Source organism: Variovorax glacialis (genome assembly GCF_051216375.1).
Classification (GTDB): Bacteria; Pseudomonadota; Gammaproteobacteria; order Burkholderiales; family Burkholderiaceae_C; genus Variovorax.
Genome location: NZ_JBPJZT010000005.1, coordinates 110,950 through 337,845 on the forward strand (window position 1 = coordinate 110,950; position 226,896 = coordinate 337,845).

Below are 226,896 nucleotides of genomic sequence, written 5' to 3' on the forward strand. Positions count from 1 at the left end.
CGGCCACGCCGACCTCGCCGGCGGTGTAGCCGATGTTGTCATCCGCCGCAGCGGCCCGACCCGCGATCGTCCCCCCCGTGCCCAGGACGACCACGCGACGCCCCCCATCTCGATTGCCTATGGCCATGACTTGCCAACTTTCGGAAACTGGTTAAAAATACAGGTACTGGATATTCACCCAGTGCCCATCAGGAGCCTACATGCAGTTCGCCGTCAAGCTTACCGCCCGTCAGCAGCAGATTCTGGACTTGATCCAGAGCGCCATCGCGCGCACCGGCGCCCCTCCCACGCGGGCCGAGATCGCCGCCGAACTGGGCTTCAAGTCGGCCAATGCGGCCGAGGAGCATCTGCAGGCCCTGGCACGCAAGGGCGTCATCGAGCTCGTGAGCGGCACCTCGCGCGGCATCCGGCTCAAGGGCGATGCATTGCGCTCCCTGAATGAATCCCGCAACAACCAGTTCTCGCTGTCGCTGCCCGGCATGGCGCAGCTCGCACTGCCGCTCATCGGCCGTGTGGCCGCCGGTTCGCCCATCCTGGCGCAAGAGCATGTCGACCAGACCTACTACGTCGAGAACACGCTGTTCCAGCGCCAACCCGACTACCTACTCAAGGTGCGCGGCATGTCCATGCGCGACGCCGGCATCATGGACGGCGACCTGCTCGCGGTGCAGGCCACCAAGGAGGCCCGCAACGGACAGATCGTCGTGGCCCGGCTCGGCGACGAAGTCACCGTCAAGCGACTCAAGCGCAACAAGCAGGTCATCGAGCTGCATGCGGAAAACCCGGACTATCCGACCATCATCGTCCAGCCCGGCGAGCCCTTCGAGATCGAAGGCCTGGCGGTCGGTCTCATCCGCAACACGATGCTGATGTAGGCCTCGAACGAAATGCGCGCACGGCTTCAGCAGTGCGCACACCCGGCCGCGACAGGTGGCGGGCGTATGGCGAAGTGCCATCACCCTGTCGAGGCCGATCAAAGCAATCCTGCCTGTGTTCAATCTCTGACCTCTGGAGTTCACATGGGAATCGCCCTACTCAGCATCGTTGATTTGTTGACCCCCCTGCAATCGCTGGCCACTCGCTGGATGCCTGCGCGCAGCGCTCGTCGCATCAGTTCGTCGGGCCTGCGCTATGTCGGGGTCCGGCCCAGCTGCACGGCGCGCCAGACTTCCACGGCACAGACAGGCTCGCCTGCGGCGGCGCGGCCTTTGCGGGTGGTGCGCATGGTCGATGCGCAGCAGCCCGGCCGTCACCAGGGCCGCATGGTGATTTCGGGTCGGATGGCCGACGTCTGCGCCGAGCTCGATCGACTGGTTGCGCTCGAAGCAGCGGGCACGGCACCCCGATCCGCTCACGTGCACTGACGGCTCCAACCGGAGCGGTTCGCCGTCGAACAGCGCCGTTCGACCACCCGAAACGTACCCCGACGGCTTTCCCGCGCAATCGCAACATGATGCGTCCGCACAGCTTGTCGGTGGTGCGAGGCACAATGGCACGCCATGAACATTGTGATCCTCGACGACTATCAGGATGCGGTGCGCAAGCTGCAGTGCGCTGCCAAGCTCGATGCGTATGCCGCCAAGGTCTACACCAACACGGTCAAGGGTATCGGGCAGCTCTCGGTGCGCCTCAAGGATGCCGACGTGATCGTGTTGATCCGCGAGCGCACCCACATCTCCCGCCAGCTCATCGAGAAGTTGCCCAAGCTCAGGCTCATTTCGCAGACCGGGCGGGTCGGCAGCCACATCGACGTGAATGCCTGTTCGGAACAAGGCATCGCGGTGGCCGAGGGAACAGGGTCGCCATTGGCACCGGCGGAGCTGACCTGGGCGCTGATCATGGCCGCGATGCGTCGCCTGCCACAGTACATCAGCAACCTCAAGCACGGAGCGTGGCAGCAGTCGGGTCTCAAGTCCGCATCGATGCCGCCGAACTTCGGACTCGGCTCGGTGCTCAAGGGCAAGACGCTCTGCATCTGGGGCTATGGACGCATCGGCCAGCTGGTCGCACGCTACGGCCAGGCTTTCGGGATGCAAGTGGTGATCTGGGGTCGTGAGCAGAGCTGCGCCAAGGCCCGGTCCGACGGCTTCCAGGTGGCACCGAACCGGGAAGCGTTCTTCGCCGCGGCCGATGTGCTTTCGGTGCACCTGCGGCTCACGGAGGAAACGCGCGGCCTGGTCACGCTCGAGGATCTTTCCCGGATGAAGCCCACAGCGCTGTTCGTGAACACGTCGCGCGCCGAGTTGGTGGAGCAGGATGCCCTTCTCGCCGCGCTCAACCGCGGTCGTCCAGGGCTGGCGGCGATCGACGTCTTCGAGAGCGAACCGCCGCTGCAGGGCCACGCCCTCCTCCGTCTCGAGAATTGCATCTGCACCCCGCACATCGGCTATGTGGAGCAGGACAGCTACGAGCTGTACTTCGGTCAGGCCTTCGACAACGTCGTGAGCTTCATCAAGGGCAATCCGACGAACATCGTCAATCCCGGCGCGCTGCAGGTCCGCCGTTGACCCGGCCCGCGTTGCCCGCCGCGCTGTGGGCGCTGCTGGCGGGCAATTTCGTGATCGGCACCGGCGTGATGGTGGTGCCGGGCACGCTCAACGAACTCAGCACGTCGCTCAATGTGAGCGCGGCCACGGCCGGCCAGTTGATCACGGCCGGTGCCGTCGTGATGTGCCTGGGCGCGCCGCTGCTTGCCGCCGTGGTTGCGGGCTGGGACCGCCGGCTCCTGCTGGCCTGCACCATGCTCTGGTACGGCGCCGGACATCTCGTCGCGACGCTGATGCCCAACTTCGGCGGGCTGTTGATCGTTCGCATGCTCACGGTGGTGGCGCCGGCGATCTTCACACCGCAGGCCGCCGCATGCGTCGGGTTGCTGGTGCCGCCGCAGCAGCGCGGGCGCGCCGTCACCTTCGTTTTTCTCGGATGGTCCATGGCGTCGGTGCTGGGCCTTCCCATCGGCGCGCTGGTCGGAGGCCATTTCGGCTGGCGGACGGCCTTCGCGCTGATCGCCGCCCTCTCGGTCATCAGCGCGGTCTGGATCTGGCTGAAGCTCCCCACCGGCATCCGGCCTGCGGCCCTGTCGCGGGAGGCCTGGGGCCGAGTGCTCAAGAGTCCCCTGCTGATGGGCGTGGTGTCGGTCACCGCATTGCAGGGCGCCGGGCAGTTCGTGCTGTTCAGCTACTTCGCGCCGATCCTCAAGCAGTCGCTCGGTGCCAATGCCACGCAGTTGGGTCTCATGTGGGCCTGGTTCGGCGCCTGCGGACTCGTGGGCAACATGCTCGTGAGCCGGCATATCGACCGAGTCGGCGCGCCTCGCATGGTGCTGCTCACCACGTCGCTGATCGCGCTCAGCCTCCTTCTGTGGCCGCTGGGTGTCACGCTCGCGTGGCTGGCGCTCCTGCTGACACCATGGGGCCTGGGCTGCTTTGCGACCAATTCGGCCCAGCAGGCACGACTGGTCTCGCTGTCGCCCGCGCTTGCACCCGGCTCGGTGGCGCTGAACAGCTCCGGCATCTACATCGGACAGGCGGTCGGCGCCGGGGCTGGCGGCTGGCTCCTCGCCAATGATGCGATCGCATGGATGAACTGGGTGGGGTTGGCCATGATGCTCGTGGCGCTGACGCTCAGCGTGGCGGTGGACAGGGCACAGCGCCGTGCCCCTGCGCTCAGCGCTTGATGACCGGTCGCGGCGCGATTTCCGCTTCGGTGCTCGGGTCGAAAAGATCGAAGTCGATCACGTGGGGATCGGTCGAAGGCGCAGGAGCCGGCTTGGGCGATTCGATCGGTGTCGGCATGGTCTCGTAGGCCGTCTTGTCGAATTCCGCGAGGTCCAGGTCCACGACAGGCTTCGCGCGAGGCGGTGCCTCGTCCGCAGGAGGGACCGGTACCGGGGCATCGGGAACCATCACCGTGTCGTGATGCAGGCCATCATCGATCGCGCCGTAGATGGAGGTTGGCAGCAACGGGCCGTCCTGCATGACCGGGGGCTGGGTGTCTATCTCGAGGGGTGCCGTCGCCGTCGGCATTTCGACGTGGGCGAAGGTGTCGACGAACGAATGCGGCGTCACCGGGGCCGGCGGTGCGCTGTCGGGATCGATCACTTCCTTGGCCACGGCATACAGGAGCAACAGTTCCTGGTACGCAGCCAGATCGAATGCGCCTTCATCGTGGACGCCAGGCTTGCGGAAGATCAGTTCCTCGATCAGTGCCAGTGTCCCTGGCGCCGGCCATTGCGATTCGATGCGTGCCAGGGCGCTTCGGTAGTGCTCCAGCCCCTTGCCTGCTTCGGTGAAGTGCTCGAAGGCGGGCACGTCGGCGTTGAAGGCGCGCTCGAACTCCTCGGCCAGTCGCGCGTAGTCGTCCTTGCGCTCGAGCGAGTGGAAGATGCGCAGCAGGTCGAGATAAGCCAGCGCACTGGTCCCGGGATTGGCCGCGATGTGCTCGCGCAGCACGGCAATCGCCTGGTCATGCTGGCCGAGCGAGAGGAAGAAGTCCGACTGCTGCTGGACATCGAAAAGCTCTTCGGTGTTGACCGGCCGCACCGGGGCGTTGTCGAAGGTTCGGACCGGGTGCGGCAGGGGCTCGTCGAAGCCGCTGTCCTCGGGAACGCTGGCTTCGAGCGGCGCGAACGGCGTCGGCACGAAGGTCCTGCCCGTGCTGGCGCTGCGCCGCGGGGCCGGCCTGTCCGGCTCTCCGTCCAGGTCCATTTCCTCGTCCAGCACGCCCCGCTTCGGCAGGCGCTTGCGGGCACCTTCGCCTGTCGGCGGCGGCGCCTCGCCCCACCAGGCGGGTGCGGCCGGGCGCCGCGCCAGGCGCCACAGCAGCAGCATGCCGATGAGCGCCAGCAGCAGCAGGACGATCAGGGTGTACACGAGCGGATTGCGGAACTGGCTTTCGCGCGCCTGGGCCAGTTCGGTGCGCAGTTCCAGGAGCGCGCGCTGGTTCTGCGCGGTCTGCTCGCGCAACGCGGCAAGCGTGGCATCCATGTCCTTCGCGCGCTGGGCTTCGCGCTGCGCCTCCTGGGGCTGCGGATTCATGGCGTTCCAGAGTGCCGCCGCAGCAGCACGGCGCCCCGGATCCTCTACCGCGGGCAGCGACAGTGCCGTGGTGGTCTTGAGACCGGCTTCCCGCGAGACCTGGGGCTCCAGCGGCTCCACGCGCAGTCGTGCGCCTCCCGCCGACGCCTCTTGCTTGGGTGCCGGGACTTGTGCTGTCGGCGCTGCGGGAGCGACCTGAGGCGCAGCGGCTGCCTTGGGTGCAGCAGCACGGCGCGGCGCGACGGGCGCAGCGATCGCCGGAGCGCGACGCGGCGCCGGCGCTTCGGCGTCCGGCGAAGTTGCTTCATCCCTCGGTGCCATAGCGCGTTGCGCTGTCCTCGTTCGCGCGCCTTCGGCGGAGCCCGTGCCCCCGGTCGCATTTCGTGCAACCGGGCGCGGAACGGGCCGCGGGGCCTGCGGGGCAGCCTCCGATGAAAAAGACCGGGCCCCGGACGACACGACGCCCGGCAGTGCGACATCGGTCGGCACGTCGGCGAGCAGCACATAGCTGCGTGTCGACTTCATGTCGCAACCTGCGCGCACCGTGACGGTGACCATCGGCTCCTCCATCGGAACAGTGGATCGGATGCGCATGGTGGGATTGCCTGCACCCGACCCCGGCTCGAGCGATACAGTCACACGCCGATCGGGGATGGGGGTGTCGCCTTGAAGGACGGTGGCCTCGAGGCACAGGGAGCCGCCCGCCTCGGCCGAATCCAGCGACAGCGGGATCGCCACGTCCATCGGCTTGCCGATCCAGACAGCCCCTAGCGGCCGGCCGATCGTCAAGGCGGAGGATTCGAGGGCCAGCCCGAGTAGAAACAGGCTCGCCGCTAAGCGTGGGAACTGCAAAATGGGCTGCAATTAGCAATCAAAAGTTAACGCATTCTGACATGAGGGTCAGAGGCGATCTTTCAGAGAGAGACAATTATCAAATGACTGTGAACTTTTCCAACATAGGTGTGATCGGTGCCGGCGCCATGGGGCGCGGCATTGCGCAAATCGCTGCGCAGGCCGGAAGCCAGGTCCAGCTGCTCGACAGCTTCGAGGGCGCGGCGGCGCGTGGACGCGAAGCGATCCTCGCCCAATGGCAGAAACTGCGGGAGAAAGGCAAGCTGGATGCAGCGCAGTGCGATGCGTTGTCGGCGCGGATCCATGCGGTCGATTCGATGGCGGCGCTCGCCGGCTGCGACCTGGTGATCGAAGCCGTGGTCGAAGACCTCGAAGTCAAGCGCAAGCTCTTCAAGGAACTGGAGGCCGTCGTGGCGCCCACCGCCGCACTGGTCACCAACACCTCCTCGCTGTCCGTCACTGCCATCGCGGCCGTGATGTTGCATCCGGAGCGCATGGCGGGCTTCCACTTCTTCAACCCCGTGCCGCTGATGAAGGTCGTGGAGGTGGTGGCCGGCTTCAAGACGGATGCGGAAGTCTGCAAGCGACTCGCGGGCTATGCCACGCAGATGGGCCACAGCGCCGTGCAGGCGAAAGACACGCCCGGCTTCATCGTCAACCACGCGGGACGTGGCTATGGCACCGAAGCGCTTCGCATTGCCGGCGAAGGCGTGGCGGACTTCGCGACGATCGACCGCGTCCTCAAGGACCAGGCCGGTTTCCGCCTCGGGCCTTTCGAGCTGCTCGACCTGACCGCGCTCGATGTCTCGCATCCGGTCATGGAGTCGATCTATCGCCAGTACTACGAAGAACCGCGCTATCGACCGAGCGTGATCACGGCGCAACGCCTCGCCGCGGGCGCGCTGGGGCGCAAGACGGGCGAAGGTTTCTACCGCTACGCCGACGGCGCAATGCAGCAGGTCGCCGAGCCGCCAGTGCCGACGGTCGACGCGACGCCCTCGGTGTGGGTGTCGCCGCGCGCGGCACGTCGGCCCGAGTTGCTGCGGCTCATCCACGCGCTGGGCGCGCAGCTCGAAAGCGGTGCGACGCCGTCCAGCGCCGCCCTGATCCTGGTCGCACCACTGGGCTTCGACGTCACCACCGTCGCCGCCGTCGAGCGCCTCGACGCCACCCGCACGATCGGCATCGACATGATGGTCGACGACGCCGCGACGAAGCGCCGCGTGCTGGCGACCAATCCCGCGACCCGGCGCGACATGCGCGATGCGGCGCACGCGCTGTTCGCGCGCGATGGCAAGGCCGTCAGCGTGATCCGCGACAGCGGCGGCTTCGTCACGCAGCGTGTGGTCGCGACCATCGTGAACATCGCCTGCGACATGTGCCAGCAAGGCGTCTGTTCGCCCGCCGATCTGGACACGGCCGTGCGACTCGGCCTCGGCTATCCGCAAGGACCGCTGGCCATGGGCGACCTGTACGGCCCGACCAATGTGCTCGAGATCCTGTTCAACCTCCAGACCGTCTACGGCGACCCCCGCTATCGCCCGAGCCCGTGGTTGCGCCGGCGCGGTGCCCTCGGCCTGAGCCTCACCCATCAAGAAGAGTAGGACACGCATGACCGCAGAACTGAAGAGCACGACCGAGGGCCGCACCATGGTGCTCACGCTCTCCAATCCATCCCAGCGCAACGCACTGGGCCCAGAGATGTACGCGGCCGGCATCGAGGCGCTCAACGGCGCCGAGAACAGCGACGAGATCCGCAGCGTCATCCTCGTCGGTGAAGGCAAGTGGTTCTGCGCCGGCGGCTCGCTGCAGCGCCTGTCGGCCAATCGCGACCGCGACCCTTCGGTGCAGGCCGAGAGCATCGACGCGCTGCACAACTGGGTCGACTCGATCCGCGCCTTCCCGAAGCCCATCATCGCGGCCGTCGAAGGCGCGGCGGCCGGTGCGGGCTTTTCCCTGGCGCTGGCCTGCGACTTCGTCGTCTCGGCACGCGATGCCGTGTTCGCCGCTTCCTACGCCAATGTCGCGTTGTCGCCGGACGGCGGGTTGAGCTGGCATCTCGGCAAGGCGTTGCCGCGCCAGTTGGCCAGCGAATGGCTGATGCTGGGCGAACGCCTCGATGCATCGCGCCTGCACGCGCTCGGCCTGATCAACGAGATCACCGAAAGCGGCCAGGCCCTGGCGGCCGCACTCGCGCTTGCGGAGAAGCTCAATGCGCGCGCACCGAACGCGCTGGCCAGCATCAAGGAACTGCTCAGCGAAGCGCGCGGCGCGTCGCTGGTGTCGCATCTGTCGCAGGAGCGCGATCACTTCGTGCGCAATCTTCACCATGTCAACGCGGGCATCGGCATCGCCGCATTCCTCTCCAAGCAGACGCCGCGCTACGAATAAAGGGGCGGGTCACGCCCGTGACAACCCCTAGCTTTTCAGTCACCGACAGGACAGTCCATGGACGACCCCATTCTTACCATCGAAGAACGTGAAGCGATCAACAGTGGTCGCTGGTTCTCTTCTCTTTCCCCCTCACTGCGACACGACATCCTCCGATGTGCCTTCGTCAAACGCTACAAGGACGGCGAACTGATCGCCGCACGAGGCGATCCGCCGGAGCAGTGGATCGCCTGCGCGAAGGGCGCGGTGCGGGTGAGCTCGACGGCGGTGTCGGGCAAGCAGGTGACGCTGACCTACGTCGAGCCGGGCATCTGGTTCGGCGACGTGGCGATGTTCGACGGGGACCGGCGCACGCACGACGCGTACGCGCATGGCGACACGACGATCCTCTGCGTGGCGCGTGCGGACTTCCAGAAGATCCTGTCGAACCACGTCGAACTCTACGAAGCGCTGATGCGCCTGCAGGCGCGGCGCATTCGCCAGCTGTTCGGCCTGGTGGAAGACCTCAACACACTGCCGCTGCGCGCGCGGCTGGCCAAGCAACTCATCCATCTGGTTCGCAGCTACGGCGTGCCGAATCTTGCGGACGGGAGCCAGATGCGCATCGGCCTGCATCTCGCGCAGGAAGAGCTGGCGCAGTTGCTGGGCGCATCGCGCCAGCGCGTCAATCAGGAACTCAAGGCGATGGAGCGCGAGGAAGCGATCCGCATCGAACCGGGCGGCCTCGTGGTGCTGGACCGCGCCGCGCTGATGCGCATCTCGGAAGCCGACGACCAATAAATCCAGAGATAGCCAGAGACATGACCCAGGACTTCGACAAATTCATCGGTACGCGTGCCGTCTCCCCGCAGCATCTCGTCGACATCGACGCGCTGACCGCATGGCTCGAGAAGCATCTCGACGGCTTTAAGGGGCCGCTCACGGTCGAGATGTTCAAGGGTGGGCAGTCCAACCCGACCTACAAACTCGTCACGCCATCGCAAAGCTACGTGATGCGCGCCAAGCCGGGCCCGGTTGCCAAGCTGCTGCCGTCCGCGCATGCGGTCGAGCGCGAGTACAAGGTCATGAGCGGGCTCGCGGGGACCGACGTTCCAGTGCCACGCATGTACTGCCTCTGCGAAGACGAAGGCGTGATCGGCCGGGCGTTTTACGTGATGGAGTTCATGGCCGGCCGCGTTCTGTGGGACCAGTCCCTGCCCGACATGGACAACGCCGGGCGCGCCGCCATCTACGACGAGATGAACCGCGTCATCGCGGCGTTGCACACCGTGAAGTTCGCCGAACGCGGCCTGGCCGACTACGGCAAGCCCGGCAACTATTTCGAACGCCAGATCGGCCGCTGGAGCAAGCAGTACGTCGCATCGATCACGCAGCCGATCCCTGAAATGGATCGCCTGATGGAGTGGCTGCCGGCCCACATCCCGAACAGCGCGCGCGACGAGAAGCTGACGTCCATCGTGCATGGCGATTTCCGTCTGGACAACATCATGTTCCACGCCACCGAGCCCCGTGCGATCGCGGTGCTGGACTGGGAACTCTCGACGCTGGGACACCCGCTGGCCGACTTCAGCTATCACTGCATGGCCTGGCACATCCCGCACGCAATGTCGCGCGGCGTTGCCGGCCTCGACCTGAAGAGCCTCGGCATCCCGACGGAGAGCGAATACATCCAGCGCTACTGCGACCGCACCGGCCTCACGACGCCGGAGGCGCTGGCGCCGGACTGGAACTTCTACCTGGCCTACAACATGTTCCGCATCGCGGCGATCCTGCAAGGGATCGCGAAGCGGGTCGAGGCCGGCACCGCATCGAGCGAACAAGCCGTGGCCTCGGGCCGCGGTGCGCGACCGATGGCCGAAATGGCCTGGCAATTCGCCAAGAACGCATGATCGGCGCGGCAAGGGCCGCCCGACATCCCACCCACCTGGAGACGACATGGACTTCGAATACTCGGCCAAAACCAAAGAGCTTCAAAAGCGCGTCAGCGCTTTCATGGAAGACTACATCTACCCCGCCGAGGCCGAGTACTCGGCCGAGCTGGCCGCCAACACGGCAGCTGGCAAGCGCTGGACCGCGCTCCAGACCGTGGAGAAGCTCAAGGTCAAGGCGAAGGCCCAGGGCCTGTGGAACCTGTTCCTGCCAGTCGACAGCGCGGCCGCCTCGGGCTACGACGGCGCCGGGCTCACCAACCAGGAATACGCGCCCCTGGCCGAGATCATGGGCCGGGTGCCATGGGCGAGCGAAGCCTTCAATTGCTCCGCACCCGACACGGGCAACATGGAAACCATCGCACGCTACGGCTCCGATGAAATCAAGGCGCGTTGGCTCAAGCCGCTCCTCGAAGGCGAGATCCGCTCGGCCTTCGCCATGACCGAGCCCGACGTGGCTTCCAGCGATGCGACGAACATCTCGACCCGCATCGAGCGCCAGGGCGACGAGTACGTGATCAACGGCCGCAAGTGGTGGATCTCCGGCGCCGCCGATCCGCGCTGCAAGGTGTTCATCACGATGGGCAAGTCGGAGCCCGACGCGCCTCGCCATTCCCAGCAGAGCATGGTCATCGTGCCGGCCGACACCAGGGGCATCCGCATCGTGCGCCCGCTCAACGTGATGGGTTATGACGACGCGCCGCACGGCCACGTGGAGATGTATTTCGAGAACGTCCGTGTTCCCGTGGGCAACATCCTCCTTGGCGAAGGCCGCGGCTTCGAGATCGCCCAGGGCCGCCTCGGGCCCGGACGGATCCACCACTGCATGCGCCTGATCGGCCTGGCCGAGCGCGCGCTCGAACTCATGTGCAAGCGTGCCTCTTCCCGGGTCGCCTTCGGCAAGACCGTGGCCTCGCAGACCGTGACGCAGGAACGCATCGCCGAAGCGCGCTGCAAGATCGACATGGCGCGCCTGCTGACGCTGAAGGCCGCCTGGCTGATGGACGTGGCCGGCAACAAGGTCGCCAAGACCGAGATCGCGATGATCAAGGTGGTCGCGCCGAGCATGGCCTGCCAGGTGATCGACTGGGCCATGCAAGTGCATGGCGGCGGCGGCATGTGCGATGACTTCCCGCTGGCCTATGCCTACGCCGGTGCACGCACGCTGCGCTTTGCCGATGGCCCGGACGAAGTGCACCGCAATGCGATTGCGAAGTGGGAACTGGGCAAGTACGCGCCGAGCAAGGGCGAAGATGCGATGCCCGTGACGCGGTTCTGACCCCCGTCGCAGACGAAGCCAAGCCGCCGCGCCGCAGGGTGCCGGCGGCTTTTTTCCTACAGCTTCTTTTGCAGGAACATCGCGGAACCAAAGGCCGGATCGAGTTGAAAGTTCGCGAAGCCTTCGCGTTCGTAGGCTCGCAGTGCGCTTTGATTGCCCGAGAGCACTTCGAGCGTGAGCTTGCACGCGCCGCGGCTGCGTGCCTCTTTTACGACGAGAGCCAGCATGCGCTGAGTTATCCGCTTGCCCCGATGGCTGGGCAGGACGACCACGTCGTGAACGTTCACGAGCGGCTTGCAGGCAAAGGTCGAGAACCCTTCAATGCAGTTGATCAACCCCACTGGCTGCTGGCCGTCGTAGGCAAGGACGCTGAAGGCCTGGGGCCGCAGGGCGAGCGCCTCGGGGAGATTCGACAAAACGTCGGCTGACAGCGGCGTACCTCCACCCGCAGGATCGCGCGCGTACGCATCCAGCAGGTCGACAAGTGCGCGTGCGTGCGCAGGATTGCGGTAGTCCGCCATCACCACATCGACCATCGGACTCACCCCTCCCCTACGGCCGCAACAAGGCGCTGCGCGCAAGCCTCGGCCTGGGCCGCGTCGCGGGCCTCGACCATGACGCGCAGCAGCGGCTCGGTGCCGCTGGCGCGAATGAGCACCCGCCCTGCGTCGCCCAGTTCGGTCTCGGCACGCCGCGTTTCGGCAGCGAGCGCCTTGTTCGATGCCCAGTCCTGGCCCTCGGCAAGGCGCACGTTGATGAGCGTCTGCGGATACAGCGCCACGCCGGCCAGCAGTTCGCCAACGCTCTTGCCGCTGCGCACGCAGGCCTGCAGTACCTGCAAGGCGCTGACGATGCCGTCGCCCGTCGTGTGACGGTCGAGTGCCAGCAGATGGCCCGAGCCCTCCCCGCCGAGCAGCCAGCGGCGCTTCTCAAGTTCCTCGAGCACGTAGCGGTCGCCGACCTTCGCCCGGACGAACTCGATGCCCTGCCGCTTCAGCGCCATCTCGACGGCCTTGTTGGTCATCAGGGTGCCCACTACGCCGGCAGGCTTCTCGCCGCGGGCGATGCGCTCCATCGTCATCAGGTAGAGGAGCTCGTCGCCGTTGAACAAGCGGCCGCTGGCATCGACCAGTTGCAGCCGGTCGGCATCGCCATCGAGCGCGATGCCGTACTCGGCACCCTGGGCCTTGACCGCGTCGATCAACGCCTGCGGATGGGTCGCACCGAAGCCCTTGTTGATGTTGAGCCCGTCGGGCGCACAGCCGATGCTCGTCACCTCAGCCCCCAGTTCGTGGAACACGGCCGGCGCCACCTGGTAGGCCGCACCGTGCGCCGCATCGATGACAAGCTTGTGGCCGCGCAGCGTCAGGTCGTTGGCAAACGTGCTCTTGCAGAACTCGATGTAGCGGCCCGGCGCGTCGTTCAGGCGCCGCGCCTTTCCGAGGTTTTTGGAGTCGACCCATACGGGCGGCTCCTGCAGGGCAGCCTCGACAGCCAGTTCCCATTCGTCGCTGAGCTTGGTGCCGTGGGCGCTGAAGAACTTGATGCCGTTGTCCGGGTAGGCGTTGTGGCTGGCGCTGATCACCACGCCCAGGCTCGCACGCTGGGCGCGCGTCAGGTAGGCCACGCCGGGCGTCGGCAACGGGCCGAGCAGCACCACGTCCACACCGGCGGAGTTGAAGCCCGATTCCAGTGCGGATTCGAGCATGTAGCCGGAAATCCGCGTGTCCTTGCCGATCAGCACGGTCGGGCGCGACTCCGCTCTCTTGAGCACGCGACCCACCGCGTGCGCGAGGCGCAACACGAAATCGGGAGTGATGGGTGCCTGGCCGACTGTTCCGCGAATGCCGTCGGTGCCGAAATATTCCCTTGTCATTGTTCTGACTCCTGTCCTTGTCGTTCTCGTTTCATCGCGCGCCACACCGCCAGTGCGGCTACTGTCTCGCGCACATCATGCACCCGCACGATCGACGCGCCCAGATCGACCGCCAGCACGGCGGCCGCCACACTGGGCACCATCCGATCGCCTGCCGCCTCGATGCCTGTGACCGCGCCCAGCGAAGACTTTCGCGACCAGCCGGCCAGCACGGGCCAACCTGACGCGAGCAGTTCACGTTGTCGCGCGAGCAGCGAGAAATTCTGCGCGACGGTCTTGCCGAAGCCGATGCCGGGGTCGAGCACGATGCGATCGCTATGGACGCCAAGCGCAAGCAGTGCCTTCGCCTGGTGTTCGAGGAAGGACCGCACCGCCGGAACGACGTCGCCCTCCATCGGGGCCGACTGCATGGTCTGTGGATCGCGGTGCATGTGCATGAGGCAGATGCCGCATGCGGGGTGGGCCGCGACGGCCTCCATCGCGCCCGGCCGGCGGAGCGCCCAGACGTCATTGATGATGTCCGCGCCGAGGTCCAGCACGGCGCGCATCACTTCGGGCTTGTAAGTGTCGACGGAGATGGGGATCCCCAGCTTCACCGCTTCGCGCACCACCGGCAGCACGCGCGCCAGTTCGGCATCGAGCGGTACGGCAGGGCTGCCGGGACGCGTCGACTCGCCGCCGATGTCCAGGATATCGGCGCCCTCCCCGGCCAATTGCGCGCAATGGCGCACGGCGGACTCGGTCGACGCATGAGCGCCGCCGTCTGAAAAGGAATCGGGCGTGACGTTGACGATGCCCATCACCCGCGGCTGCGCCAGGTCGACGGCGAAGCGCGCAGTGCGCCAGACCGCCGTCATGCCTCGCCCCCAAGAAAAAACGGGGCCAGAGGCCCCGTTGATTGCCAAAGCATCATCGCTCAGGCTGCGGTCGGCGCCGGATCGGGATTCACCGCCGGCGTACCGCCGCTACCGCCGCCACTGCCCGAGGGCGGAATGCGCGGCGTCCAGTCCTTGGGCGGACGCGGTGCGCGGCCGGCCATGATGTCGTCGAGCTGCTCGGTGTCGATGGTTTCCCATTCGAGCAAAGCCTTGGCCATTGCGTGCATCTTGTCGCTGTTTTCCTCGATCAGGCGGCGCGCCAGGGCGTACTGCTCGTCGATGATGCGGCGCACCTCGGCATCGACCTTCTGCATGGTCGACTCGCTCATGTTCGTGGTCTTGGTGACCGAACGGCCGAGGAACACTTCGCCCTCGTTCTCCGCGTAGACCATCGGGCCGAGCGATTCGGTCATGCCATAGCGCATCACCATGTCGCGAGCGATCTGGGTGGCGCGCTCGAAGTCGTTGCTGGCACCGGTAGTCATCTGGTGCATGAACACTTCCTCGGCGATGCGGCCGCCGAACAGCATGCTGATCTGGTTCAGCATGTATTCGCGGTCATAGCTGTAGCGGTCCTGCGAAGGCAGGCTCATGGTCACGCCCAGGGCACGTCCGCGCGGGATGATCGTCACCTTGTGGACCGGATCGCACTTCGGCAGCAGCTTGCCGATGAGCGCGTGGCCGGATTCGTGGTAGGCCGTGTTCCGGCGCTCTTCCTCGGGCATCACCATGCTCTTGCGCTCGGGACCCATGAAGATCTTGTCCTTGGCCTTCTCGAAGTCCTGCATCTCGACCACGCGCGCGTTGCGGCGAGCGGCCATCAGCGCGGCTTCATTGCACAGGTTGGCCAGGTCGGCGCCCGACATGCCGGGCGTGCCGCGCGCGATGATGCTGGGGTTCACGTCCTGGCCCAGCGGCACCTTGCGCATGTGGACATTGAGAATCTGCTCGCGGCCACGGATGTCAGGCAGCGTCACGTAGACCTGACGGTCGAAACGGCCCGGGCGGAGCAAGGCGGCGTCCAGGATGTCCGGACGGTTGGTCGCGGCGACCACGATCACGCCGAGGTTGGTTTCGAAGCCGTCCATCTCGACCAGCATCTGGTTGAGGGTCTGCTCGCGCTCGTCGTTGCCGCCGCCGAGGCCCGCGCCACGCTGGCGACCGACCGCATCGATTTCGTCGATGAAGATGATGCAGGGGGCGTTCTTCTTGGCGTTCTCGAACATGTCGCGGACGCGGGCTGCACCCACGCCGACGAACATTTCGACGAAGTCGGAGCCGGAGATCGAGAAGAACGGAACCTTCGCCTCGCCGGCGATGCTCTTCGCCAGCAAGGTCTTGCCGGTGCCCGGGGGGCCGACCAGCAGCAACCCGCGCGGGATTCGCCCGCCCAGCTTCTGGAACTTGGCCGGGTCCTTCAGGAAGTCGACGACCTCCTTCACCTCTTCCTTGGCCTCGTCGCAGCCCGCAACGTCAGCGAAGGTGACCTGGTTGTTGTTCTCGTCGAGCATGCGAGCCTTGCTCTTGCCGAAGCTGAAGGCGCCGCCCTTGCCGCCCCCCTGCATCTGCCGCATGAAGTAGACCCATACGCCGATCAGAAGCAGCATGGGCCCCCAGCTCACCAGCAGCGTCATGAGGAGTGAGCCCTCTTCCCGCGGCTTGACGTCGAACTTGACGTTGTTGGCGATCAGGTCGCCGACCAGGCCACGGTCGAGATAGGTTGCCGTCGTGCGAATCTTGCGGTCGTCGTTGGTGATCGCGACGATCTCGCTGCCGCCCTGGCCTTCCTGGATCGTGGCGCTCCTGATGCGGTTGTTGCGTACTTCTTCGAGGAAGTCGGAATAGCCGATGTTGCCTGCGCCAGCGACGCCGCGGGTGTCGAACTGCTTGAACACAGTGAACAACACCATCGCAATGACGAGCCAGACGGCAACTTTGGAAAACCACTGATTGTTCAAACGAAGCTCCAGTCGAAAGCGCGTGGTATGAAAAACAAAAACGCGCTGAGGCACGCAATTTGCGGCTATTTTAGGCTTTTCAACCCGCGAAACAGGCTAATTTCCCTATAGCAGCCATAGGAGGCGAGCGGTCTTAGCCGCGGGCGCGGGGCGCCCCGGCCGAGTATCAATTCGTATCGGCAGCCTTCAGGCCGATGCCCACCATAAACGTTTCCGAGGATTTGTCGCGCGAAGCCTTCGGTTTGATGGGCTTGACGACGCGAAAATTGTCCTTGAAAAGCTTGGTCAGCTCGCTATAGCCGCTGCCGTGAAACAGCTTGGCGACCAGCGCGCCTTCGGGCTTCATGTGGTGGTGCGCGAAGTCGATCGCAAGCTCGATCAGGTGCGAGATTCGCGCCGCGTCGGCGGAGGCAATGCCGGACAGGTTTGGGGCCATGTCCGACACCACGACGTCGGCCAGCCGCCCATCCATCACCGTGGACAGCCGTTCCAGCACATCGGCTTCGCGGAAGTCGCCCTGCAGGAAGGTCACCCCCTCGATGGGCTCCATGGGCAGGATGTCCAGCGCGATGATGGTGCCGGCCAATTCGCCCGAGGCCGCGCCACCGGGCGACATCCGGCGCCGGACGTACTGGCTCCAGGCGCCGGGGGTCGAGCCGAGGTCAACTACCAACTGACCCGGCTTGATCAGGCCCAGCGTCTCGTCGATCTCCTTGAGTTTGTAGGCGGCCCGCGCCCGATAGCCCTCCCGCGTGGCCAGCTTGACGTACGGATCATTGATGTGATCGTGCAGCCACGCCTTGTTGACCTTCTTGCTTTTCGGTTTCGGATTCATTGACGCTCGATAATACGGGGATGCCCGCCATTCAACTTACCCCTGCGCAGCGCAAGGTGCACCGCTCCGAAGCGCACCATCTGGACCCGATCGTCATGATCGGCGGCGACGGGCTGACGCCGGCCGTCAAGAAAGAAGCCGACGCCGCGCTCAAGGCCCATGGCCTGATCAAGGTACGTGTGTTCTCCGACGACCGCCCTGCCCGCGAAGCCATGCTCCAGGCCCTCGCCGACGAACTGGACGCCGCGCCGATCCAGCACATCGGCAAGCTGCTCGTCCTCTGGCGGCCGATTCCGGAGAAGGAACGGGAAATCGACGAGGACCGCATGCCCGGTCCGCGCGACGTCAAAGTCATCAAGTACAGCAAGCGTGCCGGGCAACGGCCCGAGATCAAGACCCTGCGGGTCCTCGGCAACCAGCGCCTGACACCCGGCGGAACGATCAAGCGCGCCAAGGCCCGGAAGCCGCTGTCAGTCAAGAAGCGACGCCAGGCGGATTGAGGATGCGGAGCGAGACGGCTGCGGGTCCGCAGCGGCACATCCTGTGCATGAAATGGGGCACGAAGTACGGGCCCGACTATGTCAATCGGCTCTACGCCATGGTGCGCCGCCACCTTAGCGGCGACTTCAAGTTCGTCTGCCTGACCGATGACAGCAAGGGCATCCGCAGCGAAGTCGAGTGCTACCCGATTCCGCCGCTGGACCTCGAACTGGCGCCGGGACAGGTCGACCGCGCATGGAAGAAACTGACCACTTTCGAGCAGGACCTCCATGGCCTGCGCGGCACGGCGCTTTTCGTCGATCTCGACGTCGTCGTCGTGGGCAGCCTGGACGAATTCTTCGAGTATCCCGGCGAGTTCCTGATCATCCACGACTACGAGCGTCCGTGGCGCCGGCGGCGGATCACCGGCAACTCATCGGTCTACCGCTTCGAACTGGGCGCGCACCCCGACGTGCTGGCCCATTTCCGCCAGAACATGGACGCAGTGCAGGCCGAGTTCCGCAACGAGCAGACCTACCTGTCGGACTTCATGTATCGCAAGGGAACGCTGGCCTACTGGCCCGAGGCATGGTGCCCGAGCTTCAAGTACCACGGCATTCCGACCTGGCCGACCAATTACTGGCGCGAGCCCTTCGTGCCCGAGGGCGCCAGGATCATGGTCTTCCACGGGGAGTGCAATCCGCCCGATGCGCTGGCGGGACGGCGCAACCGACGCTTCCGGTTCATCCGGCCGGCGCGCTGGATCACTCAGTTCTGGAAGGCTTGATCAGCCGGTGCGGCGTCCCATGCGCCAGAGCAGGACGCCTGCACACACCCACTGGCCGAAGTACATGGCGCTCCCCAGCGAGTGCCAGAGCCTGAGATTCTCGCGCGCCAGGATGCGGGGCGAGACGGCATATTGCTGGAGCAGCGCCAGCAGCAGCGCCGTGATGATCAGGAAAATGGCCGTCCGCGCCGGGCCATCCACCCTGTCGCCGCCTTTGGCGCGAAAGTGAACCAGCAGCACCAGGCCGCACCCCAGAGCCACCCACGTCTGCGCAGCGAACAACTGCCCTGCGAAGTTGCCGGCAACGGCGGGGTTGCCGAGCCGGGCAAAGAGCATCGGGACCACGAGGAATCCGATCGTCGTCAGGCTGCCCCACCAGAAGGCGGCGAGCAGCAGCGCGATGCGGTCCTTCATGGTGTCCGCAGGATCAGAGATAGCTGACCGCGACGATCTCGTAGCGCTTGACGCCGCCCGGCGCCTGAACCTCGGCGGTGTCGCCCTCTTCCTTGCCGATCAGGGCGCGCGCGATAGGGCTGGAGACGTTGATGAGGCCCAGCTTCAGGTCGGCCTCGTCTTCGCCCACGATCTGGTACTTGACGGCTTCGCCCGTCTTCTCGTCCTCGAGTTCGACCGTGGAGCCGAACACCACCTTGCCGCCGGCGTCGAGCGCAGTGGGATCGATGATCTGGGCCGCGGAGAGCTTGCCCTCGATGTCCTGGATGCGACCTTCGATGAAGCCCTGGCGATCCTTGGCGGCTTCGTATTCGGCGTTCTCGCTCAAGTCGCCCTGTGCGCGCGCTTCGGCGATCGAGTTGATGACCCAGGGGCGGTCGACCGTCTTGAGTCGTTGCAGTTCTTCGCGCAGCTTTTCTGCGCCACGCTTGGTGATGGGTATGGTGGCCACGTTGGTTGCTCCAGAAAGCGAAACCGCCGAACGCTGCCGTTCGGCGGTCGATGGGAGAGAAAGGTCAGACGAGATTGCGTCCGGTCAGCCGGCTCAGGATGGCGAGCGGGCTCGAATCGGGATTGTATTGCCTCGCGGCGGGCAGATGGAGGGTCTGCTCCAGCATGTACTGCCCGGACATGACGGCGTGCGAGGTCTGGTCGGAAAAGCAGACCCACACCGATCCGGCCGGGAACGGCACAGTCTGCTGGTCGGCATTCTTCTGGTAGTCCAGGTCGGATTTCATGCCGTCGTGCAGTTGCAGCATGAGGTGGTCGTACTCGCTGCGCAGCGACTTGGTGACCCTGAGCGCCCGCAGCATGCGCGCCTGCCAGCGCGAATAGGGCTTGGCGCGCGGTAGAAAGCGCTTCGCGACTGTCTCGAAAGGCTCGCCGACGCGCCAGACCCGTGGCGCGCCCTCCGGATTGGCGTTGGTGAACACGCGCAGGATCCGCTCGCCGTAGTTGGGCCTCGACGGAAAAGCATCCACATGCAACCGTCGGTCGTCGGCCCGCCATGACTGGACGCGGGTTTCGACCTGCGCCGGCCGGTAGCTGGTCGGCGCGAGCCGCAGCGCTGGCGTGTAATGCGGCAGCAGCCCTTGGATCAGCTGCGTCGCCTGCGTGCGGAAGCGGCCGACCATGTCGGCAACCGCGCGCTGCCGGTCCTCGTCCCCCGCCACGCCCTTGATGCGTCCGTTCGCGTCCAGGCTGATGTTGCGCACGTCCGGCGACAGGACCGCCGGCGACAGCAACGCCCGCTCTTCGGGCAGCAACTCGAATCCAAGGCGCGGAAAGTACAGCACCTTGCCGGCCTCGAGCGCGGCGATCCATGCCTCGTTCGGCACGGCGCCGTTCCAGTCGGCCAGGTCGAGTTCGACGAGCTGCGATTCCATCTCTCGACGTTACCCGAGTGCGAGCTGCGCGTGCATTTCCTGGATGGAGATCACGTCCAGGTCCTTCATGTACCGCATCCCCTCGACCGCCGCCTCGGCGCCGAAGATCGTGGTGAAGGTCGTCACCCGCGCCAGCAGCGCCGAGGTCCGGATCTGGCGCGAATCGGCGATCGCATTGCGACGCTCTTCCACCGTGTTGATGACCAGCGCAATCTCGTTGTTCTTGATCATGTCGACGATGTGCGGACGGCCTTCAGTCACCTTGTTGACCACGGCGCAAGCGATCCCCGCGGCCTGGATCGCCGCTGCAGTGCCCTTGGTCGCGATCAGCTCGAAGCCCAGCGCGGCGAGGCCACGCGCCACTTCCACCGCACGCGGCTTGTCGTTGTTCTTTACCGAGACGAAGACGCGGCCGGACTTCGGCAGGTGCGTGCCCGCGCCCAGTTGCGACTTCACGAAGGCTTCGCCGAAGGTCTTGCCCACGCCCATTACCTCGCCGGTCGACTTCATCTCCGGACCGAGGATGGTGTCGACGCCCGGGAACTTGACGAACGGGAACACGGCTTCCTTGACGCTGAAGTACGGCGGCGTGACTTCCTTTGTGACGCCCTGGGACACCAGGGACTGGCCAGCCATGCAGCGCGCGGCCACCTTCGCGAGCTGGATGCCCGTCGCCTTGCTCACGTAGGGCACCGTGCGCGAGGCGCGCGGATTCACTTCGAGCACGTAGATGACGTCGTGGCCGTCCTTTTCCTGGATCGCAAACTGCACGTTCATGAGCCCGACCACGTTGAGCGCCTTGGCCATCGCGGCGCTCTGGCGCTTGAGTTCGGCGATCGTCTCGGCCTTCAGGCTGTACGGCGGCAGCGAGCATGCCGAGTCGCCGGAATGCACGCCGGCCTGCTCGATGTGCTCCATCACGCCGCCGATGAGTGTGTTGCCTTCGGCGTCGCGCAGGCAATCGACGTCGCACTCGACGGCATCGTTCAGGAAGCGGTCCAGCAGCACCGGCGAATCGTTGCTGACCTTGACGGCCTCGCGCATGTAGCGTTCCAGGTCGCGCTGCTCGTGCACGATTTCCATCGCGCGTCCGCCCAGCACGTAGCTCGGACGAACCACCAGCGGATAACCCAGTTCGGCCGCCTTCTCGAGCGCCTCGGGCTCGGTGCGCGCGGTCGCGTTTGGCGGCTGGCGCAGCTTCAGCTCATGCAGCAGCTTCTGGAAGCGTTCGCGGTCTTCGGCGGCGTCGATCATGTCGGGGCTGGTACCGATGATCGGCACGCCGTTGGCCTCCAGGTCGAGCGCGAGCTTGAGCGGCGTCTGGCCGCCGTACTGCACGATCACGCCGGTCGGCTTTTCCTTGTCGACGATCTCCAGCACGTCTTCGAGCGTCAGCGGCTCGAAATACAGGCGATCGCTGGTGTCGTAGTCGGTCGAGACGGTCTCGGGATTGCAGTTGACCATGATGGTCTCGTAGCCGTCCTCGCGCATCGCGAGCGCGGCATGCACGCAGCAGTAGTCGAACTCGATGCCCTGGCCGATGCGGTTGGGGCCGCCGCCGAGCACCATGATCTTCTTCTTGCTGGTCGGCTCGGCCTCGCACTCGTCCTCGTAGGTCGAGTACATGTAGGCGGTGTTGGTGGCGAACTCGGCCGCGCAAGTGTCGACGCGCTTGTAGACCGGGCGAACGCCCAGTGCGCGGCGCTTCTCGCGGATCGCGGTGTCGGTGGTCTTCAGCTGGCGCGCGAGGCGGCGGTCGGAGAAGCCCTTCTTCTTCAGCGCGAGGAGCGTGTCGCGGTCGATGTCGTCGAGGGACTTGGTTTCGAGTTCGAGCTCGATCTTCACGATCTCCTCGATCTGCACGAGGAACCACGGGTCGATCTTGGTCAGCGCAAAGACTTCGTCCACGCTCAGCCCCATCGCGAAGGCATCGCCGACGTACCAGATGCGGTCCGGGCCCGGCTCGCCGAGTTCCTTTTCGAGGACTTCGCGGTCCTGCGTCTTTTCGTTGAGACCGTCGACGCCCACTTCCAGCCCGCGCAGCGCCTTCTGGAACGATTCCTGGAAGGTGCGGCCCATGGCCATCACCTCGCCGACCGACTTCATCTGCGTCGTCAGGCGCGAATCGGCCTGCGGGAACTTCTCGAAGGCAAAGCGCGGGATCTTGGTGACCACGTAGTCGATGCTGGGCTCGAAGCTCGCGGGCGTGGCACCGCCGGTGATCTCGTTGCGCAGCTCGTCGAGCGTGTAGCCGACGGCCAGCTTGGCCGCGACCTTGGCGATGGGGAAGCCGGTCGCCTTGGACGCCAGCGCGGACGAACGCGAGACCCGCGGATTCATCTCGATGACGACCATGCGGCCGTCCTTCGGATTGATCGAGAACTGGACGTTCGATCCACCGGTGTCGACGCCGATCTCGCGCAGCACGGCCAACGAGGCGTTGCGCAGGATCTGGTATTCCTTGTCCGACAGCGTCTGCGCCGGTGCGACGGTGATCGAATCGCCGGTGTGCACGCCCATCGGGTCGAGGTTCTCGATCGAGCAGACGATGATGCAGTTGTCGGCCTTGTCGCGCACGACTTCCATCTCGTACTCTTTCCAGCCGAGCAAGGACTCTTCGATCAACAGCTCGTTGGTGGGCGAGGCTTCCAGGCCGCGCTTGCAGATGGTCTCGAACTCTTCGGGGTTGTAGGCGATGCCGCCACCGGTGCCGCCGAGCGTGAAGCTCGGGCGAATTACCACCGGGAAGCCGACGGTCTTCTGCACTGCCCAGGCCTCGTCCAGCGAATGGGCGATGCCGGAGCGCGCGGAGCCCAGGCCGATCTTCGTCATCGCGTCCTTGAACTTCAGGCGGTCCTCGGCCTTGTCGATGGCTTCGGGCGTGGCGCCGATCAGCTCGACCTTGTACTTGTCGAGCACGCCATTGCGCCAGAGGTCGAGGGCGCAGTTGAGCGCGGTCTGGCCGCCCATGGTGGGCAGGATCGCATCCGGACGCTCCTTGGCGATGATCTTCTCGACTGTCGGCCAGGTGATCGGCTCGATGTAGATGACGTCCGCCGTGGCTGGGTCCGTCATGATCGTCGCGGGATTGCTGTTGATCAGGATGACCTTGTAGCCCTCCTCGCGCAGCGCCTTGCAGGCTTGCACGCCGGAGTAGTCGAACTCGCAGGCCTGGCCAATGATGATCGGGCCGGCGCCGATGATGAGGATGCTCTTGAGGTCTGTGCGCTTAGGCATTCTTCTGTCCTTCCTTGTGACTTTGCATGAGTGCCGTGAAGCGGTCGAACAGGTAGCCGATGTCGTGCGGGCCGGGCGATGCTTCCGGGTGGCCCTGGAAGCAGAAGGCCGGCTTGTCGGTGCGCGCCAGGCCCTGCAGCGTGTTGTCGAACAGGCTGATGTGCGTAGGCCGCAGGTTGGCGGGCAAGGTCTTTTCGTCCACAGCAAAGCCGTGGTTCTGGCTGGTGATGCTCACGCGGCCGTTGTCGAGGTCCTTCACGGGATGGTTCGCACCGTGGTGGCCGAACTTCATCTTGAAGGTTTTCGCGCCCGAAGCGAGCGCCATGATCTGGTGCCCCAGGCAGATGCCGAAGACCGGAATGCCGGTCTCGATCAACTGGCGCGTGGACTCGATCGCATAGTCGCAAGGCTCCGGGTCGCCCGGGCCGTTGGCGAGGAAGATGCCGTCCGGTCGCAGCTTGAGCACGTCCGCCGCAGGCGTCTGGGCCGGCACGACCGTGATGCGCGCGCCGCGCTGGGCGATCATGCGCAGGATGTTCTTCTTGACGCCGTAGTCGAAGGCCACGACGTGGAACTTGGGCGTGATCTGGACGCCGTAGCCGGATCCGAGCTTCCACTCGGTCTGCGTCCATTCGTAGGTTTCCTTGACCGAGACGACCTTGGCCAGGTCGAGGCCGGCCATGCTGGGCGCAGCCTTGGCGGCGGCGACGGCCTTGTCGATCAGCGCCTGGGTGACGGCTTCACCTTCCGCCAGCCCGAAGATGCAACCGTTCTGGGCACCATGCGTGCGCAGATGGCGCGTGAGCTTGCGGGTGTCGATGTTGGCGATGGCGACCGTGTTGCCACGCACGAGATACTCGTTGAGCGTGGCGGTCTTGCGGAAGTTGGACGCGACCAGGGGCAGGTCCTTGATGATCAGGCCCGCGGCATGGATCTTGTCGGCCTCGATGTCTTCCTCGTTGACGCCGTAGTTGCCGATGTGCGGATACGTAAGCGTCACGATCTGCTGGCAATAGCTCGGGTCGGTCAGGATTTCCTGGTAACCGGTCATGGCGGTGTTGAACACCACTTCGCCAGTCGTGACGCCGGTGGCGCCGATCGAGTTGCCGAGAAAGACCGTGCCGTCTGCAAGCGCCAGGATGGCGGGCGGGAATTTTCCCTTGAGAGACAAAAGCACTGGGATCTCCGGATGGATGACGCCCAAAGCGAACCCAAGATCTGACTTTGGGTTGCGACTTTCGTCGAGGAGTTGGCTTGCGTGCGCTGAGGGCGGGGGTGAGAGCGGGAAAGCCCTTGATTATAGCCGGCAGTAGTTCACGAACTCGCCGCTGCGGCGCTTGCATGCAAGCAAATCGCCGCTGCCGCTGCCACGTTGAGCGACTCCTCGCCGCCCGGCTGGGCGATGCGAACATGCCGGGCCGCGCGCCCTTCCAGTTCGGCGGAAACGCCCTGCCCTTCGTGTCCCATCAGCCAGGCACAGGGGGAAGGCAGGCTGGCGCGATGGAGCCAGTCGCCGCGGTGCGAACTGGTGGCGATCATGGGCACGGTCAGCGCATCGAGGGCATCCAGATCGACGCCTTCGATCAGCCGAAGCCCGAAATGAGCGCCCATACCGGCCCGCAGCACCTTGGGCGCCCAGAGCGCGGCCGTGCCCTTGAGTGCGACGACTTGAGTGAAGCCGAATGCCGCGGCACTGCGCAGAATCGAACCGACATTGCCCGCATCCTGGAGACGGTCGAGCACCACGGTCGGCGCGGCCGCCTCGATGGCAGGACGCGCCGGCAGGTCCAGCACGAAACCCATCGGGGCCGGCGACTCCAGTCCACTGACACCGGCCAGCAAATCGTCCGACAGCACCACCGTCTTGGCGGCCGCGTTCGCCCATTCGTGCCGGGCCGAAGGCCAGAGCGACTCGGCAAACACGGCGACGGCCGGGCGCACGCCACGTTCGCGCGCGGCGCGGCAAAGGTGGTCGCCTTCGAGCCAGATACGGCCCGCCTTGCGGTAGCCGCCCGGGTCGTGGGCCAGCTTGCGCAGTTCCTTCAGGAGCGGGTTGTCTCGCGAGGTGACGTGCGTGACGTCGCCGGAAGTCACGGCGAAATCCGCATCTCGACGGAGGTCGTCTGAATGATCATCGCCTCCGACACCATGGCTGGCTCCGCGTGGCGCGTTGCCCGCGAGAGCGCGGCCGCAACCGGGCTGAAGGTCTTGCGATGGTGCACGCAAGCGCCATGGCGCAGGAGCGCTTCCAGGTGTTCGGGCGTCCCGTAGCCCTTGTGACCGGCAAAGCCGTAATGCGGAAACTCTTCGTGCAACTGCTCACAGAGCCTGTCCCGATGCACTTTCGCCAGGATCGAGGCTGCGGAGATCGCCTTGACGCGGGCGTCGCCCTTCACGATCGCCTCCGCCAGCACATCGAGCGTCGGCAGGCGATTGCCGTCCACCAGCACCTTGACCGGCTTCAGTCGCAGCCCTTCGACCGCCCGCCGCATGGCGATCATGGTGGCCTGGAGGATGTTGTGCGTGTCGATTTCCTCGACGCTCGCCTGCGCGACGGAGCAGCACAGGGCCTTGGCCAGGATCTGGTCGTTGAGGCGCTCGCGCTGCAGTGCAGTCAGGGTCTTCGAATCAGCAAGGCCTCGGATGGGCCGCTGGTCATCGAGGATGACCGCCGCAGCGACGACCGGCCCGGCCAGCGGACCCCGGCCGGCCTCGTCGACGCCGGCGATCAGGCCTGGGGCATCCCATACCAGGGTGGCCTGTTCAGCCTTCAAGAACTTTCTGGATCGCATCGGCGCACAGTGTCGGCGTATCGCGCAGCAATTCGGCATGCAGCGCGCAAAAACGTTGTTGCAAGGCGTGAACCTTGTCGGGTGCCGCGAGCCACGCCAGGGTGGCGTCGGCCAGCGCCTGCGGCGTCGCGGCCTCCTGAAGCACCTCGGGCACCACGAATTCACCGGTGAGGATATTGGGCAGGCCGACCCACGGCTGGAGTTGCTTGTGGCGCATCACCAGGTTCCAGGTCAGGGAATTCATGTGGTACGAAATGACCATCGGCCGCTTGAAGAGCGCCGCTTCCAGCGTGGCGGTGCCACTGGCGATCAGGGTGACATCGCACGCAGCCAGTGCGTCGTGCGAGCGACCGTCGAGCAGCGTCACCCTTCCGGCCATCCCGGCTGCCTGCAGCGCTTGCTCCACGTCCGCCCGCAGGTTCGGCAGAACCGGTGAAATGAATTGCAGCCCCGGTTGCGCCTTCTGCATGAGTGCAGCCGCCTCGAAGAACCTCGGAGCGATGTGCCGGACCTCCGAGCGCCTGCTGCCGGGCAGCAAGGCCACGACCGTGGCGTCGCCGTCCAGACCCAGGGCCGCGCGTGCGGCCGCCCGGTCAGGTTCCATTGGGATCACCTTGGCGAGCGGATGCCCGACGTAGGTGGCGGCGATGCCGTGCTTGGCCAGCAATTCGGGCTCGAACGGGAAGATGCAGAGCACATGATCTGCCGCCGCACGCAGTTTTTCGACACGCTCCGGGCGCCACGCCCAGATCGATGGGCAGACGAAGTGGGCCGTCTTCATGCCGCGGCTTCGCAGGCCCGCTTCGAGGTCGAGGTTGAAATCCGGCGCGTCGACGCCGATGAAGATGTCGGGCGACTCGCGAAGAAGCCGCGCCTTGAGTTGGCGCCGGATGCCCGCGATTTCCGCATAGTGGCGCAGCACCTCGACGTAGCCCCGCACGGCGAGCTTTTCCTGGGGCCACCAGCTTTCGAAGCCGCGCGAGAGCATCTGCGGCCCTCCGATGCCGACGGCCTTCATCGAAGGCCACCGCGCGTGCAATCCATCAAGCATCAAGCCCGCAAGCAGGTCACCCGAGGCCTCACCGGCGACCAGCGAAAACTGCCGCTGCGCTTCAGACATGGGACGGCTCAGCGCGCGATGCCGCGCGTGGCGCCAGCGAGGAATTCACTCATCAACGCCACGTCGGGCGCGGATTCCGGCACCTCGGTTGCGAGCGCCTCGATCGCGATGCGCGCCTCTTCGAGCGTCTTGCCCTGGCGATACAGGAGCTTGTGCATTTGCTTCACCGTCGCGATGCGCGCCGGCGAGTAGTCGCGACGACGCAAACCGACCACGTTGAATCCACGCACGGCGAGCGGATTGCCGTCGACCAGCATGAAAGGCGGCACGTCCTGCGTGACCGCACTGGCGAAACCGAGCATGGCATGGGCGCCAACAGACACGAACTGGTGGATGCCGGTCAGGCCGCCCACCGTCACCCAGTCGGCCAGATGCACGTGACCGGCCAGCGTGGTGTTGTTGGCCAGCGTGGTGTGGTCATCGACGCGGCAGTCGTGCGCGATGTGCGTGTAGGCCATGATCCAGTTGTCATTGCCCACGCGCGTGACGCCGCCAGCGCCCGGCACGCCGAGGTTGAAAGTGCAGAACTCGCGGATCGTGTTGCGGTCGCCGATCACCAGTTCGGTCGGCTCGCCGGCGTATTTCTTGTCCTGCGGTACGGCGCCCAGCGACGCGAACTGGAAGATCCGGTTGTCACGGCCGATCGTGGTCCTGCCCTCGATCACGCAGTGCGCACCGATCGTGGTGCCGGCGCCGACACGCACGTGGGGGCCGATCACGGCGTAGGGACCGACGCTCACCGTCAAGTCGAGCTGTGCCAGGGGGTCGACGATGGCCGTCGGATGAATCAGGGTCATGCCAGCGGAGGTTCAGTTGATCTGGCGCATGGCGCACATCAACGTGGCTTCGCAGGCCAGTTCGGTACCGACCAGCGCGCGCCCCTTGAACTTGGAAATACCCGCCTTCATGCGCTCGATTTCGACCTCGAGCGTCAGTTGGTCGCCGGGTTCCACCGGGCGCTTGAACCGCGCGCCATCAATGGCTGCGAAGTAGTAGACCGTGTTGTCGTCCGGGACGATGTCGAGCGAATGGAAGGACAGCAGTGCGGCAGCCTGTGCCATCGCCTCGAGCATCAATACGCCCGGCATGACCGGACGATGCGGGAAGTGTCCATTGAAGAACGGCTCGTTCATGGTCACGTTCTTGAGCGCGGTGATGCGCTTGCCCTTTTCCATCTCGAGCACTCGGTCCACCAGAAGGAACGGGTAACGGTGGGGCAGCAGCTTGAGGATTTGATGGATATCGAGCGTCATGATTTCTTGTCCTGCATCGTCATTTTTTCCAGCGCCTTCAGGCGCTCGCGAAGACCGTGCAGTTGCTTGAGCGTGGCTGCATTCTTTTCCCAGGCGGCATTGTCGTCGATGGGAAACACACCGGTGTACTGACCCGGCTTATGGATGGAGCGCGTCACCAGGGACATGGACGAGATGTGGACGTGGTCCGCGATCGTCAGGTGGCCCAGGACGCCGGCGCGTCCGCCGAAGGTGCAATGCGCGCCGATCGTGGCGCTTCCTGCCACCGCCGCGCAGCCCGCCATCGCGGTGTGCTTCCCGATCCGAACGTTGTGGCCGATCTGGATCAGGTTGTCGAGCTTGACGCCGTCCTCGATCACGGTGTCTTCGAGGGCGCCGCGATCGATACAGGTGTTGGCGCCGATCTCGACGTCGTCACCGATGCGCACGGCGCCGAGTTGCTCGATCTTGACCCATGCGCCTTCATGGGGTGCGAGGCCGAACCCGTCGGCGCCGATCACCACGCCCGGATGCAACAGGCATCGCGCGCCGATGACGCAGTCTTCGCTGACCGTGACGCTGGATTTCAGGACGGTATCGGCGCCGATCCGCGCGCCCCGCTCGATGACGCAGAGGGCCCCGATGCGGGCGGTGGGGTCGATGGAGGCGTCGGGATCGATCACCGCGCTTGGGTGGATCCGTGCGGTCTCGGGTCTTGCATGTGCCTTCTTCCAGAGCTGGGTCAGGCGGGCAAAGTACAAGTAGGGGTCGGGCGCGACGATGAACGCGCCGCGTTCGGCCGCAGCCTCCCGCATGGCGGGCGAGACGATGACGCACCCGGCTCGCGAGTCAGCGAGCTCCTTGCGGTATTTCGGATTGCTCAGGAAGCCGATGGCGTCGGGCTGCGCCGTCGAAAGCGGCGCAAGGCGCTCGATCGACAGCGCGGCATCGCCCTGAAGCTCGCCCCCAAGGGCTTCGATGATTGCGCCTAGCCGCAGTGCCACGCCGGATTTGCGGCGCTACTTGCCGCCGTTAGCAGTCGACGCGTTCAGCGCCTTGATCACCTTCTCGGTGATGTCGTGCTTGGGGTTGATGTAGATCGCCTCCTGCAGGATGGCGTCGTACTTTTCTGCCTCGGCCACTTGCTTGACCACGCGGTTGGCACGCTCGTAGACCTGCTGGAGTTCTTCGTTCTTGCGCGCGTTCAGGTCTTCCTGGAACTCCCGGCGGCGGCGCTGGAAATCACGGTCCTGGTCGACAAGAGCACGCTGGCGCGCGATCCGCTGGGTTTCGGTCAGCGTCGACGCCTCGCGCTCGAACTTCTCGGAAGCCGCCTTCAAGGCCTCGCCCTGGGCGGTCAGATCCTTCTCGCGCTTGAGGAATTCGGCCTCCAGCTTGGCTTGCGCGGCCTTTGCGGGCAGGGCCTCGCGCAACACCCGGTCCGGGTTGACGAAGCCGATGCGGAAGGTCTCTTGCGCATGGGCCGGCGCGCCCGCGGCCATGAACGCGGGAATCAATAGCGCACCGGCGATGCGGAGCAATGGGGTCATTAGAAAGAGGTTCCGATCTGGAATTGCACGCGCTGAATTCTATCCTTCGGGATATAGGTCTCCGGAAAGAGGGCACTTCCCTCGCCTTTCTCGTACACGACCGGGAACGCATAGGCAATGCGAAGCGGGCCCAGCGGCGAAATCCAGCTGATACCGATGCCGACGGAAGCGCGGATCTTGGTGATCGAATCCCATTGCGCGTTGTTGAAATACGGATACAGGCTGCGGTCGCCCCAGACGTTACCGGCATCGAGGAATCCGTACATGCGGAGCGTGCGGTCGTTGCCTGCGCCCGGGAAGGGCGTGCTGAGTTCGGCGTTGATGATCGCCTTCTTGGTGCCACCGATGGCGGCGCCCTCGGTCTGGCCAGCCAGCGGAAGATCTCGCGGACCGAGCGAGTTCTGCTCGAAGCCCCGAACAGTGCCCAGGCCGCCCGCATAGAAGTTCTTGAAGATCGGGTAAGGCTTGTCGCCGAAAGCCTTGGCATAGCCCACTTCGCCGTTGATCGCGAAGGTGTACTGCTTGTTGATGGGATAGAACTGCTGGTACTGGTAGCTGCCCTTGTAGTACTGCATGTCCCCGCCGACCCCGACTTCCAGGTTGGCGCGTTGCAAGCGTCCCTTTGTCGGAACCAGCGCGCTATCGCGATCGTCGCGCGCCCAACCGATGGTGAGTGGGACGCCCGTGACCGTATCGTTCGTACAGGCAAGAATAAGGATGCCGTCAGGTCCGGTCACGCATCCGAAGTAATTCCGGTAAGACTGCGGCGTCGCCGACGCCGCGGTGCTACCGGGGTTGAAACTGTAGCGTTCGAGTCCAGCGCCGAAGAAGACGGTGTCGACTTCGCTGAACGGCACGCCGAATCGAATGATCCCGCCGTCGTTCGTCAACCTGTAGTCGCCGTCGACGGTGTAGTACGGCCGGGTGGTCGTGCTGTACAGGCTGAAACTGCGCGAGATGCCCTCTTTGGTGAAGTAGGGATCCGTGGTGGTCAACGACAGCGTGCGGTTGTACTTGCTGGTGTTCACCTGAACACCCAGGTAGTTGCCGGAGCCGAACACGTTTTCCTGCGAGATGCCGAACGTGAGGCTCACCTTCTCGGCGCTGGAGAAGCCGGCGCCCAGTTGCAGCGACCCGGTCGGCTTTTCCGTCACGGCGATCGCCAGGTCGACCTGGTCGGGCGTACCAGGCACCTCTTGCGTGTCGACGCTCACATCAGTGAAGAAACCCAGCCGGTCGACCCGATCGCGAGAAAGCTTGATCTTGTCGCCGTCGTACCAGGAAGCCTCGTACTGACGGAACTCGCGCCGGATCACTTCGTCGCGCGTGCGGTTGTTCCCGCCGACGGAGATGCGCCGCACGTAGACGCGTCGGCCCGGATCCGCATTGATGGTCAGCGCAACGCGGTTGTTGGTGCGGTCGATTTCCGGCTCGGCCTGCACGCGCGCGAAGGCGAAGCCGAAGGAGCCGAAGTAGTCGGTAAAGGCCTTGATCGTCTCCGTGACCTGCTCACCGTTGTAGGGCTCACCGGGCCTGATCGTCACGAGCGACTTGAATTCGTCCTCGCGCCCGAGGAAGTTGCCGTTGAGCTTGACGCCCGACACGACGAACTTCTCGCCTTCCGTGATGTTCACGGTCACTGCCAGGTCTTGCCGGTCCGGAGAGATGGCGACCTGGGTCGAGTCGATGTGAAACTCGAGGTAGCCGCGCGTCAGATAGTACGAACGCAGGGTCTCCAGGTCGGCATTGAGCTTGCTGCGCGAGTACTGGTTGGACTTGGTGTACCAGGAGAGCCAGCCGCCGCTGTCCTGATCGAAGAGGCTCAGCAGCGTGGACTCGCTGAAGTCCTTGTTGCCGGCGATATGAACCTCGCGAATGCGGGCGGGTTCGCCTTCGGTCACGGTGAACGTCAGGTTGACGCGATTGCGCTCGATGGGCGTCACCGTCGTCACGACTTGCGCGTTGTACAAGCTGCGGCTGACGTACTGCCGCTTGAGTTCCTGCTCCGCGCGGTCGGCCAGGGCTTTGTCGTATGGACGGCCATCGGAGAGGCCGACTTCGCGCAGGGCCTTCTGCAAGGCCGCCTTTTCGAATTCCTTGGTGCCGACGAAATCGACGTCGGCGATGGTCGGCCGCTCCTCGACGATCACCACCAGCACATTGCCGTTGACGTCGATGCGAACGTCCTTGAAGAGTCCCAGATCGAACAGTGCCCGGATCGCCGCCGATCCGCGCTCGTCGCTATAGGTGTCGCCAACACGGAAAGGCAGCGACGCGAAGATCGTTCCTGGCTCCACGCGTTGAAGTCCTTCGACCCGGATGTCACGCACCGTGAAGGGCTCGACGGCCCAGGCTGCGGTGGCGGCAAGCGCACTCACCACTACCGCGGCGACGCTACGCAGGCGAAAGCGACTGATTGTTATGTTCATCTGTGAATTGAGCCAGCGCAGAAGGGGCCGGCAGAAAGTTAACCAAAGAGCCGCGTGACGTCGTTGAAGAGTGCGATCGACATCATGACCAGCAACAACGCGACACCGCCGCGCTGAAGCCTTTCCATCCAAGCATCGGAGACGCTCTTGCCGGTCAGGCCCTCCCAAAGATAATACATCAGGTGTCCTCCATCGAGGACCGGGAGCGGCATGAGGTTCAGTACCCCGAGGCTCACGCTGATGAGAGCCAGGAACACCAGGTATTGCGTGATTCCCATGCTGGCGGACTTGCCTGCATAGTCGGCAATCGTCAGGGGGCCGCTCAGGTTCTTGAGCGAGGCTTCACCGATCAGCATCTTGCCCATCATGCGAACGGTGAGCGCCGACACTTCCCAGGTCCGGACCACCCCGCGCCAGACACCCTCCACCGGTCCTTGCCGGACGAGGACCATCTCCGGCGGCGCGCCCACGTAGGCGCCAATGCGGCCCACCTTGACGCCACCCTCGTCGCGAACGTCCGGCGCAACGTCGACGCCGATCATCCGGCCACCCCGCTCGACCTGCCAGGGCTGCACGCGCGGCTGCGCGCCATCGACCGAGGCGCGGATGACTTCGCGCAGTTGCTGGCCGTCGACGATGGGCGTGCCGCCGACCGCGCGCACGAGGTCGCCGGCTCGAAGCCCGGAACGCTCCGCCGCACCCTGGGCTATCACCTCACCGATCTCGGGTCGCGTCAGCGGCGTGATGAGGCCAATCTTGCGGAACATCTGCGCATCGGCATCCTTGGCCTCGATCTGGCTCAGCGGCAGCACGATCGCCCGTGCGGGCCGACCACCCTCGCCCGCGACCTCCAGCGTGAGGTCGCGTCCGTCCAGGGCGCCGCGCGTCATGCGCCAGCGAAGGTCTTCGAAAGACTCCACCGGCTCGAGTTCGCCACCGAAACCCGCGCGGGTGATGTGTTCGCCGCCGTGCAGGCCCGCACGCTCCGCAAGCGAAGCCGCCACCGGTCGTGCGAGTTTCGCGACGGGCTCCTGGACACCAATCCAGTTGACGACGGTGTACAGCAGCACGGCGAGCAGCAGGTTCGCGATCGGGCCTGCCGCAACAATGGCCGCGCGTGAACGCAGCGACTGAGTATTAAACGCGCGGTGGCGCTCTTCAGGTGCGACGGGCCCCTCGCGCTCGTCGAGCATCTTCACGTAGCCACCAAGCGGGAACGCGCCGATAACGAACTCCGTGCTCTGCCCCGGATGCTGGCGCTTCGGTTGCCACCGATAGAGCGTCTTGCCGAATCCGACCGAGAAGCGCAGGACCTTAACCCCGCACGCCACGGCGACCCGATAGTGGCCGTATTCATGCACAGCAATCAGCAGGCCGAGCGCAGCGATGAAGGCAACGACTGTAAGCATCGGGATTCCCGGAGGTTGGGCGTGTCAGGCTGCGAAGCGAAGCGCCGCCGCATTGGCGGCTGCACGGGCGCTCGCGTCCAGGGCAAGAAGGTCCGCTAGCGATGCGGGATTGGAGGGATGCACTCTCTCCAAAGTTTCCATGTTGACCGCATGGATGCGGTCGAATCGCAGGCGACGATCGAGGAAGGCGCCCACGGCGACTTCGTTGGCGGCGTTCAAGACCGCCGTGGTCCCCGGCGCCGCGCGCAATGTATGCCAGGCCAAACCAAGTCCCGGAAAGAGTGCCGCATCCGGCGCATCGAAAGTCAAGGCGGCCATCTGGCGGAAGTCGAGCCGGCCGGCTCCGCTATCGATTCGCTCGGGCCATGCAAGCCCGACCGCGATGGGGACCCTCATGTCAGGCGTGCCGAGCTGCGCGATCACCGAAGCGTCGGTGAACTGCACCATCGAATGCACGACGCTTTGCGGGTGGATCACGACCTCGATCTGCTCCGGCTGGACGCCGAAAAGATGCCGGGCCTCGATCACTTCGAGCGCCTTGTTCATCATCGTCGCGGAATCGACCGAGATCTTGCGGCCCATGACCCAGTTGGGGTGGGCACAGGCCTGCTCGGGCGTCACCGTCGACAGGGTCTCTGGCGCGCGGGTGCGAAACGGTCCGCCGGAAGCGGTCAGGATAATCTTGTCGATGCGCCGCGGCCAGGTCGCAGGGTCCTCCGGCAAGGACTGGAAAATCGCCGAGTGTTCGCTATCGATGGGGAGGAGCGTCGCTCCGCCTTCGCGCACAGTGCGCATGAACAGTTCGCCGCCAACGACAAGCGCTTCCTTGTTCGCGAGGAGCAGCCGCTTGCCCGCGCGGGCTGCGGCAAGGCAAGGACCGAGTCCGGCCGCGCCGACGATGGCGGCCATCACCGCGTCGGTTTCCTCGTGCGATGCGATGCTTTCGATGGCACCTTCACCGCTCAGAACGCGGGTCGAAAGACCGCTCTGCTTCAGCTTCTCAGCCAGCAGGCCGGCGTGTGGAACGCTGGCCATGACTGCGAATTTCGGCGAGAAGCGAGCGCACTGGGCCAGCATGTCGTCGACCTTCGTCGCTGCCGACAAGGCAAAGACCTCGAAGCGATCGGGATGTCGTGCAATCACGTCCAGCGTGCTCATGCCGACGGACCCCGTCGAGCCGAGCACCGTGATGCGTTGTTTGGTTGCGTTCACAGGAAAGCCAACATCATTGCAATGGGCAGCGTGGGAAGGAGTGCGTCGATCCGGTCGAGCACGCCACCATGACCGGGCAGCAGGCCGCTGCTGTCCTTGGCGCCCGCGCTGCGTTTGATGAGGGACTCGACCAGATCGCCCACCACGCTCATGGCTGCCAGGAACACCACACCGATCAGCAACAGCCACCACCCCCGCTCAACCAGACGCGTGTAGAGACTGGCGACAGAAGCTTTCGCCGCGGAATCGGACCAGACCCAGGCGATCGACAGGACGACCACGCCTGCCATCCCGCCCCAAACGCCTTCCCAACTCTTGCCGGGACTGATGGTTGGCGCAAGTTTGCTACGAGTGAATTTGAGACCGAGTGCCCGGCCGCTGAAATACGCGAACACGTCGGCAACCCACACGAGCACAAGGATCGACAGAAGGAAGTTGATGCCCACCATGCGCGCCTGCACCGCCGCCAGCCAGGCCACCCACAGCGCCAGCAAGCCGCCGACCAGCCGCAGGCCCTTGGGAACGCGCGGCCAGCCTGGCACGGCGACGCGGAGCAGCGCGGCGCCCCCAAGAACCCACGCGGCGCTCGCTACGATCCAGACCGCCAGGAGCGGCACCTGGAGCAGGCCCAGCCACCACGACAGCCCACAAAGGAGCACCATCTCGGCGCCGAGAAAGAGCGAGAGGCGCGGACCGTAGTCATTGAGCCGGCCCCATTCCCAGGCGGCGGCGCCAATCAGCGCCAACATGACCCAGGCAAAGGGGACGTACGAAGGATAGAAGAGCGCGGGCAGCAGGATCGCCAGAAGGACGATCGCAGTGATGATGCGTTGTTTGAGCATGCGCTCAGGCGACTTGCTGATCGGGCTGCGCGTTCGCGCCGACCTGCGCGGAAGTCTGGCCGTACCGGCGTTCGCGAAGTTGGAATGCGGCAATCGCCTCGTCCAGCGCGGTCTCGTCGAACTCGGGCCACAGCCGATCGCTGAAAAACAACTCGGCGTAGGCGCTCTGCCAGAGAAGGAAATTCGAAAGGCGCTGCTCGCCGCCGGTGCGGATGAACAAGTCGGGATCGGGAACGTGCGACAGGGCCATAGCGGCGTCGAGGTTGGCTTCGGTCAGTGGCTCACCTCGCGCGACGAGCTCGGCTGCGGCTCTGGCGATATCCCACCGCCCGCCATAGTTGAAGCACACGTTCAGCACAAGCCGCTTGTTGTGTGCCGTCGCAGCTTCCGCCTGGAGAAGCCCTGCCGTGATCTTTTCGGACAGCCCGCCGCGCTCGCCGACGAAGTGCAACCGCACGCCGTCCTGACTCAGCTTGGGCACTTCCCGTCCCAGCGCTCCGACCATCAGGTCCATCAGCCCGGACACCTCCTCGACGGGGCGATTCCAGTTCTCCGAAGAGAAGGCGAAGACCGTCAGGACGCCGACCCCACGGGCCACGCAGGCCTTGACGCATCGCCTCAGGGACTCGACGCCCTGCTTATGCCCCGCGACGCGAGGCAGGAATCGGCGCGTAGCCCAGCGCCCATTGCCATCCATGACGATCGCAATGTGGTGAGGGACGGCACGCGCGGATTTCACGTCAGACCGCCAGTATCTCGGCTTCCTTGGCCGCCACGAGCCGGTCGATCTCGGCGATGTGGCGATCGGTCACCTTCTGGATCTCGCCCTCGGCCCGCTTCTGGTCGTCCTCCGAGGCAAGCTTGTCCTTGACCAGCTTCTTGATGGCGTCATTGGCGTCGCGACGCAGATTGCGGGTTGCGATCTTCGCGCTCTCGCCTTCGTTGCGAACCAGCTTCGTCATTTCCTTACGGCGCTCCTCGCTCATGGGCGGCAGGGGCACGCGGATCAGGTCACCCATCGAAGCAGGGTTCAAACCGAGGTCGCTCTCGCGAATTGCCTTCTCGATCTTGGCGCCCATGCCCTTTTCCCAGGGCTGGACGCTGATGGTGCGCGAGTCGAGCAGCGACACATTGGCGACCTGGGACAGGGGCACTGCGGAGCCGTAGTAGTCGACGTGAATCGAATCAAGCAGCGCCGTATTCGCGCGACCTGTGCGGATCTTGGTGAGGTTGTTCTGGAACGCAGCGAGCGACTGGTTCATCTTCGCGTCGGTTGCGTTGCGGATGTCTGCAATGGTGGTCATCTTTACGATTCCTTGGATCCCCGGACGATGATCTGTTCAGGCATGAACCAGTGTGCCTTCGTCCTCGCCCATCACGACGCGCTTGAGTGCGCCATTCTTGAAGATCGAGAACACCTTGATCGGCAGGTTCTGGTCGCGGCACAGCGCGAAGGCTGTGGCGTCCATGATGCCGAGATTCTGCGCAATGGCTTCATCGAAGCTCAACCTGGCGTAACGGGTCGCGCTCAGATCCTTCTTGGGATCCGCAGTGTAGACACCGTCGACCTTTGTCGCCTTGAGCACCAGTTCGGCGCCAATCTCTGCACCGCGCAGGGCGGCGGCGGTGTCGGTGGTGAAGAACGGATTTCCGGTGCCGGCAGCGAAAATCACGACCTTGCCTTCTTCCAGGTACTGCAGAGCCTTGGGTCGCACGTAGGGTTCAACCACCTGCTCGATGGCGATGGCCGACATCACGCGAGCGATCAGTCCCTGCTTGTTCATGGCGTCGGCCAAGGCGAGCGCATTCATGACGGTCGCCAGCATGCCCATGTAGTCGGCCGTGGCGCGATCCATGCCGACGGAGCCTCCCGCGACGCCGCGAAAGATGTTGCCGCCGCCGATCACGACGGCCACCTCGACGCCCATGTTCACGACCTCGGCCACCTCGCCGACCATGCGGACGATGGTCGCGCGATTGATGCCGAACGCATCGTCGCCCATCAATGCCTCGCCCGACAGCTTCAACAAGATTCGCTTGTGGGCTGGGCGGGCTTCAGGCATGGATCGTTCCTTTGGAGGTTGGCGGGGCGAGTGTAAAACGTGACAGTAAGGAAGCGGCAGCGCACCATGCACCGCCGCTCCGGGCGGCGTGACTTACGCCGCGGCCTTGGCGGCAGCGACTTGCGCTGCCACTTCGGCGGCGAAGTCGTCGACCTTCTTCTCGATGCCTTCGCCGACCACGTAGAGCGTGAAGCCCTTGATGGACGTGTTGGCTGCCTTGAGCATCTGCTCCACGGTCTGCTTGTCGTTCTTCACGAAAGCCTGGTTGTGCAGGGAGACCTCCTTGAGGTACTTCTGCACGCCGCCTTCGATGCGCTTGGCAACGATGTCGGCCGGTTGGGGCTTCTTGCCCTCGGCTTCCGCGGTCTTGCGGTCTTCCTCGGCCTTGCCGGCAGCGACTGCGCGCTCCTTTTCGATCAGGTCCGCGGGCACGTCCGCGCTCGAGATCGCGACCGGCTTCATCGCGGCGATGTGCATGGCGACATCCTTGGCCGACGTGTCGTCGCCCTCGAACTCGACCATCACGCCGATGCGGGTGCCGTGCAGGTACGACGCCAGCTTGCCATTGCCGGCGAAGCGCTTGAAGCGGCGAAAGCTCATGTTCTCGCCGATCTTGCCGACCAGCCCCTTGCGCACGTCCTCGAGCGTGGGGCCGAAACCGTCCTGCTCATAGGCCAGGGCGCCGAGTGCGGCGAGGTCTGCGGGATTGTGCTTGGCAACCAGCATGGCGGCGGCGTTCGCCATCGCGAGGAAACTGTCGTTCTTGGTGACGAAGTCGGTTTCGCAGTTGATTTCGATCATCGCGCCGGCGTCGCCTTCGACGAAGGCCGTGACAACACCTTCCGCCGTGATTCGACCGGAAGCCTTGCCAGCCTTGTTGCCCAGCTTGATGCGCAGCAACTCTTCAGCCTTGTCCATGTTGCCGTCGGCCTCGGTCAGAGCCTTCTTGCATTCCATCATCGGGGCGTCGGTCTTTGCGCGCAGTTCGCCGACCATGCTTGCGGTGATTGTTGCCATGTATGTTCTCCGTTCGGTTTGTCAGTTGCGGCGCCCCGCACCGGGCGCCACGAAAATCAGATTAAAAAAAAGGGGCAACAAAGCCCCTTCTTCAGGCTCGTTGGAGCACGAATCAGGCGGAAGCGCCCTCTTCGACCTCGACGAACTCATCGGAATTGCCTTCGGACACGGCCTTTACCACGTCGCTCACTGCGCTGGAGCGACCTTCGATGATCGCGTCGGCGATACCGCGGGCGTACAGCGTGACAGCCTTTGACGAGTCGTCGTTGCCGGGGATCACGTAGTCGATGCCTTCGGGCGAGTGGTTGGAGTCAACCACGCCGATCAGCGGAATGCCCAGCTTCTTGGCTTCGGCAACGGCGATCTTGTGGAAGCCCACGTCGATCACGAAGATGGCGTCGGGCAAAGCGGTCATGTCCTGGATGCCGCCGATGTCCTTTTCGAGCTTCTCGATTTCGCGCGTGAACGTGAGTTGCTCTTTCTTGCTCAGGCTGTCGAGACCGGCTTCCTGCTGGGCCTTCATGTCCTTCAGGCGCTTGATGGAAGTCTTGACGGTCTTGAAGTTGGTCAGCATGCCGCCGAGCCAGCGGGTGTCGACGAAGGGAACGCCGGCACGGCGGGCCTCGGTCGCCACGATTTCGCGGGCCTGGCGCTTGGTGCCGACCATCAGGATCGTGCCGCGATTGGCGGTGAGCTGCTTGGCGTACTTCATCGCGTCCTGGAACATCGGAAGCGACTTTTCCAGGTTGATGATGTGAATCTTGTTGCGATGACCGAAGATGTACGGGGCCATCTTGGGGTTCCAGAAGCGGGTTTGGTGACCGAAGTGGACACCGGCTTCCAGCATTTCGCGCATGGTGGTCGACATAGAGATAACTCCAAAGGTTGGGTCTAAAATCCAGCCCGTTTTGCTTGCCTTCCTTCGCGGGAATGAGGGCTCGCAACACCTTGAATGGGCTGGTTTGCGGATGCGTCTCGCAGCGGGAAAGTGCCCGAGGCGAAACCCAAAGAGTATAGCACGCACCACCCTCTCTTCTCTCACATTCCCACCCACTGAGACCATGCGCCCAGACCTGCACGCCACCCGCCTTTCCCTCTTGGCGGGCACCTCCGATGCGCGCACCGAAATGGAGCATTCCGTCGCAGCGGCCGACTCGACCGCCTGTGACCACGTCTTCACGCGCAAGCTGTTCAATGAGGGTCGCCGCGCCGCTGCCGCAGCGGAGCCCGGGCAGCCTTTCGCCGGCCTGGCCTTCACCGCCAAGGACCTTTTCGATATCGCCGGGCAGCCGACGCCGGCAGGCTCCGTCGTGCTGGCTCATGCCCCCGCGGCCAGGGCCGACGCAGTGGCTGTCGCGCGCCTGCGTGCGGCGGGCGGCGCGTTGCTCGGCCGCACCAACATGACGGAGTTCGCCTTTTCGGGTGTGGGCGTGAATCCTCACCACGGAACGCCAGCGAACCCGAGCGACCCGATCACGCCGCGGATTCCCGGAGGATCGTCTTCGGGCGCCGCCGTGTCGGTCGCCACCGGCGCATCTTTCATCGGGCTTGGCTCCGACACCGGCGGCTCGATCCGGATACCGGCGGCGCTGAACGGCATCGTCGGATTCAAGAACACCGCGCGGCTGGTTCCCACGGAAGGCGCCTTGCCGCTGTCGACCACCCTCGACACCGTCTGCGCCATGACGCGCTCGGTACGCGACGCGATCACGGCGCACGAAGTTCTTGCCGCCCGGCGTGTCACGGCCGGGACTGCACCCCTGGCCGCGTATCGCCTTGCCGTGGTCAAGGATCTGTTCCTGGAGGGCCTCGATCCGGTCGTCGCAGCGGCATTCGACCGCACCTTGAAGACCCTGCGGGATGCCGGTGCGCACATCGAGGAAGTCGGCCTTCCCGAGCTTGCCGACCTGGCATCGATCAACTCGACCGGTGGCTTCTCGGCCGCCGAGGCCTATGCCTGGCACCGATTGCTGATGGAGCGAAGCGGCGCCGGCTACGACCCACGCGTGGCGCAGCGAATCCTCAAGGGCGCGTCGATGAAGGCGCACGAGTACATCGAACTCGGCAACGCCCGTCGGAGTTGGATCGCCCGCATGGAGCGCTCGCTCGCGCCGTTCGACGCCGTCCTGTCGCCGACCGTGCCGATCACCGCGCCCCCGATCGCGAGCGTTGCGCCGGGCGAACAGCGCGACGCGGAATTCTTCCGCGTCAACGCATTGCTGTTGCGCAATCCGTCCGTGATCAACATGCTCGACGGGTGCGCCATATCCATTCCCTGCCATGCGGAGGGCGAGCTCCCCGTCGGCCTCATGCTCTGGCATGCCGCCCTGCACGACGACGCGGTACTGGCTGTCGCGCTTCAGGCCGAGCGGGCATTGCGGGTCCGATAGCGTCTGCTGGGCGCCTCGTACGCGCCGACGAACAAATTTCTAGCAAAGTACCGAATGAAAATAGCGATCGTGGGCGCCGGAATTATCGGCGTCACCACTGCATGGGAGTTGGCCTCGGATGGCCATGAGGTGGTTGTTTTTGAGCGCCGTGGCGCCGCCGCCGAGGAATCGAGTTTTGCCAACGCCGGCGTGGTCGCCCCCGGCTACGTCACCCCCTGGGCCGGCCCGGGCATGCGGGGCAAGGTCCTGCGTTCGCTGCTGTCGACGCATGGCGCCATCAAGCTTCGCTGGCCGCTATCCGTGCGCGACGTCCGCTGGATGGCCAACTGGCAACGGGCCTGCAAGCTCGAAACCTATCTTGCCAACCGCGCGCGCATGCAGCGGCTCGCCTTCTACAGCCGCGCCCGCCTTCATGCGATCACCGAGGCCTGCGAGTTGGAATACGAGCGCAGCGACGGCTACCTCGTCCTGCTGCGATCCAAGCGTGAGAAGAAGCTGGTACAGGCCGGGCTCGACCTGCTGCGTGCAGCGGGAAGCGTTTTCCGGGAGGTCGACGCCGATGAAGCCCGGAAGATCGAGCCCGCGCTCAATGCGGATACACCCCTCGCTGGCGCCATCCATCTGCCGGACGACGAAGTAGCGAATTGCAGGCAGTTCGCCCTGTTGCTCAAATGGGAGGCTGAAGCCCTGGGCGCACAGTTCCACTTCAACTGCGACCTGGCGCCGTTGCGCCGCGCAGCGCCCACCGAGCTGTCGCTGGCTAGGGGTTCCGAGGGCCACCGCTTCGATGCGGTCATTGTGTGCGCGGGGGTCGATTCCGCCCGGTTCATCGAACCCCTGGGGCTGCGCATTCCGCTGGCACCGGTCTACGGCCACTCGATCAGCGCAAGCATCCGCGAGCCCCTCAACGCGCCGCGCAGCGCGGTCATGGATGAGCGATACAAGGTTGCAATCTCCCGGCTGGGGTTGCGCGTTCGAGTGGCGGGCAGCGCCGAACTGGGCGGCTCGCCCGGAACGACGAACCGCGCCTCGCTCCAGACCCTGTACAAGGTGCTGCAGGACTGGTTCCCCGGCGCAGTCACGTTGCAGTCGGGCGTCCAGCAGTGGAAAGGGGCCCGTCCAATGATGCCCGATGGCCCGCCGATCATCGGTCCGAGCGGCGTTCCGGGTGTCTGGCTGAATCTCGGGCACGGTTCCAGCGGATGGGCGCTGTCTTGCGGAAGTGCCCGCGTACTGGCAGATCTCGTCGCCGGGCGCGATGCTGGCGTTGATCTCGAGGGATTGGGCGTCGAGCGATTGCTGCAACACTGACGACCTGGAGTCCACTTCCATGCAACGCATCACATCCAACACTGCCGCCGCTCTCTACGACATCGCGGCCACGCGCCGGATGGAGCAAGCGGCATCGGATGCCCTGGCACCTCACGCCCTCATGCAGCGCGCGGGCCTCGCGGTGGCGAGGCTGGCGATGGCCACGGCCCCGCATGCCCGCACGATCTGGGTGGCCTGCGGCCCCGGAAACAATGGTGGCGATGGCTTCGAAGCGGCGGCCCAACTGCAGCAGAGGGGCTTTGCCCCGGTCGTCACCCGCATCGGGGACGAAAGTCGCCTGCCTGCTGATGCACGCTTGTCGCTGCAGCGCGCGCGAGACGCGGGCGTGCGGTTCTCCGATGTGCCGCCGGAGCACGCCGACCTCGCCATCGATGCCTTGCTCGGTCTTGGCGCCGCACGGCCACCCGACGGCCAGATGATCGAATGGCTGCGGCGCATGCACGCCGGCCGTTCACCCGTCCTGAGCGTCGATATGCCGTCGGGTCTGAATGTCGATACCGGCACCCTGTCTTCAGACTATCTCGGGGCGACCCCGGCGGACAGTGGCATCACTCGCCGCCTGACCCTTACCCTGCTCACCCTCAAGCCAGGCCTTTTCACGGCACAGGGTAGGGATGTTGCGGGCGAGGTCTGGTTCGACGACCTGAGCGTCGTTTCGAGCGCCGAGCGGCCGTCGGCTCGGCTGCAGGGCGCTGCGCCGGCCGCCGCTCGTCGGCAGGCTTCGCACAAGGGGACCTACGGAGACGTTGCCGTGATTGGCGGCGCGCCGGGCATGGCAGGCGCCGCCCTGCTCGCCGCCTCGGCCGCCCTTGGCGCTGGTGCCGGGCGCGTGTTCATTGCACCGCTCGATGCAACCATCACCCCCCTCGACCTGGTGCAGCCGGAGCTGATGTTCCGTCGCCCGGAGGCCCTGGGCCTCGGCGCAATGACGGTCGTATGCGGCTGCGGCGGTGGTTCGGCCGTGCATGAGCTCCTGCCGAAAGTGCTCGAAACCGCCCGCGAACTGGTGCTCGACGCGGACGCGCTCAACGCCATCGCCAACGACGTCGCGCTGCAAGGCTTGCTGACGAAGCGTGCACAGTCGAGCCGCCTCACAGTGCTTACTCCGCATCCTCTGGAAGCGGCCCGTCTGCTGGGAACGACCGCACGCGACATCCAGTGCGACCGACTCGGCGCCGCAAAGAAGCTCGCAGAGCGCTTCGGCGCTGTCGTCGTCCTGAAGGGCTCGGGCACAGTCATTTCCGAGCCGGGCGAAACCCCGGTCATCAATACCAGCGGCAATGCCCGACTGGCCACCGCAGGCACCGGCGACGTCCTCGCCGGGATGGTCGGCGCTGCACTCGCTGCAGGCAGCCCCGCCCTGGCCGCCGCCTCCGAAGCCGTCTGGCGGCACGGAGACCTCGCCGATCGGTGGCCGACCCACATCCCCCTCACGGCTGGCGCGCTGGCGCGTGGGCTGCCTGCGTCGCCGTACTGATCGAGCGCTAGCCGCGCCCGACGAAGGGCATCTTCGTCGCCATCACCGTGTGGAAAAGCACATTGGCTTCCAGCGGCAGGCTGGCCATGTAGAGAACGGATTGGCCGACGATGGACACATCCATCACGGGCTCGATCGCGATCTCCCCGTTGGCCTGCGGTACGCCCTTCGCCATGCGCGCGGCGAGTTCGGTCAGCGCATTGCCGACGTCGATCTGGCCCACCGCGATGTCGTACTTGCGTCCGTCGAGCGACGCTGTCTTGGTGAGCCCTTCGACCGCGTGTTTCGTCGCCGTGTAAGCGATCGAGTTCGGCCGCGGTGCAGTGGCGGAAATCGATCCGTTGTTGATGATGCGGCCGCCCTGCGGCGTCTGGGCCTTCATCGTACGGAACGCTTGCTGAATGCAATAGAACATGCCGCTCAGGTTGATGTCGACGACGCCGCGCCACTGCTCGGGCGTCCATTCTTCGAACGGACCGGGCGGATTTCCGACACCCGCGTTGTTGAAGAGCAGGTCCACGCGACCGAAGCGCTCGACCGCCGCGGCGAAAAGCGCCTGTACCGACGCCGGATTCGCGACATCGGTGGGCACTGCGAAGACGCGCGACCCAGCGCCCGATTCCTCGGCCACCTGCTCCAGCGGCTCCAATCGACGCCCGGCCAGCACCACGCTCCAGCCATCGCCAAGCAGCGCCAGCGCGGCGGAACGGCCAATGCCGGAGCCTGCGCCCGTGACGATCGCGATGCGGGTTTTCTTCTCAACGCTCATTCGAATCTCCTTTTTCAACGGCGCGGCTTGCGCCCTTTCATCTTGTTGGCGGCCTTCTTGACGGCAGTCCTGAAGGCCTGCATCGCCGATTGTGGCGCCCCCGCAGCGGCACGGTCGCCCCGCTCGACCGCAGCCTCCGGCTTGTTTCGCGCACTGCGCTTGGCCGATGCCTTGGCAGGAACGCCCGTCGGTGCGACGCCCTTGTCCTTCATGGCACGGGCGCTCAATTCCTCGCCTTCGCGCACGAGCCGGAAGTCGATCTTGCGGCCATCCAGGTCGACGCGGCTCACCTGCACCCGCACCCGTGTTCCGATGGCGTAGCGAATGCCGGTGCGCTCTCCACGCAGTTCCTGGCGCTGCTCGTCGAACTTGAAATACTCGCCGCCGAGTTCGGTGATGTGGACCAGGCCTTCGACGTACATCGCGTCGAGGGTGACGAAGATCCCGAAGGTGGTTGCCGCGGTAACGACGCCGCCGTATTCCTCGCCGAGATGCTCGCGCATGTACTTGCACTTGAGCCATGCCTCGACATCGCGGCTGGCCTCGTCGGCGCGCCGCTCGTTGGCGCTGCAATGCAGGCCGGCGGCTTCCCACGCCAGGACTTCCTTGCTCGGCGCGACGGTCGCCTTCTGCGGCTTGGACGTTGGCGACTTCACGCGGGACGCCAACCGCTTCGCCAGCTTGGCGTGCGCCTCGCCGGGTGTCGGGAGCATCGGCAGCTGGTACTTGGTCCGGCCCAGGATGGCCTTGATCACGCGATGCACCAGCAGGTCGGGATAGCGTCGGATCGGACTCGTGAAGTGCGTGTAGGCCTCGTAGGCCAGGCCGAAGTGGCCGCTGTTGATTGGCGTGTAGATCGCCTGTTGCATCGAGCGCAGCAGCATGGTGTGGATCTGCTGCGCGTCGGGACGCTCCTTCGTCGCATCGGCGATGGCCTGGAACTCGCCCGGCTTCGGATCGTCCGTGATCGACAGGCCGACGCCCATCGCCTTCAGGTAGCCCCTGAGGATCTCCTTCTTCTCGGGGGTCGGGCCTTCGTGCACGCGATACAGGCCGGGATGCTTGCCCTCGGCGATGAAGTCCGCGCTGCAGACGTTGGCCGCGAGCATCGCTTCCTCAATCAGGCGGTGCGCCTCGTTGCGAGTGCGCGGCACGATCTTCTCGATGCGGCCCGCGTCGTCGCAGATGATCTGCGTCTCCGTGGTCTCGAAGTCAACTGCGCCACGCTTCGAACGCTGCTTGAGCAGCGCGCGATAGACGTCGGCGAGGTTCAGCAAGTCCTTGACGCGGTCCTTGCGCTTTTGCGCTTCCGGGCCGCGCGTGTTGCCGAGAATGGCCGCCACTTCGGTGTACGTGAAGCGCGCATGGCTCCACATGACCGCCGGATAGAACTGGTATGCGTAGATTTCGCCGTCGGCCGCCACCAGCATGTCGCACACCATGCACAGGCGTTCGACTTCGGGGTTGAGCGAGCACAGGCCGTTCGACAGCTTCTCGGGCAGCATCGGGATCACGCGCCGCGGGAAGTACACGCTGGTTGCGCGATCGTAGGCGTCGATGTCGATGGCCGAACCCGTCTGCACGTACGCGCTGACGTCGGCGATCGCGACCAGCAGGCGCCAGCCCTTGCCACGGCCCACCTTCGCGGGCTCGCAGTACACGGCATCGTCAAAGTCGCGCGCGTCCTCGCCGTCGATGGTGACCAGCGGGATGTCCGTGAGGTCGATGCGGCCCTTCTTGTCGGCGGGGCGAACCTTGTCGGGCAACGCTTTCGCCTCGGCGAGGCACGCTTCGGAGAACTCGTGCGGGACCCCATATTTGCGTACCGCGATCTCGATCTCCATGCCCGGATCGTCGATCTCGCCGAGCACTTCCTTCACACGTCCCACCGGCTGGCCGAACAACGCAGGCGGCTCGGTCAGTTGCACGACGACGACCTGGCCGACCTTGGCGGTGCCGGTCGCGCCCTTGGGTATCAGAACATCTTGGCCGTAGCGCTTGTCCTCGGGTGCCACCAGCCATACGCCGCCTTCATGAAGGAGCCGGCCGATGATCGGCTGCTCGGGCCGTTCGACGATCTCGACCACTCGGCCCTCAGGGCGACCGCGACGGTCCTGCCGCACCACACGCGCCTTGACGCGGTCCTTGTGCAACACCGCGCGCATCTCGTTCGGGGGCAGATAGATGTCGGCTTCGCCGTCGTCGCGCTGCACGAAACCGTGCCCGTCGCGATGTCCTTGGACCGTGCCTTCAACTTCATCCAGCAGGCCGCTGGGATGTCCTATATTTTTGATGATATGATCTCTTTCTTTCCTGAAATTCAAAACATAACTGCTTCGGCAGGTATGTGGGCCCAGATGGCGGAATTGGTAGACGCACTAGTTTCAGGTACTAGCGAGTAACATCGTGGAGGTTCGAGTCCTCTTCTGGGCACCAAGTTTAAATACACCCGTTCAGGGTCTCCAGATTCAAGCCACCGGTCTCCGGTGGCTTTTTTCTTGGCCGTCTGATTTGCCTGCGGCATCAAACGGGCAACGCGATCAGGTCGTGCCCCTCCGCACCGACGATGCGAGCGCGCGTGAACTCACCGACCTTCAGCGTCTTGCTGATTTTCTCCGGCGGCAGCAGACGGACGATTCCGTCGATCTCCGGCGCGTCGGCATAAGTCCGGCCGACACCACCCTTGCGCCCCATGCCCGGCGCCGAATCCACCAGCACCTGCATCGTCGCGCCAATGCGCTGGCGCAGCTTGGCGATTGACACGGCTTCCGCTACCTCCATGAAGCGCGCACGCCGTGCTTCGCGCTCGGCCTCCGGCAGCATGCCGGGAATGTCGTTCGCGGCAGCGCCCTGCACCGGGCTGTAGGCGAAGCAGCCTGCGCGGTCGATTTCCGCCTCGCGGATGAACGCCAGGAGATGTTCGAATTCCTCTTCGGTCTCACCGGGGAAGCCAGCAATGAAAGTGCTGCGAATCACCAGTTCAGGGCACACCTCTCTCCAGCGCGCAATGCGCTCCAGGTTCTTCTCGCCGCTGGCTGGACGCTTCATGCGCCGGAGCACATCGGGATGGCTGTGCTGCAGCGGCACATCGAGATAAGGCAGCACCTGGCCGCTCGCCATCAACGGAATGACTTCGTCCACGCTCGGATAGGGGTACACGTAGTGCAGGCGCACCCACGCGCCGTACGGCTCGGCGATTTCGCCCAGCGTGCGCACGAGTTCGAGCATGCGGGTCTTGACGGGTTTGCCGTCCCAGAATCCGGTGCGGTACTTCACGTCGACCCCATAGGCTGAGGTGTCCTGGCTGATGACCAGGAGTTCCTTCACCCCGCCTTCGAACAGCGCCTTGGCTTCCGACAGCACGTCGCCGACCGGGCGCGACACGAGGTCACCGCGCATCGACGGGATGATGCAGAAGGTGCAGCGGTGATTGCAGCCCTCGCTGATCTTCAGGTAAGCGTAGTGACGCGGCGTGAGCTTCAGGCCGGCGATACCGAAGGCCTGGGGCACCAGGTCGATGAAGGGATCGTGCGGCTTGGGGAGATTTGCGTGGACCGCATCCATGACTTCCTGGGTCGCGTGCGGCCCGGTGACGGCGAGCACGCTGGGGTGCATCTGCCGGACCAGGTTACCGCCTTCGTCGCCCGTCTTGGCTCCGAGGCATCCGGTCACGATCACGCGCCCGTTGCCCGCAAGGGCTTCTCCGATCGTGTCGAGGCTTTCCTTGACGGCATCGTCGATGAAGCCGCAGGTGTTCACGATCACGAGATCGGCGCCCTCGAAAGTCTTCGAGGTTTCGTAGCCCTCGGCGCTCAGCTGGGTCAGGATCAGTTCGGAATCGGTCAAAGCCTTGGGACAGCCCAGGCTCACAAAGCCGACTTTGGGGGCTGCCGGCGTGGCAATTCGTTCAGGGGAGGCAACTTCGCTCATATCCCCCTATTGTCCCAGCTATCGGCCACCAGGCCTCATTTCAGGGACGCTTGATACCGAAAGCACCCAGAACCTGCTCGGTATTCTTCTGCATCTGCTCCTGCATCTGCAGGAAGACGTTCTTGGACTGCTCGACGTAGTTGCCCATCAACCCTTGAAGCATCGGGGACTGCATGGTCATGAACTTCGACCACATCTCCGGCGTGATGCCTTCCGCCTTTTCGGCGAGCTGCGCCTGCACCTCGGCCATCGCCTGGATGTTCTTCTCGAGATAGGGGCCCATGTAGCTCTGCATCGTCTGGCCGTAGAAGCGGATGATGCTGGCCAGAACCTGTTCCGTGAACATCGGCGCCCCTCCGGCTTCCTCTTCGAGGATGACCTGGAGCAGGATGCTGCGCGTCAGGTCGTCGCCGCTCTTGGCATCCCGGACGACGAACGACGCCTTGTTCATGACGAGTTGCTTCACCTCGGCAAGGGTGATGTAGCTGGAGGTTTCCGTGTCGTAGAGCCTTCGGTTCGGATACTTCTTGATCACCCGCTGGACCGGCTTCTCGCCGGACTTCTTGCTCTGCACTAGGGACTCCTTGAGGTTTCACACCATGACGCGCGAGCAATTCTAGGGAGCGGTTTTGTTACACCGCGCCAAGGTTTACCCTGACCGCCGGAGCGCCTCAGTCCAGCGATGTCGCGTACTCGGCGCCGCAGACCTTGCACGCGCCGGTTTCGGGGCGTTCGCCGGTCGCTTCCCGATATTGCAGGGGGCTCTTGATCCCGTTGAAGACCCAGCAGCGGGGGCAGTGCTCCTGCCCCGCCAGCGGCAGGTAGGCCCGCGCCCTTTGCTCGGCACGTTCGCGGGTGACGGGAGAACCCTGGCGTTCGGCGCGCGCCACGTCTTCGGCCGCCATGGTCCCGGCCCGGCCATTCGCGCGGTCGTTGAGCCCGTAGACCACGCGCGCGAATTCGAGGGGCGCCTGTCGCACCAGCGCTGCGATGCGAAGTTCTTCCAGCGTCGGATCGATCTCGGCTGCAGGAGTGTTCATCGGTTCCCTGAGACAGATGATGGGCTTGACGAGTGGTCAAGGTACCACAAGTGGAGGCCGACTTGCCAGTCGCCGAATGCCATAGTTCCAGCGGGGGAGCTATGACGCAAAACTGAGGCTTTGGGGAGATACTGATCCGACGGGGGTCCGGTGGTTAAGCGGACGCTGGATCAGGAAAATTGGTAGGCGCGATTGGACTCGAACCAACGACCCCCACCATGTCAAGGTGGTGCTCTAACCAGCTGAGCTACGCGCCTAAGGATGTGTCCGAGAAGCAGCTATTGTAGCAGGCTGCGAGACCGCTTTTCAGCGACGTCGCGCAGAACGCACACCGGTCACCGCTGCGACCACTGCGAGCACCTGCTTGAGGCGCGTTGCGTCGGCGATCTCGACGGTAAAAGTCATCCACGCGGTGCCCTTCACCGACTGCGTCTGGACGCCGATCACATTCATCTTCTCGCGCGCGAACACGTCGGAGATGTCGCGCAGCAGCCCCTGCCTGTCCGCCGCCTCGACGGCGACGTCAACCGCATAGACCGAGCCGGTCTCGCCCTTCTGCGAGCCCCACTCGACATCGATGACGCGCTCGGCGTCGCGGCTCGCCATCATGCGGAAGTTGCTGCAGTCCGAGCGATGGATGCTCACGCCGTGGCCCTTGGTCACGAATCCGCGAATGGCGTCCGGTGGCGCAGGCTTGCAACACTTGGCGAGTTGCGTCATCAGCGAGGAGACGCCCACCACCAATACACCGCCCCGCCCCGACTGCTCGCTGCCGCGTGCCTTCTTGATGATGACGCCGTCGTCCGGCCCGGGCACTGGCTCGGGCGGGCGCAGCAGCATCTCGATGTTCCGCAGCGAGAACTCGTCCTTGCCCACCACTTCGAACAGGTTGTCCGCCGACTTGAAGCCGAGCTTGGACGCGAGGTCTTCGAGTTTCAGCGCCGTCTTGCCCTCGCGCTGAAGCAGCTTCTCGACTGCCTCGCGGCCGCGCGCCACCGTCTCGTGCGTGATCTGGGCGTTGAACCAGGCCCGCACCTTGGCGCGCGCCCGGTGGCTGGCGAGGTAGCCCAGTTCCGCATTGAGCCAGTCGCGCGAGGGGCCGCCTTCCTTGGCAGCGATGATTTCGACGGTCTGCCCGTTCTGCAGCGGCGTGTTGAGCGGCACCATCGCACCGTCGACCCGTGCGCCGCGGCAACGGTGGCCGAGGCTGGTGTGCACCGTGTAGGCGAAGTCCACCGCTGTGGCGCCTTGGGGCAGTTCGACGATCGCCGCGTCCGGCGTCAGCACATAGATGCGGTCATCGAAAAGTCCCTGCCCCTGCTGGCCGCCCGACAGGTCACGTTCCCACGCCAACAGTTGACGCAGCACCGCGATCTTGGCGTCGTACTCGCCCGTCGCCCACACGCCTGCGTAGCCCTTGTGGCCCGCTTCCTTGTAGGCCCAATGGGCGGCCACGCCATGCTCGGCGTGGTCGTGCATTTCCTCGGTGCGGATCTGGATCTCGATCGGCTTGCCGGCGTGCCCGGCGACCACTTCGCGCACCACCGTGTGGAGCGACTGGTAGCCGTTGGGCTTTGGCCGGGCGATGTAGTCGTCGAACTCCTCGTCGATCGGCTGGAAATGCGAATGCACCCACGCAAGCGCCGCATAGCAGTCCTTGACGTCGGCTACCACCACCCGCAACGCCATGATGTCGAACACCTGCGCGAAGTCGAGCGACTTGCCCCGCATCTTCTTGACGATGCTGTAGATGTTCTTCGGCCGTCCTTGTACCGTGGCCTTGATGCCTTCGCCCGCAAGCTCGCGCTCGAGGCGCGCGCGCAGTTGCTCGACATAACCTTCGCGCTCGATGCGTTTCTCGTCGAGGAGACGTGCGATGAGCTTGTAGGTCTCCGGCTCGAGGAAGCGGAACGAGAGGTCCTCGATCTCCCACTTGACCTGCCAGATGCCCAAGCGGTTCGCGAGCGGCGCGAACACCTGCAGCGACTCACGCGCGACGTTCTCGGGCACCGGCCGCTTGCTCGCTGCCGCATGGCGCAGCGTCTGCAGCCGCGAAGCCAGCCGCAGCATCACAACGCGCAGGTCGCGCGAGAACGCGAGCAGCATCTTGCGCACGTTCTCGGTCTGCGTGCCGGCACCGTCCGCCAATTGCGTATGCGCAGTCGCCGAGCGTGCCTGCTTCTGCACATGCACCAGCTTGGTGGTCTCGACCGCCAGCGCAGCGAAGTTGTCGCCGAACACCTTGGCGATCACTTCCAGCGGCCGGTTCAGGTGCTGGCACGAATAGACGAGATAGCTGGCGGCCTGCATCGCCTCCGAGCCGCCCATGGAGGCGACGATCGCGGCAACCGCGTCGGCATGCGCGAGCGTGTTCTCGCCCGTGTCGAGCACTTCGTCGGCAATCAGCGGCTCGGCGAAGGCGCGTGCGCGCGCGAGCATGTTCTCCATGACAGGCGTGCGCTCGGCTGTCGCCGCCGACAAGGGATAGTCGACCACGAGCGGTTCCGACGAGGAAGGCACGTGCAGGTTGGTCTGTTCGCGCTTCACTGGATCGGACGCCGGATGGAAGACCGCCACCCTGACTGTTTGCATGCCTCGCGAGGGGCGTTCTGAAAGGCAAGCTCGGTCATGGAAAAAGCGCGGTCTCGATGAAGATAATTCTCTCGTTGCATCCTAATTCATTCGGAGACTGTCATCATGCTCAAAGGCAAAACCGCGCTTGTCACGGGGTCCACCAGCGGGATCGGGCTGGGTATCGCGAAGGCGCTCGCACAACAAGGCGCAAGCATCGTTCTTAATGGTTTCGGCGATGTGGAGGGCGCGAAGGCCGAAGTTACGGCGTTCGATGTCGCGGTGGATTACCACGGCGCCGACATGAGCAAGCCGGCGGAGATCGAGGACATGATGAAGTTCGCGGCCTCGCGCTTCGGGCGCGTCGACGTGCTCGTGAACAACGCCGGCATCCAGCACGTCGCGAACGTCGAGGACTTCCCGGTGGAGCGCTGGGACGCGGTGATCGCCATCAACCTCAGCAGCGCGTTCCATACGGCGCGGCTCGCCATTCCGGCGATGCGCGAAGCCAACTGGGGGCGCGTCATCAATATCGCCTCAGCGCACGGACTCGTGGCGTCGGCGCAGAAGTCCGCGTATGTCGCGGCCAAGCACGGCATCGTCGGCTTCACCAAGGCGCTGGCGCTCGAAACCGCGACCACCGGGATCACGAGCAACGCGATCTGCCCCGGTTGGGTGCTGACGCCCCTGGTGCAGAAGCAGATCGACGCCCGCTCCGAGCGAGAAGGCATTTCTCTCGCGCAGGCCCAGAAAGATCTGCTTGGCGAGAAGCAGCCCTCGCTCCAGTTCACGACGGTGGAACAGCTCGGCGGCCTCGCGGTGTTCCTGTGCTCTCCCGCCGCGGACCAGGTCCGCGGCGTGGCATGGCAGGTCGACGGCGGCTGGACCGCCCAGTAGCCCCGCCCGGCTTACTTGAGCTGCACCGATCCGGAGACGTTGACCATCACCGACGCCTTGCCGGCTTCGACCGGCACCGGGCTGTCGGATGCGGCCTTCGCTTCCATCGCCATCATCCGCGGCTGGAAGGGTGCGCCCACATTCGCGTTGACCGACACTTCGCGCAGCGTGTAGCCGCTGAAGCCGAACCGCTTGGCGAGTTCGTCCGCACGCTGCTTGAAGTTGTCGATCGCCAGGCCCTGGGCCTCGGTCTCCGCCGTGGCCTGCTGCTCGCGGCTCAGGCTGAAGCCGATGTTCCGGATGGTCATCGTGGAGATCCGGCCGGCCGTTTGCGCGATGCGCGGGAAATCGCGGCCTTCGAGCACGAGGTCGGCGGTCCCCTGCCATCCGGTCAGGGTGCCGTCCCGGTTGCGCCGGGGCGACAAGTGGAAGTTGCCGGTGCGCACGTCCATCTGGCCGGGCTGTGCATTCTTCCGGGCTTCCGTCAGGGCGGCGTCGAGCGCTGTCTTGAGCTGTGTCTGCACGGTTGCCGCGTCCGCGGCGTCGCGCGAGGTCGAGAGCGTCATGCTCAACTGGTCCTGCAGGACCTCCACCGTCGAATTGGCCGAAAGCTGAAGCACGTTCTGCGGCTGGGGCAAGGTCACGGTCTGGGCGGATACGACACCCGCGGTCATCCATGCGGCACAGGCCGCAATCCATTTGGCTTTATTCAAGGCAGGAAATCCTCAGGTCGACTAGAAAGAAAGAGAAGCGCCCGCTCGGGGCGCCACTCAGGGGCGCTGGCTGCTCGGCGCGGTCAGCGAGGCGCCTTTGACGCCAGGCACCGGGACCACCCGCTCGGCCGGCTGCGATTCTGCCGACTGGATGACGTCGTGGCGAGGCGACCAGTTCTGGCGCACCTGCTGCCTTAATTCGGCCAACTCCGCAGGTGTCAGGCGGCGGCCGGCGGCGGCCTCTTCGCGCCGTACCTCGTCCCGGGTGGCGGCGCGATGGGCTTCCACCGCGTCACGCACGTCGGCGCGGCGCTGGTCGGCCACCACCATGAAACCGGGCGGCGCGGCAAGCGCCGGCAGAAGGCAGCTTGCGATCAGCAAAGGAAGAGTCAAATAGTTGATTTTCATAGGGTGCGTGAGACAGCAGAGGCGACTGTGCCATCGCTTGACAAGGCGCAAACGACTGGACGGCTAGCTCCCGCAAGTTTTGTAACTTTGTGTCAAACCTCTGTGTAAAGCACCTCAATGGGGCTTCAACACCCTCAGAATTGGCGTTGTTACAAATTCGGCGTTGTAGAAATGAATCAAGCTCCCGCTCGCACAGACAAGATCGTGATCGTCGACGACGACGCACGCATCCGCGACCTGCTGCGCCGCTACCTGACCCAGGAAGGATTCGAGGTCATCGTGGCGGAGGACGGCAAGGCCCTCAACCGCATCCTGCTTCGCGACACGGTCGACCTGATCGTGCTCGACCTGATGATGCCCGGCGAGGACGGCCTCTCCGTCTGCCGGCGCCTGCGTGCCGCCAACGACCGCACGCCCATCATCATGCTGACCGCCAAGGGCGAGGACGTGGACCGCATCGTCGGTCTCGAAGTGGGCGCCGACGACTACCTGGGCAAGCCGTTCAACCCGCGCGAACTGCTGGCGCGGGTCCATGCCGTGCTGCGCCGCCGTCCGCCCCTGGAGGCCCCGGGCGCCCCGTCGACCGACAACGAAACCGTCAACTTCGGCCCGTTCAGCTTCGACCTCGGCTCGCGCACGCTCAAGAAGGACGGCGAGGAGCTCTCGCTGACCACTGGCGAGTTTGCGATGCTGAAGGCGCTGGTACGCCATCCCAGACAGCCGCTGTCGCGCGAAAAGCTGGCCCAGCTCGCGCGTGGCCGCGAATTCGAGCCTTTCGACCGCAGCCTGGACGTGCAGATCTCGCGGCTGCGCAAACTGGTTGAATCGGATGCCGCCGCCCCGCGCTACATCCAGACGGTCTGGGGCGTCGGCTACGTGTTCGTGCCGGACGGCACTACCTGAAGCGCTGACCCGTGGCCGCCTCGATCGGCCCGAAGACGACTCAGCCGAGCCCGCTCGCCGAGGACAGCTCCCAGGCGACCCTGCCCAGCCCGCTGGAAGGCATCGGTTCCCGGCGGCGCCGGTCCAGGATCCAGCTGGGCCTGAGTCTCTTCTGGCGGACTTTCTTCCTGCTGGTGCTCTTGCTGGTCGGCTGTACGGTCGCCTGGCTGCAGACTTTCCGCGCGCTCGAGTACGAGCCGCGCGCGATCCAGACCGCCCACCAGATCGCCTCGCTGGTGAACCTGACGCGTGCAGCGCTCGTGTATTCGGACGCCATCACGCGTGTCTCGCTGATCAAGACGCTGGCCGACCAGGAAGGCGTGCGCATCCTGCCACGGGAGCCGGGCGACCGCTTCCTGCCCTATACCAGCGGCGCGCTCGATCAGCGGGTCACCGAGGAGCTGATCGCCCGCCTCGGCGAAGGCACGACCGTGGCCAGTCGCGTCAACGACGAGCCCGGCCTCTGGATCGGCTTCACGATTGAAAGCGACACCTACTGGCTGCTGGTCGACCCCACGCGTTTCAGCCGCCTCGATCGCCGCACCTGGCTGATCTGGCTGGCGACGACCATGGCGCTTTCGCTGGCCGGTGCGGCGCTGATCACGCGCCTGATCAACCGTCCGCTGAAGCAGTTGTCCCAGGCCACCTTGCAGGTGCGCGAGGGCGAATACGAGGCGCACCGGCTCGATGAGCGCGCCCGCACCAACGAGATCCGGGCAGTCAACGTCGGCTTCAACCGCATGGCCGACCAGCTGGCCAAGATCGAGCAGGACCGGGCCGTCATGCTGGCGGGCATCTCGCACGACCTGCGCACGCCGCTTGCCCGGCTGCGCCTCGAAACCGAAATGAGCGTGGCCGACGAGGATGCCCGCGACCACATGGCGGCGGACATCGCGCAGCTCGACGCGATCATCGACAAATTCCTCGACTACGCCCGGCCCGACCATGTCGACTTCAAGCCGGTGCTGCTGCGCGACGTGATCGACGCCTGTACCTACGCGGTGCAGGATCACGAGGACATCAAGATCACGGTCGACGTGCCGCCCGACCTGCGCGTGATGGCGGACGACGTCGAGCTGCAGCGGGTGATCTCCAACCTGGTCGAGAACGCGCGGCGCTACGGTAAGACGCCGTCCACGGGCGTCGCGGACATCACGATCCAGGCGCAGGCGCACAACGACGCCGTGCTCATCAAGGTGCGCGACCATGGCGCCGGCGTCGCGCCTGCCCTGCTGTCGCAGTTGAGCAAGCCCTTCTTCCGCGGCGACGTTGCGCGCACTTCCGCCGCGGGCGCGGGCTTGGGGTTGTCGATCGTGACCAAGAACATCGAGCGCATGGGGGGCACCTTCGCCCTCACCAGCACGCCGGGACGGGGGCTGGCGGCGCACATCCGCATGCCACGCGCCGCATCGGCCAGGCCCGATGCCTCGCCTTCCAAGGACAAGGCGGCGCCGAAAGAGAAGGAAAAGTAGCCGCTCAGCGGTGCAAAAGCGCGATCGCGCGGGCTTCCATCGCCCGCCCCTCGCCGACCGGCCCGAGCTTCTCGGCCGTCTTCGCCTTCACATTGACCTGATCGACGCTAACGCCCAGCGCTGAAGCGATCCGCTCGCACATGGCCGGAATGTGCGGCGCGAGCTTGGGCGCCTGCGCGATCACCGTGCTGTCGATGTTGCCGATCTGCCAGCCCTCCGCCCGCACGCGGCGCGCAGCCTCGGCGAGCAGGACGGACGAATCGGCGCCGCGGAACTGCGCGTCCGTGTCCGGGAAATGCCGTCCGATGTCGCCCAGCCCGGCGGCGCCCAGCAAGGCATCGGTGATGGCATGCAGCAGGACATCGGCATCTGAGTGGCCGAGCAGCCCGGTGCTGTGGGGCACCTCGACGCCGCCGAGGACCAGCTTTCGGCCCGCCACTAGTTGGTGGACGTCCCAGCCCTCGCCGACGCGCAGATTGAAAGCAGTCATGGTTCGGTACGCCGGGTGCGCAGGAGCGCTTCCGCCAGCGCGAAATCCTCCGGGAAGGTCAGCTTGAAATTCTGCGCGCTGCCCGGCACCAGCAGCGGCGCGAGGCCGATCCCCTCGATCGCGCTGGCTTCGTCGGTCACGGCATCACCGGCGCGCCCCAGGGCATCGAGGAGCATGCCGATGCGGAACATCTGCGGTGTCTGCGCCAGCCACTTGTCGGCGCGGGTCGCCGTGCTGACGACGCGACCCTCGGGGGATGCCACCTTGAGCGTGTCCGCCAGCCGATGGGCCAGCAGCCCGCCGATGGGGTCGTGCTCGCAGGCGGCGATCAGTGCCTCGATCTGCGTGGGCGTGACCAGGCAGCGCGCGGCATCGTGCACCAGCACCCAGTCGTGAGGCCCCGCGCCGGCGTCGCGCAAGGCGCGCAGGCCATTGCGCACGGTGGCGGCCCGCGTCGGACCGCCGACCCGGAACAAGTGCTCGCCCGCACCCGGAAAGCGCGGAAGCACGATCCCCACGTCCGCGTCGTCCGGTGAAACGACGAGCGCGATCCCCTCGAACCGTCCGCCAAGCGAGCGGAAGGCTTCGAGCGTGTGCTCGACCATCGGACGCCCTGCGATGCGCTGGTATTGCTTGGGCCCCACGCCGCCGGCGCGAATGCCCGAACCGCCACAGGGGATCAACACGAAAAGACGGGAAGCGGACATGGTGCTACGGCGGCCAGCGACAAAGGGGCAGCCATTCTAGAATCGCTCTTCACACCCCTCGCCCGCCGGCGCGGGGTGTTCTGCATTTCCCAGGCAATACATGGACCTCCCCCATCTCACAGCCGGCAAGCGTTTCACGCTGCCGCGCCCGCCCCTGTCGGCCGACGCGCTGTTGCTGGCCCAGTTGGCCGAGCGCGAGAAAGCGGCCGGCCGTGCGACCGCCGTCTTCACCGCCGACGCGAACGACGCGCAGCGGCTGATCGACGAAATCGCCTTCTTCGCGCCCGACCTGCGCTGCGCCCTTTTCCCAGACTGGGAGACGCTGCCCTACGACAGCTTCTCGCCCCACCAGGACCTGATCAGCGAGCGGCTCGCCACGCTCTGGCGCATCAGCCAGAAAGAGGCCGACGTGGTGCTGGTGCCTGCCACCACCGCGCTCTACCGGCTCGCGCCGCCGGCCTTCCTCGCCGGCTACACCTTTCATTTCAAGAGCGGTCAGAAGCTGCAGGAGTCGAAGCTCAAGGCCCAGCTCACGCTGGCCGGCTACAGCCACGTGACGCAGGTCGTGAGTCCGGGCGAGTACGCGGTCCGCGGCAGCCTCATCGACCTCTTCCCGATGGGATCGGCCGTGCCCTTCCGCGTCGACCTTTTCGACGACGAGATCGACTCCATCCGCACCTTCGATCCCGACACGCAGCGCAGCCTCTATCCGGTCCCCGAAGTGCGCCTGCTGCCGGGCCGCGAGTTCCCGATGGACGACGACGCCCGCGCACGCTTCCGCAGCCGCTGGCGCGAACTGCTCGAAGGCGACCCGACGCGCAGCCGCATCTACAAGGACATGGGCAACGGCGTCGCCACGGCCGGCATCGAGTACTACCTGCCGCTCTTCTTCGAGGAAACGGCGACGGTGTTCGACTACCTGGGTGCCGACACCACGGTCGTGATGCACGGTGAACTCGAACCCGCATTCCAGCACTTCTGGCAGGACACGGGCGAGCGCTACCGTTTGGTACGCGACGATCCCGAGCGACCGGCGCTGCCTCCCGAGGAGCTCTTCCTGAACGCCGAGCAGTTCTACCAGCGCGCCAAGCCGCATGCCCAACTGGCCATCCGGGGCGACGCAGCCGCCGATGCGCCCTATGCGGAGTTCGACGCCCTGCCCGCCTTCGCCGTCGTTCGCGGCGCCGACGATCCGCTGGTCAAGCTCAAGGAGCACATCCGCACTACGCCGCACCGCGTGCTGGTGATTGCCGAGAGCGACGGCCGGCGCGAAAGCCTGCTCGACTTCCTGCGCGCCAGCGGCGTGAACCCGCCCGCCTTCGACTCGCTCGCCGAGTTCGAGTCCTCGCCGGACGAAAAGATCGGCATCGCGACCGCCGCGCTGGTCGCCGGCTTCGCCTGGCGCGAACAGGGCATCGATTTCGTCACCGAGACCGAGCTCTTCGCCACCGCGCCGTCCAGCCGCCGCCGGAACAAGCGGCAGGAACAGGTCAGCGACGTCGAGGCGCTGATCAAGGATCTGAGCGAACTCGCCATCGGCGACCCGGTGGTGCATTCCGCGCACGGCATCGGGCGCTACCGCGGGTTGGTCAACATGGACCTCGGCCAAGGCGCCGATGCCGACGGCAAGCCGCTGATGCAGGAGATGCTGCACTTGGAGTACGCCGACAAGGCCACGCTCTACGTGCCCGTTTCGCAACTGCACCTGATCAGCCGCTACACCGGCGTCAGCGCCGACGAGGCGCCGCTGCACAAGCTGGGCTCCGGCCAGTGGGAAAAGGCCAAGCGCAAGGCGGCCGAGCAGGTGCGCGATTCCGCCGCCGAGTTGCTCAACATCTATGCGCGCCGCGCGGCGCGTGAAGGCCACGCCTTCCGCTTCTCGGCCGCGGACTACGAAGTGTTCGCCAACGACTTCGGCTTCGACGAGACGGCCGACCAAAAGGCCGCGATCCACGCCGTCATCCAGGACATGATCTCGCCGCAGCCGATGGACCGCCTGGTCTGCGGCGACGTCGGCTTCGGCAAGACCGAAGTCGCATTGCGCGCCGCCTTCATCGCGGTGACGGGGGGCAAGCAGGTCGCCTTCCTGGCCCCGACCACGCTGCTGGCCGAACAGCACTACCAGACGCTGGTCGACCGCTTCGCCAAGTGGCCGGTCAAGGTCGCAGAGATGAGCCGCTTCCGGTCCACTAAGGAAATCAACACCGCCGCCAAGGGGCTGGCCGACGGCACGGTGGACATCGTGGTCGGCACGCACAAGCTGCTCTCGCAGTCGGTCAAGTTCAAGAACCTGGGCCTGCTCATCATCGATGAGGAACATCGTTTCGGCGTGCGCCACAAGGAAGCCATGAAGGCGATGCGCGCCGAGGTCGACGTGCTGACGCTCACCGCCACGCCGATCCCCCGCACACTGGGCATGGCGCTCGAAGGCCTGCGCGACCTGAGCGTGATCGCCACCGCGCCGCAGCGGCGGCTGGCCATCAAGACCTTCGTCCGCAACGAAGGTACCGGGGTGATCCGCGAGGCCGTACTGCGCGAGCTTAAGCGCGGCGGGCAGGTCTACTTCCTGCACAACGAAGTCGAAACGATCGAGAACCGGCGCCAGAAGCTCGAGGAAATCCTGCCCGAGGCGCGCATCGCGGTCGCGCACGGCCAGATGCCCGAGCGCGAACTGGAGCGCGTGATGCGCGACTTCGTCGCCCAGCGCTACAACATGCTGCTGTGCTCGACCATCATCGAGACCGGCATCGACGTGCCGACCGCCAACACCATCGTGATGAGCCGCGCCGACAAGTTCGGCCTCGCGCAATTGCACCAGTTGCGCGGCCGCGTGGGCCGCAGCCACCACCAGGCTTACGCCTACCTGATGGTGCCCGACGTCGACGGTCTGACCAAGCACGCCGCGCAACGGCTCGACGCCATCCAGCAGATGGAAGAACTCGGCTCCGGCTTCTACCTCGCGATGCACGACCTGGAGATCCGCGGCGCCGGCGAAGTGCTGGGCGAGAACCAGAGCGGCAACATGATGGAGATCGGCTTCCAGCTCTACAACGAAATGCTGGCCGAGGCCGTGCGCTCGCTGAAGGCCGGCCAGGAGCCCGACCTGCTGGCGCCGCTGAGCGTGACGACCGAGATCAACCTGCACGCGCCCGCCCTGCTGCCCGACGACTATTGCGGCGACGTGCACCTGCGGCTGTCGTTCTACAAGAAACTCGCGACGGCCAGGACGCCCGAGCAGATCGACACGCTGCTCGAAGAAATCGTCGATCGGTTCGGCAAGCTGCCGCCGCAGGCGCAGACGCTCATCGACGTGCACAGGCTGCGCGTGCTCGCACGGCCCTACGGCGTGGTCAAGGTCGATGCGGCGCCGGGTGTCATCCACATCACCTTCAAGAAGGACCCGCCGGTCGATTCGATGAACATCATCCACCTGATCCAGAAGAACAAGCACATCAAGCTGGCAGGCAACGAGAAGCTTCGCATTGAACGCGAGCTGAAAGAGCCCAGGGAACGCGCGCAGATGGTGCGCGACATCCTGCGCAGCCTGGGCCAGCCCAAAGTACAGGAAGCCACACCGGTATGACCGCCAAGGAAATCGCTCCCGGCCTGATCGTCCAGCGGTTCACGCCGCCGCTCGCGCTCGCCGATTTCAAGCTGATCGCGTTCGACATGGACTCGACGCTGATCAACATCGAATGCATCGACGAAATCGCCGATGCGGTGGGCAAGAAGGCCGAGGTGGCTGCCATCACCGAAGCGACGATGCGTGGCGAGATCAAGGATTTCAAGGAGAGCCTGCGCCGTCGCGTCGCATTGCTGCAGGGCGTGCCCGTCGACGCGCTGCAGAAGGTGTACGACGAGCGCCTGCGGCTTAACCCCGGTGCGGAGCAACTGGTCGCGACCTGCAAGGCTGCCGGCATGAAAGTGCTGCTGGTGTCCGGCGGATTTACCTTCTTCGCCAACCGGGTCAAAGACCGGCTCGGCATCGACTTCGCCCGCTCCAACCTGCTGGACGAAGCCGACGGGAAACTCACGGGCCGAGTCGTTCAGCAGTCCTGGGGCGATATCTGCGACGGCGCGGAAAAGCGCCGCACGCTGCTGGAAGTCGCTTCGCTGCTCGGCGTCTCGCCGGGCGAGAGCATTGCCGTCGGCGACGGCGCGAACGACTTGCCGATGATGGGCGAGGCGGGTCTTTCCGTGGCCTTTCACGCCAAGCCGAAAGTGCGCGAACAGGCCATGGTCGCCATCAATGAAGGCGGCCTCGATCGCCTGCTCGAAGTGCTGAGGTGAACACCATGGGCGACGCCGACAAGGACAAGGACAAGGGTCTGCCGCTGGCATCGGACACGGTGCACGGCGACCGGCGCTTCGGCGTCGAGCATGGAAGCATCCACAAGCCGATCCACACCTCGGTGCAGTACGGTTACGACCGGGTGGAAGACCTGATCGGCGTGTTCCAGGGCACGCTCAAGAACAGCTTCAGCTATGCGCGCCAAGGCACACCGACGACCGCGGCGCTCGAAGCGAAGATCAGCCAGCTCGAACAAGGCATCGGCACTGTCTGCTTCTGCACCGGCATGGCTGCGCTGAGCGCGATCTTTCTCACGCTTCTGCGCGGCGGCGACCATCTCGTGTCGAGCCAGTTCGTCTTCGGGAATACCAACAGCCTCTTCGGTACGCTCGGCGAATTCGGTGTCGAGGTCAGCAAGGTCGACGCGGGCTCGGTGGACACCGTGCGCGCCGCCCTTCGCCCGAACACGCGCATGGTGTTCGTGGAAACCGTCGCGAATCCCGGCACCCAGATCCCTGATCTCGAAGCCATCGGCGCGTTGTGCCGCGAACGCGGGCTGCTCTATGTGGTCGACAACACCATCACCTCGCCCGCCCTCTTCCGCCCAAGAACGGTCGGCGCGGGGCTGGTGGTCAACTCGCTCACCAAGACGATTGCCGGCCACGGGGCAGCGCTCGGCGGTGCCGTGACCGACACCGGGCTGTTCGACTGGCAGGCCTATCCGAACATCTCGCCGAGCTATCGCGGCGTCGACGCGCGCCAGCAAGGCCTGCAGCAGTTGCGAAAGAAGGGGCTGCGCGACATGGGCGCGACCCTGTCGCCGGAACAGGCCCACCGCATCAGCCTCGGCGCCGAGACGCTTGGACTGCGCGTGGCGCAGACCAGTGCCACGGCCTTGTCGCTTGCCCGCTTCCTGCAAGGCCATGCCTCGGTGTCGGCGGTTCACTACCCGATGCTCGAAAGCCACCCGCAGCACGCGCTCGCCGTGCGGCACTTCAAGGCGGGCTCGTGGCTGCTGGCTTTCGAACTGAGCGACAGCGCGAGCGTCAACGCAATGCTCAACCGCCTGCAATTGCCGATCAAGGCCACCGGCCTTGGAGACAACCGCACGCTGGTCATCCCGGTAGCGCCCACGATCTTCTGGGAAGCGGGCCCGGTGGTCCGCGCCCAGATGGGCATCGCGGACGGGCTGGTGCGTGTCTCCATCGGGCTGGAATCGGCGGACGAACTGATCGAGGACTTCGGGCGCGCGCTCGGCTGACGGAGGCCGGGCCGGGGCAAGCCCCTATCGCGCGCAGCCATCCCTTCTGGACAATCGGCACCGTCCAGAGTCCACGGAGATCGCCCATGTACCCAGGCAAGTACGCGCACGCGCACGCCGACCGCCCCGCTTTCATCATGGCCAACAGCGGCGAGTCGCTGACCTACGGGGAACTGGACGCGCGCAGCAACCGCCTCGCGCACCTGTTGCGCGCGCAGGGCCTGATGCGGCTGGACCACTATGCGGTGTTCATGGAGAACAACCGCTACTACCTCGAATCCTGCATGGCGGGCGAGCGATCCGGGCTCTACTACACATGCATCAACGCCTACCTGTCGCCCGCTGAGATGGCCTACGTCGTCAACAACAGCGAATCGGCCGTGCTGATCACTTCGGCCGAAAAGCTCGCCGTGGCGCGGCAGGCGCTGGTCGAATGCCCGAAGGTCAATCTGTGCCTCGTGGCGGGCGGCGGTGCCGGCCTGGCGGGCCAGGCTGGCGCGGCCCGCCTGGTCGACCTCGACGAGGCCCTGTCGGGCATGCCCGACACGCCCATCGAGAACGAATGGCTGGGCACTGCGATGCTCTATTCCTCCGGCACCACTGGCCGGCCCAAGGGCGTGCTGCGGCCGCTGCCGGAAAACCCGCCGAGCCAGCCGCTGCCGCTCTTCCACTTCCTGAACAAGTTGTGGCAGTGCGAGGAAGGAATGATCTATCTCTCGCCCGCGCCGCTGTACCACTCCGCGCCGCTCGCCAACGTGTCGCTGGCGATCCGCAACGGCGGCACGGTGATCGTCATGGAGCACTTCGATCCGCAGCAGTACCTGGCGCTGATCGCGAAGCACCGCATCACCCACACGCAACTCGTTCCGACCATGTTCTCGCGCATGCTCAAGCTGCCGCCGGAGGAACGGGCCAAGGCCGACCTGTCGACGCTGAAGATCGCCATCCACGCCGCGGCGCCCTGCCCTGCGCAGGTGAAGGCGGACATGATCGCGTGGTGGGGGCCCATCATCCACGAGTACTACGGCGCCACCGAGGGCCTCGGCTTCACCGCCTGCGACAGCCACGAATGGCTGGCCCATCGTGGCACCGTGGGCAAGGTGCTCCTGGGCGACATCCACATCTTCGACGAGCAGATGCAACCGGTGCCCAAGGGCCAGTCAGGCGAGATCTGGTTCAAGACCGCGACGCCCTTCGTCTACTTCAACGATCCGGAGCGAACGGCGCTCACGCGCTCGCCGGACGGCACGATGAGCACGGTCGGCGACATGGGCTATCTCGACGAAGACGGCTTCCTGCATCTGACCGACCGCTCGACCTTCATGATCATCTCGGGCGGCGTCAACATCTATCCGCAGGAGTGCGAGAACCTGCTGATCACCCACCCCAAGGTGGCCGATGCGGCGGTGTTCGGCGTGCCGAACAAGGACCTGGGCGAAGAAGTCAAGGCGGTGGTGCAGACGCTGCCGGGCGTTGCCCACACACCCGAATTCGCGGCGGAGCTGATCGAGTTCTGCCGTTCGCACCTCGCGCACATGAAGTGCCCGAAGACGGTGGACTTCACCGACCAGCTGCCGCGGCTGCCCACCGGCAAGCTCTACAAGCGCACATTGCGCGATGCGTACTGGGTGGGGCACGCCAGCCGCATCGTCTGACGCAGACGCTCAGAGTGCCGCGCCGAGGCGCGCGATGCCTTCCTGGATCTTCTCGACGTTGGCCGTGGCGAAGCTCAGGCGCAGCGTCGCGACATCCGGCTTCTCGGCGAAGAATGGCGCGCCGGGCACGAAGGCCACGAGCTTCTCGATCGCGCGCTTGGCGAACACATTGGCGTCGGCGATCTTGCCGTTGGCACCCGTGAGGCGCGCCCAGAAGAACAGGCCACCACCCGGCTGCGTGAAAGTGATCGCATCGCCGAGTTCCTTCTGCAATGCGGCGCCCATCGCCTTCGCGCGTTCACCGTAGACCTTGCGTACGTTGGCCAGCGTGGCGGGCATCCGGCCGCTCTTGAGGTACTGCGCGGCCGTCGCCTGCGCGAAGGTGCTGGTGTGCGCGTCGCTGAACTGCTTGCACATGGTCGCCTTTGCGAGCAGTTCGGCCGGGCCGATCATCCAGCCGATGCGCAGGCCGGGACTCAGCACCTTGCTCAGGCTGCCGCCATGCGCGACGAGTTCGCGGCTGCCGGGCACTTCCTTCGTGAGCGACAGGATCGAGGGCGGAGGCGCCTTGTCGAAGTAGAGGTCGCCGTAGGGGTCGTCCTCGACGATCAGCGTCTGGTACTTCACCGCCAGCTCGAGCACCTTCTTGCGGCGCTCCAGACTCAGCATTGCGCCGCTGGGGTTGCCGAAGGTCGGGATGAGGTAGACGAACTTCGGCTTGTGCTCGGCAATGAGCTTTTCGAGTTCGTCGGTGCGAACGCCGTCCGCATCGATCGGCGCGCTGATCAGTTGCGCGCCGTAGAGTCGGAAGCACTGGATGGTGGCGAGGAAGGTCGGGCCTTCCACGATGACCTTGTCGCCTGGAGAAATGAGCGTCTTGCCGAGCAGGTCGAGCGCCTGCTGGCTCCCGGTGGTGACGATGAGGCCGCTCGGGTCGACATCGACGCCCTTCGTCTTCATGAAGGCGCTGAGTTGCGTGCGCAGCGGCTCGTAGCCTTCGGTCGCGCCGTACTGCAGGGCGCCGCCGGGCTCCTCCGCCAGCGCCTTGGCGCTCGCTTCCTTCAGCCCTTCGACGTCGAACATCGCGCTGTCCGGAAAGCCACCCGCAAAGCTGATGATGCCGGGCGTGCCGAGCAGCTTGAAGAGTTCGCGGATGGCGGAGGTTTCGACGTTGTCGAGGCGGGAGGCGAATTGCATGAGAACCTTCTGTCGGAGAGTTGCAGCCGCCATTGTCGCAGCGACGTCGATTCCCGAACATGCGCCCACGGTGTATGGTCCCGACTCGCAGCGTCGTTCCGGCGCTGGCTGCCTGGAGAATCCGCCCTGGCCCTGCGAAAGCTTCTACTTGCCCTGACAGTGGCCGTCGCAGCCACCGGGATGGCATGGGCGCCCAAGGCCGCTGCGCAGGCCGGCGCGGCGAGCTTGCGAGCCACCTACGAAAAGCTGGGTCCCCAATTGGCAAAGGGTCCATTCGGGCGACCGATGGTCCTGAACGCCGCCGAAACCGAGAACAGTCTCAAGGGCGAGGTGTACGGTGTTCTGGACCAGCCGCTGGACAAGGTCAATGCCTCTCTGAGCCAGCCGAAGCAGTGGTGCGAAATGCTGATGCTCCATCTCAACAACCGGGCATGCAGCGTCGACACGGCCAGGCAGACGCTGACACTGAGCGTCGTGCGTCGCTATGACATTCCCGTCAAGGATGCGTTCGAACTGACCTTCTACTTCCAGGTCGTCAGCGCGACGTCGGACCACTTTTCCGCGAAACTGACCTCCGGCAAGGGTCCCTTCGGCACGCGCAACTATCGCATTGCGCTCGAAGCCATACCGGTGGGAACAGGCAAGTCCTTCGTCCATTTCAGCTATGCCTATGACCAGGGTTCCGCGACCCGCATGGCGACTCAAAGCTACCTGGCCACCCTGGGACGCGGCAAGGTGGGCTTCACGGTTGTCGGAAAGCAGGCGAACGGCGAGCCCGAACTCATCGGCGGCATGCGGGGCCTGATGGAACGCAACGCCATGCGTTACTTCCTGGCGCTGGACGCCTACCTGGCGGCGCCGGGCGATTTCGACAAGCGCCTGGCCCTCTGGTATGTAAGCGTGCAAAAGTATCCTCGCCAATTGCACGACATCGGCGAGGCCGAATACCTCGATCTGAAGCGCGCGGATCGGCGGCGCCAAGGCCAGTAGCGCCACTGGCAGCGCAGCCGCTCCCGACCTGACGTGACCTCGTCGATGATCCTCAACCTCATGCTGCGCGGCGGCGCGGCCGGCGTGCTGGTCCTGGTTGCGATCGCCCTCTGGCGCGACCACCCACGGTCCATTGCGGCGCGGCTCGGCTCGGCATTCGCCGTCTCTGTCGCGGCCGCGACGCTGGCTTCCGCGCCCGGCTTCGCGGCTGAACCCGACGTCGGTTCCATGGTCGTCGTCGCGATGGCGTCGGGCGGCATGTTCGTGTTCTGGCTGTTCACTTGCGCGCTGTTCGACGACGCTTTCCGGCTGCGCGGATGGCACGCGGTGGTCTGGGCGGCCATGGCAAGCATCGGCGTGCTGCACTGCATGGGACAGAAAAGCACGAACGCACCATGGGAACCCGCCGCTGGCCTTGCGCTGGGCGTCATGCCCGTCGCCTGGGCACTCCTGGCCATCGCGCAATCGGTTGCCAACTGGCGCGAGGATCTGATCGAGGGAAGGCGCCAGTTGCGCTCGCTGATCGTCGCGGCGACGGCGCTCTACACGGTCGCGCAACTGATGGTGGCGCTGCTGACGGGCCTGACGTTGAAGGGGGTGGTCGAAAGCACGGCCAACGCCGCCGGTACTGCCGGCCTGACCTTGTTCGTTGCATGGCGGCTGCTGCGCGCCGGTCACGGAACATTGTTCGGGGTCGCGGTATCGGGCAACGATCCAGCCGAGGGCGACCTGACTGCGCCCGCGGCCTCCTCCATGCCCTCGCCCGCCCCGGATGCTGTCCCGGCGCCGGATCCGAAGCAGGTCGCCGCGCTCGAAGCGCTGATGACGGTGGACCGCGTCTACCGCGAGTCGAACCTCACGATCGGCGTGCTCGCCGAGCGAATGGGCATGCCCGAGCACAAGTTGAGGCGCCTGATCAACCAGGGCCTCGGCCACCGCAATTTCACCGCCTTCCTGAACACCTACCGCCTGGCCGACGCGCGTCGCTGGCTCGCGGACCCGGAGCAGGCGGACACGCCCATCCTCACCATCGCGATGGATGCCGGGTTCCAGTCGCTCGGCCCCTTCAACCGCGCTTTCAAGAGCAACACCGGCCTGACGCCCAGCGAATTCCGGCGCAGAGGCTGCGCGGTGACGTTTGCCACGCCGGCTCCGGGACTGGCCGAATCCGAAATCGGCTAGCCGAACACAGAATCCAGCGAGAAGCGCGGCGCGACAGCGCGGACAGTGGACGAGCCAATCCCGGCCGCCGACTGCCCTGAACATGCAACGCCTCCTCATCGCCGCCCCGGTCCTGTCCACGTTCCTGCTGACTGCCTGCGGTCATGTTTCGCCAGGCAGGGCGGCGGCCGTGACGACGGGCTATGTCAGCCACCAGCTCTGTTCGGCGGTGTTCGTCGCCGGCAGGGAGCCTCAAAGCTACTACCGCGAGGCGATCGAACCGCTCTCGGGCCCCGCGGCGCTGCTGATGAGCCACGCCATCGACCGCGAGCGGCGCGAAGTGCGGGCGACCTTCGCCGGGCTCGTCGAAAGCCGCGCGGTCTACCGGCCGCCGTTCGGGTGCGTCAATGCGACCGACGGCGTCCCGGACGACAACGCGGGAGCACGGGTAATACCGCCCACGACACCCGCGTTGCTCGGGGACATCGCCGGCCCCGAGCCGGTCCATCCCACCGACCCTGCGCTGATTGCCGCGCTCGACCACGCATTCCAAGAGACGGCGCAGGCACCGCACCGCTACACCCAGGCCGTGGTGGTGCTCCACAAGAACCGGATCGTCGCGGAGCGCTACGCCTCCGACGTCGGCGTCGAAACGCCGCTGGCCGGGTGGTCGGCCACCAAGTCGGTCACAAACGCCCTGGTCGGCATCCTGGTCCGACAAGGCAAGCTCGACGTTCACGCACCCGCGCCAGTCCGCGCCTGGGCGGATCCGGCAGACCCGCGCCACGCCATCACGATCGACCAGCTCCTGCGGATGACCAGTGGCCTCGACATGGGGCAGTCGCTCACGTCGAGCGTGTGGTCCGCCTTCGACCCCTCGGCGCAGATGATCTTCGTCGACCCGGACTCTGCGGTGGTGGCCGAGCGCGCCCCACTGGCGCACCCTCCTGGCTCGACGTGGAACTACACCAACGCGAACACCCAGTTGCTGTCGCGCATCGTGCGCGAACAAACTGGCGGCACGCCCGCGGCGACCCAGGCCTTCGCGCACCGCGAGTTGTTCGACAAGCTCGGAATGCGTGGCGTGACTCTCGAATTCGACCCGGCCGGGACGCCGATCGGGGCAAGTCACATGTGGGCGCCGGCGCGCGACTGGGCACGCTTCGCGCTGCTGTACCTGAATGACGGTCAGATCAACGGGCAGCGCATCCTCCCGGCGGGCTGGGTCGCGTATTCGGCCGAACCGACACAAGGTTCCGAAGACTTCGGCTACGGAGCTGGCTTCTGGACCAATCGTGGCGCCGGCGCGGGGGCTCACTACCGCGTGCTGCATGGAATGCCGGCGGATGCGTTCATGGCCCGCGGGAGCAATGGCCAGTACCTCGTGATCGTCCCTTCGAAGAACGTCGTCATCGCGCGCTTCGGCCCCGCCTGGACGCCGCGCGACGACATGGAGACGGTCGCGCACCTGACGCGAGAGGTGATCGAGACGATCAAGCCGGATTGAAGCCCACAGGGGGCACCGGACCTCGAAGTGCGCTGTCTATACTGCGCCGCTTCAAGTCTTCCGATGGGGCTTCACCATGCAGGGCCGGATCTTTGCTTCGCTCCGGGGCTATCGGATCGAGTGGCTGTCGCGCGATTTCATCGCCGGGCTGATGCTGGCGGCCATCGCCATTCCGGGGCAGCTCGCGACAGCGCGGCTGGCGGGGATGCCTCCGGAGACGGGCATCTACGCCTTCGCTGCCGGCTCCATCGCCTTCGCTGTCTTCGGCGCCAATCGCTTCATGTCGGTCGGTGCGGATTCGACCATTGCACCGATCTTTGCCGGCGGGCTGGCATCGATCGCGGTGGCCAGCGGACATGGCCATGCGGAACTGGCGCCGCTCTTCGCGCTGCTGGTCGGCGCGGTGCTGATTGCGATAGGGCTGCTGCGCGCGGGATGGCTCGCAACGCTGCTGTCGGTGCCGGTCACCACGGGCTTCCTGGCGGGCATCGCTGTCCACATCGTGGTGGGCGAACTGCCCACGTTCTTGGGCGTCCCCGACGAGAAAGGCCATCTGCTCGTCCGTCTCGCGCACGTCATCGGCGAGGTGCCGCACGCCAACCCGTTTTCGCTTGCACTGGGCGCTGGCGTCCTGGGCATTACCCTGGCCGCCTCGCGCGTCAGCCCGCGGATCCCTGGGGCCCTGCTTGGCCTGGTCGGGGCGGGCGCAGCCACGGCGCTCTTCCATCTCGAGTCGCGCGGCGTCAGCCTGCTGGGCCCCCTCTCGGTGACGCTGCCGCACCTCACCCTGCCGGTCATGCCCGGCGTGGAGGAGTTCGGCCGCATGGTGCAGTTGGCGCTGGTGGTCGCTATGGTTTGCGTCATGCAGACGGCGGCGGTGGCAAGCACCTTTCCGTCGGACGAAGGCAAGGTCGAGGATGTCGGTCGCGATTTCGGCGCGGTCGGTGCCGGCAGCATCGCGGCGGCGCTGATCGGCTCCTTCCCGGTCAACGCGAGCCCGCCACGGACGGCGATCGTGCGCGAGTCCGGAGGGCAAAGCCAGGTCGCGGCGCTCGCGGCCGTCGCGCTGGTCATCGCGCTGGTGAATGCCGCGTCGGGCCTGACGGCCTATGTACCCCATGCAGCCCTGGCCGGCGTGCTGCTGTACATCGCCTGGCGCATCTTCCGCATCAAGGAGATGCGCGAGATCTACCGCCGCGGCGGGCTCGAAATCCTGCTGGTGGCGGCGAGCGCCGCGCTCGTCATCGCGCTGCCGATCGAGACCGGCATGCTGCTGGCCATCGTGATGTCCTTCGTGCACAGCCTGTACATCGTGGCGAAGCCCTTTTGCGTCGAACTCGCGCGCGTGCCGGGCAGCACCGTGTGGTGGCCGCCGGCACCGGATGCGCCTTTCGAGCACGAGGATGGCGTGCTCGTGTTCGCACCGGGCGCGCCGCTCAACTTCACCAACTGCGAGCGCATCTGCGCCGAGATCCGATCCGCCCTGGCGCGCCAGCGTCGGCCGGTGAAGCTGCTGGTCATCGAGGCCAACGGAATGATCGACATCGACTACACCGGCTCGCAAGTCCTGCGGCGCGCCATCTCCGAGTGGCAAGGCGCCGGCATCGTGGTGGCCGTCGCGCGGCTGTCCGCCAGCCGGGCGCTCGAACAGGCGCACCGCACCGGCATGATCGAGACGATCGGGCCCGACCACGTGTTCATGTCGGTCGAGGAAGCGGTGCGAAAGCTGCGCGCACATGGCGCAACGGCGGCAGCGGCCTAAACTCGCGGCCACGATGAAAAAAGCCGAGATCGAATCCTTCTTCGCGACGCTCCAGGCCGCCAATCCGACACCGGAAACCGAACTCGAATACAGCACGCCCTTCGAACTTCTCGCGGCCGTGCTGCTGTCGGCGCAAGCCACCGACGTCGGCGTGAACAAGGCGACGCGCAAGCTCTTCCCGGTCGCGAACACGCCACAGGCGATCCTGGACCTCGGCGTCCAGGGGCTGGAGAGCTACATCAAGACGATCGGCCTGTACCGCAGCAAGGCAAAGCACCTGATCGAGGCCTGCCGCATGCTGGTCGAGCAGCACGGCGGCGAAGTGCCGAAGACCCGCGCAGAGCTCGAAGCGCTGCCCGGTGTCGGCCGCAAGACCGCGAACGTGGTGCTGAACGTCGCCTTCGGCGAAGCCACGATGGCGGTCGACACGCACATCTTTCGCGTCAGCAACCGCACGGGGCTGGCGCCGGGCAAGACGCCGCTGGAGGTCGAACTCAAGCTGGAAAAGCGCGTGCCCGCGGCGTACCGGCTGCATGCGCACCATTGGCTGATCCTGCACGGACGCTATGTCTGCATCGCGCGCAAGCCGCTGTGCTACCAATGCGCGGTGGCGCCCTATTGCGACTTCAAGCCCAAGACGCCGGCGCCCTGAGCGTCGCTCAGGCTTCGATCGTCACGCACGCACCGTAGGCGATCGGGTGCGCAGGCCACTGGTCGGCGCGTTCCACGCAGCGCAATCCGCCATGCAGCAGCGAGACCGCACGGATCACCCCGGCATGCGTGACCCAGATCGCGTCGTGTCCACGCGCCAGCCACTCGTCGTAGGCCTCGCCGACGCGCTGCATGAACTGTCGCGTGCTGTCGCCGTTGCCGCCTGCGCGTGTGTCGGCGAAATTGCGCGTCCAGTGCTCGAACTCGGCGCGATCGATCGCGGTCCATGCGCCACCCTCCCAGGCGCCCATGTCCATTTCGGCGATGCGCGGGTCCGTGCGCACCCGAAGATCGGATCGAAGCGCCAGGATGGCGCGCGCAAGGTCGTCACAGCGCATCAGCGGCGAACTGCGCATCTCGATGTCCGCAGGCAGCAAGGGCGCGACGCGCTCGGCCGCGGCCAGCGTCAACTCGGGAAGCACGGCCACATCGGTGCGGCCGTAGCACTGGCCTTCCGGCGCGGTGGTCTGCGCATGGCGAACGAGATGGAGCTTCATGCGCGCCACGCCAGCGCCAGGTAGATCGCCAGCTCGCAGACCTGCTGCGTCGCGCCCAGGCAGTCGCCGGTAAAGCCCTGGAGCCTGCGCATGAACAGCCGCGCCATGGTCCACGCGGCCAGCATGCAAAGGCCGAGGGCCACCAGTCCATGGAACACACCTTGCGTTCCCACGAGCAACACCATGGCAGGAATCGACCATGCGACACCGACCATCAATGCGCCGTTGCCGATCGCGTCGGCCAGCGGCTTGGACTTGCTCGCGGCGCTCTCGTCGCCGACATAGGGCAGCCAGCGGATTAGGAACAGCGGTGCGAGCCGCGAAAGAACATGGGCACTCACGAGCGCCATAACTGCCATCAGAGCGCCCTGCCCCGCCAACATCGCCAGCAACGCGACCTTCAAGCCCAATGCGAGCACCAGTGCAATCGCGCCGAAGGCACCGATGCGGGAGTCCTTCATGATCTCCAGCGCGCGCGAGCGGTCGGCCGATCCGCCCAAGCCATCCGCCACGTCGGCCAGTCCGTCTTCATGGAAAGCGCCTGTCATCAGCACGGTCGCGATGGTCGAGAGCAGGGCCGCCACCAGTGCACCGGCGAGCCCTGGAAGCCCGGCCTGCGCAAGCCAGAGCACCCCGGCCCCGGCCGCGCCTACCAGCCAACCCACACCCGGAAAATGCGCCGCGCTCGCCCGCAGCATGGCCGGACTGAACCCGACCCAGCCCGCCAGCGGTCCCGTGACCGGAACACGCGTGAAGAATTGCAGCGCCAGCAGGAAATGGCGCACGCCATTCATGTCTTGTCCTGCTTCGACACGCCGGCCGACTCGAAGCTCGCCATTTCGCGAAGGATGCGGCAGGCCGATTCGAGCAGCGGCCAGGCGAGCGCGGCACCGGAACCCTCGCCAAGCCGAAGGTCGAGTTGCAGCAGCGGCTGGAGTCCGAGCCAGTTCAGCAACAGGCGATGCCCGGGCTCGACGGATTCGTGCGAGGCCACGCAGCGCTGCACGACGTGCGGCCGCAGCGCCTGAGCGACGAGCACCGCCGCGCTGGCGATGAAGCCATCGAGGACGATCACCCGCCGTTCGTGGGCCGCCTGCAGCACCACGCCGACCAGCGTCGCGATCTCGAAGCCCCCGAAGGCGGCCAGCGCGTCGAGCGGCGCAGTGGCGTCGGCATGCCGTTCGAGCACTTCCCTCAGCACCTTGCGCTTGTGGGCGCGGCCCGCGGCGTCGAGCCCCGTGCCTGCGCCCGTGCATGCGTCGATGTCCTGGCTTGTGAGACGGGCCAGCAGCATCGCCGCAGCCGACGAATTGCCGATGCCCATCTCGCCCAGGAGAACGGCGTTGCCAGGCAGGTCGCGCAAGAGCGCCATGCCGTTTGCAATGGCGGTCTCGCATTGGGCGGGGCTCATGGCCGGACCGACGGATGCGTCCGCCGTGCCGGCCGCCACCTTGCGAATCAGGAGCCCGTCGCGCGGAGCGAAGTCGTGCCGCACACCGCAGTCGACCACCGTCAGCGACAAGTCGTGCTGGCGCGCGAGCACACTCACCGCCGCACCACCGGCGAGGAAGTTCTCGACCATCTGCCAGGTCACGTCGCTCGGGTAGGCCGACACGCCACGTGCTGCCAGGCCATGGTCGCCGGCGCAGACGATCATCTGCGGCGCCACGAGCGAGGGTGACTCGGTGCCGAGCACCACACCCAGCCGCAGCGCCAGCGCCTCCAGACGCCCCAGTGCGCCCACCGGCTTCGTCTTGCCGTCGAGCAATTGCTGAAGGCGCGCGGAAAGCGCGGCATCGTCGAGATCAGGAACGGAGGGAATTTCAAATGTCATTCGATCAGCGCGCGCAGCACGCCCGGTTCAAAGTGGGAATCGATGTGGTCGGCGAGGCCGTCGAACACCATGTCCAGTGTGCGCGCCGCGACGCCGAAGAGCGCGTGCAACGCCGAAGCGTCCTCGAAGAGGCCATGCAGATAGAGCCCCAGGACATTGCCCGCCACGTTCTGCCATGCCAGTTCATCGGGCATCACCGCCAGGGCGCGATCGCCGGCCGCTGCCATCGCCGCATGCTCTGCGGTCCGGCCATGATGGATCTCGTAGCCTTGCACGCTGACGCCGGACAGCGCCGCCCACGGCCCCGTGAGCGTCGAAAAGGTCGCCTCGCGCTGCCGCAAGGTCTTGTCCGGCGCGAACACGGTGACCAGCGGGAGCAGCCCCAGCCCGGGCCCGTTGCCGTCGACGCCGTGCGGATCGATCAGCGCCTCGCCCAGCATCTGCAGGCCGCCGCAGACGCCGAGCACCATGCCGCCGCGCGACGCATGCGCGGCCACCGCGCGGTCCAGCCCTTGCGCCCGCATCCAGGCGAGGTCGCTGCTGGTGTGCTTGGAGCCCGGCAGGATGATCCAGTCCGCGCCCGCCACGTCGGCCGGGCTGCGCGCCCATCGCAGGCGCACACCGTCGATGTTCTTCAGCGGCTGGAATTCGTCGAGATTGCTGATGCGCGGGTAGGCGACGACGGCAACGGTCCGCGTGACCTCGCCGCTCGATGCGCTCCGATCGTCGAAAACGCCGTCTTCTTCGGGCAAGCCATGCCGCCACCACATGGGCAGCGTCGCGACGGTCGGCACGCCGGTCAAGGCCTGCAACTGCTGCGGCCCGGGCGCGAGCAGTGACGCGTCGCCACGGAACTTGTTGAGCACGAAGCCCGCAAGCATTTCGCGGTCGGCCTCCGGCAGCAACGCCCAGGTGCCGTAGAGATGCGCGAAGGCGCCGCCGCGATCGATGTCGGTCACCAGCAGGCAACGGGCCTCCGCATGCCGGGCGACACGGAGGTTCACGATGTCGCTCGCCATGAGGTTGATCTCGGCCGGCGAACCGGCGCCTTCGATCACGACCACGTCGTTCTCCGCGCGAAGCTGGTCCAGCGCCTGCGCGATCTGCGGCCACACACGCTCGCTGCGCCCGCGCCAGGGAAGCGCCGACACCTCGGTGCTCACCTGCCCCATCAGGATCACCTGGCTGTGGGTGTCGCGCTCGGGCTTGAGGAGCAACGGGTTCATGCGCACGTCGGGAGTGGCCCGGGCCGCCAGCGCCTGGAAATACTGCGCGCTGCCGATCTCGCCGCCGACGACGACGCGCGCGTTGTTGCTCATGTTCTGCGCCTTGAACGGCGCCACCCGCAACCCCTGCCGCGCATACCAGCGGCAGAGCGCGGTGGCCAGCCAGCTCTTGCCGGCACCACTGGTGGTGCCGAGGACCATCACGCAGCGGGCGCGTACCACATTCGGACTCATGGGTCCGATTGTCCTTTACGTGAACTTGGTCACGCTTCTGTCCACGGCCTTGAAATGAGGTCAAAACTATTCATTCGTTTCGCCCGTAGCTTCAAGACTTGTTCAGAAAAGGGAGCCCCGGCGAATGCCAGCCTTACGAGACATCGCCCTCACCGTGGAGGAGCGCGCACCGAATCAATTCTTCTGGGTCCTCCTCGAAGCGGCCAGCAGCGACGCCGTCGAAGCGATCCATTACCAACGAATCCATACCGCCTCGGTGGCGCAGTCCAGTTATTCCAGCGCGCTGGTGATGGGCGCGAATGCGCTTCGCCGGTTGATGGACTCGAACTCGGTGCGGCTCGACACCGGCTTCTAGCCGCGCAAGCTCATTCGAGGGTGCGAAGCCGGGTCGCCGCGACCTTCGCCTTGCCCGTCGCGTCTTCCGCAACGGGCGCAGTCTCCCAGCTTCCGCCGATCGCGCGGATCAACCCGACCGTCGCCTGGTACTGGGCCGACTTCACCTGCAGCGCCTGCCGCCTGTTCTGGAGCTCCTGACGACGCGCGTCGAGCAGGTCCAGCTGGCTCACCAGCCCGTTGCGATAACGCGAGTTGGACAAGGTGGTCGCCCGGGTCGCCGACGTGACCGCCTTCGCCTGCACGCCCGACTGCTGGTCGAGGATGCGAAGCGAAGAGAGCTGGTCCTCGACCTCCTTGAAGGCGACGAGCACCTGCGACCGGTAGTTCGCCAAGGCACCGTCGAGTTGCGCGGAAGCGTTCTGCACACCCGCCTCGCGCCGCCCGCCGTCGAAGAGCGGCAAAGAAAGCAGCGCACCGATGCCCCATGACCGCGCCGACCACTTCACGAGGTCGCTGAAGTCCGAACTCGCGTAGCCACCGCCCGCGGTCAGCGAAAGGTCGGGAAACCATGCGGCTTGCGCGACGCCGACGCGCGCCTGCGCCGCCAGCACCGCCTTCTGCGCGGCGGAGATGTCCGGCCGGCGCGTGAGCACCGTGGCCGGCACGCCCGGCGGAATCGTGGGCAACGCGGTCGACCAGTCGGCCGTGTTCACGGCGAACTCGGTAGCGACGTCGCCGGCCAGCACCGCCAGCGCGTGTTCCAGTTCGGCGCGACGGCGGTCGAGCGTCATGGCGTCGGATTCGGTCGACGCGACCTCGGTCTCCACGCGCACCACGTCGAGTTCCGCCACATCCCCTGCGCGCTCGCGGCTCTGCGTGAGCTTGAGGGTATCGCGATAGGCCTCGACCGTATCCCTCACCAGCGCACGTTCGGCATCGAGGGCACGCAAGGCCAGGTAGGTCTGCGCCACCTCGGCCTCGACCAGCAGGCGTGTGCTCTGCAGCAGGCCTTCGCGCGAATCGGCATCGAGCCGGGCCGCATCGCTGGCGCGCGACAGCTTTCCGAAGAGGTCCGCCTCGTAGGAGACCTCCAGCCCCGCCGTGAACAGCGAGGACGGCCTGGGCGTCAGGTTGCGGTCCAGGCCCGCGCTGCGCACGCCGCCGGCCACCGCGTTGAGCTGCGGTGCGCGATCGGCATCGGCATTGCGCGCCAGTGCGCGCGCCTCGCCCAGCCGGGCGGCAGCCGCGGCGATGTCGGTATTGCGGGCGTCGGCGCTGGCGATGAGCTTGTCGAGCACCGGATCGTTGAACGCGCGCCACCATTCGCCGCGCGGCTGGGCTTCCGCGGGCTGCGCACGCGTCCACGTGCCTTCCGGCGCGGCGACGGCCTGCTCCTTGAACTGCGCAGGCGGCGTGAAGGCCGGAAGCTCCGCCGGCGCCGTCGCGCATCCCGCGAGCACCAGCGCGGCGAGCAGCGGCGCCAGCGCCGCACGCCATGGAAGGCCTCGGGATGGGGATGTCTGATTCATGATCAACTTTCTTGAGGTACTGGAAGCGGGCCGAAGCCCCTTAGTCGATGGCCTTGAGCGGCGCTGCCGGCGACGGCCGCAGCGGGCCGCCACCACCGGCGACCGGATGCTCGGCCGCCACGGGCTGGTCCGCGGAGACGAACGCATCGCCGTGCGGCACCTCGCCATGCAGCTTCAGCGGACGATTGCCGGTCAGGCGGCGCAGCAGCACGTAGAACACCGGCGTCAGGAACAGGCCGAAGGCCGTCACGCCGATCATTCCGGAGAACACCGCGATGCCCATGGCCTTGCGCATCTCGGCACCCGCGCCCGACGAAAGCACCAGCGGCAGCACACCCATCACGAAGGCCATCGAGGTCATCAGGATCGGGCGCAGCCGCAGCCGGCTCGCCTCGATCGCGGCCTGGATCGGCGTTCGCCCGGCAAACTCCAGCTCGCGGGCGAACTCGACGATCAGAATCGCGTTCTTCGCGGACAGCCCCACCAGCACCATCAGCCCGATCTGCGTGAAGATGTTGTTGTCGCCATTGGACAACCAGACACCCGTCATCGCGGCGAGCAACCCCATCGGCACGATCAGGATGATCGCGACCGGCAAGGTCAGGCTCTCGTACTGCGCGGCCAGCACCAGGAACACCAGCAGGATGGCGAGCGGGAACACCCACAGCGCCGAGTTCCCGGCCAGGATCTCCTGGTAGGTCAGCTCCGTCCATTCGAAGCTGATGCCCTGCGGCAGCGTCTCGGCCGCGATGCGCTCGATCGCGTCCTGCGCCTGGCCCGACGAGTAGCCGGGTGCCGGGCCGCCGTTGATGTCGGCCGAGAGGAAGCCGTTGTAGCGCAGCGCGCGTTCCGGCCCATAGCTGGGCTGGATGTTCATCAGCGCCGACAGGGGCACCATCTCGCCGGTGTTCGAACGCACCTTGAGCAGGCCCACGTCCTCGGCGCGGGCGCGGTACGGCGCATCCGCCTGCACGCGCACGCTGTAGGTGCGGCCGAAGCGGTTGAAGTCGTTCGCGTACAGGCTGCCCAGGTAGATCTGCATGGTGTCGAACACCTCGGTCACCGGTACGCCGAGCTGGCGCGCCTTGGTGCGGTCGATGTCGGCGTAGAGCTGCGGCACGTTGACCTGCCAGCTCGTGAACATGCCCGCAAGCTCCGGCGTCTGGCGGGCCTTCGCCATGAAGGCCTTCACCGCCTTGTCCATCTCCGCATAGCCGAGCGAACCGCGATCCTCAATCTGCAGCTTGAAGCCGCCCGTCGTACCGAGCCCTTGGACCGGCGGCGGCGGGAAGATCGCGATGTAGGCGTCCTGGATCTGGGCGAACTGCGCGTTGAGTTGCCCGGCAATGGCACCCGCGCTCAGTTCCTTCGCCTTGCGCTGGTCGAAGTCCTTCAGCCCGACGAAGACGATGCCCGAGTTGGAGCTGTTGGTGAAGCCGTTGATCGACAGGCCCGGGAAGGTGATGGCGTGTTCCACGCCCGGCTGCTTCATGACGATGTCGTTCATACGGCGCGTCACTTCTTCCGTGCGGTCGAGGGTGGCACCGTCGGGCAGTTGTGCGAAGCCGATGAGGTACTGCTTGTCCTGCGCCGGCACGAAGCCGCCCGGCACCGCCTTGAATAGACCGAAGGTCACGGCCACCAGCGCGAGGTAGATCACCATCATCAGTGCCTTGCGCGAGATGGCGCCCTTCACGCCCGAGCTGTAGCCCTCTGCGCCGCGATGGAAGACGCGGTTGAAGCCGCGGAAGAAGCGGCCGAGCACGCGGTCCATGCCGCGCGTCAGCGCGTCCTTGGGCGCGTCATGGCCGCGCAGCAGCAGTGCCGCGAGCGCCGGCGACAAGGTCAGCGAATTGACCGCCGAGATCACGGTCGAGATCGCGATCGTCAGTGCGAACTGCTTGTAGAACTGGCCCGTGAGACCGCTGATGAAGGCCAGCGGCACGAACACCGCCACCAGCACCAGCGCGATCGCGATGATGGGCCCCGACACCTCGCGCATCGCGCGGTACGTGGCCTGGCGCGGACTGAGTCCCGCCTCGATGTTGCGCTCCACGTTCTCGACCACCACGATCGCGTCGTCCACCACGATGCCGATGGCCAGCACCAGCCCGAAGAGGCTCAGCGCGTTGATCGAGAAGCCGAACAGATGCATCACGGCGAAGGTGCCGATCACCGAGATCGGGACCGCGAGCAGCGGGATGATCGATGCGCGCCAGGTCTGCAGGAACAGGATCACGACCAGCACGACGAGCGCGATCGCTTCCAGCAGCGTGTGCACGACGGATTCGATCGAGGCGCGCACGAACTGCGTCGGGTCGTAGACGATGCTGTAGTCCACGCCGTCGGGCATGTTCTTCTTCAGCTCGGCCATGGTGGCGCGCACGTCGCTCGAAATCTGAAGCGCGTTGGAACCCGGCGCGGCAAAGATCGGAACCGCCACCGCGTCCTTGTTGTCGAGCAGCGAACGCAGCGCATAGGTCGATGCGCCGAGTTCGAGGCGCGCCACGTCGCGCAGCCGCGTCACGGCACCGTCGCCGCCGGTCTTCACGATGATGTCGCCGAACTCTTCCTCGGTCTGCAGGCGGCCCTGCGCGTTGATCGAGATCTGCATGTCCACGCCCTGCAGGCCGGGCGAAGCACCGACTACGCCGGCCGCGGCCTGCACGTTCTGTTCGCGGATCGCGCGGACCACGTCGCTCGCGGAAAGGCCGCGCTGCGCGACCTTCTGCGGATCGAGCCAGACACGCATCGAGTAGTCACCCGAACCGAACAACTGCACGTCGCCCACGCCCTGCACGCGCGCCAGGCGATCCTTGACGTTGAGCACCGCGTAGTTGCGCAGGTAGGTCATGTCGTAGCGGCCGTTGGGCGACAACAGGTGCACCACCATCGTGAGGTCGGGCGAGCTCTTGATGGTCGTGATGCCGAGTCGGCGCACTTCCTCGGGCAGTCGCGGCTCGGCTTGCGAGACGCGGTTCTGCACGAGCTGCTGCGCCTTGTCGGGGTCCGTGCCGAGCTTGAAGGTCACGGTCAGCGTCATCAGGCCGTCGGTAGTCGCCTGGCTGCCCATGTAGAGCATGCCTTCGACGCCGTTGATCGATTCCTCCAGCGGCGTGGCCACCGTCTCGGCGATCACCTTGGGGTTGGCACCGGGGTAGTTGGCCCGCACCACGACCGAGGGCGGCACCACCTCGGGATACTCGGAAATCGGCAGCCCGCGCAGCGCGATCAGCCCCGCGATCAGCATCAGGAGCGAGAGCACGCCGGCAAAGATCGGCCGGTCGATGAAGAACTTGGACAGATTCATGATGTTTCTCCGAAAGCCCTGCGATCAGGACTTCGCGGCAGCCACGCGCTGGGGCTGCTGTGGAACCTCGGCCTTGGCGTCCATGGTCACGGTCTGCGGCTCGACGAGCGCTCCCGGGCGGATGTGCTGCAGCCCATTGACCACCACGCGCTCCCCGGCCTTGAGGCCCTTGGTCACGACGCGCAGGCCGTTGACCGGTGCGCCGAGCGTGACCTCGCGGTACTCGGCCTTGTTGTCCTCGCCGACCACCATCACGAACTTCTTGTTCTGGTCGGTACCCACCGCGCGTTCATTGACCAGCAAGGCGGAATCGCTGTGCGCCTGGCCCATGCGGATGCGGGCGAACTGGCCGGGGATCAGCGCGCCATCCTTGTTGTCGAAGGCGGCGCGGACGCGAACGGTGCCGCTCCTGGCGTCGACCTGGTTGTCGATCAGTTGCAGCCGGCCTTCGTAGGGTGTGCCTTCGATGCCGGCGGTGCCCATCTGGACCGGAATGCCTTCGATGCGGGTGCGTGCGCTGGCGCCGCCGGGCAGGTCTTTCAGCGCACGCACGACGATCTGCTCGTCCGCGTCGAAGCTCGCGTAGATCGGGCTGACCGACACCAGCGTCGTCAGCACCGGTGCGCCAGGTCCGGCCGCGACGAGGTTGCCCACCGTCACTTCCAGCTTGCCGATGCGGCCCGCGACCGGCGCCCGCACTTGCGTGTAGCCCAGGTTCAGGCGTGCGCTCTGCAGCGACGCCTGTGCCGCGCGCAAGTTGGCTTCGGCTTCGCGGCCGGCGTTGGTGCGCTCGTCCAGTTCGCGTTGCGCGATGGCCTTTTCGTCCCAGAGGCGGCGTGCACGTTCCTGCTCGCTGCGGGTGAACGACACCCTGGCCTGCGCCGACGCGACCTGCGCCTCGGCACGCTCGACCTCCGCCGCATAGGGGGCGGGGTCGATGGTGATCAGCAATTCGCCCTGCTTCACCAGCGTGCCTTCGCGGAAGTGCACGGACTGCACCGCGCCGGCGACACGCGATCGCACGTCGACCCGCTCGACTGCTTCGAGACGGCCCGAGAACTCGTCCCAGGTGTTGACTTCGGTTGAGGCCACCATGGCCACCGAGACTGGCGTGGCGCGCGGTGCCGACACCGCCTGGGCATTGTTGGCCTCGGCATTGAGACTGTGGAAGCCGAGCGCGGCAGACGCGATCGCCACGATCGCGGTGACACCGGTCACCGCGGGCCAGAGGCCGCGGCGGGCCTTCGAGGAGGTTTGGGAGTTCGACATGATGAAGGTCCTTTTGGTGACTCTTGGGATGCAAACCGCCCTCCCGCGCGGATAGCGCAGGACAGCGGGGAAAACGGAAATCGGTGGGAGCCCGTCGCCAGGTCACCGGGGATCGTGGGTCGCGCGGACGAAGCCATCCCCCGCACGGCGGTCATGCCGCCTTGCGGATCGAGGTGCACTCACCTCGGCTTCGGGGTGATCCCGCGCGACGGGATCCTTCAGTGCACGGGGCGCCGTGCTACGCCGCTCAGTGAGGCGGCGGTGCCGCGCTGAAGAACTCGCGGAAGTGCTTCTGTACGACCGCCTCGCAGGCCGCACAGCCAGAATCGTCCGGCCGGTAGAGCGCTTCGGGCCAGTTCGAAGCGCCGGGCAATACGCTGCTGGTGACCGGGATGCCAGCGTCACTCAGCCGTTTGGCGAAGTTCATCGCCTCGTCGCGCATCGGATCGTCCTTGCCGACCAGCACCAGCGTCCTTGCCAGTTCGGCCAGCCGCAACGATCCGCCGGGCACTGCGTACGGGTGCGTGGCATTCATCGGCCGGCTCAGGTACTCCTGCCAGCCCGACGCCCACTTGCACTGCACCGCGTCGCCCTTGGCCTGCCGCAGCGACAGCGTGCCCGCGCACGGATCGAGCATCGGCGACAGCAGGATCTGCCCGGCCAGCGGCGGATGCGCCCTGTCACGCGCCATCAGCGCCACCGCCGCGGCGAGGTTGCCGCCGGCCTCCTCGCCCGCCAGGAACAACTGCGCACCCCGCCCGGCCAACTTCATGCGCTGCTTGTAGACCCATTCGAGCGCCGCGAAACCGACTTCGATGGGCTCCGGGAACGGCGCCTTGGGCGCCAGCGGGTAGTCCAGCGAGACGACCACCGCGCCCGCACCGGCCAAAAGGCGGCCCACATTGCGGCCGTTGTCCAGGTCGCCGCAAACGAAGGTGCCACCATGGAAATGCAGCACCAGCGGCGATGTGGTGCCCCGGATGCGCTCGCCATACAGGCGTGCCCGCACGGGCTCGCGGTCCGGCAGTTCGATGCGGATGTCGGATTCGGCTCCCCGTGCGGGAGCCGCGGGGGCTTCGGCAGTCAGGGCGGGACGGGTGGACATGGACGACCTCGGTTTGAACGATGGGTTGAATATAAGACGGCCTTGATATGCTTCAAACAGGACGTCGGACCTCACTCTGTTTCCAATCGGCTAACAATCGCCCTGCGGGCCCATGTGAGAATTCCGCTCCCGCCCGGCCCCAAGCCACCCCCAGGAGCATAGATGGATCAGATCCAGGCCATGCGGATCTTCGTCCGCGTCGTCGAAGCAGGCACCTTCACCCGCGCCGCGGATTCGCTCGGCCTGCCCAAGGGCACGGTCACCAAGCAAATTCAGGCGCTGGAGTCCCGATTGCACGTCAAGTTGCTCAACCGGACCACACGCCGGGTCACCGTCACGCCAGACGGCGCCGCATATTTCGAGCGGACGGCGCGCCTGCTCAACGATTTCGACGACATCGAGGCCAGCATGACGAATGCGCAGGCCAATCCCACCGGGCGCCTGCGCATCGACGTGGGGTCGTCGATGGCGAGGCTGGTCATCCTTCCTGCGCTCGCGACCTTCTGCGACCGTTATCCCGACATCCAGGTCGACGTCGGCGTGAGCGACCGCACGGTCGACCTGATCACCGACAACGTCGACTGCGTGATCCGCGGCGGCGAACTGGCCGACCAGTCGCTGGTGGCGCGCCGCATCGGCAACCTGCCCTGGATGACCGTGGCCTCCCCGGCCTACCTCAAGCGCTATGGTGCGCCGCAGCATCCGACGGACATCGAGAAACGGCACCTGGTGGTGAGTTTCTTTTCCGGCAGTACGCGCCGCGTGTACCCGCACGAATTCCACCGCGGCGAAGAACAGTTCGAGATCGCCGGCCCCTATCGCGTGGCCGTCAACGACAGCAACGCCCACATGACGGCGGTGCTGGGCGGCTTCGGACTTTCGCAGGTGATCACCTATATGGCGGAGCCCTACATCGCCAGCGGCGAGCTCATCGAAATCCTTTCGGACTGGACGCGGCCGCCGTTGCCCGTGCATGTGGTCTACCCGCCCAACCGTCACCTGAGCGCCAAGGTGCGCGCCTTCGTGGACTGGGCTGCCGATCTGTTCGCGAAGCATCCGCAGCTACAGCGGATCTGAAGAAAAGTCATCCACAGATCGCGCCACGGGGCCGTTTGACATCGGTCCGAATCCAAGCGCAATATGCAACGCATCCAATTCGCTCGGAGGGTGCGATGAACATGAAACTGCAGTTGCGAACGGCCGCCGCCGCCACGTGCATGGCATTGGCAATGGCCGCCGCCCCGGTGCGGGCGGCCGAGGTCCAGATGGTCACGGGCGAGCAATGGACCCAGTCGAACGAGGCGGTCAAGAAGGCCTACCTCGTCGGCCTCGCCAACATGGTCCAGGTGCAGACCGCCTACCACGGCGCCAATCCGCCTGCGGACGCCCAGAGTTTCATTCCGCGCCTTTCCAAGGGCATGCAGGGCGAGACACTGGACAGCGTGCGGGTGAAGGTCGACAACTGGTATGCGGCGAATCCGACCAAGCTCAAGCGGCCGGTGCTCGACATCATCTGGTTCGAAATGGCCGTTCCCGGCCTGCAAAAGAAGTGAGGGAGCCGACCATGAAACGACTTGCATGCTGGACCGCTGTTGCATCGATGGCACTTCTGACCGCCTGCACGAACATGACGCCGCAGCAACAGGGAACGATGAGCGGGGCCGGCCTGGGCGCACTTGGCGGCGCCGGGATCGCGGCGATCGCGGGCGGCGATGCCTGGACGGGTGCCGCGATCGGCGCCGTTGCCGGCGGCGTCGCCGGGAACATCAAGGGCGGGCGCCAGCAGCAGTCCGGCTGGTAGGCGCTTTTCAGGGTTGCGTTGCGATCCAGGCGCGTTGCAATGCGGCCTGGCTGCCGGGCGACAGCACCCCCAGCCGCACGTGGCCGGGAATGCCAAAAGAGGCCGTGTCGCGCAGCTTGATGCCCGCGGCCCTCAGTTCGGCGACGCGTTCGCCTGCATACGGCAGGTCCGGCTTCGCACAGAAGTAGTTGGCGACGCTGGGCTCGCAGGTCCAGCCGAGCGATTCGCAAAGCGCGCGCTGCTCGGCCTTCCAGGCCTTGAGCGTGACCCGGCTCTTGGCGAGCCACCGTTGCGAACTTTCGCCCGTCCAGGATTCGAGCAGCGCCACGCCGTACGCACCCAGCGGCCAGGATGGCGCGAGGCGTTCGAGTCGAGCGGTCATGTCGCCCGCCTCGACCGGTGCGATGGCGTAGGCGGCGCGGATGCCCGTGAGGCCGAGCGCCTTGTTGGGCGTCCAGAGCTGCCAGACGCGGTCGATCTGGTCCCGGGTCAAGGCGAGCGCACCGTGCAAGCGCAGCGGCTCGTAGGCGAGGTCGAGCACGCAAGTGGCTTCGTCGCTCGACGGCAGGATGTTGGTGAGCTCCGCGCTCGGCTGGCCGAGCGGACTGGACGGATCGCTGCACCAGACAAGATCGGCATCGCCCGCCTCCGGGACCGGCTCGAAGCGCCACGCGCTCGCGGCGCGCAGATAGTCGCCGTAGCAATGCGGCGGCACCCAGACGCGGCGGCTGTCACCCTGCGCCACGGCGGCGGTCATGCGGGCGATGAATTCGCTGGCGCTGGCGGCGATCACGATTCGCTCGACATCGACCTGGTGAAAGTGCGCAAGCCGTTCGCACAGCGCGGTGTAGACCGGGTCCGGATAGCGGGCGGGGTCCACGCGCTGGAGCGCCAGCCGCGTCCCCGGGCAAGGCCCGCAGGCATTGGCATTGGTGGAGAAATCGTGCGGCGCCACGCCCTGGGCGTCAGGCCCACCGTGCAGGGACTCGAAGATGTCGAAGGACGTCATGTTCAACCCATCGCCGCAAGTGAGCCCATGGCAAGTGCCGCGCACAAGGCGGTCATCGCGACCACCCGGTTTCCCAGCGCCACGGCGCGCAGCGTGTCGGCTCCGGACGGCTCGCGCCCCGGGTCGTTCAATGCATAGACGCCGGGCTTCGCGAGCCTGACCCCGAGTATCAACGCCATCGCGCCCATCGGCCAGCCACTGTTGGGGGATGGGGGTTTTCTTGCTTCGACGCGAAGCGCTCCGACGCCCGTTCTCGTGCCGGCAGGAAGGGCGGCGCACAGGAGAAGCAGCGCGGTGAGGCGGGCCGGCAGCCAGGACAGCACATCATCCGCCCGGGCGGCCCATTTGCCGGCCCATTCCCAATGCCGGCCTCCACGTTCGCCGCGATAGCCCCACATCGCATCGGCCGTGTTGGCGAAGCGATAGACCGCAGCGCCCGGGAGTCCGAACAGCACGAACCAGAAGATCGGCGCGACCAGCGAGTCGTTGAGGTTCTCGGCGAGCGATTCGATGGCGCTTTCGCGCACCTCGTCCGAGCTCAGTGCGGTGACGTCGCGGGACACGAGGCGTGCAAGCTGGGCACGGCCGGCGTCGAGCGACTGGTCCAGTGCGGCTTCGACGGCGATGACTTCGTCACGAAGCATGCGCCAGGCCAGGAGCGGTTTGAGGGCGAAGCCGGTGAGGAGCGCGGCGAGCCATGGTGTCAGTCGGGTTGCGAGTGCCGTCACCATGCAGGCCGCCAGCAGGACGACGATCGCGCCGAAGCACCAGGCGATGGCGCCTGCGGCGAGGCGCGCCGGGTCGTGCAATGGTGCCGGGCCGGCTGGCGGTGCGATGCGGTTTCCTGCCGCTCCGAGGTAGTGGCCCATCCAGACTACCGGGTGGCACCTTGCCGGCGGTTCGCCTAGCCATCGGTCGATGGCGAGGGCGAGACAGAGGGCTGCGAACGAAACCACGGCTGTCGGGCCCCCACCCCAGCCCTCCCCCAGAGGGGGGGGAGCAATGCGCGATCGAAGAGGCTGATCACGTGGTTACGCAGCGGAGGCCCGGCCGGCCACTCGCCCGGCCAATTTGCAAGACGCCACGGATCCGGCTTTGCCGGGCCGCCGGCGTCGCCCCCCGCAAGGGGGTGGGCGGCTACGCGAAGCGAGCAAGCCTGGGGGTGGCATCAATCCTCGATGCCCCGTTGCGCAGGGACCCCCGCCTTGAAGGCGTGCTTGACCATCTGCATCTCGGTCACCGTGTCGGCCAGGTCGATGATTTCCTGCGGGCAGCGGCGCCCCGTCAACACAACGTGCACTTCCTTAGGCCGTGCGCGAAGCGTCTCCAACACGCCTTCGAGCGGCAACCAGCCATAGATGAGCGGATAGGTGATCTCGTCCAGCACGACCAGGAAATACCCGCCCGACAAGATCGCCGCCCTGGCCTTCTCCCAGCCATCGCGCGCCAGTTGGGCGGAATGCTCCAGATCCTGGCTTTTCCAGCTGAAGCCGTCGCCCAGCCCCTCGATCGGGATGCCGATCTGTTCGAACATCCGGTGCTCGCCGAAGCGGGCCGTCGGCACCTTCATGAACTGGTAGATCTTCACGGCCTTGCCGCGACCGTGCGCGCGCAGTGCCAGCCCGAAGGCCGCCGTGCTCTTGCCCTTGCCGTCGCCGGTGTTGACGATGACGATGCCGCGCCGTTCGCCCTCGGGCTTCTCGTACGGCTTCTCGCTGGGTGGGTTTTCGATTTGCATGAGTGACGTGAATTGAATCCCTATCTGGGTACGGCCATCCAGTGCTCCGCCACGCGATGCACGACGACCCGCTGGTCGAACACGGCTTCGAGTGCGCGATGGGTGGCCGTGTCATTGCATTCGCCGTGATGCAGGACCTGGCCGCGCGCCATCACGACCATGGAATCGGCGGCGAGTGCCGCGTTGAGTTCGTGCAGCACGCTGATCACCGTGCGGCCTTCGGCGACGAGTTCACGCGCCGTCTGCATCCAGTCGGCCTGGTGGGGCGGGTCGAGATTGGCAAGGGGCTCGTCCATCAGCAGCACTTCAGCTTCGACAGCGAGGGCCCGCGCGAGCAGCACGCGCTGTCGCTCGCCGCCCGAAAGCTGGCCCAGCGGCCGCTCCCGCCAGTCCCACGCCTGGGTGCTCCGCAGCGCGCGCTCGACCGCCGCGCGATCGGCGTCGCTCGGCGTCGCCAGCCAGCGCTGGTGCGGCAGGCGGCCGAGCATCGCGACGTCGTAGACCATCAGGTCGTCCGCGCTGCCCTCGCCCGCGCCGCCCTGGCCGAGCCAGGACATGCGGCGCGCACGTTTGCGCCCTGACAGCGCACCGAGCGGCTGCCCAAGCAGGTGGACCTCGCCGCCATGCGGCAGCAGACCCGCGAGCACCTTGAGCAATGTCGACTTGCCCGCGCCGTTGGGCCCGACGATGCTGGTCCAGCGGCCGGCCGCGAGCGCGAGGTCGATGAAATGCAGAACCTCGGTCACGCCGAGGGTGGCGCTGACCCGCCGCGCTTCGAGCGCCGATGCGCCGACGACGACGGATGCATTCACAGGCCACCCCGCGCGCTGCGTCGATGCATGAGCCACAGCAGATAGGTCCCGCCGAGCACGGCGGTCAGCACGCCGACCGGCAGTTCCTGCGGCGCGATGAGCCAGCGCGCGAGCAGGTCCGCCGCCATCAGCAGGAGCCCACCCATCGCGCTCGACAGCACGAGCAGCCGCGCGTGCGTCGTCTTCACCACCGAGCGCACGAGGTGCGGCGCCGCAAGCCCTACGAAGGCGATCAGCCCCGTCTGCGCCACGGCCGCGCCGGTGGCCAGGGCCAGCACGGCGACGAGCGCGGCACGCATCGCACCCAGCGGCAAACCCAGGCTGGTGGCGGTCGCCTCGCCGAGCGCCATGCCATCGAGCACGGGCGCCAGCGCCCAACCGAGCAGCAGGCAGATTGCGCCGAGTCCGCCCATCACCGCGCAGGCGCTCCATCCGACCAGCCCGGTGCTTCCGAGCATGAAGCCCTGGATGGCCTGGAGAATGTCGGCCGAAGCGATGGTGATCAGATCCTTGGCGGCACCCAGCACCACACCGACGATCACGCCGGCCAGCAGCAGCCGAAGCGTCTGCTGCACGCCGCGCGCCAAGGTCAGCGTAAGCAGCACGGCCAGCACCGCGCCGACGAACGCCGCGCCGGTCAGGCCCAGTCGCACGACCCACTGCGTGCTGGCAGGCGATGCGCCGAACAGCATCAATGCGAGCGCCATGCCCAGCGACGCGCCCGATGCGCTGCCCAGCAGATAGGGATCGGCCAGCGGATTGCGGAACAGTCCCTGCGCCACCGCGCCTGCCAGCCCGAGCAGCGCGCCGGCGAGCCATGCGCCCAGCGTGCGCGGCAGGCGGATGTCCCAGACGATCTGGAGCGCGACCGGATCGTGGCGCGCCGCGAGCACGCTCTCGAAGCCCGTGCTGCCGACGCCCGCACCGAGCACCAGCAGAACAGCGCCGAGTGCCAGCAACGCGATGCCCAGGGCCAGCGCACGGCGGTGCTGGCTCTTCACGCGTGTCGTCCTCGTGCGATGGCAGCCGTCATTTCGCCTCCGCCTGCAGGCACTTCGCCATCAGCTGCGCCGCCTCGCCCATGCGCGGACCGGGGCGCACGAGCACGTCCGATTGCGCGGCCGTGAATCGGCAGATGCGGCCATCACGCACCGCCTTGATCGCGCCCCAGCCCGGCCGCTGCTCCAAGCCGTTCCCGCTGCGCTCGCCGACCATGATCAGGTCGGGATTCGCGCGCACGACGAACTCGGGATTGAGCTTCGGAAACGGACCGAGCGAGGCCGGCACGATGTTGCGCACGCCGAGCCGCGTCAGCGTCTCGCCAATGAAGGAGACCTCGCCCGCCGCATAGGGCGTGCTGTTGACCTCGAAGTACACGCGCGTGTTCTTCACCCCGGCGGGCAGTGATTGCGCCGCCGCCGAGACACTGGCGTCGATGGCGCGCCACACGCGTTGCGCATCGTCGGTGCCCAACACCAGGCCGAGCGCATCGAGCACCCGTCGCACGTCGGCATGGTTCTTCGGCTCGAGCACCAGCACCTTGAGACCCAGGGCTTCGAGCCGCTCGGTGACGCGCGACGATTTCGCAAGCAGCACCACATCGGGCTTGAGCGCGACGATGGCCTCGACGTTCGGGTCGATGCCGCCGCCGAGCTGCGGCAACGCACGCACCGAATCAGGCCAGTTTGAATAACGATCGACGCCGACCAGCCGGTCGCACGCGCCGAGCGTGCAGACGGATTCGGTCAGCGACGGCAGCAGCGTGACGATGCGCTTCGGCGGCGTGGGCAGGTCCACGCGAACGCCGCGCTCGTCGGTCACGACGATCGCCTGCGCCGCCACGGCCAGCCAGGCCAGGGCTCCGGCAAGGACGAGCCTTGCAATCCGATTCATTCGGGTTCCTTCAGGGTCAGGGGCAAGCCTGCCACCATCATCGTGACACGGTCGCAGGCAGCGGCCGCTTCCTGGTTGAGCCGGCCCAGTGCGTCGACGAAGGCGCGCACTTCGCGGCCGAGCGGGATCACGCCCAGGCCGATCTCGTTGCCCACCAGCACCAGCGGACCGGCCGATCCCTTGATGGCGTCGAGGAGCTCGCGCGCGGCCGCTTCGACCGAAGGCATCGCATCCGCTGCGCCGTTCACCGGCATGAGCAGGTTCGTGAGCCAGAGCGTGAGGCAATCGACCAGCACCAGCGTGTCCGCCGCGCCGTGCTGGCGGATGGCTTGAGCGAGCGCGACAGGCTCTTCCACCGTGGCCATCGCAGGCACCCGCAGCGCGCGGTCGCTGCGATGCCGCTCGATGCGCGCACGCATCTCGTCATCGTGCGCACGTGCGGTCGCGATGAGGACTGCCCTGTGCGCAGGTGACTGCGAAAGCCACGCCGCGGCGAGTTGTTCACCGCGGCGCGATTTGCCGCTCTTCTGACCGCCGAGGATCAATTCGCGGCGGGCGATGCTCACTTCGGCTGCCACCGCAGGGTCAGGTAGAAGGCGCGGCCGGGCTGGTTGTAGCCGTAGGCCGTTTCGTATTCCACGTCGCCGACGTTCGCGATGCGGCCCTGCACGGCCCAATCCTTCGCGAAGCGGTATTCGGCGTAGAGATCCACCGTGGTGTAGCTCGTGAGGAATCGGGTGTTCGCGGTGTCGTCGAACCGGCTGCCCACGTACAGCGCCGAGCCGCCGAACTTCCAGGCGCCCGTCGCGTAGTCGACGCCGAGCGTCGCCTGCTCCTGGGCGCGCCGGGCGAGGCGCTTGCCGGTGATCTCGTTGTGCGGATCGAGCGAGTCGTAGCTCGCGTGCAAGCCGAGATTGTCGAACTGGCCGTCGTAGCTCAGCGTCCCGCCCTGGATGCGGGCGCGCGGCACGTTCTGCGGCAGCGTCTCGCTCGTGATGAAGCCGTCGATCTTGTTGTCGTAACCCACCAGCTTGACGGTGTGCGCGCCCTGGGTCCAGGTGATGCCCACGTCCGTGTTCTTGCCCTCTTCCGGCTTCAGCGCAGGATTGCCGAAGTTCGGGAAGTAGAGCTGGTTGAACGACGGCGCGACGAAGCTGGTGCCCTGCGAGATATTGACCCGCCAGTTCGGCGTGATCCGGTAGGCATAGCCCGCGAACCAGTTGTTGTTGTCGCCGAACTGCGAGTTGCTGTCGTGTCGCACATTGAGCTGCCAGCTGTGCGGCCCGGCATAGCCGTTGAGGCCGACGAAGCCGGAGTTGATGGTGCGATCGGTCACCGTGTAGGCAGTGTCGCTGTCCACCTTCTGGTCGCGGCTTTCCAGGCCCGCGATCACCGTGCCGATCGGCGTGGCGATGTTGTTCTGCCAGAGGTAATCGTTTTCCACGGTCTGGAACAGGCCCGGCAGGTTGAACGGGTCCGCGACGATGGCCCGGTTGTAGTCCTTGCTGCGCGAATAGCGAAGTTGGGTGGTCCAGTCGGTCATGACCTTGCCGCTTGCGCCGATGTAGGTGGTCTGGGTGCGCACGGTGCCACGGGTGTCGCGGTCCGGGCCGTCGTCGTAGTGGTTCAGCCCGTCAGCGTACAGCATGCCCCCGTCGATCTTCCAGTCGGGATTGAGCTGGTAGCCCAGCGACAGGTTGGCCGCGCTTTGCGAGAAAGGATCGCGGTCGGGGTTGAACTGGCCGAACGGAACCTTGCTATTGGTCGCCGAAATGCTGTTCTCGGTCGTGCGCTGGACATCGAGCGAGTAGGTCAGCGGCCCCGAGGCACCGCTGAAGCCGCCGGTGATCTGCCGGTAGCTGTCGCTGCCGAGGGTCGCCGTCGCCCGCGGGCTGAACGCCGGATCGCCGGGGTTGCCTTTGCGAGTGAAGATCTGCACCACGCCGCCCACGGCATCGCTACCGTACAGCGCGGAGGCCGGGCCCTTCACGACCTCGATCCGGTCGATCAGCTCCACGGGAATGTTGTCCCAGGACGGCGTGCCGAGCGTGGCCGACCCGTAGCGCACGCCGTCGATCAGCAGGATGGTGTGGCGCGCCTCGGCGCCGCGGATGTACACGCTGCTCTGCTTGCCCAGGCCGCCCGTGGCCGACACCTGCACGCCCGCGAGACGGGCCAGGATGTCGGGCAAGGTGCGATTGGCAAGCTGCTCGATCTGCGCGCGCTCGATGACGACGGTGTCGGACACCAGTTCGTCGATGCGTGTCGGCGTGCGGGTCGCTGTCACGACCGTTTCGGGGAGCGCGGGCGTCGCGTCTTGCGCAGATGCCGGAAGCGCGAGCCCCGCGAGGAAGGGCGCGACCGACAGCGACACGGCATGCGCACGCGAAAGCGGCCACGGCGAGGCGCACCGGGTGGCGCGGGTGGAGGAAACACGAATTTTCATGGGAACGACAAAAGGTCAAAGTCCTTCACCGGCTTCCCCGCCGGCGCATGGACGTCATGGCCGCGCGCTGGCTTTCAGGCATGCGGCGGCCGCCTCGTTGGCCGGTATCCGGGCTGGCAGCGCAACCCTCGTCGCCTTCCCAGGTGCCTGTTTCAGGGCACCCAGTGGCTGATTGACGAGGGCGGCGCCCGATGGGCGCCGTCTGCTTGACCGTTGCGGGGGCAGCGCAGGCTGGCTCGGCCCGAGGGGCTTCGACTCCTGCTTCCCGTTGAACTGCGACGCGTGAACCGCGGCGCGAGCACCAACGCGCGGGATTTTAGGTGGAAACCCGCCGCCGCCGGAATCTACAATCGCCCCCCATGCCTGCATCCAGCCGTATTGAACAGATCGCCGAGCGTGTCGAACGCCTGCTCGTGCGCCATGAAGAAGTACAGCGCACCAATGCGTTGCTGCAGGACCAGGTGGACGCGCTCACGCGCGAACGCGATGCGCTCAAGTCCCGGCTCGCCGCGGCGCGCACACGGCTCGACGCCCTGCTCGAGCAGCTGCCGGCCGATCCCTCCCAAGACGCATCCTCCACCTGATGAAACAAATCGAAGTCCAGATCATGGGCCAGAGTTACCTGCTCGGCTGCCCCGAAGGCGGCGAGGCGCAATTGCGCGAAGCCGTCGAACGCGTCGATGCCGCGATGTGCAAGATCCGCGACGCCGGCAAGGTCAAGGCGCGCGACCGGATCGCGGTGCTCGCATCGCTCAACCTGGCGTTCGACCTGGTGCAGCGCGAGGCGGCGCCCGCGCCGGCGGCGGCCCCCGCTCCAACCGCGGATCTGACTGCAGACGAATTGCGTGCCGAGCAACTTGTCAAGCGTCTGGACCAGGCCCTTACCGGCGACGGACATTTACTCTGAAGACCCTTCGCTGAATGCGCGCGCGGGCGTAAAATCCACCTTGTCTGCGATGCGCGTCGGGCTCTATATGTCCTTGTTCCAATGCTCTACGGAGCAGGGCTTGGTATATCGCTTGGCGGGTGTGATCATCTCGCGTCAGATGAACCCGAAGCCTTGCTGCCCTCGCCCACCTGAACCCCGGTTCAGGATGCGAGTCCGGCCCACATTCGCAGACACCTATTCCTGACGGCCACGGCCCCTTCATCGGGGCCGTGGCTTTTTTCATGACCATCGAACCCCTCCTGATCGCCGAACTCGCCTTGCTTGGCGTCGGCACCGGCTTTCTCGCAGGCCTGCTGGGCATCGGCGGCGGCATGCTGATGGTGCCCTTCCTCACGATCATCCTTGGCGACCGCGGCGTGCCGGCCAACCTGGCAGTGAAGATGGCGATCGCGACCTCGATGGCGACGATCATCTTCACCTCGATCTCGAGCGTGCGCGCCCACCACAAGCGGGGTGCCGTGCGCTGGGACATCGTGCGCCGGCTGGCGCCGGGCATCGTCATCGGCAGCCTGATCGGGAGCCTCGGCGTTTTTGCGCTGCTCAAGGGCACCGCGCTGGCGATCTTCTTCGCGCTGTTTGTCGGCTTCTCGGCCACCCAGATGTTCCTCGACAAGAAGCCGAAGCCCACCCGCCAGATGCCGGGCACGGCCGGGCAGTTCGCCGCGGGTGGCGCGATCGGCTTCATCTCCGGACTGGTGGGCGCGGGCGGCGGGTTCATCAGCGTGCCCTTCATGACCTGGTGCAATGTCGCGATCCACAACGCCGTGGCGACCAGCGCCGCGCTGGGCTTTCCGATAGCGGTCGCCAACGTGGTCGGCTATGTGTGGAGTGGCCAGTCGGTGCAAGGCCTGCCGGAGGGCTCCTTCGGCTATATCTGGCTGCCCGCGCTCGGCGTGATCGCGGTCTGCAGCTTCCTGATTGCGCCGCTGGGCGCCAAAGCCGCGCACAGCCTTCCAGTCTCCAAGCTCAAGCGGGTCTTCGCAAGCATCCTCTATATGCTCGCGGCCTACATGCTCTGGAAAGGCCTGCACGGGTAGGCGGAGCTCTCCGCCAGGCTTGCCCACTTCGTGTGGCCGCCTACCCCCTCGCCGGGGGCAACCCCTGCGGCCCGGCAGAGCCGGTTCCGCGGGGTTTCAGGGATTGGTCGCGCCGCATGACGATGGCTTCGTCATTCTGGCCCGCGGGGGCTTAAAGTCTGCGCATCCATCTTCAGGAGAACACCCATGTTCCAGCGCATCCTGGTTGCCACCGACGGCTCGCCGCTTTCGAAGAAGGCCGTCGCGAGCGCCATCGAGCTTGCGTCGCAGAACGGCGCCGAGCTGGTCGCGCTGACGGTCGTGCCGCGTTACCCCAAGAACTACTTCGACGGCGCGGCCGTCTTCACCCCCGAGGACATCGGGCGGATCGAGAAGCAGTGGGCGGAAGCGGCGCAGGAAACGCTCGACGCCGTCGCCAAGCGCGCGAAGGCGAGCGGCGTGAAGATCAAGACCGTGACGGTCAGCTCCGACCTCGTGGCCGAAGCCATCGTCAACGCCGCGAAGAAGCACAAGAGCGACATGATCGTGATGGCCTCGCACGGCCGCAAGGGCATCAAGCGCCTGCTCCTCGGCAGCGAGACACAGCATGTGCTTACCCATTCCGAGTTGCCGGTATTGGTGCTGCGCTGATCGCGGTTTATATATAACGAGGGCGCGCGGCGTTTTCGCCGCGGATTGCGCAACAACCAGAGAGGCAGTGCATGAAGATCTTGATCGCCATCGACGGCAGCTCGCACACGCAGAAGGCCATCGAATACCTGGCCAGGCACCGGAACATGTTCGTGGACGGCAACGAGTTGCTGCTGGTGCACGTGTGCGCCGGCGTTCCCGGGCATGTGGCGCGCCATCTCAGCAAGGGCGTGATTACGGACTACTACGCCGAGGAAACCGGCAAGGTGATCGAGCCGGTGAAGGCGCTGCTCGAGAAGAGCGGCATCACCAATTACGTCATCGACCAGCGCCACGGCCACGCGGCCGAAGAAATCCTCAAGGCCGCGACGGCGGCCCATGCCGAACTGATCGTGATGGGCACCCACGGCCACGGCATCTTCGGCCGCGCGCTCATGGGTTCGGTCGCCACCAAGGTGCTTGCGGAGACAGACATCTCCGTCCTGCTGGTGCAGTAAGGCTCAGGCCTCGAACAGGCGCTTGTGCTGCTCCCGCAGCAGCGCCTTCTGCACCTTGCCCATCGCGTTGCGCGGGAGTTCGTCCACGACGAAGCAACGCTTGGGAATCTTGAAGTTCGCCAGCTTCGACTTGAGTTCCGCGATGATCCCCTCGCCATCGACCGTGGCGCCCGGCCTGGCGATGACGATCGCCACGCCCACCTCGCCGAAGTCGGCATGCGGCACGCCCACGAGGGCGCTTTCGGCCACGCCGGCCATCTCGTTGATGTAGCCCTCGATCTCGGCCGGATAGACGTTGTAGCCGCCGCTGATGATCAGGTCCTTGCTGCGGCCGACGATAGTGACGTAGCCCAGCCCGTCGATCTTGCCCACGTCCCCGGTCTTGAAGAAGCCGTCGGCAGTGAACTCCTCCCTGGTCTTCTCGGGCATGCGCCAATAGCCGGCGAAGACGTTGGGGCCGTCGACTTCGATGTGGCCGATCTCGTCGGTCGGACAGGCATCGCCTTCATCGTCGCGCACGCGAAGCTGCACGCCCGGCAGCGGAAAGCCGACCGTGCCGCCGCGCCGCTCCCCCGACACCGGGTTGTAGGGATTGGAGGTCAGCATCACCGTCTCGCTCATGCCGTAGCGTTCGAGGATGGTGTGGCCCGTGCGTTCGCGCCATTCGTTGAAGGTTTCGATCAGGAGCGGCGCGGATCCGGAGATGAAGAGACGCATGTTGGCGCACGCCTTGCGCGTCAGGCCACGCTCGGCCAGCATCCGGACATAGAGCGTCGGCACGCCCATGAACACCGTGGCTTCAGGCAGGCGCGCCACCACGCGCTTCGGGTCGAAGCGGTTGAGCCAGATCATCCGGCTGCCGCTGATCAGCGCGGCATGGATCGCGACGAAGAGGCCGTGCACGTGAAAGATCGGCAACGCGTGAATGAGGACATCGCCGCCCTCTTCGCCTGAATCCGCCGTTTGCCAACCCCAGTAGTCTTTCAGCACCTCGGCATTCGATCGTAGGTTGCCATGCGTGAGCATCGCGCCCTTGCTCCGGCCGGTGGTGCCGCTGGTGTAGAGGATGGCGGCGAGGTCATCGTCCGCCTTGCGCGCGACGGTGTGGCGGTCGCTGCACTGCACGGCGACTTCGAGCAGGCTGCCCGTGCGGTCGTCGTCGAGCGTGAAGACATGCTGCGTGCCCGCCGCCGTCGCGATCGGGCCGACCCATGGCGCGTTGGCGCTGCTGCACACGATCACCGCCGGCTCGGCATTGCCGATGAAGTATTCGACCTCTGCCTCGCGGTACGCGGTGTTCAGCGGCAGGAAGACATAACCCGCGCGCAAAGTCGCGAGATAAAGCAGCATCGCCTCGACCGATTTCTCGACCTGCACCGCGATGCGCGCGCCTTCGCCGAGCTCCAGCGCATCGAGCAGGTTCGCGATCATCGCGCTGGCGCGGTCGATGTCGCGCCACGAATACAGGAGGCCGTCGTCGGTCTCGACCGCGATCCGGTCGAGGTCGGACGGAAATGCCGCGCGCAGTGCGGCGAAGAGATTGGTGTTGTTCGATTCGGTCATGGTGATTTCAGAAGACGGGCGCGCGCTTGGAGAGGAAGGCCGAGATGCCTTCGCGGTGCTCCGTCGAATCGGCATAGTCGTAGGCGGCAGCGACGAGTGCCTCCATCGAGGGGGTTCCCGCGGACCGGCGGAGGGCCGAGAAGGTGCGCTTGTTGAGCCGGGCCGCCTCGGGGGCCAGCGCCGCAACGCGCCGGGCGTGGGCCAGGGCTTCGGCGGCCACGTCCGCATCGGGCACCACGTGCAGCAGAAAGCCCGCATCGCGGAGCCGATCGGCGCCATGCACGCTCGCGGCCAGCAGCATGTCGCGCGCGAGTGCGTCGCCGATGGCGCCGTGCACGAGCGCCGCTTCGCGCGGTGCCATCGGAAAGCCCAGCTTCGCGATCGGCGCGCCGAACTTCGACGATGCGCCGGCCAGGCGGATGTCGCAGCAGCTCGCGATCTCGATGCCGGCGCCCATGCAGGCGCCCTCGATGCAGGCGACCAGCGGCAGCTCGCAGGCCAGCATGGCGGCCAGCCCGGCCCACACTTCGTTCTCGTGGAATTCGCGCAGGCTCGCCGCGTCGAAGCGGAAGGACGGGTACTCCGAGATGTCGCCGCCGGCGCAGAAGGCACGGCCCTCGCCCGCGACGACGACACAGCGCAGCGACGTGTCCCGCGCCAGTCCGTCGAAGACGGCGCGCAGTTCGCGCCACATGGCGCGTGTCATCGCATTAAGCCGGCCGGCGTTCGCGAGCGTCACGAACGCGATCGGGCCTTCGCTGCGCAACTGGATCGACGCCGTCATTCCAGTTTGGCTCCCGAGTCCTTGACCACCGCGGCCCAGCGCTTGATCTCCGCGTTGACGAACGCGCCGTACGCGGGGCCGACGAGGCTCGGGATCTCCGATCCATTGGCGGCCCAGATCGTCTTCAGCTCATCGGTCGCCAGCGCTTTCCTCATGTCCTCGATGATCTTCGCCTGCACGTCCGCCGGGGTGCCCTTGGGCGCCCAGAGCCCGTACCAGGTGGTCACCGTGTAGTCGGGCAGCCCCACCTCGGCCGCGCATGGCACATCAGGGAACGCAGGATTGCGCTTCTTGCCAGCGACCATCAGCGCCCTGATCCGGCCCGCCTTGATGTGCTGGGCCGACGAGCCGAGCCCGTCGAACATCACGTCGACGTTGCCCGCGATCAGGTCCTGCAGCGCAGGGCCCGCGCCCCGGTAGGGGATGTGCGTGATGAAGGTGCCGGTCTGCAGCTTGAACAGTTCGCCAGCGAGGTGGTGCGAGGTGCCCGCACCGGCGGAGGCGTAGTTGAGCTTGCCGGGATTCTGCTTGGCGGCGGCGACGAAGTCCTGGAGCGTCGTCGCGCTCACGCGCTTCGGATTGACGACCACCACCTGCGGCACGTCCGCCAGGAGCATCAGGGGGACGAAGTCCTTCACGATGTCGTAGTCCAGCTTGGGATAGACCGCCGGCGCGATGGCATGGTGCACGGCGCCCATGAAGAGCGTGTAGCCGTCCGGCTGCGCCTTCGCCGCGATGCTGGCGCCCAGCGTGCCGCCGGCGCCGCCGCGGTTGTCGATCACCAGCGTCTGGCCCGTGATGCGTGTGAACTGCGCGGAGAGCGGCCGCGCGAAGGCATCGGTGCCGCCGCCCGCCGGGAACGGAACGATCATCGTCACCGGCTTGGTGGGCCAGCCCGCCTGGGCGCGCACGCCGCCGGACAGGACCGCGGCTGTGGCCGCGGCAAGGCGCAGCACGTCGCGCCGCTGGAAGTTGGGGGTCATCTTGTTGTCTCCTGCTGTTGTCGAGTCATGCGCCCGGACCGTCGGCGCCCTGGGAAAAAAATCGGCCCGCCTCAATCAACTCTTGAGGAAAAGATCGTCGATGTCGCCGGACACCGCCACCTTGCCCTGCGCCAGAAGCGCCCGGTGCTTGTCGAGCCGCTTCAGATCGTAGAGATAGTTGACCATCAGGCCATAGGCCTGCTTCAGTCCCTTGGGCGAGGGATCGCCGGCCCAGTTGAGCCTCTCCACCCGCGCGCCATTGCCGAGATGGAAGCGCGCGACGGGGTCGACCGGCTTGCCGTCGGCGGTGGCGCGGCCAAGGTATTCGGCGGCCGAGTTCAGCAAGAGCTGGCGCACGGGCGACTTCGCGTCGAGCGCACCCGCTTCGTCGGCCGCGGCCAGGAAGCGCTCCGCGGTCGGCGGCAGCGACCCGACCACCCGGCCCAGTTCCGTCGCGCGCTTCTCGTCCAGCCGCTCCACCAAGCCGGCGGCGTTCTTGCCGAGCCAGGCTCGGAATCCCGGGATCGGCGACAGCGTGGCGAAGGTCTTCAGGCGCGGCAGTTCCTCCTGCAGCGTCTCGACCACGCGCTTGATCAGCGAATCGCCGAAGCTCACGCCGCGCAGGCCGGTCTGGGTGTTGCTGATCGAATAGAAGATCGCGGTCGTGGCCTTGTCCGGCTTGACCAGCGCCGCGGCCTCGTCGAGCAGCGGCACGATGCCCTCGCTGACGCGATCGACCAGCGCCACCTCGACGAAGATCAGCGGCGTGTTCGGCAGGCGGGGATGGAAGAAGCCGTAGCAGCGGCGATCGCTGTCGAGCCGGTTCTTGACGTCGGCCCAGCTCTTGATGTCGTGCACGGCCTCGTATTGGATCAGCTTCTCGATCAGCGAGGCCGGCGAATCCCAGCTGATGCGGCGCAATTCGAGGAAGGCCACGTCGAACCACGTCGAGAAGAGGTGTTCGAGTTCGGCGTCGAGCGGCAGCAATCGGCGGTCGCCCTTGAGGTGCGGCAGCAGTTCTGCCCGCAGGTCGACCAGGAAGCGCATGCCGGCCGGGTCGATGGCGAAGCGTTGCAGCAGGCGCGCGCGCGGCGACGCGAGCGCGCGGCGCAGGTGCACCTCGGCCTGGCCTTCGTCGGGCGTGCCGACGGCGGCCTCGTGCTGGTCGCGAGCGGTGCTGAGCTTCTGCACGTCGGGCGCGAAACGCTCGCTCATGAGCAGCCAGACGTCGCGCCGCTCGTCCAGTTCGCGACCGGCGTACCACTGCACGACGGCATGGGCGCGGCGGCCGGCCTCGACTTCGCTCACGCTCGGGTCGACCACCGCCTGCAGTTCGACCAGCGCGCGGCGAAGCGCACGTGGGGCGAGCGCTTCGCCGTTGCGGCGCAAGGTGGCTTCCAGACGCTCCGACAACGGCCGCGGGCCCGGAGTGGATGCGCTCTTTCGTGTGCTCGGCTCGCTGCCGGGGCGCAGGCGCGAGACGCTGCGCGTGATCCAGTCGGTCGCGTTCATGAAATCAGCCTGGCCTTCTGTTGGAGCGCGACCGCCCGCAGGGCCTCGCGCTGTCGGTTGAGGTGGGTGCGCATCGCGGCCTCCGCGCCGTCGCTGTCGCGCGCCTTGAGTGCGGCGAACACGGCGAGATGCTCCGAGAGGCTCTGTTCGAGGCGACCGGGTGCATGCAGTTGCTGCAGGCGCGCGAGCTTCAGGATCTTGCGCAGGTCGCCGATCACCTGCGCGAGCCAACGGTTGTCGGCCAGCATGATGATGGCTTCGTGGATCGCGAAGTTGGTCGCGTAGTACTCGTTGATGCGCTTGGCGCGCGCGTTCTTCGCGAGCCGGGCATGCAGCGTTTCGAGCGCGTCGATATCGGCATCGCTCGCGTTGCGTGCGGCTTCCCAGGCGCAGCGGCCTTCCAGCAGCGCGATCACCGGGAAGATGTCGTCGAGGTCGCGCTGGGTGACTTCGGCCACGAAGCAGCCGCGCCGCGGCTCATGCCGCACCAGCCCTTCGGCGGTGAGCACCTTGAGCGCTTCGCGCAGGGGCGTGCGCGAAATCTCGAGCCGTTCGCAGAGGGTCGCCTCGTCGATGAAACTGCCTGGCGCCAGCTCGCCGTTAAAGATCTCCTCGCGCAAGGTCGCGGCCACTTCATCGTGCAGGGAGTTGTGGACCAGGCGCATGGGCAGCGAAAGGCAGGAGTCAGGGGTGGTGTGATTTCTGGAAATTACGCGTAATTATGGGAACTGGATGCCGGCACGCAAGGCATTTCCACGTTCGGAGATACCCTGCTGCCGCAGGCCGGCTCAGGCCCGCGCTGGCACGCCCACCTTGCGGGCTGGGGCCGTCGCGTAAAGCCAGATGCCGAAGACGATCATCGGCACGCACAGCCACTGCCCCATGCTCATGTTGAGCGCAAGCAATCCGAGGAAGTCGTCCGGTTCGCGAAAGTACTCGGCGATGAAGCGCATCACTCCATAGCCGATCAGGAACACGGCCGACACGCGGCGCTCGCGCCGCTCCTTGCGCGCGTAGAGCCACAGGATCACGAAAAGCAGCAGGCCTTCGAGCAGGAACTGGTAGACCTGCGAAGGATGGCGCGGCAGCATCGAGCCACTTTGCGGAAAGACCATGCCCCAAGGCAGATCGGGACTGCTGAAGCGGCCCCAGAGCTCGCCGTTGATGAAGTTGCCGACGCGGCCCGCCGCCAGCCCCGTGGGCACGCAGGGCGCGACGAAATCCATCACCTGCCAGAACGGCCGCGAACGCGAGCGTGCGAACCAGACCATCGACGCGATCACGCCCAGCAGCCCGCCATGGAAGCTCATGCCGCCCTGCCAGACGAAGAAGATCTCGAGCGGGTGCGTGAGGTAGAAGCCCGGCTTGTAGAACAGGCAATAGCCCAACCGGCCACCGACGATGACGCCCATCACGCCGAGAAAAAGGATGTCTTCGAGGTCCTTGCGCGTCCAGGCGCCGGGGCCGGTAATGGAGCGGAAGGGCTCGTGCTGCAGGCGGCGGGTACCAAGGAAAAAGAAGAGTGCGAAAGCGGCCAGATAGGTCAGGCCATACCAGTGGATGGCGATCGGCCCGAGCTGCAATGCCACGGGGTTGATCTGCGGGTACATGAGCATGCTGGATTAAAACACCCCCAGGCTCGTGCACTTCGTGTCACTCTCCACCCCCTTGCAGGGGGCAACACCGGCGGACCGGTGGAGCCGGATCCGCGGTGTTCCTGGCATCACCCGCCGGGCTGGGATTCAGGCTCTGATGAATTGGACGAAGCGGGACAATGCTGGGTTGTCTACTTGCGGGGGCCAGACCAGGCTTGTTTCGCAGCGGGGCAAGGGGGCGGCGGTTCGTCGGCGGGGCGGCGGTTCGAATTCGCTGGCGGCGCGGTAGACGACGCCTGATCGGCGGAACTGCATGACGCTTTCGGGGACCCAGGCGACGCCGAGGCCGCCCCAGACCAAGTTGACGATGGTCTGCATCTGGATGGCTTCCTGGGCGATCTGGGGGGTGCGGCCGGCGGCGTGGTAGAGGGCGAAGATCGTGTCGTGGAGTGACGGGACGATGCGGCGGGGGAAGATCACCAGCGGTTCGGACAGTGCTTCCGCGAGGGGTACCTTGTTTGCCTTTGCCAAGGGATGCTTCGCCGGGACGGCCAGCACCAGCGGCTCTTCGGAAACCGCCAGTCGCTCCAGTCCCGGAGGGGCGAAGCCGGGGGAGTGCAGCATCAGGCCTGCGTCGATCTCGCCGCGCGAGAAGGCTTCGAGCTGGACGTCGCCGGTGGCTTCGACCAGTTCGAGGGCGACTTCCGGGCACTGGATGCGGAACTCGCGCACCCACGCGGGCAGGCGTTCGAAGCCGATGGTCGAGACGAAGGCGAGGCGCACGCGCCCGACCTCGCCTGCGGCCGCCGCCCGGGCGCGGGCGGGGAGCGCCTGGGCGCGCGCCAGCAGTTCGCGGACATCGGGCAGCAGGGCCTCGCCGGCGGGCGTGAGGGCCACGCGGCGTCGCGTGCGGTCGAACAGCACGACGCCGAGCGTCTTCTCGATCTGCGCGATGGCCTGCGTGACGGGCGGTTGGGTCATGTGAAGGCGCGCCGCGGCGCGGCCGAAGTGCAGTTCCTCGGCAACTGCGACGAACTGGCGCCACGCTCTCAGGTCGATCCAGGCTTCTTTCATTCGTCAAGCATATCAATCAGACACAAAAATCGGATTGGAACCAATCAATCAATCGTCCGATACTTGTCGTCCCCGATTCCCGACCCACGAGACACACGATGGACACCAAAACGATCCAGATCAACCGCCGCAGCGCCAACATCGTCGAAGGCAAGAGCCGCGCGCCGAACCGCTCGATGTTCTACGCGATGGGCTACGAGGAAGCCGACTTCAAGAAGCCGATGGTCGGCGTGGCCAATGGCCACAGCACCATCACGCCGTGCAACTCCGGCCTGCAGAAGCTGGCGGATGCGGCCATTGCGGGCATCGAGGAAGCCGGCGGCAATGCCCAGGTGTTCGGCACGCCCACCATCTCGGACGGCATGGCGATGGGCACCGAAGGCATGAAGTACTCGCTCGTCAGCCGCGAGGTGATCTCCGACTGCATCGAGACCTGCGTCGGCGGCCAGTGGATGGACGGCGTGCTGGTCGTCGGCGGCTGCGACAAGAACATGCCGGGCGGCATGATGGGCATGCTGCGCGCCAACGTGCCGGCGATCTACGTGTACGGCGGCACCATTCTTCCGGGCCGGTACAAGGGCCAGGACCTGAACATCGTGAGCGTGTTCGAGGCGGTCGGCCAGAACGCCGCGGGCAACATGAGCGACGAGGATCTGAAGCAGATCGAGATGCGCGCCATCCCCGGCACCGGCTCCTGCGGCGGCATGTACACGGCGAACACGATGAGCTCCGCCTTCGAGGCGCTGGGCATGTCGTTGCCCTACTCGTCCACCATGGCCAATCCGCACGACGAAAAGGAGAATTCGGCCAGGGAATCGGCCAAGGTGCTGATCGAGGCAATCAAGAAGGACATCAAGCCACGCGACATCGTGACCAAGAAGGCGATCGAGAACGCGGTGGCCGTGATCATGGCGACCGGAGGATCGACCAACGCGGTCCTGCACTTCCTGGCCATCGCCCATGCCGCGGACGTCGAATGGTCCATCGATGACTTCGAGCGCATGCGCAAGAAGGTGCCGGTGCTGTGCGACCTCAAGCCGAGCGGCAAGTACCTCGCGGTCGATCTCCACCAGGCGGGCGGCATCCCGCAGGTGATGAAGGTGCTGCTGAACGCGGGTCTCCTGCATGGGGACTGCCTCACGATTACCGGGCAGACCATTGCCGAGGTGCTGAAGGACGTGCCCGACCAGCCGCGCGCCGACCAGGAGGTCATCCGCACGATCGGCAATCCGATGTACGCCGAGGGCCACCTCGCGATCCTGAAGGGCAATCTCTCGCCCGAAGGCGCAGTCGCGAAGATCACCGGTCTCAAGAACCCGGTCATCACCGGACCGGCGCGCGTGTTCGACGACGAGCAGTCGGCGCTTCAGGCCATCCTCGACGGCAAGATCAAGGCGGGCGACGTGATGGTGCTGCGCTACCTCGGCCCGAAGGGCGGGCCCGGCATGCCGGAAATGCTGGCGCCCACGGGCGCGCTGATCGGCGCCGGCCTGGGCGAAAGCGTGGGCCTCATCACCGACGGGCGCTTCTCCGGCGGGACCTGGGGCATGGTGGTCGGCCACGTGGCGCCCGAGGCGGCTGCCGGCGGCACGATCGCCTTTGTCAACGAAGGCGATTCGATCACCATCGATGCGCACGAACTCAAGCTGGAGCTCAACGTGCCCGAGGCGGAGATCGCGAAGCGCCGCGCAGGCTGGAAGGCGCCGGCACCGCGCTACACACGTGGCGTGCAGGCCAAGTTCGCGTTCAATGCGTCGAGCGCCAGCTCGGGCGCAGTGCTCGACAAGTTCTGAGCAACCAGCCCCGGGGCGGTGCCGGTCACCGCCTCCGGCGGTTCGACCGGCTGGTGAGCATGCCGAGATTGCTGCGCTGGCGATCGATGCGGTCTTGCCGGCGGGCGTTTTCCCTTTCGACGGCCTTGCGCTTGGTGTAGCCGGAGGAATCCGCCCAGGCCCACCAGGCGATCGCGAGCCCGAACGGGGTCAGCACGATCCACCAGCTCATCGTGGCGACAAAGCTGAATTCGAGCAATTTGAGCGCCACACCAAGCAGGCCCAGCATCAGAAACCACATTTCGGACTCCTCCGTTATTTGCGCGGACGCGTGGAAAAGGGCGTGCACCGCCCTACCTACAATCGCGTTGGATCGACTGTACCCCACCCGTCTCGTTGGAACCCCATGAAAAAAGCACTGCTGATTGCTTTGTTCGGCCTCTGCTGTAGCGCGCCCGCACTTGCCGACCTGGCCCTCGCCACTTCGAAGAACTGCATGAGTTGCCACGCGGTCGATCGCAAGGTGCTCGGCCCCTCCTTCAAGGACGTCGCCGCCAAGTACAAGGACAACAAGGGTGCCGTCGACCTGCTCGCCACCAAGATCATGAAGGGCGGTTCCGGCGTCTGGGGTCCGGTGCCGATGCCGGCGAACAACCAGGTCAGCGAGGCCGACGCGAAGAAGCTCGCCGCCTGGGTGCTGGCCCAGTAAGCTCGGTCAGACGGCCGGCGGCATGCCGGCCGCCGACACGGACGCGCGGCGGTCGAAGCGGTCTTCCAGCTGGCCGATGTGCGCCGCGAGCGTGTTGTCCGACTGATCGGAGCGCATCCGGATCGCCGTCTCGAGCTGCTCCACCCTGGCGAGCAGCGCCGCATGGCGCTCGGCATTGCGTGCCATGTGGACGTTCTCCTGCGTCTCCAGGAAGTTGCGCAACTCGGTGAACCGCGAGGCCTCCGCCTTGTCGGCCAGTTCGCGCTGGGCCTGCATCTCTTTCGTGTGCCGGCGAGTCTCCATCAGGCTGGAGCTCTGGAGGTAGACGACATAAGCCACGAAGAAGATGCCCAGCAGCGCCGTGAGCCCGAGCATGATCAGCCCGAAAGGCGCAGTCACCTGCATGACCCCGATCGACATGGCCGTGGGCGTGACGAGCAGCCCCCAGTTCAACGCCGCCAATGCCGCGATCAGCAACACAACGACCAGCAGCACACCGGTTCTCAGTCCCATGACGTTGTCTCCTCTACGATCAATGGGCCAGTTGTAACGCATCGCCGCCACCCGCCCTGTCGGACAGGGTCGCGGACGCCAGAATCAATAGGCTTGACCTAGTTGTTCGAGGATCGCGGGGTTCTCGAGCGTGGAAGTGTCCTGCGTGATCGCCTCGCCCTTGGCGATGCTGCGCAGCAGGCGCCGCATGATCTTGCCGCTGCGCGTCTTCGGCAGGTTCTCGCCGAAGCGGATGTCCTTGGGCTTGGCGATCGGGCCGATTTCCTTGGCCACCCAGTTCCGGAGTTCGGCCGCGATCTGCTTGGCCTCGTCGCCGCTCGGACGGCCGCGCTTCAGGACGACGAAGGCGCAGACCGCCTCCCCTGTCAGGTCGTCCGGCCGGCCGACGACCGCGGCTTCGGCCACCAGGTCGGTCTTGGCGACGAGCGCGGACTCGATCTCCATCGTGCCAAGGCGGTGGCCCGACACATTGAGCACGTCGTCGATGCGCCCCGTGATGCGGAAATAGGCCCGGTCCGCGCTGCGCACGGCACCGTCGCCGGCGAGGTAGATGGTGCCGCCCATCTCTTCCGGGAAATAGCTCTTCTTGAAGCGCTCGGGATCGTTCCAGATCGTGCGGATCATCGACGGCCACGGCCGCTTGATGACCAGCATGCCGCCGGCGCCGTGGGGGATGTCCTTGCCGGTCTCGTCGACGATCGCGGCCATGATGCCCGGCAGCGGCAGCGTGCAAGACCCCGGCACCAGCGGCGTCGCGCCCGGCAAGGGCGTGATGACGTGGCCGCCCGTCTCGGTCTGCCAGAAGGTGTCGACGATCGGGCACTTCTCGTGGCCGACGTTCCGGTAGTACCACATCCAGGCCTCGGGATTGATGGGCTCGCCCACCGTGCCCAGGATGCGCAGCGAAGACAGGTCCCAGTTCTTCGGATGCACCTTCTCGTCGCTGTCCGCCGCCTTGATGAGCGAGCGGATCGCCGTCGGCGCCGTGTAGAAGATCGAGACCTTGTGCTTCTCGATCATCTGCCAGAAGCGACCGGCGTGCGGGAACGTGGGAATGCCTTCAAACACCACCTGGGTTGCGCCCGCCGCGAGCGGCCCGTACGCGACGTATGTGTGGCCGGTGATCCAGCCGATGTCGGCGGTGCACCAGAAGATGTCTTCCGGGCGGATGTCGAAGGTCCAGTCCATCGTGAGCTTGGCCCACAGCAGGTAGCCGCCGGTCGAATGCTGCACGCCCTTGGGCTTGCCGGTCGAGCCGGAGGTGTAGAGGATGAAGAGCGGATGCTCTGCGCCGACCGGCACGGGCGCGCACTCGGTGCCCTGCCCCTTGAGCGCTTCGTCAAAGGTCTTGTCGCGGCCGGCCACCATGTTGCAGGGCGTCGCGGTGCGCTGGTAGACCAGCACGGTCTTGATCGACTCGCAGCCGCCCAGCGCGATGCCGTCGTCCACGATGGCCTTGAGCGGCAGTTCCTTGCCGCCGCGCAGCTGGAAATTCGCGGTGATGACGGCCACGGCGCCGGCATCGATGATGCGCTCCTGCAGCGCCTTGGCCGAGAAGCCGCCGAACACCACGCTGTGCGTCGCGCCGATGCGGGCGCAGGCCTGCATGGCGATGACGCCTTCGATGGTCATCGGCATGTAGATGATGACGCGGTCGCCCTTGCTGATGCCTTGCGCCTTGAGCGCATTGGCGAACTGCGACACGCGGGCCAGGAGTTCCTTGTAGGTGACCTGGGTGACGGTGCCGTCGTCGGCCTCGAAGATGATCGCCGTCTTGTTCTCGACCGGGGTGCCGATGTGCTTGTCGAGGCAGTTGGCCGAGGCGTTGAGTTCGCCGTCGTCGAACCACTTGTAGAACGGCACATTGGATTCGTCGAGCGTGCGGGTGAAGGGCTTGCTCCACACCACGTTGGCGCGGGCCTGGCGGGCCCAGAAGCCATCGAAGTCGTCCGCGGCTTCCTTGCAGAGGGCGTCGTACGCCGCCATGCTCGGGATGCGCGCGCCCTGGCTGGCGCGGGCGTCAGGCGGAAACACGCGGTTTTCGACCAGGACGGATTCGATCGTGGAAGCGCTGCTCATTCTCTGTCTCCTATGCCAACGTTCATACGGGCGGTAATGTGGGCGTCCGCACTTACGGATCACTGACGTGACATGTTACCGACAGGGGGCAATGACGCCACCGCCGGGATGCGCACCCTAGAATCGCGCGTTTCCCGTTGTTCGCGGGTCCAGCAATCAACGAGCCGATCGATGTCAAACACCGACCCCCTCCTCCCGCCCACCGGCAAGACCTCGCCGCTGCGCCCGCTGCCCAATTTGATCTTCGCGAGCCGCTGGCTCCAGTTGCCGCTGTACCTGGGCCTGATCGTTGCGCAGGCCGTGTACGTCGTGCATTTCCTGGTCGAACTGCTGCACCTTGTCGAAGCCGGCTTCGGTAACAAGGACGCGCTCGAAGCGCTGATCACGAGCATCGGCTACAAGACCACGGCGCCGGTCGCCTCGCTCAATGAAACCGTCATCATGCTGGTGGTGCTGGCACTGATCGACGTGGTGATGATCTCGAACCTGCTGATCATGGTGATCGTCGGCGGCTACGAGACTTTCGTGAGCCGCATGAACCTCGAAGGCCATCGCGACCAGCCCGAGTGGCTGAGCCACGTGAACGCCTCGGTGCTGAAGGTCAAGCTCGCGACGGCCATCATCGGCATCAGCTCGATCCACCTGCTCAAGACCTTCATCAACGCGGACAACTACACCGATCGCGTGCTGATCGCGCAGACGGCGATCCACATCACCTTCCTGCTGTCGGCGATGGCGATCGCGGTCACCGACCGGCTGATGGCGCCGGGCCGCGCCGTCGACGACCACTGAGGTCGCCGGGGCGGCGAGCGGTCACCGCCCGGTCATGTTCTCGGGAATCACCCACTGATCGAACTGCTCGGCCGTCAGGTGCCCTGAAGCGACGGCCGCATCGCGCAGGCTGCTGCCTTCCTTGTGCGCCTTCTTCGCGATGAAGGCGGCCTTGTCGTAGCCGATGTGCGTGTTGAGCGCCGTCACCAGCATCAACGAGCGCTGGACCAGTTCGGTGATGCGCTCGCGGTTCGGCTCGATGCCCACCGCGCAATGGTCGTTGAAGCTCACCATGCCATCGGCCAGCAGGCGCACACTCTGCAGGAAGTTGTGCGCCACCATCGGCCGGAACACGTTCAGCTCGAAGTTGCCGGAGGCGCCGCCGATGTTGATCGCGACGTCGTTCCCGAACACCTGGGCCGCGAGCATGGTGACGGCCTCGCTCTGCGTCGGGTTCACCTTGCCCGGCATGATGGACGAGCCGGGCTCGTTCTCGGGAATGCTCAGTTCGCCGATGCCGCTGCGCGGACCGCTGGCGAGCCAGCGCACATCGTTGGCGATCTTCGTCATGCTCGCGGCGAGCGTCTTCAGTGCGCCGTGAGCATGCACCATGCCGTCGATCGAAGCCATCGCCTCGAACTTGCTCGGGGCCGTGACGAAGGGCAGGCCGGTGAGCTTCGACAGTTCGGCGGCCACCTGTTCGGCATAGCCCTTGGGCGCGTTGAGGCCGGTACCGACCGCCGTCCCGCCCAGCGCGAGTTCGCACAGGTGCGGCAACGCCGCACGCACATGCGCCTCGCCGTGCGCGAGCTGCGCCACGTAGCCCGAGAACTCCTGGCCGAGGGTGAGCGGCGTCGCATCCTGAAGGTGGGTGCGACCGATCTTCACGATGTCGGCGAAGTCCCTGGATTTCTTGTCGAGCGTCGTCCGCAATTTGGCAATGGCGGGCAGCAGCTTGTGCGTGATCGCATCGACCGCCGCCACGTGCATGGCGGTCGGAAACACGTCGTTCGACGACTGGCTGCGATTGACATCGTCGTTGGGGTGCACGAGCCGCCCTTCGCCACGGTCGCCGCCGAGAAGCTCGCTCGCGCGATTGGCGAGGACTTCGTTGACGTTCATGTTGGTCTGCGTGCCCGAGCCGGTCTGCCAGACGACCAGGGGGAATTCGTCGCCATGCTTGCCGGCGATGACCTCGTCGGCGGCCGCGACGATGGCCTGGGTCTTCTTCTCGTCCTGCAGGCCGAGCGCATGGTTCACCACCGCCGACGCCCGCTTGACCTGCGCCAGCGCGCGGATGATCTCGCGCGGCTGCTTCTCGCCGGAGATGTCGAAGTTCTGCAGCGAACGCTGCGTTTGCGCGCCCCACAGCTTGTCGGCCGGCACCTCGATGGGGCCGAAGGTGTCGCGCTCGATGCGGGTGTTGGAAGTTGTCGCCATGATGAAAGCTCCGCTGGTGAAGGTGGCGGCGGCGCGCCGCGCGAGACGGCGAACACGCGGAAATGGGGAAGCCCGCGAAGGCTTCGGCGCCATAGGGCGTAATCCTTGATTGACAAATGAAGATAGCACAAGCCTATCCATGGTGCCCTCGCGCGGGCACCGCCGCAGCCGGGGATAATTGCGGGGTTTGTCCGCTACCCTCCCCACGAAAAACGCCATGACCACCATCCAGCAAGCCGACCTGATCGAGTCGGTCTCCGCCGCGCTGCAATACATCAGCTACTACCACCCGGCCGACTACATCGCCCACCTGGCCAAGGCCTACGAGCGCGAGCAGAGCCCGGCGGCGAAGGACGCGATGGCGCAGATCCTCACCAACAGCAAGATGAGCGCCACCGGGCATCGCCCGATCTGCCAGGACACCGGCATCGTCAACGTCTTCCTCAAGGTCGGCATGGACGTCCGCTGGGGCGGCTTCACCGGCAGCCTGGACGACGCCATCAACGAAGGCGTTCGCCGTGGCTACAACCATCCCGACAACACCCTGCGCGCATCGGTCGTCGCGGATCCGCAGTTCGACCGCAAGAACACCAAGGACAACACGCCCGCCGTGATATTCACCGAGATCGTTCCGGGCAACACGGTTGAAGTGACCGTCGCGGCCAAGGGCGGCGGCAGCGAAAACAAGAGCAAGCTCGTGATGCTGAACCCGGGCGACAGCGTGGTCGACTGGGTGCTCAAGACCGTGCCGACGATGGGCGCCGGCTGGTGCCCGCCGGGCATGCTCGGCATCGGCATCGGCGGCACGGCCGAAAAGGCCACCCTGCTCGCCAAGGAAAGCCTGATGGACGACCTCGACATGCACGAACTGCAGGCCAAGAAGGCATCGGGCGCTGAACTCTCCAAGGTCGAGGCACTGCGCATCGAGCTGTTCGAGAAAGTCAACGCGCTCGGCATCGGGGCGCAGGGCCTGGGCGGCCTCGCCACGGTGCTCGACGTCAAGATCAAGATGTATCCGACGCATGCGGCCAGCAAGCCGGTCGCGATGATCCCGAACTGCGCCGCGACGCGCCACGCGCACTTCGTGCTCGACGGCTCGGGCCCGGTGTACCTCGAAGCGCCCTCGCTGGACCTGTGGCCGAAGATCGACTGGGCGCCCGACTACAACAAGAGCAAGCGCGTCGACCTCGACAAGCTCACGCCCGCCGAGGTCGCGAGCTGGAAACCGGGCGACACGCTGCTGCTCAACGGCAAGATGCTCACCGGTCGCGACGCGGCCCACAAGCGCATCGCCGACATGCTCGCCAAGGGCGAGAAGCTGCCGGTGGACTTCACCAACCGGGTGATCTACTACGTCGGCCCGGTCGATCCGGTCGGTGACGAGGCCGTGGGCCCGGCCGGCCCGACCACCGCGACGCGCATGGACGGCTTCACCGAGATGATGCTGGCCCAGACCGGCCTGATCGCGATGATCGGCAAGGCCGAGCGCGGCCCGGTCGCGATCGAGGCGATCAAGAAGCACCAGAGCGCCTACCTGATGGCGGTCGGCGGCGCGGCCTACCTCGTGAGCAAGGCAATCAAGACCGCGAAGGTGGTCGGCTTCGCGGACCTCGGCATGGAGGCGATCTACGAATTCGACGTGGTCGACATGCCGGTGACGGTGGCGGTGGACGCGGGCGGCACGAGCGCGCACATCACGGGCCCGGCGGAATGGCAGAAGCGCATCGCGAGCGGCGAGTTCAAGACCATCGCGCTGCAGCCGGCCTGAGCATGACGCCGGTCGGCAACCCCTCCAGTGCCGATCGGCCGATCGGCGTGTTCGACAGCGGCGTCGGAGGGCTGAGCGTCCTAAACGCGCTGCGCGAGGAACTGCCGCACGAGCGATTCGTCTATTTCGCGGACACGGCCCACGCGCCCTACGGCGAACGCGGCGATGCGTACGTCGTCGAGCGCAGCGGCGCGGTCGCACGCTATCTGCTGGACACGCACCGGATCAAGGCCTTGGTCGTTGCCTGCAACACCGCGACGGCGGCTGCGATCCACTGGCTTCGTGCCGATCATCCGGCGCTGCCGGTGGTCGGTGTCGAACCGGCACTGAAGCCTGCGGTGGCGCACAGCAGGACCGGGCACATCGCCGTGATGGCAACGCGCGTCACCGTGGAAAGCCGCAAGTTCGAAGCGCTGCGTGCCTCGTTGGACGGGCAGGCGACCTTTCACATCGTCCCGTGCGATGGGCTCGCGGGTGCCATCGAGCGGTCCGATGCTGCAACGATCGCGGCACTGTGCCGGCAGTACGCGGATGCCGCAGGCAGCTATGGCAGCGAGCCCGGACAGATCGACACGCTGGTGCTGGGCTGTACGCACTATCCCTTCATCGCCGACGGCCTGCGCCGCCACACCGGCGACGCAGTGCGCTTCATCGATACGGGCGCGCCAGTGGCCCAGCAGACGCGCCGGTTGCTCGGCCAAGCGGGCCAACTCCGCGAGGAAAGCAACGGCACCGTCCTGCTTCTCGGCAGCGCGGCGCCCGAACTGCTGGACGCTGCGGCCTCGCGCTGGCTTGCCTTGCCTGCCGCGCGCGCCAGCCTGGCGCACGCTGCCGTCGCAGCCGCTGCATGACGCCGCGCATGGCCCGCAGATTCCTTGCCGCGTGCCTCCTGGGCGCCTTCTGCATCGCAGGCCACGCGGCGTGCGATACGGGCCTCGCCGAGCGCATGCACGCCAAGCTGCACCCCAAGCGTGCGCTCGACCACGAGCGCGCCGCGTGCGAGCCCTGGCGGGGCTTTCCTGGGCGCTTCATCGTCGTCCTGCCGATGCCGCGCGAATCCTCCGAGCCGGGCGCGACGCAGTTCGACTTGGACGTGCTGGTGGTCCAGCAAGCCGACAACGGGAACACGGACCGCGCCCGGGTGATCAGCCGGCTGTTCGAGGAGTCCGCGCTGACCGAAGACGCGGTGCGAATCGCCGAGATCAAGATCGACACGGCACGCTACACGCTGGCTTCCGACGCGCGGGCCTTCGGGCTGCGTGTTCTTCGCCAGGGCTTGTCGCGCGCCAATCCCTATGCCAACGAAACCCTGACGCTCTACGTCCCGCAAGGCCAGAAACTGGCGAAGGTGCTGGACGAACTCCAGCTGACGCTGGAGCAAGGCGAGTGGGACACCAATTGCACGGGCAATTTCGAGACGGTGCGAGGAACGCTTTCCGTTGCGCGGGGCATCGTGCACAGCGGTTATGCCGACCTGATCCTTCGCGAAGCCCGATCGGAGAGCCGGTCGGCGCCGCAGGGAGACGAGTGCCTGACGCACGAGCTGAAGCCGACCTTCAAGTCGACCGTGCTTCGTTATGACGGGTCCGGCTACCGCACCTCCAGCGCCGTAGCCTCCGAGTGACCTTGCGAGGTGCCGGCATCAGGCTCGCAGGGCGACCTCGCGACCGCGCCGCATGTCGATCGGCAGCAGGAGAAGGAGCCCGGCAATGAACAGCGTTGCGGTCGACAGGATCGCGATGCGCTGGTTGCCGCCTGTCATCCAGGTGATGGCGCCGTAGCTCAGCGGACCGATGATGCTGGCCAGCCGCGTGGCGAAGGTCCAGAGACCGAAGAACTCGGCGAGCTGGCGCGGCGGGGCGAGAACGCCCGTCATCGCCCGGCCGGCCGACTGGCTGGATCCCATCGCCAACCCGGCAATCGACGCAGCCCACCAGAAGCCGCCCTTCGTCGTCACGGACGCCGCGATGACACAGACCGCGATCCAGGCCACCAGCGTGCCTGCGAGCGAGCGCCTGTGGCCGAGCCGGTCCTGCCAGTAGCCGAACACGAATGCGCCCAGCGCGGCCGCGATGTTCAGCACGAAGATGAGCACCATCGTCTCGCTGGGAACGAACCCGATCACCTGCTCGGCATAGATCGCGGCCAGGGTGATCGCCACGGCCACCCCACCCTGGTAGCAGACCGTGCAGGCCAGCAGCCACATGAAGTCGCCGTACTGGCGCGCCTCGCGGAAGGTACTGCTCAATTGCAGCCAGGCGCTTTGCTGTTCGTTTCGTTCTTGCGGGACGGCGCGTTCGGGGAGCAACGCAAAGGTGACGCAGGCAGCCACGCCGTAGAGCGCCGCCGTGATGAGCATCGTGACCGGCACGAAATGCGCGGCTGGCAAGCCCTTGGCCTGCGCCGCGAGCACGTAGGCGAGGCACAGGCCCAGCGCGAGCATGCCGCCGATGTAGCCGAAGGCCCATCCCCAGCCGCTGACCTTTCCCATACCTTCGGCGGTCGCGAGTTCAGGCAGGAAGGCGCCGGTGAGGGATTCGCCGTAGGAATAGAAAGTATTGGAGATGATCACCAGCACCATCGCCAGCGCGACGGCATAGGTACCTTCCAGCCGCGGCGTGAGCGCCAGCGCCGCCGTGCCGAATACGCAGCCTGCGGTGACGATCATCAACACGCGCTTCTTGGCGGCATACAGGTCGGCCCAGGCGCCGATGGCGGGCATGGTCAGCATCACGATTGCATACGAGATGCTCAAGGCCACCGTCCATGCGAAAGCACCCCAGGGGGCGCCCTTCGCGATGCCACCGACGAAGTACGCCGCGAACACCGCGGTGATCACGACCGTGGTGTAGCCCGAGTTGGCGAAGTCGTACATGGCCCATCCGAAGACCTCGCGCTTGCGCACGCCGGATCGGAGGGCTGACTGGGGGAACAAGGGCAAGCGACGTCTCCTCGAAAAGAACGTCGCCGAGCATAGCGGAGCGGCTTGACCGCTCCATTTCGCGCTGCGGCTAGTGCAGGTGACGCGGTCGGCGGCCGCCGCCGTGTCCGCCGCTGCCGGCCCCGCCGGTGCCGCCACGGGGGCGCTTGCCGATCTCGAGCGAATTCACGAGCGCATCGAAGCGATCGCCGAACAGCTTGTCGATCTCGGCGACGACGCCACCGAGTTCGGCGCCGTCGAAGTGGCGTTCCATCAAGTTGACGACATCCTCGACCAGCAGGTCGCGCTGCACCTGCATGATGGCCGCGGGATTGGGACCGACGAACAGCATCAGGAAGTCGTCGCGCGACTCCTCGTCGGGATCGCCCTCCTCCTCGTCGAAGTCGGTGTCGTAGAAGGTGACTTCGAGGGCTGCGCCCTGCTCGGAGAGTTCGTTGAGCGCCATGCACATCTCGTCGAGCGCCTGGCGGAAGTCTTCGTCGCCGGCGACCGTCCAGCAGATCTGGAGCATGTGGTCCTTCTGCTCGAAGCGGATGCCGGGCTCTTCCTCGTAGACGCTGGTCGCGCCGTCGGCCAACGAACGCGCGCCGGCGTATTTCCAGAGCGGCTTGAGCGCTTCCTGGATCTGTTCGAAGGTGACATCGGAACGCAGCGGCACATCGCCGTGCACGTGAATTTCGAACGGAGCGTTATAGCGAGGCATGTCTTGCTCCCTTGTAGTGTGGTGGTGCCCGGAACCGGGGTCGAACCGGTACGCCCCTTATGCAGGAAGCGGCGGATTTTAAGTCCGATGTGTCTACCAATTTCACCATCCGGGCGTACGGTCGGGCATTGACGATACCCCAAACAAAAACAGCCCCGTCAACGTTGGTTGGCGGGGCTGCATTTTCGGTACCGAAGGAAGTGGAGGCGCGACCCGGAGTCGAACCGGGCTAGACGGATTTGCAAGCTATTTTGAGCAATTTCCGGTCTGGCGCTGCACCAAGGGCAACGCAATTATATACAGTCAGTTGCAGTCCGATTATTTGGATAGCCAGTCTGTTGAACCGGGGAAATTGCGTTAGAGGGTCGGCACGGGCGGCGGCAAACCGCTCGGGAAGGGCCTTGGTGAGCCCGTAGGAGCCGCGTTCAGGCGCGGGCAGGGGTGGGTATGTGGTCAGCCGGAAAGCGGCTGGAACCGGACGGCCAAGCGTCGATGCCATCGAGGTCAGGTGGGCACACTGCCTGCCCCTCCTCAGCTGCAGGAGCAATCCACATGACCACCAAGCAAGACGACGAAGCGCAGCCGCAGGACCTGGCCGAGCGCCTGCGCATTGCCAGCGATGCGGCGAGGCTGGCGTCGACCCTCGTGGGCGAGTTGGTCAGCATGGCGGACCAGCCCGCCGACATCGAGTGCGAGCGCGTCCGCGAGATCCTCCTGCGCTTGGTCGTCCTAACCCGCTTGGGCTCGATGGCCAACCATCCGGACGTCACGCTCGATCAACTCAAGCAGTGGGCCGTCGACGACTGATGGGGCGAGCGCAGCGGCCAAGCGGCTAGAAAAGGGTCGGCGCAATCCAGATGAGCGCCGCCCACGCCAGCGCGAGCAGGACGAACAGCACGATGATGATTTTGTTGAGCACGACTTCAGGATAGCCGTCCGTCGAAAGGGGGGCGGGGGTGGCGTGCACGGTGGGGGGGCGTGTGCGGAGTACGCGCGAGGCCCTCGACCGGGGCTTGTCTCGCGGTGCGCACCTCGAAGGGTTGGCCGATTTCTGAGAGGACGCGGGCGGCCGGCCGTTTGAGCGCCTTTTTGCGGTCAGCGAGGGTTGGGTAAGGGTCAGGGGCGAACGCGCCGTGGTGGCCCGGGGGCGAGCTCGACCGGGCTGAGGCGGCGGGCTGAATGGGCGATGACGCGCCGGCGGCATCAGTTCAAGCGCAGCGCGTATCCGACGTGCCACCACCATCCGCTGCGCGTCTCCACTGCCTTAAGACACTCCTCCCGCCCGAGAATTTTGAGCGGGTCCGACTGGCACATGCCTAGCGACAACGCATACCGCTGGTTTTCCGCATGGGCAAGCGCAGCACCGAACCACACTAGCAACGCGCACAGGACGGCAATAGCGCCGCCGAAATAGACCCGACCCAGTGGCTTTGCAAACGCTTGATCCGCGCGTGCGCGCAGTCGCTTGACCAACGGCTCGCCGATCTGAGCCGCACGATCGAGCGCCCCCTGCATCGCATGACAGCGGCCGATCAACTCCGCGTCCGTCATGGTGTCGTGCTCTTTCATGATTAGTTCTAAGCCGACCCGGAAAGCCCGAATATTCGAGTAGACCGACACCACTGCTTCCACCTGCGCTGCGCCTAGCAGCCCAAGCTTGTCGATCACCTCATCAATCACCATGTCCTTCGGTCGCTCGAACGGCCGAAACGCAATGGCAGCCCTGTTGCCCCTTTGAACCAAATCTAGCCACGACCTGAGCATATCGGCGAGCATAGGCCACGCCGGCTGATACGAGCCAAGCTCGCCCGCAATCGCTGCCGCGATGGCCGAGCCTTCGCGATGCCGCTTGTAGCTCTCCGAGACGAACTGCGTGAGGTATGCGACCGTGAGGGCCACGCATCCCGCAATTACCGCCGTAGCCATTCCATCTGACATGCTTCCGCCTCCTATTTAGGGATGCGAGCATGCCACGCATTTTGCAAAGGCCTGATGGCGACAAGCGGCCTCTTCGCCAGGCGTTGCGGCCGGGCGATCCGCAACGGGCTAGGCATCGTGGCGGCTTTGGGCGCTTAGCGCGACAAAATGAGCTCGGCCCGTTTGATCGCGCGTTGCGCGCGAGCACGCTTGCTGGACATTGCGCTTTGCGGAAACCCGAGGGCGGCCAGTTCGCGCTGCTGCATGCCATGCACCGCGGCGATGAGCTGATCCATGTCGCGCTTGTTGATGCGGGCAGCCTGCTCGAGAACATCGATGCTTTGGTCACGCTCGCTCAGCGCAGCGGCGACGCCATCGGCAATCGCGTTGACCCCGGCCAGCGTCAGGCCGGTCGGCTCGCCAGACCGCCCGCAGGCGCCGGAGCTACAAGCCGGCGTCGGCGTCGGCTTCGGCTTCGGCGTGTAGACCTTGACGTTGCCGGCCGCGATCGCATTCGCGATGTCCACCTGGTTGCGCTGGAGGCGAACGGTGACACCGTCGGGCGTCTTCACCACGAGGTGGTCCGCCTGCTGCTCAATGCCGGGCAATAGCAGGCCGCCGGACATGCTGCGCGTTGGATAGTCGATCATGTTAGGGCTCCTCTTTGCTGAGGTTTCGCGGCCGGCGTGGCCGGCGCTGTGGTGCGCAACTCGGCCTCGCGCACTTCAGTCTCCAGAATGCGCTTGGCGAGCGCGCGTGCGGTCTCCTGCTGACCCAGTATGACGGCACGCGCGAGTTGGAAGGCTCGAACGCGCGATCCGTGCAAGGGATGCGGCATTCGGTCACCACGAAACGTTCGACAACACAGCGACGGCGCCCGGCGCGCTGGTCCAGTCAGTCGGCAAGATCAGGCGGAAACTCGTCACAGCGGTCTGCCAAGTCGACCTCAACGGTACCGCCCCAGACAAGTCTTCGGCTACGGCGCTCGAATCGGATTCCTCATGCAACACCGCAGAGTTCGCAGCGTCGAATCGCGGGGGATCCGCGGCAATGGCCGTGGCCGCGCAGTCGATCAACAGGACACGGTCTGGCGGTACGGAGGGAGATGCGACGACCTCAAGGCCCAAGTACGTTCGGTGCACCTGCATCTCGAGAAAAAGCTGAGTGAGCGTAGCTGCAGATCCGCTATGCATGACCCATCGCGTCGTCGCCGGGTTGCCGTAGCCGGCCGCAGCCAACAGCGCGTCTAGGCGGCCACGCAGATCCGAAGCGATGGCCTCTGGCGTCGTGCCGCTGGACGCAGCCGTATCGGCACCGTACGCAAGGCCGGGAGGACGCTCGTCATCGCCCGGCACGGCGTCAAAAACCAACGAATCGAGCGCGTAGCTGGTGTCGCTGATGGCTCCCCGGCGAACCACTTCCGCCAACACGTCGTCCCCTGCGCCTAGGACCATTTCGGTCGTTGCGCTCGCGAGGACCGCCAAGCTGTGCGGCTCTAGAGATACGCTGCTCAAACTCAATGCGCCAACCCGGATGGGCGCACCTTCCTTGCGGAATGCCCCGCTGAGATTCTTGCCACCAGGCACCCGCGTCGGCACGCGCACCTTGCCTCTGCCTGCGAACTCGAACTTCACGACCGGCAACTGCGCGAACGCATTGCCCTGTGCGGCGACCAAGTCGAACAGTGCGACGACGGTCTCATTGACGAGAGCGCCGGCCCATGCGGGCTCACTGACCATCGCGGGCGGTTGCTGACCGCGCGCGACGACATCGACCGCCTTCAAGATGCCAGAAGCATCGCGGTCGTTATCGTGCCTCGCCAGAAATGCAGCCTTACGCGACAAACCGGTGGCGGCTGATGTGAGCACGACTCCGCAGGCGCGCAGCAATCGTGCGACTGGGGCGGATGGCACGGCGGGGCGATCGATCACGCGGGGCACGTCGAGCGCAGCGTTCATGACTGCACCTCACTCGAAAGGTTGACGGCGGATGTCGCGGTCGGTGGGGCGCACAACGCGCATACCGTGCGCTTCACGGGCGCCCACTCTTCGAGACGCTGCTCGGCCCCGAAGCCAGCGAACGCGGGAAGCGCCGCGACACGTGTCAGGTCGCCGGTGGAAGTAGGCACGGCATTGCTGCTGAGACTAGGCTCTTGGGATGGCGTGCTTGGCGATTCAAGCTTGCGGCGCAGAACTTGGCCAAGGGTTTCAGGCTCGGTGGTGGGCGCGCGCGCAGGCGCACAGACGTGCAAAGACATGACGGGGCTCCTCGGTTGGGGGTGTGCTGCCGGTCTTACCACCGAGGGGCCTGGGCTGCCGTCGCAGGGCACAACACACAGCCTAGTCGCGCCGCGCGAAATGTCAAAGCGCGGCGCGGTGCGCGGCGGAATGCCGACGCGTTTCGAGCGTCTCGCGGTACTCACTACTTGCGGCAACCTTTGCCGGAAGTGCATTGCCTGCGGCAGTGCGCGAAGCGCAGCGCTCAGGGCTTTCGCGGCGGCGCGCGGTACAGCGCTCGTTGAAGCGCTCGTGCCGCATCGCCAAAGCGTCCGGCTTGCAGCTGCTTGAGGTCGGCCCCGCGGTGCCGGCCTGCCTTGCCGGTCGCCTCCTCGCGCGGGCGCGCTCGTGAGCCTGGCGGAGGCCGGTTGCGGGTCGACGACGAGCTGCTCATGGCCGCAGATTTTCCGACCTTACACTTCGCGGCGGCAAGATCGCCTGTACGAGCAAGGAAGCCCAATAGTGAATTATCGAGACGCCGACGACGAGTTCTTCGCCATCGTCGAAGAGCACGGCAGCGAGATCCTCGGACAGGCGGCGAGATCCAAGTTTCCCGAGACATTGCGAGCAATGGCTATGTTCGTGGTCAAAGCGAACTCGCTGAAGACTGCGATGTTTGACGTCATCGACAGCGACAACCCTTATGCCTTCCGGGTGCTCTACCGTTCCTTTTGTGAGCACTATCTCAAATTCATGTACCTGTGGGTCCGCCTCCTAAAGGAAAAAACGGACGCGGTCGGAACCGAGTACTACAGCTTCTGCGGGGCGCTCGAAGCGTTCGAGTACGGCGCAGCATTGAACGCTTCGGAGACCCTCGTTGGCAACAAAGTAGCGGCGGACTTCAGGGATGTGGTTGCTAGCCTCTACCCCGACTGTGCGGCGCTGACGAAAAAGGAACTGGAAGCCTTCTCCGCCAAGTTCAAGTACCGCGCCATCTTGCGCTATTTCGCCCAGCCCGACGTCGGGTTTGCGCATCCGTTCCTTGCCGCGATCGTTCCCGCCTACGCCCTCTACTAGTCTTTCGTGCATGGAGGTCCATACACCGACATGGAGATGTTTGGCTTCGCGGAACCGGAAGCACTGGCAGCGTGCGAGAAAGATGCGGGAGTGGTGGTGATGATGAACGCTTCAATTTTCATGCTTACCGCCGTCGCAGTCGCGTTCGCGAAGGGCGACAAGGTCGCTCCAGTGGCCGGCAAGGTCAGCGAGGTGCTCCGCCGTTTCTCAGATGCTGACGAAGCCAACGAGGTCAGTGATGCTGCGGCACGCGCAGCGGGTTTGGATAGCCTGAGGGCAGGTAACCCTGCAGGTCCTTCTTGAAGTAGTGCGCCGCGCCTAGCTCGGCCATCAGGTCGACCATGCGCAACGTGTAGTCTCGCCAATCCGTCGTCCTGGTCATGGGCAGGTAGTTGACGCGGCCGACCCGGTACATGTCGACAACCTCGTGCGTGGCCCGCACGATCGCGAGCGATGCGTCGACATCAAGAGTCGGTTCCAACGACACCCATGTGTATACGCCCGCCGCGTGAAACGCACGCAGCGCCTCGATGCGATCCGCTGGCAGCGCCGCGCCTCTTTCCCACTTCAACGAGAACCCATCGTCCAACGAGGTGAGCGTGGCCGCATAAGCATCGCGCTCGGGCCGGAACAGATCGAGATCCCGAAGGGCGCGCGTGCCGCCTTTGCTCAAGGTGCAGAAGCCCAGGCCGTGATCGCGCAAGATCTCGAGCGCACTTCGCGTGGCCGACGTGTCGCCCGGGTGGTACGGGTCTGAGGTGAAGCTCAGCATCACCTGGCCGCGATTGCCCCCGGCTTGATATCGCTTCGCGTCATTACGAAGCTTTTGCAAATAGCCCGGCCTGTCGATCGCGCCGGCATCGAACTCGGGGCGCTTCATCCGCAGCACGTTCGGCACATAGCAGTACGCACACCCATGGCCGCAGCCTCGATACGGGTTCGTAGCCAGCGGTGCGTATTCCCCGGCCTGGCCGGCCGGCGCGTAGATCGTCGTGCAGCCTGGCACCGCGTGGGCGGCGCCGTCGTCGACCTGGCCGTCAGCGTCCAATTCAACCATTGAAATTTGCCTATTCATTCAATTCGCCAATTCAATTCAGTTACCGCGAATTGAGGCAATTCAATTTTAATTCAATGGGTCTCAATTCGTGTGCGGCGGGCCATTCGATTTGCATTGCAGACCATTGCGGCAATTGGGTCGTCGCGATCGACATCCACGATCGATCGCGATCCAACTTGATCAGGTCCCAATCCCGCGCCGCTCGAGCTCGCTCGCGTGCGCGGCGGCTTTCGCGGCGAGCTCGCGCAGCGCTGCGACTGTCGAAGCGCGCTGCTCGGGCGTCATGGCATCGGTCAATCTCCACGTGTCATCGATGTCGCTCGGGTCCTCGGGGTTTTGCGGTGGTGCCTCAACGAACGGATAGCGGCCCCACATCCTGGCGAACTCGGCGGCCCTGAATCCAAGGTAGGGAATGGCAGAAATCATGGTGATGATCCTCACGAAAAAGCCGGCTGCCGGCCGGCGCGGTGGTGCAGCGAACCGTGCGCTGATTCGCCAATAGAAGCGCGCAGCCTGTTCGCCGTGCCCTGTCGGTTGTCTATCGGCGGCGGCCCTATCTATATATAGGGCCGCCCGCCAATAGAGACCCGCCAACCATTGGCCTATTCGCGGATTGATTGGCGGCGACGCCAATAGCATCCGCGAATCCGCCAATAGGAAACGCTTGGCGCTCATTCCATCCCCTGGTTCAGGGCTGAAAGATCGCCTGGCCGGATGGCGCCTAGGCTGCGATTGCTCGAGCGCACATCGGCATCCTGGAACAGCGCACCGTCGCCCAACCGCGCATCTACCCAGTCGCGCGTCGGGTCCCGCGCCACGCCGGTCTTGCCCGCCAGGTACGCCACAAAACCAGTGAAGGGCGGCGGATCGTCGACCTGGTAATCGTCCTGGGCCCACGCCAGCACCGCCTCACGCAACGCGCGGTCGCGCGTGCCTTCGGTCGCACGGCGCTTCGCCATATCCTGCTGTGCCTTGTCCACCGCCTTGGATTGCACGGTTGCCGCTCGCAGGTGCGCTGCGCGCGGAATGCCATCGACCACGCGAAACCACTGCGGGTCGTGCATGGGCTGCAGGCCGTTGGCCTTGGGCACTGTCAAGCCGATGAAATGCTTCGCCTCGCTGGGATCGACACCCCAGTTAGGCGCCATCTTCTCGGTCATGCGCTGCATGACCGCGGCCACGCGGGCATTGTTGGCGCTCATCACCGTGCCGAGCGCTCCGTGGTGATCCATCAAGGTCCCGGTTCGCGCAGCCTCGTTCGCAGCCGCCTTGCTCACGTGGTGCAGCAACACGACGGCGATGCCCAGGCGAGATGCAAGCCCCCGAAGTTCCTTGGTGAAGCCGCCAAACTCCGTGCCATCGCTCACCGCGCCATCGAAGAGCGAGCCGGCCGGGTCAAGCACCAGCACACGCAGGCTATCGATGCGTCGGCAAAGTCGCTCAAGCGACTGCATCGCGCGGGTCGGCCCGCTCTGCCGGTAGAGCGTTACAACGCTGGACGACAGCGACTGCATGTGCACCAGGTCGATCGACTCGCGCAACCGCGCGGCATGGTCGCAGCCGATGCCGCTGAGTTGGCGCGCACGGGCTATCCAGCGGTGGCGGCGGTGCCGCAGGTCCAGCTCGTCATCCTCGCAGGTGAGCATGAGCGAGACGACGCCCTCGGCGCGGAACTGCACTGCGGTGGTGATGTCGCCAATGAACGGTACGCCACTGGCCAGCTGCATGAGAGTGGCCATTAAAAGGTTGGTCTTGTGCGCCCCACCATCGGCACACACCACACTGAGACGGCCCGCAACGATAAGCGGATCGACCAACACGGGAATCGGCTCGGGCTCGGCATCCAAGTCGCGGCCGAACCGCATGGCAGCGACGTCCAAGGCGTCGAGCACACCTGCACCGTCGCTGTCGGCGCCCTGCTCGGGAAAGACCACGCCACGCTCGGCAGCAGTGTCGGCGTAACCGTTGAGCGTCGTCTCCTCGGGCAGCGGGGGCATCGCCGCGATGCGCGCTCGCATGATCTGCTTGCCGGCCTGGATCACGGCGTCGCGGAACTCGGGCGCGAACTCGATCAGCGGGATCTCGTTCGCCCACGTGGCCGGATCACGCACCAGGGCGGCATTGAGACCGACCGGTGCGAATGTGCGATCGAGCGTCGCGTCGTCGGCCGCGAGGAACTCGGTCATGAAGCGGCAGGCGAGGCCGAGGGTCGCGGCGGGCGGCGGGCCTTCGTCCATCGCGGTGCGGGCTGTCATTACATGTCCCCCAGCAGCAGCATCGGCTCGGAGTTCGGGCGGCCCAGCTGCCGGTCGAATTGACTTAGCGCATGGTGCGCGGCTCGACTGATGGCCGGCACCATCTCTTCCCGCTCGTCGGGCGTCGGCTCGTGCGGCGTCCAAGCGGTCGCGAACTGCCGGATGCCCAGCCGCGGACTCAGGTGCTGATAGGCGCGCCACGGGCCCAGGTCGAAGAAGCGAAGCCGATACGCACCAACGCGGTAACTTCGTGATGCGTGCTGGCACCAGGGGAAGAGGGCTGCAGTTGCCATGACACGATCTCCAATCATGGCCGGCTGCTTGGTTGCGGATGTCAGGTTCAGCGCCTACGATGGGCGCCGTCCTTTCTGAATTGAACCTGTGGCCGGTCCCAAGCGACCGGCCGATTTTTTTATGCGCTCGCTGCCTGGTCGGCTTTGCGCGGGCGGCCCACCGGCCGCCCAGTGGGCGTACGACGCGGCGCGCGCTCGCCCGTGCGGCGCGCCTCTGGATCGAGAGGCGCCTGAATGAGCTCAGGCAGCGCATCCACAATGCGCTCGCTATCCAGCAGCAGGCCGTTGGGCGTCTCTACCGCGAGGCCTTCCTCGAGCAGTTGCTGCTTGCGGCTGTTGATGAACCAGTTCGCGCTATTCGCGGAACGAAACAGATTCGGGAAGCTTTCGACGAGCCACGACGGACGGCGAAGCGCCTGCAGGTACTGCTCGCGTGAGCGCGGATCGCGCTCGGTGAGGGGAGGTTTTTTCATGCCGTGAAGCCCTCTTGAAAAATGAAACAAGTGACAGCGCCGCGCCAACGGCAATGCAAAGGTTGCGCGCCACAACGGGCTCCTACAAGAGGGAAAATTTTCTGCGGCGCATGGCGCCAGGACAGTTGCACGGTTGCTGTCCACTCCAGTCACGTCGAGTCACGTCAGGTCACTACGTTCTCACTGCGCGGACTCGCAGAAAAAAACTTTGACTGCTGCCTCAATGGTCGTGGCGCCGACGCGGTTTTATTGAACTGCGCGCGCGACCGTGCTATGGGGGTCGCTCACGCAAAAAAGCCCGCGCGGCGTTGACACCGGGCGGGCAGGAGGTTGGCGGGCTTTGGCGCGCCGGGGGAGCTTTAGCCGAAGACCGAGTCCACGAGCTGGGTGCGGCTGGTCAGGTCGAGGTGCGAATAGCGCGCGGACATGCGCGGGCTGCTGTGGTTCAAGTGAACCATCAACTGGATCGTGCTGGCGCCGGCGGCCGCGAGCGCAGAGGCGCTGCTGTGCCTGAGCGTGTGGATGGTCACGTCGCGCCCAGGCAGCGCCTTGCGCGCCAGCGCGGCAAAGGCGCTGGTGCAGTTGTGCGGGTGGCCCGGCCGGTTCTGGCTCTCAAAGACGTAGACGCCGGGCGCCCTGCCCGCTTCGCCTCCAACCGCCTTGAGCTCGGCGACGACGCGCTGCGTCAATGCGACTTCGTGCGGGCGGCCATTCTTGGTGTTGGGAATCGAGATGCGCCGGCCCTCGAGGTCGACCTGGCCCCAGCGCAGCTCGCGCAGGTTGCCAACGCGCAAGCCCGACGTGTAGGCCAACAGCACGAACAGCGGGAGCTTGCGCCAGAGCTCCAGACGCGCGACGGCCACGAGCTTGTCGATCTCCTCGGGGCGCAGGAACTCGAATTTCTTTGGCGGCTCGGGATTGATGGCCACATCCTTGCACGGGTGCTGGACGGTGCGCGGGAGCTTGCGGTTGCGCCGCGCCCAGGTGAAGACGGCCGAGACCGAAGAGCGGTAGCGGTTGATCGAGGCGCCCGACAGGGGTTTGCCAGTGGCGATGGCGCCGCGGCCCTTGAAGTTTTGCATCGCGCCTCTCTGGGCGAGGGCGATCAGGCCATCCTCAATGTCGTCTGCGGTGACGTCCTTGGCGGCCTTGCCGGCGAGGTACTCGCGCCAGTAGGCGACCTGTGTTTTGCGCGCTGGGTCCTTGCCTGCAAACAAATGAAGGTAGGCGTCACAAAGCTCTGCGAAAAGCAGGTTGTGCATGGTTGAAAACTCCTGGTTCTGCGTTGAGGGATGCATTGGTCTGAGACAAATGCACAAACCCCTGGCGCGGCGCATGAACCGGATGTTTGGAGGCGCGACCCGGAGTCGAACCGGGCTAGACGGATTTGCAATCCGTTGCATAACCGCTTTGCTATCGCGCCACGCTTTTTTCGAGACCTTCGAAGTCGTAAGAAACCGCGAAAAAAAGGGAAGCCAGAGCTTCCCTTTTTCAAAACTGGAGCGGGAAAAGAGTCTCGAACTCTCGACCTCAACCTTGGCAAGGTTGCGCTCTACCAACTGAGCTATTCCCGCGTTTCGAGCCTCGAATTATATAGCATTTTTTTGAGGTCCCGCAACTCTCGCACTCAATGCTTGATGGATCCTTCGGCCGGTTGCGCAGCACGCTGCTTGGCCAGTTCGGCCACTGCAGCGGCGGACGCTGCCACCTCCTCGTCGGACAACGGCGTCGGCATCTTTTCAAGGGCGATCTCGAGCACCTTGTCGATCCACTTGACCGGGACGATCTCGAGCCCGTTCTTCACGTTCTCGGGAATGTCCTGCAGGTCCTTGGCGTTCTCTTCAGGGATCAACACGGTCTTGATGCCGCCACGCAATGCGGCCAGCAGCTTTTCCTTCAGGCCACCGATGGCGGTGACTTCACCGCGCAGCGTGATCTCGCCAGTCATCGCGACATCGGCACGAACGGGAATCCCGGTGAGCGCCGACACGAAAGCCGTCGTCATCGCAGCGCCTGCGCTGGGCCCATCCTTGGGCGTCGCGCCGTCAGGCACGTGGATGTGGATGTCGCGCTTCTCGAAGGTCTCGTCCTTGATGCCGAGCCGGCGAGCACGGCTGCGCACCACGGTGCGCGCCGCTTCGACCGACTCCTTCATCACATCGCCCAGCGAACCGGTGCGGCTGATCACGCCCTTGCCGGGCATCGTGACGGCCTCGATCGTGAGCAGGTCGCCACCGACTTCCGTCCATGCGAGACCCACCACCTGGCCGACCTGGTTCTGCTTCTCCGCCAGACCGAAGGTGTACTTGCGCACGCCGAGGAAGTCGTTGAGATTTTCGCCGTTGACGACGACCTGCGGCTCCATCTTCTTGAGCAGCAGCCCCTTGACCACCTTGCGGCAGATCTTCGACAGTTCGCGCTCGAGCGAGCGCACGCCGGCTTCCCGGGTGTAGTAGCGCACGATGTCGCGCACCGCCTCTTCGGTGATGAGGAGTTCCTCTTCCTTCACACCGTTGTTCTTCATCTGCTTCGGCAGCAGGTACTTCAAGGCGATGTGCGTCTTCTCGTCCTCGGTGTAGCCCGCAAGACGAATGACTTCCATCCGGTCCAGCAGCGCCGGCGGGATGTTCATCGAGTTCGACGTCGCGACGAACATCACGTCGCTCAGGTCGAAGTCGACCTCGACGTAGTGGTCCCCGAAGGTGTGGTTCTGCTCGGGGTCGAGCACTTCGAGCAACGCACTCGACGGATCGCCGCGGAAATCGGTGCCAAGCTTGTCGATCTCGTCGAGCAGGAACAGCGGATTGCGCGTTCCCACTTTGTTGAGGCTCTGCAACACCTTGCCCGGCAGCGCACCGATGTAGGTGCGGCGATGGCCGCGAATCTCGGCCTCGTCGCGCATGCCACCCAGCGCCATGCGCGTGTACTTGCGGCCGGTCGCCTTGGCGATCGACTGCCCCAGCGAGGTCTTGCCGACGCCCGGCGGGCCGACCAGGCACAGGATCGGCGCCTTGACCTTGTCCACGCGTTGCTGCACCGCGAGATATTCCAGGATGCGGTCCTTGACCTTCTCGAGGCCGTAGTGGTCCTCGTTGAGCACTTCCTCGGCGTGGGCCAGGTCGTGCTTGATCTTGGTCTTCTTGCTCCACGGCAGGCCGATGAGCACGTCGATGTAGTTGCGCACCACCGTTGCCTCGGCCGACATCGGTGACATCAGCTTGAGCTTCTTGAGCTCGCCCTCGGCCTTCTTGAGCGCTTCCTTGGGCATCTTGGCGAGCTTGATCTTCTTCTCGATCTCCTCGATGTCCGCGCCCTCTTCGCCTTCGCCCAATTCCTTCTGGATGGCCTTGACCTGTTCGTTCAGGTAGAAGTCGCGCTGGTTCTTTTCCATCTGGCGCTTCACACGGCCGCGAATCTTCTTGTCGACGTTGAGGATATCGACCTCGCGCTCGAGCTGGCCAAAGAGGTTCTCGAGCCGCGCCTTGATGTCGTCCAGGTCCAGCACGGCCTGCTTGTTGTCGAGCTTGAGCGGCAGATGGGCCGCGATGGTGTCGGCCAGCCGACCCGGATCATCGATGCTGGAGATGGAGGTGAGGATCTCGGGCGGGATCTTCTTGTTGAGCTTCACGTACTGGTCGAACTGCTGCATCACCGCGCGGCGCAGCGCCTCGATTTCCGTGCCCTTCTGCGCAGCGACGTCGGCCACCTCGACCGGCGTCACGTTCGCGGAAAAATGCGTTTCGCCATCGTCGATGCGGTTGACGCGTGCGCGTTGCTGGCCTTCGACCAGCACCTTCACGGTGCCATCGGGCAGCTTCAGCATCTGGAGGATCGTCGAGATGCAGCCGACCTCGAACATGTCCTCGACCGAGGGCTCATCCTTGGCAGCGGCTTTCTGGGCCACCAGCATGATGCGGCGTTCGGCTTCCATGGCGAGTTCGAGCGCCTTGATGCTCTTGGGCCGCCCTACGAACAGCGGGATGACCATGTGAGGGAACACGACCACGTCGCGCAGCGGCAGCAGCGGCAGGTCGAGTTCGGTGGCAGGCAGGGGGGTATGACCGGACATGGGAATCCTTTACTTGATCATGGAAAGATGGTCGGCCGCGCGCGCATTTCAAGTGCGCGGGCACGGTCTTCGTCGAAGACGCCGGACGCCTGGAGGGGAGCGGCCGGCTGCGTAGGCATTCAGGCCTTCTTTGCGGCTTCGCGGTAGACCAGCAGGGGCGGCTTGTTCTCGTCGATCGTGGATTCTTCGACCACGACCTTGTCGACATTGGTGGCGTTCGGCAGTTCGAACATCGTGTCAATGAGCGACTGCTCCAGGATCGAGCGCAATCCGCGCGCCCCGGTCTTGCGGGCGAGCGCCTTGCGGGCAATGGCCTTCAGTGCGGCCGGCCGGATTTCGAGGTCCACGCCTTCCATCTGCAGTAGCTTGGTGAACTGCTTGACCACGGCGTTCTTGGGCTCGGTCAGGATCTGCACCAGCGCGTCTTCGCTGAGTTCGGCAAGCGAGGCCACGACCGGCATCCGACCGACCAGTTCGGGAATCAGGCCGAACTTGATCAAATCCTCGGGTTCAACCTCGCGGAACACTTCGGTCAGGCTGCGTTGCTTCTTGCTCTTGACCGAGGCGCCGAAGCCGATGCCCGACGCTTCGGTGCGGTTTTCGATGACCTTCTCGAGGCCCGCGAACGCACCGCCGCAGATGAACAGGATGTTGGTCGTGTCGATCTGCAGGAAATCCTGGTTGGGATGCTTGCGGCCGCCTTGCGGGGGCACGCTGGCCATGGTGCCTTCAATGAGTTTCAGCAGCGCCTGCTGCACGCCCTCGCCCGACACGTCGCGGGTGATCGACGGGTTGTCGGACTTGCGGGAGATCTTGTCGATTTCGTCGATGTAGACGATGCCGCGCTGGGCACGCTCGACCTCGTAGTTGCAGCTCTGCAGCAGCTTCTGGATGATGTTCTCGACGTCCTCGCCCACGTAGCCGGCTTCGGTCAGCGTTGTGGCGTCCGCCATCACGAAGGGCACGTCGAGCATGCGGGCCAGCGTTTGCGCCAGCAGCGTCTTGCCCGAACCGGTCGGGCCGATCAGCAGGATGTTGCTCTTGCTGAGCTCGACGTCATCGCCCTTCGCCTTTTCCTTGTGGCGCAGGCGCTTGTAGTGGTTGTAGACCGCGACCGACAGCATCCGCTTGGCGGGCTCCTGCCCGATCACGTAGTTGTCGAGGTTGGCCTTGATCTCCAGCGGCGTCGGCAGGTCGCTGCGCCCCTCGCGCGATTCCTCGCCTGCGGGCAGTTCGTCGCGGATGATTTCGTTGCACAGGTCGATGCATTCGTCGCAGATGAAGACCGACGGACCCGCGATCAGCTTCTTGACCTCGTGCTGACTCTTCCCGCAGAACGAGCAGTAAAGCGTTTTTTCGCTGGAGGAGCCTTTTTTCTCGGCCATGGACAAATGCCTCGTAACAGGGGTTTAACAATGATAGCGAAACAAAAACGGCGTTTCCCGTGTGGGAAAACGCCGTTGTTGCTCGGGCGCCTCAGCGCCGGGGTGCCTTAACTGCGCTTCGCGATCACTTGGTCGATCAAACCGTACTCTTTCGATTCGTCCGCTGTCAGAAAGTAATCCCGTTCGGTGTCGCGGGCAATCTTGTCGAATGACTGGCCGGTGCGCTCCGCCAGGATGCGGTTCATCTGCTCGCGCGTCTTGAGGATGTCGCGCGCGTGGATCTCGATGTCCGTGGCCTGGCCGCGGGCGCCGCCCAGCACCTGGTGGATCATGATCTTGGAGTTCGGGAGCGAGAAGCGCTTGCCCTTTTCGCCAGCCGCCAGCAGGAAAGCGCCCATGCTGGCCGCGAAACCGATGCACAGCGTCGACACGTCGGGCTTGATGAACTGCATGGTGTCGTAAATCGCCATGCCGGCGCTCACGCTGCCGCCCGGCGAATTGATGTAGAACGAAATGTCCTTGTCGGGATTTTCGCTCTCGAGGAACAAGAGCTGCGCCACCACCAGGTTGGCGGTCTGGTCGTTGACTTCGCCGACCAGGAAGATCACCCGTTCCTTGAGAAGGCGCGAATAGATGTCGTAGGACCGTTCGCCACGGCCTGACTGCTCGATGACCATCGGAACCATGCCGAGGCCTTGAATGTCCTGTGCGCTCATGTTTGCTCTCCAGAGGGGGTTGTACTGTACCCAAACGAAATGGGGCTCGTGCCACAAAGCACAAGCCCCATGGGATTGCAGGCTGCTCCGCCTGATCAGCCCTGCTGGGCCATCAGTTCGTCGAAGGACACCGGCTTGTCGTTGACCTTGGCCTTGGCGAGCACGAAATCGGTCACGTTGTTCTCGATCACGACGGCTTCGACTTCCGCAAGGCGGCGGTTGTCGCTGAAGTACCAACGGACCACGTCGGCCGGCTTCTCGTAGCTGGCGGCGAGTTCGTCGATGTGGGCCTTGATCTGCTCCGGCTTGGCTTGAAGGTTGTTCGAACGGACCAGTTCGGCCACCACGAGGCCCAGGCGCACGCGACGCTCGGCTTGCGGGCGGAACACGTCGTCGGGAATCGGCGTCTTGTCCGCGTCCTTGATGCCGCGCTGCTTGAGTTCGGCGCGGGCGCCTTCGATCATGCGGTCGACTTCGGCCTGCACGCTCGACTTGGGCAGGTCGAGTTCGGCGTTGGCGATCAGGGCGTCCATCACCGCATTCTTGTTGCGGGCCAGGAGGCGGAACTTGACTTCGCGTTCGAGGTTCCGCTTGATGTCGGCGCGCAGGCCCTCGACCGTGGCGTCGGCGATGCCGAGCGACTTGGCGAGTTGATCGTTGACTTCCGGCAGGTTCGACGCCTCGATCTTCTTGACGGTGACCATGAAATCCGCCTGCTTGCCGGCCACGTCCTTGCCGTGGTAGTCAGCCGGGAAGGACAGCGGGAAGGTGCGGCTGTCGCCCGACTTCAGGCCGCGCACGGCGTCCTCGAATTCCTTGAGCATCTGGCCTTCGCCGACGATGAACTGGAAGTCGTCGGCCTTGCCGCCCTGGAAGGTTTCGCCGTCGATCTTGCCTTCGAAGTCGACGGTGACACGGTCACCGTCCTGCACGACGGCGTCCTGCGCGCGTTGCGCGAAGGTGCGGCGCTGCTTGCGCAGGATGTCGAGCGTCTTGTCGATCGCGTCGTCGCCGACTTCGGCGCTCAGCTTCTCGACTTCGGCGCCGGACAGGTCATTGATCTTGACGTCCGGGAACACCTCGAAAACCGCGTCGAACGCGAGTTCGCCTTCGGGCGAATCTTCCTTTTCGGTGATGCGGGGCTGTCCGGCCACGCGCAGCTTGGCTTCGTTGGCGGCATGCGAGAAGGCCTCGCCGACCTTGTCGTTCATGACTTCGTAGTGCACCGAGTAGCCGTAGCGCTGGGCCACGACGTTCATCGGCACCTTGCCGGGACGGAAGCCGTCCATCTTGACGGTGCGGGCCAGTTTCTTGAGGCGCGAATCGACCTCGGACTGGATGGTGCCGACCGGCAAGGTCAGCGTGATCTTGCGTTCGAGCTTCTCGAGGGTTTCAACGTTCACGGTCATTTGTGTCTTCCTTTTGAGGGGTCGTGTGCTGGTGCGCGGGGCCGGACTCGAACCGGCACGCCATTGCTGGCGTCAGGACCTAAACCTGGTGCGTCTACCAATTTCGCCACCCGCGCGGTTCCAGTTTTTCAGGTGATGAATACCGAAGGCGGCCCGCAGGCCGCCTTCGGTCATTCGGTAGCGGACGACCCGGAAGCCCCCCGCCTGAAATCGGTCAACCGCGTATTTTAAGCGCGAACAAGAGCCTCTTCGGCCTCCACCGCGGGGTTTCTCTCGTCCCGCTTCACGCGGAACCAGGCGGCATACATGGCCGGCAGCGCAAGCAATGTCAGCACGGTCGCCACGATGAGGCCGCCCATGATCGCCACCGCCATCGGGCCCCAGAAGACGCTCCGCGACAGCGGAATCATCGCCAGCACCGCCGCCGCCGCCGTCAGCACGATCGGCCTCAACCGCCGCACCGCCGATTCGACGATCGCGTCCCATGCCGCCACGCCCGCGGCGCGGTCGGTCTCGATCTGGTCGATCAGGATCACCGCGTTCCGCTGGATCATCCCCATCAGCGCGATCACGCCCAGCAGCGCCACGAATCCGAACGGACGGTTGAGCGCCAGCAGCGCGCCCGCTACGCCGACGATGCCCAGCGGGCCCGTGATAAAGACAAGCAGCGACCGGCTGAAGCTGTGCAGTTGCAGCATCAGCAGCGTGAACACCAGGAACAGCATGATCGGCACGCCCGCCACGATGGAGGCCGACCCCTTGCTGCTCTCTTCCACCGCGCCGGCCACCTCGATGCGGTAGGCGCCATCACCGGCCGCATGCCACTTCGCCTCGAGCTCGCGCAGCTTCGGCAGCAACTGGTTGGTCACCGTCGCGCCCTGCAGGCCCTCGACGATGTCGCCCTGCACCGTGATCGCATAGTCGCGGTTCTCGCGCCACATGACGCCCGGCTCCCAGGTGAAGACCGGCTTGGCGATCTGCGTCAGCGGAATCGATCGACCGGAAGTCGTGGGCAGGTAGGCATTGCCGATGTCCGAGATCGACTCGCGCTCGTCCGGGGACTGGCGCAGCGTGACGTCGATGAGCAGGTCGTTCTCGCGGAACTGGCCGACAGTCGTGCCGCTGAACATGGTCCGCGAGGCCTGCGCGATCGCCTGGCTCGTGACGCCGAGGGCGCGCGCCTTGTCCTGGTCGACTTCCAGCCGGATCACCTTGACCGATTCGTTCCAGTTGTCGTTGACGCCGCGCATGTTGGTGTTCTCTCGCATCAGCGCCTTGACCTCGTCGGCATGCGCGCGAAGCTTTGCGGGATCGGTGCCGATCACGCGGAACTGCACCGGGTACGGCACGGGCGGCCCGTTGGGCAGCAACTTGACGCGCCCGCGCGCCTCGGGGAATTCCTGCGCCAGCAGGGCCGGCAGCTTGATGCGCAGCGACTCGCGGTACTTCAGGTCCTTGGCCAGCACGATCATCTGCGACACGTTGGTCTGCGGAAACACCTGGTCGAGCGGCAGGTAGAAGCGGGGCACGCCCGAGCCGATCCAGGTCGTCACGGTCTCGACGCCCGCCTCGTGCCGCAGGAGTTCCTCGGCCCGCTGGGCCACTTCTTCGTTCGCAGCGAAGGAGGTGCCTTCCGGAAACCACAGTTCGACGAGGATCTCCGGCCGGCTCGAGTCCGGGAAGAACTGCTGCTGCACCTTCCCCATGCCGACGATGCCCAGCGCAAAGACCAGCACCGTGGCGCCGATCGTCATCCACCGGTGCTCGACGCACCAGTTCACCGTGCGCCGGAAGGCGTTGTAGAACGGCGTGTCGAACAGCTCGTGCGGCGGCGCATCCGGATCGTGCGGCTTCACCTTGAGCAGCAGGGTGCCGAGGTAGGGCACGAAGTACACCGACACGAACCAGCTCAGCACCAACGCGATCACCGTGACCGCGAAGATCGCGAAGGTGTATTCCCCTGTGACCGACTTCGCGATGCCGATCGGCAGGAAACCCGCCGCCGTGATCAGCGTGCCGGTGAGCATCGGCTTGGCGGTGACGTCGTAGGCGAAGGTCGCGGCGCGAACCTTGTCGTAGCCCTCCTCCATCTTCCGCACCATCATCTCCACGGCGATGATGGCGTCGTCGACCAGCAGCCCGAGCGCGATGATCAGCGAGCCCAGCGATATCTTGTGCAGGCCGATGCCGAAGTAGTTCATGGCCAGGAATGTCACGGCCAGCACCAGCGGAATGGTGATCGCCACCACAAGCCCCGGGCGAATGTCGATGTACCAGCCGAAGCGCCCGCCCTTGTGCAGCCCCAGCGCGACGAAGCTGACCGCGAGCACGATCGCCACCGCCTCGATCAGGACGTGGATGAATTCATTGACCGATTTCGACACCGCGACCGGCTGGTCCTGCACCTGCACGAGCTTGACGCCGAGCGGCAGTTGCTTGTCGATCTCCGCGGTGGCCTTCTGCAGCGACTTGCCCAGCGCGATGATGTCGCCGCCCTTGGCCATCGACACACCAAGCGCGATGACTTCCTTGCCCTGGTGATGCACCTTGACCGCCGGCGGATCGACATAGGCACGACGAATCTCTGCGATGTCGCCCAGGCGCATGTGGTTGCCGGAGCTGCCCCGGATCGGCATCGCGCGAAGCTGCTCCACGCTCGTGAACTGGCCCGCGACGCGCACCTGCACCACGTCCTGCGGCGACTGGATCGTTCCGGCGCTCTCGATCGCGTTCTGCGATCCGAGCTGCGACAGCACCGTGTTGAAGTCGAGCCCGAGCTGCGCAAGCCGCTTCTGCGAGACCTCGATGAAGACCTTCTCGTCCTGCACGCCGAACTGCTCGACCTTGGCCACGTCCTGCACTCGCAGCAGGCGCTGGCGCACATCGTCGGCAAAGGTCTTGAGCTCGGCATAGGTGAAGCCGTCGCTCTCCAGCGCGTAGATCACGCCGTAGACGTCGCCGAAGTCGTCGTTGAAGAAGGGCCCCTGGATGCCGGCGGGCAGCGTGCCGCGCATGTCGGCGATCTTCTTGCGCACCGTGTACCAGACGTTCGCGACTTCGCCGGCCTTCGACGAGTCCTTGATCTGGAAGATGATCTGCGACTCGCCCGGCTTGGAATAGCTGCGGATCTTGTCGGCGTAGGGCGCTTCCTGGAGCGTGCGCTCGAGCTTGTCGGTTACCTGCTCGGCCACCTGCTGCGCCGTGGCGCCCGGCCAGTAGGTCCGGACCACCATCGCGCGGAAGGTGAACGGCGGGTCCTCGTCCTGCCCGAGCTGGAAGTAGGACGCGAAGCCCAGCAACATCAGCACCAGCATCAGGTAGCGGGTCAGCGCCGTGTGCTCCAGCGCCCATTTCGAGAGATTGAATCCGGCCTTTCCGGACGCGTCGGTCTGGGACGTCATGTCGGGCGTCCTCAGCGCTGGGCAACGGGAGCGACAGGTGGCTGCGCCGGCGTCGTCGCCTGCGCGGGACTGCCGGGCGCGGCGCCCTTCCCTTTCTCCTGGTAGATCGACACCTTCTGGCCCGGCGACAGCACGTGGACGCCCGCGGCGACGACCAGCATGCCCGGGGAGACGCCGCTGCCGATGACCGCGTCGTTGCCGTCGGCGGTGGCGACCTGTACGGCCTGCGAGCGGACCGTCATCGTGTCCTTGTCGAGCACCCACACGGCCGTGCCCTGGCCTTCCTGGCGCAACGCGCTGGTCGGCAGCTTCAACACCAGCGCGCCGTTGCGCGACAGCGCCTTCGGACGCGCGTAGACCGTGGCCCCCAGCGCCGGCGCCGTGGCGGCATCGATCGTCACCTTGACGGTATAGGTCCGCGTGACCGCGTCCGCGCTGGCCGCGACCTCGCGCACCTTGCCGTCGAGGTCCGTGCCGCTGGCCCAGCCGCGCACCGCGACGGCGGAGCCCGGCTTGACCAGTGCGGCCCGGTCCTCGGGCACGGCGAACACGACGTCGCGCGCGCCGTCCTGGGCAATGCGCACGACCGGCGTTCCGGCGGCGACCACCTGGCCCGCCTCGGCCTCGATCGCGGTGATGACGCCCGGCACATCGGCCACGAGCGTCGTGTAGTTGGCCTGGTTTCCCTGTGACGAGAGCTGCGCCTGGGCCTGTTCGAGCTGGGCCTGGGCCGCCTTGTAGGTCGTCTCGCGGCGTTCCAGGTCGGCGCCGCTGATGAAGTTCTGCGCGCGCAGTTCGCGATAGCGCTTGAGGTCCGCCGCCGCCAGATCGCGATTGGTCAGCGCCGCGGCGTGTTGCGCGCGGGCGCCTTCGGCCGCCAGCTTGTAGTCTTGCGCATCGAGCTGCGCCAGCACCTGGCCGGCCTGCACGTGCTGGCCGAGTTCGGCCTGGCGACGGGTGATCTTGCCGGCGACCCGAAACCCGAGTCGCGACTCCACGCGGGCCCGGACCTCGCCCGAATACTCCGGCTCGGTGTCATAGGCGCTGGTCCCCACCATGACCACCTTGACGGCACGCAACGGCTCTTCGGCGGCGGGAGGACGGGAACAACCGGTGAGTCCGGCCAAGGCAAGGACGACGAGCAGCCCAACGCGGCCAGGGAACGATGAGAGGGACGACGCGGTCATGAAGCACCCTTGAAGATTCGGACGGGGTCATTAATGACCAGCCGGTTAGTAATCTAGGGTAAACGCGAATCCCTGTCAACGAAAACACTAGTTTCGTTGGCCCATCTCCACCAGACGATTGCCGGGCAACTCGAAGTAGTCCGAGGCCCGCCCGGCGTTGCGCTGGAGCCAGCCGAACAGCGCCCGCCGAAGCGGATTCATGCCCGGCAGCGCTTCGTCGCCGACCGAGGCGCGCGAGACGAAGTAGGACGTGGACATCGATTCGCAGGCGAGCCCCTTCTGGTAGGCCAGGATCCGGATGAACTCGGGCACATCCGGCCGCTCCATGTAGCCGTGGCGCGCGATGACGACCCACACGCCGTGCCCGAGCGACTCGGCTTCGATCCGAAGCCGCGCGTCCACACGGGGCGTGTCGCGCGACTGCACCTTGAGCACGATCACCTGCTCGTGCAGCACCTGGTTGTGCTTGAGGTTGTGCAGCAGCGCATGCGGCACCGACTCCGCATCGGCATTCAGGAACACGGCCGTGCCCTTGACCCTGTGCGGCATGTGCGCCTCGAGCGATCGGACGAAGGGCACCAGCGGAAGGCTTTCCGCCGCCGCGGCCTCCAGTCCGAGGCGCCTTCCCTTGGCCCAGGTCGTGAAGAGCACCATCACCACCACGGCCACCGCCAGCGTGAGCCAGCCGCCCTCGGCGATCTTCAGGGTGTTGGCGACCACGAAAGTGACGTCGACCACGGCGAAAAGCACGACGCCCACCACGACGGCCACGCGACTCCAGCGCCAGAGCTTGAAAGCCACGATCCCGGCCAGCAGCGTCGTGGTCACCATCGTGATCGACACCGCGATCCCGTAGGCAGCCGACAGCGCACTCGAACTGCGGAAGCCCATCACCAGCAGCAGCACGCCCACCATCAGCATCCAGTTGACGCCCGGCACGTAGATCTGGCCGATGGCCTCGCCGGAGGTCTGTATCACGCGCATCCGCGGCAGGTAGCCCATCCGCATCGCCTGCGCCGTCAGCGAGAAGGCGCCGGAGATGACGGCCTGCGATGCAATGACCGTCGCCATGGCCGCGAGAATCACCATGGCCAGCACGGCCCATGACGGGAAGAGGCGGAAGAACGGGTTGTCGATGGCCGCCGGATTCGCCAGCACCAGCGCCCCCTGGCCGAAATAGTTGAGCACGAGCCCTGGCAAGGCGATGAAGATCCACGCCAGCCGAATCGGCCGTGCGCCGAAATGCCCCATGTCGGCGTAAAGCGCCTCCCCACCCGTGAACGCCAGGAAAACCGCGCCCAGCACGCCGAGCGATTGCGCACGGTGCGTGAGCAGGAAGCCGACCGCATGGCGCGGATCCAGCGCCGCAAGCACTTCCGGATGCTTCAGGACCTGCACCAGGCCGCCCACCGCGATCGCGAAGAACCACAGCAGCATGACCGGCCCGAACACCTTGCCCACGACGCCGGTGCCCTTGCGCTGCACCGCGAACAGGCCGACCAGGATCACGAGCGTGATGGGGACCACGAAATGGCTCAAACCCGGCGCCTCGACCTCCAGGCCTTCGACCGCCGACAGCACGGAGATCGCCGGCGTGATGAGGCTGTCGCCGTAGAACATCGCCGCGCCCACCAGCCCCAACGCGCCGATCAGTTCCCAGACCCAGGGCCGCGTCGACGGCCCGGCCACCGAATTCCGGGCCAGCGCCTGCAGCGCCAGGATGCCGCCTTCGCCGTCGTGGTCCGCGCGCAACACGAAGACCACGTACTTGAGCGTCACGACGAACATCAGCCCCCAGAAAATCAGCGAGAGCAGGCCCAGCACCACTTCGGGCGAGAAAACCACCCCGTGTTCCGGATTCAGCGTTTCCTTGAAGGCATAGAGCGGCGACGTGCCAATGTCGCCGAAGACCACGCCGAGCGCCGCGATCATCACGGCCGGGCCGGCACGCGGATGAGGCGCAGCGTCGGCGGGGGCTAGTTTTTGCGTCGTTGCGGTCATGGCGGGTCCGTGGGGAAGAGCCGATCGTAGCCGTGAAGCACAATCCGCCGCGTGCCATCCACCCCCCACCCCGTGCTCGCCGCAACGCCGACGCACTACGAGAACTTCCCCGTCGCCTCCTGGCTGTGCCCGCCGCGGCTGCGGCCGCCCATCGCCGCGATTTACGCCTTTGCGCGCACGGCCGACGACATCGCCGACGAAGGCGAGGCCAGCCCGGCCCGACGGCTCGATGACCTGCGCGCCTTTCGCGCGGACCTCGCCGCCGCCGCGCGGGGCGCGGCACCCTCCGACCGCTGGCCCGAAGTCTTCGGCCCGCTCGCGCACGCCATGCGCGGCTTCGCGCTACCCGAGAACCTGCTGGCCGATCTCCTCTCCGCCTTCATGCAGGACATCGAGAAGACACGCGACGGCGCGGGCTATGCCGACCGCGCGGAACTGCTGGACTACTGCAGCCGCTCGGCCAATCCCGTCGGCCGCTTGCTCCTGCATCTGTATGGCGTCGACGATGCGCCTTCGCTCGAGCAGAGCGACGCCATCTGCAGCGCCTTGCAACTCATCAACTTCTGGCAGGACCTGAGCGTCGATCTTCCGCGCGGCCGCTTCTACCTGCCACGCGAGGACGCCCGGGCGCACGGGCTGGACGCCGGAGCCTTCGGCGCCTTCAGGCCGCTCGGGCCAGCAGCCCCACCCTCGCAAGCCATCTCACTCGTCGCCAGCGAGGTCGCGTGGGCGCGCACCCTGATGCATGAAGGCGCCCCGCTCGTGCATCGCCTGCCGGGCCGCGCCGGGTGGGAGCTGCGCTTCGTGATCCAGGGCGGCAGCCGCATCCTCGACAAGATCGAGGCGATGGGCTGCGACACGTTCTCGGCCCGTCCGGCCATCGGCAAGGCCGATGCGCCGCTGCTCGCATGGCGGGCCTTCCGTATGCGGAGACAATCGCCCGCATGAAGAGGCCCGCACGATGACCCCCGAGCAGTACGTCCAGGACAAGGCCGCTGCATCGGGCAGCAGTTTCTATTACGCATTCCTGTTCCTTCCCAAGCCGCGCCGCGCCGCGATCACAGCCTTCTATGCCTTCTGCCGCGAGATCGACGACGTGGTCGACGAGGTGACCGACCCCGGCGTCGCGGCGACCAAGCTGGCCTGGTGGCGAACCGAGGTCGCGCAGTCCTACGCGGGGCAGCCACACCATCCGGTGATGCAGGCGCTGATGCCGCACGCCGCGACCTACGGCATCGAGCAGCGACAGCTGCACGAAGTGATCGAAGGCTGCCAGATGGACCTCGACCAGACGCGCTACCTCGACTTCGCCGCCCTGCGGCGCTACTGCCACCTGGTGGCCGGCGTGGTGGGCGAAGGCGCGGCGCGCATCTTCGGGCAGAGCGATCCGCAGACCACCGAGTACGCGCACAAGCTGGGCCTGGCGCTTCAACTGACCAACATCATCCGCGACGTCGGCGAGGACGCGCTGCGCGGACGCATCTACCTTCCCGTCAACGAGTTGCAACAGTTCGACGTCAAGGCGCACGAGATCCTGAACCGCCTGCACTCGGAGCGCTTCGTTGCGTTGATGAAGTTCCAGGCGGTGCGCGCGCACCAGGCCTACGACGAAGCCCTCGCCCTGCTTCCGCCCGCCGACCGCCGCATGCAGAAGCCCGGCCTGATGATGGCGAGCATCTACCGCACGCTGCTCACCGAAATCGAACGCGACGACTTCCAGGTGCTGAACCAGCGCGTGAGCCTGACCCCGGTCCGCAAGCTCTGGCTGGCCTGGAAAGTACAAGCGCTAGGGAAGCTGTGACTTGAGCAGCGTCGCAATCATCGGCGGCGGGTGGGCTGGGATGGCTTGCGCGGTCGAGGCCACTCAGAGAAGCCACGCGGTCACTGTTTTCGAGGCCGCCCGGAACTGGGGTGGCCGCGCGCGCGCGCTCGCCGCCACCTTGCCCGACGGGCAGGACGTGACGCTGGACAACGGCCAGCACATCCTGATCGGCGCCTATACGCGCTCGCTCGAACTGATGGCGCGCGTCGGTGTGAATGTCGACGAAGCGCTGCAACGGGTGCCGCTCATCCTGCGCTTCCCCGACGGCGGCGGCTTGTCGCTGCCGCACATCCCGCCATGGCTCGATCGCGCGACCCGGCGCCTCGCGCCGCTCGACGTCGTCGCCGGCGTGCTGACTGCGCGCGGATGGTCGTGGCAGGACAAGCTCTCCCTGCTGAAGACGTCGACGCAATGGCAACGGCAAGGCTTCGTGTGCCCGGATGATCAGACCGTGGCCAGCCTGTGCGCCACCCTCACGCCCCGCGTGCGCACGGAGCTGACCGACCCACTGTGCGTCTCGGCGCTCAACACGCCCGCCGAGCAGGCCAGCGGCAAGGTGTTCCTGCGCGTCCTGGCCGAAGCCTTGTTCTACACGCCGGGCGGATCGCAACTGCTCCTGCCGCGCACCGACCTCGGCGCGTTGTTCCCCGACGCCGCCGACCGCTGGCTGCGACAACAAGGCGCGCGGACGGTGCTCGGCCAACGCGTCCGGGCCCTCTCACACGATGCCGAGGGCTGGCGCGTCGATGACGAGCCTTTCGATCGCGTGGTGCTTGCCTGCTCGCCCTGGGAAGCCGCCCGGCTCACCGCCGACCTCGCATCGCCATGGTCCGCCATCGCCGACGCGCTGCCGCACGAGGCCATCGCCACGATCTATCTTCATGGCAACGTCGCGCTGCAGGCGCCGTTCGTCGCATTGCGCAGCGAGCCCGACGCGCCCGCGCAGTTCGCCTTCGACCGCGGGCAGCTCGGCGGCCCGAGGGGCCTGCTGGCCTTCGTGATCAGCGCCAGCAACGGCGAGCGCGAAACGCTGCAGCAGCAAGTGCTGGTGCAGGCCCGCGAGCAACTTGGCCTGATCGATCTGCAGCCGGTGCTGACGGTGGTCGAGCGGCGTGCCACCTTCGCCTGCATCCCTGGCCTGGTCCGGCCGCCGATGCGGATCGCGGCGAACCTCCTCGCCTGCGGCGACTATGTCGAGGGCGACTATCCCGGCACACTGGAAGGGGCGGTGCGCAGCGCCATCGCTGCTGCCGGCGCGCTCTAAGCCCGACCGGCAGGCTTGCCGGCACCCGCCCAGTCGGCGCGGAAACCGTTGCCAGCAGACTTCAGGATCGCATCCAGTGGATTGGCGACGCTCGCAGGCACCGGGCGGATCTGCGGGTCCGCAGGCGGCCACGGTGCGGGCTGGTGCGGCCGCGATTCCGAGTCCAGCGCGATGCTGTGCTTGTCCATCAGCCGGTACAGGGTCATGCGCGACACGCCGAGTTCACGCGCAGCGTGCGTGATGTTCCGTCCGACCCGCGTCAGCGTCAGGCAGATCACATCCCGCTCCGCCAGCGTGCGCGCGGCATCGAGCCCCATGCCGACGGGGTTGTCCACCATCGCGAGACCGAGGTCGGTCGGTCCGATGAGCCGCCGATCGGTCATGACGACCGCGCGCTGCACGCGATTGAACAGCTCGCGCACATTGCCCGGCCACCCATGCGCGAGCATCGCCGCGACCGCCTGCCGGCTGAAGCCACGCACGCGGGTGCGGCTCTTGGCCACGCAGCGCTGGAAGAAGTATTCGGCCAGGATCGGCACGTCCTCCATGCGCCGCCGCAAGGGCGCGACGTCGATCGACAGCACGTTCAGCCGATAGAACAGGTCGTCCCGGAACTGGCCGACTGCCACGGCCTCGGCCAGGTCCACGTGCGATGCCGCCACCACGCGCACGTCGACATGGAGATTGCGCACCGCGCCTACTCGGCTGATCGTCTTCTCCTGCAGGAAGCGCAGCAGGTTGGTCTGCAGTTCCACCGGCAGGTCGCCGATCTCGTCCAGGAAGATCGTCCCGCCGTTGGCCGCCTCGATCAGGCCGCGTCGCTCCGACGACGCGCCGGTGAACGCGCCGCGCTCGTGCCCGAACAGTTCGGACTGGATCAGCGATGGAGAGATCGCGCCGCAATTGACCGCGACAAAGGGGCCCGCCGAGCGATTCGAGCATTGGTGGATGGCCCGTGCCGCCAGTTCCTTGCCGCTGCCGCTTTCGCCGCCGATCAGCACCGGCGCCTCCGTGACCGCCACCTTGCGAATCTGCTGGCGCAATCGCGTGATGGCCGGACCCTGCCCCACCATGCCCAGCGCGTCCACCGCATGGCGATGGGAGGCGTCGTGCAGATGACGGAGCACAGCGCGCTGGCTGGCCCGGTCGAGCATCAACTCCAGTTCGTGCACGTCGAAAGGCAGGGTCTGGTGGTCGAAGAAGCAGCCCAGGATCAGTTCGCGAAAATCCGGGGACTCCAGCGCGCGCGGATCACAGACACACACCCACTCCGAGCCGCCCGAACTCGCGACGCAGGCCTCCACCGCCGCTTCAGAGGCGGTCAGCGCTGCGCCGACGACCAGCATGCTCACGTTGAAATTCCGGTGCGCCTGGAGCCGGCCGGCGCCCACCAGGTCAGATGCCTGTGCGACCTCCCATCCGCGCGCGATCAGCGGGCCGGCGACCTGGCCCGCGTTTCCGCCCAGCGTCACGCAAAGGATGTTGCCGCGCATAGCCGGACTAGAAGGTGAACGGCACCCTGACTGTCAGTTGGAGGTCGGGCGTGTCGCGGGTCAGCCCTGCGCCGACGCTGACATTCAGCAGAGTCTTTTCGCTGTACCGGTAGGAATAACCCAGCAGCAGCGAGGCCAGTTGGGTGCGGACGGAGCCGATCACGTATTGGCCGTTCTGCTTGGTGCGGCCGACGGAGTACAGCTCCATGCCGAGACTGAAGGACGAGCGCTCGTTGATGGACAGGCCCATGCCGAGATTCATGCCGAAGACGTCGCCTGCCTTGATGTCACCGAGGAACTCCGTCTGGCCGCCCACCACCGTGCGGCTGACGTCGTTGCGAGCCACGGAGTAGGTGTAGCTCAGGCCACCGAAGAACACCGCGGGATCGGACGGCAACAGGAAGGTCAGGCTGGGCTGGATCGAATAGAAGCCCGAACCCACCGGGAGTTCGAGTGGCAGACCCGTGCCGGTGGCATTGCCGATGCAGCGCGTCACGCAGTCGGTCGTGACCTCGAAGGGATCCTTGCCGTTGCGCGCCTTGAAGCGCAGCGCGCCGACCACGTAGGGCTTGTTGTTGTCCCGGCCGTCGGCAAGCTGGTAGCGCAGCGCGACCTCCACGTCGCCGATGCCCTTGCCGTGCGTATCGAAGACATTGTCGAAGGCGCTGCCGGTGAAGATCTCGCGGCTGATGGTCGAGTCCGAACGGTTGACGTAAGGCACCTTCAGTTCGACCTCCAGTCGATTGGTCGCGCCCCACCGGCCCGTCAGTGCGCTGATGAAGGTGTTGTTCTTGAATTCGCGAACGTCGACGAGTCCGATCAGGATGGCGGGGATCACCGTGTAGCCCACCAGCGCGACCCGGTTGCTGGACGAATAGCCGTACTGGATCGAAGGCTCCAGGACGAACTTGCCCTGCGGCGTGAGGATCCCGGGCTCGCTGAAGATCTGCGCCACCGGCGGCGACTGGGTCTCGGCGACAGGTGCTACGCCCACGCGCACCGGTGTCGTCGCATCGCCAGCCTCGGCGGTCTCGGTCGGGATCTTGCCGGGCATGCCGGGCATGACGGGTTGCGGCTTGCTGCCGGGTGCCGGCAGTTCTCGCGCTTCCTGGCTCACCAGGCGCTCCTGCAGTTCGCGAAAGCGCGCGTCCTGCTCGCTGGCCATCTTGCGGAGTGCCTCGATCTCCTTCCCCTGATCGGTCACCTGCTGCTGAAGGGCCTCGATGCGCTTGGCGGTGTTCCGCGCCGCCGTGCCCTGGCCCTGCGTTTGCGCAACGGCGCCTGACCATGCCATGGATGAACAGGCAAGCAGCACGAGCGCCCTGTGCGGACGAAAGGTCTCCATCTTTGCCCCCTCTTTATGATTCTGCGTGCGAGGTTTCGGCGTCAGACTAATCTCATTCCTGTAACAGTGCCAAGCCAGAAGTTGCAATTAAAGGTAAGTCGATAGTCCACATCTGACAGGTGTCTCAAGGCTGTGGCACTTTGGTTCCGACACCTGTCGACGCAGGCGCGCCATACGAGGCAAGGCCGGGCCTCAACGCTATGCCGTTCGGTCTACGTGCAACGCCTTACTTCCGACCGGATCGACTGTCACTCGGCTGTGACAAGCCGCGCATCCCAGGCGCCGTCGCAGGGTGTCAAGACGCTGCTCGCGTCCCCTCTGAGTCGAGGGTTGCAGGCCGGGTCCGGCGTCAAGCAACTGTGACACTGCGAGCCTGGTTTACCTCTCCCGCGCCTCGAAAAAAACGAAGCCACGCGTTCACGCAACTGTCATGTGGAACGCCTGCCCAATGGAGAAGGCCATGCAGGAAACAAGCGGTAAGTTGGTGGCACCGAAGTTGCACTGGCGCCCCTGATTTGCGGCGACGCACGTCACTACCAAGCTTGTTCAACTTTTTGGAGGGTTCATGAAAAAGACACTTCTGGCTTCGGCCATTGCGCTTGCCTTCGGGTTCAGCGGTTCGGTGTTCGCGAATGACACGGACCAGGCTGCACGTCAGCGTACGGTGACCGGCAGCAACACCAACACCGAGACAAGCACGAGTACCAGTACGCGCACGGACACCAGCACGCGCAACAGCACGAGCAACAGCACGAGTACCAACAGGGAATCGGGCGATGCAGAAGCCAGTGCGGCGCGTTCCGCTGCAATCAACAACGGATCCACCGGCACCTTCACCAACGCATTCAACACGGCGAAGGCCACGGCCGTCAGCAAGCTGGATGGCTATGTCTCCGGCAATACGGTGTCGAACATCGGAAATTACGCGACCAACAACGGCTCTGCCGCAGGTGGCGCAGGCTACGGTGGCCGCGGTGGCACCGGCAGGGGCGGCACGGCCTCCGGCACGGGCGGCAACGGCGCCACGGGCACCGGTGCGGTCGGTGCGGTGGGTGGCAGCGCATCCAACGGCGCCATCACGCATGGCAGCGCCACGAATGGTGGTTCCGAAGCGGGTGACGGCGGCAACGGCCTCGGCGGTATCGCCGCAGGCCTGACCAGCAGCGGACGCGCCTCGTCGAGCGGTGGCGATGGCGGACGCGGCGGTTCGAGCGGCGACAGCGGCCGTGGCGGAAGCACCGGTAGCCTGTCCGCTGCGCTCGGCGGCAGAAGCGGCGGTGGCGGCGGTGGCGGAAGCTCCGGCAATACCTCGGCAGGCTCGGGCGGCTATGGCGGTGGCGGCGGCGCAGGCGGTGACGGCGGCCTGGCCGGCGCAGCGGGTGGCGCAGGCGGCGCTGGCGCAGCCGGCGGTGCAGGCGGCGCAGGCGGTGCCAGCGGCACGGCAGGCGCGGGCGGCGCGAGCGGTGCGGGCGGAACCGGCACATCGACCAGCACGGCAGGCGCAGGCGGCGCGAGCGGCGCCACGGGTGCCGGCGGCGCGGGCGGTTCGGGCGGCGGCGGCGGCGCGGCCACCAGCACGGCGACGGGCACGCAGACCGGCGGCGCGGGCACGGGCGGCGCGGGCGGTTCGAGCACGAACGGCAGCGCCACCAATGGCAGCGCCAGCAACGGCAACAACACCGCGGGCGCCGGCGGCGCAGGCGGTAGCGGCACTGGCGGCGCGGGCGGCGCGGGCGGAACCAACACGGGCAACGGCGGAACGGGTGGCGTCGGCAACGGCGGCACTGGCGGCGCAGGCGGCACGGTCACGGTCAACGCCGGCACGTTCAACATGTCCAACACGATGACGAGCGTCGGCCAGACCGCCGCGGGCATCATGGTCGCGAACCAGAACAGCGGTATCGCCGCGATGGTTCAGCAGAGCGTGAACGTCCAGGCCAACCTGTCCGTGGGTCGCTGATCGATCGCGAAGACCGGCGAACGTCGTGCAGCCTGATCCGTTCAGGCCGCACGGCGACCGTCGGCTCGCCCTGACATGAGGCTGAAGGGAGACGCCATGAAATTCATCACCCTCATCGGGTCCGCATGCACGGCCCTGGGGATGCTGTTGCCGGCTGTCGCCGGGGCGGAGGGAGCTCCGGCGACCAGCGAGGCATCGGCCGGGAGCGATCGCGTGGCCTTCTCGGCCGTGCCGGTCGACTCTGCAACGCTCGCCAGGTATCGCGGAGGAAGCGAGCAGGTCAACAACGACATGACCCTGAATGGCACCACGGCCAACAACTCGGCCAGCCGTGTCAATACAGGCGACAACACCATCAGTACGGGCTCGTTCGCCAACATGAACGGGCTGCCGGTCGTAATCCAGAACACCGGCGCGAATGTACTGATACAGAACGCGGTGATCCTTCATCTGCAGATGAACTGAGGAGAGCGCCATGCGCGGCATGCTGCTCTCCCTCTCGCTGCTGACTGCGGCCATCGCGACGCCTGCGCAGCAGGCCTACATGCCCGGCCTGGGCGGCGTGGACGTGCGCATCCCCGTCACCAGCCTGAAGCAGGCGCGCACGGCGCGCACGCTGATCCAGAAGTACGACTTCAGCTGCGGCTCGGCCGCCGTCGCCACGCTGCTGACGCACCACTACGACTACCCGGTCACCGAGGAATCGGTGTTCAAGGAGATGTACGAGAACGGCGACCAGGCCAAGATCCACAAGGAAGGCTTCTCGCTGCTCGACATGAAGCGCTATCTCCAGGCGCACGGATTCGATGCCGACGGCTTCGAGCAGCCGCTGGAAAAACTCAACGAGGCGCGCATCCCCGCCATCGTCCTGATCAACTCGAACGGCTATCACCACTTCGTCGTGGTGAAGGGCGTGGAGGACGATCGCGTGCTCATCGGCGATCCGGCACAGGGCACCCGCGCGATGTCGCGCAAGGCATTCGACGACAGCTGGAAGAACGGACTGCTCTTCGTCATCCACAGCCACATGGACAAGGCGCACTTCAACGTGGCGGCCGATTGGCGCGTGTCACCTCGTGCACCGCTGGGGCGTGGCATCGGGCGGTCGAGCCTGAGCGACATCACCATGCCCAAGCTCGGCCCGGGAGACTTCTGATGCATGCCGCCGGCTTCTCGTTCGCGCGCATCGGGCTGGGCCTCTGGCTCTGCGCGCTGGCGGGGAGCGCCCTTTCGCAGGCGTCTAGCGACGAACCGGACCGCGTAGCGCGCCGGGAGGAGGTGTGGATGGCGGTGAGCAACCAGACGCTGGATCGGCAACGCGGCGGATTCGATCCGGGCAACGGCCTGCTCGTGAGCTTCGGGATCACGCGGGCCGTCTACATCAACGGCAGCCTGGTGACGCAGACCACGCTGGACTTCGGCCAGGTCAACAACCTCACGCCCGTGCAGGCAGCGCAACTCAACAAGCAGCTGTCGACCCTGAACCTGGTGCAGAACGGGCCTGGCAACACCGTCCAGCCGCAACAGGGCGGCGCCAACTACGGCACGGTGATCCAGAACACGCTGGACAACCAGCACATCGTGAACCAGACCGTCATCAATGCAACCAGCAATGCGGCGGGGATGCTCAGGAACTTCAACATCCAGTCGACCGTGAGCGATGGCGTGGCACGCGCCATCATGGGCTCGCGCTGAACGACCGGGTCAGGCGGCGCCCAGCGCAACGCAGAGTGCGTGCAGGTTCGGCACGATGAGTTGCGGTCGCGCGCGGTGCTCCCAGGGACGCTCCTCGCGAACCAGCCAGGCCGCCTGCATGCCCGCATCGAGGGCACCGACCACATCCAGTTCTGCGTCATCGCCGACGTGGAGCACATCCTTCGGCAGCAGCCCGACCGACGCCGCCGCGGCGCGGAAGATCGGCGCATGCGGCTTGCCGCTGCCGAACTCGCGCGCATTGAAGGCCGTGCGGAACCAGCGCCCCACGCCCGTCAGGTGGATGTCCGCGTTGCCGTTGGAAATCGCCACCAGCGGATAACGCTCGCTGAGCCACTTGAGCGCCGGCAGGGCATCGTCGTAGAGCGTCACGCGCTGGCGCTCGGCAAAGAAGGCGTCGAAGGCCGGATCGGCCAGCGACGGATCTTCGCCCGATCGGCGCAGCGCGGCACGGATCGATTCGCGGCGCAGCGCGCTGAGATCATGCGCGAGGTCGGAGCGCTCCTTCTCTGTGGCTTCGCGCAACTCGCGCAGCACGCCGGGCGTCAACAGCAGGCTCGCGGTCTTCGGCGCCTCGCGCAAAAGCCATTCGTGCAGCACGCTTTCGGCACGCTCGATGGTCGGCCAGATCGGCCAAAGGGTGTCATCGAGATCGAGTGAGATGGCGGCGATGCGCTTGACGTCGAGGGTCAGGGATTCGGAGGTCGCGGAGGGCATGACAGAGAATATCGCATGCCTTTTCGACCTGAACCGCCTGCCGGCGACCACGCCCGGGGCCGCACCGCCGTGCTCTGGTGCAACCTGGGATCGCCCGACGAGCCGACGGCGACCGCCGTGCGCCCCTACCTCGCCGACTTTCTCGGCGACCCGCGCGTGGTCGAAATTCCGCGCGCGGTGTGGGCGCTGATCCTGCACGGCATCATCCTGCGCACGCGGCCCGCCAAATCGGCGGCCAAGTACGCCAGCGTCTGGACGCCGGAAGGCTCGCCGCTCAAGGTGTGGACGAAGAAGCAGGCCACGCTGCTCACCGGCTGGCTCGGCGAGCGAGGCCACCGCGTGACGGTGCGCGATGCGATGCGCTATGGCCAGCCGTCGATCGCGTCGCGACTCGACGAACTGAAGGCGGAAGGCGTCACGCGCGTGCTCGTGCTGCAGGCCTATCCGCAGTACTCTGCGACCACCACGGCGAGCGTGATCGACGCCGTGAATGCCTGGAGCGCGTGCGTGCGCCGCGTGCCGGAGTTCCGCTTCGTCAACGACTACCACGACGATCCGCTCTACATCGATGCGCTGACACGCAGTGTTTCGCGCCACTGGCAGCAGAACGGCCGAGGCGACCAGCTGGTGATGAGCTTCCACGGGATTCCGGAACGCAACATCCGGCTCGGCGATCCGTACCAGGCGCAGTGCCTCGTGACGGCGCGTTTGCTGGCCGACAGCTTGCAACTCACGCCCTCGCAGTACCGCGTGACCTTCCAGTCACGCTTTGGCCGTGCGAAGTGGCTGGAGCCCTACACCGAGCCGACGCTGCGTGAACTCGGCGCCTCGGGTGTCGAACGGGTCGACGTGATGTGTCCGGGCTTTCCGGCCGATTGCCTGGAGACACTCGAAGAGATCGCGATGGAAGGCCGCGACGCCTTTCTCGGTGCAGGCGGCAAGGCGTTCCACTACATCCCCTGCCTCAACGACAGCGGCCCTTGGATCACCGCGCTGGCCGGCATCGCGGAACGCCATCTCGGCGGCTGGCCCACCCGGCCGGAATGAGGCGGCGCAGCGCGCTCAGAACCGCCCGAGATAGTCCAGCTTGCTGAGCGGCACGCCACTGTGCCGCAGCACGTCGTAGGCCGTGGTGATGTGGAAGTAGAAATTGGGCAGCGCGAACTGCAGCAGATAGCGCTCGGCCGTGAACTTCAGTTCCGCGCCGCGCACCTTCATCGTGACCTCGCGCGCCTCGGCACCGTCGATCAGCGCGCGATCGATGCTGTTCAGATAGTCGATCGTCTTGGTGACGCGTGCCTGGAGTTCCGCATAGGTCGTCTCCGTGTCCGGAAAGCTGGGCGCCGTGACGCCGGCGATGCGCGCCGTGCCGAGCTTGGACGCGTCGCTCGCGCTCTGCACCTGACCCGCGAGGGTGAACATGTCGGGTGCCAGCCGCGCGTTGACGAGTTGGGAAGGATCGATGCCGGCCGACTGCGCATGGGCAAGGCCCTTGTCGAGCACATGCGAAAGCTGGCCGAGTCCGCGGGTGAACACCGGGACCGAGATGTCGTAAAACGAAAGCGCCATGTTGTCTGACTCCGTGTTGAATGGGCGGCCCGATTGTCGTGCCGTCATCGATCACGTGCCGGCGGCGCGAACAAAGGCCTCGATCGGGTCCAGGTGGGCAGGCACATTGAGGGCCGGCGCATGGCCGCAGCCCGGCACCTCGATGATCTGGAGCCGGCCCTTCGCACCGGGGCCGCGACCTCGCATCTCTTCCAGCGTTTCCGGCAGCACGAGGTCGGATTCCACGCCGCGCAGGCATAACAGGGGCACGTCGATCGCGTCGTAGTGCGACCACAGCAGGTAGTCGTCGGGATGCGCGATGAACTGCCGCACCATCGCCGGGTCGTAGTGCGGCGTCACGCGGCCGTCGGGGAGACGCCGCGTCGACGTCTCCGTCAGCCGCCGCCACTGGGCGTCGCTGAGCCAGCCATAGGGCTTGTAGACGGTGCGGAAGAAGGCTTCGAGCTCAACGACCGTGTCGAAGGCCGGCGGCTGGCCCGCATAGGAGCGGATGCGCTCGACGGCCGCATCCGCGATCTGCGGTGCGTTGTCGTTGAGCACGAGGCTCGCGATGCGAGCCTTTGTCGTGGGCTCGACCAGCCCCCCCGCACAGACGAGGCCGATCGCACCGCCCATCGACGTACCGACCCAATGCACCCGTTCCAGCTTCAACTCATCGAACAGCGCGGCCGCGACGCGCGCATAGAAAGACAACTGGTATTCGTCGTCGGGCGCCCTGCTCCACTGGCTCAGACCGCGGCCGATGGTGTCGGGGCAGATCACGCGAAAGCCGCGCTCCGCAAAATGCGTCGCCAGTTCGTCCATGTCGCGGCAGGTGCGCGCCAGCCCGTGCCATGCGACCACCACCGGGCCTTCGCGCGGCCCCCAGTCCATCCAGTGGATCTCGTGCCCCGCCAGCCGTGTGTAGTTCGAAGTCGGAGTGTTCACCGCGAAGCCCTCGCACGAAGACGGCCGACGATGCCGGTCGGGAAGTAATAGACCGAGAGCACGAACAGCACGCCCAGCCACAGCAGCCACCGGTCCGGCGACAGCAAGGCGGCGAGCCAGCCCACGCCGCTCGCGGCCTCGCTGCCGAGTCGCAGCAGATCCTGCAGGTAGCTCTGCGCCACCACGAAGATCACCGCGCCGATCACCGCGCCGTAGATCGTTCCCATGCCGCCAATCACGACGATCAGCAGCACGTCGATCATGATCTCGAAGCTCAGCGAGGTATCGGGCCCGTTGTAGCGCAGCCAGATCGCCAGCATTGCGCCCGCCAGCGTCGCGAACAGCGCCGAAAGCACCGAAGCGGTGGTGCGATACACCACCACGCGATAACCGATCGCCTCGGCCCGGAACTCGTTCTCGCGGATGGCCTGCAGCACGCGTCCGAAGGGCGAATTCACGATGCGCAGCAGCGCGAGCACCAGCACCACCGCGACCACGAACAGCATGTAGTAGCAGAGCAATCTTCCATCGAGCGAGACGCCGAGGAAAGGCTCCTCGGCGAACTCGAAGCTCGGCGAGATCAGTTCCGGCAGCTTGAAGGTCAGGCCGTCCTCGCCGCCGGTGAAGTCCGACATCTGCGAGGCCAGCGTCTGGAACGCGGAGGCCACGGCGAGCGTGATCATCGCGAAGAAGATCGCGCGCACCCGCAGCGAGAACAGGCCGATTGCGAGCGACAGCACCAGCGAGATCACGAGCGCCGCGCCGAGCCCCAGCAGCACCGCGCCCCACCCTGGGCCGAGACGCGTGGCCGAGATCGCGATGCCGTAGGCGCCGATGCCGAAGAACATCGTCTGCGCGAAGCTCACGATGCCGGTGTAGCCCAGCAGCAGGTCGAAACTCGCGACGAGCACGATGAACACCAGCACCTTGGCCGCGACGCTGAGCGCCTTCACGCCCGGAAAGATGAATGGCGCGAAAGCCAGGCCGAGCACCAGCGCGGCGAGCAGCACCGCGAGCAGGCGGCTGCGCGGCATGTCGTTGGAGAGTAGACGGGACAGCATGTCGTTCTTTCAGCGGTTCGCGACTGGGTAGACGCCCTGCGGGCGCCACAGCAATACCGCAACCATGAGGAAGATGCTCGCGAACTGCGTGAGCGTGGGGACCAGGAAGCCGATGTAGTTGGTCATCAGTCCCACCAGCAGTGCGCCGATCAGCGCCCCCGCCGTCGATCCCAGTCCACCGATGATGATGACGATGAAGATCAGCACATTGACCTGCGCGCCCATCTGCGGGATCAGGTTCTGCTGGAACAGCCCCCACATCACACCGCCCAGGCCCGCGAGTGCGCTGCCGACCACGAAGACGCCGACGAACAGCCGCCCGATGCGATAGCCCAGCGACTCGACCATCTCGCGGTCCTGCACGCCGGCGCGGATCAGCAGGCCGATCTTCGTGCGGCCCAGCGTCCATGCCAGCAGGCCGAACACGAACACGCCGATCACGACCGCCAGGATGCGGTACTTGCTGATCGCCGCATCGCCGATGAGCAGGGAGCCGCGCAACGCATCGGGCAGTGGCAGCGGGACTTGTCCGGGGCCCCAGATCACCTTGATGAGTTCCTCGCCGATGATCATCCCGCCCATCGTGATGAGGATCTGCTTCAGGTGCTGGCCGTAGACCGGCCGCACGATGAAGCGCTCGAAAGCCAGTCCCACCGCACCCGCCGCAGCCATCGCGACCAGCATCGCCGGGAACACGGCCACGAGGTTGCGCCAGAGTTCCTGCGAGCCGGTCCAGTCGGCCATGCCGCCGAGCACGCTGCTGGCGACGAAGGCGCCGAAGGCGATGAACACGCCATGGCCGAAGTTCAGCACGTCCATCAGGCCGAAGACCAGCGTGAGGCCGGAGGCAATGATGAAGATGATCATGCCCATCGCGAGGCCTGCGACGGTGAGCGTCAGCCAGGTGGAGAAGGAGCCGGTCAGCGGCAGCGCGATCAACGCGAGCGCCGGCACCAGTGCCAAGGGCTTCCAATCAAAGTCCAATCTCATAGAACCCCCACGCTTGTCACTTCGAGTGCTGCGCTGCCCCCCGAGGGGGCGCGAGCTTGCTTGGGGCGGCCCGGCGCGGCGCTCATAGCGCCAACCCCAGCAGCGACTGCTGCAACTGCTCGTCCGCCGAGAACGCGGCCATCGTTCCGCTGTGCACCACGCGGCCGTTGTCCATCACGGCCACCGTGTCGCCCAGGCGTTGCGCGAAGTTGATGTTCTGCTCGACCAGCAGGATCGTGACGCCGCTGTGCTTGAGCTCGCTGAAGGCGTCGATCATGTTGTTGATGATGGCGGGCGCGAGGCCCTTGCTCGGCTCGTCGATGATGAGCAGCTCGCGCGGCTCGACGATCGCGCGCGACACGGCGAGCATCTGCTTCTGGCCGCCCGACAGCTTGCCCGCCGGATGGTTCCAGAACTTCTCGACCGCGGGAAAGAGCTTGAAGATCCACTTGAGGCGCTTGTCGTCCATCTGGTCGGCGTTCTTCGCGCCACGCGCGGCCAGCAGCATGTTTTCCTTCACGGTGAGGTCCGAGAAGATGCCCATGTTCTCCGGCACGTAGGCGATGCCGAGTTCGGCGATCTGCGGCGTGTGCATCGCGGTGATCTCGCGGTCGCCAAAGCGCACGCGGCCCTGCGAGGCATGCCACAGGCCCATGATGGTCCGCAGCGTCGTGGTCTTGCCCGCGCCGTTGCGGCCGAGCAGCATGGTGAGCTGGCCGCGCGGCACGACGAGGTCCACGCCATGCAGGATGTGGTACGCGCCGATGTGCGTGTGCACGCCTTCGAGTTGCAGCAGGTGGCTCATGCGGCCTCCTTCGCGATGCCGAGGTAGGCCTCCTGCACGACCGGGGAGGCGATCACCTCCGCCGGTTCGCCATCCGCCACGAGCTGGCCGTTGTGCAGCACGATGATGCGGTCGGCGAGTTCGCGCACCACGTCCATCTTGTGCTCGACGAGCAGGATCGTCTTGGTCTTGTCCTTCTTCAGCGCACGGATCAGGTCGAGGATCACCGGCGCCTCGGCCGCGTTCATGCCGGCCGTAGGTTCGTCGAACATGAACACCTTGGGCTCGAGCGCCATCAGCAGCGCGACTTCGAGCTTGCGCTGGTCGCCGTGCGGCAGGCTCGCGACCGTGGCGTGCTCCTTCGCCTTCAACGCGACGTCCGCGAGGATCTGGTCGGCCCGCTCCGTCAACGCGCGGTGATCGCTCCAGATGCTCCACAGGTTGAGCCCGCGCCGATGCGGCCCTTCGCGCGTGGCCTGCACCGCCAGCCGCACGTTCTCCAGCACCGACAGATTGGGAAAGAGATTCGTCAACTGGAATGCGCGCCCGAGGCCGGCTCGCGTGCGCGCGGAGGCCGGCAGGCCCGACAGCAGTTGCCCGTCGAGCGACACGGTGCCCGCGGTCGCCTTGAGCTGCCCCGAGATCAGGTTGAAGTAGGTCGTCTTGCCGGCGCCGTTCGGGCCGACGATCGCCGTGAGCGTGCCGGGTGCGAAAGCGCAACTGACGGCATTCACCGCCACGTGGCCGCCGAAGCGGATGGTCAGGTCTCGGGTCTCAAGCATTCAACATGTGCCGATCACGTAGTAGTTGGGGCTGGTCTGTTTCAGCGTGGTGGTGACGAAGGTGTTCCACAGGCCCATGTTCTGGTTGGAGCCCTTGGCGTAGGTGTAGCCGCCGCTTTGCGTCGCGCGGCCCGCGGTGGTGTGCGCGTAGTTGCTGGCCGTGTAGCAGGTCGGCGTCCCGCCGCCGCTGCCGGCCAGCGTGGTGCCCGAGGCCGAGGCGGACATGGCGCTTTCCACGTTGTTCGCATCCAGCGCCGTCACGCTCCAGCTGTAGGTCGTCGATGCGGCGAGGCCGGTATCGGTGTAGTTGGTGCCGGAAACCGCCGAGCCGTTGACCTTGCTGCCGCTGCGATAGACGTTGTAGCCCGTCGCACCCGACACGCCGCTCCACCCGATCACCATGCTGCTGCTGGTGGCGCCGGACGTGCCCACGCCGACAGGCGCGGGAAGTGACGATCCGCCACCGCCGCCGCCCGCCCCGCTGGTCACCCGGTCCACCATGGCCTTGATGGCGGCCATCTGCGGGCCCGACTTCTTAGCGTAGTTCGCGTTGTCGTAGCCCCACCAGTCCCAGCAGCTGTTGGTCGCGGCCGTGCTGGTCTGCGGGTAGATCAGGATGATGTCGTTGGTATCGGCCCAGCGGTTGTAGCCCGTCTTGCGCACGTACTGGTCGCCGATGTCGTTGTAGTTCTGCTTGCAGCCATGCAGAACCACGTGCGTCCGGCACGAGGTGGTGGCGCAGCTTTGCGGCACGTAGATCCAGCCCGTCGCGGCCATGCCGTGGCCGCTGATGAAAGTGCCCTGGTTGAACTCGGTGAACGTGCCCGACAGCGTGCCGTTGTTGCGCGCGTTCAGCGGGCCGTACAGGTACTGCAGGATCTCGCCCGCCAGGTCGAAGCCGCAGTTGTTGATGTAGGGCGATGCCGTCGTGCCGCAGCTGCTGCCGTAGTCGTCGGTGATCATCGCGTGGCCGGAGCCGATGTTGTTCTTGTAGAAGGTATTCGCCGCCGGGACGAAGCTCTGGTAGTAGGTCTTCAGGTCGTTCATCACGGCCTGCGTCACCGTGTTGTCCGAAGTACCCGAATAGAGATACACCTTCGAGCCCGACAGGTTCGAGACCGGATCGATGGCGCCGCTAGACGCCCAGCTATTGGTGGTGGTGACCAGCGACGACACCGGAATGCTGCTGCTGTGCGACATGCACCGCCCCGTCGCATTGACGATGGACCCCTCCGCGCAGTAATACGGCCCCCCGGCGACCACGCCGGCCCCGCGCTTGAACGTCCCCGAATAGGCGACATGCAACTGCACCGCCATGAAGCCCCCCGACGACAGCCCCGACACGCTGACCTCCGCCGCATTCGCCCCCAGCGCCGGCAACGGCACCGCCGCCGTGGCAGCGTGCCCCACCAACGCGGCGAAGGCCGCGACCATGCTCATCTTCATCATCCAATTGCGCTTCATGCTTGTCTCCTTCGGTTTTCAGGGTGCACAGAGCCACCCCCTCTCACGAGGGGCACAGACGGGGAACAAAAAGATGCGCGCTACGCCAAGAGCCAGAAATCCCGCGGAACCGGCTCCGCCGGTCCGCCGGGATTGCCCCCCGAAGAGGGGGTGGAGAGCGACACGAAGTGCGCGAGCCTGGGGGTCAGCGTTTATTTCTGATGGGAATGTCCATCTCTTCAGGCTTGATCTCGTGGACCAGCTCAGGCACACCCCACGCGAAGGCCGGGTCCACCTTGATCTTGAAGTGGTACATGCTCTGCATGGCCTGGTGGTCTTCCTTGCGGAAGGTCATCTTGCCCTTGGGCGTGTCGAAGCTCATGCCTTCCATGGCCGTGATGAGCTTGTTGGTGCTGGTGTCGCCGCCCGTCTTCTTGAGCGCGGTCACCACCGCCATCGCCGCCGAGAAGCCACCGGCCGTGAAGAAGTCCGGCGGCGACTTGAATTCCTTGTAGTGCATCGACACCATCGCGTCGTTCACCGGGTTCTTCGGGATGCCGAAGTAGTAGTAGGCCGCGCCTTCCATGCCCGGCAGCGACTTGTAGGCGGCCATGGCAGGCAGGATGTTGCCGCCGGTCGCGATCTCGATGTTGTAACGCTTCAGGTCGAGGTCGACGATCTTGAACGGGTTGCCCGCGCCCGCCCACACGATCCAGATGATCTTGCGGCCCGGCTGGTCCTTGAGCTTGTCGATCAGGCGCTGCGCGCCGGCGGTGAAGTCGGTGGTGGCCGGCGGCAGGTATTCCTCGTGGGCGAGCTTGGCCTTCTTGAGCGCGTCCTTGAAGGCCTTCACGCCGTCGCGGCCGAAGGCGTTGTCCTGCGCCAGCGTGGCGACCGTGACGCCGGGCTTGTCGATCGCCACGGCGTTCGAGATCGCGTCCTGCGAACTGTTGCGGCCGGTGCGGAAGATGTACTTGTTCCACTTGTCGCCGGTGATCGAGTCGGCCACGGCGGGCTCGACCAGCAGGATCTTCTTGTATTCCTCGGCCACCGGCAGCATCGCCAGGGCCACGCCCGAGGAGGTCGGGCCGATCGCGAGCGCGGCCTTGTCGTCGGCATAGGCGGCCGCCAGCAGCGACTTGCCGAGGTCGGGCTTGCCCTGGTCGTCCTTCTCGATCACGACTATCTTCTTGCCGTTGACGGTCATCGTGCCGCCGGTCGCGTAGTCCAGGCCCATCATGAGGCCGGTCTGCGTCTGCTTGCCGTAGGCTTCGAGCGGGCCGGTCTTGCTGTAGATGTGGGCGATCTTGATCTCGTTGGACTGCGCCCAGGCGGGAGCCGTCAAGGCCGATGCGCCGGCAATGGCGAGGCTTGCCAAGGCGACGAGGTGGCGACGTTGCATTCTTTGTCTCCTGATGATGATGGCTGAATATTGCACACTTTGTGCCAGCCTGACTCGCCCGCAGGCTCGCGCACTTCGTGTCGCTCTCCACCCCCTACCTGTTGCTCGCCCCCAGGTTGGCTCACTTCGTGTAGCCGCCCACCCCCTACCGGGGGCAACCCCTGCGGCCCGGCGGAGCCGGTTCCGCGGGGTTTCTGGCAACGGGCGATCTGTCTGAGATCAAGACAAGCGGCATGTCTAGAACTTGGACATTTGCACTATCTTTGTTCAGGGTTTTCCAGACGTTCGTAGAGGGTGGCGCGGGAGATGCCTAGCAGGCGTGAGGTCGCGAGCTTGTTGCCGCCGGTGGCGGCCATTGCGGCGGCGATGGCGCGGCGCTCGAGTTCTGCGACTTGTTGGGCTAGGGGGCGCAGGAGGGCGGCGCTGTCGTCGGCGTCGTTGGCGGCGGGGGCGGGCAGCTTGCTGGGGGTCGCGATCTTTTCCTGGCCGGCTTCGCGGAGGATGCGTTCGAGTTGGGTGGCGTCGATGCGCTGGGAGTCGCTGCGCATCGTGACCTGCTCCAGGACGTTGCGCAGTTCGCGGATGTTGCCGCGCCAGTGTTGCGCCGCCAGGAGCGCCAGAGCGTCGGGCGTGAGTTCGGGCGGGGCCTCGCCGCTGCGCAGGGCCATGTCTTCGCCTAGCACCTCGACCAGGGCGGGGATGTCGGCGCGGCGTTCGCGCAAGGGCGGCACGCGCACCGGGAGGACGTTGAGCCGGTAATACAGGTCTTCGCGGAAGCGGCCTTCGCGGACCAGCGCGGCGAGGTCGCGGGAGGTGGCGGCGATCACGCGGGCATCGAAGGGCACGAGCTTGTTGGAGCCGAGCGGCTCGATCTCGCCTTCCTGCAGCGCACGGAGGAGCTTGGCCTGAAGGCCGAGCGGCATGTCGCCGATTTCGTCGAGGAAGAGCGTGCCGCCGTCGGCAAGCTTGAACTTGCCTTCGCGGGCCTTGCGGTCGGCGCCGGTGAAGGCCCCGGGTGCAACGCCGAAGAACTCCGCTTCGAGTAGGGTGTCGGGGACGGCGGCGATGTTCACGCTGACGAAGAGGCCGGCCGCCCGCGCGGAGGCGGCGTGGATCGCGTGCGCCAGCAGTTCCTTGCCGGTGCCGGTCTCGCCGAGAAGCAGAACCGGGCTGGACGATTGCGCGGCGCGCCGCGCATGGCGCTTGACCTCGACGGCCGCCGGGCTGCTGCCGATGAAGCTGGCGAAGGTGTACTTGGAACGCCGCTGGCCGTCGGCCGACTGCTGGTACAGCGGGTTGTTGCGCTGGCTCGCGAGTTCTCGCCGCGCGTCGTCGAGGTCGCGCTGCAGCAGCGCGAACTTGCTGATGAGCGGCTGCAAGGTGGTTTCGGGGTGGTCGAACAGCACGATGCCGATCGCGCCGATCACGTCGCCGGGCACGGCGCCCGAATCACCCTCGCGCTCCTCGCGCAAGGGGATGCGGCTCACGACGAAGGTGCCGGCCTTGTTGGTCAGCAGGTCGATCAGGATCGGCTCCCCGGTTTCCAGCACCCGGCGCATCAGGGTGTTGGGGATCACGTCCTCCACCCGGTGGCCGAGGAACTGGTCGATCGACGAGAAGCCGAGCGCCGGCAGGAAGCGGCGGTACCCCTCGTTGACCCAGACGATGCGGCCGCTGCGATCGACCAGGAACATGCCCTGGCTGATGCTGGAGAACAGATGGAACATCGAGCGCGCGGCGAGCGCGAGGATGCCCTCGGCATCGAGCGGTAATGCGGGTGGAGCGGCGGCGGCGGGAGACATGGGCGGGATCGTAGCGCGCGCCGGCCCTCCAAAAACGCGGCAAGTTCCGACAGGGGGTGACAGGCTGCCTTGTTATGCTGCGCGCCTTGCACGGCCTACGGCCATTCGATGGCGACATGGCGATCCACCGCTCGCCTGAATCACGCCCTTTTTGCGGAAATCCCGAACTCATGAGGAACACCCGGCTCCCCGCGCTTTGCGTCGTCGCGTCATTGCTTCTTTCGGCCTGCGCGGTCCCCCGCCCGCCCGAGCAGGTGACGGCCCCGTTGCCCGCGAAATGGAACACGCCCCTGCCCGCCTCTACCGCCCCGCTGCCGCATGGCGGTTCGCTGCCGACGCTGGCCGAATGGTGGCGTCAGCTCAACGACCCGCTGCTGGTCGAACTGATCTTCGCGGCCGAGGCCGCCAGCCCGACGGTGGCCAGCGCCGGCGCACGCATCACCGAAGCCCGCGCCACGCGTGTCGCGGCGGGCGCGGCGCTGATCCCCAACCTCAACGGGACACTGTCGGCCAGCCGCGGCAATTCGCCGAGTTCGGGTTTCACCACGGGTACTACAGGCGGCGCGACCGACGGCGTACCCACCAGCCTGCCGATCCTCACCACGGGCCAGGCCGGCTTGCAATCGAGCTGGGAGATCGACCTCTTCGGCGGCCTGCGTGCCAGCCGGGACGCCGCCCAGGCACGCTTCGTCGGCTCGGACGCGCAATGGCATGACGCGCGCGTGTCGGTCGCGGCCGAGACCGCTAACGCCTACCTTGCGGAGCGCGCATGCCGACGGCAGCTCGTGGTGTCGACCTCCGACGCCCAGTCGCGCGCCGAAACCGCACGGCTGACCGAACTCTCGGCACGCGCCGGCTTCACCGCGCCGGCCGACGCGGCGCTGGCACGCGCGAGCGCCGCCGAGGCATCGGGACGACTGACGCAGCAGCGCGCGCTGTGCGCCGTGCAGCGACAGGCGCTGTCGGCGCTGACCGCGATCGAATCGCCCATCCTCGATGCCAAGCTGGATGCCGCGCCCATCGACGTCACCTTGCCGGCCGTGCAGGCCGTTCACAGCGTCCCCGCCGAAGCACTGGCGCAGCGGCCCGACATCTTTGCCGCGGAGTTGGCGGTGGCGGCGGCCAGCGCCGATGCCGGTGCGGCGCTGGCTCAGCGTTTTCCGCGCCTGGCGCTGCAGGGCTCCATTGCCACGGTGCAGGTGCGCGCGGGCGGATTCCGCGAAACGCTCGACACCTGGACGCTCGGCCCCCTCGCGCTCACCGTGCCGATCTTCGACGGCGGCACGCTGGCGGCCAATTCCGAAGCCGCGAAGGCGCGCTACGACGAGTCGGTCTCCATCTACCGGTCGCGCGTGCGGCAAGCCGTGCGCGAGGTCGAGGAGGCGCTGATCAATCTGCAGAGCACCGACGAACGCGCGAGCGATGCCGACACCGCGGTAACCGACTACCAGACCTCCTTCGACGCCACCCAGCAGCGCTACGGCATCGGCCTGGCGAGCCTGTTCGACCTGGAGGATGCGCGGCGCACCCTGTTCGTTTCGCAGACCGCCCGCGTCGCGCTGCAGCGCGAGCGCGCCGAAGCCTGGGTGTCGCTCTACCGCGCCATGGGCGGCGGCTGGTCGCGGCCCGAATCCGTCGCTACGACGACAACTGCTACCCCGTCCCCATGAAAAGAATGAAGCGTTCCACCCTCATCGTCGTCGTGCTGGCCGTCGTGCTGGTGCTTGCAGGCGCGGCCTTCTGGCTCTCGCGCGGCAAGCAGCCCGAGGGCGCCGCCAAGCCGAAGGAAGCGGCCACGGCGCGGCCGACCCTGACCGTCACGGTCGCCAAGCCGGAGACCAGCGAGCTCAGCGTCACGCTTGCGGCCAACGGCAACGTGGCCGCCTGGCAGGAAGCGAGCGTCGGCTCCGAATCCAGCGGACTGAAGCTCGCCGAAGTGCGCGTGAACGTCGGCGACGTGGTCAAGAAGGGACAGGTGCTCGCGACCTTCACTGGCGACTCCGTGCAGGCGGACGTCGCCCAGGCGCGGGCCTCGCTCGCCGAGGCGCGCGCAACCGCTGCCGATGCCACGGGCACAGCGGCGCGCGCACGCACGCTGCAGGCCACGGGCGCGATGAGCCAGCAGCAGATCAACCAGTACCAGACCGCCGAACAGACCGCCAAGGCGAGGGTCGAGGCGGCCGAGGCCGTGCTCGCCGCGCAGCAGGTGCGCGGCCGCAACACGCAGGTGCTGGCGCCGGATGACGGCGTGATCTCCTCGCGCACCGCGACAGTCGGGAGCGTGGTCAACGCCGGCACCGAGCTGTTCCGCCTGATCCGCCAGGGGCGGCTCGAATGGCGCGCCGAAGTCACCTCGTCCGAACTCGCCCGCATCGCGGTCGGCACGCCGGCGATCGTCGTCAGCGCCAGCGGTGCGCAGGTCAGCGGCAAGGTGCGCAGCGTCGCGCCGACCGTCGATCCGCAGACGCGCGCCGCGCTGGTCTACGTGGACATTCCGAACGTGCTGCAGAACACCGGCATCAAGGCCGGCATGTTCGCGCGCGGCGACTTCCAGCTCGGCCGCACCAGCGCGGTCACGGTGCCGCAGGCGTCGATCGTGCCGCGCGACGGCTTCAACCATCTGCTCCTGCTGCAGCCGGACAACCGCGTCGCGCAGTTGAAGGTCGAGACCGGCCGGCGCGTGGGCGACCGGGTCGAGATCACGACGCCGCTGCCGGCGGACGCGCGCGTGGTGGTCCAGGGCGCCGGCTTCCTCAACGACGGCGATCTCGTCCGCGTGGTGGAACCACCCGCGAAACAGCCCGTCGAAGTCGCGAAGTAAGGAGCACCGCCATGAACGTATCGGCCTGGTCCATCCGCAATCCGATTCCGGCGGTGATGCTGTTCGTGCTGCTCACCTTCGGTGGGCTGCTGTCCTTCAACGCAATGAAGGTGCAGAACTTTCCCGACATCGACCTGCCGACCGTCACGGTGTCGGCCGCGCTGCCGGGCGCCGCACCGTCGCAACTGGAAACCGATGTCGCGCGCAAGCTCGAGAACTCGATCGCGACCATCCAGGGCCTCAAGCACATCACGACCAAGGTGCAGGACGGCGCCGCCACGCTGATCGTCGAGTTCCGGCTCGAAAAGCCGGTGCAGGAAGCGGTCGACGACGTGCGCTCCGCCGTCCAGCGCGTTCGCGCCGACCTGCCGGCCGACGTGCGCGACCCGGTGGTCACCAAGCTGGACTTCGCAGCGCAGCCGGTGCTGGCCTTCACGATCGCGTCCTCGCGCATGGACGACGAGGCGCTGTCGTGGTTCGTCGACAACGACATTTCGAAGAAGCTGCTGGCGATCAGCGGTGTCGGCGCGGTGAACCGCGTGGGCGGCGTCACGCGGCAAGTGCACGTGGACCTGGACCCCGAGAAGCTGCAGGCGCTGGGCGCCACGGCCGCCGACATCTCGCGCCAGTTGCGCCAGGTGCAGACCGAGAGCGCGGGCGGCCGCACCGACCTGGGCGGCAGCGAACAGCCCGTGCGCACGCTCGCCACGGTGAAGTCCGCCGACGAACTCGCCGACATGCAGATCTACCTGTCGGACGGCCGCCGCGTCCGGCTCGACCAGGTCGCGCGCATCAACGACACCATCGCCGAGCCCCGCGCGGCCGCGCTGCTCGACGGCAAGCCGGTGGTGGGCTTCGAGGTCGCCCGCAGCCGCGGCGCGAGCGAGGTCGAAGTCGGCGCCGCGGTGCAGAAGGCGCTCGCCGACCTGCGCGTTCAACGGCCGGACATCCAGCTGACGGAGGCCTTCAACTTCGTCGACCCGGTGCGGGAAGAGTACGAAGGCTCGCTGCACCTGCTGTACGAAGGTGCCATCCTTGCTGTGATCGTGGTGTGGCTGTTCCTGCGCGACTGGCGCGCGACTTTTGTTTCGGCGGTGGCGCTGCCGATGTCGGTGATTCCTGCGTTCATCGGCATGCACCTGCTGGGCTTCTCGGTCAACGTGGTCTCGCTGCTCGCGCTGTCGCTGGTGGTCGGGATCCTGGTGGACGACGCGATCGTGGAGGTCGAGAACATCGTGCGCCACCTGCGCATGGGCAAGACGCCCTACCAGGCCGCGATGGAGGCGGCCGACGAGATCGGGCTGGCGGTGATCGCCACCACCTTCACGCTGATCGCCGTTTTCCTGCCGACCGCCTTCATGAGCGGCGTGGCGGGCAAGTTCTTCAAGCAGTTCGGCTGGACGGCCTCGCTCGCGGTGTTCGCATCGCTGGTCGTCGCACGGATGCTGACGCCGATGATGGCCGCCTACATCCTGAAGCCCATCGTCGGCACCGAGAAGGAGTCGCGCTGGCTCAGGATCTACATGCGCATGGCCGAGTGGTGCCTGAAGCACCGCTTTACGACCATGGTGCTGGCCACCCTCTTCTTCTTCGGCTCGGTGGCGATGATCCCGCTGCTCAAGACGGGCTTCATCCCGCCCGACGACAACTCGCAGACGCAGGTCTATCTCTCGCTGGCGCCGGGCGCGACGCTGGCCCAGACGATGGCGGCGGCGGAGGAAACACGACGCCGCGTGATGGCGATCGAGCACGTCCGCAGCGTCTACACCACCGCAGGCGGCGGCAGCGCGGGCGGCGACCCCTTCGCGAACTTCGGCACGCCGGAGACGCGCAAGGCGACCCTCACCATCCAGCTCGACCCGCGCAGCGACCGGCCGCGCAAGCAGGTCATCGAGAACCACATCCGCGCCGCCCTCGAATCGCTGCCCGGCGTGCGCAGCACCGTCGGCCTGGGCGGCTCGGGCGAAAAGTACATCCTGGCCTTGAGCGGCGACGACCCGGCGTCGCTGACGACCGCCGCCCGCGCCGTGGAGCGCGACCTGCGCACGATCCCCGGCCTCGGCAACATCACGTCGACCGCGAGCCTCATCCGTCCGGAGATTGCGGTGCGCCCCGACTTCGCGCGTGCCGCGGACCTGGGCGTGACCAGTTCGGCCATCGCCGACACGCTGCGCGTCGCCACCCTCGGCGACTACGACCAGAACCTGCCCAAGCTCAACCTGGCACAGCGGCAGGTGCCGATCGTGGTGAAGCTCCAGGATTCGGCACGACAGAACCTCGCCCTGCTCGAACGCCTCGCCGTGCCCGGCGCACGCGGACCGGTGATGCTGGGACAGGTGGCCGCGCTCACGGTCGAAGGCGGCCCGGCTGTGATCGACCGCTACGACCGCTCGCGCAACGTCAACTTCGAGATCGAACTCTCGGGCGTGGGCCTGGGCGACGCCAAGGACGCGGTGATGAAGCTGCCGTCGATCCGCAGCCTGCCGCCCGGCGTGCGCGTGGCCGAGGTCGGGGATGCCGAAGTCATGACCGAACTGTTCGCGAGCTTCGGCCTCGCGATGCTGACCGGGGTGCTGTGCATCTACATCGTGCTGGTGCTGCTGTTCAAGGACTTCCTGCACCCGATCACGATCCTGTGTGCCTTGCCGCTGGCGCTGGGCGGCGCCTTCGTCGGGCTGCTGATTGGCCAGAAGGCGCTGTCGATGCCTTCGCTCATCGGGCTGATCATGCTGATGGGCATCGCGACCAAGAACTCGATCCTGCTGGTGGAGTACGCCATCGTCGCCCGCCGCGATCACGGCATGAGCCGGTGGGATGCGCTGCGCGACGCCTGCCACAAGCGCGCACGGCCCATCATCATGACCACGCTCGCCATGGGCGCAGGCATGGCGCCCATTGCACTGGGCCTCGGCACGGCGGATTCGAGCTTCCGAGCGCCCATGGCGATGGCGGTCATCGGCGGCCTCATCACTTCGACCGTGCTGAGCCTGTTGGTGGTCCCGGCCGTGTTCACGTACATCGACGACATCGAGCACTGGATCCGGCGCACGACGCGACGGATTCGCGGCAAGTTCGGCGGGCACGGTCCCGGGCCGGCCGCCGCCACGCCCGCCGAGGAGCATCCCGCGCCGACGCAATGAGGTGTCCGTCGCAAATTGTTGCAAGTTAGACTAGCCGCCATCGTCCTTCGACGGAGGCCCACCATGATCCGAATCCACGCGCGTGTCGCGATGTCAGGCGCCCTTCTCGCCACCGCGCTCGCCGCGGGGGCAGCGCCGACCGCGGCGGACCTCTCGAAGGCGCAGCAGCGCCATGACCAGCAGATCGCCAAGTGCAACGACGGCTCCCTGGCTGCGCCGGCCCGCGACGCCTGTGTGCGCGAAGCAGGCGCCGAACTCGACCGCGCCCGGGGCGCTCCGCCCCGCAAGGTCACGAAGCGCTCCACCGACCGACGCTCCACTGTCGTCACGCCGCAAGGCGCTTCCGCGCCTTCAGGCACGGAAACGGCCCGGTCGGGGGATCGCCGTTCCACCGTCGTGACGCCGCAAGGGACCCAGGCACCGGCCGGCAGCGAGACGGTCCGGTCGAACGACCGCCGCTCCACGGTCGTGCAGCCGGCGCAGTAGCCACCTCAGGGCGCGCCCCGTACGTCGCTCACCAGGGCGACGAGCCGTTGCACATCGGCAACGACCAGCGCCTTGCCATCCTTGGCCAGCACGCCATCGCGCCGCAGCGCATTGAGTTCGCGCGTGACCTGCTCGCGATTGGTGCTGATCTGGCTGGCCAACTCGGCGTGGGTCGGCGCGGGATCCAGCCTCGCCCGGTTGCCCACGATTCCCGTGCCTCGCGCCAGGCGGAGCAGCTCGGCATGCACCCGGTTCTGTACGCCCAGCGTGCTCAGGTCGATGACGCGGTCCGACAGTTGTCGCACCAGCGCAGCCAGGTTGCGCATCACCCGTTCGGCGACGACGGGCTCCAGGCGCAGCAGTTCGAGGAAGCCCGAGCGGTCCAGGCTGGCGACAACCGTCGGCTTGAGCGTCACGCCATCGGCGGAACGCGGCTTGCCGTCGATGGCGGAGATGTCGCCGAAGTACTCGCCGTCGTGCAGATCGCGGAACGTGATTTGCCGGCCGTTCGCGGAGTAGGTCGTCACGCGCAACTGGCCCGACACCAGGAAATACACGTCGCTCGTGTCTTCCGAGCGCAACAACACCGGGGTGCCACTTTCGACGCTCTGCCAGTTGCAACGCTGGGCGAGCCAGTCCAGCCGCTGCTGCGACAAGCCTTCCAACAACGCGACGTGCTGGAGCGCCATGCTGGATCGCTGGACCGCCATCGCTTCGACCTCGCATCCAAGTCCGGACTGGTTGAAAAAAAGTGTGCGCAAACGCACAGCGTTAAACGCAGCAGGCGCCCACAGTGGCTCACCGTGGCGACCGCTGCTGTCCGCGGCCACACATCAAGCCTCAAGGAGATTTCATCATGAATGCAAAGCTACTTCTCGGCGTCTCCGCCCTTGCGCTGGCTGGGGCTGTATCCGCGCAGACGGTGCCGGCCGAACTATGGGTCGGCGCGCCCATTCCGATGACCGGCCAACTCAGCCGCGCCCAGGTGTCGGCCGACCTGGCGGCGAATCGCATGGAGATGAACGCGGTCGCGGCGGAATACCGCGTCGGCCCCCCTGACTCGATCATCGGCGCCCTGAGCCGCGCCGAAGTCGCCGCCGACCTGAGCCTGTGGAACAAGTCCGGCATGGCCCAGGTCGCCAACCGCGACAGCTTCGACCCGACGAGCGCGAGCTATGCCCGCCAGTTCTCGTCCTATCAGAGCATGCGCAACGGTCCCGAATTCGTGACCGAGATCCAGCGCATCAAGGGCATGACCCCGTCCTCGACGACAGCCAGTTTCGGATCGGGCTCCACCGCCAACTGATCACGGCAAACGCCGGAGCGGGCAGGCGCGATGCCAGAAACACCGCGGATCCGGCTCGGCCGGTCCGCCGGTGTTGCCCCCGGCAGGGGGTAGGCGAAGCGACATGAAGTGCGCGCAGCCTGGGGGCGAGCTACTTTTTCGACATGCGCTTGGCAAGGCGCGGCAGGATCATCACGCCCAGGATGATGACGATCAGCACGATCGACATCGGACGCTGGAAGAACACCGCCGCGCTGCCCTCGCCGATCGACATCGCGTTGCGCAGTTGCGCCTCGGCGAGCGGCCCCAAGATCATGCCGACCACCACCGGCGCCGTCGGGAAGTCGAAGCGCCGCATGATCACGCCCAGCACGCCGATCGCGTAGAGCAGCACGAGGTCGAAAGCGCTCTGCCGCATGCCGTAGGCACCGACCGTCGCGAAGATCAGGATGCCCGCATAGAGCTGCGGCTTCGGGATCTTGAGCAGCTTGACCCACAGTCCGACCATCGGCAGGTTCAGCACCAGCAGCATCACGTTGCCGATGTAGAGCGACGCGATCAGCGCCCACACCAGCGCCGCCGAGGTCGTGAAGAGCTGGGGCCCGGGCTGGATGCCGTAGTTCTGGAAGGCGCCGAGCAGGATGGCCGTGGTGTTCGACGTGGGAATGCCCAGCGTGAGCAGCGGAATCAGCGCCGCCGTCACGGTCGCGTTGTTGGCCGCCTCGGGGCCCGCCACGCCTTCGATCGCACCGGTGGTGCCGAACTCGGCCTTGGCGTCCGCATCCTTGGCCAGCTTCTTTTCAGTCGCATAGCTCAGGAAGGTCGGGATTTCGGTGCCGCCGGCCGGGATGCAGCCGAACGGGGTCCCGATGGCCGTGCCGCGCAGCCACGCCGGGACGGAACGCTTCCAGTCGCGGGCGCTCATGTGTACGCGGCTCAGCCTGTTCTGGTCCTCGACGACCTTGCCTTCGTAGAGCACCGCATAGAGCACTTCGGCCACCGCGAAGAGACCGACCGCCACCAGCACGATCTCGATGCCGTCGAGCAGTTCTGGAATGCCGCCGGTATAGCGCCCCTGGCCCGAGATCTGGTCGAGACCGATGCAGCCGGCGGCCAGCCCGATGAACAGCGCCGTCATGCCGCGCAGCGTGCTCTTGCCGAGCACCGCGCTCACGGTGGTGAAGGCCAGCAGCATCAGCAGGAAATACTCGGGCGGACCGAGCTTGACCGCGAAGTCGGCGACGAAGGGCGCGAACAGCGTGACGATCACGGTGGCGATGGTGCCGGCCACGAAGGAGCCGATCGCGGCGGTCGCCAGCGCAGCGCCAGCGCGGCCGCTCTTCGCCATCTTGTTGCCTTCCATCGCCGTGACCATGCTGGCGGTTTCGCCCGGCGTGTTCAGCAGGATGGAGGTGGTCGAGCCGCCGTACATGGCGCCGTAGTAGATCCCCGAGAAGAAGATCATCGAGGCCGTGACGTCGACCTTGCCGGTGATCGGCAGCAGCATCGCCACAGCCACCGCCGGGCCGATGCCGGGCAGCACGCCGACGGCCGTGCCGAGGGCGCAGCCCACCAGGCACCAGAGAAGGTTCACGGGTGTGATCGCGAGCGCGAACCCGTGCATCAGTGCGTTGAAGATATCCATGCTAGAGCCACCCCGTGCCGGTGAGGCCTGGCAGGTTGATCGCCAGGAATTGAGTGAACATCCAGAAGACCGGAGCCGAAATGAGCAGACCCGTCACGATGTCGATCAGCCAGGTGCGCGGAGAATTGACGCCGCCCTGCCCGCTTGCGCGACGCAATCCTTGCACCGCCAACAGGTAGCACAGCGTGCAACTGAGGATGAAGCCGATCGAGGTGATGAGCGCGGCGTTGAGCAGCAGCCCCGCCGACACCCACACGAATCCGGCCCAGTAGGGATGGACGGCGCCGGAGGGCTCGTCCATGTCGCGGAAGCCGCCGGTGCGCGCCTCCCAGATGATCCAGGCGCCGCACACCGTCAGCGCGATCGAGACCAGCCAGGGAAGGAAATTGGGGCCGACGCCGCCGTAGCCGGCCTCGGAAGAGATGCCGATCGCGCCGAACGCGAGCGCGAGCCCGGTCAGGAGCACGCCGGCACCGACGAGGGTTTGCGGCCATGGCGCCGCTGGTGGCGAGACCGAGGTGGATGGAGTTGTCATTTTTTGTCTCGGAGTCGAAGAACTGGAGCACCCTGCCGGCCGCGCCGCCGAACCGGCGCGGCCGGTTCGGCGGTTTCGCGCCGGTCAGGAAGACGGCAAGGCGAACCGGGTCAGACCATGCCCGACTTGACCATCGTCGCGCGCAGGCTCGCGAACTCGTCGTCGACGAACTTCGCGAACGCATCGCCGGACAGCACGGCCGGCGTCCAGTCGTTCTTCTTCACGGCTTCGGCCCAGCTGGGGGTCTTCATGGCGGCCAGCACCATGTCGGTCAGCGCCTTGCGCTGGTCCGGCGTGATGCCGGGCGCGCCGTAGACGCCGCGCCAGTTGCCGATCTCGACGTCGATGCCCTGCTCCTTGAGCGTCGGCACGTTGATGCCCGGCAGACGCTGCGCGGAAGTGACCGCAATCGCCTTCATCTTGCCGGCATTGATGTACTCGGCGAATTCGCTGAAGCCGCTGCCGCCCACCGTAACGTTGCCGCCCAGGATGGCCGCCGTGGCCTCGCCGCCCCCACGGAAGGCCACGTAGTTGATCTTGGACGGGTCGACGCCGACCTTCTGCGCGATCATGGCCGCGGCGATGTGCTCGGTGGAACCGCGCGAACCGCCGCCCCACTTGACGCTGCCCGGATCCTTCTTGAGCTGGTCGACCACGTCCTTCATGGACTTCAGCGGCGAATTGGCCGGCAGGACGAACACGTTGTATTCGCTGGTGAGGCGGGCGATCGGCGTGGCCTGCGAAAGGTTGACCGGCGGCTTGCCGGTGATGATGCCGCCGAGCATGACGGCGCCCATGATCATCATGGCGTTCGGGTCACCCTTCGAACCGTTGACGAACTGGGCCAGGCCCAGCGCGCCGGCGGCGCCGCCCTTGTTGTCATACGTCACCGTATCGGCGAGCTTGCTGTCCGTCAGGGCCTTGCCCAGCGCGCGGCCAGTCGTGTCCCAGCCGCCCCCGGGATTGGCGGGGATCATCATCTTGACGTTGGCTGCGGCCCAGGCCGACAACGGCAGGGCTCCGGTGGCGGCCAAGGCGGCTAAAGACTTCAGAAAGGTATCGCGACGCATGCATGTCTCCTTCGAATGGAAGCTGAGTAGAACCTGAACGCCGCTATGATGCGCCGCCCTGCTGTCAGTTGGCTGTCCGCCGCACTGGGGTAAACACCGAAAATCGCGGAATGAAGCTGCTGCTAGTTGAAGACGATCCGTCCATGCAGACGACCTTGCAGCGCACGCTCGGGCGCCGCCAGATCGACGTGCGCATCTGCGGGGACGGTGGTCTGGCCCTCGCGCAATGGCGGGAGCTCGAACCGGACGTGGTGGCCCTCGACCTCAGCCTTCCCAACCTGGACGGCCTGCAGGTGCTGGCCCAGGCGCGCGCCGCCGGACTGCGCACGCCGGTGTTGCTGTTGACCGCGCGCGGCACGGTGGGCGACCGCATCGTCGGGCTCAATGCCGGTGCCGACGACTACCTGCCCAAGCCTTTCGACCTGGACGAACTCGAGGCCCGCATCCGCGCGCTGAACCGGCGCCACCAGAACGCCGGCACCGATGCGTCGCCACGGCCGCAGGAAGTTGGCGGCCTTCGCTACGAACCGGACAGCGGCGCCATCTACCATCGTGCCCAGGTGCTCGAACTGACGCCGCGGGAGCTGGCGCTGCTGAAGGCGCTGATGGTCAAGCCGGGCCACGCGGTCTCCAAGGAACGCCTGTTCGAACTGGTCTTCCCGAGCGAGATGGACGTGCAGTACGAAGCCGTCGAGGTCGTGGTCTACCGGCTTCGAAAAAAGCTCGCGGGCACCGGCGTCACGCTGATGACCCTGCGCGGGCTGGGCTACCTCCTGCGCGAAGACGCATGAGGCACGTCTCTTCGCTGCGCGCGAGGCTGCTGCTCGGCATCCTCGCGCCGGTGGCGTTGTTCATCGTGATCAACAGCGTGAGCGTCTACCGCCAGAGCCTCGCGGCCGCGACTACCGCCTATGACCGCACATTGCTCGCCTCGGCGAAGACCATCGGAGAGCAGCTCGACGTGGAGGGCTACGACGAAGCGGCTTCGCTGCGCGCGATCGTGCCCTACTCCGCGTTGGAGGCCTTCGAGGCCGACAACCAGAGCCGCATGTACTACCGCGTGTCCGCGCTCGACGGCCAGATGATTTCGGGCTTCGTCGAATTGCCCTTCTGGCACGGGAAACTTCCCGACCGGCCGCCCTATGCCGCGCTGGTGGATTTCTACGATGCCGAGTTCCGCGGCATGCCCGTTCGCGTCGCCGTGCTGCTGCAGCCCGTCGCCAGCGCACGCGGCCGCGGCATGGCCGTGGTGCAGGTCGCGGAGACCCTGGAGCTGCGCGAGACACTGGCGCGCAAGCTGCTCGTCGATACGCTGTGGCGGCAGCTCGTGCTGCTGGCGGTGATCGCGGGCGTCACGGTGCTCGTCGTGCAGCGCGCGACCCGGCCCGTGCGCGAATTGGGCGAAGCGATCGCGTCCCGTGCCGCGGACGATCTCTCGCCGATCGAAGCACCCGATGCACCGAGGGAGCTCCGGCCGCTGATCGACGCCACGACGCAGGTCATGGGCCGCCTGCGCCGGCTTCTTGACCACCAGAAGCGCTTCGTGCGGGACAGCGCCCACCAGCTCCGAACGCCGCTGGCGGTGCTCAAGGCCCAGGTGCAGTCCGCGCGCCGCGGCGACGTGCCGGCCGGACAGGCGCTCGGCGAGATCAACGAGACCGTCGACCGAGCCACCACGCTGGCGAACCAGATGCTTTCCCTTGCGAAGGTCGAGCAGCTGCGCCAGCAGCCCGAATCCGCGACGCTCGACCTCGGCGAGACGGTGCGCGACATCGCGCTCGACCTCTCGCCGCTCGTGGCGGACAAGGCGCTTGACTTCGAACTCTCCACCGCCCCGGCGCCGGTGCGGGTCCGAGCGCATCGGTGGATGCTGCAGGAACTCACGCGCAACCTTCTGCACAACGCCATCAAGCACAGCCCGCACGGCGCGGCGCTGGTGGTGCGCGTGCAGGCGAATGGCGACGAGGCCCTGCTCACCGTCAGCGACGATGGCCGTGGCATTTCCGACGAACTGCGGCAACGGCTGTTCGCGCCCTTCGCGGCCGGGGACGTCACGAGCGGCTCGGGACTGGGTCTCGCCATCTGCCACGAGATCGTGCTGGCGCTGGGCGGAAGCATCGCCCTCGACAACCGGGTATCCGGCGGACAGATCGTCGGGCTCGAGGCTGTCGTCAAGCTCCCTCTGGCGCGCGACAATCGCTGAAACATGGATCGTCTTCGTATCGACAAATGGCTCTGGGCCGCACGCTTCTTCAAGACGCGGTCGCTGGCTGCCGACGAGATCGGCAAGAACCGCGTGGAGGTCAACGGCGACGTCGCCAAGGCCTCGCGCGAAGTCAAGGCGGGAGACACGGTGTCAATACGGCTCGGTGGGATCACGCGCGTGGTGCTCGTCCGAGGCATCAGCGGACAGCGCGGCCCGGCACCCGTCGCGCAGCAGCTTTACGAAGAGACGCCCGAAAGCCTCGCCGCGCAAGCCGCAGCGCGCGAGCAACGCCGCCTTGGCAGCGAGCCTGCGTTGAGCATCGAGCAGGGGCGCCCCACCAAGCGCGACCGGCGCGACCTCGATGGCGTGCGCCGCGGCGATTGGGACAACCGCTGGAGCGCTTCGCTCGATCCCGACGACCAATAGGAACCTCCTCCCATGGCCAGTTTCAAGAAATACCGCGTCGGCAGCAAATTCAGGCTCTCGAAGGTCGACCCGGCGGAAACGCCCTTCCTGGAGGGCCCCGAGTCCGCCCAGCCGGAACGGCTCGATGCGCTGGCCATCGAACTTGACGAACTCCAGAACCTCCTGCACGCCGAGGGTCGACGCAAGCTGCTGCTGGTGCTGCAGGGCCTCGACACCAGCGGCAAGGACGGCACCATCCGATGGGTGTTCTCGCGGACATCGCCGCTCGGCGTTCGGGTGACCGCTTTCAAGGCGCCCAGCGACGAGGAGCGCGCGCACGACTACCTCTGGCGCTGCCACGCAGTAGTGCCGCGCACGGGCGAGATCATGGTGTGGAACCGAAGCCACTATGAAGACGTGCTGGTGCCGGTGGTCGAAGGCTGGATCGACAAGGCCGAGACCCGGCGCCGCTATGCCCAGATCAACGACTTCGAGCGGCTGCTGACGGAGACGGGGACGGTCATCATCAAGTGCATGCTGCACATCAGCAAGGACGAGCAGCGGGAACGCCTGCAGGCGCGGATCGACGACCCGGGCAAGCACTGGAAGTTCTCCATGGATGATCTTGCCGTTCGCAAGAAATGGGACGCGTATGAACGGGCCTATGACAACGCCCTCACGGCGACGTCGACGCCCTACGCCCCCTGGTACGTGGTGCCGGCGGACAGCAAGCGCCACCGCAATTTCATGATCGCCCGCCTGCTCGTCAAGACGCTGAAGGAGATGAAGCTGGAGGTACCGCCTTCCGATCCGGCGTTGAAGGGGCTTGTCGTCGAATAGGGAACAGCCATCGCCGCCATTGAAATGCCGATGCGCGCGGCAGACCCGTGGGTGGCACCATGGAGGCTTCTCACATGGAGTCCAGAAATGAAGCAGTTCCAACGAATGGTCGGCTACGCGATTTCGCTCGGCGGCGCAGCCGTGCTCCTGTCGCAGCTTCTCTGAAAAATCGCGCTCCGTAGGCGACGTCCGACGGGCACCCGCTCCAAACGGCGTATTGAAGCCGAGAGTCAGGACGGGGAGACTGTTGCCATGAACGTATTCACCCAGCTTGAGCTTTTTGCAGGACTGTTTTCGGCCGTGGGCGCAGGGATCCTGATGATGGTCGCGATCAGCCGGCCACCCAGGTTTCTTCACGAGGAGATCGCACAGCGGATCGAGGAATCGATCACCGTTATCGACCAGTGCAGGGATCTGACCGACCGCCATCGCCGCTGAGCGACCCCCAGCGACCAAACAAAAAGCCCGAAAGATCAATGATCTATCGGGCTTTTCAGATTCTGGCTTGCCAGAACCGGTATTGGCGGAACCGGAGGGATTCGAACCCTCGATGAGGCTCTACACCCCATACTCCCTTAGCAGGGGAGCACCTTCGGCCACTCGGTCACAGTTCCTGAGCCGTCGATTATGCCACCTTCAGGCGGCAGGTTGATCCAGATCGAAAGCTTTGTGCAGCGCGCGCACGGCGAGCTCCATGTACTTCTCGTCGATCACCACCGAGGTCTTGATCTCGCTGGTGGAGATCATCTGGATGTTGATGCCCTCCTCGCTCAACACGCGGAACATCTTGCTCGCCACGCCGACGTGGCTGCGCATGCCGATGCCGACGATGCTGACCTTGCAGATCTTGGTGTCGCCCACGATGTCGGCTTCGCCCAGCGTGGGCAGCACCTTGGCCTTGAGCAGGTCGACCGCCTTCGCGTAGTCGTTGCGGTGGACCGTGAAGCTGAAGTCGGTCCGGCCGTCCTTGCTCAGGTTCTGGATGATCACATCGACCTCGATGTTCGCGTCGGCGATGGCGCCGAGGATGTGGTAGGCGATGCCCGGCTTGTCGGGCACGCCGAGCACGGAAATCTTGGCTTCGTCGCGATTGAACGCAATGCCGGATACGACGGCTTGTTCCATGTTTTCGTCTTCCTCGAAAGTGATCAGCGTGCCGGACTTGGCTTCTTCGTTGATGTCGATGTCCCAGGGCGTGAAGCTCGACAGCACGCGCAGGGGCACCTTGTACTTGCCGGCAAACTCGACCGAGCGAATCTGCAGCACCTTGGAGCCCAGGCTCGCCATTTCGAGCATTTCCTCGAAGCTCACGGTGGCCAGGCGGCGGGCGTCGGGCTCGACGCGCGGGTCGGTGGTGTAGACACCGTCGACGTCGGTGTAGATCAGGCACTCGCTGGCCTTCATCGCCGCCGCGACGGCGACCGCGGAGGTGTCGCTGCCGCCGCGCCCCAGCGTGGTGATGTTGCCGCTGTCGTCCACGCCCTGGAAGCCGGTGATGACCACCACCTTGCCGGCGTCGAGGTCGGCGCGGACGCGCTCGTCGTCGATGCTCTCGATGCGAGCCTTCGTGAAGGCGCTGTCGGTTTTCACCTGGACTTGCCAACCGGCGTAGCTGACGGCCTGGAGGCCCTCGGCCTGCAGCGCAATCGCCAGCAGGGCCGACGACGCCTGTTCGCCGGTGGATGCCAGCATGTCGAGTTCGCGGTTGTGGTCGTCGCCGGGTTTGTTCGGAGCGAGTTCCTTGGCGAGGCCGAGCAGGCGATTGGTCTCGCCGCTCATGGCACTTGGAACCACCACCATCTGGTGGCCTGCGCGCGCCCACTTGGCAACGCGCTTGGCGACATTTCGGATGCGCTCGGTCGAGCCCATCGACGTGCCGCCGTATTTGTGAACGATCAATGCCATGGGTGAAGTCAAAGAGAAGAGTTCGTACGCCGCAGTACCAGCCGGCAGCGGCGTTCGTGCGCCCGTCGACGCCACATCAGCGCAAAGTCTGCGGGCTACGGCAAGGGCGAAGCATTGTACCAACGCAGCGTGTCACCCTCCCGCTCCACCCTGCCCGCGGCGATCTTCAGGCTGATGCGGTGGCCCCGTGTCGCGCATGCGGCGATCTGGTCGAGGAGCTGATCGAGCTGCGCCTCGCTGGGCACCGCGCCGTGATCGCGCTTCAGCCAGTGGCGCAGTGCATTGGCCAACCGTTCTCGGGGCAACGCGCGCAACACCGACAGGGCGGGCGGAGAGCCCGCTTCGACCATGTCCCTGGCGCCCAGGTCGGAGAGCAAGGCCGATGCCTTCGCCGCATTGCGTGCCGAACGCGCAAATGTCTCGCGGAATTGCGGCAAGGCCGCCGCCAGGGCCGGCAGAACCTGCTCGCGAATGCGATTGCGCGTGTAGCGCGGGTCGGCGTTGCTCGGATCGTCGATGTGGGGCGTGCGACTGTCGGCGATCCACTCGCGCAGCGCGGCCGCATGAGCGTCGAGCATCGGCCGATGGAAGTCGATGCCGTGGCGGCGCATCTGCCTCGGCATGCCGGCCAATCCATCGAGACCGGCACCGCGGCTGAGTGCGATGAGCATCGTCTCGACCTGGTCATCGGCGTGCTGCGCCAGCACGATGTGCTGCAGGCCGTGCGCACGGGCCAGTTCCGCCAGCGTCACATAGCGCGCACGACGCGCGGCATCCTCGGGACTTTCGCCGGGCGCATGGCGGGCATCGACACGCCCCACATGCAGCGGAACCTCCAGCAGCGCGCAGGTGGCCGCGCAGTGCGCCTCGAAGTTATCCGCGGCACGCTGGAGGCCGTGATGCACATGAAGCGCATGCACCTGCCCCGGCCAGCGGTGCGCGGCTGCGTGCAGGAGAGCGGTGGAGTCCGCGCCGCCGCTGTACGCGACGCCCAGCGGCAACGGAGCCGCCCAGGATGCCAGTGCATGGGCGACAGGATTTTCCATCGGGAGACACAACGCGAGGCAGGCCACGGCCCGCCCGGCGTTCACTTGCCGTTGTCGGCCTTGGTGTCGGCGAAGCGGCCGTAGCTTTGCAGACGCTCGTAGCGGCGGTTGAGCAGTTCCTTCACCGGCAGGTCGCCTACCTGGCGGAAAGCATCGTTCAACGCGCGCTTGAGGAACGCGGCCATTTGCCGGTGGTCGCGGTGCGATCCGCCGACGGGCTCGTTGACGATCTTGTCGACCAGGCCCAGCGCCTTGAGGCGGTGCGCGGTGATGCCGAGCGCATCCGCGGCTTCCTGTGCCTTGTCGCTGGTCTTCCAGAGGATCGAAGCGCACCCTTCCGGGCTGATCACGGAGTAGACCGAGTACTGCAGCATCAGCACCTGGTCGCCCACCGAAATCGCCAGCGCGCCGCCGGAGCCGCCCTCGCCGATGATGGTGACGATGATCGGCACCTCGAGCTGCGCCATTTCGAAGATGTTGCGGCCGATGGCCTCGGACTGGCCGCGCTCCTCGGCGTCAATGCCCGGATAGGCGCCGGGCGTGTCGACGAAGGTGAACACCGGCAGCTTGAACTTCTCGGCCGTCTTCATCAGCCGCAGCGCCTTGCGGTAGCCCTCGGGCTTGCTCATGCCGAAGTTGCGTGCGGTGCGCTCCTTGGTGTCGCGGCCCTTCTGGTGGCCGAGCACCATGCAGGGCGTGCCGTTGAAGCGCGCGAGGCCGCCAACGATGGACAGGTCATCCGCAAAGTGACGATCGCCGTGGAGTTCGACGAAGTCCGTGAAGATCTCGTTGACGTAGTCAAGCGTGTAGGGGCGCTCGGGATGACGGGCGATCTTGGTGATCTGCCAGGGCGTCAGGTCGCTGTAGATGTCCTTGGTGAGCTGCAGGCTTTTCTTGCCGAGCTGATCGATTTCTTCCGAAATGTCGACCGCGGATTCGGTCTGGACATAGCGCAGCTCTTCAATCTTGCTTTCGAGTTCAGCGACGGGCTGCTCGAAGTCGAGGAAGGTTCGTTTCGCCAACGTCTTCTCCTGTTATTCAGTATGCGACCGGTAGCGGGTCGAGCGATCGCCAAATATACCAAGTCGCGACGCTGCAGTAAGGGGCCCAGGCAACCGCCACCTCGCGCGCGTCGCTGCGGCTCACCGGGTCGCCCGAAAAATAGTTCTGGCTGATGCCATTGATGAGCCCAAGGTCGTCCAGGGGCAGCACATTGGGCCGCATGAGATGAAAAATCAGGAACATCTCGGCGGTCCAGCGGCCGATGCCCCGGATCGCGACAAGCTCCGCGATGATCATCTCGTCGGACATGTTTTCCCACGCATTGACGTGCACCGCGCCCGAATCGAAATGAAGGGCCAGGTCGACGAGATACTCGACCTTGCGCGCCGAAAGCCCTGCTGCGCGCATGTCGTCGACCTTGAGCTTCAGCACGCTGGCCGGCGTCATCTTGCGCGGCAGTTCGGCAAAGCGATCCCAGACGGACTGTGCCGCCTTCACCGAGATCTGCTGGCCGACGATGCTGCGGGCGAGCGTGGTGAACGCATCGCCGCGCGATTCGAGGCAGGCGTCGCCAAAGCGGGGAATGAGCCGCTTCATGACGCGATCCTTCTTGGCAAGGTGCTTGCAGGCTTCTTCCCAGTAGTCCGGCGTGAAGACCTGGACGATCGGTTCCTTGGCCACGCCTGTCGTTCTCGCCGCGTTCACTTGGCCGACGTCCATGTCGTGCCGGTGGGCGAGTCCTTCAGCACGATGCCTTGCGTCAGCAACTCGTTACGGATGCGGTCGGCTTCTGCGAAGTTCTTTGCCGCCTTCGCGTCGGCGCGCTGCTGGATCATGGCCTGGATGGTGGCCTCGTCCAGCGTCGTTCCCGCCTGCAGGAAACCCTGAGGGTCGGCTTGAAGGAGGCCGACGCAGGCGCCCAGGGCCTTCAGCAGGCCGGCCGACTCGGACGATTTCGTGCGATTGACCTCGCCGGCAAGGTCGAACAGCACCGCCACGGCTTCGGGCGTGCCGAAGTCCTCGTCCATGGCCGCCTTGAAGCGCGCGGCGTACGAATTGCGCCAGTCGATTGCCACCTGCGCCGGCGCCGCCAGGTGCAGCGCGGTGTACAGGCGCTTGAGCGAATTGCGCGCATCGTCGAGGTGCACGTCGCTGTAGTTGAGCGGGCTGCGGTAGTGGGCGCGCACGACGAAGAACCGGACGGTCTCGGCGTCGTATTTCTTCAGCACATCGCGGATCAGGAAGAAGTTGCCCAGGCTCTTGGACATCTTCTCGTCGTCGATGTTGATGAAGCCGTTGTGCATCCACATGCGCGCCAGCGGCTTGCCGTTGGCGCCTTCACTTTGCGCAATCTCGTTCTCGTGATGCGGAAACTGCAGGTCGGCGCCGCCGCCGTGGATGTCGAGGGTCTCGCCCAGGAGATCGCACGCCATGGCCGAGCACTCGATGTGCCAGCCGGGTCGCCCGGGTCCGAATTCGCTGGCCCACTTGACCTCCTCCGGCTCGGTGGGCTTGGCACTCTTCCAGAGCACCGGGTCGAGAGGATCGTCCTTGCCGTCGAGCACCGCGACGCGCTCGCCGGCGTGAAGCTCGTCGAGCGTCTTGCCGCTCAACTTGCCGTAGCCGGGAAACTTGCGCACCGCATAGTTCACGTCGCCGTTCGGCGAGCGGTAGGCGAGCCCCTTCTGCTCCAGCGTGGCGATCATCGACAGCATCTGCGGAATGAACTCCGTCGCGCGCGGCTCGTGGGTAGGCCGCTCGATCCCGAGGGCGTCGGCATCTTCGTGCAAGGCGGCGATCATCCGGTCGGTGAGCGCACGGATGCTCTCGTTGTTCTCGACGGCGCGGCGGATGATCTTGTCGTCGATGTCGGTGATGTTGCGGACGTAGTCGACCGCAAGCCCGGATGTCTTGAGCCAGCGCTGGACCACGTCGAACGCGATCATCGAGCGGGCGTGACCCAGGTGGCAGTAGTCGTACACCGTCATTCCGCACACGTACATGCGCACCCTGCCGGGTTGCAGAGGGCTGAATTCCTCCAGTTCACGCGAGAGCGTGTTGTAGATGCGAAGACTCATGGGGCTCGGAAAACGTCGGTTCGCGCGCGTGCGAAAACGGGCGAAGGACAGCGGGTTTTTCAGGGGTGGAAGTGGTGTGGCGACGGGAGGCTGGACGTGGCCCCTCGGCTACAATCCTTCGCAGTATAAACGGCCACCGACGGATATTTTCCGCGTGTTTACGAAGGCCCGCGCCCTCTCTTCCTTTCGAGGCTTCATGCAGCACGCCGCTTTCTCCATCTCATCGATTCTCCGTATTTTCCCGGCCCTGCTCCTGGCTCTCACGATCGGCGCGGCACATGCGGACGACTATTCCGACGTCAACGCGCTGCTGCGCCAAGGCAAGGCCGACGAGGCACTCGCCAAGGCCGATGCCTACATCGCAGGCAAGCCGCGCGATCCCCAGATGCGCTTCCTGCGCGGCGTCATCCTGACCGAGCAAGGCAAGCAGACCGAGGCCATTGCGGTCTTCACGCAGCTGACGCAGGATTTCCCGGAACTGCCCGAGCCCTACAACAACCTCGCAGCACTCTACGCGGCGCAAAGCCAGTTCGACAAGGCCCGCGCCGCACTCGAGATGGCGATCAAGCTCAACCCCGACTACGCCACCGCGCACGAGAACCTCGGCGACATCTATGCGCGCCTGGCCGCCCAGTCCTACACCAAGGCGCAGCAGCTCGAGACCGGCAATGCGACCGTGCCGCCCAAGCTCGCGCTGATCCGCCAGGTGTTCAGCACGCCGACGTCCAACGCGCTACCGCCGGCGGCGCCTGCCAATCGCAAGCCCGTGCGACAGTAAAGCACGTGCAGACCGCGCTGCGGCGCATCCCTTGTCGAAAGCGATCTTCCTGTGACACTTCAAGCCTTTTCGCGCCGTACGGCGCTGGTCCTGGCCTCCGCGCTGGCCATTGCGGCAACCGCCAGTTGGGCCCAGACCGCGCCCCGCGTGAAGCTCGCCACCTCGGCCGGCGACATCGTGATCGAACTCGCGCCCGACAAGGCGCCGAAGACAGTCGACAACTTCCTGCAGTACGTCAAGGACAAGCACTACGACGGCACGGTGTTCCACCGCGTCATCGACGGCTTCATGATCCAGGGCGGCGGCTTCACGCCCGACATGAAGCAGAAGCCGACGCGCGCGCCGATCCCGCTGGAGGCGAAGAACGGCCTCAAGAACGCGAAGTACACGGTGGCCATGGCCCGCACTTCCGATCCGAACTCGGCCACATCGCAGTTCTTCATCAACGTCGTCGACAACGGACGGCTCGACGCGCCCAACCCGGACGGCTACGGCTACACCGTGTTCGGCAAGGTCGTCTCCGGCACCGAGGTCGTCGACAAAATCCGTGCTGCGCGCACGGGCAACAAGGGCGGCATGCAGGACGTGCCGCTCGAAACCATCACCATCCTGTCCGCCACCGTGGCGAACTAATTCAAAGGAATCCTCATGAGCAACCCGCAAGTCGAACTGCACATCAAGGGCCAGGGCGTCATCACGCTCGAACTCGACCAGGACAAGGCGCCCAAGTCGGTCGCCAACTTCATCGAGTACGTGACCAAGGGCCACTACGACAACACCGTGTTCCACCGCGTCATCCCCGGCTTCATGGTGCAAGGCGGCGGATTTGAACCCGGCATGTCGCAGAAGCCGACCGGCGCAGAGATCCAGAACGAAGCGAACAACGGCCTCAAGAACGACAACTACACCGTGGCCATGGCACGCACGAGCGCGCCCCACTCGGCCACCGCGCAGTTCTTCATCAACGTGGCCGACAACGGCTTCCTGAACCACACGGCGCCTTCGGCGCAGGGCTGGGGCTACGCCGTGTTCGGCAAGGTCGTCGACGGCAAGGAAGTGGTCGACAAGATCAAGGCCGTGAAGACCGGTCGCAAGGGCTTCCATGACGACGTGCCGCTCGAGGACGTCGTGATCGAGAAGGCCGTCGTCAAGAGCTGAGCCCGCGCATCGTGGCGTTCGCCGAGATCGTCGCTCCTGCAGGCTGGCGGACGGTCGACCTCATCTCCGACCTTCATCTGCAGGCGTCGGAGCCGGCGACCTTCGGTGCCTGGCAGGGCTATCTCGAAACGACGCCGGCCGATGCGATCTTCATCCTCGGCGACCTGTTCGAGGTCTGGATCGGCGACGATGCCGCCACCCTGCCCGGCTTCGAGGCCCAGTGCGCGGAGATCTTGCGGATCGCGGCGGCGCGACGCCCGATCTTCTTCATGCACGGCAACCGCGACTTCCTGGTCGGTGAGGCCTTCGCAGCCCAGTCCGGTTTGACGCTCCTCGACGATCCCACCGTACTGGTCCTGCACGACAAGCGCTGGCTGCTCAGCCACGGGGACGCCCTCTGTCTCGAAGACACGGAGTACCTGCGATTCCGCGCCCAGGTGCGCACGCCGGCCTGGAAGGAAGCGGTGCTCGCCCGTCCGATGGAAGAGCGCCGCACCCTGGCGCGCTCGGTTCGCGCGCAGAGCGAAGACCGCAAGCAGAGCCCCGGCATGGTCTGGGCCGATGTCGATGCGGGGGCCGCCCGCGACTGGCTGCGCCAGGCCGGCGCGACCACGCTCGTGCACGGCCATACCCACAAGCCCGCCACGCACGCGCTCGGTGACGGACTCGAACGCATCGTCCTGAGCGACTGGGACGTCGTGGCCCATCCGGCACGCGCGCAGTTGCTGTGCCTTTCGAGTGCCGGCGCGAAGCGCGTCGACCTGCGCTGATGTTCTCCTGGCTGCGCAGCCTGCGCGCGCCACCCCAAATTCCCGACGCCGCCTGGCAGGCAACCCTCGCGCGCTACCGCTTTCTCGGCGAACGCCCGGCGGCCGATGTGGAGCGCCTGCGGGCGTTGGCCGCCGAATTCCTCCGGGACAAGCGCTTTCATGGCGCGCATGACTTCGTCATCACCGACGAAGTCGCGCTGGCCGTGGCAGCGCAAGCGGTGCTCCCGGTCCTGCATCTGAAAGGCGGGCTCGGCTGGTACGACGATTTCGTCGGAATCGTGGTGCATCCCTCCGAGGCCGTGGCGCTTCGCAAGACGACCGACACCACTGGGGTGGTCCATGAATACGAAGAGGTCGTGGCCGGCGAAGCCATGGAGCGCGGGCCGGTGATGTTGAGCTGGCAGGACGTGCTCGCAAGCAGCGTCACGCGCGCCGAAGGCTACAACGTCGTGATCCATGAATTCGCCCACAAGATCGACATGCGCGGCGGCGGGGCCGTCGATGGTTGTCCGCCCCTGCCGCCCGGCTTCCGGGGGACATCGAATTCGCGGGAGGCGCGCGCAGCATGGTTCGCCGTGCTGCAGCCGGCCTACGATGCTTTTCGCGAGCAGACCATATTGGCCGAACGTTTCGGGGGCGAACCGCCGTGGCTCGATGCCTACGGTGCGCAGTCGACCGGCGAATTCTTCGCAGTCGCCTGCGAGGCCTACTTCGTGAATCGCGCCAGCCTGGAAGCCGACTTCCCGGAGATGGTGGCGATGTTCGACGAGTTCTTCACGCCAGCTGCCGAGGCGTGATCGCTGGCCAGCCCCGAAAGGCAGGCCAGGCGAGGATCACTTGCGCAGCAGCGCCTTGAGTGCGTTCTGCAGACGACGCGCCGAAGCCGCATCGTGCGGCGCCGCGAGCACCTTGCCCGCGTCCTGGCCCCAGGTCTGGGCAGGCGCCGGATCGCCGCGCCGCGTCAGCAGCTTGAGCTGCAACGCGCGACGCGCTTCCAGTTGCTCGGCGGGCGTCGGCACCTCTGCCGCCATTTCCAGACGCAGCAATGCTTCGGCCGCATCGTCGGCCTGCGCTGATGGCGCGGAACCCAGCGCTTGCGACCAGCTGGTACGAACAGCCGGAGAAACCGCGCGGCCCAGTTCCTGGACGCTCGGCAGCTGCGCCGCGTCCCGCTTCTCCCACGCGCCAAGCACCTGCGTCAGCGCTTCGCCATGGGCCTGCGCCGCGAGCTTGCGCAGCGCAAGGTCGGCACGTTCGAGCGCTTCGCGTTGTGCTCGGAAGGCGGCATCGCCAAGACGAGGTCCGCGGTCTTCGAAGCGCGGCGGGCGATCGCCGAAGCGGCCACCGGCCGGTGTACCGCGATCTCCGCGCTCGCCAGGACGCGGCGTCCGGTCGCCGGGGCGGCCTCCCGGGCCGCCGGGGGCACCGCGGCTGTCGCGACGATCCCCGAACTTTCCGCCTCGCCCGGCAGGTACCGCTTCGGCCTTCTTGTTGCCGGGCCGGTCGTCGCCACGCACGGCGATCACCGGCTTCGGCGCTGGCTTGGGCGGAGCGGCGGGCGCAGGGCTGGCCTCTTCGACCGCCTCGACATCGGAGCGCGCCGACGGGTCGGCGCCATCCGCAGGCGCGACCAGACTGGCATCGGACGCGGCGGCCCCGGGCGGCACGGCGGCCGGCATCACCTCGGCATCTTCGGGCGCAGGCGATTGCCCGGCGCTCTCGCTGAATTCGGCCGCTGCCTGCCCGGGGGCCACCACTTCGGTCGCACCTACGGCGGGACCGTCGGCTTGCACCGCCTGCGCCGGCTCCGCGGACGCGGTCTTGGGGGCAGGCGGCGGCGCCTCGCCACGCAGCGCGCCTTCCAACTGGGCCATCGCGGCGCGGATCTTCTGCACATCGCCCGTGCTGTTGGCGGCCTCGAGTGCCTTCGATGCATTCAACACGTGACGGTCGTGCTCGCTCATTGCGGCCGATGCCTTTTCGCGCTCGGCACTCTTGCGGTTGAAGGCCTCGTCGATCGGTGCGCGGAAGGCGTCCCACATCTTCTGTTCGTGGCGGCGATCGAGCGGCACGGACTGTGCCTCCGCCTGCCAGCGCTGCTGCAGCGCCTTGACGGCGTCGATGCGCAGCATCGGGGCGGCGCCGAGTTCCGTCGCCTCGGCGATCATGGCCTGACGTCGCTCCACGCTGGCCTTCTGCGCGGCCTCGAAGGGCGCGCGCGCCGCGCCGAAGACTTCATTCCACTGCGTCTGGAGCTCGGCAAACACTTTCTCGCCGACGTGCCCGGCGTCGCGCCAGCGATCGGCGAACTGATGCAGCGCGCGGTTGTGCGCCTTCAGGTCGGACCCCTGCGCGTGCTCGGCGGCCCAGGCCTTCACCTCTTCGATCAGGGCAAGGCGCTGGGCCCGGTGCTCGGCCGCGTCCGCACGGACCTTTTCCAGCCAGGCCTCGACGACCTTGTGGGCTTCATTGCAGGCTTCGTCGAAGCGCTTCCAGAGCGCGTGGTTGGGCACGCCGCCCTGGTCAGACTGTTTCCACTGCTCGCGCAAGGTGCGCAGGGTTTCCTGCATCTTGCGGCCGCCCAGGGCCTGGCCCTCGGGACGCTTCAGCAGGGCTTCGGCCTTGGCGACGAGTTCTTCGCGAACCTTGTCGGCACTCCAGCGCTGCCAGCCTTCGAGTTCGCCGGCGGCCACGAGGGCGGCGTGCACACGCGCTTCGAGGGCGGCATCGACCAGCCTGCCGTGCTCCTTGAGCACGGTGCGCAAGGCGGCAGCAGCGCCGGCGCTGGCCTTGCCGTGCCCTTCGGCGGTTTCCTGTTCGAGCTTGGCGAGCGCGGCCTGCACGGCGTCCTGCGCGGCGGCGCGCTTTTCAGGGTCGACCTTGGGTGCGGCTGGCTTCTGTGCAGGCGCGGGCGCGGCTTCGGGCGCACCTCCTCGCGCCACGCGCAATTCGTCGGCCCAAACGGGCACGGGCGGCAACGGCGCCGCAGCGTCTGCGGCAGCGGCCTGCGCCTGGGCGAGCGCGGCGTGGAATGCATCGGACACCACCAGCAGTTGCGCCTTGGAGGATTCGAGCTGCGGCGCGAAGCGCGCGTCAAGGCTGCTCCAATTGCCGTCCGAGGCAATCTCGGCGGCCTGCTGCTGCCAGTGCGCGACGTCGGCGCGCAGCGATTCCTCCGCGGCCTGCGCGTCGCGCCAGCTCTTGGTCGACAGCACCTCGAAGCGCTGCGCCAGCAGCACGGCGGCTTCGCGATGGACCTGCGCGCGGTGCTGCAAGTCCTCGATGCCCTTCACCCGCTCTGCCAGCCGGGTCTTGAACCCCGCCAGCGGCTCGCGCGACAGCGGCGCCCCGGCCTTGGCCGCGTCGCGCTGCCAGGCGAGCGCGTCGGCGATGTTGAGCTTGGGCTGCGCCAGCAAGGCCTCCGCCTTGTGCGCCCATTCGACGGCGATGGCCTCCTGGTCCTTGGCGCGTCGCTGTTCGTCGAGCTTTTCGCGCAGCGGGCGCGCGGCCCCCTTGTCACGTCCGCTCATTTCCTTGAACACGTTCTGCACCTGCTCGATCGCCGGGTTGCTCGCGAGCCAGTCGCGGATGCGCTGGGCGCGCTCGCCGGACGTCGGCGCAGTGAACGCGCCGCCGGTCAACGTGTCGAGGGACTGGATGTCGTGAGGCTTGGTGGAAGTTGAGGTCACTGCGCGAATGTCGTTATCTGTAGAGAAAAAGCGAAGGCGCCGGCAATTGCCGGCGCACGCTCCATTTTCACCGACTTGCGGCCTGCCCGGTTCAGCGGGTGGCCAGTTTCAGTTCGGCACCTGGTTTCCAGTTGTCGCCTTCGGCCTTGGTACGCACCGCACCAAGGAAAAGGCGCTCGCTCGGGACCTTCTGCTCCAGCAGGTAATCGCGCACCGCGGCGCCGCGATCCACCGCCAGTTGTCGCATCGACTCCTCGTCGACGGGAATGCTGGCGAGCAGCAGGTCCTCCATTTCATTGGTCGGCAAGTCCTTGGCCAAGCCGACCATATTGCGGGGCTTGGTCACCTCCGAGCGCTTGTACACCGCCGCAAGCAGAGCCGGATATTCGGCGTCGGTGAGCGGGGGCAATTCGGAGGCGTCCTGGCCAGCGCGGACCGAGGCCCTGCGCTTCTCGCCCTGCGCAAGCCGCCGGAGTTGCTGGCGTTGATACGCCTCGCGCTCCTTGTCGAGGCTGGACATCCCCACCACCGTCATCTTCAGGGCCGGCCGGTCGTTGAGCGCCTTCGCGACCTTGTCGAGGTTTTCCTTGGCCTCCGCCGACAGCGCCACGCTGCCCGGGGCAAAGGCGATCGTGCTCGACTCGCTGCTACCGCCAAAGCCGCCGGTGAGCAGGGCAAACGGCGCCGTCGCCGCCTTGGCGATCAGGTTGACGATGGCCTTCAGGATCAATGGCCCGATGCTGAACTGCGGATCGTTGATCGACCCCCTGAGCGGCAGGTCGATGTCGATCACGCCATTGCGATCGGCCAGCAGCGCCACGGCAAGCCGCACGGGCAGGCTGGCCGGCGCGCCCTCGACCTGCTCGCCGAACTGCAACTGGTTGAGGATCACCTTGTTGGATGCCGTCAGCGTGCCGTCCGGGGCGATCTTGTAATTGACGTCCATGCTCAGCTTGCCGCGCTCGATGCCGTGGCCGGCGAATCGCACCGAATAGGGCGAAAGCGGCGGGAGATCCAGCTCGCGCATCTTGGCCGTGATGTCCAGTTCGAGCGGCTTCACCAACGGATTCAGCTTGCCGGTGATCTCGAGCGATGCCGTCTGTTGCGCCTTGCCGCGCAATTCGAGGTCCGCCAGTGCGGGCTTGTCGCCCTGTGGCTTCGACGAGAAGGCACTGAGCTTTCCGGTGAGTTCGGTGAGGTCGGCCGAGTAGTTGGGCTTGATGAACAGGTCGGAGAAATCGATCTTTCCGTTCACCAAGCTCATCGGGCCGAAATTGATGATCGGCGCCGGGCCCGAAGATTCGGTCGGGGCGGCGGCTGCCACCGGTGCGGCCTTGGTGGGCTCGGCCGCGCCACCGACCATGAGTTCGGCAGACGGCGGCGGCGCGCCTCGCGCCCCGGTCGCCGGCCGACGGCTGCTCGTGGTCGTGTTCGTTCCGCCAAGGCTGCGCTTCGCGGTGACTTCGGTTGCCGCCGCGTCGGCCGACGCTGGCGCCGCTTCCTGGCCTGGCTTCTTGGCCAGATAGAGAAGATTCAGCCGGCCGGTGGGATCGATGATGATGCGGGCATAGAAGTCGGTCAGCGCGGTTTCGCGCACATCCACTGCCAACGGGGCGCCCGGCTCGAGTTTCACTTGGAGTCCTCGCAGGCCCAGCGTCTTCCAGCTCAGCAACTGGTTGTTCCGCGACAGGCCGGGCGCCTGGGTCAGCACGACGCTGTTAGCGCGGAAATCGTCCACCGCGGTGTCGCCGGCCAGCCGCACGCTGATGCCCGCAGGCAGGGTCGCGAACTTGACCGTGCCGCGGTAACTCGCGAAGGCGCGGCGAATGTCGATGTTGAGCGCGTCCGCGTAGTAGGCCTTGAAGGCATGGGCCGGGATGGACGCGACCACCAGCTTGCCCTCCGCCGAAATCGGCTTGAGCACCACGTTGCCGTCGTACTCGAACCGCCCCGCCTCCGCGCGGCCGGCAGCGATGCGCCCCGACAGCTTGAGTGGAGACACCGTGGCCGTGTTCGGCGTGATCTTCTGCGCCTTGACATTCAGCGCGCTGAGTTCGAAGGCCACCGGCGTGGTGCTCGCGTTGTCCTCATAGGAAAGGGCACCGTTGTCGACCGCCACCGTGCCGATGGAAAGTTCCCACGGCTTTGTATTGGCACCCGGGGGCGCGGCCTCCTTGGCATCGGGGTCCTTGGGCGCAGCGACCTTGGCGTCCGCCGTGCCGCTCTGGCTGCCTCCGGGAGGCGCTTTCAACCAGCGCTCGAACATCCAGCGCTTTTCGTTGTCGCGCTCGATGCGGACCTTCGGGTTCGTCGCAGTAAAGGAGGCAATGGCCAGCGTGTGGCGGGTCATGTCCGCTTCGGCGTCGACGATCTCGAAACGGCCGACGCTCGCCAGCGCCGTCTTGGCCTGCGTGAGGGCCAGGCCGTCGGCCACGACGCTCCGTGCCTTGAACTTGAGATCGGGCTTGGTCCAGGCGACGTCGATCTTTCCGCTCAACTTGCCGTCAAGGGTCGGTTCGAGACTTTGCGCCAGGTACGGCGCAGCCAGCGACAAGGGCAGTGCATTGACTTCGGTTTCCACCTGTGCCGCTTTGTCGGTCCCCTCGCCGCTGAACTTGATGGCGGCCCCGCCGACCGAGGTCGAGCCGTTGAACTGCGCGGGCTTGTCCATTGGCCAGGTCACCGCGCGCACCTCGACGGCGAGGTCTTTCACGTCGACTGCCGCCGCCGGCTGCGTGGTCTGGTCGCGCCAGCCGACCGTGCCGCCGGTCAGGGCCACCTTGTCGACCTGGATGCGCAAGGGTTGCGGCTCGGCCGGCTTTGTGGCGCCGTCGGCATCGGGCGCTGGAAGGGTCGCCGCCTTTTCATGCGCGCCGGTCGCCCGGTCGGTGGCCAGCAGATTGAGTTGACCGCCCGCGTCGCGCGCCACGACCAGATCCGGGCCCGCCAAGGCCACCTCGCTCAGGTGCACGAACCGCTCCAGGGGCCTCACGTCGGCCAATGCGATCTTGAGCGAATCGAAGCCGAGCAGGTCATGCGACTTGGCATCGACCACCTTGATGTCGCGCGCGCCGATGGTGCCGGTGATCTTCAGGCCGGTCGTCGCGGTCTGTTCGAAATCGATCTTGAGGTCGGCATCGAGCTTGCCCGATTTCAACGCGACCGGCAGCCCACCCGGGATGTAGCCCAGGTACGGCACCAGGTCGAGGTCGGTAAAGCTCAGTTGGGCGTCGGTCTTGCGGTTCTCGGCAAATGGCGTGGTGGCTGCCGCCGAATCGAACTTGCTGCCGTTGAGCACGAAGGCCAGCTTCGGCTCGGTCTTGACCTCGCGCTGGGATGCCAGATTGCTGATGAAAGGCACGTTGAGCACGAAGTCGCGAAGTTCGTGGGTGCGCTTGACCGTCTGGTCTTCGAAGTTGACCGAGCCGCCGGAAATCGCGATGTTGTAGATGGCGAACCGTGGAGGCTCGCTCTTGGGCGCATCCGGCTTGGGCGCCAGCTTGGCGAGGATGTCGTCGATGTCGTACTTGCCATCGGCCAGGTGCGTCAGCTTGATCGCGGGCGAATCGATGGAAATGGCATCGATCACCGGGGCCAGGCGCAGGATCGACTGAAGCTCGGCATCGGCGTAGATCCTCCGGACCACCACTTGCGGCTGGCTGCCATCCGCCGTAGCGATGCGCAGGTCGTTCACCGCGAGTTCGAGCGTCCAGGGCTTGAAATCAATCTTGCCGACAGTGACTTGGCGGCCGAGCTTCTCGCTGGCGATCTTCTGGATCTGGCTCTTGGCGATCGGGGGCACCGCCAGCCAGGCAACGACCCAGACGATCAGCAGGACCAGCACCGCGACAACACCGCGTCGCACCCATTTGTTCTGTTTCAGCGAAGCAGCATTCATCGAGGGGGAGTGTGCCCCAAACAATGGGGCCTTCCCAGAAGCAAGAAAGCCCGAAGACGCGACGAATTGTCTTGTCTCCGGGCTCGATGGCGGACGCAACGCCCATGCCATCTTTTCGCTCGACCGGAAGTTCAATCGTTCCGGTCATGCTGGCAGCAAGAGATTGCCACCGATGGGCCTCGGCCGCTGAACCTTCGGATTGCTCCTCTGGCCACTGGACCTTGGTGAAACGCCTGATGCTCAGGCCCCCTCAGCCTAGGCGCGTGACAGAAGGATTGCAAATGAGGTTTTCAATGGATGACGTCACACCGATGCGCGAACTATTTCACACATCTATTACATCCAAAATAGAATAACAAACCTAATCGTTATTCTTGACCGTGTATTTAGCCACTCCTAGAATGCCAGCTTCTCCGGGCCACAAGACGTGGCCGGACTCTCAGATCCGCTGCCGAATTCCACCGGCTTGATCAGGCGGCCGCGCCCTCTCCCCTTCTTGCGCGGGCCTGATTCGTACCAATCCAAGCGCCTGCCTTTCAGCGTCGCCCCCCGTGGCGATGCGCACAGGCTCCGCATAGAAAGGAAGAGCGATGAAACAGGCGTTCGATGCCACAGCCCGAGGGCTACGGACCTTCGTGTCCGACGTGGTCGACGGCTTTTTTGAAATCACCCACAACGGGTTTGCGTTGGTCGGACTGGCGATCGTGTTCGCCGCGCTGGCGTTGCTCGCCCGGCCGGACCTCCGCCAATCGGGCGAGGAACAGCTCATGGGCTGGCTGCAATCCCGCAAGCCGCCGCCGCCGGAAGTGACGGTCGCCGTCACCGACCTTGAGCCCACGGCGATCGATCGCACCACGGCCGCCAGCCCGCACGAACTGCCAAAGCCGCAGGCCGCGGTCGCGTATTGGCTCAGCAAGAAATATCGCGTCGCGGTCGAACCGCTGAGCGTCCTGGTTGCCGAAGCCTTCGACCTTGGCAAGCGCACCAAGCTCGATCCGACGCTGATCCTCGCGATCATGGCGGTCGAGTCCAGTTTCAACCCCTTCGCCCAGAGCCAGGTCGGCGCGCAGGGCCTGATGCAAGTCATGACCCGGGTTCATGGCGAAAAGTACGAACCCGCAGGCGGAACCCTCACCGCCTTCGACCCGGTGACCAACATGCGCGTCGGCGTCAAGGTGCTGCAGGAATGCATCGCCAAGGCTGGATCCCTCGAGGGCGGCCTGCGCTACTACGTCGGCGCGGCCAACCTGAGCGACGACGGCGGCTATGCCTCCAAGGTGCTTGCCGAGCACGAGCGCCTGCGCCAGGTGATCGGCGGCCGTGCGCCCTCCGTCAACGCGCCCGCCGTGCGATCGAATCCCCTGCCGGTCGCGGGCCCGGCCAAGCAGCAGCCCGAAGCCGACCCGCAACAGGTGGCGCAGCTCTCGGCTTCCTAGGCTTGTTGCCGACAATGGCAAGCGCCGTCGGCTACACTCAGCCAGCACGCGACTGGCGATAGGCGCAACCCTTTTCAGGTGCATTGCGCTGACGTGGACTACCACTGGGAAGCGTGCCGCCTGCGGTCTTGAGCAGGTGTTCCGCCGTTCGCCTGGGCAGCCCTTGTTTGGTTGAAGAACAAGGACCATCGTCTTGAAGGACTGCCATGTACCACCGCAACATCCTGGTCGAACAGACCGATCCTGAAATCTTCGCCGCCATCCAGGCCGAGAACGCCCGCCAGGAACACCACATCGAGCTCATCGCGAGCGAAAACTACGCTTCGCCGGCCGTCATGGCCGCGCAAGGCTCGCAGCTCACCAACAAGTACGCCGAAGGCTATCCCGGCAAGCGCTACTACGGCGGTTGCGAGCATGTCGACGTGGCGGAACAACTGGCCATCGACCGCGTCAAGCAACTCTTCGGCGCCGATGCGGCCAACGTGCAGGCCCATTGCGGCGCTTCCGCCAACGAGGCCGTGATGCTGGCCTTCCTGAAGCCCGGCGACACCATCATGGGCATGAGCCTCGCCGAAGGCGGCCACCTGACCCACGGCATGCCGCTCAACATGAGCGGCAAGTGGTTCAACGTGGTGAGCTACGGCCTGAACGACAAGGAAGAGATCGACTACGACGCCATGGAACGCAAGGCGCACGAATCGATGCCCAAGCTGATCATCGCGGGCGCCTCGGCCTATTCCCTGCGCATCGACTTCGAACGCTTCGCCAAGGTCGCGAAGGACGTCGGGGCGATCTTCATGGTCGACATCGCCCACTACGCCGGTCTCGTGGCCGCGGGCGTGTATCCCAACCCGGTGCCGCATGCCGACGTGGTCACCTCCACCACGCACAAGAGCCTGCGCGGCCCTCGCGGGGGCATCATCCTGATGAAGTCACAGCATGAGAAGGCGATCAACAGCGCGATCTTCCCGGGGCTCCAGGGCGGTCCGCTGATGCATGTCATCGCCGCCAAGGCGGTCGCCTTCAAGGAGGCGCTCTCGCCGGAATTCAAGCTCTACCAGCAACAGGTGGTCAAGAACGCCCAGATCGTTGCGGAGACGCTGACTCAGCGCGGCCTGCGCATCGTGAGCGGCCGCACCGAAAGCCACGTGATGCTGGTCGACCTGCGCGCCAAGGGCATCACCGGCAAGGAAGCCGAGGCCGTGCTGGGCAGCGCCCACATGACCATCAACAAGAACGCGATCCCGAACGACCCCGAGAAGCCCATGGTCACCAGCGGCGTGCGCATCGGCACGCCCGCCATGACCACGCGCGGCTTCAAGGACGAAGAGGCCCGCGCCACGGCCAACCTCATCGCGGACGTGCTCGAGAACCCGCGGGACGCAGCCAACATCGACGCGGTCCGCGCCAAGGTGCACGCGCTGACCAGCCGCTTCCCGGTCTACCGCTAAGACCATGCCGGCCTTCGCGCTCGATACGCTTTTTCAGGGCTCTTCACCGAGCGCGGTGGCCGCATGAAGTGCCCTTTCTGCGGTCACCTCGAGACGCAGGTCGTCGAGACCCGCATTTCGGAAGACGGCGACTTCGTCCGGCGCCGGCGTCAATGCAGCACTTGCGACAAGCGCTTCACCACCTACGAACGGCCGGACGTGAACTTTCCGGTCGTGGTCAAGAAGGACGGCAGCCGGGCCGACTTCGACGCAGGCAAGGTGCGCGCATCGATGATGCTGGCGCTGCGCAAGCGCCCCGTCAGCATCGAGCAGATCGACAACGCCCTCTTGCGTATCGAGCAGAAGCTGCTGTCCAGCGGCCTGCGCGAGATCGATTCGACGAAGGTCGGCGAACTCGTGATGCGGGAACTCAAGAAGCTCGACAAGGTGGCCTATGTGCGCTTTGCATCGGTGTATCGGAGCTTCGAGGACGTGGATGAGTTCAGGCAGCTCCTGAGGGACATCTGAACGCACCCACTGCGTTCAACCTCAGCTGCCGCAGGCGCCCGAGCCGCAGTCGCCCTTCTTGTCGGGGTCGCAGACCTTGGGACGTCCGGTGACCGACACCACAATGGAGCTGCGTCGTCCGGTGTCCGCCTTGAAAGTCAGGCACCCTCCTCCGAAGCCTCCGGCCTTTCCTTTGGCGAATCCATTGGCGTCAAATGAAACGACCTTGTTGAAGCCGCTTCCGGTGGTGGTATCGACTGCAACACCCGTTCGAAGCGCGTCGAAGGTGCGGACCACCTCCGCCTTGCCGTCGACGGTCGCCGCCACCTGCCAGCCGTTCGACCAATCCTGGTTCAGGGGCGTCAGGGACACCGTCTGCGATCGCTTCATGGCCTCGGTGCGCGCCAGCCCCAAGGCGGCGACGAACTCGCTCTGGCTCGCCACCAGCCGCTGATTGACGAGCAGGTCGCGAAACCCCGGTGCGGCCACGGTCCCCAGGATCGCGACCAGCGCGACGACGATCATGAGTTCGATCAGCGTGAAGCCGCGCGCCCGCTTCATTGCCAGCACCTGTTGCTGTCCCGCCCATCGCACCCCTTGGTGCCCGTGCTTTCAAGCCAGATGTTGCCGACGTCGGTGTCCGTGAAGCCGGACCGGAGTCTGGCGGTCAGTCGCACGCATTGCCCTGCGTCCTTCTGTCCTTCGCATGCGTCGACGGCGATGTCGTATTTGCTGCCAGCGTCGCTGTCCCCGGACGATTCCTTGAACGGGGCCGTCCTGTACTTTCCGCGCTGCGTATAGAAGCGCTCCTGCTGCTGCATCTCCTGCATGAGCGCCGTGCGCGCTTCCGTGCGCCAGCCTTTCCGGACCGAGTCCATGTAGGACGGAAAGGCAATCGCGCCCAGTACCGCGACCACGGCCACCACGATCATGAGCTCGATCAACGTGAAGCCGTGTGACGAAGGGCGCTTCATGGCTTGGCGTCCTTGTAGTTGATGATCTGGCGCCAGTTGAGACGACCTGCGATCTGCGACACCTCGCCCCCCTCGATGGGCTCCGAGGTCGAGACACCCGGGCCGGTGCCCGTTCCAGTTCCGATGTTGATGACCGAGACCTTCCGGGTCTCGATGCGGCGGCCGAACGAATCCGTCGAGGTGAAGACACTGTCACCGCCCTGAATCACCAGCGGCGAGCTGAGCAGTCCGACCGTCGACGGCACGCAGGTGCCGCCGGCCGACATGCCGGTCATCGCGTTCACTGCGCAGCTGTGGCCGCCCCCCCCTGTGCCGCACGCATTGGGATTGGGAATCAAGGTGTTGAATGTCAGGTAGCCATCGCTCAGCGTCATCCGGCTGACGAGACGCTCGCCGTTGCTGCCCGATTCCGGCAGATCGAAGTACCAGCCGCGTCGGAGCGACGTCTTTCTGTCGTAGTTGCCATAGACAAAGGCTTTGCCCGAGATGCTGAAGCGGCCCTTGCTTTCAGGCTCCGTCTTCCGCCCCTCCAACTGGGTGCGCGTCTCGTGCGCAGGAATGCCGGCCTTGCCGTTGTCGTATACGGCGTAGAGCGATTGCGTGCGACGACTGCTCAGGTCCTCCACCTCGACGAACTTGCCGGTGCCGAACAGGACAATGGCGCCCCCGTTGGGCCCCACGCCGACCTCCGGCGCGACAGTGATGGGCTGGCGATTGCCGACCGCATCCTGGGCCACCATGAGCGGGGAGCCACCCAGCCCCAAGGCGGTGGCCTCGCTCCATGGCGCGTCATTGGAATGGAAATCGAACTTCCACAGGTTGCCTTGCGTGTCCCCGGCATAGAGCCATCGGGTCGCGTCGTCGCTGGCGACATAGTCTCCGACGGGGCCGAGCGCGTTGACGGTGGTCGCATCCGCGGGGTTCGGCAACACGATCTTGAAGTAGTTCAAATTGCGCTTCCAGGCTTCGCGGGGTGCCTTGTCCAGCGAGAGCAGGAACAGGGCGGCCGCCTTACCGGCATTGCCGTTGTTGAAGCCCGAAGGCACGACGGCGAACCAGCGATAGACCGCTGGCTGGCCGCTCTTCGCCGCCACCGTACGGAACTTCCCGATGGTCGGCGCTTGCGTGACAAAGCCCATGTCCGCATCGTCGGCGCCCGTGAACTCCCACATCACATGGCGTTCCGAGAACTGGGCCGGATCGGTCACGTCCAGCGCAAAAACCCCGCGCGCGCCGCCCCCCATTCCCGACACCAAGGCAGTCTTCCAGGTGCCGTCCGCCAGTTGAACCTCACCTGCGGCAGGGCTGCCGTCCACGTAGGGTTGATGCAGGTAGGCCGGCGAGGTGTACGCCCCCAACTTGGGATAGAGCGCGCGTGGCACATAGGCGAACAGCTCGGCACCACTGGCGGCGGCGAATGCGTGGAGCATTCCGTCGTTTGCGCCGACGTAAACCGCAGGCATGCGTCCCTTGCGCGCCGCAACGAAACTCTGGTAGCCGCTTCCTTGCACCGCGGGACTGGGCGGACCTACGAGCAACGGGGCCGAATTGACGACGTCTCCCATGACGGAATCGCGCGTCCTGAAGGTCCCGCCGCTCGCCGAGGTCTCCTTCGAGCGGGCACCACGCAGGTAGGCAACGCGGTACTCGCCGAAACCATCTTTTGCACCCGATTGCGAGTACGGCTCGCTGTCCAGGTATTGGGCCAGTGCATCCCCCTTCAACGCTTCCCAGGTGAATGTCTTGCCGACACCGGTCCCGAGCATCGTGAACACCTTTCGCTTCGCTGGATCGGGTACCGGAATCGCAGGTGTCTTGCCGGGGTCTCCCGATGTCAGGAGCTCGCCAGCGTCCCAGGTCGGCGTTGCGTCCTTGTTCAGGACGCCAGCGTTCGCGTCGTAGCTCAGCCCGTAGGCCAGCATGGAGCCGGACCAGCGCGTGCTGTCGAATTGCGGGACGAAGATGCTCGCCCCATTCGTCGTGACCCGTGTGCTCGACACGGCGCCTCCCGCCATGCTGCCGCTGGCGGCGCCGGCATTCGCGAAGATCCGCCGGATCGCCGCGATCATCTCTTCGGGTTTGCTCGCGAGGAAGTAGTTCGCCGGCTTCGGCATGCCGTCGTCGTCCAGCCCCGACTGCCATTCCGAGTTCGAGATCGACTCCGCTGCCCCGTTGCCGATCGCTGTGACGAAGGGATTGCCGTCGTTGTTCCGGTCATCGAAGCCGCCGTACTTGGCCGCCAGATAGAAGGCGCTTCCCCGCTTTCGCTGGCGGATCGTGCCGTCGCCGCCTTCGTCGACGTCGATGGTGTAGGTCTTGACGCGCACGTCGGGGTAGTCGCTGCGAATGCCTTGCGTGTTGGCCCAGTAGGCCAGGCCCGCCCATCCGAATCCGCCTTGGTCATATCCCGTGTTCAGGGTCGGAATGTTGGACGACGTGATCAGCGCCCCGTTTCCATTGCCGTACGCATAGGCTCGTGGCCCGCCGGCGTTGCCGCGCGTCGTCAAGGTCTTCTTCTTGCCGGAGCCGTCCGTTCCTCCCGCGGGATCGTCGTATGCGACCGACTCGTTGTTCTCGAAGGCGCCGACCACCTTCGACCAGAGGGCGGTGTCGGGCTCCAACGCGCCGACAGGACGCACCCCACCCCAACCATCGAGGCCATCTGTCATCAGTCCCGGGAGGGAGCGGTCATGGTGGGTGTTGAGGTCGCCGATCACGACCACGTGATTTCGCTGGCAACTCGCAACGACCGGGTCCCACGCGCTTCGAACACCCACACCCCATCGGGCCGTCTTGTTGTAGACGGGAAACCCGTCCTTCATCGCGTCCGTCACGCCTGTGGAAGCCTGCTCCGTCGGCGGCTGGCCTTGCAGATACCGAAGGGACTCGTAGTACAGCTCTCCGACCGGGTCCACTGTCTTGTACGAACCCTGCGTGGACCCGGTACGCCCGAACTGATTCAGGTAGTTGACCACGCCGCTTCTGTTCTCCGCGCTGGAAAGCGGGTTGGCCGCGAACACGCCGGTGTGCGCGTCCCACTCCGCAGCCTCGTTTGCGATCTTCTCGAATTTGGCGTTCTGGGCCGTCGGGCCCGCGAATTTCATCGGCGCACGAAGCACGCCGCCATAGCGCCGGTTGGTGTGGTCCATCAGGTAGCCGAATGCGGCGAATCGCATCTTGTCGGAATAGGTCTGAATGGTGCCGACGGGCTTGTACTTTCCGTTCGGGTACTTGAAGCAGAGATCGGGACGAAGGGGGCTTTCGCTTGCAGAGCAGACCTCCACACGGGCGTAGTAGGGAGCCGCCGTCTTTTCCGGCCCGAATTTCTGATTGGCGCCGGGCTGGTCACACGATCCATCCCTATACGGTCCGACGAAGAAACGATCGCGACAGTTCGCAATCGCGACTGTGCCGTTGTCAGTCACGACGCCGCTCGCGACCAGAGGTGTCAGCTTGCCCAGGTTGCCACTCAGGGCGCGCGCGGGAAAGGTCGCGTTGTAGAAGTCCGTCTGGAGCACTGCGCGTTGAAGAACCGTAGTCCCCGCCGTGTCGACGATGCGATCGCCCCCCGTCATGGCATAGCGCAGCATGTCGATCGCGGACGACGCGGCCCAGTTCAACATGTTCCCGCTCCACTTGTGCGAGCAGGCGATGGCCCCGCCCGACACGATCGCGGTGGCGGCGCGCTTGAAGAAGGCATCCGTCGTCGAATAGTCGTAGCAGCCCATCGGGTCCCAGTAGCCGATGTAGGTCTTCCTGATGTCGAACTCCGTCCGATAGGCGGCGCCCGTCGTCGGATACTCCACCGAGAGATTCAGCACCATGTTGGGCTTGACCAGGGATGTCGAGGCGAACAGCGGCTCGTCGGCCAGGACGGCGTCGGGCGGCAGCGCCGGCGCGGCAGCGGGTCCGGACACACATGAAAAATAGAACGATGCCGCAATGCATGCGGTCTTCAGCTTGCTTCGTCGAAGCTTGATCAATGCCAACTCCCTTCCTCATGGACAGCCTGCGCTGACTGCCGGTTTGTACAAATTGGTCTGCAGGACCACCTGCGTTTCCTCCCGGACGCCGAAACCGATCGCAGTCACGCGAAAGATGTTCGAAGCAGCCCCGGCGCCCGCGTTCTCCATCCGGTTGAGCTGCCAACCGCCGTTGCTGCGAAGGACCTCGATGACATACCGGGGCAAAGCGGCGGGCATCGCGCCCGCACCTGTGGCGTAGCGCTGACCGGTAAACCTGCCGTACTCGACCGAGTTCCTGCTCGTGGGCGAAAGGTCCGCCGTCATCCAGGCGGGCGTGGCACCGGCTGCCGCCGCGGCACAAAGCCCCTGGGCGTTTCCCGGGCCGCCGCAGCCTGCGACGAATGCGCTGCCATCCTTGGGGCGGAATGCGCACAGGCGCGAGGCGGTGCCGGGGTTCGGTCCGAGGACATCGATCTCCGCGTCGATGAGCGCTGCCTCGGCCGCCTGGAAGGCGATCTCGGTATCGCGATCGCTTCGGGCGCCGAGTTCGTTGACGAGCGACAACTGCGCCGCGCCCACGCCAAGGGCGGTGAGCACGATCAGGAGCAGCAGCACGACGATCAGCGAGAACCCGGCCTGTCGGTGCGGGGCATGTTTCATGCCGGCGCCCTCATGACGTTGCGCAACATGACCGTGAAGGTCGCGGTCGATCGGAAGCGCCCGTCGTCGGGTGGGTCGAAGTAGATGCCGGAAAACTCTTCGCCCAAGGGATACAACCGGTAGGTCTCGGACGGGATCTGCCTGAGGTCGCCATTCGGCCGGAGGCTTCGAACGACCACCCCCACGCGCACGGCGACCACCTTGCGCCATTCGTCGTTGACGTTCCCGCCCTGGGCGGCCTTGGCTGCGATCCCCATGGCATCAAGCCACGTCTCCGGAACGCTGTCGCCATTCCCATCGTGGCCGTAGACGACCTTGAACTTCTCGACACCGCGCACCAGCGGCTCCGACTTGAAGTTCCCATTCCCGGCTCGATACTTGCAATAGAGTTCGGGCTCTCCATCGCCCGCGAGCGTCACGAAGAAAAAGCTCCCCGCCCGGTCGTCGAGCGAAGGCTGGGCGGCAGGGCCTGGCTGCGCGGCGCCGAAGCAATCGGTCATGGTGCCGTCGGCCGTGTGAGTTCCGCTGTCAGTCCCGCTGGCTGTGGAGCGGCCAAAAAAGCGGACCATCAGCGAGTCGTTCCGATTTTTCGAATCGGTCTGGTTCTCGCCAAAGCTGTTGCTTGTCCGGTCGACGATGGTGTCGCTGGCACCCGCAACATCGAGGTCGAGCACACTGCCGGGATCGGCCTCCAGCGTCGCGTGGCTTGCGATCACACCTCGGCCGTCGCTCAGCCGATCGGGCGCATAGTCCGCGTAGCCGGCCTGGCGCAATTGACCCTGCACCACGTGGCGGGTAAAGCGAAGCGCGTCCTGCACCGCTTGCACGTCGGCATCGGTGTTGTGCAGCTTCTTCGCCGCGATGAATGCCGTCGAAGCCGCAAGCACCACCACGAGCCCGATCGCCATGGCGACCATCACCTCGATCAGGGTCACGCCGCGCTGCAGCGGCGGGCGTGTCTCAGGCGCCATCGTAGGCCTGCCCCGGAACCAGTTGCATGACGACGCGAGGCGTCCTGCGCCCTTCGTCCATCTCATCCTCGCTGCCCAGCCGCGGCCGCCAGCCCAGCTTGACAACGAGGTTGCGGCCCGTGTCGGAACACGGCCATCCGGCATTGCCGTCGGTGTCCACCGGCTCGTCGTCGAAGCAGACAACGACGTGCGCCTCGGGCAGCATGTTTCTGGCGCGTTGCACCCAGTGATGGACATCCCAGGCTGCCAGATCGTCCGCGCCGCACTGGGCTGCAGCGCCCGCGCATCCGGCACTGCTCGCGCCCGGAAGCGGATCCCCGCTTTTCAGGTCGAGCAGATACGGATTCGCGTCGGCATCCCGCGTCGACGCATGCTTGTTGACCCGGGCCTTCTCGGACAGGTCGCGGACCAGGTTGACCGCGGCGGTGAACGACCCGGATTCGGTCGCGCTCCTCACCGACGCCATCAACATGCTCATCGCGCCCAGCAATCCGACGCTGAGCACCACGATCGCAACCAGAACTTCCAGAAGCGAAAAGCCTCCGGCCCGACGTTTGGATAACGCCATCTTCTTTCCTCCTCCCTGAATCGGCTCCTGCGAAGGAGCGACCCTTTTTTCGATGGACGAAAGTCTAAGGACGTCTCGCGCCATGACGGTTGCCGTTCGGCCTGCCGATGACTACCGCTCGTATGATTCGGCCCCATGCCCCCTCTCATCGCGGATGCGCAACGGATCGCCGTCGCACAACAACTGGCAGACGATGCGCGCCTACTCACCGATCCCAATCCTCGCGTGGGCTGTGTGCTGGTCGACGCCGTGGGCGAGGTCCTGGGAACCGGCCACACGCAGCGCGCAGGCGGTCCCCATGCGGAGGTCATGGCGCTTCGCGATGCCGCGGCGCGCGGTCGTTCGGTCGAGGGCGCAACGGCGTATGTGACGCTTGAACCCTGCTCCCACCACGGCCGCACCGGCCCTTGCTGCGATGCGCTGATCGCGGCCGGCATTCGCCGCGTCGTCGCGTCGGTCGCCGATCCGAATCCGCTCGTCGGCGGCCGGGGCTTCGAGCGGCTTCGAGCCGCGGGTGTCGAGGTCGAGGTCGGGCCCGGCGCTGCCGAATCGCGCGAGCTCAACATCGGCTTCTTCAGCCGCATGGTGCGCAAGATGCCCTGGGTGCGTCTCAAGGTGGCGGCTTCGCTCGACGGCAAGACGGCCCTGAACAACGGCACGAGCCAATGGATCACATCGAAGGCCGCGCGCGCCGACGGCCACGCGTGGCGGGCGCGGGCGAGCGCGGTGCTGACCGGCGTCGGCACCCTGATCGAGGACGACCCGCGCCTCGACGTGCGTCTGGTCGAGACGCCGCGCCAGCCCCACCTGGTCGTGGTCGACAGCCGATTGCAAACGCCGCCCGAGGCGAAGATCTTTGACATCCCCGGTCGCCAGGTCTGGATCTACGCGGCCGGCCGCGACGAGGCCAAGGCCCGCGCGCTCGAGGCCAGGGGCGCCACCATCACGGCCATGGCCAATGCCGATGGCAAGGTCGACCTGGGCGCGATGCTGCGCGACCTCGCGGCGCGCGAGGTCAACGAACTGCATGTCGAAGCGGGGCACAAGCTCAACGGTTCGCTCCTGCGCGAAGGCTGGGTCGACGAGCTTCTGGTCTACCTCGCCCCCAAGTTCCTCGGCGAGGGCATGGACATGGCCAGCCAGCCCTTTGCCGGCGGCCCGCTGGCCGCGCTTTCCGGCGCCCTGCTGCTGGATTTCCGCGCCGTTGACCGCTTCGGTCCCGACCTCCGGATCCTGGCCCGGGTGGCCGGTCGCGACGCTTTCTAGCCCGCCGCGTGGGCAGCGCCCGCTTCTCTGCGAAAATGCGGCGATGTTCACCGGAATCATCACCGGCGTGGGGCGCATCGCCGCCGTCCACGACCTCGGCAGCTCTTCATCCCACGGCAAGCGGCTCAGCATCGCGGTGCCTGACGGCTATCTCGACGACGTGGGTCTCGGTGACAGCATCGCGCTCAACGGCGCGTGCATGACCGTCACCACGCTCGACCCCGCGCAAAAGCTCTTCACCATCGACATCTCGGCCGAATCGCTCGACAAGACCGCCGGCCTGTCGGAGGAAGCGACGCGCGTCAACCTCGAAAAGGCCCTGCGCGCCAGCGACCGACTGGGCGGGCACATCGTGTCCGGCCACGTCGACGGCATCGGCAGCGTCAGCAAGTTCGAACCCGTCGGCGAAAGCTGGGAGCTGCGCGTGCTGGCGCCGCAAGCCCTCGCGCGCTTCCTGGCCTACAAGGGCTCGATCACCGTCAACGGGGTCAGCCTTACGGTCAACAGCGTGACGGATGGCCCGGACGGCAGCGAGGTCAGCATCAACCTGATTCCCCACACCGTCGAGAACACCGCGCTCGGCAGCCTGAAGCCCGATAGCCGCGTAAACCTCGAGATCGACACCGTCGCCCGTTACGTGGAGCGCATGCTCCAGGCCGGCGCCATTCCCTTGCCACAGAAAGACAGCTCCCCATGAACGCATCCGTCACACCGATCGGCGCCTCGCGCAGCGGCCGTGCACCGGCGCCGATTTCCCCGGTCGAAGAAATCGTGTCCGAACTGCGCGCCGGGCGCATGGTGATCCTGGTCGACGAGGAGGATCGCGAGAACGAGGGCGACATCGTCCTCGCCGCCGACCACGTCACGCCCGAGGCCATCAACTTCATGGCCCGCCACGCCCGCGGCCTGATCTGCCTCACGCTGTCGCGCGAAATGTGCGAACGGCTGCAGTTACCCCCGATGGTGGCGCGCAACGGCGCCAAGCATTCGACCGCGTTCACCGTATCGATCGAGGCCGCCGAAGGCGTGACGACCGGCATTTCGGCAGCCGACCGCTCGCGCACGGTCCAGGCCGCGGTCGCACCCGATGCGGTCGCGGCGGACCTGGTCCAGCCCGGCCACATCTTCCCGCTGCAGGCGGTCGACGGCGGCGTGCTGATGCGCGCCGGCCACACCGAAGCCGGTTGCGACCTGGCCGCGATGGCGGGCTGCTCGCCCGCCGCCGTGATCTGCGAGGTCATGAACGAGGACGGCACGATGGCGCGGTTGCCCGACCTGCAGCTCTTCGCGGCCGAACACGGCATCAAGATCGGCACCATCGCCGCGCTGATCGAGCACCGCAGCCGCACCGAATCCCTCATCGAGAAGGTCGGCTGCCGCGAGATCCATACCGCCTGGGGCCCATTCACCGCGCACGCCTTCAAGGACAAGCCGAGCAACGGCGTGCACCTGGCGCTGGTCCGGGGCAAGTGGAACGTGGCCGACACGGTCGACGTGCGCGTGCACGAGCCGCTGTCGGTGCTCGACGCGCTCGAACTCAATCGCTCCCTGCACTCGTGGAGCCTCGACGCCAGCCTGGCGCACCTCGCGGCCGAGGGCAAGGGCGTTGCCGTGCTACTGAACTGCGGCGAAACCGGCGCCGAGCTGCTGTCGCAATTCGACGGCACCGCCCGCCCCGCACAAGCGCCCGAGCGCGGCCGCATGGACCTGCGCAGCTACGGCATCGGCGCGCAGATCCTGCGCGAATGCGGCGTGCACAAGATGAACCTGCTGGGGGCGCCGCGCCGCATGCCAAGCATGGCGGCGGGCTACGGCCTCGAGATCGCCGGCTACATCACGAAAGACGAGAACTGATGCAACACGCAAACAAGGGCGCCGACGTCGAACTCAACGGCAAGGGCCTGCGCATCGGCATCGTGCAGGCGCGCTTCAACGAGGAAATCACCGACGCGCTGGCCAAGGCCTGCCGCGCCGAACTTGCGGCGCTGGGCGTCGCCGATGCCGACATCGACCACCTCAGCGTGCCCGGCGCGCTCGAAGTGCCGGTCGCGTTGCAGGCGTTGGCCGAACGAAATCGCTACCAGGCGTTGATCGCGCTCGGCTGCATCATCCGCGGCGAGACGTATCACTTCGAGCTGGTGGCCAACGAATCGGGCGCGAGCGTCAGCCGCCTGGCGCTGGATTACCGCATCCCGATCGCCAACGCGATCCTCACCACCGAGAACCTCGAACAGGCCATCGCCCGACAGACCGACAAGGGCCGCGATGCCGCACGTGTCGCGGTCGAAATGGCGCAACTGCTCGCCACCCTTTCATGACCGAAAACACCAAGGCATCCAGCGGCAAGCCGCGCCAGTCCCGCACCGGGCTTACCAGCACAGGCGTGCGTAAGGCATCGGCCAAGTCCAACCGCAGCCGCGCGCGCGAATTTGCCGTGCAGGCGCTCTACCAGCATCTGGTGGGCCGCAACGACGCCGCGTCGATCGACGAGTTCACGCGCGCCCTGGCCGGGTTCCACAAGGCCGACGCGGCGCACTACGACGCCTTGCTGCACGGCTCGATCGAATCGGCCGACCAACTCGACGCCCTGATCGTCCCCCTGCTCGACCGCAAGCTCGAGGAGATTTCCCCGATCGAGCATGCGGTGATGTGGATCGGCGTGTACGAATTCCAGAACTGCCTGGACGTGCCATGGCGCGTGGTGCTGAACGAGTGCATCGAGCTTGCCAAGGAATTCGGCGGCACCGACGGCCACAAGTATGTGAATGCGGTGCTCAACGGGCTCGCGCCGCAGTTGCGCCCGGCGGAAGTCGAGGCCGATCGCGCCAGCGGAAAGGCGAAGCCATGAGGATTTCGAAGCGCGCGGAGCGCATCGAACCCTTCTACGTGATGGAAGTGGCCAAGGCCGCCTCGAAGCTCGCACGCGAAGTTGCGCACACCGAACGGCCGATGATCTTCCTGAACATCGGCGAACCCGACTTCACCGCGCCGCCTCTCGTGCAAGAGGCCGCGATGCGCGCCATCCGCGCGGGCGCCACGCAGTACACGCAGGCCACAGGCCTCGACCATCTGCGCGAGCGCATCAGCGGCTGGTACGCCCAGCGCTTCGGCGTCGACGTGCCGGCACGCCGCATCGTCATCACGGCGGGCGCCTCCGCGGCGCTGCAGCTGGCCTGCCTCGCATTGATCGATGCCGGCGACGAGATGCTGCTGCCCGACCCGAGCTATGCGTGCAATCGGCATTTCGTGACGGCCGCCGACGGCCGCGCCGTGTTGGTGCCGACTACCGCCGCCGAGCGCTTCCAGCTCAGCGCCGCCAAGGTCGAAGCCGCCTGGACCGAGCGCACGCGCGGCGTGCTGCTGGCGTCGCCATCGAATCCGACCGGCACCTCGATCGCGCCCGACGAGCTGCGGCGCATCCACGAGGTCGTGTCGCGGCGCGGCGGCATCACGCTGATCGACGAGATCTACCTCGGCCTGTCCTACGACGATGCCTTCGGCCAGACCGCACTCGCGATCGACGACCAGGTGATCAGCATCAACAGCTTCAGCAAGTACTTCAACATGACCGGCTGGCGACTCGGCTGGCTGGTGGTACCCGACGCGCTGGTGCCCGCGGTCGAGCGGCTGGCGCAGAACCTCTTCATCTGCGCGAGCACCGTGTCGCAGCACGCTGCCCTCGCCTGCTTCGAGCCCGACAGCATCACCGAATACGAACGCCGCCGTGCGGAATTCAAGGCGCGGCGCGACTGGTTCATTCCGCAGCTCGATGCACTCGGCCTGCAGGTGCCGGTGATGCCCGACGGCGCCTTCTACGCCTGGGCCGATTGCAGCAGCTTCGCCGAAAGACTCGGCATCTCCGGCAGCTGGGATTTCGCCTTCGAGGCGATGAAGCAGGCGCACGTCGCCGTCACGCCGGGGCGTGACTTCGGCTCGGCAGAAACGGGGCGCTTCATCCGCTTTTCGACGGCCAGCTCGATGGCTCACCTCGAAGAGTCGGTCGCCCGGCTGCGCGCGTGGGCCGAAGCGCCCGTTCCTGCATGAGCTTCGCGCTGCCCATTCGCGTCTACTGGGAAGACACCGATGCAGGCGGCATCGTGTTCTACGCCAACTACCTCAAGTTCATGGAGCGCGCACGCACCGAGTGGCTGCGTTCGCTCGGCATCGCGCAAGGCAGGTTGCGCGAGGAAACGGGCGGCATCTTCGTGGTCAGCGAGACGCAGCTCAAGTACCACCGGCCCGCGCGGCTCGACGATGAACTGCTCGTTACAGCCGAGCTTCGCCAGATCGGCTCCGCGTCATTGATAATCGCGCAGCGCGTGCTATCAAAATCAGAGCAATTGACCGAGGAAGGCATCGCGTCCACTGACGGCAGCCTGCTGTGCGAAGGCACCATCCGCATCGGCTGGGTCATGGCCGAGACGCTGCGGCCTGCGCGCATCCCTGCCCAAGTTTCGGGAACCCTCGAGCGCTACGCCGGCTCCATGTCTCAACCTCTCAAGCCATGAATCAAGAACTCTCGATCATTTCCCTGCTGCTGCACGCCAGCCTTCCGGTGCAACTCGTGGTGCTGCTGCTCATCGTCGTCTCCGTCGCGAGTTGGGCGGCCATTTTCCGCAAGTACTTCTCCCTCAAGCGCACCCGCTCGCTCAACGACGATTTCGAGCGTGACTTCTGGTCGGGCACCAGCCTGAACGAGCTCTTTTCATCCGCCGCGCAGAACGCGAAGTTCGCCGGCCCCATGGAACGCATCTTCGCCTCCGGCATGCGCGAATACCAGAAGCTGCGCGAACGCCATGTGTCCGACACCGGCACCCTGCTCGACGGCGCACGCCGCGCGATGCGGGCGAGCTTCCAGCGCGAACTCGACGCGGTCGAACAGAACCTCTCCTTCCTCGCGACGGTCGGTTCGGTGTCGCCCTATGTCGGCCTCTTCGGCACGGTTTGGGGGATCATGCATGCCTTCACCGGCCTTGCCGCACTCGCGCAGGTCACGCTGTCGACCGTCGCGCCCGGCATCGCCGAAGCCCTGGTCGCCACGGCGATCGGCCTTTTCGCCGCGATCCCGGCCGTGGTCGCCTACAACCGCTTTGCCCGCGAGATCGACAAGATCGCGATCGCGCTCGAGACCTTCATCGAGGAGTTCTCGAACATCCTGCAGCGCAACCTGACCGCCCACGTGAACCCGGCGGCCGTCACCGCGGCCACGGGCCGCTGAAGCGGAGCACCTCGCCATGCCAGCCATGTCCTCCCGCGGCCGCGGCCGCCGAACGATCAACGAGATCAACATGGTCCCGTTCATCGACGTGATGCTGGTGCTGCTGATCATCTTCATGGTCACGGCGCCGCTGATCACGCCGAGCGTGATCAACCTGCCGACGGTGGACCGCGCCAACAAGCAGCCCGACAAGCCGATCGAGATCGTCATCAAGAGCGATGACGAAGTGCAGATCAAGAAGGACCCGTCGACCGGCAGCGGCGGCAGTTCCATCCCGATGACGCAGATCGGCTCGGCCGCCAAGAACGCCCAGGGTGGCGATGCGGATCGCCCGGTGGTGATCAGCGCCGACAAGTCGGTCAAGTACGAGACGGTCGTCAAGGCGATGAACCAGCTCAAGCGCAGCGGCATCGAGCGCGTCGGTCTCTCGGTGCAAACCACGGGCGCGAAGTAAGGCATGTCGCTCGCCGCAGACCGCCCCGAATTCGCGCCGCCGCCGCAGCGCGGCACGCCGCGCGCCGTGCTACTGGCACTGATCGCGCATGCGCTGCTTATCGCCGCGCTGACCTGGGGCGTGAGCTGGCGGCGCGAGGCCGAGAACGAAGCGGTCGAGGCCGAGTTGTGGTCGTCGACCGTCCAGCAGGCCGCGCCCCGCGCCGTCGCGCCGGTGCCCACGCCGCCGTCCCCGGCGCCCACTCCGGCCCCGCCGCCCCCGCCTCCTCCGCCGCCGCCACCCCAGGCGGTGAGGCCGCCCGATCCGACGCCGGCGCCCAAGGCGCCCGACATCGCACTCGAACGCGAAAAGAAGCTCAAGGAGCAGAAGGAGCGCGAGCGCGAACTGGAGCAGCAGGCGCAGCAGCAGAAGAAGCTCGACGCGGCGAAAAAGGCGGCGCAGGAAAAGAAGGAAGCCGAAGCCAAACAGCGCGCCGAGGACGAAGCCGATCGCAAGAAGGCTGAGCAGCAGAAGCAGGCGGAACTGAAGAAGCGGCAGGAGGCCGAAGCCAAGCAGGCCGACGCAGCGAAGAAGAAGGAAGCGGAAGCCAAGCAGGCGGCTGCCGATCGTGCCGCGACACTGAAGCGGATGCAGGCGTTGGCGGGGACCGGCAACGAGAACTCGACAGGCACCGCCGCGCGCACCTCGGGACCTTCCGGCGGCTACGGAGCGCGGATCGCTGCGGCCGTTCGACCCAATATCGTGTATCCGGACGCGGATCTCGTGAGCGGCAATCCGACGGCCGAGTTCGACGTCAGCCTTGCACCCGACGGCACCATCGTCGGCGTGAAGTTGCGCAAGTCCAGCGGCGTGGCTGCCTGGGACGATGCGGCCGAGCGCGGACTTCGGCGCACGGAGAAGGTGCCCAGGGACATCGATGGGCGGATCTTCCCGGCCTTGACTGTGGCGCTCCAGCCCAAGGCTCGCTGAGGCGGAGCCCTCGGTTTCTTCAGGAGGCCGGGCGCTTCCAGACCCTGTCGACCAAGCCGTAGGCCGCAACGGCCGCCAGGCCGCCGATGGCCGCGCCCACGCTGATGTCCAACGGATAGTGCACACCGACCACTACCCGTGAAAGGCTCACAAGGCCGGCCAGCACGACCAGGAACCAGCCGACGACCCTGTAGTCCGCAACGAGCAGAAAAGAAACCGCGAGCGCCGCGTAAGCCGTCGCATGGCTGCTCGGAAATGATGGCCCGCCGCTGTGACCCAGGTGCACATAGCCAAGGCCCGTCTCGAAAGGCCTCGGACGATCCCAGACCTGCCCGATGGCCTCGCAGACGAGGCTGCCCAACGCAATGGCCACCAAGGCGGCAAGCACCGGCCTGAGCAACGGCCGCCAGCGATGCAGCGCGAGCCCCGACATCACCAGCACCAGCAACCAGTGCGCATGCACCGCCAGGAAGTGCCCGCCGCCGAGAAGCCAGCCCGGCGCATCCGCGTCGGCATTCAGCAGCAGGAACAGTTCGCGGTCGCCCGGAATCATGCTGAGCGATCCGCCTACTCGTAGACGATCGCCGCCTTTCCTGCATCGGCCTGCGCCATCCAGCTTGCGAGGGCCGCATCGGTCGGAAAGAACTTGGCGCGTTCGCCCAACTGCAGTTCGACCTGCGCGCCATTGCGGGCCATCGACAGGCGCACGCCCAACCCTTGCAGCAGTTCGCCATGCTCGCTCTGCTCGGTGCGGGGCGGAAAGTCCTTCACCATGCGGGCGATGTCCGGCGCCTTGCCGTTGACCGCCACGCGGAGGAACTTGCCGAAGCGGCAGCGTGCAGTCGCCAGGTCCCACACCTGCTGAACCTGGAACCGCGCTTCGAAGCCGCCACGCGCGGGTTGGAGCCGGCCGCTGACGATCACCAGTTCATCGTCCTTCAGCACGTTGCGGTTGGCGTTGAAGAGCGCCTCGTCGGCGGTCGCATCGATGGCGCCCGACTTGTCGTCGAGCTTGAAGATCGCGAGCCGCCCGCGCTGGCCGTTGATCACGCGGAAGTCGCTCACGATGCCCGCGATCACCTGCTGTTCGCGCGAATCCATCAGGTCGTCGATTTCGCGCTTGCAGAAGCGCCGGACTTCGTGCGCGACTTCGTCGAAGAGGTGCCCCGACAGGTAGAAGCCGACCGCGGTCTTCTCGTAGGTCAGCCGTTCCTTCACGCCCCAGGGCGTGGCATCGACCAGGTCGGGCTCCGCCGTGGCCGAGCCGTGCTCGAAGTCGCCGAAGATGTCGACCTGCGCGGCATTGGCCTCTGTCGCGACGGCGAATTCATAGGCGCGGTCGACCGATGCGATCAGCGACGCACGGTTCTGCTGCAATGAATCGAAGGCACCGGCCTTGATCAGCGCCTCGACGGTGCGCTTGTTGATGCGCTGCCGGTCCACGCGCACGCAGAAGTCGAACAGGCTCTTGAAGGGGCCGCCCTCCTCGCGCGCCCGCACGACGGCCTCGACCGCGAGTTGCCCCGTGCCCTTGACCGCACCGAGTCCGTAGCGGATGACCTTGTCGTTGACCGGCTCGAAGCGGTAGTTGCCGCGGTTCACGTCCGGCGGCTCGAAGGTCATGCCGAAGTTCTTCTGCGCATCCTCGAACAGCACCTTGAGCTTGTCGGTGTCGTCCATTTCCACGGTCATGTTCGCGCAGAAGAACTCGGCCGTGTAGTGGACCTTGAGCCAGCCGGTGTGATACGCCAGAAGCGAGTACGCGGCCGCGTGCGACTTGTTGAAGCCGTAGCCCGCGAACTTCTCCATCAGGTCGAAGATCTCGTCGGCCTTCTTCTGGTCGATGTCGTTCTTGGCTGCACCCTTGCGAAAGATTTCGCGGTGCTCGGCCATTTCCTCGGCCTTCTTCTTGCCCATCGCGCGGCGCAGCAGGTCGGCGCCGCCGAGCGAATAGCCGCCCAGGATCTGCGCGGTCTGCATCACCTGCTCCTGGTAGACCATGATCCCGTAGGTCTCGGAGAGCATCTCGGCCACCAGCGGATGCGGGTACTCCACAGGCTCGCGCCCGTGCTTGCGGGCGACGAAGCTGGGGATCAGGTCCATCGGGCCGGGCCGGTACAACGCGTTCAGCGCGATCAGGTCTTCCAGCCGCGTGGGCCGGGCGTCCTTCAGCATCCCTTGCATGCCGCGCGATTCGAACTGGAACACGGCCTCGGTCTTGCCTTCGGCGAAGAGCTTGTAGGTCGGCACGTCGTCGAGGCGGATGTTCTCGTAGGCGAAGTCCTCCTGCCCCTTGTGCCGCTTGACGATGAACTCCCTCGCGATCTCGAGGATGGTGAGCGTCGCCAGGCCCAGGAAGTCGAACTTCACGAGGCCAACGGCTTCGACGTCGTCCTTGTCGTACTGGCTCACGGCCGAATCGCTGCCCGGCTGCTGGTAGAGCGGGCAGAAGTCGGTGAGCTTGCCCGGCGCGATCAGCACGCCGCCCGCGTGCATGCCGATGTTGCGGGTCATGCCTTCGAGCTTCTGCGCGAGCTCGACCAGCATGCGGACTTCTTCTTCCTTCTCGATGCGCTCCGCGAGCTGCGGCTCCATCTCGATGGCGTAGTTGTTCTTGTCGTTGTCGGACTTGGGCGACGGCGGGTACTGGATCGTCACCGGCTGGCCCGGCTTGTTCGGGATGAGCTTGCTGATGCCGTCGCAGAACATGTAGCTCATGTCGAGCACCCGGCCCACGTCACGGATGGCGGCGCGCGCGGCCATGGTTCCGAAGGTGGCGATCTGGCTCACGGCGTCGCGGCCGTACTTGTCCTTGACGTAGTCGATGACGCGGTCGCGGTTGCCCTGGCAGAAGTCGATGTCGAAGTCGGGCATCGAGACGCGCTCGGGGTTGAGGAAGCGTTCGAACAGCAGCTTGTATTCGAGCGGGTCGAGGTCGGTGATCTTGAGCGCATAGGCCACCAGCGAGCCCGCGCCCGAGCCCCGGCCCGGGCCCACCGGGCAGCCGTTCTTCTTGGCCCAGTTGATGAAGTCGCCGACGATCAGGAAGTAGCCCGGGAACCCCATCTTCAGGATGGTGTTGATCTCGAACTCCAGGCGCTCGACGTAGCGCGGACGCTCGGTATCGCGTCTTGTCGCGTCGGGGTAGAGGTGCGCGAGGCGTTCTTCCAGGCCTTCGAACGACGCGACGCGGAAGTACTCCTCGATGGGCATGCCGTTGGGCGTCGGGAAGTTCGGCAACTGCGGCTTGCCGAGCACCAGCGTGAGATTGCAGCGCTTGGCGATCTCGACCGTGTTGGCGATGGCGCTCGGCACATCGGCGAAGAGCTTCGACATCTCGGCGGATGACTTGAAGTACTGCTCGCGGGTGAACTTGCGCACGCGGCGCGGGTTGCCCAGGATCTCGCCTTCGGAGATGCAGACGCGCGCTTCGTGCGCCTCGTAGTCGTCGGCGGTGGCGAACTGGACGGGGTGCGTGGCGACGACCGGGAGCTTGAGGCGTGCGGCGAGTTGCACGGCAGCGACCACGTGCGGCTCGTCTTCGGGGCGGCCAGCGCGTTGCAGCTCGATGTAGAAGCGGTGCGGGAAGATACCGGCCAGTTGGAGGGCGATCTGCGCCGCACGCTCGGCCTGGCCTTGCAGCAGCGGCGCGCCCAGCGGGCCGGCCTGCGCGCCCGACAGCGCGATCAGGCCGCCTTGCAGTTCCTGCAGCCAGGCGAGCTTGCAGGCTGCCTGCGCCTGCCCGCGGCCGACGTTCTGCGTCCAGGCGCGCGCCAGCAGTTCGGACAGATGGAGGTAGCCCTCCTTGTTCTGCACGAGGAGGACGATGCGGGTCAGCTGGCCCGGCTCGGTGCCGAACCCTTCGACGAACACTTCGGCGCCCAGCACGGGCTTGACGCCCTTGCCGCGCGCTTCCTTGTAGAACTTGACGGCGCCGAAGAGGTTGTTGAGGTCGGTGATCGCGAGTGAGGGCTGGCCATCCTTGGCAGCGGCCTTGACGACTTCATCGATGCGGTTGGTGCCGTCGACGACGGAAAACTCGGTGTGCAGGCGCAGGTGAACGAACATCCGTCGATTGTAGGAAGGCGGACCTCCACGATGTGATGTGACTCTCCCTACAATCCCGCCCCGTGCAAGAGATTTTGAATATCGCGGCCTACAAGTTCGTCCCGATTGACGACGCCGCCGAACTGCGTGGAGCGCTTCGCGCGTCGACCCACGCGCTGGCGCTGAAAGGGACGATTCTTCTCGCGCCGGAAGGCATCAACCTGTTCCTGGCGGGCAAGGTGGATTCAGTGCGTGCTTTCCTGGCCTCGCTCCGAGCGGACGCCCGCTTCGGCGATCTTGAAGCCAAGGAAAGCTGGTCGGCCGCGCAGCCGTTTCGGCGGATGCTGGTCAAGCTCAAGCGCGAGATCATCCGCATGGATCACCCGGCGATCCAGCCGGCCGCGGGGCGCGCGCCGGGGGTGGACGCGCCGACGCTCAAGCGCTGGCTCGACCAGGGGCACGACGATGCGGGCAAGCCGGTGGCGCTGCTCGATACGCGCAATGCCTTCGAGGTGGACTACGGGACTTTCGAGGGCGCCATCGACTGGCGCATCCACAAGTTCACCGAGTTTCCGAAGGCGCTGCAGAAGCACCGTGACGAACTCGCGGGGAAGACGGTCGTGAGTTTCTGCACCGGCGGCATTCGGTGCGAGAAGGCGGCGATTCTGATGCGGGAAGTCGGGGTGTCCGACGTGCTTCAGCTCGAAGGGGGCATCCTCAAGTATTTCGAGGAGGTCGGGGGCTCGCATTACCAGGGCGAGTGCTTTGTCTTCGATGGGCGGGAATCGTTGTCGCCGGATTTGAAGGCGCGAGCGAGCGGGGTGAGTGCTCGCGCGGCTGAAGATCCGGACATTGGGATCAAACGCTGAACGTGCCGCTGCTTGAGCGCGCCCGATAGGCGGTGCGGGGTGTGCAGCGATTGCGTGCGCTGCCTGACGTCGCCAACCCCGGCGTCAGACAGGCGTAGTGCCCGTATCGGGCGGCGTCTGCACCTGGAAGGGATGACCCGGTAGCGGGATGAATTCGGTTTCGCCGGGGACATGGCCCATGCGCTGCGCGGACCAGTCGGCACCGGCTTGCAGGATGCGCTCGCGGCGGCTCGATACGAAGTTCCAGGTGATGAAGCGCGGGCCATCGAGCGGGTCGCCGCCGATGACGACCAGGCGGACGGGGCCTTGCGAGGTCAGCACGCCGCCTTCGCCATTAGCGAGCGCCGCCATCGTGTGTTGCGCGACGACTTCGCCGTCCAGCGACACATCACCGTCGATGGGATAGATGGCGAGTTCCTGTGCAAGCGGCGGAAGCTCGAAGCTTGCGCCAGCCGGCAAGGCCACGTCGAGGTAGATGGTCTTCGACAAGGTCGCCACGGGTGAACGCGCACCGAAAGCCTCGCCCACCAGCACGCGAACTTGCACGCCCTGCACTTCGAGCGACGGGATGTCGGCCGCGGCAGTGTGCGCAAAGCTCGGCTCGACCTCCTCGTGCACCTGTGGCAAGGCGACCCACAGCTGCAGGCCGTGGTTCACGTAGATCGCATCGCGCAGTTGCTCGGGCTTGCGCTCCGAATGCACGATGCCACGCCCGGCCGTCATCCAGTTGACCGCGCCGGGGCGGATTTCCTGCACGCTGCCGAGGCTGTCGCGGTGCATCATCGCGCCCTCGAAAAGATAGGTCACGGTCGAGAGGCCGATGTGCGGATGAGGCCGCACGTCGTGCTCGGACCCGGGCTGCTCGGTCGCCGGACCGAAATGGTCAAAGAAGACGAAGGGCCCCACCGAACGCCGCTTCGCCGCCGGCAGAAGCCGGCGAACCTTGAAGCCCCCTCCAAGATCCTTGTCGTGCGGTTCAAGCAGCAGTGGTGCGGTCATCGTGGTCTCCGGTAAAAAAAGTTGCGTCAGCTCTACGATCGCACATCCCAGAAATCCCACGGAACCGGCTCCGCCGGTCCGTCGGGATTGCCCCCGGCAGGGGGTAGGCGGCCACACGAAGTGGGCAAGCCTGGGGGCGAGCTATTTGACTATTTGGGCCACCCGTTCGCCGAAGGCCCGGGCGGTGTCGAGGTCGCCGCGCGCCATCTCGGCCGGGCTCGCATCGGTGGGCGACGTGGTCAGCAAACCGTTGTAGCCGCCGACGTAGTTGATCGAATCCCGCTTCGCGGCCTTGTCGTTGCTCGGCATGATGCCCATGCTGACCCACAGGCCGCTGTGCTGCATCGCGAGGTGCCAGAGGTACGTCAGCGTCGCGTCCTTGTCGCCGTTCATGGCGGCGCTGTTGCTGAAGCCGGCGAAGAACTTGTCCCTCCAGCCCTGGACATACCAGACCTTGGAGGAAGCGTCCGCAAATTTCTTGAACTGCCAGCTCGGGCCGCCCATGTAGGTGGGCGCGCCCATGATGATCGCGTCCGCCGCGGCGAGCATCTCCCAGCCTTGTGGCGGCAGATTGCCGTCGGCATCGATCGGCAGAAGATGGGCGCCCGCGCCTTCGGCCACCGCCTGCGCGACGCGCTGCGTGTGGCCATAGCCCGAGTGAAAGACAACAACGATGTCGGCCATCGAGATTTCCTGGTCAATAAAGCACCCCGCATCGTACGGCGTGCAAAGCCGAGAAACACCACGGACCGGCTTGCCGGTCCGCAGGTGTTGCCCCCTTTCAAAGGGGGTGGGCGGCCACACGAAGTGGGCAAGCCTGGGGGTTACTTTTTATCAATGCTGAAGCGCCCGGCGCCGAGCGCGGCGATCGCCAGCAGGCCACCGGCAATCGCAATGTTCTTGAAGAACATCAGCTGGTTCACATACGCCTTGTCGGCCGGCATGGCCCAGTAGTTGTGGAAGAACACGGCCGTCGCGACGGTGAACACCGCGAGGATGATCGACACGATGCGCGTCTTGTAGCCGACGAGCAGCAACAGGCCGAGACCGAGTTCGACAATGATCGCGATGATCGCGCCAAGCGCCGGCATCGGGAGGCCGACGGAGCCGATGTAGCCGACGACGCCGGCAAAGCCGGTGAGCTTGCCGAAGCCGGCGGGCACGAAGAGCAAGGCGACGAGTACGCGACCAATCAGTGCCAGCGTGTCTTGCGCAGCGCCTGCGGATGCCGGAGCGGCGTAGTTTGCGGTGGTAGTGGACATGGGGATTTACTCCTGGGTTGAAAAAAAGTTGCGCGCTTTCAGGCCGCGAGGTCGAACACCAGCACTTCGGCGTTCTTGCCGGCGCCGAGCGTCAGTTGCGATTCGCCTTCGAGCAAGGCGGCGTCGCCGGTAGCGAGCTTCGTGCCGTTGGCTTCGAGCTCACCGCGCACCAGGTGCACGTAGCTCTTGCGCTTCGGGTCGAGGGTCAGCTTGACTTGTTCCTCGCCGTCGACAAGGCCAGCGAACAGGCGCGCGTCGGCATGCACCAGCACCGAACCGTCCGCGCCGTCCGGGGACGCGACCAGCCGCAGCTTTCCGCGCTTCTCGGCTTCGGCAAACGTCTTCTGCTCGTAGCTCGGCGGGATGCCGCGCACGTTCGGCTCGATCCAGATTTGCAGGAAGTGCGTGGTCTCGTCGGCCTTGTGGTTGAACTCGCTGTGCATCACGCCTCGACCGGCGCTCATGCGCTGGACGTCGCCCGGCGGAATGGATTCGACATTGCCCATGCTGTCCTTGTGAGCGAGTTCACCGGACAGCACGTAGCTGATGATTTCCATGTCCTTGTGGCCGTGCGTGCCGAAGCCGGCACCCGCGGCCACGCGGTCTTCATTGATCACGCGCAGGTTGCCGAAACCCATGTGGGCCGGGTCGTAGTACCCCGCAAAGGAAAAGCTGTGGAAGGAGCGCAGCCAGCCGTGATCGGCATAACCGCGTTCCTGGGATTTACGGACTTGCAACATCGTCGAACTCCTGCCCTCGTCTCGAGGGCCTTCGAAATGCCGCGCCCTGTGCGCAGCGGATGTCTGTGACTTTAGGCCGGCACCCCTGCGCGAAAAGCGCTGCGGTTTGATGGCATCATTCAATTTATTTGAACGATCGGCCCGCATGCCTACTGCCCGCGACGTCCTGACCCCCGATGCGCTGTCGATGCTGCAGACGGTGGCGAGCACCGGCTCCTTTGCTGCGGCGGCTCGTTCGCTGAATGTGGTGCCCAGCGCACTGAGCTACCGGGTGCGCCTGATCGAGGACGCGCTCGACGTGCTGCTGTTCGACCGCAGCGGCCGGCAGGCCAAGGCGACGGAAGCCGGCGAGGAACTGCTACGCGAAGCGGCCCGCCTGCTGGGCGAGATCGATTCGGTCGCCAACCGGGTCAAGCGTGTGGCGACCGGCTGGGAGCCGATGCTGACGATAGCGGTCGACAGCGTCATCGCGCGCGATCCGCTGCTCGACCTCGCCAACGCCTTCTATGCGCTCGAGCCGCCGACGCGACTCAAGCTGCGCGACGAGACGCTGCTGGGCACGATCGAGGCGCTGGCCAGCGGCGAAGCCGATCTCGCGGTCGGGTCGGTGCTCGATGCGGCCAGCCTGGCTTTCACGGCCACGGGCATCCGGAGCCGCCCGCTCGGCGTTCTGACCTTCGTCTACGCGGTGGCGCCGCACCACCCGCTGGCCCGGATCGCCGAGCCGCTCAGCGACGACGTGCTGCGCCAGCACCGTGCGGTCGCCGCGGCGGACTCCTCGCGCGCAGGACCGAGCATGACCGTCAATCTGGTCGGCGGGCAGGACGTGCTGACCGTGCCCACCATGCAAGCCAAGCTGGCCGCGCAACTCCATGGACTCGGCGGCGGATTCCTGCCGGAGCCGATGGCGCGCCCGTATATCGAAGCCGGCCATCTGGTCGAGCGGCGCACCGAACGCGTTCCGCCTGTTGCGACCATGCATTGCGCCTGGCGAGTTCCCACTGCCGGCAAGCCGGGACGCGGAATGCAGTGGTGGCTTGAACAATTCGAGCACGAGGGGACACGTCGCGCCCTCCTCGAACGCCACCGCGGCCGATAACTGTGCCCCCCGGCTTGCCACTTCGTGTGCTTCGCCACCCCCCGAGGGGGAGGCTCGGCCGCCTTGGGGCGGCCCGGCGGCGGCCGATGGGGTCTTCAACCCGGTTAGAGTGCTTCGACTGCCAAACCAACATGAGACTGCCATGACCATCCGACCCGTCGCCGACCGTCACCGATCCAACGCATCGCGCCACTTCGCCGTCATCGGTGCGGGCATCGCCGGCGTGGCGTGCGCACGCACGCTGCTACAGGCGGGGCACCGCGTCACCGTGTTCGAGCGCGAAGCCAGTGCCGGTGGGCGCATGGCCAGCGAGTCCACGCCCTTCGGCCGCTTCGACAGCGGCGCGCAGTACTTCACCGTGCGCGATCCGCGCTTCGCGCTCGCGCTCGAAACGGCATCCCAGGTCTGCAAGCCCTGGAGCGCCAACCTCGTCCGCGTGCTCGACCCCCACGGCCGGGTCGCCGAGGCCGCCCTGCCCGCGCTCGAGCGGCACTGGGTCGCGCAGCCGGGCATGGATGCGCTGGTCGCGCACTGGGCCGAGCCCCTGGGCGACTCGCTCGTGACGCAGACGCAAGTGACCCACATCGAACCCGATTCGCTCGACAGCAAGCGGTGGCAACTGCGCACCGCCGGGGTCGAGGATTCGAGCCATGTCTACTCCGGCTTCGACGCGGTCCTGCTGGCCGTGCCGCCCGCGCGCACGCGCGCCCTGCTGGACAACGGCAAGCTCTCCCAGGACATCAGCGCAAAGATCGAAGCCGTGCGCATCGCACCGTGCTGGACGCTGATGATCGCCTTCCCGCAAGCCAACCAGCCGACGATGTCGCACCTGGGGCCCCAATGGAATGCGGCGCGCAGCACGCATCACCGCGTGGCGTGGCTCGCGCGCGAATCGTCCAAGCCCGGCCGCGACCGCATCGAGCGCTGGACCCTGCAGGCCAGCGCGGCATGGTCGCAGGAACACCTGCGCGACGACGCGCCGCGCGTCGAAGCCAAGCTGCTCCGCGCCTTCTCGGAGATCACCGGCATTCGCGCCGAGCCGTCGCACGCGCAGGCCCGTTGCTGGCCGGAGGCGCAGACGCAGGTGCCGGTCGGCAAGCCGCACCTGTGGGACGCCAAGGCGCGCATCGGCGTCGCGGGCGACTGGTGCACGGGTCACCGCGTCGAGGATGCCTTCCTCTCGGGCCTGACCCTGGCACTCAAGGTGGTCTGATTCCGCCTCGCGGTGATGATCCGGATCGGCCGCTTCGCGCCCTCACCCACGGGACCGTTGCACGCGGGGTCGCTCGTCGCGGCGCTCGCAAGCTGGCTGGATGTGCGAGCCCGAGGCCCGCAAGCCCGCTGGCTCGTGCGAATCGAGGATGCCGACACGGAGCGCTGCCTGCCCGGCATGGGCGACGAAATCCTCCGGCAACTGGCTGCCTGCGGCATGACGCCCGACGAGGCGCCTGTCTGGCAGACCAGTCGCACCGCGCTTTACGAACGGGCTCTTGACCAACTCAGGGCCTCGCAACTGGCCTACCCCTGCGGCTGCTCGCGCAAGGACATCGACGAGGCGCTCGCGCGCAGCGGCATCGTGCACGCCCGTCATGGCGAACGCGTGTATCCGGGCACTTGTCGCGATGGCCTGCACGGCAAGCCGGCGCGGGCCTGGCGCTTCGCCACCGCCCGGTTCCAATCGCCGCGGGGATCTAGCGTGCTTCACTGGACGGACCGACGCCTCGGCAGCTCGTCTCAGGACGTGACGCGCGAGGTCGGCGATTTCGTGCTGAAGCGGGCCGATGGTCCGTGGGCCTATCAACTCGCGGTCGTGGTCGATGACGCCGATCAAGGCGTGACCGACGTCGTGCGCGGCGAGGACCTGGCCGACAACACGGCGCGGCAGATCCTGCTCCAGCAGGCGCTCGGCGTGCCGACGCCCAGTTACCTTCACACGCCGCTCGTACTCGGCGCGGATGGCGACAAGCTGTCCAAGCAGAACGGCGCAACGCCCCTGAACACTTCGACGCCGGAAGATTCACTGGCGGCCCTGAACGCTTCGGCACGGGTGTTGGGGCTGACTGCAACGGATGCCCCATCGGCAGGCGAAGCGCTTGCAGGCTGGGTGCCGCAATGGCGCGATCTCTACAATCCCGGGCCTTGATGACCAGCCCCACCACCGACCTCCCCCGCGACCCGCCGGACGACAGTCCGGCCGGCGACAAACCGACCGGCGAGGCGCACCCGCTGCACCGCCGCCTGAAGAGCTTCGTGAAGCGCGGCGGCCGCACGACCGACGGGCAGGCACGCGCGTACGAACAGTTCGGACCGAAATTCCTGCTGCCCTATGCCGCCGCGCCGCTCGACTTCGAAGCGACCTTCGGCCGCAATGCGCCGACCATCCTCGAAATCGGATTCGGCATGGGCGAAGCCACGGCGCACATCGCCGCGCTCATGCCGGAGAAGAACTTCCTGTGCTGCGAAGTGCACGAGCCCGGCGTCGGCGCCCTGCTCAAGCGCATCGGCGAGCAGAACCTCCAGAACATCCGCATCTGCGCCCATGACGCGGTCGACGTGCTCGACCACATGCTGCCGCCGGCCACGCTGGCCGGTGTCCACGTGTTCTTTCCGGACCCGTGGCACAAGACGCGGCACAACAAGCGACGGCTGATCCAGTCGCCCTTCGTCCGCAAGCTGGCGGGACGGCTGGCGCCGGGCGGCTACCTGCATTGCGCCACCGACTGGCAGCCCTACGCCGAGCAGATGCTCGAAGTTCTTTCGCTGGAACCGCTGCTGCGCAACACGGCCGAAGCCTACGCGCCGAAGCCGTCTTATCGCCCGCTCACCAAGTTCGAGAATCGCGGGCTCAAGCTGGGCCACGGCGTGTGGGACGTGGTGTTCGAACGCCGCTGATCGGCAAAGCTCAGTTCGCCAGGATCGGATTGCGTTTTTCTTCTTCGATCCGCTGCTGCCTGCGCACCGCTTCGCACTGCGGGTGTGGCTTGAAAGCAGGCTTGAGGCATTGCGCGGCCATGCACCGCGCCGCGGCGAAGAAGTTCAAGCCGGCGCAGGCGGCGCCCGGATCGACCGCTTCGGCCTGCGGCCGGTTCGGGATGCGTGCCGGTGCCACAGGCTTGGCAACTTCGTCCCGCGTCGGGTGCGGAGACAGCGAATAGGTTTGCGGCACAGCCGCCCCGGGCTCGGCCGGCGTCGGCTCCACCGTGGGCGCAGGCAACGCGATCGGCATGACGAGCGCGGGCGCTGGAGCCGCGGGCATGGCAGGGGGCGGAGCCTCCGGCTCGAGCTTGTACACCGCATCCGGACCCGCGAGCATCCACCCCGCGGCCGTCCCGACGACGAGCGCCACGACGAGCCCGCCGACACTCAACCACACGCTCTTTCTCGGCTCCGCGGCCGGCGCGAAAGCGCTCGTCGACTTGGGCTTGCGCGGTGGCTCCGGTGGCGGCGCGTACTCCGTCCGCGCGAATCCGGGCGCTGCAAGCGCCGTGGGCAAAGGGTTGACGCATTCGATGCAGAACTTGGCAATACCGCGGTTCTCGGTGTCGCAGATCGGGCATCTCACCTTCATGTCGCCTGGCGTTCAGTGCGTGACGATGGGAAGCTCTTTCGCCTCTGCGGGCGCAAGGCCTTGCGCTGCGAGCACGTTCTTCTGCGCCGCCATGACGAGCGCGGCGCGGTAGGCGGAGCGGCTCGCGATCTTGGTGTGGGTGATCAGCGCCTGCCAGTCGCGTTCGAGTTCATCAGGGGCCCGGTCGACCGGCTTGCTCATCAGCGCCTGGCTGACGTCGACCAGCGCGGCCGCGGAACTGAGGCAGATGTTGATGGCGGACTGCGCGGCGCTGGCCCGGAACCGCTGGTCCTCCGTGCGCACGGCTTCAAGGGGAACATTGGCGGTGGGGCCGTGGTACGGGGTGCCGTGCAGCTCGCTGTCGGCGTGCGCGAGGACCCTCTCGATGGTGGCCAGGGCGTTTTCCAGCAGTGCGATATCGATTGACGTTTGCTTCATTTCATCCAGCCGGATGGTTTCCGGTCCAGGCGGAATGTTGACAGCGGAGGGCACTTTCGCACTGTGCAAAATGCCACACTGGACATACAAAAGTTTACAAATTTAGTGATCTGAATTGCCGAGATCCACCCATCAAAACGTCAAAAGTTCCCGTATCGAAGCGCCTGCGTGACTTACTACCTTCTGTTGCGGCATCGAAGTTGCTACATTTTTCTGTCAAATACAACGAAAGGTATCCGATGAACCTGTCTCTGTCTCGCAGGACCTGGCTCGGCACGGCCAGTGCGCTGCTGGTCGGCGGAGGGTTGTATTCGGGCCGGACGAGCCATGCGCAGACCGCGCCGCGCGCCGCCGCACCTGGCGTCGGCGCCGGCGGGACCGGTGGCGTGCGCACGGTGGTCCTGGGCCAATCGGTGCCGCTGACGGGCGCCGCCAGCGAGATCGGCCTCGCGTTCGCCGCGGGTTGCCGCCTCTACGCGACCGCGTTCAATGAAAGCAGCGCGAGCAGCGGCATCCAGCTCAAGCTGGTGCAACTCGACGACGGCTACGACGCCGCGCGCGCCACCGCCAACGCCCGCACCCTCCTGACCGCCGACAAGGCGGACCTGCTCTTTGGCTTCGTCGGCACCGCCAGCAGCGAAGCCGGCGCGGCTGCGGCAGCACAACAGGGCACCGTCCTGTTCGCCCCCTTTGCCGCCGCGGACAACCTGCGCGCAGCGGGCCATCCGAATGTGTTCCACGTCCGACCCAGCATGGCCGACGAGGCCTTCAAGATCGTTCGGCAGTGCGCCACGGTCGGACAGACGCGCATCGCGCTGATCGGCGACGACGACGCCATGGGCCGTGCCGGCCTGGCGGCGGTGCAGCAGGCCGTGACCGAACTCAAGCTCCCCCCGCTGGTGACAAATGCGCTGGTGCCCACGACCGGGGGCAAGCTGGATGCAGCGCTCGCGGCGGTGCAGAAGGAGTCGCCGCAGGCCATCATCCTGGTGTCGCTTTCGACCACCACAGCCAATGTGATCCGGAAGCTGCGCAAGAGCGGCTATTCAGGCGCCTTCATGGCGTTCTCGATCGTGGGCATCGACCCGCTCTACACGGAGCTTGGCAAGGACATCGGCGGCATCGTGATCTCGCAGGTGGTGCCCTCGCCGCGCTCCTCGGCGATCCCGATCGTCAAGGAGTACCTCGCAGCCGTCGACAACTCGGACCAGGCGCCTTCCTACGAAGGACTCGAGGGCTTCATCGCCACCAAGGCGGCAGGCGAAGCCATCAAGCGCGCCGGCCGCGGCTTCACGCCCGCGGCGCTGCAGCGCGTGATGGCCGGCATGACGGACTACGACGTCGGCGGCTTCCGCATCAACCTCCGGCCAGGGCTGCGCGATCCGGGCCGGACCATCGACCTCATCAGCATCACCAAGGACGGCCGCGTCCTCCGCTGAAGCCGGCGGCTACCCTGCATTGCCGAGCTGCCGCAGCGCGTCGGGCGAAAGCAGCTCGATGCGCCCGTAGCCCAACGCGATCACGCCTTCATGCGCGAGCGCGTTGAGTTCCTTCGACAGGGTCTGGCGCGTCACGCCGAGCATCATCGCGAGCGCCTCCTGGGGCAACGCCACGCTGCGGCGCGGCTCGGGCGATTGCGTCGCGTCGCCACGCGCGAGCGCCAGAAGCCGACGCGCCACGCGCGCCCGCAGGCCGCGCAACGTGGCGTCCTCCATCAGGCCGTAGAGACCGCGAACACGTGCCGCCAGCAAGGCTGCAATGGCGCGCGCGAAGGCGGCGTCCTGCATCTGCTGCGCGAAGGCTTCGTAGGGAACGGCCAGGAGGTCGAGCGCGGAGAGCGCGGTGGCATCGTGCGTGCGCGGTGAGCCGTCGATCAGGCTGATCTCGCCGAACCAGTTGCCGGGTTCGAGCACGGCGAGGATCGCTTCCCGGCCGTCCTGCCGCAGCGTCGATATCTTGATCGTCCCCGCCGCCAGTCCGAAGAAGGCCGCGCCCGCCACGTGCACCGGATCGTCCTGCCTGAACACCATCGCGCCGCGACGCAGGTGGATCAGTTCGGCCGCGCCGAGCAGCGCCTCGCGCTGGGCACGCGGCATGGACGCGAACCACGGGTTGGACTCCACGGCCGCGCGATGCGCTGCGGACAATTGCGGGCGGGGCAATGAAGGCAAGTCCTGGCTTCCGGGGGTTTACGAGAGCGCTCCATTGTCAAATTCTTGACAGTTGAGCGTCAAGCACGGGTCTACAGTGGCCGCACCCCACAGGAGACTTCACGATGAACGCAAGAGCGAATTTCACCCGCATGCAGGACAGCACGCGCGAAGACTGGCAAGTGATCGGCGGCGAATTCATGCAGTTCGCGACAGGCCTGCCCGAGCGCGTGATCAAGCACCTGCAGATCCTCGAAGGCGACTACGGCGGCTTTCCGATCGACCGCTACTCGCACTCCCTGCAGACCGCCACGCGCGCACTGCGCGGCGGCCGCGACGAGGAATACGTCGTGTGCGCGCTGCTGCACGACATCGGCGACACGCTCGGCACCCTTAACCACCCGGACATCGCGGCCGCGATCCTCAAGCCCTTCGTGACGGAGGAGAACCACTGGATGGTCCAGCACCACGGCATCTTCCAGGGGCACTACTTCTTCCATCACATCGGGCTCGACCGCGACCTGCGCGAGAACTTCCGCAGCCATCCGAACTTCGAGCGCACCGCCGAGTTCTGCGAGCTGTACGACAACCCCGCCTTCGACCCGAAGGCCGAGACCTTGCCGATCAGCGAATTCGCGCCCATGCTGCGACGTGTGATGGCGCAGCCCCGCCAGAGCATCTACAAGTCGGCAACGGCAGAATCGGCCGCCGCCTGATCACCCCACGCATCCCAGGAGACCCTCGATGAACGCCACCTCCCAAAGCGAAACCCAGAAGCTCGTCAGCGCCGAAGAATGGCAGCTGCGCGTCGACCTTGCGGCCTGCTACCGGCTGGTCGCGCTGTATGGCTGGAGCGACCTCGTGTTCACGCACATCAGCGCGCGCGTGCCCGGCCCGGAGCACCACTTCCTGATCAATCCGTACGGCCTCATGTTCGACGAGATCA

At 66.2% G+C, this 226,896-nt stretch carries 210 protein-coding genes, 7 tRNA genes and 2 riboswitches (2 of these 219 cut by a window edge); of the genes, 88 read left to right on the top strand and 129 right to left on the bottom strand.

The features are described 5' to 3' along the window. Positions 1–127, bottom strand: the start of a protein-coding gene (locus tag ACSFBL_RS15150) for an asparaginase (protein WP_435516612.1). It extends 863 nt beyond the left edge of the window; the window shows 127 of its 990 coding nt (coding positions 1–127); the start codon lies at positions 125–127; its stop codon lies off the left edge, out of view. Positions 128–200: 73 nt separating this feature from the next. On the opposite strand from ACSFBL_RS15150, the gene lexA reads away from it, so the two are divergent. From lexA to ACSFBL_RS15170, 4 genes are all read left to right on the top strand, one after another. Next, positions 201–875 carry a transcriptional repressor LexA gene (gene lexA / locus ACSFBL_RS15155; RefSeq protein ID WP_028260076.1) on the top strand — a complete coding sequence of 225 codons (675 nt, stop codon included), beginning with the start codon at positions 201–203 and terminating at the stop codon, positions 873–875. Positions 876–1,019: 144 nt separating this feature from the next. Then, positions 1,020–1,364, top strand: a complete 345-nt coding sequence (locus tag ACSFBL_RS15160; protein ID WP_435516613.1) for a hypothetical protein — start codon at positions 1,020–1,022, stop codon at positions 1,362–1,364. Between the two features lie 135 nt (positions 1,365–1,499). Continuing rightward, positions 1,500–2,507 carry a D-2-hydroxyacid dehydrogenase family protein gene (locus tag ACSFBL_RS15165; protein ID WP_435516614.1) on the top strand — a complete coding sequence of 336 codons (1,008 nt, stop codon included), beginning with the start codon at positions 1,500–1,502 and terminating at the stop codon, positions 2,505–2,507. Then, positions 2,504–3,676: an MFS transporter gene (locus ACSFBL_RS15170; RefSeq protein WP_435516615.1), complete on the top strand. Its 1,173-nt coding sequence runs from the start codon at positions 2,504–2,506 to the stop codon at positions 3,674–3,676. Before ACSFBL_RS15165 ends, ACSFBL_RS15170 begins: the two co-directional genes overlap by 4 nt. Here ACSFBL_RS15170 and ACSFBL_RS15175 read toward each other — a convergent pair. After that, entirely contained in the window at positions 3,666–5,825 is a 2,160-nt protein-coding gene (locus ACSFBL_RS15175; RefSeq protein ID WP_435516616.1) for a hypothetical protein, read from the bottom strand. The genes ACSFBL_RS15170 and ACSFBL_RS15175 overlap by 11 nt on opposite strands. 146 nt (positions 5,826–5,971) lie before the next feature. On the opposite strand from ACSFBL_RS15175, the gene ACSFBL_RS15180 reads away from it, so the two are divergent. From ACSFBL_RS15180 to ACSFBL_RS15200, 5 genes are read left to right on the top strand one after another with little or no spacing between them, the layout of a single operon-like run. Then, a complete protein-coding gene (locus tag ACSFBL_RS15180; protein ID WP_435516617.1) occupies positions 5,972–7,492 on the top strand; it encodes a 3-hydroxyacyl-CoA dehydrogenase in 1,521 nt (506 codons plus the stop codon). A gap of 7 nt (positions 7,493–7,499) precedes the next feature. Beyond that, positions 7,500–8,279, top strand: a complete 780-nt coding sequence (locus ACSFBL_RS15185) for an oxepin-CoA hydrolase, alternative type (protein ID WP_435516618.1) — start codon at positions 7,500–7,502, stop codon at positions 8,277–8,279. Between the two features lie 57 nt (positions 8,280–8,336). After that, on the top strand, positions 8,337–9,059 hold the full coding sequence (locus ACSFBL_RS15190) for a Crp/Fnr family transcriptional regulator (protein WP_435516619.1): 723 nt from the start codon (positions 8,337–8,339) through the stop codon (positions 9,057–9,059). Between the two features lie 20 nt (positions 9,060–9,079). Continuing rightward, entirely contained in the window at positions 9,080–10,168 is a 1,089-nt protein-coding gene (locus ACSFBL_RS15195) for a phosphotransferase (protein WP_435516620.1), read from the top strand. 46 nt (positions 10,169–10,214) lie between these two features. Beyond that, a complete protein-coding gene (locus tag ACSFBL_RS15200; RefSeq protein WP_435516621.1) occupies positions 10,215–11,486 on the top strand; it encodes an acyl-CoA dehydrogenase family protein in 1,272 nt (423 codons plus the stop codon). Between the two features lie 56 nt (positions 11,487–11,542). On the opposite strand, the gene ACSFBL_RS15205 is transcribed toward ACSFBL_RS15200, so the two are convergent. From ACSFBL_RS15205 to ACSFBL_RS15225, 5 genes are all read right to left on the bottom strand, one after another. Next, positions 11,543–12,022, bottom strand: coding sequence for a GNAT family N-acetyltransferase (locus ACSFBL_RS15205; RefSeq protein WP_435516943.1), 480 nt, complete (start codon positions 12,020–12,022; stop codon positions 11,543–11,545). Between the two features lie 5 nt (positions 12,023–12,027). Further along, a complete protein-coding gene (gene glmM, locus ACSFBL_RS15210) occupies positions 12,028–13,362 on the bottom strand; it encodes a phosphoglucosamine mutase (RefSeq protein ID WP_435516622.1) in 1,335 nt (444 codons plus the stop codon). Then, the gene (folP, locus tag ACSFBL_RS15215) at positions 13,359–14,219 is read right to left on the bottom strand and encodes a dihydropteroate synthase (RefSeq protein ID WP_435516623.1); all 861 of its coding nucleotides are present in this window, start codon (positions 14,217–14,219) and stop codon (positions 13,359–13,361) included. Before folP ends, glmM begins: the two co-directional genes overlap by 4 nt. A gap of 59 nt (positions 14,220–14,278) precedes the next feature. Next, positions 14,279–16,198, bottom strand: a complete 1,920-nt coding sequence (gene ftsH / locus ACSFBL_RS15220) for an ATP-dependent zinc metalloprotease FtsH (RefSeq protein WP_435516624.1) — start codon at positions 16,196–16,198, stop codon at positions 14,279–14,281. Positions 16,199–16,364: 166 nt separating this feature from the next. Continuing rightward, positions 16,365–17,033 carry an RlmE family RNA methyltransferase gene (locus ACSFBL_RS15225; protein WP_435516625.1) on the bottom strand — a complete coding sequence of 223 codons (669 nt, stop codon included), beginning with the start codon at positions 17,031–17,033 and terminating at the stop codon, positions 16,365–16,367. 20 nt (positions 17,034–17,053) lie between these two features. Between ACSFBL_RS15225 and ACSFBL_RS15230 the strand changes: the two genes are divergently transcribed. Next, entirely contained in the window at positions 17,054–17,533 is a 480-nt protein-coding gene (locus ACSFBL_RS15230) for a YhbY family RNA-binding protein (protein WP_435516626.1), read from the top strand. A 2-nt stretch (positions 17,534–17,535) separates the two neighbouring features. Further along, positions 17,536–18,300: a glycosyltransferase gene (locus tag ACSFBL_RS15235; protein ID WP_435516627.1), complete on the top strand. Its 765-nt coding sequence runs from the start codon at positions 17,536–17,538 to the stop codon at positions 18,298–18,300. Here the strand turns inward: ACSFBL_RS15235 and ACSFBL_RS15240 are convergent, their stop codons facing one another. The 21 genes from ACSFBL_RS15240 to rpsB form a co-directional block, all read right to left on the bottom strand. Further along, the gene (locus ACSFBL_RS15240) at positions 18,301–18,714 is read right to left on the bottom strand and encodes a DUF4149 domain-containing protein (protein WP_435516628.1); all 414 of its coding nucleotides are present in this window, start codon (positions 18,712–18,714) and stop codon (positions 18,301–18,303) included. Positions 18,715–18,727: 13 nt separating this feature from the next. Continuing rightward, positions 18,728–19,204, bottom strand: a complete 477-nt coding sequence (gene greA, locus ACSFBL_RS15245) for a transcription elongation factor GreA (protein WP_286367622.1) — start codon at positions 19,202–19,204, stop codon at positions 18,728–18,730. A gap of 64 nt (positions 19,205–19,268) precedes the next feature. Continuing rightward, complete coding sequence (locus tag ACSFBL_RS15250) at positions 19,269–20,138, bottom strand: Kdo hydroxylase KdoO (protein WP_435516629.1); 870 nt, start codon at positions 20,136–20,138, stop codon at positions 19,269–19,271. A 9-nt stretch (positions 20,139–20,147) separates the two neighbouring features. Continuing rightward, the gene (gene carB, locus ACSFBL_RS15255) at positions 20,148–23,375 is read right to left on the bottom strand and encodes a carbamoyl-phosphate synthase large subunit (RefSeq protein WP_435516630.1); all 3,228 of its coding nucleotides are present in this window, start codon (positions 23,373–23,375) and stop codon (positions 20,148–20,150) included. After that, on the bottom strand, positions 23,368–24,552 hold the full coding sequence (carA, locus tag ACSFBL_RS15260) for a glutamine-hydrolyzing carbamoyl-phosphate synthase small subunit (RefSeq protein ID WP_435516631.1): 1,185 nt from the start codon (positions 24,550–24,552) through the stop codon (positions 23,368–23,370). The genes carB and carA overlap by 8 nt, the downstream gene beginning before the upstream one ends. A 137-nt stretch (positions 24,553–24,689) precedes the next feature. Next, a complete protein-coding gene (locus ACSFBL_RS15265; RefSeq protein WP_435516632.1) occupies positions 24,690–25,469 on the bottom strand; it encodes a TrmH family RNA methyltransferase in 780 nt (259 codons plus the stop codon). Further along, the gene (rnhB, locus tag ACSFBL_RS15270) at positions 25,466–26,167 is read right to left on the bottom strand and encodes a ribonuclease HII (protein WP_435516633.1); all 702 of its coding nucleotides are present in this window, start codon (positions 26,165–26,167) and stop codon (positions 25,466–25,468) included. The genes ACSFBL_RS15265 and rnhB overlap by 4 nt, the downstream gene beginning before the upstream one ends. Continuing rightward, complete coding sequence (gene lpxB, locus ACSFBL_RS15275; RefSeq protein ID WP_435516634.1) at positions 26,139–27,287, bottom strand: lipid-A-disaccharide synthase; 1,149 nt, start codon at positions 27,285–27,287, stop codon at positions 26,139–26,141. The genes rnhB and lpxB overlap by 29 nt, the downstream gene beginning before the upstream one ends. Positions 27,288–27,295: 8 nt before the next feature. After that, on the bottom strand, positions 27,296–28,084 hold the full coding sequence (gene lpxA, locus ACSFBL_RS15280) for an acyl-ACP--UDP-N-acetylglucosamine O-acyltransferase (protein WP_435516635.1): 789 nt from the start codon (positions 28,082–28,084) through the stop codon (positions 27,296–27,298). A gap of 12 nt (positions 28,085–28,096) precedes the next feature. Further along, positions 28,097–28,540: a 3-hydroxyacyl-ACP dehydratase FabZ gene (gene fabZ / locus ACSFBL_RS15285; RefSeq protein ID WP_435516636.1), complete on the bottom strand. Its 444-nt coding sequence runs from the start codon at positions 28,538–28,540 to the stop codon at positions 28,097–28,099. Then, the gene (gene lpxD, locus ACSFBL_RS15290; protein WP_435516637.1) at positions 28,537–29,523 is read right to left on the bottom strand and encodes a UDP-3-O-(3-hydroxymyristoyl)glucosamine N-acyltransferase; all 987 of its coding nucleotides are present in this window, start codon (positions 29,521–29,523) and stop codon (positions 28,537–28,539) included. Before lpxD ends, fabZ begins: the two co-directional genes overlap by 4 nt. A 15-nt stretch (positions 29,524–29,538) precedes the next feature. After that, positions 29,539–30,069, bottom strand: a complete 531-nt coding sequence (locus ACSFBL_RS15295) for an OmpH/Skp family outer membrane protein (protein ID WP_435516638.1) — start codon at positions 30,067–30,069, stop codon at positions 29,539–29,541. Further along, a complete protein-coding gene (gene bamA, locus ACSFBL_RS15300; protein WP_435516639.1) occupies positions 30,069–32,498 on the bottom strand; it encodes an outer membrane protein assembly factor BamA in 2,430 nt (809 codons plus the stop codon). The genes ACSFBL_RS15295 and bamA overlap by 1 nt, the downstream gene beginning before the upstream one ends. Before the next feature lie 38 nt (positions 32,499–32,536). Then, complete coding sequence (gene rseP / locus ACSFBL_RS15305; protein ID WP_435516640.1) at positions 32,537–33,907, bottom strand: RIP metalloprotease RseP; 1,371 nt, start codon at positions 33,905–33,907, stop codon at positions 32,537–32,539. A gap of 24 nt (positions 33,908–33,931) precedes the next feature. Then, on the bottom strand, positions 33,932–35,119 hold the full coding sequence (gene ispC / locus ACSFBL_RS15310) for a 1-deoxy-D-xylulose-5-phosphate reductoisomerase (RefSeq protein ID WP_435516944.1): 1,188 nt from the start codon (positions 35,117–35,119) through the stop codon (positions 33,932–33,934). Continuing rightward, positions 35,116–35,961, bottom strand: a complete 846-nt coding sequence (locus ACSFBL_RS15315) for a phosphatidate cytidylyltransferase (RefSeq protein ID WP_435516641.1) — start codon at positions 35,959–35,961, stop codon at positions 35,116–35,118. Before ACSFBL_RS15315 ends, ispC begins: the two co-directional genes overlap by 4 nt. A 4-nt stretch (positions 35,962–35,965) precedes the next feature. Next, a complete protein-coding gene (gene uppS, locus ACSFBL_RS15320) occupies positions 35,966–36,700 on the bottom strand; it encodes a polyprenyl diphosphate synthase (protein WP_435516642.1) in 735 nt (244 codons plus the stop codon). Position 36,701: 1 nt separating this feature from the next. Further along, positions 36,702–37,265, bottom strand: coding sequence for a ribosome recycling factor (gene frr / locus ACSFBL_RS15325; RefSeq protein WP_435516643.1), 564 nt, complete (start codon positions 37,263–37,265; stop codon positions 36,702–36,704). 36 nt (positions 37,266–37,301) lie between these two features. Then, complete coding sequence (pyrH, locus tag ACSFBL_RS15330; RefSeq protein WP_435516945.1) at positions 37,302–38,024, bottom strand: UMP kinase; 723 nt, start codon at positions 38,022–38,024, stop codon at positions 37,302–37,304. Positions 38,025–38,117: 93 nt separating this feature from the next. Then, entirely contained in the window at positions 38,118–39,041 is a 924-nt protein-coding gene (gene tsf, locus ACSFBL_RS15335; protein WP_435516644.1) for a translation elongation factor Ts, read from the bottom strand. A gap of 112 nt (positions 39,042–39,153) precedes the next feature. After that, the gene (gene rpsB, locus ACSFBL_RS15340; RefSeq protein WP_435516645.1) at positions 39,154–39,909 is read right to left on the bottom strand and encodes a 30S ribosomal protein S2; all 756 of its coding nucleotides are present in this window, start codon (positions 39,907–39,909) and stop codon (positions 39,154–39,156) included. A 193-nt stretch (positions 39,910–40,102) separates the two neighbouring features. Between rpsB and ACSFBL_RS15345 the strand changes: the two genes are divergently transcribed. From ACSFBL_RS15345 to ACSFBL_RS15355, 3 genes are read left to right on the top strand one after another with little or no spacing between them, the layout of a single operon-like run. After that, positions 40,103–41,431 (top strand): amidase, encoded by a 1,329-nt coding sequence (locus ACSFBL_RS15345; protein WP_435516646.1) that lies wholly within the window; start codon positions 40,103–40,105, stop codon positions 41,429–41,431. A 54-nt stretch (positions 41,432–41,485) separates the two neighbouring features. After that, positions 41,486–42,742 (top strand): D-amino acid dehydrogenase, encoded by a 1,257-nt coding sequence (locus ACSFBL_RS15350; protein WP_435516647.1) that lies wholly within the window; start codon positions 41,486–41,488, stop codon positions 42,740–42,742. A 19-nt stretch (positions 42,743–42,761) separates the two neighbouring features. Continuing rightward, positions 42,762–44,240, top strand: a complete 1,479-nt coding sequence (locus tag ACSFBL_RS15355; RefSeq protein ID WP_435516946.1) for an NAD(P)H-hydrate dehydratase — start codon at positions 42,762–42,764, stop codon at positions 44,238–44,240. 7 nt (positions 44,241–44,247) lie between these two features. On the opposite strand, the gene ACSFBL_RS15360 is transcribed toward ACSFBL_RS15355, so the two are convergent. After that, positions 44,248–45,009, bottom strand: a complete 762-nt coding sequence (locus ACSFBL_RS15360; RefSeq protein ID WP_435516648.1) for an SDR family oxidoreductase — start codon at positions 45,007–45,009, stop codon at positions 44,248–44,250. A 14-nt stretch (positions 45,010–45,023) separates the two neighbouring features. After that, positions 45,024–47,276: a ribonuclease R gene (gene rnr, locus ACSFBL_RS15365; RefSeq protein WP_435516947.1), complete on the bottom strand. Its 2,253-nt coding sequence runs from the start codon at positions 47,274–47,276 to the stop codon at positions 45,024–45,026. A gap of 84 nt (positions 47,277–47,360) precedes the next feature. Between rnr and ACSFBL_RS15370 the strand changes: the two genes are divergently transcribed. Next, positions 47,361–47,445 (top strand) — tRNA-Leu (locus ACSFBL_RS15370). 87 nt (positions 47,446–47,532) lie between these two features. Here ACSFBL_RS15370 and rimO read toward each other — a convergent pair. From rimO to ACSFBL_RS15395, 5 genes are all read right to left on the bottom strand, one after another. Beyond that, positions 47,533–48,939, bottom strand: coding sequence for a 30S ribosomal protein S12 methylthiotransferase RimO (gene rimO / locus ACSFBL_RS15375; RefSeq protein WP_435516649.1), 1,407 nt, complete (start codon positions 48,937–48,939; stop codon positions 47,533–47,535). Positions 48,940–48,979: 40 nt separating this feature from the next. Beyond that, positions 48,980–49,513, bottom strand: a complete 534-nt coding sequence (phaR, locus tag ACSFBL_RS15380) for a polyhydroxyalkanoate synthesis repressor PhaR (protein ID WP_435516650.1) — start codon at positions 49,511–49,513, stop codon at positions 48,980–48,982. Between the two features lie 97 nt (positions 49,514–49,610). Then, positions 49,611–49,979, bottom strand: coding sequence for a hypothetical protein (locus tag ACSFBL_RS15385; RefSeq protein WP_435516651.1), 369 nt, complete (start codon positions 49,977–49,979; stop codon positions 49,611–49,613). 180 nt (positions 49,980–50,159) lie between these two features. Next, positions 50,160–50,236 (bottom strand) — tRNA-Val (locus tag ACSFBL_RS15390). Between the two features lie 49 nt (positions 50,237–50,285). Beyond that, complete coding sequence (locus ACSFBL_RS15395; protein WP_435516948.1) at positions 50,286–52,427, bottom strand: RelA/SpoT family protein; 2,142 nt, start codon at positions 52,425–52,427, stop codon at positions 50,286–50,288. 249 nt (positions 52,428–52,676) lie between these two features. Between ACSFBL_RS15395 and ACSFBL_RS15400 the strand changes: the two genes are divergently transcribed. Next, complete coding sequence (locus ACSFBL_RS15400) at positions 52,677–53,447, top strand: 3-hydroxybutyrate dehydrogenase (protein ID WP_435516652.1); 771 nt, start codon at positions 52,677–52,679, stop codon at positions 53,445–53,447. A gap of 11 nt (positions 53,448–53,458) precedes the next feature. Here ACSFBL_RS15400 and ACSFBL_RS15405 read toward each other — a convergent pair whose 3' ends face one another. Continuing rightward, positions 53,459–54,121 carry an SIMPL domain-containing protein gene (locus ACSFBL_RS15405; protein WP_435516949.1) on the bottom strand — a complete coding sequence of 221 codons (663 nt, stop codon included), beginning with the start codon at positions 54,119–54,121 and terminating at the stop codon, positions 53,459–53,461. 96 nt (positions 54,122–54,217) lie between these two features. Next, positions 54,218–54,568, bottom strand: coding sequence for a hypothetical protein (locus ACSFBL_RS15410; protein WP_435516653.1), 351 nt, complete (start codon positions 54,566–54,568; stop codon positions 54,218–54,220). A 171-nt stretch (positions 54,569–54,739) separates the two neighbouring features. Here ACSFBL_RS15410 and ompR point away from each other — a divergent pair, with 171 nt between their 5' ends. After that, positions 54,740–55,471, top strand: a complete 732-nt coding sequence (gene ompR, locus ACSFBL_RS15415) for an osmolarity response regulator transcription factor OmpR (protein ID WP_028250078.1) — start codon at positions 54,740–54,742, stop codon at positions 55,469–55,471. An 80-nt stretch (positions 55,472–55,551) separates the two neighbouring features. Further along, on the top strand, positions 55,552–56,982 hold the full coding sequence (locus ACSFBL_RS15420; protein ID WP_435516950.1) for a sensor histidine kinase: 1,431 nt from the start codon (positions 55,552–55,554) through the stop codon (positions 56,980–56,982). 4 nt (positions 56,983–56,986) lie between these two features. Here ACSFBL_RS15420 and ispF read toward each other — a convergent pair whose 3' ends face one another. Both ispF and ispD read right to left on the bottom strand, forming a co-directional pair. Further along, entirely contained in the window at positions 56,987–57,472 is a 486-nt protein-coding gene (gene ispF, locus ACSFBL_RS15425) for a 2-C-methyl-D-erythritol 2,4-cyclodiphosphate synthase (protein WP_435516654.1), read from the bottom strand. Beyond that, positions 57,469–58,179, bottom strand: a complete 711-nt coding sequence (ispD, locus tag ACSFBL_RS15430) for a 2-C-methyl-D-erythritol 4-phosphate cytidylyltransferase (protein WP_435516655.1) — start codon at positions 58,177–58,179, stop codon at positions 57,469–57,471. Before ispD ends, ispF begins: the two co-directional genes overlap by 4 nt. Positions 58,180–58,279: 100 nt before the next feature. Here ispD and mfd point away from each other — a divergent pair, with 100 nt between their 5' ends. The 4 genes from mfd (at position 58,280) to ACSFBL_RS15450 (ending at position 65,386) form a co-directional block, all read left to right on the top strand. Further along, a complete protein-coding gene (gene mfd, locus ACSFBL_RS15435; protein ID WP_435516656.1) occupies positions 58,280–61,762 on the top strand; it encodes a transcription-repair coupling factor in 3,483 nt (1,160 codons plus the stop codon). Beyond that, the gene (serB, locus tag ACSFBL_RS15440; protein ID WP_435516657.1) at positions 61,759–62,469 is read left to right on the top strand and encodes a phosphoserine phosphatase SerB; all 711 of its coding nucleotides are present in this window, start codon (positions 61,759–61,761) and stop codon (positions 62,467–62,469) included. The genes mfd and serB overlap by 4 nt, the downstream gene beginning before the upstream one ends. A 5-nt stretch (positions 62,470–62,474) precedes the next feature. After that, complete coding sequence (locus tag ACSFBL_RS15445) at positions 62,475–63,731, top strand: cystathionine gamma-synthase family protein (protein ID WP_435516951.1); 1,257 nt, start codon at positions 62,475–62,477, stop codon at positions 63,729–63,731. Positions 63,732–63,817: 86 nt separating this feature from the next. Continuing rightward, the gene (locus tag ACSFBL_RS15450) at positions 63,818–65,386 is read left to right on the top strand and encodes an AMP-binding protein (RefSeq protein WP_435516658.1); all 1,569 of its coding nucleotides are present in this window, start codon (positions 63,818–63,820) and stop codon (positions 65,384–65,386) included. A 9-nt stretch (positions 65,387–65,395) separates the two neighbouring features. On the opposite strand, the gene ACSFBL_RS15455 is transcribed toward ACSFBL_RS15450, so the two are convergent. After that, a complete protein-coding gene (locus ACSFBL_RS15455) occupies positions 65,396–66,583 on the bottom strand; it encodes an aminotransferase-like domain-containing protein (protein WP_435516659.1) in 1,188 nt (395 codons plus the stop codon). Positions 66,584–66,763: 180 nt separating this feature from the next. Here ACSFBL_RS15455 and ACSFBL_RS15460 point away from each other — a divergent pair, with 180 nt between their 5' ends. The 5 genes from ACSFBL_RS15460 to nth all read left to right on the top strand — a co-directional run bounded on the left by ACSFBL_RS15460 (position 66,764) and on the right by nth (position 72,655). Continuing rightward, positions 66,764–67,573, top strand: coding sequence for a hypothetical protein (locus tag ACSFBL_RS15460; protein WP_435516660.1), 810 nt, complete (start codon positions 66,764–66,766; stop codon positions 67,571–67,573). Positions 67,574–67,618: 45 nt separating this feature from the next. After that, positions 67,619–68,755 (top strand): helix-turn-helix domain-containing protein, encoded by a 1,137-nt coding sequence (locus tag ACSFBL_RS15465; protein ID WP_435516661.1) that lies wholly within the window; start codon positions 67,619–67,621, stop codon positions 68,753–68,755. 82 nt (positions 68,756–68,837) lie between these two features. Continuing rightward, complete coding sequence (locus ACSFBL_RS15470; protein ID WP_435516662.1) at positions 68,838–70,241, top strand: serine hydrolase domain-containing protein; 1,404 nt, start codon at positions 68,838–68,840, stop codon at positions 70,239–70,241. Between the two features lie 76 nt (positions 70,242–70,317). Continuing rightward, complete coding sequence (locus ACSFBL_RS15475; RefSeq protein ID WP_435516663.1) at positions 70,318–72,003, top strand: SulP family inorganic anion transporter; 1,686 nt, start codon at positions 70,318–70,320, stop codon at positions 72,001–72,003. A 13-nt stretch (positions 72,004–72,016) separates the two neighbouring features. After that, the gene (gene nth / locus ACSFBL_RS15480; RefSeq protein WP_435516664.1) at positions 72,017–72,655 is read left to right on the top strand and encodes an endonuclease III; all 639 of its coding nucleotides are present in this window, start codon (positions 72,017–72,019) and stop codon (positions 72,653–72,655) included. Between the two features lie 7 nt (positions 72,656–72,662). Here nth and ACSFBL_RS15485 read toward each other — a convergent pair whose 3' ends face one another. From ACSFBL_RS15485 to ACSFBL_RS15500, 4 genes are read right to left on the bottom strand one after another with little or no spacing between them, the layout of a single operon-like run. Further along, positions 72,663–73,211 (bottom strand): histidine phosphatase family protein, encoded by a 549-nt coding sequence (locus tag ACSFBL_RS15485; RefSeq protein ID WP_435516665.1) that lies wholly within the window; start codon positions 73,209–73,211, stop codon positions 72,663–72,665. Next, complete coding sequence (gene cobS, locus ACSFBL_RS15490; RefSeq protein WP_435516666.1) at positions 73,208–74,005, bottom strand: adenosylcobinamide-GDP ribazoletransferase; 798 nt, start codon at positions 74,003–74,005, stop codon at positions 73,208–73,210. Before cobS ends, ACSFBL_RS15485 begins: the two co-directional genes overlap by 4 nt. Further along, positions 74,002–75,045 carry a nicotinate-nucleotide--dimethylbenzimidazole phosphoribosyltransferase gene (cobT, locus tag ACSFBL_RS15495; RefSeq protein WP_435516667.1) on the bottom strand — a complete coding sequence of 348 codons (1,044 nt, stop codon included), beginning with the start codon at positions 75,043–75,045 and terminating at the stop codon, positions 74,002–74,004. The genes cobS and cobT overlap by 4 nt, the downstream gene beginning before the upstream one ends. Further along, a complete protein-coding gene (locus ACSFBL_RS15500) occupies positions 75,042–76,505 on the bottom strand; it encodes a cobyric acid synthase (RefSeq protein ID WP_435516668.1) in 1,464 nt (487 codons plus the stop codon). The genes cobT and ACSFBL_RS15500 overlap by 4 nt, the downstream gene beginning before the upstream one ends. A gap of 124 nt (positions 76,506–76,629) precedes the next feature. On the opposite strand from ACSFBL_RS15500, the gene ACSFBL_RS15505 reads away from it, so the two are divergent. Continuing rightward, a complete protein-coding gene (locus ACSFBL_RS15505; protein ID WP_435516669.1) occupies positions 76,630–76,860 on the top strand; it encodes a hypothetical protein in 231 nt (76 codons plus the stop codon). Positions 76,861–76,870: 10 nt separating this feature from the next. Here the strand turns inward: ACSFBL_RS15505 and ACSFBL_RS15510 are convergent, their stop codons facing one another. The 4 genes from ACSFBL_RS15510 to ACSFBL_RS15525 all read right to left on the bottom strand — a co-directional run bounded on the left by ACSFBL_RS15510 (position 76,871) and on the right by ACSFBL_RS15525 (position 84,054). Continuing rightward, positions 76,871–78,370 (bottom strand): efflux transporter outer membrane subunit, encoded by a 1,500-nt coding sequence (locus tag ACSFBL_RS15510; protein WP_435516670.1) that lies wholly within the window; start codon positions 78,368–78,370, stop codon positions 76,871–76,873. 40 nt (positions 78,371–78,410) lie between these two features. Then, positions 78,411–81,680 (bottom strand): efflux RND transporter permease subunit, encoded by a 3,270-nt coding sequence (locus ACSFBL_RS15515; protein ID WP_435516671.1) that lies wholly within the window; start codon positions 81,678–81,680, stop codon positions 78,411–78,413. Positions 81,681–81,704: 24 nt separating this feature from the next. Further along, positions 81,705–82,949 (bottom strand): efflux RND transporter periplasmic adaptor subunit, encoded by a 1,245-nt coding sequence (locus tag ACSFBL_RS15520; RefSeq protein ID WP_435516672.1) that lies wholly within the window; start codon positions 82,947–82,949, stop codon positions 81,705–81,707. A 247-nt stretch (positions 82,950–83,196) separates the two neighbouring features. Further along, positions 83,197–84,054, bottom strand: coding sequence for an alpha/beta hydrolase (locus ACSFBL_RS15525; RefSeq protein WP_435516673.1), 858 nt, complete (start codon positions 84,052–84,054; stop codon positions 83,197–83,199). A gap of 162 nt (positions 84,055–84,216) precedes the next feature. Between ACSFBL_RS15525 and ACSFBL_RS15530 the strand changes: the two genes are divergently transcribed. From ACSFBL_RS15530 to ACSFBL_RS15540, 3 genes are all read left to right on the top strand, one after another. Further along, positions 84,217–85,131, top strand: a complete 915-nt coding sequence (locus ACSFBL_RS15530; protein ID WP_435516674.1) for a LysR family transcriptional regulator — start codon at positions 84,217–84,219, stop codon at positions 85,129–85,131. Between the two features lie 95 nt (positions 85,132–85,226). Next, on the top strand, positions 85,227–85,607 hold the full coding sequence (locus tag ACSFBL_RS15535) for a hypothetical protein (protein ID WP_435516675.1): 381 nt from the start codon (positions 85,227–85,229) through the stop codon (positions 85,605–85,607). 11 nt (positions 85,608–85,618) lie between these two features. Beyond that, positions 85,619–85,855 carry a hypothetical protein gene (locus tag ACSFBL_RS15540; RefSeq protein WP_435516676.1) on the top strand — a complete coding sequence of 79 codons (237 nt, stop codon included), beginning with the start codon at positions 85,619–85,621 and terminating at the stop codon, positions 85,853–85,855. A gap of 7 nt (positions 85,856–85,862) precedes the next feature. Here ACSFBL_RS15540 and ACSFBL_RS15545 read toward each other — a convergent pair whose 3' ends face one another. The 8 genes from ACSFBL_RS15545 to ACSFBL_RS15580 all read right to left on the bottom strand — a co-directional run bounded on the left by ACSFBL_RS15545 (position 85,863) and on the right by ACSFBL_RS15580 (position 93,753). After that, positions 85,863–86,864, bottom strand: coding sequence for an aminotransferase class I/II-fold pyridoxal phosphate-dependent enzyme (locus ACSFBL_RS15545; RefSeq protein ID WP_435516677.1), 1,002 nt, complete (start codon positions 86,862–86,864; stop codon positions 85,863–85,865). 2 nt (positions 86,865–86,866) lie between these two features. Next, positions 86,867–87,853 (bottom strand): adenosylcobinamide-phosphate synthase CbiB, encoded by a 987-nt coding sequence (cbiB, locus tag ACSFBL_RS15550; protein ID WP_435516952.1) that lies wholly within the window; start codon positions 87,851–87,853, stop codon positions 86,867–86,869. A gap of 179 nt (positions 87,854–88,032) precedes the next feature. After that, positions 88,033–88,602: a cob(I)yrinic acid a,c-diamide adenosyltransferase gene (gene cobO / locus ACSFBL_RS15555; protein ID WP_435516678.1), complete on the bottom strand. Its 570-nt coding sequence runs from the start codon at positions 88,600–88,602 to the stop codon at positions 88,033–88,035. Positions 88,603–88,622: 20 nt separating this feature from the next. Continuing rightward, positions 88,623–89,414: an ABC transporter ATP-binding protein gene (locus ACSFBL_RS15560; protein WP_435516679.1), complete on the bottom strand. Its 792-nt coding sequence runs from the start codon at positions 89,412–89,414 to the stop codon at positions 88,623–88,625. Then, complete coding sequence (locus ACSFBL_RS15565) at positions 89,411–90,415, bottom strand: FecCD family ABC transporter permease (RefSeq protein ID WP_435516680.1); 1,005 nt, start codon at positions 90,413–90,415, stop codon at positions 89,411–89,413. Before ACSFBL_RS15565 ends, ACSFBL_RS15560 begins: the two co-directional genes overlap by 4 nt. A 28-nt stretch (positions 90,416–90,443) precedes the next feature. Then, entirely contained in the window at positions 90,444–91,307 is an 864-nt protein-coding gene (locus tag ACSFBL_RS15570) for an ABC transporter substrate-binding protein (RefSeq protein ID WP_435516681.1), read from the bottom strand. Next, the gene (locus ACSFBL_RS15575) at positions 91,304–91,873 is read right to left on the bottom strand and encodes a bifunctional adenosylcobinamide kinase/adenosylcobinamide-phosphate guanylyltransferase (RefSeq protein WP_435516682.1); all 570 of its coding nucleotides are present in this window, start codon (positions 91,871–91,873) and stop codon (positions 91,304–91,306) included. The genes ACSFBL_RS15570 and ACSFBL_RS15575 overlap by 4 nt, the downstream gene beginning before the upstream one ends. Further along, on the bottom strand, positions 91,870–93,753 hold the full coding sequence (locus ACSFBL_RS15580; RefSeq protein WP_435516683.1) for a TonB-dependent receptor domain-containing protein: 1,884 nt from the start codon (positions 93,751–93,753) through the stop codon (positions 91,870–91,872). The genes ACSFBL_RS15575 and ACSFBL_RS15580 overlap by 4 nt, the downstream gene beginning before the upstream one ends. Before the next feature lie 82 nt (positions 93,754–93,835). Next, positions 93,836–94,073: riboswitch (cobalamin riboswitch) on the bottom strand. A 39-nt stretch (positions 94,074–94,112) separates the two neighbouring features. Between ACSFBL_RS15580 and ACSFBL_RS15585 the strand changes: the two genes are divergently transcribed. The 5 genes from ACSFBL_RS15585 to ACSFBL_RS15605 all read left to right on the top strand — a co-directional run bounded on the left by ACSFBL_RS15585 (position 94,113) and on the right by ACSFBL_RS15605 (position 96,866). Continuing rightward, positions 94,113–94,337, top strand: coding sequence for a DUF904 domain-containing protein (locus tag ACSFBL_RS15585; protein ID WP_286662689.1), 225 nt, complete (start codon positions 94,113–94,115; stop codon positions 94,335–94,337). Then, on the top strand, positions 94,337–94,660 hold the full coding sequence (locus ACSFBL_RS15590; RefSeq protein WP_435516684.1) for a cell division protein ZapA: 324 nt from the start codon (positions 94,337–94,339) through the stop codon (positions 94,658–94,660). Before ACSFBL_RS15585 ends, ACSFBL_RS15590 begins: the two co-directional genes overlap by 1 nt. A 263-nt stretch (positions 94,661–94,923) precedes the next feature. After that, positions 94,924–95,739, top strand: coding sequence for a sulfite exporter TauE/SafE family protein (locus ACSFBL_RS15595; protein ID WP_435516685.1), 816 nt, complete (start codon positions 94,924–94,926; stop codon positions 95,737–95,739). 186 nt (positions 95,740–95,925) lie between these two features. After that, positions 95,926–96,369, top strand: a complete 444-nt coding sequence (locus tag ACSFBL_RS15600) for a universal stress protein (protein WP_435516686.1) — start codon at positions 95,926–95,928, stop codon at positions 96,367–96,369. Between the two features lie 71 nt (positions 96,370–96,440). Next, positions 96,441–96,866: a universal stress protein gene (locus tag ACSFBL_RS15605; RefSeq protein WP_435516687.1), complete on the top strand. Its 426-nt coding sequence runs from the start codon at positions 96,441–96,443 to the stop codon at positions 96,864–96,866. Positions 96,867–96,869: 3 nt separating this feature from the next. On the opposite strand, the gene ACSFBL_RS15610 is transcribed toward ACSFBL_RS15605, so the two are convergent. The 7 genes from ACSFBL_RS15610 to ACSFBL_RS15640 all read right to left on the bottom strand — a co-directional run bounded on the left by ACSFBL_RS15610 (position 96,870) and on the right by ACSFBL_RS15640 (position 104,377). Beyond that, complete coding sequence (locus tag ACSFBL_RS15610) at positions 96,870–98,429, bottom strand: malonate--CoA ligase (RefSeq protein ID WP_435516688.1); 1,560 nt, start codon at positions 98,427–98,429, stop codon at positions 96,870–96,872. A 7-nt stretch (positions 98,430–98,436) separates the two neighbouring features. Further along, positions 98,437–99,213, bottom strand: a complete 777-nt coding sequence (locus tag ACSFBL_RS15615; protein ID WP_435516689.1) for an enoyl-CoA hydratase/isomerase family protein — start codon at positions 99,211–99,213, stop codon at positions 98,437–98,439. Beyond that, positions 99,210–100,196, bottom strand: coding sequence for a Bug family tripartite tricarboxylate transporter substrate binding protein (locus ACSFBL_RS15620; RefSeq protein WP_435516690.1), 987 nt, complete (start codon positions 100,194–100,196; stop codon positions 99,210–99,212). The genes ACSFBL_RS15615 and ACSFBL_RS15620 overlap by 4 nt, the downstream gene beginning before the upstream one ends. Before the next feature lie 75 nt (positions 100,197–100,271). Next, positions 100,272–101,708 carry a malonyl-CoA decarboxylase gene (locus ACSFBL_RS15625; protein WP_435516691.1) on the bottom strand — a complete coding sequence of 479 codons (1,437 nt, stop codon included), beginning with the start codon at positions 101,706–101,708 and terminating at the stop codon, positions 100,272–100,274. Continuing rightward, positions 101,705–102,373 (bottom strand): GntR family transcriptional regulator, encoded by a 669-nt coding sequence (locus ACSFBL_RS15630; RefSeq protein WP_435516692.1) that lies wholly within the window; start codon positions 102,371–102,373, stop codon positions 101,705–101,707. Before ACSFBL_RS15630 ends, ACSFBL_RS15625 begins: the two co-directional genes overlap by 4 nt. Positions 102,374–102,496: 123 nt before the next feature. Next, on the bottom strand, positions 102,497–103,324 hold the full coding sequence (lgt, locus tag ACSFBL_RS15635) for a prolipoprotein diacylglyceryl transferase (protein WP_435516693.1): 828 nt from the start codon (positions 103,322–103,324) through the stop codon (positions 102,497–102,499). 126 nt (positions 103,325–103,450) lie between these two features. Next, the gene (locus tag ACSFBL_RS15640) at positions 103,451–104,377 is read right to left on the bottom strand and encodes a LysR family transcriptional regulator (protein WP_435516694.1); all 927 of its coding nucleotides are present in this window, start codon (positions 104,375–104,377) and stop codon (positions 103,451–103,453) included. Between the two features lie 98 nt (positions 104,378–104,475). Here ACSFBL_RS15640 and ilvD point away from each other — a divergent pair, with 98 nt between their 5' ends. Further along, a complete protein-coding gene (ilvD, locus tag ACSFBL_RS15645) occupies positions 104,476–106,170 on the top strand; it encodes a dihydroxy-acid dehydratase (protein ID WP_435516695.1) in 1,695 nt (564 codons plus the stop codon). Positions 106,171–106,195: 25 nt separating this feature from the next. Here ilvD and ACSFBL_RS15650 read toward each other — a convergent pair whose 3' ends face one another. Next, on the bottom strand, positions 106,196–106,450 hold the full coding sequence (locus tag ACSFBL_RS15650; protein WP_435516696.1) for a TIGR04438 family Trp-rich protein: 255 nt from the start codon (positions 106,448–106,450) through the stop codon (positions 106,196–106,198). A 105-nt stretch (positions 106,451–106,555) separates the two neighbouring features. On the opposite strand from ACSFBL_RS15650, the gene ACSFBL_RS15655 reads away from it, so the two are divergent. Then, the gene (locus tag ACSFBL_RS15655) at positions 106,556–106,858 is read left to right on the top strand and encodes a c-type cytochrome (RefSeq protein ID WP_435516697.1); all 303 of its coding nucleotides are present in this window, start codon (positions 106,556–106,558) and stop codon (positions 106,856–106,858) included. Positions 106,859–106,864: 6 nt separating this feature from the next. Here the strand turns inward: ACSFBL_RS15655 and ACSFBL_RS15660 are convergent, their stop codons facing one another. Beyond that, positions 106,865–107,371 carry a LapA family protein gene (locus ACSFBL_RS15660; protein WP_435516698.1) on the bottom strand — a complete coding sequence of 169 codons (507 nt, stop codon included), beginning with the start codon at positions 107,369–107,371 and terminating at the stop codon, positions 106,865–106,867. Positions 107,372–107,455: 84 nt separating this feature from the next. Next, complete coding sequence (gene acs / locus ACSFBL_RS15665; RefSeq protein WP_435516699.1) at positions 107,456–109,450, bottom strand: acetate--CoA ligase; 1,995 nt, start codon at positions 109,448–109,450, stop codon at positions 107,456–107,458. 171 nt (positions 109,451–109,621) lie between these two features. Here acs and ACSFBL_RS15670 point away from each other — a divergent pair, with 171 nt between their 5' ends. Next, positions 109,622–110,242, top strand: coding sequence for a YqhA family protein (locus ACSFBL_RS15670; protein WP_435516700.1), 621 nt, complete (start codon positions 109,622–109,624; stop codon positions 110,240–110,242). Positions 110,243–110,263: 21 nt separating this feature from the next. Here ACSFBL_RS15670 and fumC read toward each other — a convergent pair whose 3' ends face one another. Further along, a complete protein-coding gene (gene fumC / locus ACSFBL_RS15675) occupies positions 110,264–111,661 on the bottom strand; it encodes a class II fumarate hydratase (RefSeq protein ID WP_435516701.1) in 1,398 nt (465 codons plus the stop codon). Positions 111,662–111,878: 217 nt separating this feature from the next. Here fumC and ACSFBL_RS15680 point away from each other — a divergent pair, with 217 nt between their 5' ends. The 3 genes from ACSFBL_RS15680 to ACSFBL_RS15690 are packed head-to-tail and all read left to right on the top strand — an operon-like array spanning position 111,879 to position 115,053. Beyond that, on the top strand, positions 111,879–113,429 hold the full coding sequence (locus ACSFBL_RS15680) for a fumarate hydratase (protein WP_435516702.1): 1,551 nt from the start codon (positions 111,879–111,881) through the stop codon (positions 113,427–113,429). A 2-nt stretch (positions 113,430–113,431) separates the two neighbouring features. Further along, complete coding sequence (murI, locus tag ACSFBL_RS15685) at positions 113,432–114,280, top strand: glutamate racemase (protein WP_435516703.1); 849 nt, start codon at positions 113,432–113,434, stop codon at positions 114,278–114,280. Positions 114,281–114,288: 8 nt separating this feature from the next. Continuing rightward, the gene (locus ACSFBL_RS15690; protein ID WP_435516704.1) at positions 114,289–115,053 is read left to right on the top strand and encodes a PA3715 family protein; all 765 of its coding nucleotides are present in this window, start codon (positions 114,289–114,291) and stop codon (positions 115,051–115,053) included. A gap of 18 nt (positions 115,054–115,071) precedes the next feature. On the opposite strand, the gene ACSFBL_RS15695 is transcribed toward ACSFBL_RS15690, so the two are convergent. The 3 genes from ACSFBL_RS15695 to ACSFBL_RS15705 form a co-directional block, all read right to left on the bottom strand. Beyond that, positions 115,072–116,370 carry an MFS transporter gene (locus ACSFBL_RS15695; protein WP_435516705.1) on the bottom strand — a complete coding sequence of 433 codons (1,299 nt, stop codon included), beginning with the start codon at positions 116,368–116,370 and terminating at the stop codon, positions 115,072–115,074. A 70-nt stretch (positions 116,371–116,440) separates the two neighbouring features. Further along, complete coding sequence (locus tag ACSFBL_RS15700; protein ID WP_435516706.1) at positions 116,441–117,073, bottom strand: DUF6806 family protein; 633 nt, start codon at positions 117,071–117,073, stop codon at positions 116,441–116,443. Between the two features lie 22 nt (positions 117,074–117,095). Next, positions 117,096–117,188, bottom strand: a tRNA-Leu gene (locus ACSFBL_RS15705). Positions 117,189–117,625: 437 nt separating this feature from the next. Here ACSFBL_RS15705 and ACSFBL_RS15710 point away from each other — a divergent pair. Further along, positions 117,626–117,880, top strand: a complete 255-nt coding sequence (locus tag ACSFBL_RS15710; protein WP_435516707.1) for a hypothetical protein — start codon at positions 117,626–117,628, stop codon at positions 117,878–117,880. A 25-nt stretch (positions 117,881–117,905) separates the two neighbouring features. Here ACSFBL_RS15710 and ACSFBL_RS15715 read toward each other — a convergent pair whose 3' ends face one another. The 4 genes from ACSFBL_RS15715 to ACSFBL_RS15730 form a co-directional block, all read right to left on the bottom strand. Next, positions 117,906–118,040, bottom strand: a complete 135-nt coding sequence (locus ACSFBL_RS15715; protein ID WP_435516708.1) for a hypothetical protein — start codon at positions 118,038–118,040, stop codon at positions 117,906–117,908. Positions 118,041–118,276: 236 nt separating this feature from the next. Further along, a complete protein-coding gene (locus ACSFBL_RS15720; protein WP_435516709.1) occupies positions 118,277–119,011 on the bottom strand; it encodes a hypothetical protein in 735 nt (244 codons plus the stop codon). 134 nt (positions 119,012–119,145) lie between these two features. Then, positions 119,146–119,616: a hypothetical protein gene (locus tag ACSFBL_RS15725; RefSeq protein WP_435516710.1), complete on the bottom strand. Its 471-nt coding sequence runs from the start codon at positions 119,614–119,616 to the stop codon at positions 119,146–119,148. A gap of 216 nt (positions 119,617–119,832) precedes the next feature. Continuing rightward, positions 119,833–120,948 (bottom strand): hypothetical protein, encoded by a 1,116-nt coding sequence (locus ACSFBL_RS15730; RefSeq protein ID WP_435516711.1) that lies wholly within the window; start codon positions 120,946–120,948, stop codon positions 119,833–119,835. A gap of 780 nt (positions 120,949–121,728) precedes the next feature. On the opposite strand from ACSFBL_RS15730, the gene ACSFBL_RS15735 reads away from it, so the two are divergent. Further along, entirely contained in the window at positions 121,729–122,283 is a 555-nt protein-coding gene (locus ACSFBL_RS15735; protein WP_435516712.1) for a hypothetical protein, read from the top strand. Between the two features lie 232 nt (positions 122,284–122,515). Here the strand turns inward: ACSFBL_RS15735 and ACSFBL_RS15740 are convergent, their stop codons facing one another. The 16 genes from ACSFBL_RS15740 to ACSFBL_RS15815 all read right to left on the bottom strand — a co-directional run bounded on the left by ACSFBL_RS15740 (position 122,516) and on the right by ACSFBL_RS15815 (position 140,529). Beyond that, a complete protein-coding gene (locus tag ACSFBL_RS15740) occupies positions 122,516–123,331 on the bottom strand; it encodes a radical SAM protein (RefSeq protein WP_435516713.1) in 816 nt (271 codons plus the stop codon). Positions 123,332–123,520: 189 nt separating this feature from the next. Next, positions 123,521–123,781, bottom strand: coding sequence for a hypothetical protein (locus tag ACSFBL_RS15745; RefSeq protein ID WP_435516714.1), 261 nt, complete (start codon positions 123,779–123,781; stop codon positions 123,521–123,523). A gap of 230 nt (positions 123,782–124,011) precedes the next feature. Then, positions 124,012–125,595 (bottom strand): AAA family ATPase, encoded by a 1,584-nt coding sequence (locus ACSFBL_RS15750; RefSeq protein WP_435516715.1) that lies wholly within the window; start codon positions 125,593–125,595, stop codon positions 124,012–124,014. Further along, positions 125,595–125,888: an HAD family hydrolase gene (locus tag ACSFBL_RS15755; protein ID WP_435516716.1), complete on the bottom strand. Its 294-nt coding sequence runs from the start codon at positions 125,886–125,888 to the stop codon at positions 125,595–125,597. Before ACSFBL_RS15755 ends, ACSFBL_RS15750 begins: the two co-directional genes overlap by 1 nt. Positions 125,889–126,007: 119 nt before the next feature. After that, the gene (locus ACSFBL_RS15760) at positions 126,008–126,361 is read right to left on the bottom strand and encodes a hypothetical protein (RefSeq protein ID WP_435516717.1); all 354 of its coding nucleotides are present in this window, start codon (positions 126,359–126,361) and stop codon (positions 126,008–126,010) included. A gap of 359 nt (positions 126,362–126,720) precedes the next feature. Continuing rightward, entirely contained in the window at positions 126,721–127,623 is a 903-nt protein-coding gene (locus ACSFBL_RS15765; RefSeq protein WP_435516718.1) for a tyrosine-type recombinase/integrase, read from the bottom strand. An 87-nt stretch (positions 127,624–127,710) separates the two neighbouring features. Continuing rightward, positions 127,711–127,784 (bottom strand) — tRNA-Cys (locus ACSFBL_RS15770). A 75-nt stretch (positions 127,785–127,859) separates the two neighbouring features. Beyond that, positions 127,860–127,935, bottom strand: a tRNA-Gly gene (locus ACSFBL_RS15775). 53 nt (positions 127,936–127,988) lie between these two features. Further along, positions 127,989–130,430 (bottom strand): endopeptidase La, encoded by a 2,442-nt coding sequence (gene lon / locus ACSFBL_RS15780; protein ID WP_435516719.1) that lies wholly within the window; start codon positions 130,428–130,430, stop codon positions 127,989–127,991. Between the two features lie 119 nt (positions 130,431–130,549). Continuing rightward, positions 130,550–131,815 carry an ATP-dependent Clp protease ATP-binding subunit ClpX gene (clpX, locus tag ACSFBL_RS15785; protein ID WP_435516720.1) on the bottom strand — a complete coding sequence of 422 codons (1,266 nt, stop codon included), beginning with the start codon at positions 131,813–131,815 and terminating at the stop codon, positions 130,550–130,552. A 107-nt stretch (positions 131,816–131,922) separates the two neighbouring features. Further along, on the bottom strand, positions 131,923–132,531 hold the full coding sequence (gene clpP / locus ACSFBL_RS15790) for an ATP-dependent Clp endopeptidase proteolytic subunit ClpP (RefSeq protein ID WP_435516721.1): 609 nt from the start codon (positions 132,529–132,531) through the stop codon (positions 131,923–131,925). Between the two features lie 95 nt (positions 132,532–132,626). Next, on the bottom strand, positions 132,627–133,940 hold the full coding sequence (tig, locus tag ACSFBL_RS15795) for a trigger factor (RefSeq protein ID WP_435516722.1): 1,314 nt from the start codon (positions 133,938–133,940) through the stop codon (positions 132,627–132,629). A gap of 29 nt (positions 133,941–133,969) precedes the next feature. After that, positions 133,970–134,056, bottom strand: a tRNA-Leu gene (locus ACSFBL_RS15800). A gap of 111 nt (positions 134,057–134,167) precedes the next feature. After that, on the bottom strand, positions 134,168–137,341 hold the full coding sequence (locus ACSFBL_RS15805; RefSeq protein WP_435516723.1) for an efflux RND transporter permease subunit: 3,174 nt from the start codon (positions 137,339–137,341) through the stop codon (positions 134,168–134,170). An 11-nt stretch (positions 137,342–137,352) separates the two neighbouring features. Next, positions 137,353–138,528 (bottom strand): efflux RND transporter periplasmic adaptor subunit, encoded by a 1,176-nt coding sequence (locus ACSFBL_RS15810; RefSeq protein WP_435516724.1) that lies wholly within the window; start codon positions 138,526–138,528, stop codon positions 137,353–137,355. Between the two features lie 87 nt (positions 138,529–138,615). Next, positions 138,616–140,529: a potassium transporter Kup gene (locus ACSFBL_RS15815; RefSeq protein WP_435516725.1), complete on the bottom strand. Its 1,914-nt coding sequence runs from the start codon at positions 140,527–140,529 to the stop codon at positions 138,616–138,618. Between the two features lie 51 nt (positions 140,530–140,580). Between ACSFBL_RS15815 and hpnC the strand changes: the two genes are divergently transcribed. From hpnC to hpnE, 3 genes are read left to right on the top strand one after another with little or no spacing between them, the layout of a single operon-like run. Next, complete coding sequence (gene hpnC / locus ACSFBL_RS15820) at positions 140,581–141,477, top strand: squalene synthase HpnC (RefSeq protein WP_435516726.1); 897 nt, start codon at positions 140,581–140,583, stop codon at positions 141,475–141,477. Positions 141,478–141,490: 13 nt separating this feature from the next. Next, positions 141,491–142,330 (top strand): presqualene diphosphate synthase HpnD, encoded by an 840-nt coding sequence (gene hpnD / locus ACSFBL_RS15825; protein ID WP_435516727.1) that lies wholly within the window; start codon positions 141,491–141,493, stop codon positions 142,328–142,330. Position 142,331: 1 nt separating this feature from the next. Continuing rightward, positions 142,332–143,615 (top strand): hydroxysqualene dehydroxylase HpnE, encoded by a 1,284-nt coding sequence (hpnE, locus tag ACSFBL_RS15830; RefSeq protein ID WP_435516728.1) that lies wholly within the window; start codon positions 142,332–142,334, stop codon positions 143,613–143,615. Here the strand turns inward: hpnE and ACSFBL_RS15835 are convergent. Then, the gene (locus ACSFBL_RS15835) at positions 143,612–145,108 is read right to left on the bottom strand and encodes a sigma-54 interaction domain-containing protein (RefSeq protein ID WP_435516729.1); all 1,497 of its coding nucleotides are present in this window, start codon (positions 145,106–145,108) and stop codon (positions 143,612–143,614) included. The two genes, hpnE and ACSFBL_RS15835, sit on opposite strands and share 4 nt — an antisense overlap. Before the next feature lie 7 nt (positions 145,109–145,115). Then, complete coding sequence (locus ACSFBL_RS15840) at positions 145,116–146,453, bottom strand: acetate kinase (protein ID WP_435516730.1); 1,338 nt, start codon at positions 146,451–146,453, stop codon at positions 145,116–145,118. Positions 146,454–147,018: 565 nt separating this feature from the next. Between ACSFBL_RS15840 and ACSFBL_RS15845 the strand changes: the two genes are divergently transcribed. The 4 genes from ACSFBL_RS15845 (at position 147,019) to ACSFBL_RS15860 (ending at position 150,108) form a co-directional block, all read left to right on the top strand. Beyond that, positions 147,019–148,413 carry a hypothetical protein gene (locus ACSFBL_RS15845; protein WP_435516731.1) on the top strand — a complete coding sequence of 465 codons (1,395 nt, stop codon included), beginning with the start codon at positions 147,019–147,021 and terminating at the stop codon, positions 148,411–148,413. A gap of 96 nt (positions 148,414–148,509) precedes the next feature. Beyond that, a complete protein-coding gene (locus tag ACSFBL_RS15850) occupies positions 148,510–148,878 on the top strand; it encodes a hypothetical protein (protein WP_435516732.1) in 369 nt (122 codons plus the stop codon). A gap of 10 nt (positions 148,879–148,888) precedes the next feature. Then, the gene (locus ACSFBL_RS15855; protein ID WP_435516733.1) at positions 148,889–149,569 is read left to right on the top strand and encodes a C39 family peptidase; all 681 of its coding nucleotides are present in this window, start codon (positions 148,889–148,891) and stop codon (positions 149,567–149,569) included. Continuing rightward, on the top strand, positions 149,569–150,108 hold the full coding sequence (locus ACSFBL_RS15860) for a hypothetical protein (protein WP_435516734.1): 540 nt from the start codon (positions 149,569–149,571) through the stop codon (positions 150,106–150,108). Before ACSFBL_RS15855 ends, ACSFBL_RS15860 begins: the two co-directional genes overlap by 1 nt. Positions 150,109–150,117: 9 nt before the next feature. Here ACSFBL_RS15860 and ACSFBL_RS15865 read toward each other — a convergent pair whose 3' ends face one another. Beyond that, positions 150,118–150,843: an HAD family hydrolase gene (locus ACSFBL_RS15865; RefSeq protein WP_435516735.1), complete on the bottom strand. Its 726-nt coding sequence runs from the start codon at positions 150,841–150,843 to the stop codon at positions 150,118–150,120. A 15-nt stretch (positions 150,844–150,858) separates the two neighbouring features. Between ACSFBL_RS15865 and hemH the strand changes: the two genes are divergently transcribed. Continuing rightward, on the top strand, positions 150,859–151,890 hold the full coding sequence (gene hemH / locus ACSFBL_RS15870) for a ferrochelatase (protein ID WP_435516736.1): 1,032 nt from the start codon (positions 150,859–150,861) through the stop codon (positions 151,888–151,890). 15 nt (positions 151,891–151,905) lie between these two features. Here the strand turns inward: hemH and ACSFBL_RS15875 are convergent, their stop codons facing one another. The 9 genes from ACSFBL_RS15875 to ACSFBL_RS15915 form a co-directional block, all read right to left on the bottom strand. Next, complete coding sequence (locus ACSFBL_RS15875; RefSeq protein ID WP_435516737.1) at positions 151,906–152,412, bottom strand: DUF1993 domain-containing protein; 507 nt, start codon at positions 152,410–152,412, stop codon at positions 151,906–151,908. A gap of 51 nt (positions 152,413–152,463) precedes the next feature. Next, positions 152,464–153,285: an alpha/beta fold hydrolase gene (locus ACSFBL_RS15880; RefSeq protein WP_435516953.1), complete on the bottom strand. Its 822-nt coding sequence runs from the start codon at positions 153,283–153,285 to the stop codon at positions 152,464–152,466. A gap of 50 nt (positions 153,286–153,335) precedes the next feature. Beyond that, complete coding sequence (locus tag ACSFBL_RS15885; RefSeq protein WP_435516738.1) at positions 153,336–154,400, bottom strand: branched-chain amino acid ABC transporter permease; 1,065 nt, start codon at positions 154,398–154,400, stop codon at positions 153,336–153,338. 9 nt (positions 154,401–154,409) lie between these two features. Beyond that, positions 154,410–155,390, bottom strand: coding sequence for a branched-chain amino acid ABC transporter permease (locus ACSFBL_RS15890; protein WP_435516739.1), 981 nt, complete (start codon positions 155,388–155,390; stop codon positions 154,410–154,412). 82 nt (positions 155,391–155,472) lie between these two features. Continuing rightward, the gene (locus ACSFBL_RS15895) at positions 155,473–156,195 is read right to left on the bottom strand and encodes an ABC transporter ATP-binding protein (protein ID WP_435516740.1); all 723 of its coding nucleotides are present in this window, start codon (positions 156,193–156,195) and stop codon (positions 155,473–155,475) included. Further along, on the bottom strand, positions 156,192–156,956 hold the full coding sequence (locus ACSFBL_RS15900; RefSeq protein WP_435516741.1) for an ABC transporter ATP-binding protein: 765 nt from the start codon (positions 156,954–156,956) through the stop codon (positions 156,192–156,194). The genes ACSFBL_RS15895 and ACSFBL_RS15900 overlap by 4 nt, the downstream gene beginning before the upstream one ends. Next, positions 156,957–158,420 carry an extracellular catalytic domain type 2 short-chain-length polyhydroxyalkanoate depolymerase gene (locus ACSFBL_RS15905; RefSeq protein ID WP_435516742.1) on the bottom strand — a complete coding sequence of 488 codons (1,464 nt, stop codon included), beginning with the start codon at positions 158,418–158,420 and terminating at the stop codon, positions 156,957–156,959. A 184-nt stretch (positions 158,421–158,604) separates the two neighbouring features. Beyond that, positions 158,605–159,801 carry a substrate-binding domain-containing protein gene (locus tag ACSFBL_RS15910; protein ID WP_435516743.1) on the bottom strand — a complete coding sequence of 399 codons (1,197 nt, stop codon included), beginning with the start codon at positions 159,799–159,801 and terminating at the stop codon, positions 158,605–158,607. Positions 159,802–160,058: 257 nt separating this feature from the next. Continuing rightward, entirely contained in the window at positions 160,059–161,603 is a 1,545-nt protein-coding gene (locus tag ACSFBL_RS15915; RefSeq protein WP_435516744.1) for a sigma-54 interaction domain-containing protein, read from the bottom strand. A gap of 170 nt (positions 161,604–161,773) precedes the next feature. Between ACSFBL_RS15915 and ACSFBL_RS15920 the strand changes: the two genes are divergently transcribed. The 4 genes from ACSFBL_RS15920 (at position 161,774) to ACSFBL_RS15935 (ending at position 168,050) form a co-directional block, all read left to right on the top strand. After that, positions 161,774–163,273, top strand: coding sequence for an efflux transporter outer membrane subunit (locus ACSFBL_RS15920; protein ID WP_435516745.1), 1,500 nt, complete (start codon positions 161,774–161,776; stop codon positions 163,271–163,273). Continuing rightward, complete coding sequence (locus ACSFBL_RS15925) at positions 163,270–164,424, top strand: efflux RND transporter periplasmic adaptor subunit (RefSeq protein ID WP_435516746.1); 1,155 nt, start codon at positions 163,270–163,272, stop codon at positions 164,422–164,424. The genes ACSFBL_RS15920 and ACSFBL_RS15925 overlap by 4 nt, the downstream gene beginning before the upstream one ends. 11 nt (positions 164,425–164,435) lie before the next feature. Continuing rightward, entirely contained in the window at positions 164,436–167,564 is a 3,129-nt protein-coding gene (locus ACSFBL_RS15930; protein ID WP_435516747.1) for an efflux RND transporter permease subunit, read from the top strand. A gap of 63 nt (positions 167,565–167,627) precedes the next feature. Then, complete coding sequence (locus tag ACSFBL_RS15935; protein WP_435516748.1) at positions 167,628–168,050, top strand: hypothetical protein; 423 nt, start codon at positions 167,628–167,630, stop codon at positions 168,048–168,050. Positions 168,051–168,055: 5 nt separating this feature from the next. Here ACSFBL_RS15935 and ACSFBL_RS15940 read toward each other — a convergent pair whose 3' ends face one another. Further along, positions 168,056–168,739: a Crp/Fnr family transcriptional regulator gene (locus tag ACSFBL_RS15940; protein WP_435516749.1), complete on the bottom strand. Its 684-nt coding sequence runs from the start codon at positions 168,737–168,739 to the stop codon at positions 168,056–168,058. 167 nt (positions 168,740–168,906) lie between these two features. Here ACSFBL_RS15940 and ACSFBL_RS15945 point away from each other — a divergent pair, with 167 nt between their 5' ends. After that, positions 168,907–169,356 carry a hypothetical protein gene (locus ACSFBL_RS15945; RefSeq protein WP_435516750.1) on the top strand — a complete coding sequence of 150 codons (450 nt, stop codon included), beginning with the start codon at positions 168,907–168,909 and terminating at the stop codon, positions 169,354–169,356. A gap of 130 nt (positions 169,357–169,486) precedes the next feature. On the opposite strand, the gene ACSFBL_RS15950 is transcribed toward ACSFBL_RS15945, so the two are convergent. The 3 genes from ACSFBL_RS15950 to ACSFBL_RS15960 all read right to left on the bottom strand — a co-directional run bounded on the left by ACSFBL_RS15950 (position 169,487) and on the right by ACSFBL_RS15960 (position 172,585). Further along, positions 169,487–170,980 carry a tripartite tricarboxylate transporter permease gene (locus ACSFBL_RS15950; protein ID WP_435516751.1) on the bottom strand — a complete coding sequence of 498 codons (1,494 nt, stop codon included), beginning with the start codon at positions 170,978–170,980 and terminating at the stop codon, positions 169,487–169,489. 1 nt (position 170,981) lies between these two features. After that, complete coding sequence (locus tag ACSFBL_RS15955) at positions 170,982–171,515, bottom strand: tripartite tricarboxylate transporter TctB family protein (RefSeq protein ID WP_435516752.1); 534 nt, start codon at positions 171,513–171,515, stop codon at positions 170,982–170,984. 110 nt (positions 171,516–171,625) lie between these two features. Next, a complete protein-coding gene (locus ACSFBL_RS15960) occupies positions 171,626–172,585 on the bottom strand; it encodes a Bug family tripartite tricarboxylate transporter substrate binding protein (RefSeq protein ID WP_435516753.1) in 960 nt (319 codons plus the stop codon). A gap of 110 nt (positions 172,586–172,695) precedes the next feature. On the opposite strand from ACSFBL_RS15960, the gene ACSFBL_RS15965 reads away from it, so the two are divergent. The 5 genes from ACSFBL_RS15965 (at position 172,696) to ACSFBL_RS15985 (ending at position 176,474) form a co-directional block, all read left to right on the top strand. After that, positions 172,696–173,376, top strand: coding sequence for a response regulator (locus tag ACSFBL_RS15965; RefSeq protein WP_435516754.1), 681 nt, complete (start codon positions 172,696–172,698; stop codon positions 173,374–173,376). Next, the gene (locus tag ACSFBL_RS15970; RefSeq protein WP_435516755.1) at positions 173,373–174,788 is read left to right on the top strand and encodes a sensor histidine kinase; all 1,416 of its coding nucleotides are present in this window, start codon (positions 173,373–173,375) and stop codon (positions 174,786–174,788) included. The genes ACSFBL_RS15965 and ACSFBL_RS15970 overlap by 4 nt, the downstream gene beginning before the upstream one ends. A gap of 3 nt (positions 174,789–174,791) precedes the next feature. Continuing rightward, the gene (locus ACSFBL_RS15975; RefSeq protein WP_435516756.1) at positions 174,792–175,217 is read left to right on the top strand and encodes an RNA-binding S4 domain-containing protein; all 426 of its coding nucleotides are present in this window, start codon (positions 174,792–174,794) and stop codon (positions 175,215–175,217) included. Between the two features lie 12 nt (positions 175,218–175,229). After that, positions 175,230–176,036 (top strand): polyphosphate kinase 2 family protein, encoded by an 807-nt coding sequence (locus ACSFBL_RS15980; protein ID WP_435516757.1) that lies wholly within the window; start codon positions 175,230–175,232, stop codon positions 176,034–176,036. Positions 176,037–176,288: 252 nt separating this feature from the next. Further along, entirely contained in the window at positions 176,289–176,474 is a 186-nt protein-coding gene (locus tag ACSFBL_RS15985; protein WP_435516758.1) for a hypothetical protein, read from the top strand. Between the two features lie 83 nt (positions 176,475–176,557). Here ACSFBL_RS15985 and ACSFBL_RS15990 read toward each other — a convergent pair. The 6 genes from ACSFBL_RS15990 to cysS all read right to left on the bottom strand — a co-directional run bounded on the left by ACSFBL_RS15990 (position 176,558) and on the right by cysS (position 182,067). Next, positions 176,558–176,650: transfer RNA gene (locus ACSFBL_RS15990), tRNA-Ser, on the bottom strand. Positions 176,651–176,672: 22 nt separating this feature from the next. Beyond that, complete coding sequence (locus tag ACSFBL_RS15995; protein ID WP_435516759.1) at positions 176,673–177,941, bottom strand: aspartate kinase; 1,269 nt, start codon at positions 177,939–177,941, stop codon at positions 176,673–176,675. A gap of 95 nt (positions 177,942–178,036) precedes the next feature. Further along, positions 178,037–178,987, bottom strand: coding sequence for a tRNA lysidine(34) synthetase TilS (tilS, locus tag ACSFBL_RS16000; RefSeq protein ID WP_435516760.1), 951 nt, complete (start codon positions 178,985–178,987; stop codon positions 178,037–178,039). Positions 178,988–179,028: 41 nt separating this feature from the next. Beyond that, entirely contained in the window at positions 179,029–180,009 is a 981-nt protein-coding gene (locus ACSFBL_RS16005) for an acetyl-CoA carboxylase carboxyltransferase subunit alpha (RefSeq protein ID WP_435516761.1), read from the bottom strand. Positions 180,010–180,025: 16 nt separating this feature from the next. After that, on the bottom strand, positions 180,026–180,670 hold the full coding sequence (locus ACSFBL_RS16010; RefSeq protein ID WP_435516762.1) for a DNA-3-methyladenine glycosylase family protein: 645 nt from the start codon (positions 180,668–180,670) through the stop codon (positions 180,026–180,028). 20 nt (positions 180,671–180,690) lie between these two features. Next, positions 180,691–182,067, bottom strand: a complete 1,377-nt coding sequence (gene cysS / locus ACSFBL_RS16015) for a cysteine--tRNA ligase (protein WP_435516763.1) — start codon at positions 182,065–182,067, stop codon at positions 180,691–180,693. A 196-nt stretch (positions 182,068–182,263) separates the two neighbouring features. On the opposite strand from cysS, the gene ACSFBL_RS16020 reads away from it, so the two are divergent. From ACSFBL_RS16020 to ACSFBL_RS16040, 5 genes are read left to right on the top strand one after another with little or no spacing between them, the layout of a single operon-like run. After that, positions 182,264–182,845 carry a tetratricopeptide repeat protein gene (locus tag ACSFBL_RS16020; protein WP_435516764.1) on the top strand — a complete coding sequence of 194 codons (582 nt, stop codon included), beginning with the start codon at positions 182,264–182,266 and terminating at the stop codon, positions 182,843–182,845. A 51-nt stretch (positions 182,846–182,896) separates the two neighbouring features. Continuing rightward, the gene (locus ACSFBL_RS16025; protein ID WP_435516765.1) at positions 182,897–183,478 is read left to right on the top strand and encodes a peptidylprolyl isomerase; all 582 of its coding nucleotides are present in this window, start codon (positions 182,897–182,899) and stop codon (positions 183,476–183,478) included. 15 nt (positions 183,479–183,493) lie between these two features. Next, a complete protein-coding gene (locus ACSFBL_RS16030) occupies positions 183,494–184,003 on the top strand; it encodes a peptidylprolyl isomerase (protein ID WP_435516766.1) in 510 nt (169 codons plus the stop codon). 11 nt (positions 184,004–184,014) lie between these two features. After that, positions 184,015–184,773 (top strand): UDP-2,3-diacylglucosamine diphosphatase, encoded by a 759-nt coding sequence (locus ACSFBL_RS16035; protein ID WP_435516767.1) that lies wholly within the window; start codon positions 184,015–184,017, stop codon positions 184,771–184,773. Then, a complete protein-coding gene (locus tag ACSFBL_RS16040) occupies positions 184,773–185,570 on the top strand; it encodes a M90 family metallopeptidase (protein ID WP_435516768.1) in 798 nt (265 codons plus the stop codon). The genes ACSFBL_RS16035 and ACSFBL_RS16040 overlap by 1 nt, the downstream gene beginning before the upstream one ends. A 36-nt stretch (positions 185,571–185,606) precedes the next feature. On the opposite strand, the gene ACSFBL_RS16045 is transcribed toward ACSFBL_RS16040, so the two are convergent. After that, on the bottom strand, positions 185,607–188,462 hold the full coding sequence (locus ACSFBL_RS16045) for a DUF349 domain-containing protein (protein WP_435516769.1): 2,856 nt from the start codon (positions 188,460–188,462) through the stop codon (positions 185,607–185,609). Positions 188,463–188,553: 91 nt separating this feature from the next. Next, on the bottom strand, positions 188,554–192,360 hold the full coding sequence (locus ACSFBL_RS16050) for a DUF748 domain-containing protein (RefSeq protein ID WP_435516770.1): 3,807 nt from the start codon (positions 192,358–192,360) through the stop codon (positions 188,554–188,556). 590 nt (positions 192,361–192,950) lie between these two features. Between ACSFBL_RS16050 and ACSFBL_RS16055 the strand changes: the two genes are divergently transcribed. The 3 genes from ACSFBL_RS16055 (at position 192,951) to nrdR (ending at position 195,754) form a co-directional block, all read left to right on the top strand. Continuing rightward, positions 192,951–193,796, top strand: a complete 846-nt coding sequence (locus ACSFBL_RS16055) for a transglycosylase SLT domain-containing protein (protein WP_435516771.1) — start codon at positions 192,951–192,953, stop codon at positions 193,794–193,796. Between the two features lie 38 nt (positions 193,797–193,834). After that, positions 193,835–193,961: riboswitch (ZMP/ZTP riboswitch) on the top strand. 41 nt (positions 193,962–194,002) lie between these two features. Then, the gene (gene glyA, locus ACSFBL_RS16060; RefSeq protein WP_435516772.1) at positions 194,003–195,247 is read left to right on the top strand and encodes a serine hydroxymethyltransferase; all 1,245 of its coding nucleotides are present in this window, start codon (positions 194,003–194,005) and stop codon (positions 195,245–195,247) included. Positions 195,248–195,310: 63 nt separating this feature from the next. After that, positions 195,311–195,754: a transcriptional regulator NrdR gene (gene nrdR, locus ACSFBL_RS16065; RefSeq protein WP_435516773.1), complete on the top strand. Its 444-nt coding sequence runs from the start codon at positions 195,311–195,313 to the stop codon at positions 195,752–195,754. Between the two features lie 21 nt (positions 195,755–195,775). Here nrdR and ACSFBL_RS16070 read toward each other — a convergent pair whose 3' ends face one another. From ACSFBL_RS16070 to pilV, 6 genes are read right to left on the bottom strand one after another with little or no spacing between them, the layout of a single operon-like run. Then, positions 195,776–196,294 carry a GspH/FimT family pseudopilin gene (locus tag ACSFBL_RS16070; RefSeq protein WP_435516774.1) on the bottom strand — a complete coding sequence of 173 codons (519 nt, stop codon included), beginning with the start codon at positions 196,292–196,294 and terminating at the stop codon, positions 195,776–195,778. Further along, positions 196,291–196,707 carry a type IV pilin protein gene (locus ACSFBL_RS16075; RefSeq protein WP_435516775.1) on the bottom strand — a complete coding sequence of 139 codons (417 nt, stop codon included), beginning with the start codon at positions 196,705–196,707 and terminating at the stop codon, positions 196,291–196,293. Before ACSFBL_RS16075 ends, ACSFBL_RS16070 begins: the two co-directional genes overlap by 4 nt. Next, entirely contained in the window at positions 196,704–200,690 is a 3,987-nt protein-coding gene (locus ACSFBL_RS16080; RefSeq protein ID WP_435516776.1) for a pilus assembly protein, read from the bottom strand. Before ACSFBL_RS16080 ends, ACSFBL_RS16075 begins: the two co-directional genes overlap by 4 nt. Positions 200,691–200,705: 15 nt before the next feature. Next, entirely contained in the window at positions 200,706–201,332 is a 627-nt protein-coding gene (locus ACSFBL_RS16085; RefSeq protein WP_435516777.1) for a pilus assembly PilX family protein, read from the bottom strand. Next, positions 201,329–202,303 (bottom strand): PilW family protein, encoded by a 975-nt coding sequence (locus ACSFBL_RS16090; protein ID WP_435516778.1) that lies wholly within the window; start codon positions 202,301–202,303, stop codon positions 201,329–201,331. The genes ACSFBL_RS16085 and ACSFBL_RS16090 overlap by 4 nt, the downstream gene beginning before the upstream one ends. Beyond that, positions 202,293–202,955: a type IV pilus modification protein PilV gene (pilV, locus tag ACSFBL_RS16095; protein WP_435516779.1), complete on the bottom strand. Its 663-nt coding sequence runs from the start codon at positions 202,953–202,955 to the stop codon at positions 202,293–202,295. Before pilV ends, ACSFBL_RS16090 begins: the two co-directional genes overlap by 11 nt. Positions 202,956–203,006: 51 nt before the next feature. Between pilV and ribD the strand changes: the two genes are divergently transcribed. The 10 genes from ribD to tolA are packed head-to-tail and all read left to right on the top strand — an operon-like array spanning position 203,007 to position 210,778. After that, the gene (ribD, locus tag ACSFBL_RS16100; protein ID WP_435516780.1) at positions 203,007–204,137 is read left to right on the top strand and encodes a bifunctional diaminohydroxyphosphoribosylaminopyrimidine deaminase/5-amino-6-(5-phosphoribosylamino)uracil reductase RibD; all 1,131 of its coding nucleotides are present in this window, start codon (positions 203,007–203,009) and stop codon (positions 204,135–204,137) included. 43 nt (positions 204,138–204,180) lie between these two features. Further along, the gene (locus ACSFBL_RS16105) at positions 204,181–204,834 is read left to right on the top strand and encodes a riboflavin synthase (protein WP_435516781.1); all 654 of its coding nucleotides are present in this window, start codon (positions 204,181–204,183) and stop codon (positions 204,832–204,834) included. Beyond that, the gene (ribBA, locus tag ACSFBL_RS16110; protein ID WP_435516782.1) at positions 204,831–205,991 is read left to right on the top strand and encodes a bifunctional 3,4-dihydroxy-2-butanone-4-phosphate synthase/GTP cyclohydrolase II; all 1,161 of its coding nucleotides are present in this window, start codon (positions 204,831–204,833) and stop codon (positions 205,989–205,991) included. The genes ACSFBL_RS16105 and ribBA overlap by 4 nt, the downstream gene beginning before the upstream one ends. Next, a complete protein-coding gene (ribH, locus tag ACSFBL_RS16115) occupies positions 205,991–206,455 on the top strand; it encodes a 6,7-dimethyl-8-ribityllumazine synthase (protein WP_435516783.1) in 465 nt (154 codons plus the stop codon). The genes ribBA and ribH overlap by 1 nt, the downstream gene beginning before the upstream one ends. Further along, entirely contained in the window at positions 206,452–206,985 is a 534-nt protein-coding gene (gene nusB / locus ACSFBL_RS16120; protein ID WP_435516784.1) for a transcription antitermination factor NusB, read from the top strand. The genes ribH and nusB overlap by 4 nt, the downstream gene beginning before the upstream one ends. Beyond that, on the top strand, positions 206,982–208,181 hold the full coding sequence (locus ACSFBL_RS16125; RefSeq protein ID WP_435516785.1) for a pyridoxal phosphate-dependent aminotransferase: 1,200 nt from the start codon (positions 206,982–206,984) through the stop codon (positions 208,179–208,181). The genes nusB and ACSFBL_RS16125 overlap by 4 nt, the downstream gene beginning before the upstream one ends. Next, positions 208,178–208,645, top strand: coding sequence for a tol-pal system-associated acyl-CoA thioesterase (gene ybgC, locus ACSFBL_RS16130; protein WP_435516786.1), 468 nt, complete (start codon positions 208,178–208,180; stop codon positions 208,643–208,645). Before ACSFBL_RS16125 ends, ybgC begins: the two co-directional genes overlap by 4 nt. After that, positions 208,642–209,355: a protein TolQ gene (tolQ, locus tag ACSFBL_RS16135; protein ID WP_435516787.1), complete on the top strand. Its 714-nt coding sequence runs from the start codon at positions 208,642–208,644 to the stop codon at positions 209,353–209,355. Before ybgC ends, tolQ begins: the two co-directional genes overlap by 4 nt. A 16-nt stretch (positions 209,356–209,371) precedes the next feature. Continuing rightward, a complete protein-coding gene (locus ACSFBL_RS16140) occupies positions 209,372–209,809 on the top strand; it encodes an ExbD/TolR family protein (RefSeq protein WP_435516788.1) in 438 nt (145 codons plus the stop codon). A 3-nt stretch (positions 209,810–209,812) separates the two neighbouring features. Next, positions 209,813–210,778 (top strand): cell envelope integrity protein TolA, encoded by a 966-nt coding sequence (tolA, locus tag ACSFBL_RS16145; protein WP_435516789.1) that lies wholly within the window; start codon positions 209,813–209,815, stop codon positions 210,776–210,778. A gap of 19 nt (positions 210,779–210,797) precedes the next feature. Here the strand turns inward: tolA and ACSFBL_RS16150 are convergent, their stop codons facing one another. Further along, positions 210,798–211,331 carry a phosphatase PAP2 family protein gene (locus ACSFBL_RS16150; protein ID WP_435516790.1) on the bottom strand — a complete coding sequence of 178 codons (534 nt, stop codon included), beginning with the start codon at positions 211,329–211,331 and terminating at the stop codon, positions 210,798–210,800. A 14-nt stretch (positions 211,332–211,345) separates the two neighbouring features. Then, entirely contained in the window at positions 211,346–214,846 is a 3,501-nt protein-coding gene (gene dnaE / locus ACSFBL_RS16155; protein ID WP_435516791.1) for a DNA polymerase III subunit alpha, read from the bottom strand. Positions 214,847–214,908: 62 nt separating this feature from the next. Here dnaE and ACSFBL_RS16160 point away from each other — a divergent pair, with 62 nt between their 5' ends. Then, complete coding sequence (locus ACSFBL_RS16160; RefSeq protein WP_435516792.1) at positions 214,909–215,694, top strand: sulfurtransferase; 786 nt, start codon at positions 214,909–214,911, stop codon at positions 215,692–215,694. Positions 215,695–215,778: 84 nt separating this feature from the next. On the opposite strand, the gene ACSFBL_RS16165 is transcribed toward ACSFBL_RS16160, so the two are convergent. From ACSFBL_RS16165 to ACSFBL_RS16180, 4 genes are all read right to left on the bottom strand, one after another. Next, entirely contained in the window at positions 215,779–216,693 is a 915-nt protein-coding gene (locus ACSFBL_RS16165; RefSeq protein ID WP_435516793.1) for a pirin family protein, read from the bottom strand. 141 nt (positions 216,694–216,834) lie between these two features. Next, on the bottom strand, positions 216,835–217,377 hold the full coding sequence (locus tag ACSFBL_RS16170) for a flavodoxin family protein (protein WP_435516794.1): 543 nt from the start codon (positions 217,375–217,377) through the stop codon (positions 216,835–216,837). Positions 217,378–217,517: 140 nt separating this feature from the next. Next, positions 217,518–217,955: a DoxX family protein gene (locus tag ACSFBL_RS16175; RefSeq protein WP_435516795.1), complete on the bottom strand. Its 438-nt coding sequence runs from the start codon at positions 217,953–217,955 to the stop codon at positions 217,518–217,520. 38 nt (positions 217,956–217,993) lie between these two features. Next, positions 217,994–218,695 carry a pirin family protein gene (locus ACSFBL_RS16180; RefSeq protein ID WP_435516796.1) on the bottom strand — a complete coding sequence of 234 codons (702 nt, stop codon included), beginning with the start codon at positions 218,693–218,695 and terminating at the stop codon, positions 217,994–217,996. Between the two features lie 145 nt (positions 218,696–218,840). Here ACSFBL_RS16180 and ACSFBL_RS16185 point away from each other — a divergent pair, with 145 nt between their 5' ends. From ACSFBL_RS16185 to trmB, 4 genes are all read left to right on the top strand, one after another. Then, positions 218,841–219,794, top strand: coding sequence for a LysR family transcriptional regulator (locus ACSFBL_RS16185; RefSeq protein WP_435516797.1), 954 nt, complete (start codon positions 218,841–218,843; stop codon positions 219,792–219,794). A 142-nt stretch (positions 219,795–219,936) separates the two neighbouring features. Further along, positions 219,937–221,007, top strand: coding sequence for an NAD(P)/FAD-dependent oxidoreductase (locus ACSFBL_RS16190; RefSeq protein ID WP_435516798.1), 1,071 nt, complete (start codon positions 219,937–219,939; stop codon positions 221,005–221,007). Positions 221,008–221,022: 15 nt separating this feature from the next. Continuing rightward, on the top strand, positions 221,023–221,937 hold the full coding sequence (gene gluQRS, locus ACSFBL_RS16195) for a tRNA glutamyl-Q(34) synthetase GluQRS (RefSeq protein ID WP_435516799.1): 915 nt from the start codon (positions 221,023–221,025) through the stop codon (positions 221,935–221,937). After that, entirely contained in the window at positions 221,937–222,686 is a 750-nt protein-coding gene (gene trmB / locus ACSFBL_RS16200) for a tRNA (guanosine(46)-N7)-methyltransferase TrmB (RefSeq protein WP_435516800.1), read from the top strand. Before gluQRS ends, trmB begins: the two co-directional genes overlap by 1 nt. A 10-nt stretch (positions 222,687–222,696) precedes the next feature. On the opposite strand, the gene ACSFBL_RS16205 is transcribed toward trmB, so the two are convergent. Both ACSFBL_RS16205 and ACSFBL_RS16210 read right to left on the bottom strand, forming a co-directional pair. Beyond that, a complete protein-coding gene (locus ACSFBL_RS16205; protein ID WP_435516801.1) occupies positions 222,697–223,362 on the bottom strand; it encodes a hypothetical protein in 666 nt (221 codons plus the stop codon). Positions 223,363–223,374: 12 nt separating this feature from the next. Continuing rightward, positions 223,375–223,854: a hypothetical protein gene (locus ACSFBL_RS16210; RefSeq protein WP_435516802.1), complete on the bottom strand. Its 480-nt coding sequence runs from the start codon at positions 223,852–223,854 to the stop codon at positions 223,375–223,377. A 191-nt stretch (positions 223,855–224,045) separates the two neighbouring features. Between ACSFBL_RS16210 and ACSFBL_RS16215 the strand changes: the two genes are divergently transcribed. Further along, the gene (locus ACSFBL_RS16215; protein ID WP_435516954.1) at positions 224,046–225,239 is read left to right on the top strand and encodes an ABC transporter substrate-binding protein; all 1,194 of its coding nucleotides are present in this window, start codon (positions 224,046–224,048) and stop codon (positions 225,237–225,239) included. A gap of 9 nt (positions 225,240–225,248) precedes the next feature. Here ACSFBL_RS16215 and ACSFBL_RS16220 read toward each other — a convergent pair whose 3' ends face one another. Then, positions 225,249–225,896, bottom strand: coding sequence for a Crp/Fnr family transcriptional regulator (locus ACSFBL_RS16220; protein WP_435516955.1), 648 nt, complete (start codon positions 225,894–225,896; stop codon positions 225,249–225,251). A 179-nt stretch (positions 225,897–226,075) separates the two neighbouring features. Here ACSFBL_RS16220 and ACSFBL_RS16225 point away from each other — a divergent pair, with 179 nt between their 5' ends. Next, positions 226,076–226,666, top strand: coding sequence for an HD domain-containing protein (locus tag ACSFBL_RS16225; RefSeq protein ID WP_435516803.1), 591 nt, complete (start codon positions 226,076–226,078; stop codon positions 226,664–226,666). Positions 226,667–226,694: 28 nt separating this feature from the next. Next, positions 226,695–226,896: the 5' portion of a class II aldolase/adducin family protein gene (locus ACSFBL_RS16230; protein ID WP_435516804.1), read on the top strand. Its footprint extends 566 nt past the window's final position; only the first 202 of its 768 coding nucleotides appear in the window; its start codon is at positions 226,695–226,697; the stop codon falls past the right edge of the window.

Coding starts and splice junctions, on each gene's coding strand:
- ACSFBL_RS15455 (WP_435516659.1), bottom strand. CDS start 66,583: ATGCAATTCGCCTCCCGCCTCGACAACGTCGAAACCTCCGCCATCCGC.
- ACSFBL_RS15600 (WP_435516686.1), top strand. CDS start 95,926: ATGTTCCAGCGCATCCTGGTTGCCACCGACGGCTCGCCGCTTTCGAAG.
- ribBA (WP_435516782.1), top strand. CDS start 204,831: ATGAACGCATCCGTCACACCGATCGGCGCCTCGCGCAGCGGCCGTGCA.
- ACSFBL_RS15890 (WP_435516739.1), bottom strand. CDS start 155,390: ATGAGATTGGACTTTGATTGGAAGCCCTTGGCACTGGTGCCGGCGCTC.
- ACSFBL_RS15190 (WP_435516619.1), top strand. CDS start 8,337: ATGGACGACCCCATTCTTACCATCGAAGAACGTGAAGCGATCAACAGT.
- ACSFBL_RS15185 (WP_435516618.1), top strand. CDS start 7,500: ATGACCGCAGAACTGAAGAGCACGACCGAGGGCCGCACCATGGTGCTC.
- glmM (WP_435516622.1), bottom strand. CDS start 13,362: ATGACAAGGGAATATTTCGGCACCGACGGCATTCGCGGAACAGTCGGC.
- ACSFBL_RS15690 (WP_435516704.1), top strand. CDS start 114,289: ATGGCCCGCAGATTCCTTGCCGCGTGCCTCCTGGGCGCCTTCTGCATC.
- ribD (WP_435516780.1), top strand. CDS start 203,007: ATGCCCCCTCTCATCGCGGATGCGCAACGGATCGCCGTCGCACAACAA.
- cobS (WP_435516666.1), bottom strand. CDS start 74,005: ATGAATGGCGTGCGCCATTTCCTGCTGGCGCTGCAATTCTTCACGCGT.
- ACSFBL_RS15585 (WP_286662689.1), top strand. CDS start 94,113: ATGCCTGCATCCAGCCGTATTGAACAGATCGCCGAGCGTGTCGAACGC.
- ACSFBL_RS15925 (WP_435516746.1), top strand. CDS start 163,270: ATGAAAAGAATGAAGCGTTCCACCCTCATCGTCGTCGTGCTGGCCGTC.
- ACSFBL_RS15240 (WP_435516628.1), bottom strand. CDS start 18,714: ATGAAGGACCGCATCGCGCTGCTGCTCGCCGCCTTCTGGTGGGGCAGC.
- ACSFBL_RS15805 (WP_435516723.1), bottom strand. CDS start 137,341: ATGACGTCCCAGACCGACGCGTCCGGAAAGGCCGGATTCAATCTCTCG.
- ACSFBL_RS15840 (WP_435516730.1), bottom strand. CDS start 146,453: ATGGAGACCTTTCGTCCGCACAGGGCGCTCGTGCTGCTTGCCTGTTCA.
- folP (WP_435516623.1), bottom strand. CDS start 14,219: ATGACGGCGGTCTGGCGCACTGCGCGCTTCGCCGTCGACCTGGCGCAG.
- lpxA (WP_435516635.1), bottom strand. CDS start 28,084: ATGACCCTGATTCATCCGACGGCCATCGTCGACCCCCTGGCACAGCTC.
- ACSFBL_RS15630 (WP_435516692.1), bottom strand. CDS start 102,373: ATGCGCCTGGTCCACAACTCCCTGCACGATGAAGTGGCCGCGACCTTG.
- ACSFBL_RS15530 (WP_435516674.1), top strand. CDS start 84,217: ATGGATCAGATCCAGGCCATGCGGATCTTCGTCCGCGTCGTCGAAGCA.
- ACSFBL_RS15595 (WP_435516685.1), top strand. CDS start 94,924: ATGACCATCGAACCCCTCCTGATCGCCGAACTCGCCTTGCTTGGCGTC.
- ACSFBL_RS15520 (WP_435516672.1), bottom strand. CDS start 82,949: ATGTCGAACTCCCAAACCTCCTCGAAGGCCCGCCGCGGCCTCTGGCCC.
- ACSFBL_RS16165 (WP_435516793.1), bottom strand. CDS start 216,693: ATGACCGCACCACTGCTGCTTGAACCGCACGACAAGGATCTTGGAGGG.
- nth (WP_435516664.1), top strand. CDS start 72,017: ATGAAAAAAGCCGAGATCGAATCCTTCTTCGCGACGCTCCAGGCCGCC.
- ACSFBL_RS15405 (WP_435516949.1), bottom strand. CDS start 54,121: ATGACCGCGGGTGTCGTATCCGCCCAGACCGTGACCTTGCCCCAGCCG.
- ACSFBL_RS15680 (WP_435516702.1), top strand. CDS start 111,879: ATGACCACCATCCAGCAAGCCGACCTGATCGAGTCGGTCTCCGCCGCG.
- ilvD (WP_435516695.1), top strand. CDS start 104,476: ATGGACACCAAAACGATCCAGATCAACCGCCGCAGCGCCAACATCGTC.
- lon (WP_435516719.1), bottom strand. CDS start 130,430: ATGTCCGGTCATACCCCCCTGCCTGCCACCGAACTCGACCTGCCGCTG.
- ACSFBL_RS15385 (WP_435516651.1), bottom strand. CDS start 49,979: ATGAACACTCCTGCAGCCGAGATCGATCCGACGCTGGAAGAACTTCGC.
- ACSFBL_RS15725 (WP_435516710.1), bottom strand. CDS start 119,616: ATGTCCGGCGGCCTGCTATTGCCCGGCATTGAGCAGCAGGCGGACCAC.
- ACSFBL_RS15500 (WP_435516668.1), bottom strand. CDS start 76,505: ATGAGTCCGAATGTGGTACGCGCCCGCTGCGTGATGGTCCTCGGCACC.
- ACSFBL_RS15535 (WP_435516675.1), top strand. CDS start 85,227: ATGAACATGAAACTGCAGTTGCGAACGGCCGCCGCCGCCACGTGCATG.
- cysS (WP_435516763.1), bottom strand. CDS start 182,067: ATGAGTCTTCGCATCTACAACACGCTCTCGCGTGAACTGGAGGAATTC.
- ACSFBL_RS15400 (WP_435516652.1), top strand. CDS start 52,677: ATGCTCAAAGGCAAAACCGCGCTTGTCACGGGGTCCACCAGCGGGATC.
- ACSFBL_RS16125 (WP_435516785.1), top strand. CDS start 206,982: ATGAGGATTTCGAAGCGCGCGGAGCGCATCGAACCCTTCTACGTGATG.
- ACSFBL_RS15865 (WP_435516735.1), bottom strand. CDS start 150,843: ATGCCCTCCGCGACCTCCGAATCCCTGACCCTCGACGTCAAGCGCATC.
- ACSFBL_RS16175 (WP_435516795.1), bottom strand. CDS start 217,955: ATGTCCACTACCACCGCAAACTACGCCGCTCCGGCATCCGCAGGCGCT.
- ACSFBL_RS15960 (WP_435516753.1), bottom strand. CDS start 172,585: ATGCGTCGCGATACCTTTCTGAAGTCTTTAGCCGCCTTGGCCGCCACC.
- ACSFBL_RS15345 (WP_435516646.1), top strand. CDS start 40,103: ATGCGCCCAGACCTGCACGCCACCCGCCTTTCCCTCTTGGCGGGCACC.
- ACSFBL_RS16205 (WP_435516801.1), bottom strand. CDS start 223,362: ATGAAGGTGAGATGCCCGATCTGCGACACCGAGAACCGCGGTATTGCC.
- ACSFBL_RS15985 (WP_435516758.1), top strand. CDS start 176,289: ATGAACGTATTCACCCAGCTTGAGCTTTTTGCAGGACTGTTTTCGGCC.
- ACSFBL_RS16140 (WP_435516788.1), top strand. CDS start 209,372: ATGCCAGCCATGTCCTCCCGCGGCCGCGGCCGCCGAACGATCAACGAG.
- ACSFBL_RS15590 (WP_435516684.1), top strand. CDS start 94,337: ATGAAACAAATCGAAGTCCAGATCATGGGCCAGAGTTACCTGCTCGGC.
- clpP (WP_435516721.1), bottom strand. CDS start 132,531: ATGAGCGCACAGGACATTCAAGGCCTCGGCATGGTTCCGATGGTCATC.
- ACSFBL_RS15465 (WP_435516661.1), top strand. CDS start 67,619: ATGATCCTCAACCTCATGCTGCGCGGCGGCGCGGCCGGCGTGCTGGTC.
- ACSFBL_RS15720 (WP_435516709.1), bottom strand. CDS start 119,011: ATGTCAGATGGAATGGCTACGGCGGTAATTGCGGGATGCGTGGCCCTC.
- ACSFBL_RS15410 (WP_435516653.1), bottom strand. CDS start 54,568: ATGAAAATCAACTATTTGACTCTTCCTTTGCTGATCGCAAGCTGCCTT.
- ACSFBL_RS15945 (WP_435516750.1), top strand. CDS start 168,907: ATGAATGCAAAGCTACTTCTCGGCGTCTCCGCCCTTGCGCTGGCTGGG.
- ACSFBL_RS15930 (WP_435516747.1), top strand. CDS start 164,436: ATGAACGTATCGGCCTGGTCCATCCGCAATCCGATTCCGGCGGTGATG.
- ispF (WP_435516654.1), bottom strand. CDS start 57,472: ATGACTGCTTTCAATCTGCGCGTCGGCGAGGGCTGGGACGTCCACCAA.
- ACSFBL_RS15570 (WP_435516681.1), bottom strand. CDS start 91,307: ATGAATCGGATTGCAAGGCTCGTCCTTGCCGGAGCCCTGGCCTGGCTG.
- ACSFBL_RS15640 (WP_435516694.1), bottom strand. CDS start 104,377: ATGAAAGAAGCCTGGATCGACCTGAGAGCGTGGCGCCAGTTCGTCGCA.
- rimO (WP_435516649.1), bottom strand. CDS start 48,939: ATGAGCGAAGTTGCCTCCCCTGAACGAATTGCCACGCCGGCAGCCCCC.
- ACSFBL_RS15935 (WP_435516748.1), top strand. CDS start 167,628: ATGATCCGAATCCACGCGCGTGTCGCGATGTCAGGCGCCCTTCTCGCC.
- rpsB (WP_435516645.1), bottom strand. CDS start 39,909: ATGTCGACCACCATGCGCGAAATGCTGGAAGCCGGTGTCCACTTCGGT.
- ACSFBL_RS15460 (WP_435516660.1), top strand. CDS start 66,764: ATGGCATGGGCGCCCAAGGCCGCTGCGCAGGCCGGCGCGGCGAGCTTG.
- ACSFBL_RS15165 (WP_435516614.1), top strand. CDS start 1,500: ATGAACATTGTGATCCTCGACGACTATCAGGATGCGGTGCGCAAGCTG.
- ACSFBL_RS15905 (WP_435516742.1), bottom strand. CDS start 158,420: ATGAAGCGCAATTGGATGATGAAGATGAGCATGGTCGCGGCCTTCGCC.
- ACSFBL_RS15540 (WP_435516676.1), top strand. CDS start 85,619: ATGAAACGACTTGCATGCTGGACCGCTGTTGCATCGATGGCACTTCTG.
- ACSFBL_RS15395 (WP_435516948.1), bottom strand. CDS start 52,427: ATGGAGAACATGCTCGCGCGCGCACGCGCCTTCGCCGAGCCGCTGATT.
- rnhB (WP_435516633.1), bottom strand. CDS start 26,167: ATGCGATCCAGAAAGTTCTTGAAGGCTGAACAGGCCACCCTGGTATGG.
- nusB (WP_435516784.1), top strand. CDS start 206,452: ATGACCGAAAACACCAAGGCATCCAGCGGCAAGCCGCGCCAGTCCCGC.
- acs (WP_435516699.1), bottom strand. CDS start 109,450: ATGAGCAGCGCTTCCACGATCGAATCCGTCCTGGTCGAAAACCGCGTG.
- hpnD (WP_435516727.1), top strand. CDS start 141,491: ATGACCCCCGAGCAGTACGTCCAGGACAAGGCCGCTGCATCGGGCAGC.
- ACSFBL_RS15750 (WP_435516715.1), bottom strand. CDS start 125,595: ATGACAGCCCGCACCGCGATGGACGAAGGCCCGCCGCCCGCCGCGACC.
- ACSFBL_RS16185 (WP_435516797.1), top strand. CDS start 218,841: ATGCCTACTGCCCGCGACGTCCTGACCCCCGATGCGCTGTCGATGCTG.
- ACSFBL_RS15620 (WP_435516690.1), bottom strand. CDS start 100,196: ATGACCCCCAACTTCCAGCGGCGCGACGTGCTGCGCCTTGCCGCGGCC.
- ACSFBL_RS16150 (WP_435516790.1), bottom strand. CDS start 211,331: ATGATTCCGGGCGACCGCGAACTGTTCCTGCTGCTGAATGCCGACGCG.
- ribH (WP_435516783.1), top strand. CDS start 205,991: ATGCAACACGCAAACAAGGGCGCCGACGTCGAACTCAACGGCAAGGGC.
- trmB (WP_435516800.1), top strand. CDS start 221,937: ATGACCAGCCCCACCACCGACCTCCCCCGCGACCCGCCGGACGACAGT.
- tsf (WP_435516644.1), bottom strand. CDS start 39,041: ATGGCAACAATCACCGCAAGCATGGTCGGCGAACTGCGCGCAAAGACC.
- lgt (WP_435516693.1), bottom strand. CDS start 103,324: ATGCTCATGTACCCGCAGATCAACCCCGTGGCATTGCAGCTCGGGCCG.
- ACSFBL_RS15860 (WP_435516734.1), top strand. CDS start 149,569: ATGCATGCCGCCGGCTTCTCGTTCGCGCGCATCGGGCTGGGCCTCTGG.
- ACSFBL_RS15605 (WP_435516687.1), top strand. CDS start 96,441: ATGAAGATCTTGATCGCCATCGACGGCAGCTCGCACACGCAGAAGGCC.
- ACSFBL_RS15515 (WP_435516671.1), bottom strand. CDS start 81,680: ATGAATCTGTCCAAGTTCTTCATCGACCGGCCGATCTTTGCCGGCGTG.
- tolA (WP_435516789.1), top strand. CDS start 209,813: ATGTCGCTCGCCGCAGACCGCCCCGAATTCGCGCCGCCGCCGCAGCGC.
- hemH (WP_435516736.1), top strand. CDS start 150,859: ATGCCTTTTCGACCTGAACCGCCTGCCGGCGACCACGCCCGGGGCCGC.
- ACSFBL_RS15815 (WP_435516725.1), bottom strand. CDS start 140,529: ATGACCGCAACGACGCAAAAACTAGCCCCCGCCGACGCTGCGCCTCAT.
- ACSFBL_RS15525 (WP_435516673.1), bottom strand. CDS start 84,054: ATGTCCACCCGTCCCGCCCTGACTGCCGAAGCCCCCGCGGCTCCCGCA.
- ACSFBL_RS15505 (WP_435516669.1), top strand. CDS start 76,630: ATGCCAGCCTTACGAGACATCGCCCTCACCGTGGAGGAGCGCGCACCG.
- ACSFBL_RS15180 (WP_435516617.1), top strand. CDS start 5,972: ATGACTGTGAACTTTTCCAACATAGGTGTGATCGGTGCCGGCGCCATG.
- ACSFBL_RS15855 (WP_435516733.1), top strand. CDS start 148,889: ATGCGCGGCATGCTGCTCTCCCTCTCGCTGCTGACTGCGGCCATCGCG.
- ompR (WP_028250078.1), top strand. CDS start 54,740: ATGAATCAAGCTCCCGCTCGCACAGACAAGATCGTGATCGTCGACGAC.
- ACSFBL_RS15730 (WP_435516711.1), bottom strand. CDS start 120,948: ATGAACGCTGCGCTCGACGTGCCCCGCGTGATCGATCGCCCCGCCGTG.
- ACSFBL_RS15845 (WP_435516731.1), top strand. CDS start 147,019: ATGAAAAAGACACTTCTGGCTTCGGCCATTGCGCTTGCCTTCGGGTTC.
- ACSFBL_RS16040 (WP_435516768.1), top strand. CDS start 184,773: ATGTTCTCCTGGCTGCGCAGCCTGCGCGCGCCACCCCAAATTCCCGAC.
- ACSFBL_RS16055 (WP_435516771.1), top strand. CDS start 192,951: ATGAAACAGGCGTTCGATGCCACAGCCCGAGGGCTACGGACCTTCGTG.
- ispD (WP_435516655.1), bottom strand. CDS start 58,179: ATGTCCGCTTCCCGTCTTTTCGTGTTGATCCCCTGTGGCGGTTCGGGC.
- cobO (WP_435516678.1), bottom strand. CDS start 88,602: ATGCAAATCGAAAACCCACCCAGCGAGAAGCCGTACGAGAAGCCCGAG.
- frr (WP_435516643.1), bottom strand. CDS start 37,265: ATGACCACCATTGCAGACATCCGCAACGCAACCGACGCGAAGATGAAC.
- ACSFBL_RS15510 (WP_435516670.1), bottom strand. CDS start 78,370: ATGAATCAGACATCCCCATCCCGAGGCCTTCCATGGCGTGCGGCGCTG.
- ACSFBL_RS15900 (WP_435516741.1), bottom strand. CDS start 156,956: ATGCTTGAGACCCGAGACCTGACCATCCGCTTCGGCGGCCACGTGGCG.
- ACSFBL_RS15950 (WP_435516751.1), bottom strand. CDS start 170,980: ATGGATATCTTCAACGCACTGATGCACGGGTTCGCGCTCGCGATCACA.
- pilV (WP_435516779.1), bottom strand. CDS start 202,955: ATGGCGCGAGACGTCCTTAGACTTTCGTCCATCGAAAAAAGGGTCGCT.
- ACSFBL_RS15545 (WP_435516677.1), bottom strand. CDS start 86,864: ATGACGTCCTTCGACATCTTCGAGTCCCTGCACGGTGGGCCTGACGCC.
- ACSFBL_RS15670 (WP_435516700.1), top strand. CDS start 109,622: ATGTCAAACACCGACCCCCTCCTCCCGCCCACCGGCAAGACCTCGCCG.
- ACSFBL_RS15885 (WP_435516738.1), bottom strand. CDS start 154,400: ATGCTGTCCCGTCTACTCTCCAACGACATGCCGCGCAGCCGCCTGCTC.
- ACSFBL_RS15700 (WP_435516706.1), bottom strand. CDS start 117,073: ATGCCTCGCTATAACGCTCCGTTCGAAATTCACGTGCACGGCGATGTG.
- cobT (WP_435516667.1), bottom strand. CDS start 75,045: ATGACATTTGAAATTCCCTCCGTTCCTGATCTCGACGATGCCGCGCTT.
- ACSFBL_RS15895 (WP_435516740.1), bottom strand. CDS start 156,195: ATGAGCCACCTGCTGCAACTCGAAGGCGTGCACACGCACATCGGCGCG.
- tig (WP_435516722.1), bottom strand. CDS start 133,940: ATGACCGTGAACGTTGAAACCCTCGAGAAGCTCGAACGCAAGATCACG.
- ACSFBL_RS16220 (WP_435516955.1), bottom strand. CDS start 225,896: ATGCCGCGTGCCCAGCGCGAGGCGCTGCTCGGCGCGGCCGAACTGATC.
- bamA (WP_435516639.1), bottom strand. CDS start 32,498: ATGAACATAACAATCAGTCGCTTTCGCCTGCGTAGCGTCGCCGCGGTA.
- ACSFBL_RS15755 (WP_435516716.1), bottom strand. CDS start 125,888: ATGGCAACTGCAGCCCTCTTCCCCTGGTGCCAGCACGCATCACGAAGT.
- ACSFBL_RS16090 (WP_435516778.1), bottom strand. CDS start 202,303: ATGGCGCCTGAGACACGCCCGCCGCTGCAGCGCGGCGTGACCCTGATC.
- ACSFBL_RS15485 (WP_435516665.1), bottom strand. CDS start 73,211: ATGAAGCTCCATCTCGTTCGCCATGCGCAGACCACCGCGCCGGAAGGC.
- ACSFBL_RS16070 (WP_435516774.1), bottom strand. CDS start 196,294: ATGAAGCGGGCGCGCGGCTTCACGCTGATCGAACTCATGATCGTCGTC.
- ACSFBL_RS15350 (WP_435516647.1), top strand. CDS start 41,486: ATGAAAATAGCGATCGTGGGCGCCGGAATTATCGGCGTCACCACTGCA.
- ACSFBL_RS15710 (WP_435516707.1), top strand. CDS start 117,626: ATGACCACCAAGCAAGACGACGAAGCGCAGCCGCAGGACCTGGCCGAG.
- ACSFBL_RS15660 (WP_435516698.1), bottom strand. CDS start 107,371: ATGGGACTGAGAACCGGTGTGCTGCTGGTCGTTGTGTTGCTGATCGCG.
- carB (WP_435516630.1), bottom strand. CDS start 23,375: ATGCCTAAGCGCACAGACCTCAAGAGCATCCTCATCATCGGCGCCGGC.
- ACSFBL_RS16225 (WP_435516803.1), top strand. CDS start 226,076: ATGAACGCAAGAGCGAATTTCACCCGCATGCAGGACAGCACGCGCGAA.
- ACSFBL_RS15980 (WP_435516757.1), top strand. CDS start 175,230: ATGGCCAGTTTCAAGAAATACCGCGTCGGCAGCAAATTCAGGCTCTCG.
- ACSFBL_RS16050 (WP_435516770.1), bottom strand. CDS start 192,360: ATGAATGCTGCTTCGCTGAAACAGAACAAATGGGTGCGACGCGGTGTT.
- ACSFBL_RS15955 (WP_435516752.1), bottom strand. CDS start 171,515: ATGACAACTCCATCCACCTCGGTCTCGCCACCAGCGGCGCCATGGCCG.
- ACSFBL_RS15315 (WP_435516641.1), bottom strand. CDS start 35,961: ATGCTCAAACAACGCATCATCACTGCGATCGTCCTTCTGGCGATCCTG.
- fumC (WP_435516701.1), bottom strand. CDS start 111,661: ATGGCGACAACTTCCAACACCCGCATCGAGCGCGACACCTTCGGCCCC.
- ACSFBL_RS16030 (WP_435516766.1), top strand. CDS start 183,494: ATGAGCAACCCGCAAGTCGAACTGCACATCAAGGGCCAGGGCGTCATC.
- ACSFBL_RS15875 (WP_435516737.1), bottom strand. CDS start 152,412: ATGGCGCTTTCGTTTTACGACATCTCGGTCCCGGTGTTCACCCGCGGA.
- murI (WP_435516703.1), top strand. CDS start 113,432: ATGACGCCGGTCGGCAACCCCTCCAGTGCCGATCGGCCGATCGGCGTG.
- ybgC (WP_435516786.1), top strand. CDS start 208,178: ATGAGCTTCGCGCTGCCCATTCGCGTCTACTGGGAAGACACCGATGCA.
- lexA (WP_028260076.1), top strand. CDS start 201: ATGCAGTTCGCCGTCAAGCTTACCGCCCGTCAGCAGCAGATTCTGGAC.
- ACSFBL_RS15230 (WP_435516626.1), top strand. CDS start 17,054: ATGCCCGCCATTCAACTTACCCCTGCGCAGCGCAAGGTGCACCGCTCC.
- tilS (WP_435516760.1), bottom strand. CDS start 178,987: ATGGAAAATCCTGTCGCCCATGCACTGGCATCCTGGGCGGCTCCGTTG.
- ACSFBL_RS16105 (WP_435516781.1), top strand. CDS start 204,181: ATGTTCACCGGAATCATCACCGGCGTGGGGCGCATCGCCGCCGTCCAC.
- pyrH (WP_435516945.1), bottom strand. CDS start 38,024: ATGCCTGAAGCCCGCCCAGCCCACAAGCGAATCTTGTTGAAGCTGTCG.
- ACSFBL_RS15360 (WP_435516648.1), bottom strand. CDS start 45,009: ATGAGCGTTGAGAAGAAAACCCGCATCGCGATCGTCACGGGCGCAGGC.
- dnaE (WP_435516791.1), bottom strand. CDS start 214,846: ATGTTCGTTCACCTGCGCCTGCACACCGAGTTTTCCGTCGTCGACGGC.
- ACSFBL_RS15470 (WP_435516662.1), top strand. CDS start 68,838: ATGCAACGCCTCCTCATCGCCGCCCCGGTCCTGTCCACGTTCCTGCTG.
- ACSFBL_RS15475 (WP_435516663.1), top strand. CDS start 70,318: ATGCAGGGCCGGATCTTTGCTTCGCTCCGGGGCTATCGGATCGAGTGG.
- ACSFBL_RS15205 (WP_435516943.1), bottom strand. CDS start 12,022: ATGGTCGATGTGGTGATGGCGGACTACCGCAATCCTGCGCACGCACGC.
- ACSFBL_RS15445 (WP_435516951.1), top strand. CDS start 62,475: ATGGGCGACGCCGACAAGGACAAGGACAAGGGTCTGCCGCTGGCATCG.
- mfd (WP_435516656.1), top strand. CDS start 58,280: ATGGACCTCCCCCATCTCACAGCCGGCAAGCGTTTCACGCTGCCGCGC.
- rseP (WP_435516640.1), bottom strand. CDS start 33,907: ATGCTTACAGTCGTTGCCTTCATCGCTGCGCTCGGCCTGCTGATTGCT.
- fabZ (WP_435516636.1), bottom strand. CDS start 28,540: ATGACGCTCGATATCCATCAAATCCTCAAGCTGCTGCCCCACCGTTAC.
- ACSFBL_RS15880 (WP_435516953.1), bottom strand. CDS start 153,285: ATGGACTGGGGGCCGCGCGAAGGCCCGGTGGTGGTCGCATGGCACGGG.
- clpX (WP_435516720.1), bottom strand. CDS start 131,815: ATGGCCGAGAAAAAAGGCTCCTCCAGCGAAAAAACGCTTTACTGCTCG.
- ACSFBL_RS15850 (WP_435516732.1), top strand. CDS start 148,510: ATGAAATTCATCACCCTCATCGGGTCCGCATGCACGGCCCTGGGGATG.
- ACSFBL_RS15615 (WP_435516689.1), bottom strand. CDS start 99,213: ATGACGGCGTCGATCCAGTTGCGCAGCGAAGGCCCGATCGCGTTCGTG.
- ACSFBL_RS15760 (WP_435516717.1), bottom strand. CDS start 126,361: ATGAAAAAACCTCCCCTCACCGAGCGCGATCCGCGCTCACGCGAGCAG.
- ACSFBL_RS16085 (WP_435516777.1), bottom strand. CDS start 201,332: ATGAAACATGCCCCGCACCGACAGGCCGGGTTCTCGCTGATCGTCGTG.
- ACSFBL_RS15195 (WP_435516620.1), top strand. CDS start 9,080: ATGACCCAGGACTTCGACAAATTCATCGGTACGCGTGCCGTCTCCCCG.
- ACSFBL_RS15225 (WP_435516625.1), bottom strand. CDS start 17,033: ATGAATCCGAAACCGAAAAGCAAGAAGGTCAACAAGGCGTGGCTGCAC.
- ACSFBL_RS16075 (WP_435516775.1), bottom strand. CDS start 196,707: ATGAAGCGCCCTTCGTCACACGGCTTCACGTTGATCGAGCTCATGATC.
- ACSFBL_RS15910 (WP_435516743.1), bottom strand. CDS start 159,801: ATGCAACGTCGCCACCTCGTCGCCTTGGCAAGCCTCGCCATTGCCGGC.
- tolQ (WP_435516787.1), top strand. CDS start 208,642: ATGAATCAAGAACTCTCGATCATTTCCCTGCTGCTGCACGCCAGCCTT.
- ACSFBL_RS15995 (WP_435516759.1), bottom strand. CDS start 177,941: ATGGCATTGATCGTTCACAAATACGGCGGCACGTCGATGGGCTCGACC.
- ACSFBL_RS15160 (WP_435516613.1), top strand. CDS start 1,020: ATGGGAATCGCCCTACTCAGCATCGTTGATTTGTTGACCCCCCTGCAA.
- ACSFBL_RS16170 (WP_435516794.1), bottom strand. CDS start 217,377: ATGGCCGACATCGTTGTTGTCTTTCACTCGGGCTATGGCCACACGCAG.
- ACSFBL_RS16190 (WP_435516798.1), top strand. CDS start 219,937: ATGACCATCCGACCCGTCGCCGACCGTCACCGATCCAACGCATCGCGC.
- serB (WP_435516657.1), top strand. CDS start 61,759: ATGACCGCCAAGGAAATCGCTCCCGGCCTGATCGTCCAGCGGTTCACG.
- ACSFBL_RS15765 (WP_435516718.1), bottom strand. CDS start 127,623: ATGCACAACCTGCTTTTCGCAGAGCTTTGTGACGCCTACCTTCATTTG.
- lpxB (WP_435516634.1), bottom strand. CDS start 27,287: ATGTCTGAAGCGCAGCGGCAGTTTTCGCTGGTCGCCGGTGAGGCCTCG.
- ACSFBL_RS15610 (WP_435516688.1), bottom strand. CDS start 98,429: ATGACCGAATCGAACAACACCAATCTCTTCGCCGCACTGCGCGCGGCA.
- ACSFBL_RS15810 (WP_435516724.1), bottom strand. CDS start 138,528: ATGACCGCGTCGTCCCTCTCATCGTTCCCTGGCCGCGTTGGGCTGCTC.
- ACSFBL_RS15650 (WP_435516696.1), bottom strand. CDS start 106,450: ATGTGGTTTCTGATGCTGGGCCTGCTTGGTGTGGCGCTCAAATTGCTC.
- ACSFBL_RS15920 (WP_435516745.1), top strand. CDS start 161,774: ATGAGGAACACCCGGCTCCCCGCGCTTTGCGTCGTCGCGTCATTGCTT.
- ACSFBL_RS15915 (WP_435516744.1), bottom strand. CDS start 161,603: ATGTCTCCCGCCGCCGCCGCTCCACCCGCATTACCGCTCGATGCCGAG.
- gluQRS (WP_435516799.1), top strand. CDS start 221,023: ATGATCCGGATCGGCCGCTTCGCGCCCTCACCCACGGGACCGTTGCAC.
- ACSFBL_RS15250 (WP_435516629.1), bottom strand. CDS start 20,138: ATGGAATCGCAGCTCGTCGAACTCGACCTGGCCGACTGGAACGGCGCC.
- ACSFBL_RS15235 (WP_435516627.1), top strand. CDS start 17,536: ATGCGGAGCGAGACGGCTGCGGGTCCGCAGCGGCACATCCTGTGCATG.
- ACSFBL_RS15970 (WP_435516755.1), top strand. CDS start 173,373: ATGAGGCACGTCTCTTCGCTGCGCGCGAGGCTGCTGCTCGGCATCCTC.
- ACSFBL_RS15450 (WP_435516658.1), top strand. CDS start 63,818: ATGTACCCAGGCAAGTACGCGCACGCGCACGCCGACCGCCCCGCTTTC.
- ACSFBL_RS16020 (WP_435516764.1), top strand. CDS start 182,264: ATGCAGCACGCCGCTTTCTCCATCTCATCGATTCTCCGTATTTTCCCG.
- ACSFBL_RS15965 (WP_435516754.1), top strand. CDS start 172,696: ATGAAGCTGCTGCTAGTTGAAGACGATCCGTCCATGCAGACGACCTTG.
- ACSFBL_RS15355 (WP_435516946.1), top strand. CDS start 42,762: ATGCAACGCATCACATCCAACACTGCCGCCGCTCTCTACGACATCGCG.
- ACSFBL_RS15940 (WP_435516749.1), bottom strand. CDS start 168,739: ATGGCGCTCCAGCACGTCGCGTTGTTGGAAGGCTTGTCGCAGCAGCGG.
- ACSFBL_RS15975 (WP_435516756.1), top strand. CDS start 174,792: ATGGATCGTCTTCGTATCGACAAATGGCTCTGGGCCGCACGCTTCTTC.
- glyA (WP_435516772.1), top strand. CDS start 194,003: ATGTACCACCGCAACATCCTGGTCGAACAGACCGATCCTGAAATCTTC.
- ACSFBL_RS15200 (WP_435516621.1), top strand. CDS start 10,215: ATGGACTTCGAATACTCGGCCAAAACCAAAGAGCTTCAAAAGCGCGTC.
- ACSFBL_RS15655 (WP_435516697.1), top strand. CDS start 106,556: ATGAAAAAAGCACTGCTGATTGCTTTGTTCGGCCTCTGCTGTAGCGCG.
- ACSFBL_RS15835 (WP_435516729.1), bottom strand. CDS start 145,108: ATGCGCGGCAACATCCTTTGCGTGACGCTGGGCGGAAACGCGGGCCAG.
- nrdR (WP_435516773.1), top strand. CDS start 195,311: ATGAAGTGCCCTTTCTGCGGTCACCTCGAGACGCAGGTCGTCGAGACC.
- ACSFBL_RS16180 (WP_435516796.1), bottom strand. CDS start 218,695: ATGTTGCAAGTCCGTAAATCCCAGGAACGCGGTTATGCCGATCACGGC.
- ACSFBL_RS15625 (WP_435516691.1), bottom strand. CDS start 101,708: ATGAACGCGACCGACTGGATCACGCGCAGCGTCTCGCGCCTGCGCCCC.
- ACSFBL_RS15295 (WP_435516638.1), bottom strand. CDS start 30,069: ATGACCCCATTGCTCCGCATCGCCGGTGCGCTATTGATTCCCGCGTTC.
- ACSFBL_RS15580 (WP_435516683.1), bottom strand. CDS start 93,753: ATGAAAATTCGTGTTTCCTCCACCCGCGCCACCCGGTGCGCCTCGCCG.